Source organism: Streptomyces sp. NPDC088554, assembly GCF_044752945.1.
In the GTDB taxonomy this organism is placed as follows: Bacteria; Actinomycetota; Actinomycetes; order Streptomycetales; family Streptomycetaceae; genus Streptomyces.
Genome location: NZ_JBIVMF010000002.1, coordinates 69,422 through 300,107, shown reverse-complemented (window position 1 = coordinate 300,107; position 230,686 = coordinate 69,422). Strand labels below are relative to the sequence as shown.

Below are 230,686 nucleotides of genomic sequence, written 5' to 3'. Positions count from 1 at the left end.
CGAAGAGGGTACGGGTGAGGTCGCCGCCGGACGGGTCCACCCGGACGACCTCGCCGACCGGCACGCCGGGCACGAAGGGCCGGTCCTTGCTGGACCCGAAGGTGACCAGCCGGTCACCCTTCTTGATCTTGGCCTTGCCGTTGAGCAGCTGTACGGAGAGCGGACGGTCGCCCTGGCCGGTGGCGAAGCCCAGCTCGTCGCTGCCCTCCATCCGGGTGCCGACGGTGAAGCGCGGGTCGTTGGCGAGCAGCACGGTCGAGGTGCGGGGGCCGACGGTGGTGACCCGGCCGACCAGACCGTCGCCGTTGATGACGGTCATGTCGCGCCGGATACCGTCGGCGCGGCCGATGTCGAGGGTGACCGTCCAGGAGAAGCCCTGGGCCGCCCCTATGGCGATGACCTGGGCGCCCTTGATCCCGTACTGACCGGCGCCGGCTCTCTTGAGCATCTTGTCCAGTTCGCGCACCCGGCTGCGGTTGCGGTCGTCGCTGCCGAGCCGCTGCTTCAGCTCGGTGTTCTCCCGCTGGAGGGCGGCGATGCGGTTGTGCCGCGTACCGGAGTCCCGGACCGCTCCTATCGCGTTGCCGACCGGGTTGACCACGGAGGCCACACCGTTCTCCACCGGGCCGAAGGCCGCCGCGGCGGCCCGCCGCGCGCCGTCGACCGGGGAGTCCTCACCACCGCGGATATCCACGGTGATCAGTGCGAACGCGATGGCGATCAGCAGCACCAGGAGCAAACGGCTCTCTCGGGTGTCCCTCACGTGCGGCGGCCGTGCCTTCCTCGTAGGAATGAGTCTGACTGTGTCTCAACGATCCGCCGCACCAGAAGTCAGCCCCGCCGTGGGATCACCGGCGCGGCTGCGCGTCCAGCACCTGCTGGAGCGCCTCGAATTCCTCGACGCACTTTCCGGAGCCGAGCGCGACGGAGTCCAGCGGATCCTCGGCGATATGGATGGGCATCCCGGTCTCCCGCCGCAACCGCTCGTCGAGACCGCGCAGCAGGGCGCCGCCTCCGGTGAGCACGATGCCACGGTCCATCACATCGCCGGACAGCTCGGGCGGGCACTTGTCGAGCGTGGTCTTGACCGCGTCGACGATCGCGTTGACCGGCTCCTCGATGGCCTTGCGGACCTCGGCGGCGGAGATGACCACGGTCTTGGGCAGCCCGGAGACCAGGTCGCGGCCACGGATCTCGGTGTGCTCGTCCTTGTCCAGGTCGAACGCCGAACCGATGGTGATCTTGATGCTCTCGGCGGTCCGCTCGCCCAGGAGGAGGGAGTACTCCTTCTTGACGTGCTGGATGATCGCGTTGTCCAGCTCGTCACCGGCCACCCGGATGGACTGGGCCGTGACGATACCGCCGAGCGAGATCACCGCGACCTCGGTGGTGCCGCCGCCGATGTCGACGACCATGTTGCCGGTCGCCTCATGGACGGGCAGCCCGGCGCCGATGGCCGCCGCCATGGGCTCCTCGATGATGTGCACCTGACGCGCGCCGGCCTGTGTGGACGCCTCGATGACGGCACGGCGCTCGACCCCGGTGATACCGGAGGGCACACAGACGACCACCCGGGGACGGGCCAGATAACGGCGCTTATGGATCTTGAGAATGAAGTAGCGCAGCATGCGCTCGGTGATCTCGAAGTCGGCGATCACGCCGTCCTTCAGTGGCCGGACGGCGACAATGTTGCCGGGTGTCCGGCCGATCATCTTCTTCGCCTCGGAGCCGACAGCGAGAATGCCGCCCGTGTTGGTGTTGATGGCGACCACGGACGGCTCGTTGAGTACGATGCCCCGGCCCCTGACGTACACCAGCGTGTTGGCGGTCCCGAGGTCGACAGCCATGTCACGGCCGATGAACGACATGTTGTTCCCCATGAGGATGCGTCTGGCCTTCCCAAGCGTTGATGGCTTTTCAGGATGGCGAGGTGGGTGCGTTGACTGGAGGTTTCCATCGTAGTGCCGCCGGTACGGCAACGGCGCGCTGGCCCACCTCAGTAAGGGTGACGAAGTGTCGGACCGATGCGTTCCCGGAAGTGTCTTATATATGCCCGAAGGCGACCGAATTCCTTCGGTCGCCCCAGGGCATCAGCGCCGTTTGGCTGACACCCGATCAGGAAAGTCCCGGGAAGAAGATCTTCAGTTCCCGAATGGCGGACTCCTCCGAGTCCGAGGCGTGGATCAGGTTCTCCCGGACGATCGTCCCGAAGTCCCCCCGGATGGACCCGGGGGCCGCGGCGATCGGGTCGGTGGGACCGGCGAGCGTACGGATTCCCTCGATGACCCGCTCACCGTCGACGACCAGGGCGACGACCGGACCCGAGGCCATGAACGCGACCAGCGGCTCGTAGAACGGCTTCCCCTTGTGCTCGCCGTAGTGCTGCTCCAGCGTGTCCTGGTCGAGCGTGCGCAACTCCAGCGCGCTGATGGTCCAGCCCGCCTTGCGCTCGATACGGCCGATGATCTCGCCCACGAGTCCGCGCCGGACGGCGTCGGGCTTGAGGAGAACGAGAGTGCGCTGGGTCATGTGTGCGGCTCCTTGCAGGCATATGAGTGCGGTGGGGTGAGATTACCGGCACCCACCACACCCCCCACACCCGGACCGGCCTCACCCCACCCAGGGGTCTCGTTCGGATCCGGCCGGGCTCGCGTGCCCTGGTGCCGCACCTCGCGGCGTCGTCGGCGGTCGCCGACTCCCCCACAGCCTCAAGGGCGTGGGAGGGAACCCCACCGCGTCGGCTCCCCCTCCGCCGTGCGATCCACCCGGCGCCGGACCCCGGCTCCCTGATCCGGCCGGATCCAAACGAAGGCCCCTAGTCCGCCGCCGCCTGCGCCTGCGCGGCCCAGCGCGCCTTCGCCTCGTCGATCCTGCGGCCGTAGTGGACCGAGGCCCACCACAGCGCCCCGAAGATCAGCCCCAGCACGAACATCGCGGGGACCACGAAGCCGCTCGCGACCAGCAGGACCTGGAGGCCCCAGCCGAGCTGCACCCCGCCGGGGCGGGTGATCATCCCGCAGAGCAGCACGGACAGCAGCATGCCGATGCCGCAGACCGTCCAGACCGTCCCCATCGACAGATCGTCGGACTTCATCGCGACGAGACCGGCGAAGCCGATCACGAAGAACTCACCGATCAGGGTCGAAGCACAGAGCGTACGCACGGTGTCAGCGCCTCCTCTGGAACAGCAGCCGGGCCTCGCCGACCGTGATCACCGAACCGGTCACCAGCACCCCGGCCCCCGCGAACTCCGCGTCCTCCTCGGCGAGCGTGATCGCCGCCTCCAGCGCGTCGTCGAGCCGCGCCTCGACCTGCACCCGGTCGTCGCCGAAGATCTCGACGGCCACCGCGGCCAGCTCGTCCACGTCCATCGCGCGATGGCTGGAGTTCCGCGTGATCACGACCTCCGTACAGAGGGGCTCCAGTGCTTCGAGCACCCCCCGGACGTCCTTGCCCTCGCTGGAGCCGACCACGCCGATCAGCTTGCTGAAGCCGAAGGACTCGGCGAGGGCGTCGGCCGCCGCGCGGGCCCCGGCCGGGTTGTGCGCGGCGTCGAGCACCACGGTCGGCGAGCTCCGGACGACCTCCAGCCGGCCCGGTGAGGTGACCGAGGCGAACGCCTTGCGGACCGTGTCCATGTCCAGCGGACGGGCGTGCTCGGCGCCGATGCCGAAGAACGCCTCCACCGCGGCGAGCGCCACCGCCGCGTTGTGCGCCTGGTGCGCGCCGTACAGCGGGAGGAAGACCTGTTCGTACTCACCGCCGAGGCCGCGCAGGGTCAGCAGCTGGCCGCCGACCGCGATCTCGCGGGCGACCACCCCGAACTCCATGCCCGCGCGGGCGACCGTCGCGTCCACGTCGACGGCCTTCTTCAGCAACACCTGGGCGGCGTCCACCGGCTGCTGCGCCAGGATGACCGTCGCGCCGCGCTTGATGATCCCGGCCTTCTCGACGGCGATCTCGCCCGCCGTCGTACCGAGCCGGTCCGTGTGGTCCAGATCGATCGGGGTGACGACGGCGACCGAGGCGTCGATGACGTTCGTCGCGTCCCAGCTGCCGCCCATGCCGACCTCGATGACGGCGGCGTCCACGGGGGCGTCCGCGAAGGTCGCGTACGCCATACCGGTCAGCACCTCGAAGAAGGAGAGCCGGAACTCCCGCTGGGCGTCGACCATCTCGACGTACGGCTTGATGTCTCCGTACGCCTCGATGAACCGCTCGGCGGAGATCGGCGCGCCGTCCAGGCTGATGCGCTCGGTGACCGACTGGACATGGGGGCTGGTGTACCGGCCGGTGCGCAGCTCGAAGGCGCTGAGCAGGGCCTCGATCATGCGGGCCGTGGAGGTCTTGCCGTTGGTCCCGGTGATGTGGATCGTCGGGTAGGCGCGCTGGGGGTCCCCCAGCACATCCATCAGCGCCTGGATCCTCTCCACCGAGGGATCGAGCTTCGTCTCGCCCCAGCGCCCCGCCAGCTCCTGCTCGACGGCGCGCAGCGCCTTGTCCACCTCCGGGTCCTCGGGGCGCGCCGGAACATCGTCGCCCCGCGCGGGACCGGCCTGGGTGCGCAGGGTACGGCTGCCCGCCTCGATCACCGCGAGGTCGGGGTCGCGGTGCGTCTCGGCGGCGACGATCGCGTCGAAATCGTCGGGCTGGCTGGAAGGACGGTGTCGGCTCACGGGCCCAGTCTACGGAGCACCACCGACACCGGCTCCGGCGCTCCCCCGGCCGTACATACGGAACCCCCTCGACCAGCGAGGTCGAGGGGGTTCCATGAGCAGGCGGGCGTCAGCCCCGGGGCAGCGCAGCCACCTGTGCGGTGATGCGTTCGATGTCCGTCTCGGCCTTGGTGAGCCGGGCGCGGATCTTGTCGACGACCTGGTCCGGGGCCTTGGCGAGGAACGCCTCGTTGCCGAGCTTCGCCTCCGCCTGGGCCTTCTCCTTCTCGGCGGCGCCCAGGTCCTTCGTCAGGCGCTTGCGCTCCGCCTCGACGTCGATCGTGCCGGACAGGTCCAGCTCCACCGCGGCCCCGGCGACCGGCAGGGTCGCGGTGGCGTGGAAGCCGTCCTCCGCCGGCTGGAGCCTCAGCACCTGGCGGATGGCCGGCTCGTGCGCGGCCAGCGAGGTGCCCGACAGATCGAGCCGGGCCGGGACCTTCTGGCCGGGCTGGAGGCCCTGGTCGGCGCGGAAGCGGCGGACCTCGGTGATCACCTGCTGGAGGTTCTCGATCTCGCGCTCGGCCGCCGGGTCGCGGAAGCCGCTGTCCGTCGGCCAGTCCGCGATGACCACGGACTCCTTGCCGGTGAGCGTCGTCCACAGCGTCTCGGTGACGAAGGGGACGATGGGGTGCAGCAGCCGCAGGGTGACATCGAGGACCTCGCCGAGGACCCGTCCGGAGACCTTCGCGGGCTCGCCGCCCTCGAAGAAGGACGTCTTGGACAGCTCGACGTACCAGTCGAAGACCTCGTCCCACGCGAAGTGGAAGAGGGCGTCGGAGAGCTTCGCGAACTGGTAGTCGTCGTAGAGCGCGTCGACTTCCGCGACCACGGTGTTCAGCCGGGAGAGGACCCACCGGTCGGTGGCGGACATCGCGTCCGCGTCGGGCAGCGGGCCCTCGACGGTCGCGCCGTTCATCATCGCGAAGCGCGTCGCGTTCCAGATCTTGTTGGCGAAGTTGCGGGAGCCCTGGACCCAGTCCTCGCCGATCGGCACGTCGACGCCCGGGTTGGCGCCGCGCGCCAGGGTGAAACGGACCGCGTCGGAGCCGTACTTGTCCATCCAGTCCAGCGGATTGACCGCGTTGCCGAAGGACTTCGACATCTTCTTGCCGAACTGGTCGCGGACCATGCCGTGCAGCACGATCGTGTGGAACGGCGGGGTGCCGTCCATCGCGTACAGGCCGAACATCATCATCCGGGCGACCCAGAAGAACAGGATGTCGTAGCCGGTGACCAGGACCGAGTTCGGATAGAACTTCTCGACGCTCCCGGTCTGTTCGGGCCAGCCGAGCGTGGAGAACGGCCACAGCCCGGACGAGAACCAGGTGTCCAGGACGTCCGTGTCCTGCGTCCAGCCCTCGCCGGTGGGGGCCTCGTCGTCGGGGCCGACGCACACGGTCTCGCCGTTCGGGCCGTACCAGACGGGGATGCGGTGTCCCCACCACAGCTGCCGCGAGATGCACCAGTCGCGGAGGTTGTCGACCCAGCCGAAGTAGCGGGGCTCCATCTCCTTCGGGTGGATCGCGACCTTCCCGTCACGGACCGCGTCGCCCGCGGCCTTCGCCAGCGGATCGACCTTGACCCACCACTGCATGGACAGCCGGGGCTCGATGGTCGTCTTGCAGCGCGAGCAGTGCCCGACGGAGTGGTTGTACGGGCGCTTCTCGGCGACGATACGGCCCTCGGCACGCAGCGCGGCGACGATGGCGCTGCGGGCCTCCAGCCGGTCGAGTCCCTGGAACGGGCCCGGGACGGTGATGACGGCGCGCTCGTCCATGACCGCGATGTTCGGCAGGTCGTGGCGGCGGCCGATCTCGAAGTCGTTCGGGTCGTGCGCCGGGGTCACCTTGACCGCGCCCGTACCGAACTCGGGGTCGACGTGCGCGTCCGCGACGACCGGGATCGTACGGTCGGTGAGCGGCAGCTTGATCTGCCGGCCGATCAGGTGCGCGTACCGCTCGTCGTCCGGGTGGACGGCGACGGCCGTGTCACCGAGCATCGTCTCGGCGCGGGTGGTCGCGACGACGACGGAGTCCTCGCCGTCGCCGTACTTCAGCGAGACCAGCTCGCCGTCGTCGTCCTGGTACTCGACCTCGATGTCGGAGATCGCGGTGAGACAGCGCGGGCACCAGTTGATGATGCGCTCGGCGCGGTAGATCAGCTCGTCGTCGTAGAGCCGCTTGAAGATCGTCTGGACGGCCTTGGAGAGTCCCTCGTCCATCGTGAAGCGCTCACGGGACCAGTCGACGCCGTCGCCGAGGCGGCGCATCTGCCCGGAGATCTGGCCGCCGGACTCTTCCTTCCACTTCCAGACCCGCTCGACGAACGCCTCGCGGCCCAGGTCGTGGCGGGACTTGCCCTCCTTGGCCAGCTCGCGCTCGACGACGTTCTGCGTGGCGATGCCCGCGTGGTCCATGCCGGGCTGCCACAGCGTCTCGTACCCCTGCATGCGCTTGCGGCGGGTGAGGGCGTCGATCAGGGTGTGCTCGAAGGCGTGGCCCAGGTGCAGGCTTCCGGTGACGTTCGGCGGGGGGATGACGACGGTGAACGGGTCCCTGTCGCTCTTCTCGTCCGCCTCGAAGTAACCACGCTCTACCCAGCGCTCGTACAGCTTCCCCTCTACCTCGGCCGGAACGTACTGGGTCGGCAGTTCGGGGTTGCTGGCTGGCTGCTGCTGAGTGTTCTCGGTCACGGGACCCAGTTTAGGGGTGTCACGGCCGTGTATTGAACCGGGATATTACGTAACGGTGCGGCCCCCGGCGGCTCGCGGCCGGGACTCTTCCGTCAGGATGTTCGGAACGCGTAAGCATCTAACAGGGGACAGTGCACATGAGCTACAACCAGCCGGGCCCGTACGGTGAGCAGCCCCAGCAGCCCGGACCGTACGGCCAGCCGGGCCCCTACGGCCAGCAGCCGCCGCAGGGCCCGCCGCAGCCCGGTTACGGTTACCCTCCGCAGCCCCCGGTGCCGGGGTACGGCTATCCCCAGCAGCCCGGCCCCCCGCAGGGCGCGTACGGCCTGCAGCAGCCCAACCCGTACCAGCAGCAGCCCCCGTACGGCGGCCAGTACCCGCCGGCCCCGCCGGAGCCCCCCAGGAAGAAGACAGGCCTGATCGTCGGGGTGTCCGTACTGGCGCTCGCGGTGATCGCCGCGGGTGCGTACTTCCTGACGGCGGGCGGCGCGGGCAACAGTGATGTGGCGGACAGTACGAAGGGCTACAAGCTGACGCCCACGGCCACCGTCGACGACTTCAAGCGGGCGGGCGAACCCACCTCGGGCGCCCTGGCCCCGAAGACCAGGACGCAGATGGAGGGGCTCGGCATCAAGGACCCCCAGCAGGTCGCCGCCAACTACCAGACCGCGTCCGGCCAGATCGCACAGAAGGCGCTGAGCCTCACCGGTTACTGGGGGGATGTCACCGATCCCGCGAAGGTCGTCGACGGTGCCTTCGCCAACGCCGAGAGCAACCTCCGGTCCAGTCGGGCGGGCGAGAGCAACGGCATGCGGGTCGAGCTGGTCGGCAGCCCCGAGGCGGTCACCCCCGACGGCTTCAAGGGCGCGCTGATGAAGTGCCAGAACATGAAGATGACCAACCCCGGCGGTGACGGCACCATGGCCAAGGGGCCCAAGGAGTTCGAGATGCCGGTCTGTGTCTGGGCCGACTACAGCACGGTGGGTATCGTCACCAACGTCGACATGGTGATGGCCGTCGCCGGACGGAGCCCCTCCCAGGAGGAGACGGCCGCGCTCGCCACCACGCTGTACAACACCTCGCGCACCAAGGTCTGATCCGCGCCTCCACCGCACAACACACAGGGGCGCCCGGCCAGTTGAACCGGCCGGGCGCCCCTGTTGTCGTACGTACGACGTGACCGCTACGCGGACTTCTCGTGCCGGCCGTCGTTCTTGACGATGCGCGGCTCGCGCGGCACCAGCGTCGGGTTGACGTGGGAGTGGACCACGTCCTCCGTGATGACGACCCGGGCCACGTCCTTGCGGGACGGGACCTCGTACATCGCCGACATCAGGACCTCTTCGATGATGGCGCGCAGACCGCGGGCGCCCGTGCCGCGCAGGATCGCCTGGTCGGCGATGGCCTCCAGGGCGGGGCGGTCGAAGTCCAGCTCGACGCCGTCGATCTCGAAGAGCCGCTGGTACTGCTTGACCAGCGCGTTGCGCGGCTCGACCAGGATCTGGAGCAGGGCCTCGCGGTCGAGGTTGTGCACCGAGGTCAGGACCGGGAGGCGGCCGATGAACTCGGGGATCATCCCGAACTTCACCAGGTCCTCCGGCATGACCTCCTGGAACTGGTCGCTCGCCTCGATCTCCCGCTTGGAGCGGATCGTCGCGCCGAAGCCGATGCCCTTGGCACCCGCGCGCGCCTCGATGATGCGCTCCAGCCCGGAGAAGGCACCGCCCACGATGAACAGCACGTTCGTCGTGTCGATCTGGATGAACTCCTGGTGCGGGTGCTTGCGCCCGCCCTGCGGCGGTACGGAGGCGGTGGTGCCCTCCAGGATCTTCAGCAGGGCCTGCTGCACACCCTCGCCCGAGACATCGCGGGTGATCGACGGGTTCTCGCTCTTGCGGGCGACCTTGTCGATCTCGTCGATGTAGATGATCCCGGTCTCGGCCTTCTTGACGTCGTAGTCCGCCGCCTGGATCAGCTTGAGCAGGATGTTCTCGACGTCCTCGCCGACATAGCCGGCCTCCGTCAGCGCCGTCGCGTCGGCGATGGCGAACGGCACGTTCAGCATGCGCGCCAGCGTCTGCGCGAGGAGTGTCTTGCCCGAACCGGTGGGGCCCAGCAGCAGGATGTTGGACTTGGCCAGCTCGATCGCGTCCTCGCGACCCGCGCCACCGCCGTTCTCACCGGCCTGGACGCGCTTGTAGTGGTTGTAGACCGCCACCGAGAGGGCCTTCTTCGCGGGCTCCTGCCCGACGACGTACCCCTCCAGGAACTCGTAGATCTCACGAGGCTTGGGGAGTTCCTCCCACCGCACCTCGGAGGTCTCCGCCAGCTCCTCCTCGATGATCTCGTTGCAGAGGTCGATGCACTCATCGCAGATGTACACACCGGGACCTGCGATGAGCTTCTTCACCTGCTTCTGGCTCTTCCCGCAGAACGAGCACTTGAGCAGGTCCCCGCCATCACCGATGCGTGCCACGAGGTGCTTCCCCTTCGCCTGGGAGCAGCCTGGTTCAGCGGCTCCTGTGCCTCATATCCGACGGTACCTTGCCCGGGGCCCCGTTCGGGCCCCCCTTGGCGCGGTTCACATGGTCGCGGGAGGGTTCCCACGGCGTGTACGAGCCGCGCCAAGGGCGCCGGGTGCGTCAGGCGGCCGCTGCGGCCGTGGTCTTGCGGGTCGCCACGATCTGGTCGACCAGGCCGTACGCGAGCGCGTCATCGGCGGTGAGGATCTTGTCGCGCTCGATGTCCTCGCGGACCTTCTCGATCGGCGTCGTCGAGTGCTTGGCCAGCATGTCCTCCAGCTGCGCGCGCATCCGGAGGATCTCGTTGGCCGCGATCTCCAGGTCGGAGAGCTGCTCCCGGCCGGTCTGGCTGGACGGCTGGTGGATCAGCACACGCGCGTTCGGCAGCGCCAGCCGCTTGCCGGGGGTACCGGCGGCGAGCAGCACGGCGGCGGCCGAGGCGGCCTGGCCCATGCAGACGGTCTGGATGTCCGGCTTCACGAACTGCATCGTGTCGTAGATGGCCGTGAGGGCCGTCATCGAGCCGCCGGGGCTGTTGATGTAGATGGAGATGTCCCGGTCGGGGTCCATCGACTCCAGGCAGAGGAGCTGCGCCATGACGTCGTTGGCCGAGGCGTCGTCGATCTGCACGCCGAGGAAGATCACACGCTCCTCGAAGAGCTTCGCGTACGGGTCGTACTCACGCGTGCCCTGCGAGGTGCGCTCGACGAAGCGCGGGACGATGTAGCGATTGTCCACCTGGGGGCCGGAGTAGAGGCCGCTCGCGGAGTAGTTGTTCATGTGCGTGTTCACCATCCTGTGGCGTTCGAGTGGGCTGGGGCGGGCTGGGGCGGGGTGCGAGGCGTCGCTCAGGCCCCGGTACCGCCGCCGCCCGGAACGCCCGAAGCAGCGGAGATGATCTCGTCGATCAGGCCGTAGTCCTTGGCCTCTTCCACGGTGAACCAGCGGTCGCGGTCACCGTCGCGGATGATCGTTTCCGTGGTCTGGCCCGAGTGGTGCGCCGTGATCTCGGCCATGCGCTTCTTCGTACGCAGCAGATACTCGGCCTGGATCTTGATGTCCGAGGCCGTACCACCGATACCGGCGGAGCCCTGGTGCATCAGAATGTCGGTGTTCGGGAGCGCGAAGCGCTTGCCCGCCGTGCCGCCGGTCAGCAGGAACTGGCCCATCGAGGCCGCCATGCCCATACCGATGGTGACGACGTCGTTCGGGATGTACTGCATGGTGTCGTAGACGGCCATACCGGCCGTGACCGAACCACCGGGGCTGTTGATGTAGAGGTAGATGTCCTTCTCGGGCTCGGCCGCGAGGAGGAGGAGCTGCGCCGTGATCTTGTTCGCGATGTCGTCGTCGACCTGCTGGCCGAGGAAGATGATCCGCTCCCCGAGCAGCCGGCTGTAGACCTGGTCGCCGAGGCCACCACCGAGGGACGGCTCACCGGCGGCGTAAGGCATCAGATTCGTCACGTATACACCTGCTCGTCTCTGACGGCTGCGGCCGTCTCAGCGTCTTCGTACCGGGGACGGGAGACTCCCCTGCCCTCGTATTCATGGACCCTAACGCGCTGGTCGGCGGGCGCCATCCCGCTTCCGTGGCTGTTCGCTGGGAGCGCAAGGTAGTTGGGGCTCCGTACGGGTCCCGGCGGGCCCGCGCGCCACCCGTCGGTCCCACCGTGTCCCACGGATCCGGCCGGGCCTCCGCGGAGCCTCCAGGGGCGCCCGCGAGGGGGGGACAGCACGGGCCCCGGGCGCGTGTCGCGTCCGGGGCCCGTGCTGTCGATCAGAGCGGGGCCGCTCAGCCCTCGGTCTTCTCCGCCTTGGCGTCGGCCTTGTCGGCCTTCTCCTCGGCCTTGTCCTCCACGACCTCGGCGGCGGGCGCCTCGGCCTCGACGGCCGGGGCGGCCGGCGCGTCCGTGTCCGTGACGGCCTCGACCGTCTCGGCGGCGGTCTCGTCGTCCTCGTCGTCCAGGTCGACGACCTCACCGTTGGTGTCGACGACCTTGGCGGCCTCGACGACCACGGCGAGCGCCTTGCCGCGGGCCACCTCGCCGACGAGCATCGGCACCTGGCCGCCTTCGACGACCGCCTGCGCGAACTGGTCGGGAGACATGCCGGAGGACTGCGCGCGCCGCAGGAGGTGCTCGGTCAGCTCCTCCTGGTTGACGTTCAGCTTCTCCTTGCTGACCAGCTCGTCCAGGAGGAACTGGGTCTTGATGCCCTTCTCCGCCTGCTCCTTGGTCTCGGCGTCGAACTCTTCCTCGGTCTTGCCCTGGATCTCCAGGTACTTCGCGAGGTCGAGGCCCATCTGACCGAGCTGGTGGTGCTCCAGGTTGTGCTTGCGGGTCTTGATCTCCTCCGCGAGCAGCTTCTCCGGGATCGGGACCTCGGCCAGCTTCAGCAGCTCTTCGAGGACGCGCTCCTGGGCCTGGGTGGCCTGGTCGTACTGCTTGCTGGTCTCCAGGCGCTTGCGGCTGTCCGCCTTCAGCTCCTCCAGCGTGTCGAACTCGCTCGCCAGCTGTGCGAACTCGTCGTCCAGCGCGGGCACCTCACGGGCGGCGACCTGGCCGACCTTGACGGTGACCTCGGCGGGCTTGCCCTCGGCGGCACCGCCCTTCAGCTCGGAGGTGAAGGTGGCCTCGCCACCGGCCTCCAGGCCGATGACGGCCTCGTCGATGCCGTCCAGCAGCTCGCCGGAGCCGATGGTGTACTGCACGCCTTCGGCGACACCGTCGGGCAGGACCTCTCCGTCGATCTTCGCTTCGAGGTCGATCGTCACGACGTCACCCTCGGCCGCGGCGCGCTCGACCGGCTTGGTGGTGGCGAAGCGGTCACGGAGCTGGTCGATCGACTTGTCGATGTCCTCGTCGCCGACCTCGATGGCGTCGACGGTGACCTCGATACCGGAGTAGTCCGGGATCTCGATGACCGGGCGGACGTCCACCTCGGCGGTGAAGGTCAGCAGCTCGCCGTCCTTCAGCTCGGTGATGTCGACATCGGGCTGGCCGAGGACGTTGATCTCACCCTCGTTGACCGCTTCGGTGTAGAACTTCGGGAGGGCGTCGTTGACGGCCTCCTCCAGCACAGCACCACGGCCGAACCGCTGGTCGATGATCCGGGCCGGGATCTTGCCCTTGCGGAAGCCCTTCACCGTGACCTGCTGGTTGATCTTCTTGTACGCCGCGTCGAGGCTGTCCTTGAGCTCCTCGAAGGGCACCTCGACTGTGAGCCGAACCCGAGTCGGGTTCAGGGTCTCCACGGCGCTCTTCACGGTTCGGTCTCCTTGGTGGCTGATTCTTGGGTTCTGCTGCGTCCGCCGCACCGCGGCGGTCCCAGCCGATCGGCCCGGTTCTTCAGAGACTCTGCAGACACACGGGCACGCAGCTTGCATAGTAACCGCAAGCGGGAAGGGCCCCACAATGTGATCTTGTCGATGCGATCGGTAAAGGCGGTGGAGAAAGATGGTCGGGGTGGCCGGATTCGAACCGACGACCTTCCGCTCCCAAAGCGGACGCGCTACCAAGCTGCGCCACACCCCGTCGGTGCGACACGTAGGGTACATGCCCGCGGGCGCCGAGGCCCCATCTTTGACCGGCGCTTTACGGGTGTGCGGCGAACGCCCCGGACCCGCTAGGATGTTCTCCGTGCCGCGGTCCTTCCGACCTGCGGCGCGATGTGTGCGGGCGTAGCTCAATGGTAGAGCCCTAGTCTTCCAAACTAGCTACGCGGGTTCGATTCCCGTCGCCCGCTCCACTGCCTCGGGCCCGACCGGTGTGTGTACGTCACTGGTCGGGCCCGAGGCGTTTGCGCGCGCGGCCGGGCGGCCGCATGGCCGCGCAGGGGCCGTACGGCCGCCGGGACTTCAGAATCTGATCTGGTTGATGGTCTCGGCCAGCGAGTTGAGGAACCGGTTCACCGACGGCGCGATGTTCGTCGACGCGAGGAAGAAGCCGAAGAGGATCGCGACGATCGCCGGTCCGGCCTTGATGGAGCCACCGCGGATCAGCACCACAAGGATGATCGCCAACAGAAGCACCACAGACAGTGAGATGGCCACAACTGATCACACCCTCGTTCGGTCCGCCCGGCCCAGCCCCCGCAGGACCGACACGAAAGGGCACATCAGCAGAGGCCCCCGCACATCCGTACATCCTGCTCGGACCATCGTGCCACCAACCTCCGTACAGGTGTGGCCCGGTGGCGAATCCTCGCCGTCCGGTTCGCGCCACGTACCTGCCCGTCACGGCGCCCCCGCACACCTCGGGCCGCGCACATCGAGATCTGACAGTTACTCAGTAAATCATTTGGTAAACTAATTACTGACGATTTCTTGACGCCCTCTTGACCTACTGACGGAGGAACGATCCCATCGGACACGCAGAGACCCTCATAGCCATGGGCGGCGCCTTCCTCGCCGCCGCCGTACTCGCTCGCCTCGGCAGTCGTATCGAACTGCCCACCATTCCGCTGTTCATCCTCGCCGGGATCCTTCTCGGCCCGCACACCCCGGGCATCGTGCTGGTCAAGGACCCGCACGAGCTGGAGATGCTCTCCGCCCTGGGCCTGGTCCTGCTGCTCTTCTACCTCGGCCTGGAATTCCATCTCGACGATCTCAAGGCGGGCGGCCGGAAGATGGCGCTCGCCGGGGGCGCGTATCTCTTCCTGAACGTGGGCGCCGGTCTCGGCTTCGGCTTCGCGCTGGGCTGGGGCACCTCCGAGGCACTGGTCCTCGCCGGTGTGCTCGGGATCTCCTCGTCCGCGATCGTGACCAAGGTCCTGGTCGACATGGGACGTATCGGCAACCCCGAGACCAAGCCGATCCTCGGCATCATCGTGGTCGAGGATATTTTCCTGGCCCTCTATCTAGCCGCCCTCCAGCCGATCCTGTCCGGTGCGGACAGCGCGCAGGCCGCCGTCGTCGACGGCGCGAAGGCGTTCGGTTTCCTGTTGCTGCTGGCGCTCGCCGCGCGGTTCGGCACGAAGGTCGTCGGCAGGCTCATCAACACCAAGGACGACGAGCTGCTCGTCATCTCGTTCCTCGGTGCCGCGGTCCTGGTGGCCGGGGTCTCCGAGTGGTTCGGGGTCGCCGACGCCATCGGCGCGTTCATGGTCGGTCTGATGCTCGGCGGTACGACCTCGGGCGACCGGATCCGCAAACTCGTCCATCCGCTGCGGGACGCGTTCGGCGCGATCTTCTTCTTCGCCTTCGGTCTGTCGATCAACCCGGGCGATCTGCCGACGGTGCTGTGGCCCGTACTCATCGCGGTGGCCGTGACCCTGGTGATGAACGTCGCCGCGGGGCTCTCCGCCGCCCGGATCTTCGGCTTCGGCGCGGGTCCCGCCGCCAATATCTCGACCACCCTGCTGGCCCGGGGCGAGTTCGCGCTGATCCTCGCCACCATGGCGGCGGGCGCGGGCCTCGATCCGCGGCTGGCGCCGTTCATCGCCGGCTATGTCCTGGTCCTCGCGGTCCTCGGCCCGCTGGCCGCGGGCAGGTCGCACTGGCTGGCCCGGATCCTGCCGGGCGGCGGCCCGCCCCGGTCCGAGGGCGGCAAGGGCAAGGACACCGGGAAGGCGGAGTCCGTGGCGGCCGACACCGGCGCGGAGGCATCGGTGACGAGCTGACTCCGATGCCTTTACCGCCTTTACGCCGACCTCACGCACCCGCCTCCGTACACCACCTCACCCCACCGGCACCCCCACCGCCGGTGGGGTGAGCTGTATGCGGGGTACGTCGGACCTCGCGGCGGGTCACGCCTCGCGGCAGATCAGCAGCAGCGCCCGGTCGTCGTTGACGTCCTTGGCGACGGTCTCGATCAGATGCCAGGCCGCGCCCTCGAAGCCCGGGGCGACATAGCGGTCGGCCTCGCCCGTGAGCCGGTCGATGCCCTCGCCTATGTCGCGGCCCGGCGCCTCGACCAGGCCGTCGGTGAAGAGCATCAGGACGTCACCGGGCTGGAGCGAGCCCTTGACCGGGTCGAACTGGGCGCCCTCGTAGACCCCCAGGAGCAGCCCCTCGGCGGACTTCTCCTCCCAGCGCCCGCTGCCCGCGTGGAGCTGGAGGGCGGGGAGGTGGCCCGCGGAGAGCAGCTCGTAGTCGCCGGATTCCAGGTCGAGGACGAGATGGATGGAGGTGGCGAAACCCTCGTCCCAGTCCTGGCGGAGCAGATAGCCGTTGGCCGCCGGGAGGAAGCCGTGCGGCGGGAGCGAGCCGAGGAGGCCGCCGAAGGCTCCGGAGAGCAGCAGGGCGCGGGAGCCCGCGTCCATGCCCTTGCCGGAGACATCGGTGAGGACCACTTCGAGGGTGCGCCCGCCGTTGGTGCGGGCCGCCACGACGAAGTCACCGGAGAAGGACTGGCCGCCCGCCGGGCGCAGGGACATCTCGTGGTGCCAGCCCTTGGGCAGCAGCGGCAGCGCGCTCTGGACGCGGATGCGTTCGCGCAGGTCGAAGAGCATGGTGCCGCCGCGCCGCCAGGGCACCCCGACCCTGGCCCGGAACTGGGCGATCAGCAGTCCGATCAGACCGCAGGCGGCCACCACGAGCACCGTGCCCGGGGTGACCCTGGCCGGGCCGTCCGGGTACGGGCCGAGGACCATCGACTCGATGATCAGCGCGGCGGCCGAGGCCGCGTACAGGCTGAGCAGGCTGGAGGGCCGCAGCACCAGCCCGCCGGCCACGATCGGCAGGACGAGCGCGGAGGGCGCGACCCAGACCGGGAAGGCGAGGGTGGCCAGGGTGATGACCGGGATGGTGAGCAGCAGTCCGACGAGCGCGATCCAGTCGGAGCCGTCTCCCCGGAAGTAGTCGACCCCGGATTTGCGCACGCCGGTACGGACCCGGTGCAGCCTCATGCGCAACCGGGCCGAGTACGAATCCGCTCGCGCGACACCGGCCATATGTTGTGGACCCTATCGATCCGTCCGCCCGGCGTGGAGGGGGACCCCCGTGACATTGCGTTCGAAATCGGGTCGCCCTGTTGTCGTACCCCTGCTAGTCATGGCATATGACTACGGAGTTGCGGGTCCTGAAGCCCGCCGAATGGGAGCGCTGGTTCGGGTCGTGCGAACTGGCCTTCGGCGGCATACCGGAGGAGGCGACGGAGCGCGCGCTCTGGAGCGAGCTCACCGAGTGCGACCGCTCGATCGGTGTCTGGGACGGCGAGGACTGCGTCGGTACGGCGGGGGCGTTCGGCCTGCGGCTGTCGGTGCCGGGGGGCGCGGTGGTGCCCGCGGCGGGGGTCACCACCGTGAGCGTCGCCTCGACGCACCGACGGCGCGGGATCCTGACCTCGATGATGCGGCGCCAGCTGGACGACATCCGCTCCTGGGGCGAGCCGCTCGCCGTGCTGACGGCGTCCGAGCCGGTGATCTACGGGCGGTACGGATACGGCGCGGCGACCCAGTTCCTCGCGGCGGAGATCGATACGGCGCGGGTACGGCTCCCGGAGCCCGAGCGGACGGACCGCCCGGACGGGGTACGTCTGCGTCGGGTGAAGGCGGACGACCCCGCCGTACGTGAGGCGTGCGAGGCGCTCTACGCCGCCGATGTAGCGGGGCGTCCCGGGATGCTGGCCCGCCGGCCCGGCTGGGAGCGGCGGCCGGTCGTCGGCGGCGGGAAGGCTGCGGACGGCAGGTCGGCGCTCCAGTGCGTGCTGGCGGAGCGGCACGGCGAGGCGGCCGGGTTCGCGCTCTTCCGCCTCAGGCCGGATTGGGACAGGTCGGGGCCGAAGGGCACGGTCGAGCTGAAGGATCTGCACGCGGGCGACCCGGCGGCGTACGCGTCGCTCTGGCGCTTCCTCTTCGGGATCGACCTGATGTCGACGGTCGAGGCGGGCAACCGGCCGGTGGACGACGCGTTCCAGTATCTGGTCTCGGACTTCCGGCGCTGCCGGGTACGGCTCCAGGACTCGCTGTATCTGCGGCCGGTGGAGGTGGGCGCCGCGCTGTCGGCCCGTACGTACCGCGCTCCGGTGGATGTGGTGCTGGCCGTCGAGGACGCCTTCTGCCCCTGGAACGAGGGGAGCTGGCGGCTGAGCGGCGACGCCGGGGGCGCGTCCTGCGAACGTACCGGCGATACGGCCGAACTGGCCCTGTCCGTGCGGGAGCTGGGCGCCGCCTATCTGGGCGGGACCTCGCTGACCGCGCTGGCGCGCGCGGGCCGGGTGACCGAGCTGCGGCCCGGCGCGCTCGCGGCGGCGTCGGAGGCGTTCGGCTCGGACGTGGCGCCGTGGCTGCCGCACGGGTTCTGAGCGGCGGCCACAGCACTAGCGTGGCTGGCAGGTGGGGCACCAGAAGAGGTTGCGGGCGGCGAGGGGCTCCGTGCGGATCTCCGTACCGCAGAGCAGGCAGCCCATCCTGGCGCGGCGGTAGACGTAGACCTCGCCGCCGTGGTCGTCGACGCGCGGCGGGCGGCCCATGGCCTCGGGGGTGTGCTCGGGGCGTACGGTGTCGATGCGGTTGTTCCGTACGCCCTCGCGCATCAGCGCCGCCAGATCCGCCCAGATCGCGTCCCACTCGCGGCGGGTGAGGTCCTTGCCCGCGCGGTAGGGGTCGATGCCGTGCCGGAAGAGGACCTCGGCGCGGTAGACGTTGCCGACGCCCGAGATGACCTTCTGGTCCATGAGCAGGGCGGCGACGGTCGTACGGGAGCGGGAGACCCTGGTCCAGGCGCGCTCCCCGTCGTCGTCGGGGCGCAGCGGGTCGGGGCCGAGCCGGTCGTGTATCGCGCGCTTCTCGGGTTCGGTGATCAGGGCGCAGGTGGTGGGGCCGCGCAGGTCCATGTAGCCGGCGGCGGAGAGCAGCCGCAGCCGGACGGTGTCCGTGGGCGGGGGCGCGGGCGCGTCGCCGAGGGCGACCTTGCCGAAGAGTCCGAGGTGGATGTGGATCCAGCCCGTCTCCTCGAAGCCCAGGAAGAGATGTTTGCCGTGGGCGTCCACGGCGTCGAGGAGCAGGCCGTCGAGCAGCGCCGCGCTGTCGGAGAACTTGCCCTGCGGGCTGCTGACCCGGACGGGCCGGCCGCCGAAGCGGGCGTGGTGGTCCTGGGCGAGGCGGTGGATCGTATGCCCCTCGGGCACGGGGTCTCCTCGGGTCGTTCCATGGCGGTGCCGCCGGTCTCCGCGGGGGGGGACCGGCGGCACGGGGCGGGCGGGTGTCAGCCCTGGGGGTGGTGGGCGGGGATCTCCGGGAGGGTGCCGGTCGCCTCGTACGCCGTGAGCATGTCGATACGGCGCGAGTGGCGCTCCTCGCCGGAGTACGGGGTGGCGAGGAAGGTCTCGACGAACTTCACCGCCTCCTCCTCGGTGTGCATCCGGCCGCCGACGGAGATGACGTTCGCGTTGTTGTGCTCGCGGCCGAGGGCGGCCGTCTGCTCGCTCCAGGCCAGGATGGCGCGGACGCCCTTGACCTTGTTCGCCGCGATCTGCTCGCCGTTGCCGGAGCCGCCGATCACGACGCCGAGGCTGTCCGGGTCCGCGGCGGTGCGCTCGGCGGCGCGCAGACAGAACGGCGGGTAGTCGTCCTGGGCGTCATAGATGTGGGGGCCGCAGTCGACGGGGTCGTGGCCCTGGGCCGTGAGCCACTCGACGAGGTGGTTCTTGAGTTCGTAGCCGGCATGGTCGGAACCGAGGTACACGCGCATGGTGCGAAGTGTGGCACGCGAGGCGCGGCGGGCGCGCCGTCGGGTGGTGACCCGCGGCGGCCGGTGGCGGGCGGGCGGTGGCCGGGCCGGTCGGGGTGGTGACAGGTGCCGATCAAGGCCGGCGCTCCGGGTCAATCTGCCGATCCGGTGCAACGGCCCCTCACCAGCGATACGAAATTGCCACTTCCCCGGCTGGGAACCGAGGGGCTTTAATGCCGGGACTCGTCCGTTCGAGTAGACCGTAGACGTAAGGATTCGCGTATGACCTCGCTGCCTTCCCCCACGAAGGAAGGCGGAATCCCCGGTAAGCCTGGGAATCCGCAGTCTCCTCCCGACAGCCTTCACGCGGGTCTCAAGAACCGTCATGTTTCCATGATCGCCATCGCCGGGGTGATCGGGGCCGGGCTCTTCGTCGGTTCCGCCTCCGGGATCGCCGCGGCCGGGCCGGCCATTCTCGTGTCGTACGCGCTGGTCGGCACCATGGTGGTGCTCGTCATGCGGATGCTCGGCGAGATGGCGGCGGCGCAGCCCAGCTCCGGTTCGTTCTCGGAGTACGCGGACCGCGCCCTGGGGCGCTGGGCCGGGTTCTCCATCGGCTGGCTGTACTGGTTCTTCTGGGTGGTGGTGCTGGCGGTCGAGGCGACGGCGGGCGCGCACATCCTCAACGGCTGGATCCCCGGCGTACCGCAGTGGGCGTGGGCGCTGATCGTGATGATCGTGCTGACGGCGTCGAACCTCGCCTCGGTCTCGTCCTTCGGTGAGTTCGAGTTCTGGTTCGCCGGGATCAAGGTGGTGGCGATCACCGGTTTCATCGTGGTCGGGCTGCTCGCCGTGTTCGGGCTGCTGCCCGGTTCGGACAATCCGGCCAACGGCTTCGGGAACCTCACCTCGGCGGGCGGATTCCTGCCGAACGGCGCGGGCTCGATCCTGACCGGGGTGCTGATGGTCGTCTTCTCCTTCATGGGGAGCGAGATCGTCACGCTGGCGGCGGGCGAGTCCTCGGATCCGCAGCGGGCCGTGACCAAGGCCACCAACAGCGTGATCTGGCGGATCGCGGTCTTCTACCTCGGCTCGGTCTTCGTCGTCCTGACGCTGCTGCCGTGGAACGACCCGTCGGTCGTCAAGGACGGTTCGTATGTCGCGGCGCTGAACTCGATCGGGATACCGCACGCGGGCCAGGTCATGAACTTCATCGTGCTGACGGCCGTGCTCTCCTGTCTCAACTCCGGCCTCTACACGGCCTCCCGCATGGCGTACTCGCTCGGACGGCGCTCGGACGCCCCGAAGTCCTTCGGGCAGACCTCCGCGCGCGGGGTGCCGCGTGCGGCGATCCTGGCGTCGGTGGCGTTCGGCTTCGTCGCGGTCTTCTTCAACTACCAGTGGCCGGACACCGTGTTCGCGTTCCTGCTCAACTCGTCGGGCGCGGTGGCCCTCTTCGTCTGGCTGGTCATCTGCTGCACGCAGCTGCGGATGCGCCGGACGCTGGAGCGCGAGGCGCCCGAGAAGCTGATCGTGCGGATGTGGCTGTTCCCGTATCTGACCTGGGGGACGATCGCGTCGATCGTCTTCGTCCTCGTCTACATGCTCACCGATGACGCGGCCCGCGAGCAGGTGCTGCTGTCGCTGCTGGTGGCGGCGGTCGTGGTGGCGGTCGCGCTGGTCAGGGAGTCGGGCCGGCGCAAGGCGAAGGCGGCGACGGGTACCGATACCTGAGAGAGGGATACCTGACGGGAACTGTCAGGTATGGCGGTGAGGCTCTCCCCTGCCACCCGGCACCTCACCGAACGGAGAGCCCACCCATGTCCCGCGCGTTCCGTACGTCCCGCACCCTCCCGGCCCTCACCTTCCGTCCCGGCGATCCCGGTTACGACGACGAGGCGGCCGGTTACCAGACCGGTTTCCCGGTACGCCCCGAGCTGATCGTCGGCGCGACCGGCGCCGAGGACGTACGGTCCGCCCTCGCCACCGCCGCCGCGCGCGGGCTGCCCGTACGCGTCCAGGCGGCGGGCCACGGGCTGCCGGGGGCGATGGCGGGCGGCGTCCTGATCACCACCCGGCGGATGGCCGGCGTACGGATCGACCCGGTGACCCGCACCGCCCGCATCGCGGCGGGGACGCGCTGGGAGCAGGTCATCGCGGTGGCGGCGCCGCACGGGCTCGCGCCGTTGAGAGCCTGTCGGGTGGACTCGATCGGATAGCGGACGCGGTCTGGTGCGTGCGATTCCAAGGCGGAGGAGGGAGTCGACGCGGAGCGTCGGTAACCGACGACAACGCCGGAAGCGTGCGTGCCAGCGCGTACGTACGGGGTGGGCGACGGGCTCTACGAACCGGCGACGGCCGCGCGGCTCGCCGGACTGAAGGCGGCCTTCGACCCGGCGAACCTGCTGGGTGGCGACCGCTAGCGGTCGCGGCCCATGAGCTTCCAGGCGGCGGGCAGCACGCCCATCGCCAGCGCCGCCTTCAGCGCGTCCCCGAACAGGAAGGGCACCAGCCCGGCGGTCACGGCGGCGCCGAGGGGCATGCCGGTGGACAGCGCCAGGTAGGGCACTCCCACGGCGTAGATGACCGCCGAGCCGAGCACCATCGTCCCGGCCGTACGGAGCACGGACCGGTCGCCGCCGCGGCGGGCCAGCTCGCCCACCACCACGGCGGCGAGCACCATGCCCAGGACGTACCCGAAGGACGGGAACGCGGCGCCGGAACGGCCCTCCGCGAACCACGGCACCCCGACCATCCCGACCAGCGCGTAGAGCGCCAGGGAGACGAAGCCGCGGCGGGCGCCCAGCGCGGTGCCGACGAGCAGCGCGGCGAAGGTCTGGCCGGTGACCGGGACCGGCGAGCCGGGAACGGGAACGGCTATCTGCGCCGCCACTCCGGTGAGGACGGCGCCGCCGAGGACCAGCGCGATGTCGCGGGTCCGGCCGGCGGGGAGGAGATCGGCGAGAACCGCTCCGGTACGGGGTGCTGCGGCAGCGGTGCTCATGGGACCTCCACGGTCGTGAGAAGAGACGGGACAGCCCGACGGTAACCCGCCGGCCCTCGCGCGATCACCGTCAGGCGCCCACAAAGCGGAGGTCGGACCGTTGTCGGGTGTCGCACGCGGCACCCGACGACCTCCCTCCGGGGTCTCGAACGCCCTCCAGCATCTTGCCGTTAGCCTGCAGTTGCATATGATGTGCAACAAGAACCGGAGGGCACGGACCCATGGCCATCTACACGCTTCCTGAACTTCCCTACGACTACGCGGCGCTCGAACCGGTCATCAATCCGCAGATCATCGAGCTGCACCACGACAAGCACCACGCGGCCTATGTCAAAGGTGCCAACGACACGCTCGAACAGCTGGCGGAAGCGCGCGACAAGGAGAGCTGGGGGGCGATCAACGGGCTGGAGAAGAGCCTCGCGTTCCATCTCTCGGGCCACATCCTGCACTCGATCTACTGGCACAACATGACTGGTGACGGCGGCGGCGAACCGCTGGAGAAGGACGGCGTGGGCGACCTCGCGGACGCGATCGCCGAGTCGTTCGGCTCCTTCGCGGGCTTCAAGGCGCAGCTGACCAAGGCCGCCGCGACCACGCAGGGCTCCGGTTGGGGCGTCCTCGCGTACGAGCCGGTCAGCGCCCGGCTGATCGTCGAGCAGATCTACGACCACCAGGGCAACGTCGGCCAGGGCTCGGTCCCGATCCTGGTCTTCGACGCCTGGGAGCACGCCTTCTATCTCCAGTACAAGAACCAGAAAGTGGACTTCATCGAGGCCATGTGGAAGGTCGTGAACTGGCAGGACGTCGCCAAGCGCTACGCGTCCGCCAAGGAGCGCGCCCACAGCCTGCTGCTGGCTCCCTGACCCCGAGCCGCCCCCGAGCGTCCTGCCTCGTGATCGTCTTCTCACCCTTCACCGGCGGACGGAACAACGGAGAGCCCCCGCGAGGATCTGACTCGCGGGGGCACTTCCGGTGGAACGGCCGTGCTCAGTCGAAGACCGGGCCCTGGGTGCGGGTCCGCTTGATCTCGTAGAAGCCCGGGACCGACGCCACCAGCAGCGTGCCGTCCCAGAGCTTCGCCGCGTCCTCGCCCCGGGGCGTCGGGGTGACCACCGGGCCGAAGAAGGCGACCTGCCCGCCGTCGGCGCCGGGCACGGCGATGACCGGGGTGCCGACCTCCTGGCCGACCTTGTCGATGCCCTCCTGGTGGGAGGCGCGCAGCTCCTTGTCGTACGCGTCGGAGTCGGCGTACTCGATCAGCTCGGCGTCCAGGCCGACCTCGGCCAGCGCGCCGACGATGCCCTCCCGGGTCACGCCCTCGCCCTGGTTGTGGAAGCGGGTGCCGAGCGCGGTGTACAGCTTGCCGACGACCTCGTCGCCGTGCTTCTGCTGGGCGGCGATGACGACCCGGACCGGGCCCCACGCCTTCTGGAGCATCTCGCGGTACTCCTCGGGGATGTCCTTGTCCTCGTTGAGGACGGCCAGGCTCATCACATGCCAGCGCACCTCGATGTCGCGGAGCGTCTCCACTTCGAGGACCCAGCGCGAGGTCATCCAGGCCCAGGGGCACAGCGGGTCGAACCAGAAGTCGACGGGGGTCTTCTCTGACATGTCTCTCCTCTTCAGGGGCCGCGGACGTCTTCGGGGGCCGCGGGCGCGCCTCACTCGCACGAACGCCCCGCGCCTGCGAACGCATTCCCTTGTGCCGCATACGATCGCTGGTGTTTCCGAACGATCAAGCCCGGTGACACGCCCAGTGTCGGTCCAGCGATCAGTTCGGTGATCAGTTCAGCGATCAAGGTGATCAGTCCAGTGATCAAGCCGAGAAGGAGTGCCCGTGCCCGGTCAGAACCTGTCCCGTGACGAGGCCCGTGAGCGGGCCGGCCTGCTGTCCGTCGACGGGTACGAGGTCTACCTCGACCTGCGGTCGGCGGTCGGCGACGCCCCGGACAGCAGCCCTCGTACGTTCCGCTCGGTGACGACCGTCCGCTTCCGCTGCTCGGATCCGGGCGCGGCGACCTTCGCCGATCTGATCGCCCCGTCCGTGACCGCCGTGACGCTGAACGGCGCCGATCTGGACCCCACCGAGGTCTTCGACGGCGCCCGGATCGCGCTGGAGGAGCTGCTCGCGGAGAACGTGCTGGTCGTGGACGCCCAGTGCGCGTACAGCAGGACCGGCGAGGGCATGCACCGCTTCGTCGACCCGGAGGACGGCGAGGTCTACCTCTACACGCAGTACGAACCGGCCGACGCCCGTCGGGTTTTCGCCAACTTCGAGCAGCCGGATCTCAAGGCCCCGTACCGCTTCGAGGTGACCGCGCCCGAGGGCTGGACCGTCTGGAGCAATGGCGAGGGCACGCCACTGGAGGACGGGCGGGAGCCCGGATCGTCGTGGCGGTTCGCGGAGACGAAGCCGATCTCGACGTACATCACCGCCGTCGTCGCCGGTCCGTACCACTACGTGACCGATTCCTACCGCCGTACGTTCGACGACGGCACGGTCCTGGAGATCCCGCTCGGCGCGATGTGCCGCAAGGGGCTCGCCCGGCACTTCGACGCGGACGACGTCTTCCTGGTGACCAAGCAGGGGCTCGACTTCTTCCACGACCACTTCGACTACCCGTACCCCTTCGGCAAGTACGACCAGGCGTTCGTCCCCGAGTACAACCTCGGCGCGATGGAGAACCCGGGTCTGGTGACCTTCCGCGAGGAGTACATCTACCGGGGCCAGGTGACGCGGGCGGCGTACGAGCGCCGGGCGAACACGATCCTGCACGAGATGGCCCACATGTGGTTCGGCGACCTCGTCACCATGGAGTGGTGGGACGACCTGTGGCTCAAGGAGTCCTTCGCCGACTTCATGGGTGTCCTCGCGCTCGTCGAGGCGACCCGCTTCACCACCGGCTGGACGACCTTCGCCAACAACCGCAAGGCGTGGGCGTACCGCGCCGACCAGCTGCCGTCCACCCACCCCGTCACGGCCGACATCCGTGACCTGGAGGACGCCAAGCTGAACTTCGACGGGATCACCTACGCCAAGGGCGCCTCGGTGCTCAAGCAGCTGGTCGCGTACGCGGGACGGGACGCGTTCCTGGAGGGCGCCCGGCGCTACTTCAAGCGGCACGCGTACGGGAACACCCGGCTGGGCGACCTGCTCTCCGTGCTGGAGGAGACCTCCGGGCGCGACATGGCGGCCTGGTCGCGGTCCTGGCTGGAGACGTACGGGCTCAACTCGCTGACCCCGCAGGTCACCTATGACGCCGAGGGTCGGATCACCGAGCTGGCGGTGTTCCAGGAGGCGGCCGACTCCGCGCCGACGCTGCGCCCGCACCGGGTGGCCGTCGGGCTGTACCGGCGGACGGCCGACGGCGAGCTGGTGCGGTTCGCGCGCGCCGAGGCGGATGTCGAGGGCCCGCGTACAGTCGTCGCGGAGCTGGCCGGGGCGGAGCGACCCGATCTGGTGCTGGTCAACGACGACGACCTGACGTACTGCAAGATCCGCTTCGATACGGCGTCGCTGGAGACCCTGCGCCGTCATCTCGGCGACCTCACCGACCCGTTGGCGCGCGCCCTGTGCTGGTCGGCGCTGTGGAACCTCACCCGGGACGCGCTCATGCCCGCCCGGGACTTCATCGCGCTGGTGCTCGGCCACGCGGGGCGCGAGAGCGATATCGGGGTGCTCCAGATGGTGCACTCCTGGGCGCGGTCGGCGCTCGTCCACTACGCGGCGCCGGACTGGCGCGAGCAGGGCGGGCGGCTGCTGGCGGAGGGCGCGCTGCGCGAGCTGCGTACGGCGGAGCCGGGCAGCCAGCATCAGCTGACCTGGGCCCGGTTCTTCGCGGCGACCGCCGCGTCGGACGCGGACTTCCAGCTGCTGCGGGGGCTGTTGGACGGTACGGCGAAGATCGACGGGCTCTCCGTCGACCAGGAGCTGCGCTGGACCCTGCTGGAGCCGCTGGCCGCCGAGGGGCTCGCCGACGAGTCGGTCATCGGCGCCGAACTGGCCCGGGACGACACCGCGTCGGGCAAGCGCCACGAGGTGCGCGCGCTGGCGGCCAGGCCCTCCGCCGCCGTCAAGGCGCAGGCGTGGGCGCGGGTCGTCGAGTCGGACGCGCTGTCGAACGCGCTGGTGGAGGCCACCATCGCGGGCTTCGCGCAGCCGGGTCAGCGGGAGTTGACCGCGCCGTACGCCGCCCCGTACTTCGAGGCGATCGAGCGGGTGTGGGCGGAGCGCTCGATCCAGATCGGCATCCATGTGGTGCGGGGCCTCTTCCCCGGGCTCCAGGACACCCGTCCGACGCTGGAGGCCGCGGAACGCTGGCTGGACACGCACCGCGACGCGGCTCCCGCGCTGCGGCGGCTGGTACTGGAGGCGACGGACGATCTGGCGCGGTCGCTGCGCGGGCAGGAGTGCGACGCGGCGGCGGGCGGGGCCTGAGCGCGCCCGCCCGAGCCGGGCAGAAAGACCGGCTGTCTGATCGGCAGCCAAACGCCCTTACTTTAGTACGAGCTTGTCCGGTTTTGTCGATGAAACGGTAACGAGGGTTGAGGGGTGGTGGTGGAGGGGCAGATCCCGGGACATGACGAACAACACCCCGGTCTCCCCCCGCTCCCTCCGGCTCCCGCTCCCCATCCCGCTCCCCCGTCCCTCGGACGACGTACGGGACCGGGTGCTCCCGCTCGCGCTCCTGCGCGAGCGCGGTGTCCCGGCGGGCCGGGCCGCCTCCCTGTGCCGGCCCGGCGGCCCCTGGCAGCAGCTGCTGCCGGGGGTCTACCTGTTGCACTCGGGGCCGCCGACCGCCGAGGAGCGGCTGCGCGGGGTGCTGCTGTACGCGGGCCGGCCGGGCGCGGAGGGCGCGGGCCGTGACGTACCGGTACAGCCGGGGCCGCGCGGGCTGCCCGCCGCCGCGCCGTCCGATCCGTACGGCTCGGCGATGCTCACGGGGCTCGCGGCGCTACGGCTGCACGGCTTCTCCTCGTCCGCGCCCCCGCCGCTCGCGCTGGACCGGATCGACGTGCTCGTCCCGCGCACCCGGCGGCTGCGGTCCACGGGGTACGCCCGGCTGATCCGCGCCCACGCTCTGCCCCGGGCCGAGCGGATCGACGGGATGCCGGTGGCGCCGGTGGCGCGCGCGGTGGCCGACGCGGTCGCGCATCTGTCGGACGCGGACTCGGTGGTGGCGCTGCTGACCGAGGCGGTGCGCGGCGGCCACTGCGAACCCACCGTGGTCGTACGGGAGCTGAACCAGTCGGGGCTGCTGGTGCGCCAGTACGTGGTGGACGCGGTGGACGCGCTGCTCGCCGAGGGCCGGACGCTGGCCGAGGGGCGGCTGTACGAGCTGGTGCGGACGTACGGCCTCGCGGAGCCGCTGTGGAACGTGGAGCTGCGGCTGCCCGACGGCCCGCGTCTGGGCGGTGTCGACGCCTACTGGCCCGACCAGGCGGTCGCCGTCGAGCTGGACACCCGGGCGCCCCGGCAGGGCGGCTGGTGGGACGACGACGCGCAGTGGTCGGACGCCGTACACAAGCGGGAGCAGCTGGAACGGCTGGGGATCACCGTCGTCCACCTCACCCCGAGGAAGCTGCGGGAGTCGCTGGAGCAGCAGGCGACGGTGGTCCGTACGGCGCTGCTGGCGGCGGACGACCGGGACCCGGCGGCACGGATCGTCATCCTGCCGAGATGAGCGGTACGGGCGGCCGCCGCCGGGGGCGGTGGGGCGGCGGCCGCCCGTACCGACGTATCGGTTTCAGGTCAGCAGAACTCGGCCTCGACGGCCTTGCCGGTGTCCCCCACCCAGTCGGCGTTGTAGTTCATGGCGAGCGAGTGGCCGCCGTCCCGGGTGGAGACGGCCATGCTGGACGAGCCGTGGATTCCGCCGCCGTGGCCCCAGGTCTCCTTGCCGCAGGAGAGCTTCTCCGCCGTCAGGCCGAGGCCGTAGCGGATGTTGGGCATCTGATCGCTGGTGGCCACCGTGGTCATCATCTCCCTGAGCTGCGCCTTGGGCAGCAGCTTGCCGCCCAGGAGCGCGCCGAGGAAGCGGTTCAGATCGGCGGAGTGGGAGATCATCCCGCCCCCCGCCCCCGCGATCGTCGGGTTGAGTTCGGTGACATCGTGGATCTCGGCGTCCGGGTCCGCCGAGAATTTCGCGTAGGCGCGGCCCGCCGGGTTCGGCATGGTGGGGTCGGTGATCGGCACGCTGGTGGCGCGGAGCTTCAGGGGGCGCAGGATCCGCCGCTCGATCTCGGTGCCGTAGGAGCGTCCGGTGACCTTCTCCACGATCATTCCGGCCAGGACGTAGTTGGTGTTGGAGTAGTTCCAGCCGGTGCCGGGCTCGAAGTCGGGCCGATGGGCCAGGCCGATCGCGACCAGCTGCCGGGGCGTCCAGGTGTCGTAGCGGTGCTTGAGGAAGCCGTCACCGAAGACCTTTTCGACGAACTCCGGGTCCGCGGTGTAGCTGTAGAGCCCGCTGGTGTGGTTGAGCAGTTGGCGGACGGTGATCGCGCGGCCGTCGTTGCCGTTGCCGCGTACGACTCCGGGCAGGACGGACTCGACGCTGTCGTCCAGGTCGATCCGCCCCTCCGCCTCCAGCTGGAGGAGCACGGTGGCGACGAAGGTCTTGGTGATGGAGCCGATGCGGTAGCGGTCCTGGGCGCCGCGTTCGCGGCCGGTGGTCCGGTCGGCGACCCCCGCGGCGCCGTTCCAGACCCCGGCCCGGTCGCGCACCTGCGCGAGCGCGCCGGGCACCCCTTCGGCGACGGCGTCGTCGAGCGCCTTCCGGGTGGCGCTGTGGGTGGTCCTCCCGTCGTGCACCGCCGCACCGGCCACGGCGGGGCTCAGCAGCGTGGTGCCTGTCACGGCCACCGCGACGAGCGCCCCGGTCCAGGTGATCCTGCGAAGCCGCGTACGGGTACGGACGGTGCGTACTGCCATGGGAACTCCCCTACTGGTACGAGTGTGTCGGGGAGCAGGACTCCGGCAGTACGTGCGGAGTTGCGCGCCTCTGGGAGGTTGGCCCGTTTTCAGCCGTTCGGCCGGGAGCGCTCGCCGTCGGCCGGGATTTTCCCGACAGCGGGCCGCTCGCGCCACAACTTCAGCCCCAGGTCGACCAGTTCGACACGCTCAAGATCTTCGACCGCCTCCAGATCATGCCAGGCCGCCAGATCCGTGGAGCCACCGGCCTCCGGCCGCAGTTCACCGCCGGTGACCCGGCCCTCGTAGATGATGCGCAGCCCCTGGAAGTCGGCGAAGGTGCCCAGTTCGCGGGGGTAGCGGCGGCGGATGGAGTCCACGCCGAGCAGCGCGGTCATCTCCGCGACATGACCGGTCTCCTCCTCCACCTCGCGGACCGCCGCGTCGAGCGGGTCCTCGCCGTGGTCCAGCCCGCCGCCGGGGAGCGTCCAGTGCCTGCCGCCGTCCGACGAGGAGATCCAGCGCGCGAGAAGGATCCGGCCGTCCCGGACACACACGGCGTAGGCGGCCACACGTAGTTCCTGGTTCATCCGGTGAGCCTAGGGCCTGTCCGAGCGCGCGGGTACGGAATTTCGAGCGCGTACATACGGAAACAGGCGCATTCGCCGCCCCCTTTGGGCCGGTTGGTTCCCGGCGGGGCGAGCGACACCGTGGCGGATGACCGCCATGGCCAAAACCCGCCCCGGCGTCTCTCCACAAACACCCGATTCTTACGAAAAACTGACCGGCCATCCGGTCCCGAAATCCGGACTTCCCGCTCCACCTCCCAAGGATGCCGATGACCTCAGAATCCGAGAGCCGTATATCCGGGCCGAGACGCGTGGCCCGGGTCGCGGCCGCCGCCGGTCTGGTGGCCGCCCTGATCGCCACCGGCGCGGTACCCGCGGCCGCCGCGACGGCCGCCGACGACCCGGCCGTCCCCTCGCCCATGAAGGCGTCCGCCGATCCCGGCAAGCTCGGCGCCGCGGACGCCGAGCTGCTCGCCAGGGCCGAGGCCGAGGGCGAGAAGACCGTCACGGTGATGGTCGCCACCACCCCCGGCGCCACCGCCCAGGTCGCGGGCCGGCTGGACAGCGTCGCGGGCGCCGTGGTCGGCAAGACGTACGACAAGCTCGGTTACGTACGGGCCACGCTGCCCACCGCGAAGGCGGCGGCCGCGATCAGGGCGGCCCAGAAGCTGTCCACGGTGACCGGTATCGATCTCAAGCAGGAGATCGTCCTCGACGACCCGCGCCCCTCGGCGGACACCGTGAAGGGCGCGAAGGGCGCCTCCACGGTCAAGAAGTACCCGGCGCCCGACAGTAGGACCCCGGCGAAGAACCCGTACAACCCCTCCGCCGAGACCGGCGCGGTCGACTTCGTCAAGAAGCACCCCACGGCGGACGGCCGCGGTATCACCATCGGCGTCCTGGACTCCGGTGTGGACCTCGGCCACCCGGCCCTCCAGAAGACCACCACCGGTGAGCGCAAGATAGTCGACTGGGTGACCGCCACCGACCCGGTCTCCGACGGCGACGGTACCTGGCTCCGGATGGACTCCGCCGTGACCGGCCCGGTCTTCACCGCGGCGGGCCGGACCTGGCGGGCCCCGGCGGGTTCGTACCGCTTCACCACCTTCGCCGAGGCGGTCACCACCGGCGGCGAGATGGCGGGCGACCTCAACCGCGACGGTGACACCACCGACAAGTGGGGCGTGCTGTACGACCCGGCGAACGGCACCGTCCGCGTCGACCTGGACAACGACGGCGACTTCACCGACGACGTGGCGATGAAGCCGTACAAGGACGGCTTCCAGATCGGCTACTTCGGTACGGACAACCCGGCCACCCCGGTCGCCGAGCGCATCCCGTTCGTGGTCGAGGTCCGCAAGAACGTCGTCTTCGACGCGGCGGGCTCGACGTCCGACTACGTCAGCATCGGTGTCGTGGAGGGCGCGCACGGCAGCCATGTCGCCGGGATCACCGCCGCCAACGGCCTCTTCGGCGGCACGATGAACGGCGCCGCCCCCGGCGCCAAGTTGGTCTCCTCGCGCGCCTGCACCTGGAGCGGCGGCTGCACCAACGTCGCGTTGACCGAGGGCATGATCGACCTCGTCGTCAACCGTGGTGTGGACATCGTCAACATGTCGATCGGCGGTCTGCCGCCGCTCAACGACGGCAACAACGCCCGCGCCCAGATGTACACCCGCCTCATCGACACCTACGGCGTCCAGCTGGTGATCGCCGCGGGCAACGACGGCCCCGGCACCAACACCATCGGCGACCCGGCCGTCGCCGACAAGGTCATCTCCGTCGCCGCGTCGATCTCCAAGGAGACCTGGGCCGCCAACTACGGCTCCGGCGTGACCAAGAAGAACGCGCTGCTGCCGTTCTCCTCCCGCGGCCCGCGCGAGGACGGCGGCTTCACCCCGACGCTCACCGCCCCGGGCGCCGCCATCAACACCACCCAGACCTGGTCGCCCGGCGGCCCGGTCGCCGAGGCGGGCTACCGGCTGCCGCCCGGCTACTCCATGCTCCAGGGCACCTCGATGGCCTCCCCGCAGGCCGCCGGGGCGAGCGCGCTGCTGCTCTCCGCCGCGAAGCAGCAGAAGATCGCCCTCACCCCCGCGACCCTGCGCACCGCGCTCACCTCCTCCGCGAAGGGGATCCCCGGTCTCCAGGCGCACGAGCAGGGCGCGGGCCTGATCGACGTGGTCGGCGCGTGGAAGTCCATCAAGCGTCACGCCACCGCGCACGAGTACGGGGTGAAGGCCCCGGTCGACACCGCGCTCTCGCACCTCCTCGCCACCCCCGGCTTCGGCACGGGCCTGTACGACCGCCAGGGCGGCCTCCAGGCCGGCGGGAGCCGGACATACGACATCACCCTCACCCGGACCACGGGCCCGAAGGGCGCGCTGGAGCACCGGCTGAAGTGGAAGTACGACGACGGCACCTTCCGGCTCCTCGGCGGTGACCGTGTCAAGCTGCCGCTGAACCAGCCGGTGACCGTGACCGTACGGGCCAAGCCGAAGTCCGCGGGCGTGCACAGCGCGATCCTGGAGGTCGACGACCGCCGTACGGAAGGCGTCGACAAGCAGGTTCTCACCACCGTCGTCGTCGCCAAGGAGCTGGCCGAGCCGTCGTACGCGCACACCGCGTCGGGCTCGGTCCAGCGCAACAGCTCGCAGTCGTACTTCCTCACCGTCCCGGAGGGCGCGAAGACCCTGGAGGTGGCGCTCGGCGGACTCGCCAAGGACAGCCAGACCCGGTTCATCTCGCTCCACCCGTACGGCACGCCGGTGGAGGACAGCGCGACGATCTACTGCTACCCGAACTACCCGAGCCCCTCCAACACCTGCCGCCCCGACGTCCGTTCGTACGTCGATCCGCAGCCCGGGGTCTGGGAGGTCGAGGTCGAGGCGCGCCGCACCTCGCCGCTGCTCGACAACCCGTACACGCTGGACGTGACCCTGCTCGGCGCGACCTTCGACCCGGCGGTCACCACGCTGCCCGAGGCGAGGACCGGTACGCCGACGCCGGTGTCCTGGACGGTCACCAACAACTCCGCCGCCCTCGACGGCAGGCTCGCGGGCGGCTCGCTGGGCTCCGCGAAGGTCACCCGTCCGACGATCTCGGACGGCGAGAAGCAGGAGACCACCGTCACCGTCGGCGAGGGCGTCGAGCGCCTCGACGTGGCGATCGGCTCCACCGCCGACACCGGGGCCGACCTCGACCTCTACGTCATGCGCGACGGCGAGACGGTCGGCCGGTCGACGAGCGCGGGCTCCGAGGAGTCCGTCAGCCTGACGGACCCGGCCGCCGGTACGTACACGGTCGTCGTCGAGGCGTACGCGGTCCCGGCCGGATCCACGGCGTACGGCTACCGCGATGTGTACTACTCGGCCGCGCTCGGCTCCATGAAGGTGGACGGCGCGCGGCCCGTCGTGCTCGCCAACGGCGCGTCGGCGCGGGTCTCCGCCGAGGTGCTGGTGAGCAGCGCGGCCCCGGCCGGCCGGCAGTTCTTCGGCGAGGTCGAGCTGGTGAACCCGCGCGGTACGGCCGCGGGCACCGGCAGCGTGATCATCGAAAGCGTCACGCCGTAACACCGGTGGTGCGCCAGGGGGCGGGTGTCCGTACGAACGGGCGCCCGCCCTTCGCCGTCCCGGCTCCCCCGCGCCGTCCCGCCAGGCGGACAATGGACTGGACAAGTGTGCCGGGGACAGACGCATGATGAGGAAACCCCACGGACACCCGCTATCCAGGACACCAGCCAAAGGAGCCCCAGTGAAGGTCGGAATCGTCGGAGCCACCGGTCAGGTCGGCACGGTCATGCGCAGCATCCTGGCCGAGCGGAACTTCCCCCTCACCGAGCTGCGGCTCTTCGCCTCCGCACGGTCCGCGGGCTCCGCCATCGAGTGGCAGGGCCGGTCCATCACCGTCGAGGACGCGGCCACGGCCGACTACTCCGGGCTGGACATCGTGCTCTTCTCGGCCGGCGGCTCCACCTCGAAGACGCTCGCGCCGAAGGTCGCCGCACAGGGCGCCGTCGTCATCGACAACTCCTCCGCCTGGCGCCGCGACCCCGAGGTCCCGCTCGTGGTGTCCGAGGTCAACGCGCACGCGATCAAGGACCGCCCCAAGGGCATCATCGCCAACCCGAACTGCACGACGATGGCCGCCATGCCCGTGCTGCGCCCGCTGCACGAGGAGGCGGGGCTGACCGCCCTGGTCGCCACCACCTACCAGGCCGTGTCCGGCTCCGGGCTCGCGGGCGTGGCCGAGCTGCACGGCCAGGCGCAGAAGGTCGTCGCCGAGGCGGACCGGCTGACCCATGACGGCGGGGCCGTGGACTTCCCGGAGCCGGCCGTCTACCGGCGGCCGATCGCCTTCAACGTGGTGCCGCTCGCGGGGAACCTCGTGGACGACGGCTCGTTCGAGACCGACGAGGAGCAGAAGCTCCGCAACGAGTCGCGCAAGATCCTGGAGATCCCGGAGCTGAAGGTCTCCGGGACCTGTGTCCGGGTGCCGGTCTTCTCCGGCCACTCCCTCCAGATCAACGCCCGCTTCGCCCGTCCGCTCGGTGTGGCGCGCGCGTACGAGCTGCTGGCGGACGCGCCGGGCGTGGAGCTGTCGGAGATCCCGACGCCGCTCCAGGCCGCGGGCAAGGACGCCTCGTACGTGGGCCGGATCAGGAACGACGAGACGGCGCAGAACAGCCTCGCGCTCTTCGTCTCCAGCGACAACCTGCGCAAGGGCGCCGCGCTGAACGCGGTGCAGATCGCGGAGCTGGTGGCGGCCGAGCTGGCGGGCTGACCCCTCCCCGCCCCGCTACGGGGTGGGGCCCGCCCGTACGTACGTCCACGGCCCACGCCCCTACGGGGTGGGGCTCCGCCGGTACGTCCGCAGCCCCACCCCGAGCGCCAGCGCGGCCAGGGTGCCCCCCAGCCAGAGCGCCCCGACGGCCCCGAAGCGGTCGGCCGACCGGCCGCCCGCCAGCGCGCCCAGCGCTATCGCCGCGTTGAAGACCCCGGCGAAGAGCGCGGAGGCGGCCTCCCGGTGGTGGGGGACGGCGGCCATCAGCCAGTTCTGGGCGCTGACCGAGACCCCGCCGTACGCCAGCCCCCACACCACCAGCAGCGTCACCGCGGCGAGCGGCGACCCGCCCCCGGGTACGGACAGCAGGACCGCCGCCGCGAGGACCCCGGAGACGGCCGGCAGCGCCCGGCGCGGGGCGCGGGCCGAGAGCACGCCGCCCAGGAACGTACCGGCGACGCCCGCCACCCCGTACACCAGCAGCAGCCCGCCGACCGGGCCGTGGCCCAGGCCCTCCACCCGCGCCAGGACGGGCCGGATGTAGGTGTACGCGGCAAAGTGGCCGGTGACCAGCAGCGCGACCGCGAACAGCCCGGCCCGTACCGCCGGGGTGCGGAAGACCGCCACCAGCTCCCCGGGGCGTACCGCATCCCGGGCGGGCAGCGGCGGCAGCAGGACGGCGAGCAGCCCGGCGACCGCCAGCGCGAGCGCGGCCGGCGCGGCGAACGCCCACCGCCACCCGGCCGCGCCCCCGAGCACCGTCCCGGCGGGCACCCCGAGCACGGACGCCACCGCGATCCCGCCGAAGATCACCGCGGTGGCCCGCCCGGCGTCGTCCGCCCGCCGCACCAGCCGGACGCCCAGCCCGGCGGCGACCGCCCACACTCCCCCGATGCACACCCCCACCAGCGCCCGCGCGGCCAGCAGCACCCCGAAGGAGGGGGCCGCCGCCGAGACCGCGTTGGCGACCGCCAGCAGCGCCAGCAGCCCGCAGAGCACCAGCCGCCGGTCCGCGCCCCGTACGGCGACGGGCAGCGCGGGCGCGGCGAGCGTGGCGACGAGGCCGGGCAGGGTGACGGTGAGCCCGGTCGTACCGTCGGAGGTCCCGAGCCCCTCCCCGAGCCCGGTGAGCAGGCCGACCGGCAGCATCTCGCTGGTGACAACAGTGAAGGTGGCAGCCGCGACGGCGAACACGGCGGCCGGCAGGGCGCCCCGGCCCGGCGGTTGTTCGACTGTTTGTTCCATACCCGACAGCCTTCGCCGGACAGCGGCGCGGAACAACACCCCCGCACCCGCCTCCGTATCCCGGGACATCGCTTCCGGCGCATTTACTTCGGGCGGGGGACACACTCCGCGTGGAAGGATGAGCCCAAACGTCACAAACCGAGGAGACCGTGTGCCCGGCACCAATCTGACCCGCGAAGAAGCACAGCGACGGGCGCATCTGCTCACCGTGGATGCGTACGAGATCGAGCTCGACCTCTCCGGAGCGCAGGAGGGCGGCACCTTCCGTTCCGTGACCACCGTGCGGTTCGAGAGCGCGGAGGCCGGGGCCGAGACCTTCATCGACCTGGTCGCGCCCGCCGTGCACGAGGTCATACTGAACGGCACCGCGCTGGACGCCGAAGCCGTCTTCGCGGACTCGCGGATCGCGCTGGCCGGGCTGCTCGCGGGCGGCAACGAGCTGACGGTGGTCGCGGAGTGCGCGTACACCAACACCGGTGAGGGCCTGCACCGCTTCGTCGACCCGGTCGACCAGCAGGCGTACCTCTACACGCAGTTCGAGGTGCCGGACGCGCGCCGGGTCTTCGCCTCCTTCGAGCAGCCGGACCTGAAGGCCACCTTCCAGTTCACCGTGAAGGCGCCCGAGGGCTGGACCGTCATCTCCAACTCGCCGACCCCGGAGCCCAGCGACCACACCTGGGTCTTCGAGCCGACGCCGCGCATCTCGTCGTACATCACCGCGCTGATCGTCGGCCCGTACCACTCGGTGCACAGCTCGTACGAGAAGGACGGGCAGTCCGTGCCACTGGGCATCTACTGCCGTCCCTCGCTGGCCGAGTACCTCGACTCGGACGCGATCTTCGAGGTCACGCGGCTGGGCTTCGACTGGTTCCAGGAGAAGTTCGACTACGACTACCCCTTCGCCAAGTACGACCAGCTGTTCGTCCCCGAGTTCAACGCGGGCGCGATGGAGAACGCGGGCGCGGTGACCATCCGCGACCAGTACGTGTTCCGCTCGAAGGTGACGGACGCGGCGTACGAGACGCGGGCCGAGACGATCCTGCACGAGCTGGCCCACATGTGGTTCGGCGACCTGGTCACCATGGAGTGGTGGAACGACCTCTGGCTGAACGAGTCGTTCGCCACGTACACCTCGATCGCCTGCCTCGCGTACGCGCCGGGCTCCCGCTGGCCGAACTCCTGGACGACGTTCGCCAACTCCATGAAGACGTGGGCGTACCGCCAGGACCAGCTTCCCTCGACGCATCCGATCATGGCGGAGATCCGTGATCTGGACGACGTGCTGGTCAACTTCGACGGCATCACGTACGCCAAGGGCGCGTCCGTGCTCAAGCAGCTTGTCGCGTACGTCGGGCAGGACGAGTTCTTCCAGGGCGTCCAGGCGTACTTCAAGGCGCACGCGTTCGGGAACACCCAGCTGTCCGACCTGCTCGGCGCGCTGGAGAAGACCTCCGGGCGCGACCTCAAGTCCTGGTCGAAGGCGTGGCTGGAGACGGCCGGCATCAATATCCTGCGCCCGGAGATCGAGCTGGACGGCACGGGGCACGTGACCTCCTTCGTCGTACGCCAGGAGGCCCCGGCGCTCCCGGCGGGCGCGAAGGGCTCCGCCGTTCTGCGTCCGCACCGGATCGCGGTCGGCTGCTACGACCTGTCGGAGGACGGCAGGCTGGTCCGTACGAGCCGGATCGAGCTGGACGTCGACGGTGAGCTGACCGAGGTCCCCTTCCCCGCGAACACCCCGCGCCCGGCGGTCGTCCTCCTCAACGACGACGACCTGTCGTACGCCAAGGTGCGCCTCGACGAGGAGTCCCTGCGGGTCGTCACCGCACACCTGGGCGACTTCACGGAGTCCCTGCCGCGCGCGCTGTGCTGGGCCTCGGCCTGGGACATGACCCGCGACGGCGAGCTGGCCACCCGCGACTACCTGGAGCTGGTGCTCTCCAGCATCGCCAAGGAGTCGGACATCGGCGTCGTCCAGTCGCTGCACCGCCAGGTCAAGACGGCCCTCGACCTGTACGCGGCCCCCGCCTGGCGCGAGGCCGGGCTGACCCGCTGGACGGACGCCACCCTCGCCCATCTGCGGGTGGCCGAGCCGGCCGGTGACCACCAGCTCGCCTGGGCGCGCGCGTTCGCCGCGACCGCCCGCACCCCGCAGCAGCTCGACCTGTTGCAGGGACTGCTCGACGGTACGGAGACGATCGAGGGCCTCGCGGTCGACACCGAGCTGCGCTGGGCGTTCGTCCAGCGGCTGGCGGCGGTCGGGCTGCACGGCGAGGAGGAGATCGCCGCGGAGTACGAGCGCGACCGCACGGCGGCGGGCGAGTGCCACGCGGCGGCGGCCCGTTCGGCGCGGCCGGTCGCCGAGGCGAAGGCGGCGGCCTGGGCCTCGGTCGTGGAGAGCGACAAGCTGCCCAACTCCCTCCAGGAAGCGGTCATCGGCGGCTTCGTCCAGACGGACCAGCGCGAGCTGCTCGCCCCGTACACGGCCACGTACTTCGCGGCTCTCGCGGACGTCTGGGAGACCCGCTCCCACGAGATGGCCCAGCAGATCGTCATCGGCCTCTACCCGGCGCTCCAGGTGTCGCGGGCGACGCTCGACGCGACGGACGCCTGGCTCGCCTCGGCGGGCCCGAACGCGGCGCTGCGCCGACTGGTCTCGGAGTCCCGCTCGGGGGTCGAGCGGGCGCTGAAGGCCCAGGCGGCGGACGAGGCCGCGGGGGCGTAAGCGGTGTGAGGTAACAGGTGGGGGGCGGTCCTGGGGAGCGGTTTCCAGGACCGCCCCCACCTCTTCGAGCCATAACTTGCATTTGAGATACGCATTATCTAACGTGCGGGTCATGCGCCTCACCAAGTCAACGGATCTGGCCCTTCGGGTCGTCATGGCGCTCGCGGTCGGCGAGAAGTCCTCGACCGCGCGCGAGGTCGCCGCCGCGATGGCCGTCCCGTACTCCCATCTCGCCAAGGTCGTCGCCCGGCTCCAGCACCTGGGCCTGGTCGAGACCCGGCGCGGCCGGGGCGGCGGGCTGGAGATCACCCCGGCCGGGCGGAGCGCGTCGGTCGGGCGGCTGGTGCGGGAGCTGGAGGGCGCCGGCGATGTCGTCGACTGCGAGGGGGCGACACCCTGCCCGCTGAGCGCCGGCTGCCTGTTGCGCGGAGCGCTGCGCACGGCACAGGAGGCGTTCTACGCGTCGCTCGATCCGCTGACGGTGGAGAACCTGACGCGGTCGCCCACGGGTCCGCTGCTGATCGGGCTGGTGGGGCGCGGGACCTGAGTCGGGCGGGACGGGTGGGGCGCGGCGCCCGAGGCGGGCGGGTCGCGGGATCCGGGACCGGTGGGTCGCGGGATCCGGGAAACGCACCACGGGCGTTACCCCGCTCCGCTACCGTTAAACACGCATCCAATATTCCAATTATTGGGTTTCCCCTCCCCTGATCCCCCTCTCTCCCCCCACCCCCACCCCCACCCCCACCGCACCGAGAGGCACCCCCCATGCTGAGCGACGCGTCCGCCGCCGTCGTACGGGCCACTCTGCCCGCCGTAGGAGCCGCCCTGGACGAGATTTCGAGCCGCCTCTACTCCCGCTTGTTCGCCGACCATCCCGAGCTGTCGCGCGATCTGTTCAACCGGGCCAACCAGACCTCCGGCGTCCAGCGGCAGGCCCTCGCCGGTGCGATAGCGGCCTTCGCGGGCGCGCTGCTCGACCACCCCGACCGGCGGCCGGACGCCCTGCTCTCCCGTATCGCGCACAAACACGCTTCCCTGGGCATCAGCCCCGGCCAGTACCGCCTGGTCCACACCCATTTGCTGGGCGCCGTCGCCGAGGTGCTGGGCGACGCGGTGACCGAGGAGGTCGCCGCCGCCTGGAACGAGGTGTACTGGCTGATGGCCAACGGCCTCGTCGCCATCGAACGCCGGCTGTACGCGGAACGCGGCGTCCTGATGGGCGACACCTGGCGCCCCTGGACGGTGACCGGCCGCGTCCAGGAGACCCCGGACGTCACCACCTTCGCGCTGGCCCCCGCCGACAGCGCCCCGGCGCCCGCCTTCCGGGCCGGCCAGTACGTCTCCGTACGGGTCGAGCTACCGGACGGGGCGCGGCAGACGCGTCAGTACAGCCTCTCCCGCGCCACCACCGGGTGCCCGCGCCGGTACATCACCGTCAAGCGCGTGGACGGCGAGGTCTCCGCCCATCTGCACGACCGGATCCACCCGGGCGCCACCGTCGAGGTCTCCGCGCCGTACGGCGACGTCGTCATCCAGGACACCGGCGTGCCCCTGCTCCTCGCCTCGGCGGGCATCGGCTGCACCCCGATGGTCGCCATGCTCGAAGAGCTGGGGGCGAACGGCCACACCGGCCCCGTCACCGTCGTCCACGCCGACCGCTCCCCCACCACCCACGCCCTGCGCGCCGACCACCTCGCCCTGGCCGGCAAACTCCCCGCCGCCCAGACGCGCTTCTGGTACGAACACGGCCCCGCCGAAGCCCCCGGCGAGGCCCTCGGCCGCGCCGACCTGACCGACATCCCCCTCGCCCCCGGCCTGACGGCCTACCTCTGCGGGCCACTGCCCTTCATGCGCGCGGTACGCGACCAACTGCTGGCCCGGGGCGTCCCCGCCGACCGCGTCCACTACGAGGTCTTCGGCCCGGACCTGTGGCTGGCCCGGGGCTGAGCGACCGGCCCCGCGACTGAACGAGTCGCGGCAGCGGTGACGGGACCCCCGTGCTGTGGCCGGAAAGGTTCACCGGCCACAGCACTAGCGTCACTCCTATGAGACTGCTCTCCGTCAACGTAGGCAGGCCCAGGCACAACCAGGCCCTCCACACAGCCATCCGCCCGGCCGGAGAGCCGTCCGTCAGCGGACGACGTCGAACACGTTCTTCTGCAGGCCGTTGGGGTACGCCTCGTGCTCGACCAGCCGCAGCTTCTGCGTGTCCTTGTCCGCGTCGCTGAACAGCCGCTTGCCCGCGCCGAGCAACAGCGGGAAGACCAGCAGGTGGTAACGGTCGATCAGCCCGGCGTCCGCGAGGGACCGGTTGAGGGCGGCGCTGCCGTGGACGATGATCGGGCCGCCCTCCGTCTCCTTCAGCGCGGCCACCTCGTCGAGGGACCGCAGGATCGTGGTCCGGCCCCAGTCCGGGACCAGGTCGCCTTCGGTGAGGGTGGTGGAGACGACGTACTTCGGCATCACCTTGTAGTCGGAGAACTCCGCCATCCCCGGCCAGACCGCGCCGAACGCCTCGTAGCTGACCCGGCCCAGCAGCATCGCGGCGGCTTCCCGCTGCTCCCGGCCCTTGATCTCGAACGCCTCCGGGACGAACTCCACGTCCTTGAAGGTCCAGCCCGCGTTGCGGTAGCCGGGTTCACCGCCCGGTGCCTCGACGACGCCGTCGAGCGAGACGAAGGCGGTGGTAATCAGGGTGCGCATCGAAAGTCTCCTGGTTGTCCTATGGCTGACCGTCCGTCCGATCCGCCGCCCCGTCAACTGACCGGGAATCGTGGACGAACGCGACGGTCATCCCACCACCGTTCCGCCCGCCGGGCCGCCGGGACAGGCCGTATCCACCACGTCCGGATAGGCACGCCATGATCACTTGGAGGCAAATGCCTCTATGTCCCTCCTTCTTGATCCATGAATACTCGGGGAGTCAGTTCTTGTCGCATGAAACCCGGCGCACGGAAAACCGGCGCCGAAAGCCTGTGCGCGGAACCTGGCACAAGAAAACCGGCACACGAAACAGGGGACACCCATGCCCACTGGCAGCTTCCTCCGCAACCCGAAGCTCAGGTCCGGCCTCGGCCTCGGCCTCACGGCCCTCACCGTGCTGGGCATCACCATCGCTGGTACCGGAACAGCTTCGGCCAACGACATCTGGAACGTCCAGATCATCAACAACAACGTGCCGTCAGGAACGGGCAGTGTGCGGGTGACCGCCAACGGCGCGAGCGCGTGCACCCAGCTCAACCACAGTTCGAACACCACCACCACGGGCTTCACGCCGAACGCCCCCACCACGATCACGGTGGAGTCCTACGGTGACACGCGATGCAGCGGCGCCCGCCTCGGCTCAGGCATCTCGTACTCGTTCAACCGCGACGACGACGTCCATGAGAACAACCTGAATTGCGGCTACGTGGCACTCGGCGCGGCTCGCCCCCAGCACGCTTTCCGTATCTGTCACTGAATTCACCGCAGGCCAATCAGGAAAATTTTTCCCCCACCAAAGGAAAGAAAATGCAAAACATCGCCCGCAAGGGCATTCTCCTGCCCGCCGCCTTTGCCGCCGCAATGGCCTCGCTCGCCCTCACCGCGGGTCCGGCCTCGGCCGACGCCAGCCGCGTCGTGGTCTCCAGCAACCTGTACCCCGCGCGCACCGCCTCCGTGGACATCGAGAGCAGCAACCCGAACGGCAGCCCGTCCCTCTCCAACTGCGTCCGTGTCAGCGCCGGCCAGAACGCCAGCCTCAACGTCTTCGTCGAGAACGGTGCGGGCGTCAACATCAACTTCTACCGGAACAGCGACTGCAGCTCCACCATCTCCTCGACCAACCGCCGCGCGCCCAACCCGGTCTCCAACGTGTGGAACATCAACGGCTGATCACGCACCGGACGCACGGTCGGTCGTGGACCAGGGCGCACGACCCGCGGAGGTCGGCCTCCGCGGGTCGGAGCCCGGGGCCTCCAGACGTCCGAGGCAGTAGAGGATCGCCTCGGACCGGGAGCGGACGTTGAGCTTCGTGTAGATGCGGGTCAGATAGTTCCGGACCGTCTTGTCGGTCAGGAACATCCTCTGCGCGACGTCACGGACGCCCAGTCCGGCGACGAGCAGCTCCATGACCTGCCGCTCCCGCCTGGACAGCTCCCGCAGCCGGGCGAGGTCCGGGGCCGAGGCCGCTTCCAGCCTGGCACGCTCCCGCTCCTCGGCCCTCGCCCGGGTCGCGACCTTGACCTGTTCGGCGGCGATCACCGGATCCAGGATGCTGGCGCCGCGCGCGGTGCAGAGCAGGGCCTCCGACAGCAGGAACGCGTACCGGTTCTCCAGGAGATAGCTGGCCGCCCCACGGTCCAGCGCCAGCCGTACGTCGTCCCAGTCCAGCCGGTGCGCCAGGACCGCGGCGGGCGGCATCCCGGCCGGCGCCTCGTCCGCGAACCTGCACAGGTCCCGCGCCATGCCGGAGCCGTAGAACAGTACGACGTCGTCGCACCGACGGATCTCGTCCGGCTCCCGGATCAGCCGGATATCCATCTGGCACAGCGCGGCCGGACCGATCCCGCTCCGGCTGACCAGAGCGACCGACAGCCGACTCTCCTCGGGGGGACAGGGCGGTCCGAAAAAGGCGTGGTAGAACACCGCGACTCCAAGTGGGGGGTACGTAGGAGCCTGTGGGGGTGACTCACTCCAACGCTTCTTGAAGGTTCTAGCATATAATTCGCCGATTTGTATATTTACATTTTGTAACACCTAAATCAGCAGAAAGGGGCTCCGGACCCCACTTCAGCACCTCAGGGCGTCAGATTCCGTCCGATATCGGAACAGAACCGGCACGGGATGAGCGCGACCCGCCCCCGCCACAGGACCCGAAGCAGCCGATTCCCGTTACAGTTCCCGCACATCCCATCCCCGGCGCCCCGGCCCGCCGCCGGTGGAGCTCGGCGACGGCCGCGAGTTGACGCTTCTCCCGATCGGTCGCCGGCCGCACGGAGGTCCACCGGGACACCCACGCGAGCCCGGCCGCCGCTCCGGACAGACCAGTTGCCCGGCGAATCCGGTGACCGGGCCCGGCCTGTCGTACGCGCTGTCGTACACCACCATCCCGATGGTCGGCCCGCCCGGCCACGCCACGCGTCCTCACCACCCCGCCGCGCGCGACGACGCCGACGAGCGTGAGCAACGCGTCCCACATCTCCGGCGCCCCCCGATCCGCGCCCGTACCGCCGGCACACGCCTTCCACCCTTCGGAATACGAGGCCCGTACCGGAAGTCCTCATACTCCGGGCAGGAAAACAACTGTGCCGAGGCAACTCCCACCGCCAACGGCGGCCACGCCGTACGTGGGGCGGCAAGGACCGCACCCGACCGGCCCTCCGCTTCGCACACGCCCCATGGCGGACCTTCCTGGTGGGCACCGAGGCGTAGGCGGCACAGGGGCCGGTGGGGAACAACTCCTTCTGCCGGCAGTCCACTTCAACTCACGGACGGTCCACCCACGCCGTCGAGGGGCGCGCTCGGTATTGAATTCGCGGACGCGGTCCGACGGCCACTAGGCATATGCCGAAGGAACGGGCAGAGGCGCCCTGGCCATGCCGACGGCCTCGTCCACGAGGCCGCGCAGGGGCGACCGCGCGGAAGTCCGGTACTCCTCTACGTGCGGAACCAACTGGGCGCACGTCGTCATGTGACCGTTCTCCGGCATCGCGAACACTGCCACCAAGGGCATCCTGCGCCTCTCAACCAGCCCGATGGACAGGAACATCGGACACAAGGAAGCGGATGGAGGGGCCCACCCGCGAGCGAACCCCCATTGCCCGCGTCCAGCGGGAGAGCGGCCGGAGCAGGTCGGAGCCGTGCCGCGGGCCGGCGCGATCGGTCCCCGGCGCGGGTCGGGCTCGTTGGGCGGGGCCGGCGCTGTGGGCCAAGAGGTCTAAAACGGGAATACTGACCGAGATGGCCTGGGTAAAGGTGGCGGTTGAGACAATTCCCCCTAGCCATCGAGGGAGACCCGGTCCGTGGTCACATCCAGATTTGTTCGCGTTCTGGCCGGTGTGCATGCCGGTGTCGCGATCCTGCTCGCCAGTACTGCCGGTCAAGCGCGGGCGGTGCCCGGCGAGGTGACGGATTTTCAGCAGGTCGTGGCGGATGCCGCCCGTGAGTTCCAGGTGCCGGAGGAGGTACTGCTCGGCGTCAGCTACCAGTCCTCGTGGTGGGAAGGGAACGGGGGCCGCCCGAGCACGCTGGGCGGCTACGGTCCGATGCACCTGACCGACACGACAGCGGGGAAGACCTACTCCAACCGTGCCGGTGAGGGACCCGTCGACTCGACAGGCACCAAGGATCCCTCCGAGCACACGCTGAACACCGCGGCAGAGCTGATCCATGTCCGTCCCGACCGACTGAGGACGGACGAGAGGGAAAACATCCGGGGTGGTGCGGCCCTCCTGGTCTCGTACCAGAAGGAGGCGACGGGCACACACCCCAAGGAGCCGGGTCTGTGGTACGCGGCCGTCGCCCGCTACAGCCAGGCCGGCGACCAGGCCCATGCCGCGGCCTACGCCGACGCCGTCTACGCCTCCATCCGTACCGGGCTGGAGCACACCCGCAAGGACGGTCAGCGCGTCATGCTGCCGGCCGACCCCACGGTCACACCGGAAAAGGGACAGCTGCCGAAACTCCGCCTGCGCCGTGGCATCCCCAACCTCGCGCAGACCGAATGCCCGGAGTCACTGAACTGCCGGTTCCTTCCGGCGGCGGCGACCAACTACCAGGTCTCCTCACGGCCCGAGAACAACATCAGGATCGACTCCATCGTCATCCACGACATCGAGGGCAGCTACCAGGCCGGCATCAGCACGTTCCAGAACCCCTCCAGCGGAGTGTCGGCCCACTACGTCATGAAGTCCGACGGCAGCGAGACCACCCAGATGGTCCCCAACAAGGACATCGCCTTCCACGCCGGCAACTACTGGGCCAACATGCACGCCATCGGGATCGAACACGAGGGATTCGCCGCGCAGGGCGCCACGTGGTTCACCCCCGCCACCTACGAGGCGACCGCCCGACTGGTGCGGTACCTCGCGGAGAAGTTCGAGGTCCCGCTGGACCGGCAGCACATCATCGGCCACGACAACGTCCTTCCCCCCAGCGCCCCGGCCATCCCCGGAGCCCACTGGGACCCCGGGCCCTACTGGGACTGGAAAAAGTTCATGCTCCTGCTCGCCTCGCACGCCGAGCAGGACGGCCACGACGGCGACCACCGACACAGCACAGCACGCCCCGGCCAGGCCGTGACCATCGCTCCTGGATTCCGCCGCAACATCCAGACCGTCCAGGTGTGCGGCACCACGCCCGCCCCCGGTGGCGCGGCCCGGTCCACGGCCGGCGGCGGCACAGCGGTTGAGTGCGCCACCCGGACCCAGCCCTCGAACTTCCTCTTCGTACGCACCGAGCCACGCCACGACGCACCCCTGTTCCCCGACCCCGCCATCCACTCCGACGGCTCCCCGGGCAGCGACCGGATCGACGACTGGGGCAGCACCGTCGTGGCAGGCCAGCAGTTCGTCGTAGCCGACCGGAAGGGAGAATGGACGGCGATCTGGTACACCGGCAAGAAGGCATGGATCCACAACCCCCACGGCCGCCACACCAGGCCGGCACCACACGCACGCATCATCCGCGCCAAGGCAGGACCAGCGGCCGTCCCCCTCTACTCGACCGCCTACCCCCGGCCCGACGAGTACCCCAGCGGCCTGTCACCCTCCACCCAGAAACCCCTCGACGTCTACGCGTTCCCCCAGGGGCAGGCATACGTCTCCACCGCGCCCCCGCAGCACACCGACGACTTCTTCAAAGCCACCCCCACCCGGCCCGAAACCGTCGTCACCGGCCGCGACACCTATGACGTGATCCAGTACAACCACCGCCTCGCCCTCGTCAACCACAGCGATACGCAGTGACGCAGAGCAGATAGCGCGCAGGGCCCGAGTGCCGGCAAGCGACCATCCGCCGGCGCTCCAGCCCGTGATCACACATCCGCAGGTGGACACTGTCGACGGCTCGCGTCGGAAATCAACGTCGGGGAGCGCGCCCGGGGAGGCTCGGCAGCACTGACGTCGCTCGCCGCCGGGCCGTGGTCGATTCGGCCATCCGGCAGCGCGACACGGCGACCGGGGCGGGGCCGTACCTCATGATGCGCGGCCTACGGGCGCCCCGTGCCGCGGCCCCCGCCCTGTAGTGGCGTGTCGTCCGCCGTCGGGCGGGCGGCCCGCGTCAGGCCGGGGTCTTGCGGGACTTGTCCATGAGGATGACCAGACCGGCGATGGCGCCGAAGATGGCGATCGGGGCCACGACGAAGAGTCCGAGGGTGTCGATCATGCTCAGGCCGGGGCCCGGGTCGTCGCCGTCGTCGCGGGTGAGGGCGAGCGCCGGGGACGTCATGAGCAGCATCATCAGCGTCGTACCGGCCGCGAGGGCTCCGGCGCGCAGAGCGTTCTTCTTGTCCACGGTGCAAACGTAGCGAACGGCCGCGCACCGCGCGCGGGCGGGGGGTGGTCAGCGCGGGTGCAGGACGGACATCAGGCGGTGGAGGCGGGGCGAGGCGGCCAGCTGTTCGAGGGTCAGGGGGCGGCCGGTGGCGTCGGCGAGGGGGAGGCGCCAGTTGGGGTACTGGTCCCAGGTGCCGGGGAGGTTCTGCGGGCGGCGGTCGCCGACCGTGTCGGGGAGCCAGACGCCGACCATCCGGGCCGGGGTGCGGAGCAGGAAGCGGTAGACCGCGCGGATGTCCTCCTCCTCGCTGCCGTCGCCCTCCGGGAGCAGCCCGAGGCGGGTGAGGGTGGCGAGCCATTCGGCGACCTCGGCGCGGTCCTCGGCCTGTTCCCGCTCCAGGGGGCGGGTGAGCAGGCCGAGCCGGTGGCGCAGCTCGACGTGTTCGCCGGTCAGGCGGGCGGCGGTGGGCGGCAGGTCATGGGTGGTGGCGGTGGCGACGCAGCCCTCGCGCCAGTGGTCCGGGGGCAGCGGCAGTCCCGTACCGTCCCAGTCCTTTTCGAACCAGAGTACGGAGGTGCCGAGGACCCCGCGCCGGGCGAGCGCCTCGCGTACGCCCGGTTCGACGGTGCCCAGGTCCTCCCCTATGACGACGGCGCCCGCGCGGTGCGCCTCCAGGGCGAGGACGGCGAGCATCGCCTCGGCGTCGTACCGGACGTAGGTGCCGCTGGTGGGGCGGTGGCCCCGGGGCACCCACCAGAGCCGGAAGAGGCCCATCACGTGGTCGATCCGCAGCGCTCCCGCGTGGCGCAGCAGGCCCTGGAGGAGGCCGCGGTACGGGGCGTAGCCCGACGCGGCCAGGGTGTCGGGGCGCCATGGGGGCAGGCCCCAGTCCTGGCCGAGGGCGTTGAAGGCGTCCGGTGGGGCGCCGACGGAGATCCCGGCGGCGAAGACGTCCTGCTGGGCCCAGGCGTCGGCGCCGTCCGGGTGGACGCCCACGGCCAGGTCGTGGACGATGCCCACCGCCATTCCGGCGTCCCCGGCCGCGCGCGCGGCCCCGGCCAGCTGTTCGTCGGTCAGCCAGGCGAGCCGGGAGTGGAAGTCGACGCGGTCGCGCAGCAGCTCGCGGGCCTCGGCGGTCTCCGGGGAGCGCGGGTCGCGCAGCGCGGTGGGCCACTCGCGCCAGTTCGGGCCGTGGACCTCGGCGAGGGCGTACCAGGTGGCGTGGTCCTCCAGGGCCCGGCCCTGTCCGGCGAGGAAGTCCCAGTATCCGGCGCGGCGGCCGGGGCCGAGCGGGACGGCGGTGAGGATCTCCAGGGCGGCTCGCTTGAGGTCCCACACGGCGTCGCGGTCGATCAGGGCGTCCTTTCCGAGGACCGCCCCGCGCAGCGCGGCCGCCCGGTCGACGAGCGCGTCCAGCCCTGCGCGGTCGGCGCCGCGTACGTACGCGTACTCCGGGACCGCCTCGATCCGCAGGTGGACCGGGTCGGGGAAGCGCCGGGAGGACGGGCGGTAGGGCGAGGGGTCGGTCGGGGCGCCGGGGACGGCAGCGTGCAGCGGGTTGATCTGGACGAAGCCGGCCCCCAGCGACCGCCCCGACCAGGCGGCCAGCTCCGCGAGGTCCCCCAGGTCGCCCATGCCCCAGGAGCGGGCGGACAGCAGGGAGTAGAGCTGGACGAGGAAGCCGTGGGTACGGTCGGGCGGGGCCGGGACCCGGTCGGGCGCCAGGATCAGCGTGACCCGTTCCGTACGCCCGTCGGGGGCCTCCACCGCCAGCCGGTGGACGCCGAGCGGGAGCGCGGCCCAGGCGGCGGGGTCCGTGGCGGCGCCGCGCGCCAGGTCGACCGGGTCGCCCGCCTCCGGCTCGACCCGCAGCGTCACCCCGGGCGCGAGCGCGGCGAGGGCCGGCGGCAGCGCGGGGGGCGCGCCGTCCGGGGTGGTCCACAGGACCAGGCTCGGGGGCAGCAGTCGGCGCGCGGCGGCGGATTCGGCGCGGGCCAGCGCCTCGTCCACCGCCGCGGGTCCCGAGGCGTCGACGCCGAGTGCGGCGAGCACCGCGACGACCGTGGTGTCGGGAACCTGGACACGGGTGCCCGGGGAGGGTGAGTACGCGGTGGCGACACCGTGCAGCTCGGCGAGCCGGGCCAAACCCATACGAACTCCTGTTCGGATGATCGGACCGTCGGACCCCTGCGGACCGTCAGACCCCTGGGGACTCCGCCCCGCCCGCCGTGCCGTGCGCGGTCGGCTCGCTGGTGAGCGGGGCGACATCGGCGAGCGGGGGTTCACTGGTGAGCGGAGCCGCGTCGGCCAGCGGAGGTTCGCTGATCAGCGGCGCGGGGACCGTCTGCTGGGAGAGGGCGGAGAGCAGAAGCTGTGCGGCTGCGGCCATGACGGGCGCCTCCCACGGGACGGGAACAGGTCAACCGCAGCCCTACCCAGCGGGCTGAGCCGCAGACGCGTACGCCGGAAAAACGTGCGGCGGACCATGATCTGTTCCCTTGCGACAGGTGCGGATCCTGACTATCACAGCGGGATTGCCGTACCGGGCAAACCCGACACAACGGCCATGAGCATTGACACGTTCACCACGGGGTGGTGGGCTCGTGGCCGCTCGGCCGGATCGCCCCAGCGGCACCCCCGGCAGCCCCGGCAGGGATATGCCAGGGGTCTGTGGGAAGGCTTGGGATGTCTCCCGCCGAACCGGCGGGGAGCGGGCGGAACCAGGCAGCGGAGGTCGCACGGCATGCAGCTCGGGCAGAGGAAACGGACCGCGACCGCTGTCGCCGTGGCCGTCATCGGCGGGCTTCTCGCCACCGCGCCCGGCGCGTCGGCCGCCCCCCGGGACCCGGTGCCCCCCTCGGCCACCGCCCCCGACACCCGGAGCACGGCGGCGGCGCCCCCGGTCTGGCCCCGGCCGCAGACGATCAGGACGGCCGGGAAACCGGTGCTCCTCGGTACCGAGGTGACCGTCGTCCCGGACGCGAAGGCCGACGCGTACACGGTACGGGCGTTGACGGACCTCTTACGCGAAGCGGGCGTCCGTACGGTGCGCACCGCGCCCTCGGACGGCGGCGGACCCGTCCTGTTCCTCGGCGGCTCCGGCGCGCGGGCCGCGCTGCGCGCCCTGCGCGCGCCCGAAGCGGCCGACCTGCCGTCCGGCGGCTACCGGATCGGCGTGGGCACCGTGGCCGGCCGCTCCACGGTCGCCCTGGACGGCGTCGGCGCCGACGGCCTCTTCCACGCCGCCCAGACCCTGCGTCAGCTGATCCAGCGGCAGCCGAAGGGGGCGAGCGTCGCCGGGGTCCTGGTGCGCGACTGGCCGGGGACGGCCTTACGCGGCACGATGGAGGGGTTCTACGGACAGCCCTGGACGCACGCGCAGCGGCTGGCGCAGCTCGACTTCATGGGGCGCACGAAGCAGAACCGCTATCTGTACGCGCCGGGCGACGACCCGTTCCGGCAGGCGCGCTGGCGCGATCCGTACCCGGCGGCGCAGCGCGCGGACTTCCGCGAGCTGGCCGAACGCGCCCGGCGCAACCATGTGACGCTCGCCTGGGCCGTCTCCCCCGCCCAGGCCATGTGCATGACCTCCGCGCGGGACATCGGGGCGCTGACCCGCAAGATCGACGCGATGTGGGCGCTGGGGGTGCGCGCCTTCCAGCTCCAGTTCCAGGACGTCAGCTACAGCGAGTGGCACTGCGACCGGGACGCGGACACCTTCGGCTCCGGCCCCCAGGCGGCGGCGCGGGCCCAGGCCGGGGTGGCGGGCGCGGTCGCGGTCCATCTGGCGGAGCGGTACGCGGGCGCCGAACCGCTCACCGTCATGCCGACCGAGTACTACCAGGACGGCGAGACCGCTTACCGTACGGCCCTCGCGGGCGCGCTCGATCCGCGCGTCCAGGTCGCCTGGACCGGGGTCGGGGTGGTGCCGCGTACGATCACCGGCCGGGAGCTGATGGGGGCGCGCGACGCGTTCAAGCGCCCCCTGGTGACCATGGACAACTATCCGGTCAACGACTACGACCAGAGCCGGCTCTTCCTCGGCCCCTACACCGGCCGCGACCCGGCCGTCGCCACCGGCTCCGTCGCCCTGCTCGCCAACGCCATGGAGCAGCCGACCGCCTCCCGGATCCCGCTGTTCACGGCGGCCGACTACGCCTGGAACCCGCGCGGCTACCGGCCCCAGGAGTCCTGGCGGGCCGCGATCGACGACCTCGCGGGCGATGACGGCGAGGCCCGCGAGGCGCTGGCCGCGCTCGCCGGGAACGACGCCTCGTCGATACTGGCCCCGGAGGCGGAGTCCGCGTATCTGAAGCCGCTGATCGAGGCGTTCTGGCGGTCCCGTACGACCACCGACGCTCCGGCCAGGAGCGCGGCGACGAGCAGGCTCGAGGCGGCGTTCACCGTGATGCGCGAGGCCCCTCGGCGGCTCGCCGGGACGGACGGCGGACGGCTGGACGACGAGATCGCGCCCTGGCTCGACCAGCTCGCGCGGTACGGCGCGGCGGGCGGGCTGGCCCTCCGCGTCCTGCGCGCGCAGGACGCGGGCGAGGGCGCGGTCGCCTGGCGGGGCTCGGTGGAGCTGGAGCCGCTGCGCGAGGCCGCCGCGAACAGCCGGGCCACGGTGGGCGCGGGGGTGCTCGGGCCGTTCCTCGACCGGGCCGTCGAGGAGGCGTCGGTCTGGACGGGCGCGGACCGCGCCGAGGACCGGAGCCTCACCGAGGAGCGCTCGGGGAACCGCCGGACCTACACCGTCGGCCTGGGCCGCCCCCGGCCCGTCGAGACGCTGAACACGATGACCGAGCCCGGCACGGGCGCGGGCGCGACCGTCGAGGCCCATGTCCCCGGCGGGGGCTGGCGCCCGCTGGGCCCGCTCTCCGCGAGCGGCTGGACCGAGTCGGACGCGAAGGGGCTGCTGGTCGACGCGGTACGGATCGTCTGGCCCGGCGCCCCGATCGGCCCGCGCTCCGCCCCCGCAGGCCGGGCCCCTTCCGTACGCCATGTCGTGCCCTGGTACGAGGACGAGCCGCAGGCCCGGCTGGATCTGACGCGCGGCGAGGCGGACGTCCGGATCGGCGGCGCGCCGCAGACGGTCGAGGCGCGGGTGGCCACGCGGCGGTCCGGGACGGTCAAGGGCGCGCTCACCGCGAAGGCGCCCTCCGGCATCAAGGTCACGGCCCCGAAGGAGACCACGGTCCCGCGGGGTGCCCGTACCACCGTGCCCGTGAAGGTCAGCGTCCCCGAGGACACCCCCGCCGGGACCTACGAGGTGCCGCTGACCTTCGCCGGTCAGGAACGCACCCTGACGGTACGGGCCGCGCCCGCCACCGCGGGCCCCGATCTCGCCCGTACGGCCACGGCGTCGTCGTCCGGCGACGAGACCCCGGACTTCCCCGCCGCCGCCGCGCTGGACGGCGACCCCGGCACCCGTTGGTCGTCCCCGGTCGAGGACCGCGCCTGGCTGCGGCTGCGGCTCGCCGAGCCCGCCAGGATCGGCCAGGTCGTCCTGCGCTGGCAGGAGGCGTACGCGGGCCGCTACCGCGTCCAGGTCTCCCCGGACGGCCGCACCTGGCGTACCGCCGCGACGGTCAACGACGGCAGGGGCGGCCGCGAGGCCATCGGCATGGACGCGAAGGACACCCGATACCTCCGCGTCCGGTGCGACGAACGCGGGACGCGGTTCGGCTACTCGCTGTTCTCGGTGGAGGCGTACGCGGTCGCGGACGGGAAGGAGTAGCCAGGCGCCCGGCCACCCTTGTGGACGCGCCCTCGGCTCACCCGTCTCACCCGTCTCGCCCGGCGAGTGGGCCGAAGGGGCGCGTCGCTGTCGAAGTAGCCGTCGAAAGGGAGGCTGTGCTCGATATGCGGCTCCGCCGCGTGGGCGGAGGTTCCCGAGGAACGAGGAAACCGAGCACGGTCGACTGTCGACAGCGGCAAGAGCGCCCCCGGAGGCGAACCGAGCCCAAAAAAACCGAGCCAAAACTAAACAGCCACTCCGTCGATGCGGGCCATCGCGTCCTCCGCTCCGTACGGTTGCAGGTACGGCATCCAGCGCGGGTCACGGTGGCCGGTGCCGATGATGCGCCAGGCGAGGCCGGACGGCGGGGCGGGCTGGTGGTTCAGGCGCCAGCCCAGTTCGCGCAGGTGCCGGTCGGCCTTGACGTGGTTGCAGCGGCGGCAGGCCGCCACCACGTTGTCCCATACGTGCTGTCCGCCCCGGCTGCGCGGGATGACGTGGTCGACGCTGGTTGCGACGCCACCGCAGTACATGCAGCGCCCGCCGTCACGGGCGAAGAGCGCACGGCGGGTGAGCGGCACGGGGCCTCGGTAGGGGACGCGGACGAACCGTTTCAGCCGTACGACGCTGGGTGCGGGGATGACACGGGTTTCGCTGTGCATGAAGGCGCCGGATTCCTCTAGACAGAGGGCCTTGTTCTCCAGAACGAGGACGAGCGCGCGGCGGAGCGGTACGACGCCGAGCGGCTCGTACGACGCGTTGAGGACCAGGACATGCTGCACGGTGCCTCCTTGTACGCCGGCGGCACGTGGCTTCGTGCCGTGACGATCTGCTCCAGTCTCTCCTTATGCCTGGTCGAAACGCCACCACGTCCGGGTAACGGGCGCGGAGTGTTTTCGACCACACGCTCGACCACCTGTCCGATGATCTGCCCGGACCTCCCGCGCAGGGCCGGGCCGGGCCGGAACAGAACGCAGGACAGCGGCCCCCAAAGGATCGGCAGAGGGCCGGGACAGGGCGCGCACAGGGCCCGCACAGCCCAGGTACAGCGGCTGCCGGGGGACACGTGAGGAGTGTCTCTCCCCGCCGCCGGGACACGGTTCGGACCGCACTGCCCCGTTAGTGTGGTTGGTCCGTCCGGCAGCCCGTCGGTGCGGTGATCCCTGGAGGTTCCCGTCGTGTCCTGGTCCGCCTACCTCGCCGCCGGCGCCTCCTCGTCCGACCCCGTGACGCTCGACGAGGCCGCGGAGCGGGCGACGAACGCGGCGAGCTGGGTGGAGGAGAACTGGACCACCTGGCTGAGCATCGGGCTGCGGATGACGCTGATCCTGGTGATCGCGCTGGTGCTGCGGCGGGTGATCCGGCGGGCGCTGACCAAGCTGATCGAACGGATGAACCGCAGCGTCCAGACGGTCGAGGGCACCGCGCTCGGCGGTCTGCTGGTCAACGCCGAGCGCCGCCGCCAGCGCTCCGAGGCCATCGGATCGGTGCTCCGCTCGGTGACGTCGTTCCTGATACTCGGCACCGCCGCGCTGATGATGCTCGGCGCGCTGAACATCAATCTGGCCCCGCTGCTGGCCTCCGCCGGGGTCGCCGGGGTGGCGCTGGGCTTCGGCGCGCGCAACCTCGTCACCGACTTCCTCTCCGGTGTGTTCATGATCCTGGAGGACCAGTACGGGGTCGGGGACACCATCGACGCGGGCGTGGCCTGCGGCGAGGTGATCGAGGTCGGGCTGCGGGTGACGAAGCTCCGCGGCGACCAGGGCGAGATCTGGTACGTGCGCAATGGCGAGGTCAAGCGAATCGGCAACCTCAGCCAGGGCTGGGCCACGGCCGGGGTCGACGTGCTGGTGCGGCCCGCGGAGGATCTGGGGCGGGTCCGTACGGTCATCCACCAGGTCGCCGAGAAGATGGCCAAGGACGACCCGTGGAACGAGCGGCTCTGGGGGCCGATCGAGGTGCTGGGGCTGGACTCCGTACTGCTGGACTCGGTGACCGTGCGGGTCTCGGCGAAGACCATGCCGGGGCAGGCCCCGGCGGTGGAGCGCGAGCTGCGCTGGCGGATCAAGGAAGCCTTCGACGAGGCCGGCATACGGATCGTCGGCGTGGCGGCACCGGTGGCACCGGCCGAGGAGGCACCCGCGTCGGACCCGACCGCGAGCGTCTCGGCTCCTTCGGCGCTGGCGAGCCCCACCTCCCCGCAGTCGCTGGCGACGGCCCCGATACCGCCGGGCCCGAATCTCGCCAAGCAGTAACCCGTCCGGCGGCACTCCCCGCCGTACCGGCCCCGGCGCACCGCCCGACCGGCAGAATGCCTCCCGGAAAGCAGCACTCTTACCGGGGTGAAGGGCTGGGCACGGATGAAGCTCGCGGTGGTCGGCGGCGGTTCGACCTACACACCGGAACTCGTCGACGGATTCGCCCGGCTGAGGGACACCCTCCCGGTCGCGGAACTCGTCCTGATCGACCCGGCGGCCGACCGGCTCGACGTCGTCGGCGGGCTGGCCCGGCGCATCTTCGCCCGGCAGGGCCATCCCGGCCGGATCACCACCACCCAGGACCTCGACGCGGGCGTCGCCGGGGCCGACGCGGTCCTGCTCCAGCTGCGGGTGGGCGGCCAGGCGGCCAGGCTCCAGGACGAGACCTGGCCGCTGGAGTGCGGCTGTGTCGGCCAGGAGACGACGGGCGCGGGCGGGCTCGCCAAGGCGCTGCGGACCGTCCCGGTGGTGCTCGGCATCGCGGAGCGGGTCCGGCGGGCCAGCCCCGGCGCCTGGATCATCGACTTCACCAACCCGGTGGGCATCGTGACGCGCGCCCTGCTCCGGGCCGGGCACCGGGCGGTGGGCCTGTGCAATGTGGCGATCGGTCTCCAGCGCGCCTTCGCGGGGCTGCTGGAGGTCCCGCCGTCCGAGGTGTTCCTCGACCATGTGGGGCTGAACCATCTGAGCTGGGAGCGCGGGGTACGGCTCGGCGGGCCCGGGGGCCGGGAGGTGCTGCCCGAACTGCTGGCCGGGCACGGCTCCGTGATCGCTGAGCGGCTGCGGCTGCCGCGCGCGCTGCTGGACCGGCTCGGCGTGGTCCCCTCGTACTACCTGCGCTACTTCTACGCGCACGACGAGGTCGTCCAGGAGCTGCGGACCGGGCCCTCGCGGGCCGCCCAGGTCGCGGAGATGGAGCGGCGGCTGCTGGAGATGTACCGGGACCCGGCGCTGGACCAGAAGCCCGCGCTGCTGTCGAAGCGGGGCGGCGCCTACTACTCGGAGGCGGCGGTGGAGCTGGCGGCGGCGCTGCTGCGCGACGGGGGCGCTCCGGTGCAGGTGGTGAACACGTACAACAACGGCACGCTGCCGTTCCTCGCCGATGACGCGGTGATCGAGGTACAGGCGCGGGTGGGTACCGAAGGCGTGGCGCCACTGCCGGTGGGCGCGCTGGATCCGCTGTACGCGGGGCTGATCGCGCAGGTCACGGCGTACGAGGAACTGGCGCTGGAGGCCGCGCTGCACGGTGGCAGGGACCGGGTCTTCCGGGCGCTGCTGTCCCATCCGCTCATCGGACAGTACGCGTACGCCGAGACGCTGACCGACCGGCTGCTCGCGCACAACCGGGAGCATCTCGCATGGCGGTGAATACGGCTGCGCATACGGGCAGCGGCGGCCTGGTACTGGCCGTCGACGCCGGGAACAGCAAGACCGACGTGGCCGTGATCGACGCGGCCGGTACGGTGCTCGGCGCGGCCCGCGGCGGCGGCTTCCGGCCGCCCGCCGTGGGGATCGGGGCGGCCGTCGACGTACTGGCGGCAGCGGTCGCCGAGGCCGTCGCGGCGGCGGGCCTGCCCGAACGGGGCTGCGCCGCCCGGGTGTCGGCCGCGCTGGCCAACGCCGATCTCCCGGTCGAGGAACGCGAGCTGGCCGAGGCGGTCCGGGCGCGCGGCTGGGGGCGTACGACCGAGGTGGTCAACGACACCTTCGCGCTGCTGCGCGCCGGGCTGCCGGACGGCGTCCCGGCCCTCGGCATCGCGGTGGTCTGCGGCGCGGGCATCAACTGCGTGGGCATCCGCCCCGACGGCCGGACCGCGCGCTTCCCCGCGCTCGGCCGGCTCTCCGGCGACTGGGGCGGCGGCGCGGACCTGGCGGCGGAGGCGCTCTGGTACGCGGCGCGGGCGGAGGACGGCCGGGGCCAACCGACCACGCTGGTACGGACGCTGCCGGGCCACTTCGGACTGGGCTCGGTGTACGAGCTGGTCGAGGCCCTGCACCGGGGCCGCCTCCCGGCCGCGCGCAGGCACGAGATGGCGCCGCTGCTGTTCGCGGCGGACGCGGCGGGCGACGCGGTGGCCGGGTCGGTGGTGGACCGGCTGGCCGAGGAGGTCACCGTCATGGCGACGGTCGCGCTGGGCCGGCTCGGGCTGCTGGACCCGGCGGCCCCTGCCGGGCCGGACCGGACGGTCCCCGTGGTGCTGGGCGGCGGTGTGCTGGCGGCCCGTCACCCCCGGCTGGAGAGACGGATCGTGGAGCTGCTGGCGGCCGGGGCGCCGGGGGCCCGGGTCCGGGTGGTGACGGCGGCGCCGGTGCTGGGGGCGGCGCTGCTGGGGCTCGACCGGACCGGAGCGGACGCGCGGGCGTACGCCCGGCTGCGTGAGCACTACGGGCTCGCGCCGGGTGGAACACCCGGGTGGAACACGCCGTAGAAGCCGCGGAGAAGCGCCGAAAGCTCCACCCCGACGCGTACGAGCCGCCGTACGGGGAACCGAGCAAGGGACTCCGGCGTACTTCATGGTGAAGCGACGGCGATGACGTTCCGTCACGTGCCCCGCACGGACGTTCGGCACAGACGGGATCGATACGGACAAGATCGGGTCAAGCCCGGTGTGGTTGTCAGTGCTTGGCTCCATACTTCTGGTCAGAGGTAGTTCCCCGACCCGCAGGGGGCGGCCGCCGTCGTCAGATGACCGAGGGGGAGGTCACGTGACATACCCGCCGAATGTGCGCACCGCGCCACCATCGGCTCCGACGCACGCGCCACCGCCCGCGCCACCGCCGCCATCCGGGCCACCGCCCGTGCCGGCGCCCGTGCGCGGTGCCGCGTGGGCCGAGACCAGGGACCGGCTGCGCGGAGCGGCGACGACCGAGCCGGGACGGCTGCGGATCATCGGCGCGGCGCTGGCCCTGCTGGTGGTGGCGTTCGGGGCGGTCACGGCGTGGGAGGTGTCCGACCGGTTCTCGGCGGCGAACGACGTGGTGAGCCGCAGTCAGCCGCTGAGCGCGGACGCGGCGGACATCTACCGCTCGCTGGCCGACGCCGACACGGCGGCTGCGAGCGGCTTCCTGGCGGGCGCGCTGGAGCCGGCCGCCGTGCAGAAGCGCTACCAGGACGACATGAAGAAGGCGTCCAGGCTGCTGATCAAGGCGGCCACGCACACGGACAGCGACAGCGAGTCGGGCCGTCAGATAGCCACGCTCAACGAGGGGTTGCCGCGCTACACCGGTCTGATCGAGCGGGCCCGCGCCAACAACCGCCAGGGGCTGCCCCTGGGCGGCGCCTATCTGCGGTACGCGAACCAGCAGATGACCAACGAGCTGCTGCCCGCCGCCGAGCGGCTGTACGCGGCGGAGACCGACCGGCTGGTCGCCGACAGCGACGACGCGCGGCTGTGGCCGTATCTCTCGCTGGTGATCGGGGTGCTGGCGCTCGGGGTGCTCTGCTGGGCGCAGCGACGCAACTTCCGGCGCACGAACCGGATGTTCAACCACGGTTTGCTGGCCGCGACCGCCGCGTCCGTGGTGCTGTTGTCGTGGCTGGCGGTCGGACAGACCATCACCAGGACGGAGCTGAACAACGCGCAGGCGCACGGCCAGGCCTCGCTGAAGGTGCTCAACGACGCCCGGATCAACTCGCTCAAGGCCCGCGCCAACGAGAACCTCACGGTGGTCTCCCGGGGCGCGGTCCTCACCGCCGACGGCAAGAACGACAAGTACGAGACGGACTACGCCACCAGCATGGACAAGCTCAGCACCGCGCTCGGGGAGGCGCGGAGACTCGCCGACAACAGCGCGGGCGGCAGACCGGTGGAGGCCGCGATCTCCTCGGTCGCCCAGTGGCGCGAGCGCCACAAGTCGGCGAGCGAGACGGACCGCGCCGGGGACTACGACGGCGCGCTGGCCCGGATCATCGGCACCGAGAACTCCACGGGCCAGTCCTTCGACCAGGTGGACAAGGCGCTGGAGCGGGCTCTCGCGCAGGAGCAGCGGGAGTTCACCCGGGCCGCCTCGGACGGGCGGGGCGCGCTGACCGGACTGGCCGTGGGCGCCGGGGCGCTGGCCCTGATCGCGGCGGTGGGCGCCATTCTCGGCATAGGCCGCAGGCTTTCGGAATACCGGTGAGAGGAGGGCGAGGGATGACTTCCCTGGACAGGCTCCGCGGGCCCCGCCCGCTGGACAGGCTCCGTGGCTGGGGCGGTGTCTCGGCCATGGCGGGCGCCTGTGTGCTCACGGCGTCGCTCACCCTGTTTCCCCTGTCGCACACGGTCGGGGAGAAGGCCGCGCAGGCCGCGCAGCGGACCGCCACGGCCATCCCCGCCAAGGCGGACGACTGCGAGAATCCGGAGGCGAGCGTTCCGGCGTCCTCGGCCGACGGCCCCACCATCCAGAAGATCAAGGCCCGGGCGAATCCGAAGCTGATCGTCGGCGTCGACCAGAACAGCTACCGCTGGGGGTACCGCGACCCGGCCACCGGCAAGCTGGAGGGCTTCGACATCGATCTGGCCCGCGCCATAGCCAAGGACATCCTCGGCAGCCCGGACGCCGTCATCTTCCGCGCCATCCCCACCAACCAGCGGATAGCGGCCCTGGAGAACGGCACGGTGGACCTGGTCGTCAGGACGATGACGATCAACTGCGCCCGTATCAAGCAGGTCGCCTTCTCCACCGCCTACTTCCAGGCGGGCCAGCAGGTCCTCGCGCCCAAGGACTCGACGATCACGGGGTACGACACCTCGCTCGCGGGCAAGCGGGTCTGCACCGCCGAGGGGTCGACGGCCTACGACGAGCTGGAGAAGGAGTCCTACGGCGCGCGCTTCAAGGATCCGCACGACGGCCGGGGCTCCGACGAGGACCGGTTGACCGTGCCCAATCAGCTCGACTGTCTGGTCCGGCTCCAGCTGGGCGAGGTCGACGCGGTGGTGACGGACAACGCTCTCGCGGCCGGGCAGGCCGCCCAGGACCCGGCCGTCGAGCTGGTGGGCAAGCCCTTCACGAAGGAGTACTACGGCGTCGCCGCGAAACTGGGGAACGACGACCTGGTGAGCCGGGTGAACAAGGTGTTGGAGGGGTATCGCGCCGGTGGGGCGAACAGCCTCTGGATGGCGTCGTACAAGGAGTGGCTGGAGGCGGGCCTCCCCGGGATAACCGGGGCACCGCCCGCCCGGTACAAGTCCAGTTAGCTCCATGCGACCAGAGCGGAGAGGTGATCGATGGGCGGCACGGGCTCCTTCCCCGACTCGACGGAGCGGACACCGGGACCGGTGATGGACCGGGACGAGGTGGACCGGGCCCTCGCGCGCCTGGAAGCGGAGTACGAGGCGATCGAGACCTCGCTGCTCGCGCTCCAGGACCACGCGGGCCGCAGGCTCCTCGAAGGGGCCGAGCTGACCGGCGTCACCAAGGACCGCTGGGCCGCCGCCGAACAGTCGATCGCCCTCCTGTGGACGTACTTCGACAGCTATACGGCGGCGCTGGCCGGTGCCAGGGAGGCGCGCGCCCGACGGCGCTGGCCCGGCCGCGACGATCTGGCGGAGCTGACGGAGAGGCTGCGCGGGCGGGGGGTCACCGTCGCGGGCGCCGCCACGCCCCGGCCCGCCGCCCTCGCCGGACCCGCCGTGCTCTCCGAGCACTTCACGCTGGCCGAGCTGGTCTCCCGGATGAACGAGCTGTACGCGTCCTCGCTGGACATGGTCGTGGCGGCGGACTCGGTCTGGTCGGCGCTGCCCGCCCGGATCGACCTGCTCTCCGCCGAGCTCCAGCGCGTGCGCTCGCTGGCGCACTCCGTGGGCGTACGGCCGGGGGAACATCCGTCCGGTGACGACCTGGAGACGATCACGCGGGAGATGAGCGCCCTGCGCGCCCGGGTGATCTCGGACCCGCTGGCCTTCTGGCGCCCGGCGGCGGGCAGTTCCGCGCCGGGCGGCGGGCGGCCCGACACCCAGCGGTACGACCGGGCGGCGCGCGCCCTGGAGGACGTCCGGGGCGAGATCGACGCGGTGCTGCGGGTGCGCCAGGACGCGGAGGAGCGGCTGATGCGGCTGCGCGATCTGCTGTCGCGCGCGGACCGCACCCTGGCCGAGGCCCGTTCAGCGCGCGGCGAGGTGCTGGCGAAGATCGCGGCCTCCGAGGTGCCCGCGGTGAGCGGTCCGGCGACCGCCCTTCAGGAGCGGCTCTCGACCGCCGCCGCATACCGCAGGCACGCCCAGTGGAACCGGCTCTCGCCGCTGCTGGAGTCGCTGGAGCGGGACGCCGAGGACGAGTTGCTGCGGGCCAGGGAGTCCCTGACGGCGGTCACGGCGCCGCTGGCGGTCCGCGCGGAGCTGCGCGGCCGGCTGGACGCGTACCGGGCGAAGGTCTCCCGGCACGGGCTGGCCGAGGACCCGGTGCTGATCGAGCGGTACGACGCGGCGCGCCGGATGCTGTGGAGCGCGCCCTGTGATCTGCGCGTGGCCGAGCAGGCGGTGCTGCGTTATCAGCTGGCCGCGACGGAGTACACGTCGGCGGTCCGCACGGAGTTGGGAACAGAAGGCGAGCGGGGGAACAGATGAGCGGGACGGACGCATGCCAGCGCCCCGGCTGCGAAGGTTCGTACGAGGACATGGGCGGCGGTGAACTGTACTGCGACACCTGCGGTCTGGCGCCCGTCGTCGCGGCGAACGGGGCCCTGTCCTCGCCGCCCACGGGCATCACGCGCGGCGGCCGGGACAGCGGCGGGACGGACACCGGGAGCGGCAGCGGCGGGGACGGCGACAAGGGCAGCGGTTCGGGCAGCGGGAACTCCTCGCACTCCTCGGCCCGCTCCTCCTCGCGGGCGTCCTCGCGCTCCTCGCGCTCCTCGACCTCCCGGCGCTCGGTCTCGGGGCGGCTCTCGCGCACGCTCTCCGGGCAGCTGTCCGCCCGGTCGGTGTCGGTGCGCAGTTCCGGTGCGTCCACCTCCGCCTCGGGGCGCAACCGGCTGGGCGCCGGGCTGGTCTCCGTACCGGACGTGCCGCGCCCCGATCCGCGCTTCGCCGTCATGGCCGACCCGGAGGTGCCGGAGCGCAAGCGGTTCTGCTCGCGTGCGGACTGCGGGGCGCCGGTGGGCCGCGCGCGCGGCGAGCGGCCGGGGCGTACGGAAGGGTTCTGCACGAAGTGCGGGCACCCGTACTCCTTCGTGCCCAAGCTCCACGAGGGCGATGTCGTCCACGGGCAGTACCAGGTGATGGGCTGTCTGGCCCACGGCGGGCTGGGCTGGGTCTATCTCGCCATCGACCGCGCCGTCTCGGACCGCTGGGTGGTGCTCAAGGGTCTGCTCGACACCGGCGACCAGGACGCCATGGCGGCGGCGATCTCCGAGCGGCGCTTCCTCGCCGAGATCGAGCACTCCAACATCGTCCGTATCTACAACTTCGTGGAACACCTCGACCAGCGCACCGGCTCCATGGACGGCTACATCGTCATGGAGTACGTGGGCGGCAAGTCGCTCAAGGAGATCGCCAACGAGCGCCGTACCGGCTCCGGCAGACGGGACCCGCTGCCGGTCGAGCAGGCGTGCGCGTACGGGATCGAGGCGCTGGAGGCGCTCGGCCATCTGCACAGCCGGAACCTGCTCTACTGCGACTTCAAGGTGGACAACGCGATACAGACCGAGGACCAGCTCAAGCTGATCGACATGGGTGCCGTCCGCAGGATGGACGACGACGAGTCGGCGATCTACGGGACCGTGGGGTACCAGGCGCCGGAAGTCGCCGAGATCGGCCCCTCGGTGGCCTCGGACCTCTATACGGTCGCGCGGACGCTGGCCGTGCTGACCTTTGACTTCCAGGGTTACACGAACGTATTCGTGGACTCGCTCCCCGACCCGGAGAACATCGACGTCTTCCGTACGTACGAGTCCTTCTACCGGCTGCTGGTCCGGGCGACGGACCCCGATCCCCGGCGGCGGTTCTCCTCCGCCCAGGAGATGGCCGAGCAGCTGACGGGGGTGTTGCGCGAGGTCGTCGCGGTCCAGACGGGCCGCCCCCGGCCCGCGCTGTCGACGCTGTTCGGTCCCGAGCTGCGGGTCACGGACACGGAGCTGTTCGCCGAGCTGACGGAGGACGTGTCCCTGCTGGGGGTACGGATGGACCGGCCGGGCCGGTTCGGCGTCCGCGCGAAGGGGCCGAAGGGCGCGAAGGCACAGCCGCCCACGCTCCCTCCCCTGCCGGCCGCTCCCCCGGCGTCGGCGCCCGGTCTGCTTCCGGCGCCCCGCACCGGAGGCACCCCGCTGACGGCGGGGCCCGCGCCCGGCCCGGGCAGGCCCCGGCTCGCCCCGCTGGACGCGCGGGCGACGGCGCTCGCCCTGTCCGTACCACGCGTGGATCCGACCGACCCGAACGCCGGGTTCCTGGCCGGGCTGCTGGCCTCCGCGCCCGCCGAGCTGATCGTGGCGCTGGCCGCCGCACCCACCGACTCCGTGGAACGCGGGCTGCGCGAGCTGCGGGCCCGGCTGGAGATGGGCGAGCCGGCCGCGGCGCTCGACGTGCTGAACGCGCTGGAGGAGCGGCGCCCGGACGACTGGCGGGTCGTCTGGTACCGGGGGATCGCCTCGCTCGCCACCGGTGACCACGAGATAGCGGCGCTCTCCTTCGACGCCGTGTACGACGCGTTCCCCGGCGAGCCCGCGCCCAAGCTGGCGCTCGGTGTCTGCGCCGAGGTGCTGGGTCAACTCGACAACGCGGCGGAGTACTACCGTCTGGTGTGGACCACCGACCCGAGTTTCGTCAGCGCCGCGTTCGGGCTCGCGCGCGTCCAGCTCGCCTCCGGCGACCGGACCGGCGCCGTGCGAACGCTGGAGTCGGTGCCCGAGTCGTCGATCCACTACACGGCCGCGCGGGTCGCCGCCGTACGGGCCAGGCTGCGCCAGCGCGGTCCGCGCGACCCGCAGCCGGGGTACGGAGCGGGGCCCGCGCTGATCGACGATCTGACGGCGGCGGCCCATCAGGTCTCCGCGCTCCAGCAGTTCGGTCTGGACGCGGTCCGGCGTGAGCAGTTGTCGACGGAGGTACTGGGCACGGCCCTGGACTGGGTACTCTCCGGTAGTCCCGGGACCCGTCCCGTACAGGCCGTGCTGCTCGGCAGTGAACTGGACGAGCGCGGCCTGCGCTTCGGACTGGAACGCTCGTACCGGGTGCTTGCCCGGCTCGCTCAGCGCGGCGAGGAGAGGATCGAACTGGTGGAGCGGGCCAACCGTTTCCGCCCCCGGACGTGGGTGTGATTGATGTCCCAGATGCACCGGTCGGCCGACCTGCCGACCTGCCCCAGCTGCGCGGAGCCGCTGGAGTCCGGCGACCTGTTCTGCGGGGTGTGCGGGTACGACCTGTCGGCCGTCCCGCCGCGCCCCCACGACCATCCGACACTGATCATGAACGGTACGGAACCGGCCGCGCGCCCCGGTCCGCCGGACACCGACGTCGAGTGGCCCGCCGTCCTGGGGACGGACAGCTCGGGCATCCCCGTACCGGCGCATCTGCCGGACGAGGTGCCGGGCGTGGACTCGGCGGGGGCCCGACTGCCGTCCCACCCCGGTGACTTCGAGCTGCCCGCGCCCGGGGCGCCGGCCGCGCCGCCGTTTCCCGCGCGGCCACCGGCGCCCCCGACGCCTCCGGGCGTACCGGCCGCGCCGGTGGGCTTCGGGCCGCCGGAGTTCGGGCCCGCCGTATTCGGGCCGGCGGAGTTCGGGCCCGCGGAGTGCGGGCCTGCCGCCACCGATCCTCGGGCCGCCGCGCCCCGGGCGGCGCCCCCGGCCGGGGCCACGCTCTGTGTCGCCTGCCGCGCCGGGCGCGTCGACACCGACGGCTACTGCGAGAACTGCGGACACGCCCAGCCGCGCGAGCGCGACCACATCGAGCAGGAGCTGTCCGCGGTCGCCGCCGTCAGCGACCGCGGACTGCGCCACCACCGCAACGAGGACGCGTTCGCCGTCTCGACCGCCGCCCTGCCGGACGGCTCGCCCGCCGTGGTCGCGGTCGTCTGCGACGGGGTGTCGTCGGCGACCCGCCCGGACGAGGCATCGGCGGCGGCGGCCTCGGCGGCGAACGCGTCCCTGCTGGCCGCGCTGGAGCGCGGCACCCATCCGCAGCAGGCGACGCACGAGGCGATCGTCGTCGCGGCGGAGGCGGTCAACCGCCTGGCCACGGACGGCGCCGCCGACCGCGACCCGCACCGCCGGCAGAACGCGCCCGCGTGCACCATCGTCAGCGCGGTCGTGGCGAGCGGGCTGCTGGTCGTCGGCTGGATCGGCGACAGCAGGGCGTACTGGATCCCGGACGACCGCGGCGGCCCGCCCGCCCGGCTCACCGAGGACGACTCCTGGGCCGCGCAGATGGTCGCGGCCGGTCTGATGAACGAGGCGGAGGCGTACGCGGACGAGCGCGCCCACGCCATCACGGGCTGGCTGGGCGCCGACGCGTACGAACTGGAACCGCACACGGCCTCGTTCAAGCCGGACCGCCCCGGTGTCGTGGTGGTCTGCACGGACGGCCTCTGGAACTACGCGGAGGGCGGCGACGAGATGGCCCGCGCCCTGCCCACAGACGCCGCGCTGCGCCCGCTGCACGCCGCGCGGGTGCTGGTGGGACACGCGCTCGACGGTGGGGGCCACGACAACGTAACAGTGGCGGTGCTGCCGTTCGCCGTACCACCGCAGGGGGCAGGATCCGGCTGCGGTACGGCATGAGCGCCGCGCCGCCCGCGGCCGGCCGAGCCGCCCGCCCCTGAACACCCGGACGCCCCGCGCCGGTCGTACACCCGTCCCCGTACTGTCCCGAACCTCACTGTCCCGAAATACTTCTATGTGTCCCTGCTGTGTGGAGCGTCGAGGAGCCGATACCGATGGCGAACTTCTCCAAGTCGAATGTGCCGCGATTCTCCGTGGACGTGTACCAGAACGAGTACCTGCCGGAAGGCGGGCGCGAGGTCAACGCGATCGTGACGGTCACCTCGACGGGCGGCGGCACCACCGGGGGCATACCGCTCGCGGGAGCCTCGGCCACACCCTCCGGCCTCCCCGGGCACAGCCCGAACGCGGCCGTGGTGATCATGGTCGACTGCTCGGGCTCGATGGACTACCCGCCCACGAAGATGCGCAACGCCCGCGACGCCACGGCCGCGGCCGTCGACACCCTGCGCGACGGAGTCGCCTTCGCGATCGTCGGCGGTACCCATGTGGCGCGCGAGGTCTACCCGGGCAACGGGAAGCTCGCGGTCGCCGACGCGACGACCAGGGCACAGGCCAAGGAGGCGCTGCGCCGACTGAGCGCGGGCGGCGGCACCGCGATCGGCACCTGGCTGCGGCTGGCCGATCAGCTGCTGGCCTCGGCCGATGTGCCCATCAGCCACGGCATCCTGCTCACCGACGGGCGCAACGAGCACGAGACGCCACAGGCCCTGCGGGAGGCGCTCGACCTCTGTGCGGGCCGGTTCACCTGTGACGCGCGGGGCGTCGGCACGGACTGGGAGGTCAAGGAGGTCACCTCCGTCGCCTCCGCGCTCCTCGGGACCGCCGATATCGTCGCCGACCCGGCGGGCCTGGCCGCGGACTTCACGCGGATGATGGAGAACGCGATGGGCAAGGAGGTCGCGGATGTGGCGCTGCGGCTGTGGACACCGGTCGGGGTGGAGATCGGCTTCGTGAAGCAGGTGGCGCCCACGGTCGGGGATCTGACCGGCCGTCGTACGGAGGCGGGACCGCGCGCCGGTGACTACCCGACCGGGTCCTGGGGCGACGAGTCCCGCGACTACCACATCTGTGTACGGGTCCCGGAGGCCGGAATCGGCCGGGAGATGCTGGCCGCGCGGGTCTCGCTGATCCTGCCGTCCTCCGGCGGCGCAGCCCCGGAGGTCCTCTCGCAGGGGCTGGTACGGGCGGTGTGGACGGACGACATGGTGGCGTCCACCTCGATCAACCCCCAGGTCGCGCACTACACGGGCCAGGCCGAGCTGGCCCAGGTCATCCAGCAGGGTCTGGATGCCCGCAAGTCGGGTGATTTCGACGGCGCCACCGCGAAACTGGGACGAGCGGTGCAGCTCGCCGCCTCCTCCGGAAACGCGGATACCGCGAAACTGCTTTCGAAGGTGGTGGACGTCGTCGACGCGGCGACAGGTACTGTGCGCCTGAAGGCGAAAGTCGCGGATGCGGACGAGATGACCCTGGAGACACGCTCCACCAAGACCGTCCGTGTCAAGAAATAGCCCAACCAGCAGTCAGTGAGCAGCGGTTAACACACGGCGGCCTGCGGGCCGGACGAGGAGAGGGGGAAGCGCCGACATGCCGACCTGCCCGAACGGACACCAGTCGGGTTCCGAAGACTGGTGCGAGGTCTGCGGACATCGCATGGCCGGTCCTGGCGCTCCCGGCGCCGTACCCCAGCCTCCCCCGCCGCCCGCGCCCGGATACGGCTATCCGCAGGGCTCCGTCTTCGGCCCCGGCCCCGACGCCACCGCGCAGGCCGAGCTGTGCCCGCAGTGCCGTACGCCGCGCGAGCCGATGGCGCCGTTCTGCGAGGAGTGCCGCTGGAACTTCCTCACCAACACGGCCACGTCGTACACCCCGCTGGCCCCGCAGCATCCGCTGCCCACCCACCCGGCCGGTCCCGGCGGGCCCCCCGGGCTGAATCTGCCGCCCGGCTTCCAGGCCCAGCAGCCGCCGCGCCCGCCCGACCCGTACGAGTACCAGAGCTCGCGGCCCTCGCAGCTCAACCGGCCCGCGGAGCCGCTGTCCCCGGGGCGCGGCCAGGACGGCCCGCCGCCCCCGCCGCCGTACCAGCAGCAGGGCCCGCCGCCCCCGCCGGTCTTCCAGCAGCAGTCCTCGGCCCCGCCCGCGCCGCCGCAGCGGGCCGACGACGACTGGATGCTGCCGCCGCCCACGGCGGGCAGCCCGGGACCCTCGCAGTCGCCGCCGCAGCAGTCGTCCCCGTATCCGCCTCCGCAGTCCCAGGGGCTCCAGCAGTCGCAGGGGCCTCAGCGGTCCGACCCGATGCAGGGGTACCCGCCGGCGGCCCCGGCGAGTTGGACGGCGGTCATCGGTCCCGACCGTGACTACTTCATGGCGATGATGCAGCGCAGCGGCCCCGAGGCCACCGGGCTGAACCTGCCCGCGTTCTCCCCCGAGCAGCGGCTGCCGCTGTCCGGGAACCAGATCGCGATCGGCCGCCGCAGGCACTCCACCGGGGAGTCCCCCGACATCGACCTGTCGGTGCCGCCGGAGGATCCGGGCGTCTCTCACCAGCACGCGGTCCTGGTCCACCAGCCGGACGGCGGCTGGGCGGTCGTCGACCAGAACTCCACCAACGGCACCACGATCAACGGTGGCGAGGAGCCGATACAGCCCTACGTTCCCGTCCCGCTCAAGGACGGCGACCGGGTGCACGTCGGCGCGTGGACGACGATCACGATCCGCCGGGACTGAGCGGGCCGCGCACAGAGCGGTCGGCCTCCGAGCGTCGCTCTCCGGCTCAGGCCAGCGGCCAGACGTACGGCCCCGCCGGATCGTCGAGCCAGGCCCACTGCCGCTCCCCGACGACCGTGACGCCGTATCGCTCCCGGGCGGGGCGGCCCTCGCGCTCCCACAGGGAGAGGGCGTCGCGCGGATCGAGGCTGCCCTCGGTGAGGGCGAGCAGAAAGCGGAAGAGCTCGTGGCCGCTCCCCCGGGGCAGCCGCTGCCCGAAGGCCCGGGGGATACGCGGAGGGGCACCCCGCAGCGGTACGAAGTAGGCGGCGGTGTGCAGGAAGCGGCCCTCCGCCCGGTCCGCGCCGAGGGCGCCGTCGCCCTCCCCGACGCTCAGCGCGATCAGCCCGGTGGCGAGCGGGGCCAGGATCCGGGCCCCGGGGCGGCACTGCGCGGGCCAGGACACCGGGACGCGCGGCAGGGTGCAGGTCGCGATGATCCGGTCGAAGGGCGCGCGCTCCGGGCAGCCGCGTGCCCCGTCGCCGGTGACGACGGCGGGCCGGTAACCGGCCGTGGCCAGGTGCGTACGGGCGGATTCGGTGATCTCCGGGTCCAGGTCGACGGTGGTGACCAGGTCGTCGCCCAGCCGGTGCGCGAGCAGCGCCGCGTTGTAGCCGCTGCCCGCGCCGATCTCCAGGACCCGGTGGCCGTCCCGTACCTCCAGCTCCGCCAGCATGCGGGCCATCAGCGAGGGCTGGCTGCTGGACGAGATCAGCTCGCCGTCCCGCACCCGGATGGCGAGCGGCTCGTCCGCGTACGCGCCCCTGAGCCAGCGCTCGCGCCGGACGGGGTCGGGGTCGCCGCTCCAGAGCCGGTCGTAGCCGCCGGGCCGGCCGACGAAGTAGTACGGCACGAACACATGGCGCTCCACCTCCTCGAACGCCGCCCGCCAGGCAGGATCGTCCAGCGCCCCGGTGGCCGCGATCTCCGCGACCAGCGCGGCGCGCTCCCCGGCCGCGGCCGGGGAGCCGGGGCCGTACGGATCGTCGGGGGATGCTCCCATCCCTCCACTGTCCCGGCTGAGCGGCCGGGAGGCGAACGGGCCGGGCAGACGGTGGCTCCCGGGTCCTGGAAGGGGGTCGTAGAACCAAAGTCCTGGGCCCTGCCGTCTGAGACCATGGACGGGTGAACGAGATTCCGCGCGACACGCTTCAGGAGCAGACCTTCTACGAGCAGGTCGGCGGCGAGGAAACCTTCCGGCGCCTGGTCCACCGTTTCTACCAGGGCGTGGCCGGGGACCCGCTGCTGCGACCGATGTACCCGGAGGAGGATCTGGGGCCGGCGGAGGAGCGGTTCGCGCTCTTCCTCATGCAGTACTGGGGCGGCCCCCGTACGTACAGCGACAACCGCGGCCATCCCCGGCTGCGGATGCGGCACGCCCCGTTCGCGGTCGACAGCGCGGCGCACGACGCGTGGCTGGGCCATATGCGGGTGGCGCTGGACGAGCTGGAGCTCTCCGAGGAGCACCGGACGCGGCTGTGGACGTATCTGACCTACGCGGCGGCGTCGATGGTGAACACGGCGGGCTGAGCCCATCGCGCCCCCGCCCTGAGCGCTCGGCCGAGCGCTCAGACGGAGCGCTCAGGCGGGCGTGACCGTGAGCCCGCCGAGCCCGGCCCGTCGTACCGCGATCGAGCCGTACGGCGTACGGAGCCGCAGCCAGTTTCCCGATTCCAGCAGCGCCACCGGGTCCTCCGGGAGCGTCCCGGCGGGGACCATGGCGCGGACCGGCCGCAGGAAGCCCAGCGACTGCGCGGCGTGCACGGCCCGCAGCGGCAGACGCGTGTCGCCGAGGGTCCGCGACCAGATCTCCCGGCCGATCCGGTCCCGCTCGGCGCGGTTCCTGGCCTCGGGCGCCAATCGCTCGTCACGCGCCCGGAATTCGGCGACGGCGGCGGCCAGCGTGCGCCGGATGGCCTCCTCGCCGGGCAGCCCGGGGACCGGCTGCCAGCCGCCGCGCGGCGGCAGCACCCCGGCCCACGGCGGCCCGGTGACGGCCGCCGGGACGGCCGTCCTGCCGGTGGTCTCGTCGATCCCTTCGAGGAGTTCCCCGGCGGAGACCGTGATGTCGAGGGTGCGGGGCACGGCCAGTCTGGCCGTACGGATGGCCAGCACCTCGAAGGACGCGGGCCGCCCGAACACGGCGACCGCGCCGCCCCCGGCCTGGAGCCGGACCGCGGCGGCGCGGTCGTAGTGGATCAGCCGGGCGAGGAAGGCACCGAGATCGGCGGCCTCCCTCGCGTCGGCCGGCTCCAGGGGCTGTGCGGGAACCGTCATGCGGCGAGAGCACCCTCTTCGCCGACGGCTTCCGCGCCCGCCGCCCCGTCGTCCAGGTAGTGCTGGAGGTAGGACTTCTCCTCGGCGGTGATCCGCCGGGGCCGCCCCGCCGCCAGGTCGTACGGCACCATGACGGTCGAGGCCCGCACATACACCAGGTCGTCGTCCTTGATCTCGTACGCGATGGTCAGCGACGCGGCGGTGATCTTCGTGACCCAGGACTCGATGATCACCGGCTTGTGCCGGTGGACCAGCGGGCGCTTGTAGTCGATCTCGTGCCGCGCGACGACCGAACCGCCCGAGAAGGACGGCGAGCCGTCCCCCGGCGCCAGCCGGAACATGAAGTCGACGCGGGCCTCCTCCAGATAACTGATGAAGACCGCGTTGTTGACATGCCCGAAGGCATCCATGTCCGACCAGCGCAACGGACAGCTGTAGATATGACGGGCCATCGGTCTCAGCCCCGGGTGAGCTTCTTGTAGGTGGCGCGGTGCGGGCGGGCGGCGTCGGCGCCGAGCCGCTCGACCTTGTTCTTCTCGTACGAGTCGTAGTTGCCCTCGAACCAGAACCACTTGGAGTCGCCCTCGTACGCCAGGATGTGCGTGGCGACGCGGTCGAGGAACCACCGGTCGTGGGAGACGACCACGGCCGCGCCCGGGAACTCCAGCAGCGCGTTCTCCAGCGAGGAGAGCGTCTCGACGTCGAGGTCGTTCGTCGGTTCGTCGAGGAGCAGCAGGTTGCCGCCCTGCTTGAGGGTGAGCGCCAGGTTGAGGCGGTTGCGCTCACCGCCGGAGAGCACCCCGGCCGGCTTCTGCTGGTCCGGGCCCTTGAAGCCGAACGCGGAGACGTAGGCGCGCGAGGGCATCTCGACATGGCCGACGTTGATGTAGTCCAGCTCGTCCGAGACGACCGCCCACAGCGACTTCTTCGGGTCGATGTTGCCGCGGCCCTGGTCGACGTAGCTGATCTTGACGGTCTCGCCGACCTTGATCGTGCCGGAGTCGGGCTGTTCGAAGCCCTGGATCATCTTGAAGAGCGTGGTCTTGCCGGCGCCGTTGGGGCCGATGACGCCGACGATGCCGTTGCGCGGCAGCGAGAACGACAGGTCGTCGATGAGGACCTTGTCGCCGAACGCCTTGCTGAGGTTCTCCACCTCGACGACGATGCTGCCCAGACGCGGGCCCGGCGGGATCTGGATCTCCTCGAAGTCCAGCTTCCGCATCTTGTCGGCCTCGGCGGCCATCTCCTCATAACGGGCGAGCCTGGCCTTGGACTTGGCCTGGCGCCCCTTCGCGTTGGAGCGGACCCACTCCAGCTCTTCCTTGAGCCGCTTGGCGCGCTTGGCGTCCTTCTGGCCCTCGACCTTGAGCCGGGACTGCTTGCTCTCCAGGTACGTGGAGTAGTTGCCCTCGTAACCGATGGCGCGGCCGCGGTCCAGCTCCAGGATCCAGCCCGCGACGTTGTCGAGGAAGTACCGGTCGTGGGTGACGGCGACGACGGTGCCGGGGTACTTGGCGAGGTGCTGCTCCAGCCACTGCACGGACTCGGCGTCCAGGTGGTTGGTGGGCTCGTCGAGGAGCAGCAGGTCGGGGGCTTCGAGGAGCAGCTTGCAGAGCGCGACGCGGCGGCGCTCACCACCAGAGAGGTTGGTGACGGGCCAGTCGCCGGGGGGGCAGCCGAGCGCGTCCATGGCCTGCTCGAGCTGGGTGTCCAGGTCCCACGCGTTGGCGTGGTCCAGCTCCTCCTGGAGCTTGCCCATCTCGTCCAGCAGCGCGTCGGAGTAGTCGGTCGCCATCAGCTCGGCCACTTCGTTGAAGCGGTGGAGCTTGCCCATGATCTCGGCGGCGCCGTCCTGCACGTTCTGGAGAACGGTCTTGGCCTCGTCCAGCGGCGGCTCCTGGAGGAGCATGCCGACGGTGTAGCCCGGGGACAGGAACGCGTCGCCGTTGGACGGCTGCTCCAGACCGGCCATGATCTTCAGCACGGTGGACTTGCCCGCACCGTTCGGCCCCACCACACCGATCTTCGCGCCCGGCAGGAAGCTCAGCGTCACGTCATCGAGGATGACCTTGTCGCCGTGCGCCTTACGTGTCTTGCGCATCGTGTAGATGTACTCAGCCAAAGGAAACCGTCCGGCAATCGAGAAGGGCCAATGTGCGGCTCCGCCGCGTGAGGGCAGATACACCCCATCTTGCCGCACGTCCATCCCCCGACGGAAACCAGTATCGCTTTCGCGGACGGGCGCCGGGGCCCGGTAACGGCGGTGGCCCCCGGATCGCCGACGCGTTCCGGGGGCCACCGCCTGCGACGCGTCACTCAGCGCCGTCCGCCGCTCACTCGTCGGCGCCCTTCTCCTTGTCCTTGTTGTTCTTGCGGAGGAAGAAGACCGCGCCGCCGCCGAGGAGGACGAGGGCGACCGCGATGCCCGCGATGACGGGGGTGGCCCCGGAGGAGCCGGTCTCGGCGAGGTCGCCCATGGCGGTCACGCCACTGGTGGCGTCGTTCGCCGTGTAGGTGTTCGCGTTGGCGGTGATCTCGGTGGAGGAGCCGCCGACCGAGGCCGGGAGGGACTGGGCGGGGGCCTGCTGGGTCACGGTCTCCATGGCGCCCGCGGTCCGGCAGTCGAGGACGCCGTTGAACGTACGGGTGAATCCGCCGGGCCCGGCGACCGTGATGCCGTAGGTCTCGTCCTCGGCGACCGGGACGGTGACGGTCTTGGTCTCGCCCGGCGCTATGGAGTGCTCGCCGTCCGCGATGTCGACGATGAGCGCCTCTTCGCCCGGGTTGACGACGGTGACGTCGACGCCGCCCAGGCCGCAGTTCTTCTCGGCGGTGACCACGGGGACGGGGCCCGCCGCCGCCCAGTTGGCGACGGCTGTCGCGGAGACCGTGGAATCGCTGGAGCCGGCGAGGATCTGTGTCTGGCTCTTGGTCGCGCCGGCGAAGGCCCTGCCGACCGGTACGGAGGTGGTGGCCTGCACGCCGAGCGAGGCGGCGCCGTCGGCGGTGTCGGCCGGGATGTCGAAGTACAGCTCCGTGCCGTCGACGGCGGTGGTGACCGGCGTGCCCTCCTTGTCGGTGACCTTGATGCCGCTGGCGACGGCGTCCACCGGCGGCACCACCGTGACCCCCGCGGCGTCCGTGCGGACCGTGACGGGCCCGATCCGCCCGCCGGACCTGCCGGTGACCGCGCCGGGCTCCAGGCCGAGCGAGGCGGCGGGCTCGGCGATGTCCCGGGCGTTCTTCTCCAGCCAGTCGGCGAGCTTCTCGGCGGCCGGGTCGCTCGCGTCGACGTCCGCGCCGTCCGAATAGCGCCAGATGGCCACCTGGGTGCCGGCCGCGGCGGTCTTCTCGGTCAGCGGTCCGCTGCCCGCGCTCTTGGCCAGCGCCGAGAGGTCGTCGACCTGGGGGTAGGAGTGCTCCAGGATCCAGCGGATCCTGCCCGCGTTCTTGTTGGAGCCCAGCGAGGTCTGGTCCCAGGGGGTCTCCAGATATCTGGCCTGGTCCTGGGTCGGATGGTGGAGGTCGACGCAGTACGTCTTGAGCTTGCCGCCGCCGTCGACGGTCATCTCGAAGAGCCCGGCGGTCAACTGCTGTTCCTGGCCGTCCGTGTGGAGCACCGCGCCGTCGTAGGTCTTCAGCCCGTCGAGGGTGGCGGAGGCGCCTCCCTCGTGGGCGGGGGCCTCGTCGGCGACCGCGGCGGTGGCACCGGTCAGTGTGCCCATCGCCAGCAGACACGGGACGAGGACCGCGGCGGCGAGGCGGGCGGTGCCCCTTGTCCGCACGGATGACGCAGATATCGCAGAAAACACAGAATTCCCCTTCGGGCGAGGTGCTCTTGCGCAGAACGCGTGGGGGGTGTGCCTCGCCAGCAGACCTCAAGTGCCCCGTGACTACTCGCGAATCCTATGGACGGGGAGAAGCGCCGATCGCCGCCCATGCACCCAGATAACCGTTCCGAATCGGAATCGTTATCGACTGCCTGATACGCCCATGGAATACGCCTGGGTATGTCGACAAATCTTCACAACAGCCGCTCAGAGCACGGCAGTCGGCGCTGGCACGGACACGGGTACGGTCACCGCCCAGGCATCCTCCCCGACCTCCTCCCGGGCTGCGCCACCGCCCCCCTCCCAAGGGCTTCCCAGGCCACCCGAGGCCGCTTCCCCGCCACCCTCCTGGCCCTGCGCGCCGCCCTCATGACGTTCCGTCAGAAACGGGGTCTTCCTGGTCACACGTCTGAACGCCGAGGTCCCGCGCGCCAGATCGTGGCCGACCGCCACCGCCTCGATGTCCACCGACGTCCGCCACTGGCCGTCCCGTTGCTCCTCCCGCACCCGCAACCTGCCGTGCACCAGCAGCTGTTCGCCGACCACCACCGAGGACGTCACGTTGACCCCCAGGGCCCGCCACGCCCATACCGTGTAGAAGCTCGTCCGCCCGTCCGCCCAGCCGCCGCGCTCACGGTCCCAGCGGCGCGGGGTGGCCGCGATACGGAACCGCGCCACCCCGCCCGAGGGCGACTCGCGGAATTCCACCTTGGTCGCGACATTCCCCACCACCGTTACCAGCGTGTCGTTCATTACCCGCTCCTCCCGCCCGGCCGCATTGACTGATTCCATGCTGGACCGGGCGGAAAGAATGTGCCGACGCCTGTGCATTGCCCGCTTGTTGTGGAAAACTCCGTCACCCTTTCGATACCACGCCGTTCCTCTCCGTCACCCGGTGCGGGCGACCGTCGCGTACTGCTCCCGCACCTCCCGGTAGCGCATCAGCTCCGCCGCGATCGGATCCAGCACCCTGGCCCGCCCGCAGCCCCCGGCCGCTTCGCGCAGCCGCCGCTCGGCGTCCTGCCCGTACCGCCGCGCGGGCCCCTTGGCCGCCGCTCCGCACGCCCACTCCACGAACGGCCCGCCGATGATCCCGGCGAGCATCACCAGTACGGGCGGCAGCAGCCCCGGTTCGAGTACGCCGACGATCTGGCCCACCAGCCACAGCGCCCCGAAGACCTGGAGCAGCGTCATCGACACCTGCGCGAGCACGGCGGCGGGCCACCAGGCGGGGCGCGGCGGCCGGCCGCCCGGCGTGCCCGCCGCCACCGCCAGCTCGTCCAGCGTCTCGGGCAGCCCCTCCGCGCCCTTGACGGCCGCCTCGCGCACGGCGTGCGCCCAGGGCGCGGGGAGCCCGGAGGACGCCTCCTCCACCACCGTACGTACGGCCTGTTCGACACGTTGGCGTGCCGTCAGCTCCTCCTCCACCAGCACCGGGGGCTGCGGGGGTTCGCCGCCGGGCGTCCGCTTGCTCTCGTACCAGCGCCACAGCCGCAGCCACGGCGTCCCGCACGCGCGACCTGCGTTTCTGCGCCACTCGCGCTCCGCCGCCTCGCCCGCGGCCACCGCGCCGACCGCCCAGGCCAGCCGGTCGGCGAACTGTTCGCGGGAGCGCTCGCCGAGCCCGGCGCGCCCCTCGGTGACGTACGCGGCCCGCAGCCCGAGCGCGACCGCGTCGACATCGGCGGACAGCCGCCGCGCCGCCGCGTTCCGCTCCTGTACGAAGCGGCCGAGCAGCTCGCGCAGTTCGCCCACGCCCTCGCCGGTGAGCGCGGAGACGGCGAGGACGGTCGCGCCGGGTTCGCCGTGTTCGCCGAGGGCCATGCCGTCCTCGTCGAGCAGTCTGCGCAGATCGTCGAGGACCTGGTCGGCGGCGTCGCCGGGGAGCCGGTCGATCTGGTTGAGCACCACGAAGGTGACCTCCGCGTGCCCGGCGAGCGGCCGCAGATAGCGCTCGTGCAGCGCGGCGTCCGCGTACTTCTCGGGGTCGACGACCCAGACGACCGCGTCCACCAGCCCGAGCACCCGGTCCACCTGGTCGCGGTGGCGGACGACGGCCGAGTCGTGGTCGGGCAGGTCGACGAGGACGAGTCCGTGCAGCTCCTCGTCGCCGTCGCCGCCCGCCAGCGGCCTGCGCCGCAGCCGTCCGGGGATGGCGAGCCGGTCGAGCAGTCCGGCCGCGCCGTCCGACCAGGTGCAGGCGATGGGCGCGGAGGTGGTGGGCCGGCGCAGGCCGGTCTCCGAGATCGGCACCTCGGCCAGCGCGTTGAACAGCGCCGATTTGCCGCTGCCCGTCGCCCCCGCGATGGCCACGACGGTGTGGCGCGAGGAGAGCCGCTGACGGGCGGCCGCCTCGTCCAGCACCCGTCCCGCCTCGGCGAGCACGCCGCCCTCGACCCGGGTGCGCGACAGCCCGACCAGTTCGCCGAGCGCGTCGAGGCGCGGCCGCAGGGAGCCGCCGTACGGCCCCCCGATGGGCGTGTGCGCCTCCCCGTCGGCCCCAGAACCGCCCGTAGCGTCCCCGGAGGCCCCTGGGGCACCCGTGGCGCCTTGGACGCCCGCCACGGCCGCCTCCAGGGCGTCCAGCGTCTCCAGGGTGGTCTTCTCGGTGGCGCGGCGGGCGATCAGCCCGTCGTCCCAGATACCGGGGGCCGCGCTGCCGGAAGTCGTGGCTTGGGGAGTTGCGCCGCCCGCGCCCCCTTCGGTCCCCCCAGTCCCCCCAGTCCCCCCGGACTTCTCGGCCTCCCCCGGCTTCTCGGCCTCCCCCGTCCCCCCGGTTTCCCCGGCAGCCACCTCGGGCACCTCGGCCATATCGGTCACCTCTCCCTCTGCAGTACGGACAGCGCGGCGATCAGTTCGGCCTGCGGCTCCGGGGTCACCTCAAGGGCGTCGAGGGGCGCCAGCCGCCGGTCGCGTTCCCCGTGCAGGACCCGGTCGAGGTACGTCGTCACCAGCTCACCGCCCCGGTCGCGCAGCCGTAGCGCGCCCTGCGCGCCGATCCGCTCCGCGAGCCGCTCCCCCGCGATCCGGGCGCGCCGGCCACCGAGGAGGGCGGCCGCGAGCAGCGCCGCGACGGTCTCGGCGTCGGGCGCGGAGTTGCGGTCGAGCTGTCGTACGGCTTCCTCCGCCAGCTCCTCCAGGACGCGCCGCCAGCGGCGTACCGCCATCCCGACCCGCTCCGCCGCCTCCCCGTCCGGGGCGGGCGCGGGCAGTGCGGCGGCGGCCGGTTCACGCCGCCATGCCTCCTCGATCCGTTCGTCGGCGGCGGCCACCGCGCACTGGAGCAGCGCGCCCAGGCTCTCGACCAGCGAGTCGAGCAGTTCGCGGGCGGTGCTGTCCCTCGGGAAGCCGCGCCACCGGGTCCGCGCGTCCCCGGCGAGCACGGCGCCGCCGCGCAGCCGTCCGCGTACCCGCTCGCCCTCGGCGGCGTAGGCGTCCTCGACGGCGGAGGTCAGCCGTACGGCGGCGGCGTACTGCGCGGCGACCGCCCCGGCCAGCTCCGGCATCCGGGCGTTCAGCGAGTCGACGACGCCCGCGGCGGTGCGTACCAGCGCCTGCTGACGGGCCGCCGGGTCCTGCACCCGGTGGGTGAGCCAGGCGAGCAGCGGCGCGACGGCGGTGGTGGGCAGCAGCCCGCGCCCGGCGCCCGCCGACTCGGGCAGCTCGGGGATGGTGAACCTCGGTACGTCGCCGAGCCCGGCCCGGGTGAGCAGCGCCGCGTACTGCCGTGACACCTCGTCCAGCAGCTGGTGCGGCACCCGGTCGAGGACGGTCACCAGCGAGGCGTCGTACTCCTTGGCGGTACGGAGCAGGTGCCAGGGCACCGCGTCCGCGTACCGGGAGGCGGTGGTCACCATCACCCACACATCGGCCGCGCAGACCAACTGGGCGGCCAGCAGCCGGTTCTCCACCACGAGCGAGTCGATGTCGGGCGCGTCGAGCAGCGCGAGCCCCCGGGGCAGGGCGGCGGCGGTGTCGACGCGCAGCGCGTCGGGCTCCATGCCCTCGACCTCGCCGCCCGCCGCGCTCTCCTCCTGCTGCGGCAGCCAGACACGGGCGAGACGTGGCAGGACCCGCAGGCCCGCGAACCAGTGGTGGTCCTCGGGATGACAGACGAGTACGGGGGTACGGGTCGTGGGGCGCAGCACCCCGGCTTCGCTGACCCTCCGTCCGACAAGGGAGTTGACGAGTGTGGACTTTCCGGCCCCGGTCGATCCGCCGACCACCACGAGCAGCGGTGCTTCGGGGTCCCTGAGCCTCGGCAGCAGATAGTCGTCGAGCTGGGCCAGCAGCTCGGCCCGCGTCTGCCGGGCCCGCGGGGCACCGGCGAGAGGCAGGGGAAGACGCACGGAGGCGACACGGTCGCGCAGTGCGGAGAGTGCGTCGATCAGCTGGGGCCGTACGTCCAAGGTCACCACATGCGAAGAATGCCCAATTTTGGAGCCTTTTTGAAGCGTATGGACATCTCTGCGCGCCGATTACGCTTCGGGACAGACGGGACGAGTGGGGCGCAGGCATAACGAGTGCACAACACCCGGGGCGTCGGAGGCCAAAAGCGATGCGCGAATCGCACCTGCCTGCGATTATCGGTTCACTTCACTGAACCTCCACAACGTGCCACGCACGTGAAGCAGCCGGGTCAGGGTGATCGGAGCCCTATCCTTGTCCCGGCGAGGTCACAGAACCAGCCACGCCGGGCTCCAGGTCACCGAGGCCAGCACACCGGCCCCCGTAGCTCAGTGGATAGAGCAGGTGCCTTCTAAGCACTTGGCCGCAGGTTCGAGTCCTGCCGGGGGCGCTTTCTACGCGCGATGCGAGGCCCTCCCTTGAACAGGGAGGGCTTCCGCGCAGGTCAGAACAATTTAGCGAAAACCGCGTAGTGGCGATGTAAGCATGGGATCCGGCCTCCAGAGGCACGAAATCCAGCCTGCCCATTCAGGCGACACTTGGCGTAACTCACTCACATAAACGGACAAATAGCCATTCAGGTTGAAGAGCGTCGGAACGCCGAATAATTCTTGTCCGTATGAGCCCTGTCACCGCCTCCCTGGACCCGTCCGCCGCCCCGGACCCATCCGTCTCGCGCGACCACGCCCTCGATTGGGCACTGGTCGATGTGGAAACCTCGGGCCTTGTGGCACGTCAGCACCGGGTCCTGTCCGTCGCGGTGGTGACCGTCGGCCCGGACGGCGAGCAGACCGGGGAGTTCTCGACGCTGCTGGACCCGGGCTGCGACCCCGGCCCCGTCCATGTGCACGGTCTGACGGCCGAGAAACTGCGCGGCGCCCCCACCTTCGAGCAGGTCGCCGAGCGGCTCGGGGACCTGCTCCGGGACCGTGTCCTGGTCGCTCACAACGCGCAGTTCGACTACGACTTCCTCGCCCACGAGTTCGCCCGCGCGCGGCGGCCCCTGCCGGTCTCCCGGCGGCTGTGCACCCTCGCGCTGAACCGCCGGGTGGACCCGCCGACCGACGACTTGAAGCTGTCCACGCTGGCCGCCCACTACGGCGTACCGCAACAGCGGGCGCACGACGCGCTGGACGACACCCGCGTACTGGCCGGGGTGTTGCGTGCCACGCTGCGGGAGGCCGCGCGGCTCGATGTGCCGCTGCCCCTCGTGCCCTGCCCGCCCCGGCAGGACGTCCGGTTCACGCCGCAGCCACCCAAGACCCCGTGCGCGTTCCGCAATCCGGGGCGGCCCGATCCGGGCGGCCCGCTGGTCCAGGGCATGAAGATCGCCCTCACCGGCGAGACCGACACCGCCCGCGCCGAGCTGGTCGCCCGGTCCGTCGCCGCCGGACTGAACGTGATGTCCTCCGTCAGCCGCCACACCGGCGTCCTGGTCACCAACGACCGTGCGTCGGGCTCGGCGAAGGCGCGGCGCGCCCACGCCGAAGGGGTGCCCGTCGTCGACGAGGCCACCTTCCTCCGGCTGCTCGACGACGTACGACCGGGCACACCGCACGAGCGACGACCCGAGACCGCCGGCCTTGAGACCGCCGTCCCCGAGACCGCGGGCACTGCGGTCTCAGTGCCCGCTGTCCCCGAGACCGCGGGCACTGAGACCGCCGAGCCCGGGACCGTCCCCGCCGCCCGCCTACCCGAGGACTCCGCGCCGGAGGACTCCACGCCCGGCAAGCCGCTCGCCGGGCGGCGGGTCCTCGCGCTCGGCGGTACGCACCCGGACGCGGCGGCCGCGCGCGCCAGGATCGTCGAGCTGGGCGGGGCCGCCGCGATCAACCTGTCGGCGAGCGTCACCGATGTGGTGCTGCTCGCGGGCGGCGACGGCGACCGGCGCGTACGCCGGATCACCGCTCTGGAGATCCCCACCCACGACTCCGGCTGGCTCGCCGCGCCCACCGTCACCGCTCCCCCGGCCCACCGGCGTCCCGGCCCGCTCGTACTGCCCCGGGGAGGCGTCATCGACCTGCCCGCCGCGGCGACCGGCGCCGACTGGGGGGTCACCGCCTCCTGGGCCCAGCGCACGGCCTGCGAGATCGATCTCGTCGCCTTCCTCGTCGACGAGGACGACCAGGTCTCCCGCGACGAGAACTTCGTCTTCTACGGAGCCCCGGAGAGCCCGGACGGCTCCGTGCGCCTCCTCACCGACGGCCCGACCGAACAGACCGTCGCCCTCGGCCTCGGCGCCCTGCCGTCCGCCGTACGCAAGGTCGTGATCGCCGCCGCCATCGACGGCGCCCCGACCTTCGGCGACATCGGCGCGGTCCAGATCACCACCGGTGCGGGCGGCAGCACCGCCCCGCTCGCCCAGGCCGCCCTCGACGCGGCCACCACCGAACGCACCCTGCTGCTCGCGGAGATCTACCGCCGGGGCCCCCGCTGGCGGTTCCGCGCCATGGGCCAGGGCTTCGACCACGGTCTCGACGGGCTCGCGCGGGGGTACGGAGTCGAGGTCGAGGCCTGACGGCACCGCGCCTTCCACCGCACCTTCACGGAGGAGATCCGGCGCGGTACGCGGGCCGTCTGGTACTGGCGCTGCTACGCGACCCCCTGCTGGTCGGCCGGGCATCCCCTTTGGCGGGCCGTCCCGGTACGACGGGGGCGGCCCGCCTCCCCATCGTGCCCCCGGGGCGCCCGGCCGTGCGGGCCACCCCTTCGCGAAAGCTGCCGACCTGTGAAAGTCGTCGACCGTTTCCCCCTGACCTGCCGCGCCCCCTCGCCCCTCACTCCCGCCCGTACTTTCGGACTCGTACGGAACGATCCCCGCCGCCCGAACACCCCTACGCGGAAACCTGGTTGGTCAAATACCCACTTGTTCTAGCGCCACCCGAACAACTACGGTGGGACACACAGCGGCGGACGACACGGCTGTCCGCCCGCGCCGGGAAGGAGTGTCATGGGGAACACAGAGAACGGCCGAGGATCCGACCGGGTCTCCGTCTGGAGCCGTTCGATCACGGTGGGGTGGCTGCTCGCGATCGGCTTCGTCTCCGCGCCCGCCTTCATCGCGGCAGCGGTCCTGGTCGAGGGTCGACGGTCGCTGTTCCTGGGGCTGTTGATCGCCTCGGCGGCCTTCCTCGCCCTGGGTTCCGTACGGGTGAGTGTGACCGCCCGGGGCGTGACGGTCACCTCGCTCCTCTTCCCGTTCCTGCGCCGCCGGATAGCGCTCGGCAAGATCAGCCGGGCCTCCGCGCAGTGGGCCCGCCCCTCCGAACTGGGCGGCTGGGGATACCGCTGGATGCCGGGGCGCAGCGCCGTCTCGCTGCGCGAGGGGGACGCGCTGTGGCTGGATCTCGTCACGAAGAAGCAGTTCGTGATCACCGTCGACGACGCGGACAACGCGGCGCGCCTGGTGAACGAGTATCTCGCCGGAAGCAGCGGCAAGGGCCACTGACGTGTTGTTCACCATCGACACCTCGTCGCCCGTACCGCTGGCCGAACAGGTCGCGGGCGCGGTCCGGCGCGCCATGGCCGACGGCTCCCTGCGCATGGGCGACCGGCTGCCCGCCGCCCGCGCCCTCGCCCGGGACCTCCAGGTCAACATGCACACGGTCCTGCGGGGCTACCAGATCCTCAAGGACGAGAGCCTCATCGACCTCCGCCCCGGCCGCGGCGCCGTGGTCACCGCCACGGCCCCCCGCTCCCACGCCGCCCTGATCGAAGCGGGCCGCCGCCTGATCACCCTCTCCCGCGAACTCGGCCTGTCCGACGCGGAGATCCTCCGCCTGGTCGAGGAGCAGCTCTCGTAGGGGACGCGGGAAGCCGTCGGGGAGCGCGGGACAGCCGTCAGGTGCCGTCCGGGCCGCTGGACCGGTCGGCCCCCGGCCGGAGCGGGAGGGGCGCCCGCCTCACAGCCCCCGCCCGTCAAGGATGCGGATCAGGTTCCGCTTGCGCTTCTGTTCGGCACGCAGGGTGGTGGCGTACGCCGTGAAGGCGGCCTGGGTGCCGAGCGTCTCGTGGCAGGTACGGGCCTTGAGCAGCAGGTCCGCGATGGCGTGGTAATTGTGGTCGCCGGTCTGCTGCGTACGGGATGCGACGGCCTGGAGGTAGACGTCCAGCGCATCAGCAGGCCGGGAGGTCACCGAGGCGTCCGCGAGGGTGAGCAACTGGCCCGGGTGGGCGTGGCCGGGGGCGGCGGTCCATGCCTCTTCGAGGTCGCCGTCGTCGATGAGTACGTCGATCAGGAGCGAGCCGTGCGCGTACCGGCCTCGCCGATCGGTGTCCGTGACCTCCCGGAGCGGGTCGAGCACGCGGGGGCGCTCGGTGTCCCAGACGCCGTGTGCCTGCGCTGCGGCGCGCAGTTCACGGTAGGCGGGAAGGCTCGGAGCGAGCAGGAAGTGGTCGCGGCGGACGGTGAGCGCGTCGGCGGTTCGGCCCTGACGCGCGTACCGTTCCGCCGTGTACGCGACGAGGTCGACGTGCGGGGGCGTCTGCTCCGCCGCCGCGTGCCGCAGGCCGTTCTCCGCCCAGGTCAGGGCCTCGTCGGCGCGGCCGGCCGCGTCCAGCTCCATGGTGATCCGCAGATGGCGCGCCCCGTTCGGGGTGAGGTCGGCGGCGTACAGGGCGACCAGCTCGTCCACATTGCCCTCGACGCGTACCAGCGTCTCCATCAGGTACCGCTCCGCCCAGCCCGAGGGGTTGCGGCTCAGCGCCTCCTCGCCGAGGGCCCGTAGTTCGGCCAGGCCCCGCGGACCGAGGATGTCGGCGTACGCGGCCGGTTCGATCTCGACGCAATCACCGTCCTCGTCCAAGCAGCGGTCCACGATCCAGCGGGCCGTCTCCTCGGGATCGGGGGATCCGGCGGCGCAGGCCGCCAGGTGGGCTTCGGCGAGATCAGCGGCGGCCTGGGAGATCTCGCCGTCGGAGTCGTCGGCGGATCCGTACACCGCGATGACCCGGCTGATCGCGTCGCGGGCGGCCTCGGCGGCGGCATCCGCCCGACCGGACTCCGCCAGCTCCTGGACGGCCTCGGCGGCGCGGGACACCTGGGCCGCGTATCCCGCAGCGTCCTGGTAACCGATGTACCCGTACTGGGTGAAGTCCTCAGGGTCGACCATGGCCCTGATCGCGGACCGGGCCGCCGCCGTGTCTCCCCGGGCGGTCGAGGCACGGAGTACGAGCGTCTCCTTGAAGCCGTCGTCCGCCGCGAGCTGCCGCTGCACGAGAGAGAGCAGCTCCTCCTTGCTGAGACTGCCGAGCCAGTCGCTCAGGGTTGTGTCACGGACCGCCGCTTCCTTACGGAGGGCGGACTGCCCACCGGGGGCGCGGAGCAGTGTGAGGGCGACGGCGACGCAGTGCTTGCAGAAGAATCCGTCCTCGCCGTACGGGCAGTCGCACTCCCCGCGCAGCGGCTCCGTGCTGTGCAGGACGACCCGGTAACGCTCCGTGCCCCGGACCGTGGCGACGATTCGCCCTCCGTCGGCCCGTAGGTGGCCGACGGAATCGAGGTAGCCGAGGCCTCGCTCGTAGGACCGGGAACCGGCCAGGTCACGCACATCCGCCTCGGTGAAAACCGACTTACCCATAAGGGCTATTGAACCGGATACGTCGGGCCCGCCTCCACCGATCGCCGGGAACAGCCACCGGGAACGCTCTGCGCCGGAAACGGTCTCGGGCCGAACTGGACTGGACCACTCAGCCGGACAGCTCCCCGTCCTCGTCCGCTTCAGCATCCCCCTCGACGTCCGCCTTCCTCGCCTCCGCGAGCTGGAGGAGGTTCCCCGCCAAGTCCCGGAACTCCTGGTAGCAGGTCTGCGCTCACGAAGTACTCGGCACTTGAGTACGTGACGAAGGGCCCGAACCGCGAGCACCAGGGCGGTACGACGTGGAGAAGCCATGCTTACGCCGGCAAGTGCCAGTGCGCCAATGGAAGGTGCAAGCTGATCAAGCAGTACAAGGTGTATGTCGCCGTGAACGAGAAGAAGCTCGGCGACGACCGTAACCGTGGCGTCATCACCGCGTTCCGTGAAGGCGTGACGAAGTGCCCGGCCCGGGTCGGCACCACACTGTCCAAGATCAACGCCAAGTCGGCTTCTGGCACGGAGCAGTTCGTCCCGTCGCACACACCACCGAAACAGCAGTACCAGTCCTCGTAGGAGATCTGATGACCGGCCCCGAGAGCGATTTCCTCAGCAGGATCGCTGACGTTGTTTTCGAGCTCGGGATGGACGGGTTCCGCCTGACTTCCCTGTCCATGAAGGAACGTACATTTTCCTTCAGCGATTAGGGACATGTGCCAGGACCTGCGTCATACGTGCAGGGCGACCCACCGGTCACCACAGGGAGGGCCGGAGCGAGTACGACTGGCAACCGGCGGCGGAGGCTCCCGCGTACTTGCATCTGGCCTGGCTCCTCGCGGATCTCGGCGAATGGGTCACCCCGATGACGGAGCGACACATCACCGTCATCGGGGTCGACTCACCCGAATCCGAGATGTGCGATGTTCTGCTACGCGACGGCGACACCGAATATCGCGCCCGTATCGCCCTCGCCCGGAGGAAACAGCCGCTCGACTTCCCCGAACGTATCTGCTTGAGCTGTTCACAGAGGGACGCCGGCACCAGTACCTGACGGAATCGCGTGTGGCCGACCTTCGGCACGTCCTGTGACCTGATGTCTGTGACATGAGACCGGCCGCTACGGCCCGGCGTCTCCGTACCCCGGGCTCCCGCGCGCGGCGAAACCACTTGCGTGTGGTGGACTACCCTCGTACGTCTGCTGGGCACAGCCCTCATAGGTGGTGGCGGGGCACTCGTCGACCGCATGACTTCGGCCCCTGTCACGGGACAGGGGCCGAAGGAATTTTCGGGGCATCCTGATATTTCAGGCGAGGCGTTCTCCGCCCTTCACAGCGGCGACAAATGAGGACCAGTCACCTTTCGGGAAGACGATCGCAGGGCCGTGCGGGACCTTGCTGTCTCGGACAGGGACGCCGGAGGCGTATCCGTCCGATACTTCGATGCACGCACCCTCGCCATTGTCGCTGTAGCTCGACTTACGCCAATCTTCCAGAGCGGATGCGTCAGGAATCACATTCATTTCCATACCCTTTCAGATATGTGCGAATCAGGTTGATGGATTCATCATCCGCTAGGGCCATGGAGCGCGCCGAGTCGAACCGGGTCGTGAACTCAAGCACCCTCTTCGCCGACTCCACCCCCGTACCAGAAGCGAAGCTCTCGACCAGTGCAATCGTCCCTCCCTGCTTCAAGGTCATGATCGTCAGACTCCCTCCCAACATAGGGTAGGCGCCCTTATCGAATGGCAAGACCTGGATCGTGATGTGGGGTCGGGCAGCCATCTCCAGCAGATGATTCATCTGCCCAACCATGTTCTTCGCGGTCCCCATTGGGCGCCTTAGGGCCGCTTCATCCATGATCGCCCAGTAAAATACCGGATCCGGGCGCTCAAAGATTCGCTGCCTCCGCACTCGAACAGCAACGCGCTCAGCGCAGGCTTCCTCGGACTCGCCGGGAATCGATTTTCGGAACAGCTCTCGCGCATACCCTTCCGTCTGAAGAAGACCAGGAACAAGGCTGCTGGTGAAAACCTGAATTCGGCTAGCCTCCGACTCTTTACTCACGACCTTTCGACTGTAGTCCGGAATCATCAACCCGTGCTCCATCGCCAGCAAGCCCGCGAAAAGCCCCCTCGTACCGAACCGCGTATCCAGCGCCTCGGCGAGCTCATCCGACGGCAGTTGCTTCCCGTGCTCGACCCGACTGATGTACGAATGCGGGTAGCCCAGCCCATCCGCCAGCGCACGCAGCGACAGGTTTACCAGGTCTCTCTCTCGGCGCAACGCCCTCCCCAGAACCGTACGCGGCGTAACCTTTTCCTCTTCGTTGTCCAGTTCCATGGCTCGAACATTCCTTCAACTCGGTGGTCACTGGCGAACTTTGGTACCAGCTCAAGTGTGGACCAAATGACCTCGACCCGGGATGGTGTTAACCATCCCGCCCCGCGTCGGACGAGGACGAATCCGTCTCCCCCAGCCGGTTCGTACCCCGATGCGGGTCGGGTTCCCCATCCGTAGAACTCCGGCCACGCACAAGAAAACCCCCGCGACGCTGATGGACGTCCGGGGGCGTGGCCAACGCTTCGAAGGAGCGCCGACAATGACGAAGTTTATCGTCCGTCTCTTCGAATCGCTGCTGCGATTCTTATTTTCGTCCGCGGATCGTCCGGGATCGGCGAAATCCCGCCCCCCACGCTCTCAGCACGCACCGCACCCCGCGCCGGCTTACGTCGTTCCGTACGAACTGGCACCGCCCCGGACCGTGTTCGTCTTCGCGCTCGGCTGTCTGCACGGGCACGGGCTGCCCCCGGTGTGCGGCGGTGAGCGCCACCGTCCGCTGTTCTTCGCCTGTCGCCGTACCGAGTACGAGCGTCGGCAGCGCGTCGAGAACCGCAGGCGGCGCCAGCGGCGGCGGGCGTTGTGGCTCGCGGTGCATGGCGTCGATGTGGGTCCGCGGGTCATTCACGGCATGGAGGTGGCGGCCTGATGGAACAGAGCCCGGACATCAATCAGAGCGACGCCCACGCGCCGAACAGCCCTGCCGTTGTGCTGCGTTGGAGCCGACACCCGAGTTGTGTCGGGCTGGCGCGGCTGGAACTCCGTAAAACACTCGCCCTGTGGGGCATGTCCGCCCTGGAGGACTCGGCGCTGCTGATCCTCTCCGAACTGGTCACCAACGCCGCCCGGCACGCCCGTGTTTCCCAGGGGCGGGAGATCGAGACGCGGTACGTGCGCCACCACGACGACTGCCGTCCCGGTCTCCGTATCGAAGTGCACGACGCGTCCGCCACCCCACCGCAACAACGGACGCAGGAACCCGACGCGACCGACGGGCGGGGACTGGTCATCGTGGACGCACTCGCGGACGCGTGGGGGGTGAGCGAGCGCAACGGCCCCGGCAAGCTCGTCTGGGCACATCTCACGCTCCCGCCGGCTCCTCCCCACACATGAATTACCTGAACGAGAGGAGGACGAACACGCGGTTCCAGCCGAACTCCAACAGCTGTCCCGCACTGCGGCGCATGGCCGCACCCGAGGGCGGTGACCGGGCTGGCGTCGCAGCCGACCAACAGGCCAAGCCCCTCCACATCCCTGCGCTGCCCGCCATTGCCCAAGGAGGCACACATGACCACCCACCTGGAGTCGCCGGTTGCTCCCTCGCAGCCGACTTCCTTTGACATCGCCCCGGTTGCTCCCGTACAGCCCGACGACGACCCGTTCCAGCTCGACATCACCTTCATCGAGAACATCCCGGAGACAGAGAGGGTGCTGATGTGCGGCACCGGTGACAACTGCGGGAGCTCCTGCCCGAGCGCCTGCACCACCTCCTCGTAACCAGGTCAGTCCAGTGGTGCGGGCTGGACGGGTCGTCGTCCGTCCGGCCCGCACCTCCTGCCGAGAACGGAGTATGGGTGATGACACACTTACGACACAGCCTGTACCAGAGCGCCGGCAAGGGGATGCTGCGCGCCGCAGTGAACCTCACCGCACCGGACATGCCGCCCTGGCCGGGGTCCGCCGCTCCGGTCGAGCACTGGCGTTCGTGGCTGACCACGGTGTGGGCCGATGACGCCTTTCGGCAGGCTGTCTCCGCTGCCAGCCCAGACCTGGCACGCCAAGTCCAGTCGATCCTCGACGGACGATCGCCAAAAGTGCGCCGCGTACGACGGGCGGCACTGGCCACCGCCCGGTACGCGATCAGGTACACGCGCCGCTCCACCCCGTACGGCCTGTTCGCGGGTGTCGCACTGGTCGAGTTCAGTGACATGACAGAGGTGCGCGTCGGAGACCAGCACCAGGCTGTTGCCCGGCCGGACCCAGTGGCACTGAACGCGGAGATCAGCGGCTGGGAGGCGGACGGCGAGCGGATGGCCGACGTCGATGTATGCGTCAACAACCTTGCTCAGCAGCGAAGCGGGCGCGTCCATGTCCCGTCCGAGGGCTCCTCGGAGTTCTCGCTCGCGCTAACTCCTGCGGTCGCTTTGGTGCTCGACGCGGCCCGATCACCGATCCGGTATTCGGCCCTGGCGGACAAGCTCGCCGCCGAGTTCCCGAACACGGCCGAGCACCATCGGACCGGAATGCTCACGCAACTCCTGCGCGTGCGGCTGCTGCGGTCCTCGCTGCGCGCACCCGCCACGGTCATCGATCCAACCGGCTCCCTGCCACCCGCTCTGCGGGAGCACACCCGGAACAACTTGACGGCGCCGGATCTACGGCTGGACGCCACGGTGCGGCTGCCGAATGCGGTCCTGGCGGAGGCGGAGACCACGGCGACGGTCCTGACCCGGCTCGCCACACATCCGACGGGCACCCCGGTATGGCGCCGCTATGCCGAGCAGTTCGCCGACCGCTACGGCGAAGGCATTGAGGTGCCGTTGGAGCTGCTGACGGACCCCGAGAGGGGATTGGGCTTTCCCGAAGGGTTCGGCCAGATCTCCGAGCCTCCCCGCCCGATGACCCGAAGAGACCGGCTGCTCCTGGAGCTGGCCGGTACCGCAGGCGTCGAGGGCAGCACATCAGTGCTCCTGTCCGGCTCGATGATCGAGCAGTTGGAGGCCGCTGCGGGCAGCCCCATGGTCACCCCGCCCCACCTCGAACTGGCCGTGCAGGTCCAGGCCGACTCGACGCGTGCCCTGGACCGCGGAGACTTCCGCCTTCAGGTATCCACTGTCTCCCGTGCGGTCGGCTCGATGACGGGCCGGTTCTGGCATCTGTTCCCGGACACCGGCACGACATACAGCGAACTGCCCACGGCCGAGCCCGGCGCGGAGCTGGTCCAGTTGTCCTTCCACGCCGGACGTGTCCCTGCCGACCTGCTCACACGTGCCCCTCAAGTGCTGCCACGGCTGGTCAGCGTCGGCGAGTTCCGGCGCGCTGGGAAAGGGGTGCTGTTCCCGTTCGATCTGGCCGTTGGCACGCGCGACGGCCGCCTCTACCTCACCGAGGCCGCCACTGGTACTCGCCTGGAGCTGCTTGCCCCCACCGCGATCAACTTCCTGTGGAACAACTACACCCCTCCCCTGGTCCGGTTCCTGGCCGAGATCAGCCGGGCAGCGGCGCCGCAAGTGACATGGTTCGACTGGGGCGCGGCCTGGACTCTTCCGTTCACCCCGGCGCTGCACTATCGCCGTTCGATCCTGGTGTCCGCACGGTGGAAGCTGCGTGCTCGGGATCTGCCCGGCCGCACCGCGACGCTGGATGAATGGGCAGGGCAACTCCATGCCTGGATGGGCAGGTTCGGCGTGCCGGACCGTGTGCTCCAGGCCGAGGACGACCAGCATCTTCCCCTCGATCTGCGCCAGGACATGCATCTGGACCTGCTGCGCGCCCGCCTCGCCGCCCACCCGACCGGTGTCGCGGTTCTGCACGACGCGCCGCCGCCGGACGCCGACGGCTGGATCGACGGGCGTGCCCACAGTCTTGTCCTCCCGCTGAGGGCACGCTCATGACTGCGGCGGCACGCCCCAGGACGCAGGACCTGTCCGAGGGCGCGCTCGGGGTAGCACTGCTACACATCGAGCGTGGTGAGTCTGCCTCCGCGCGAAGCAGCCTGGTACAGGCGGTTGCGGGTGGCGTCAGTGCCGGAGGCAACGCGTCCCTGTTCCATGGCGCCCCGGCACTGGAATTCGTACTCAGCCGTGCTGGACGCTCCGACCGTACCGTCCGCGACACCGTCGATCGCGTCGTGGGCACCCGGCTGGCCGCAGCGCGACGGCGGCAGGCTTCCGGGGCGCTGCCGCATCTCGCGGAGTTCGACCTCATTCGGGGCCTGACCGGGCTGGGCACACTGCTGCTGAACCGTGGCGTGGCCTCGCCACTGCTGAAAGAAGTGCTGGCCTACCTGGTCTCCCTCGCACAGCCGGTCCGTATCAAGGGTCAGAAGCTGCCGGGGTGGTGGTCGGAGACAGGGCCCTCCGGCGAGGAGATGGACGGCGGACACAGCAACAACGGTGTCGCACACGGCATCGCCGGTGTCCTTGCGATGGTTTCCCTCGCCGTGCGGCACCATCTCCAGGTGCCGGGACAGCACGATGCCATCGGGGTGTTCACGCGCTGGTTGGACACGTACGGATGCTGCTACTGGACCACCCGCGACCAGCTGTCCGTCCTGGTACCGCCCGAGCCGGAGCCCGCGCGCCCTTCCTGGTGCTACGGCCGGATCGGCATCGCCCGCACCCAGCAATTGGCAGCGCTCGCCCTGGGGGACCCGGCCCGCCGACGTACGGCAGAGGACATCGTCGTGCGGACGCTGGCCGACCCGGTCGGCCTCGGCCGGATCACCGACGCCTCGCTGTGCCATGGCTGGGCCGGTCTGCTGACCGTCGCCCGTGCCGTTGCCGACGACAGCACCGCGCCGAACCGGTTCACGCCGCTGATCGAAGACCTGAGCAAACGCCTCGCCGCTGACCTGGACCGGCTGCCCAAGCCCGGTTTCCTGGAGGGCCGCACCGGCGCACAACTGGCCCTGGACGGCACAAACACCACGGGCTGGACCAGCGCCCTGCTGATCACCTGACCCCGCCCGTCACCCGAACCGAGCCTCACCGACAAGGAGCGCCCACGAGCATGGACATCGACGACGAGAACCTTCCGATCACCACCGAAAAGGACTGGTGGCATGCCGGTGTGGTGTTTCCGAATGGTGTGGTGAGCCCGGAGGCCGCCCAGGCGGTGTCCTCCGCACTGCACGGCCAGCGGTTCCACTTCCTGCGCAAGGGCGGAGGTCTGCGACTGCGCACCGAGCGCCCTGCGGCAGACCTGCTGGACAGGCTCGTCACCGGCCAACTGGCCAGCGGCTGGGTCGGTGGCGTCTACGAGCCGGAGACCGCAGCGTTCGGCGGCCCCGACGGCATGGATGTCGCACACGACGTGTTCTGTGCGGACAGCCGTGCCGCCCTGCCCGAGACCGGCAGCCCCGGAGCCAGGGAGCGCTGTGTCCTGCTGCTCTCCACCATGATCCGGGCTGCCGGGCTGGATCCGTTCGAGACGGGCGACGTCTGGGTGAAGCTCGGCTCTCTGCGACCGCCCGTTACCCCGCCCACCGGTCCTGCGCGCGACCGGGCCGTCGCGGCTATGCGCCGTCTCATGAACGCCGACGCAGCCCTGCGGCCGGACGCCGAGCCAGGCTGGGCCGAGCGCGTCGCCGCGTTCGAGAGCGCTGGGCACCGGCTGAGGCGGTTGGCCTCCGACGGGCAACTGACACGTGGCCTGCGCGCGGTGCTCGCCCATCACGCGATCTTCGCCTTCAACCGCGCTGGAGTGGCTTCCGGCGAGCAGGCCGCCACCGCATGGCTGGGCCGTCAAGTCGCCTTCACCACAAGGGAAACAGCCAACGTGTCTACCCACCAGTCCGGCTCCCCGGCCTCTAACCTCACCCGAATGGACACCACCTTGCCTCCCGGCACCGACCCCGCCGAACTGCGCGAAGCGCTCGTGAACCGCCTCATCGACAGAGGCCACCTGCGTACCCCCGAAGTCATCGCCGCCTTCCGGCACACCGAGCGCCACCACTTCCTCCCCGGCGTCGACCTTCGGGCCGCGTATATCGATGACGCGGTGCCCACCAAGCACAACGAGAACGGCGAGATGATCTCCTGCATCTCCGCGCCTTCGATCGTTGCCACCCAACTGGAGCAGACGGGAGCCGAGCCCGGCCAGAAGATCCTGGAAGCCGGAGCCGCCACCGGCTACAACGCCCGCCTGCTCGGAGAACTCGTGGGCCCCGGAGGCCACGTGTGGACCGTGGACGTCGACCAGGACCTCGTCGACAGCGCCCGCAAGAACCTCGCGCAGGCCGGGGCCTCGAACGTGACCGCCGTACTGGCCGACGGCGCTGTCGGCCTTCCTGAGCACGCCCCCTTCGACCGCATCCAGTTCACCGTCGGCGCCGGTGACGTTCCGGTGAAGATCCTCGACCAGCTCGCCCCCGGCGGACGCCTGGTCCTCCCGATGCGGATTCGCGGCAGCATCTCGCGATCCTTCGCCTTCGAGCGAAATGGTGATATCTGGAAGACCGTCTCCTGCGAGATGGCCACCTTCGTACCGCTGCGCAAGGGCGTCTGTGACGACATCTACACCCTCGTGCCCCATGCCGGTGAGGGCAGCGTCCGTTTGGAGACCTTCAGCGAGCAGGAGGTGGATCGTGAAGCGATGCGCACCGTCCTGGACCAGCCATCGGCCAAGGTCTACTCCGGCGTGAAGTTCCGCAAGGGTGACCCCTGGGAGTGGCTGTACCTGTACCTGGCATCGGTGCTGCCCAACGGCCTGTCCCGCATGCCCGGCTCTCGCCCCGGATTCACCCCGCACTTCGGCTGGGGTTCCATGGCCGCGCTCGACGGTGACAGCCTGGCCTACCTGACTGTGCGCGAAGGCGAGGACGAACGGGGCAGGTTCTGGGAGATCGGCGTCATCGGCCATGGTCCGCGCGCCGCCGAACTCGCCGATCAGGTCGCGACCGAGATCGGCGAGTGGGATCAAGGCTGGGGCAACAGCGCCCGGGAACCGGGCTTCCGCATGGCTGTCGGAGACGCCCGCGACCAACTCACGGCCGCCGAGCCACGCTTCGTCATCGACAAGACATACAGCCGTCTCGTCGTCGACTGGCCGCGCAAGAGCTGATCCGATGATCCCCGCGATTGCCAGCCGAATCCCCCTGGTCCGCCGTCCCAAAGCACCGGCTTTACCGTTGGACGAACGCATCGCCCACCTCATCGGGCTGACCGTCGCACCCGCTGGCGCGGGCCACCACGACCTGGTGGCCCGCGCCAGCGGGGTCCTCAACTACTCCGCGCTGGTCGCCTCAGACGTAGGGATGCCCGACCTGGCGGCCGACCTGTGCTGGAGACAGCACCAGGTCTTCGCCGACGCCGGACGCCTCACGGGAGACACCGCCGTGATGGCACTCATGCCCCTGATCAACATCTCCCGACTGCTGACCCGTGAGGGCGACGGCGAAGGCGCCTACGACGTACTCCTGCGGCTGTACCGCGCCGCCCAGAAGCGCGGTACAGCCGAGATCCTCGGCAACACCGCCGATCTGTCGATGTTGATCGGCAACGAGGCGGACCACCGGAAGGTATGCGAGGAACTGTGGGTCACCGTGCTTGTCGACGGCGCGAGGGCTCTGGCGCGGATCGGCCGCTGGACCGAGGCCACCGAAGCCATGACCGCGCACCGGGGCGTCGGCAACCGCCTCCTCGACGGACGGCAAATCATGATCATGTCGCTGATGGAACGCGGCCTCGACGAGCAGGCTCGCGCAACGATCGAGTCCACCGTCCCCACAGAACCGTGGGAGAACGCCATCGCGGCCCTCCTGCGCGTCTGCTGTCGGCCCGCGACCGTCCCCACGCTCCAGCCGGAGCTGGACCTTGCTCTGGAGGAAACACTCGCGCTGATAGCCCCGCCCGCCCCTGCGACCGCTGTGTTCCAGACCCGAGTCGGACTGGCCACGCTCGATCTGGCCCACGGCCGAACCAGCCCCCGCATCGTCCTTCTCCAGGACGCCGTCGCCGACGTGGCCGCTCTCGACGCCTATGCCGCCCGTGACGTCCTGAACCACCCCTTGGCAGGCTCATGCCTGACCAGCGATCAGAGACAGCGACTCGACGCTGTGCTCACCGCGTCAGGACTCGGCACAGGACACCTCTCGGCAGCCCACACCCAAGCCCTCACCGAGGCCGTGGACACAGCAGAAGTCGCGCTCCGCGGTCTTCTGTGAACTGGGCCCCGGGCCGAGGAAACAAGTGGACGCGCTCGCGGACGCGTGGGGGGGTGAGCGAGCGCAACGGCCCCGGCAAGCTCGTCTGGGCACATCTCACGCTCCCGGCCGGCCTCGCCCGCCTCGGCGACGGCCCGCCGCCGTAGCCGTAAATCCGTGTGCCGGCCCAGCACTCGCGTCCGGAACCGCGCCGGTGCTGGGCCGGCCCGTTCAGCCGAGCGGATTTACTTGGGGTGGCGCAGGTGATCCAGAACTTCGCCGCCGCAGGCCGGCGCGATGCCAGGACCCGGCCGGCCCGTGACCGATGGCGGGCTGAAGGCCGGAGGGGCCCCGCCGTCAGTGGGGCGCGGTGATCCTGATCTCGGCCACCGTGCCGTCGCCCCGTAGAGTCAGCGCCCCCGGGCCTTCGTGACGTACGCAGTCAAGGCGGCCGAGCACCGTCTCCCGCCCGTCCGGTCCGACGACGGCGATCCCCTCGGTGGCGGCCATGACGAGCAGGGTCTCGCCCTCGGCACACGCCGTCTCCGTCCCCCGTACGGCGGCGACGGTGACGATCCGCACGCGGGCCGTCGCCCGGCCCCTGCGGGTCATCACGTTCATGTCACGTACCGCGCCCGCGTCCAGCCGGCAGTCCGTCGTGGCGTCGCCGGAGAAGGCGAAGGGGGTCAACGGTCCGACCGGATGCGGGGTCCCGTCCACGGTCAGCACCATGCCTTCGCCCTCGACCAGGGTGATCACGCGATCGATCCCGGGGAAGGCGGAGAAGGGGCCTCCCGCGTCCACGTCCGCGATACTCATCCGCCAGTCGAAGCCGTCCGCCGGCCCCGCCGGGGCCAGCGGCGCTCGCACGGTGCCCGACGCGACCTCCCGGGTCGTACCACCGCCGTTCTTCCACGGCATGCTGCGGTACGCGCTCCAGCGCAGAACATCTCCGCCCATCCGATGCCGCCTCCTTGTCACCGAGTCCGGGCCAGCCTACGTGCCGAGCCGCCGCCCCCACCTCGCCCCGCCTCACCCCGCCGGGTCCAGCAGTTCCAACGCCTCCTCCCACCGGAAGTCCTCGGACTCCCCCGGCTTCGGGGCGTGGGGTTCGTACGCGCCGACGCGGACACCCATCGCACGGAGACGGGCGAGGCTCTGGGGGTACGCGGGGTGTGCGGCCTGGGCCGCGTTGAGATACGGGAGGACGGCGATCGGGACGCCCAGGCCGTGGGATTCGCAGAGGACGCCCAGGGCGAGTGTGTCGGAGATACCGGCCGCCCATTTGTTGATGGTGTTGAAGGTGGCCGGGGCCACGGCTATCGCGTCGGGCGGCGGCAGTGGGCGGGGTTCGCCGGGGAGGCGCCAGGCGGAGCGGATCGGAAAACCCGTACGTTCCTCGATGGCGGCGCGGTCCATGAAGCCGAGGCCCTGCGGGGTGGCGATGACGCCCACGTCCCAATTCCGCCGCTGCGCCGCGGTGATGAGTGTGCCGACGTCGCCGGCGATTCCGGCCGCGCAGACCACCACGTACAGGAAGGGTCTCCGGGGGTGGTCGAGGCTCCGGGCGTCGTGGGGGCTCCGGGCATCGTGGGAGTTCCGGGCATCGTGGGAGTTCCGGGCATCGTGGGAGTTCCGGGCGTCGTGGGGGCTCCGGGGTGCTTCGGTCAACTCGCTTGTCCTGTCGGTGAGTCAGCGGTGGGGCGGTCGGGCCCACTCCTTCCCTCCCGACTCTGGGGCGGCTGTCCGGTGGGCTTTCCGTACCCTCCGTACCCTCGCCAGCTTTTCGCCTGACATCCCTATCTTTTGACGAATCACGAGAAAGTTCCGGAGTTTTCAGCCAAACCCCTGGACAGTCCTCACACGGCGGCCCTAGTGTCTCGCCCCAACCAGTCAAGCGTTTCGAAGTGGTAACACCGCCTACCGCGGCAACACTCACGCCGTGCGCGCGCCGAATCGAACCGGCCAGACCGCGCCCCGCCCGCACCCATGAACCGCGCAGCAACCCCCGCACCGCCGTGCCCCCGTCCGCGTCGCCGTCCGCGTCGTCGTACGGGGGAATCCGTCCGCGCACACCGGCGCGGCCGGACCGCAGCCGAAGGGAAGCTCATGAAGATCCGCACGTTCATCGCCACGGCCTCGCTGATCGCCTCCGGAGGGCTGGTGGCGTTCGCCGGTTCCGCGCAGGCCGCCCTCTACACCACCTGCGTGGGCGACGGCGGGGCCGTCACCGTCAAGGGTGACCTGGTCGTGCCCGCCGGGAAGTCGTGCACACTGACCGGCACCAAGGTCAAGGGCAGTGTGACCGTCGAGGCCGGGGCCGACCTCGTCGCCTCGGGCGCCACCTTCGGCGGGGCGGTCGGTGTGGGCGCGAACGCCTATCTCGACCTCGCCGACACCACCGTCAAGGGCGCCCTCACCACACAGGCGGCCTTCGGCACCTACCTCCGGGCCACCACCGTCAAGGGCGGGATCACCGCGGGCCGGGGCTTCCTGTACGCCGTCGACTCCGAGCTCGGCGGCGCCGTCAGAGCCGAATCGGGCGAGCTGTACGTGTCCGGGTCCACCCTGGGCGGCGCGCTGACCGGGGACCGGAACCAGTACACCGATGTGTACGACAGCACCCTCGAGGGAGCCCTCACGGTGAGCGGGAACGCCCTCGGCGGGGTGCTGTGCGCCAGCGAGGTCCAGGGGAACACCGTATACAAGGACAACGCCGACACCCTCCAGCTCGGTGGCGAGGGACTGCTCGGTTCCTGCCCCGGCGCCACCTACCTCGGCGGTGACCTCGCGGTCACCGGCAACACCGCGAACGCCGTACTGGACAACACGATCGTCCGGGGCAAGCTCACCGCCACCGGGAACGCCCCCGCCCTCAAGGTCGGCGAACTGGCCCGCGTCCGGGGCGGGATCACCGGCGAGACCGCCCCCGTCGGAGTGTCCGCCGCCCGGCTGTCCAGGGCCGCCGCGCCGGACCGCGGCGCCGAGCTGGCCGAGAAGGCCGCCGAACGCGCCACCGAGGCGCGGGCGGACGCTCGCGCCGCCGGTAAGTCACTTCTGTAAAAGCGCTGTTGGAGACGGTTCGCGGCAACTCCCCCGGCCGTACGCGACCCCCGCCACCCCCAGGTCCTGTGGTCCGTCTGTCCCCACAGCGCACCCCACCCCTTCGCCTCATTCCCCAGGAGTGATCGTGGGCCATCTGCACAAGTCCTTCGACCGCCGGAACTTCCTCCGGGCCACTGCCGGTACCACCGTGGCGCTCGCCGCCGCCTCGGTCACCGGAGCGTCCGCGGCCACAGCGGCGGCCACGCCGACGGCCGCCGCACCGACCGCCGCCACGCCGGGCAAGCTGTCCATTCCCAAGGACCGCATCGGCATCCAGCTCTTCAGCATCCGTGACAAGGTCAGCGCGTTCGGCTTCGCCGTCGTCCTGGCGGAGCTGTCCCGGATCGGCTACCGGGAGATCGAGTTCGCCGGGTACACCCAGAGCACCTCCATCCTGGGCCGGCAGATCACCCTCCCCGAGATCCGGCGGCTGCTCGACGACAACGGACTGCGCGCGGTCGGCAGCCATGTCGGCATCGGCAGTCTGCGGACCAGCCTCCAGGCGGAGCTGGACGCCGCGCAGATCCTCGGCATGCCGCACATCGGCACCGCCAACGCGCCCACGAACACCAACACCGTCGCGGGCTATCTCGCCGCCGCCGAGGAGTTCAACGCCTGGGGCGAGGCGGCCACCGCGCGCGGTCTCAAGCTCTACCAGCACAACCACGCGGGCGAGTTCGCGTTCGCCGAGGACCAGCCCTCGGTACGGCTCTACGACGTGTTCCTGCGCAACACCGACCCCCGACACGTCTATCTGGAGCTGGACGTGTTCTGGGCGTACGTCGGTCAGTACCGCTGGCCCGGTTTCGACCCGGCCGCGTATGTGCGCGACCAGCCCTACCGCTACCCGCTGTTCCACATGAAGGACGGCGACAGCAACCCCGCGCAGGCCAACGGGTTCGACATCGTGGAGTTCGGGGCGGGTGACCTGCCGTACGAGAAGTTCGTACGGGACATCAGCCCGCGCGCCGCCCACATCGGCATCTGGGAGCAGGACACCGCACCGGGCGCCCTTCCCGATCCGCCGGGTTCGCTCGGTGCCGCCGAGCGCAGCTACACGGCGCTCAAGGGGCTCCTCGGCTGAGGGAACGGTCCCCCGCCGAAGCCCCGGAGCCCAAGGAGGCGCTCACCCGTGCACCGTACTCTCGGACGTCTGATCGCAGGTGCCCTGCTCACCGCCCTGCCCGCGCTCGGCATGGTGGCCCTCGCACCGGCCGCGCAGGCACACCCGGACCATGAACACGCCCTGGACTGGGCGAACTACGAGAAGGTCACCCTCACCAAGGACACCGGCGAGCCGATCGACCTCGCCGTCCTGCCCGACAGCCGGGTCCTGCACACCGCGCGCAACGGCGATCTGCGGCTGACCGATCCCGGCAGCGGGGTGACCAAGGTCGTCAACCACATCGACGTGTACCAGAACTCGGAGATGGGGCTCCAGACCGTCACCCTGGATCCGGACTTCACCACCAACAAGTGGGTCTACCTCTACTATTCGCCGCCGCTCACCACCCCGACCGGCTCCGCTCCCCTCCAACTCCCGGCCGGGCAGGACGACTCGTACTGGAAGAGATGGGAGGGGTACGACACGCTGACGCGCTTCAAGTGGACCGGCGACAAGCTGGACCCGTCCACCGCGCAGGAGATCATCCGCGTCGACTCCAACCGTGGCCAGTGCTGTCATGTCGCCGGTGACGTGGACTTCGACGCGGACGGCAACCTCTATCTGTCCACCGGGGGCAACACACCGGCATCGGGACCCCACACCAACGGATACACACCGATCAACGACGCCCCCACCTACAACCCCGGTCTCGACGAGCGCCGTGGCGCCGGGAACACCAACGACCTGCGCGGCAAGATCCTGCGCATCACCGTTCAGGAGGACGGGAGTTACACCGTCCCGGACGGCAACCTCTTCCCCGTCGGTACGGCGAGGACGCGCCCCGAGATCTTCGTGATGGGCCTGCGCAACGCGTTCCGGATGACCGTCGACCGGAAGACCGGCGCCGTGATGTGGGGCGACTACGGGCCCGACGCCGGGACAGCCGACCCGAACCGCGGTCCGATGGGGTACGTCGAGTGGCAGACCACCACCCGGCCGATGAACAGCGGCTGGCCGTTCTGCACGGGTGACAACTCCCACCCGTACCGGGACTTCGACTTCGCCACCCTCACCCCGGGGCCGGCCTTCGACTGCGCGAAGCCGGTCAACGACTCGCGGTGGAACACCGGACTGACCGAACTCCCGCCGTCCGTCCCGGCCACCCTCTGGTACGGCGACCGCGACACCGACCAGCCCTGGCCCGAGCTGACCGCTTTCCGCGGTCCCGGCGGACCCGGCGGCCAGGCCCCGATGGCGGGACCGGTCTACCACTACGACGCGGACAACCCGGCGCCGGGCAAGTTCCCCGCGTACTGGGACGGCAAGGCGTTCTTCGGGGAGTTCTCGCAGGACTACGTCGCCGCCTTCACCCTCGAAGCCCCGGACGGCCCGGTCACCAAGCTGGAGAATGTCCTCCCCAACAGCGAGCGCTCCGCCAACGGCATCCCGCCCTGGGACAACCCGATGGACCTGGAGTTCGGCCCGGACGGCTCGCTCTACGTCCTGGACTACGGCGACGGATTCTTCCGGCAGAACCCCGACGCGGGCCTCTACCGGATCGACTATGCCGAGGGCAACAAGGCACCCACCGCCGTGATCAAGACCGACAGATCCTCCGGGCAGGCACCGCTCACCGTCTCCTACGACGGCCGCTCCTCCAGCGACCCGGAGGACGGCGAACTCACCTATCAGTGGGACCTCGACGGTGACGGCACCTTCGACGCCACCGGCCCCCGGGTCACCCGTACGTACCCCGAAATCGGCCAGTTCCAGGCCCGGTTGAAGGTCACCGACCCGCAGGGGAAGAACGGGCTGTCGAGCCGGCAGATCACCGTGGGCAACACCGCACCGACCGTGGGGATCACCGCACCGCCGGACGGCGGCTTCTTCGACTGGGGCGACGCCGTGCCGTACGGAGTCGCCATCGAGGACGCCGAGGACGGCAGGAACGTCGACTGCGCCAAGGTCGCCTGGACCTTCGGCCTCGGTCACAACCAGCACGGCCACCCCGTCAACAGCGGCACCGGCTGCGCGGGCGCCGTCGTCACACCGACAGACGCCGGACACGGTGACACCGAGAACGTCTTCGGTGTTCTCGGCATCACCTACACCGACAAGGGCGCGGGCGGTGTGCCCCCGGCCACCGGGAACGCGCAGGTCGTCCTCAACCCGGCGCTCATGCAGGCCGAGCACTACGACACCGCCGAGGGCGTCACGATCACCGATGACACCACCGCGTCCGGCCGGCGGAAACTGACCTCCTTCGACGCCGGGGACTGGATCGCGTACGACCCGGTCTCGTTCAGCGGCATCAGCGGAGTGCGGACCCGCGCGAGCGGGGCGGGCACCCTGGCGCTGCGCTGGAACGCCCCGGACGCGGAGCCGTTCGCGACCGTGTCCGTACCGGCGGGCGAGAACTGGCAGACCGTCAGCACCCCGCTGGACACGGCCCCTTCGGGTACGGGAGAGCTGTATGTCACCTCCACGGGCGGCGTCGAACTGGACTCCCTCGCCTTCCAGGGCCCCGGTGTCGCCGACAGGACACCACCGCAGGTGTCCGCCGCACTGAACCCGGCCCGGCCCGGCACCAGCGGCTGGTACACCGGCGAGGTGACCCTCGGCGTCACCGCCACCGACAACGGCACGGTCACCGGCCGCCAGTACTCCGTCGACGGCGGTACGACCTGGCTCGCCGCCAACACGGCCGTCACCCTCGCCACCGAGGGCGCCACCACCGTCCTCTACCGGGCGACCGACAGCGGCGGCAACGTCTCCGAGGTCGGCACACTGACGGTACGGATCGACCGCACCGGACCCTCGGTGACCGTCACCGGGCTGGACGCGGACACCTCCTACGGCGACTCGAAGCGGCCCACACCGGTGATCGCCGTCACCGACCCGGTCTCCGGGATCGCCTCCTCGGCCACCACCCTGGACGGCGCGGCCCTCGTACCGGGGAAGCCGGTGGAGCTGTGGCGACTGCCGCTCGGCGCGCACGAGTTGAAGGTCACGGCGACGGACCGGGCGGGCAACTCCACGGTGCGGACGGTGCGGTTCACCACCCGTACGTCCTTCGACGACCTCGGCGCGCTGCTGCCACGGCTGCGCGCCGACAACCTGGCCACGGCGCGGGGGCTCCAGCGCCTCACGGTCCGGCTCGACCAGGCGCGGGCCCACGCCGAGGCCGGCCGGATCGGCCAGGCCCGCGCGGTGCTGGACGCGTTCGTCACTGCCACGGGCGACACCGCGCTGGTGAACGACGCGGCGGCGGGAGCGGCGCTGGCACGGGACGCGCTGGCGGTGAAGGGGGGCCTCGGCTCCTGACCCGGGCAGCGCGCGAGCCCCCGGGCGCCGGGAGGGACGGCGAGAACCCCCGGGCCGGGGGTGCGAGCCCCCCGTCGGCACCCCGGCCGCGACACCGCGACACCCCGAAGCGCTGCCCCTCCGCCCAGGCGGGGCAGCGCTTCGGGCACCTTCCGGCCAACCACACGGACTCCCTCGCACGGAGCGGGGGAAAGTTGCGTACGGTCGCAGAGAAGGCGCCCCGCGATGCCGGACGAGCGCCGGGAATTGAGGAAGTGGAGCCCGTGAACGTCCCGTACCGCGTACTGAGCCTGCTGCGTGACAACGGCCCACTCTCCAGAGCCCAGTTGGCGGACCGGCTGGAGGTGCCGCGCCCCCGGCTGCTCGCCGAGCTCGACCGGCTGGTCGCCACCGGGAAGGTCCTCGACGCGGGCCCGGCCGCCTCACGCGGCGGCCGCCGCTCCACACTGGTCCGGCTCGATCCGGGGCTGCGGTTCGCCGCCGTCGACCTGGGCGCCAGCTCCATCGACATCGAGATCACCAACGGCGGCCTGGACCCGGTGGCGTCGTACTCCGAGACGGCCGACATCCGCTCCGGACCCGTCGGGATACTCGGCCGGGTCAGCGAACTGCTCCACAAGCTGGGCGCCAAGGGCCACTACACCCGGCTCGACGCCATCGGCATCGGGCTCCCGGGACCGGTCAGCTTCCGGGACGGAGTCCCCGTATCCCCGCCGATCATGGTCGGCTGGAACCGCTATCCCGTACGGGACACACTCGCCCGTGAACACGACTGCCCGGTGGTCGTCGACAACGACGTCAATGTGATGGCACTGGGCGAGCGGCACAGCGGGGTCGCACGCAGTGTCGAGCATCTGCTCTTCGTGAAGATAGGCAGTGGCATCGGCTCCGGAATGCAGCACCACGGCCGGATCTACCGGGGCGCCGAGGGGTGCGCGGGCGATATCGGCCATATCCAGGTCGAGACCGAAGGACCCGTCTGCACCTGCGGCAACACCGGCTGCCTGGAGGCATACTTCGGCGGCGCCTCCCTCGCCCGCGACGCCACCGCCGCCGCGCTCACGGGACGGTCCCCCGCGCTCGCCGCCCGCCTCGCCGAACGGGGCGCCCTCACCGCCGTCGATGTCGCCGAATGCGCCACCGGCGGCGACACCGCCGCCATCGGGCTCATCCGTACCGGCGGCCAGCGGGTCGGCCAGGTCCTCGCCACTCTCGTCAGCTTCATGAACCCGTCGATGATCGTCATCGGCGGCGGTCTGGCGGGGCTCGGTTATCTCCTGCTCGCGGAGATCCGCAGCGTCGTCTACAAACGCTCACTGCCCCTGGCCACCGGCAACCTCCCCATCGTCATGTCCGAACTCGGCCCACGCGCGGGCGTCGTGGGCGCGGCGCTGCTCGCGAGCGAACTGGCGTACGGAGGCGAATAGCGCCGATCGCCCTCTCCCGCCGGTCGCTCCCGAGATGCCGACCCACCCGGGCGTGGCTACGCTGTTTCGACGGTGCGTCCTCCCGTCCCGCGCTGCCGGGCCAGGACCGCTTCTCGGGCCCTCTCCCCCAGGAAGAGGAATCGGCTTATGAAGCCCATCCGTCTGCGCAACACCCTCGTGGCCGCCGCCCTCGCGGCGGCCCTCCCGGTCTCGCTCGGCGCCACGGCACCGCGCGCCTTCGGGGTCTCACCGGCCCCCGCCACACCCGGCACGCCGGCCGTCTCCCCGTCCCCGAGCACGTCCCCCAGTACGTCACCCAGCACCTCGCCCAGCCCCACCGGGCCCCTGGTCCCGCCCGGCCCGGTCGTCCCGTGGGGGCCGGACTGCTCATGGATCCCGAGCGCCGGCGTCGGCAGCGCGGCGGCCCTCCGCGAGGAGCCCGCGATGACCGCGGCCTCGCACATCCCGCAGCTTTCGCAGCTGGTCGCGGCGGTGAGGAAGGCCGGGCTGACGGACACGTTCGACAAGGCGCGGAAACTGACCCTCTTCGCCCCGACCGACACGGCCTTCGACAAGATGCCCAGGGCTCAGCTCGTCAAGCTCCTCAACAACGGGCACCGGCTCTCCACCGTCCTGAAGTACCACGCGGCGGACCGGAAGATCACCCGCCGCGACCTCCCGAGGGGCGCGTTCGTGACGCTGGAGGGGTCGACGATCACCACCTCGGGGTCCGGCACGACGTTCCGGGTCAAGGACGCCGCGACCACCGATACGGCGAACATCCAGTGCGCGATCGGGACGGCCAACGCCACGGTGTATCTCGTCGACACGCTGCTGACGCCGTACTGACCCCGGCCCCCGGGGCCCGGCCGCCCCCGCGCGAACAGGCTCGGAACAAAGCCCCGGACCGGCCCCGAGCAGGGCCCGGGGCCGGCCTCCGACCGGCCGCGCGGACCCCCGCGCGGCCGGAATCGGCGGCTATGGGTGCGCACCCGTCTCGTTGGCATGGAGTCGCCACTCTCTGAACTGCACTTGTCACGGTGAGCGATGATGTGCGTACATGGAGTGGCGTACGGCTCCGAGGGGATGGCGGGGGTGGTCAGCCGTGGCAGAGGTTACGGGCTCTGTGCTCAACAGATCGACGCTGCCGATAAACGGGACGCGGGAGGACGCGGTGGCGGACACCCACCCGCCCGGCCGTCCGATCCAGGGGGTACGAGAGGTCACGGCCACCCTGACCGCGCTGGTCCGCTCCGCCCGCCGTGAGCTGCTGATCTTCGACGATCCGGGCAGTTGTCTGGGGCAGTGCATTCCGGAGCAGTTCCTGGAGTTCGCGGGCGCCTGCGTCCGCGCGGCGGGGGACCAGAGCTGGCCGGACGGCGGCCCGGGGGGGCTCGGCGGAAGGGGCCGGGGGCGACCACCCTCGGTCGGCGTCCGCCGGATCGTCCCCCGGCACGGCCTGGCCGCCCTTCCGCACCCCCTCCCCCGGCAACTCCCCGGCCGGGCGCGCCAGACGGACTCCATCCCCTTCAAGATGATCCTGGTGGACCGCTCGGTCGCGGCGGTCCCCCTCGATCTCCAGCTCCACTTCCACGGGTTGCTGCTGATCCGCGACCCGGTGGTCGTCCAGGCCCTGGTCCGTACACACGAGAGCTGGTGGGAGACGGGCGAGGAGCTGCCCACGGCGACCGTCCCCGCCCCCGGGGTCCTGCCGGTGGCGCTGCGGCCCGTGCTGGAGGCCCTGCTCGCCGGGCTCACCGACGAGGCGGCGGCCACCCGGCTGGGCATGTCCAGCCGTACGTACAGCCGCCGGGTAGGCGATCTGATGGCGGCCCTCGGCACGACGAGCCGCTTCCGCGCGGGCGCGGAAGCGGCGCGCAGGGGGTGGATCTGACGGGGTGGACCTGACGGGGGTGTTCCGACGGGTTGGTTTTCGCGAGGGGGTGGTGGATCTGACGGGGTGGTTCCGACGGCGGAGTTTTCGCGAGGGGTTGACGGAGGCGCGTGTGGCGACCACCTTCGATAGCGGACCTTTGGGAGCGCTCCCAAAGGTCCGATCCGGCGTGTCCTGCCCGTCCAGCTTCCCCCCCACCATCAAAGGATGGCCTCATGCGGACGCATCGCCAGATATCCCGAGTGGCCCCGATATCCCCCGCAGCCCCCATGTCCCCGATATCCCCCGCAGCCCCCGTGTCCCGAAGGGCGCTGCTCACGGCCACCGCCGCAGGCGTCGTCACCGCCGTCGCCTCCCCGGCTCGGGCGACCGCCCCGGCACCGGCGCCCTCCCCGCGCCGGGCCGTCGGCCCGTGGGACCAGTTCCACACGGTGGGCCGCGTCAAGGCCGCCGCCGACGGGGCCGCCCAGTACACCTGGCCCGGCATCTACTTCGAAGCCCGCTTCCGGGGCACCGGTGTGGGCGTCGCCCTCGACGACTACAACAACGACTACGACATCCAGATCGACGGGACGACCGCCACCACCCTGGTGACCCCGGGCCGGACCACCGCCTGGGTCAACGGCCTCGCCAACACCGAACACCGCGTGCGCCTCGTCAAACGTACGGAGAGCCCCTGGGGCGCGGGCAGGTTCAGCGGGTTCGTCGCCGCGTCCGGAGGCGCGATCCTCGCGAAGCCCCCGGCGCGGAGCAGGCAGATCGAGTTCATCGGCGACTCCTTCACCGCCGGTTACGGCAACGTCTCCACCACACGCGACTGTTCGAACAACGGAGGGGTCAACCGGAACAGCAACGCGGGCCTCGCCTTCGGCTCCCTCACCGCCCAGAACTTCAACGCCGACTACCAGCTCAACGCCTACTCCGGCCTCGGCATGGTCCGTAACTACAACGGCGGCAACGCCACCGTCGACTTCCGCACCTACTACGACCGCGCGCTGCTGAACATCGACGGCGACATCTGGCAGAAGCCGGACACCTGGCTGCCCCAGGTCGTCGTGGTCGGCCTCGGCATCAACGACTTCTCGACCTCCCTCAACGGAGGCGAGCGCTGGACCACCCAGGACGCGCTGGTCGCCGCCTACGAGAGCGCGTACCACGGCTTCCTCGACAGACTGCGCGCGCGGTACGGCCCCAGTACGTACATCGTGGTCGGCGCCACGCTCCTGTCCAACACCACCGCGTTCGCGCAGGCCGCCCAGCGCATCGTCCAGGAGCGCAATCGCCGGGGCGACAGCCTGGTCCGCTACTGGTACTACGACGATCCGGGCCTGGACCGCCTCGGCTGCGACTGGCATCCCTCCCTCAACGACCACCGGATCGTCTCCCGCCTGCTCAACAGCTACCTCGCCACCCTTCCGCTGCGCTGGTAGCCGCGACAAACGCCACGGCCCCGCCCTCGCGGACTCCGAGAACTCGCAGAACTTCGGAGAACTCGCAGAAGAGGGCGGGGCCGTGGGGGCAGCAGCGCTAAGAGACGATGTCCTTACGCGAGAAGCCCCGGAAGGCCAGCGCGAACAGCACCACCGCATAGGCCACCGAGACCGCCGCGCCCTTCGCCATGCCGCCCCACTCCAGCTGCGGCTGGAGCGCGTCCGCCCAGGCGAACTGCCAGTGCGCGGGCAGGAATTCGCGCCACGACCCGAGCGCCGTCACCGCGTCCAGCACATTGCCGATGATCGTCAGCCCGACCGCGCCGCCCACCGCGCCCAGCGGGGCGTCGGTCTTGGTCGACAGCCAGAAGGCGAGCCCGGCGGTGACCAGCTGGGAGACGAAGATGAACCCGATGACGAGCGCCAGCCTCGGCAGCGTGTCGGCGATGGGCAGGAAGCCGCCGGTCGGCAGTTGGAGCGGGGCCCAGCCGTAGGCGGCCGTGCCCACCGCCAGCGCGATCAGCGGCATGAGCAGCATCGCCGCCGCGCTCATCCCGAGCGCCACCGCCAGCTTGCTCCACAGCAGCCGCCACCTCGGTACGGGCGCGGCCAGCAGATAGCGCAGCGAGGACCAGCTCGCCTCGGAGGCCACGGTGTCCCCGTGGAACAGCGCGACGGGCACGACCAGCAGGAAGCCCGCCGAGACGAAGAGGCAGGTCGCCGCGAAGTTGGCGCCGGAGGCGGTCGCGGTGTCCATCAGGTTCACCCGGTTGTTCCGGCCTTCCGGGGACCCGCCGATCGCGAAGGCCACGACCAGGACGAAGGGCAGGGCGCCCAGGATGGCGCCCATGGCCAGCGTCCTTCTGCGCTTCAGCTGCCGCAGCGCCTCGACCCGCAGCGGCAGGGTGCGCCGGGCCCGGTAGCCGGGGGCCGTTTCGGTCAGCGCGCTCATGCGGAGCCTCCGGAGATCAGGGTGAGGAACGCGTCCTCCAGGCGGCGGTGCGGTCCGACACCCGTCAGCGGGACATCGAGCCGGATCAGCTCGGTGACCAGCGTGGTGGTGCTCGCCCCGTCGAGCTGGACGAGCAGTCCGGGCGGACCGTCCGCGCGGACGGCGGAGCCGATGCCGGGCAGTGCGGCGATCTTCTCCACCACGGCCTCGGACACCTCCTCGGCGGTGGTGACGAGCAGGATGTCGCCCGCGCCGGTGATCTCCTCGACCGGACCGGCCTGGACGAGCCGGCCCTTGTGCATGACCACCAGATGCGTGCACGACTGCTCGACCTCGGAGAGCAGATGGCTGGAGACGATCACGGTCCGGCCGGCGGCCGCGTACTTGATCATCACGTCCCGCATCTCACGGATCTGCGGCGGGTCGAGGCCGTTGGTCGGTTCGTCGAGGATCAGCAGGTCCGGCATGCCGAGCATCGCCTGCGCGATGGCGAGCCGCTGCCGCATGCCCTGCGAGTACGTGCGTACGGCACGGGCGAGCGCGTCACCGAGCCCGGCGATCTCCAGGGCCTCCTCGATGCGGGAGTCCTCGGTGGGGCGGCCGGTGGCCTGCCAGTACAGCTCCAGGTTGTCGCGTCCCGACAGGTGCGGCAGAAAGCCCGCCCCCTCGACGAACGCGCCGACCCGGGAGAGCACCGGGGCGCCGGGCCGGATCGCGTGCCCGAAGACCCGGATCTCCCCGGCGTCCGGGGAGATCAGCCCCATCAGCATGCGCAGGGTGGTGGTCTTGCCCGCGCCATTGGGCCCGAGCAGTCCGAGGACCTGGCCCTTCTCCACCTGGAAGGAGAGCTCGCGGACCGCGTAACGGTCGGCGGACCTGGCGTACCTCTTGGTCAGACCGGTGATCCGGAGCGGCACCTCCGCCAGCCCGGGATCCGGCGCGGGGGCGGTGGTGCGCCGGCGCGCGGTGAGCAGCAGCGCCGCCGCGATCAGTACGCCGATACCGGGCAGCCCCCAGGTCCACCACGGCAGCGCGGTGGATCCGCTGGTCAGGGCGGGCACGGTGGGGACGGTCAGCGGGCCGTCCAGGGCGACCTTGTACGTGGCGGGTGCGACGGGTGAGGCGTACGCCAGATCGGTGGCGGCCAGGACGACCCGCAGCCGGTGGCCGGGGACCACCTGATGGTCCACGGCGGGCAGCGTCAGCTCCACGGTCCTGCCCCGCTCGGCGTCCTCGATCCGTACGGGCGCGACCAGTTGCGAGGGCAGCACCTGGCGGGTGCCGTCCGCGCCCACGTCGTACACCTTCGCGAAGAGCACCGCGTCTCCGGAGCTGGAGGTGACGGTGGCGCGTACGGTCGGGGAGCCGGTGATCCGTACGGAACGGTCGAGCGGCTTCGAGTCGAAGGTCGCGTTCTGCCCGGGGAAGTCGAGGGAGAGCCCGACGCCGAGCGAGGACAGCTGGGAGAGCCCGGCGCCGACGCCCGGAACGGCGGAGATCGCGGGCGGGCTCGCGCCCGCCGGGTTCTGGAAGGTCTTGGCGGCGCCGTCGAGCGGGACGGTGGTGGTGCCGCTCTCCAGTCCGGGGTAGCTGTCGCTGGTCGCGCCCCTCAGCTGGGCCCGGCCGTCCGTGGAGTCCACACCTCCGGTCCTGCTGACCCGGAACGCGGGCCCGGTGTCCGTACCCTTCTCGTCCTTGAGATAGCGGTCGAACCAGGAGGAGATACGACTCTGCACCCGGGCGCTCTCCAGGTCGCCGCCGTCATGGCCGCCCGCGATCCAGTCGACGTCGACGGGTGCGCCGTTGGCGCGGATGGCCTTGGCCATGGCGTCGGCCTGGCCGAGCGGGAAGAGCGAATCGCTCTGGCCCTGGACGATCAGCGCGGGGACGTCGATACGGTCCCCGACGGCGGACGGGGAGCGGCGCTCCAGCAGCGCGCGGGCGGCCGCGTCGGGGGTGCCGGAGACGGCCACCCGCTGGTACATCTCGCACAGCTGCTTCTCGAAGGTGGCGCAGCCGCCGCCGGTCGAGAAGAAGATCCCGGCCCAGAGCTTCTTGAAGACGCCGTTGGGGAAGAGGGCGTCCGCGAGGTTCCAGTAGGTGATCTGCGGGGCGATGGCGTCGACCCGCTTGTCGTACCCGGCGGCGAGCAGCGAGACGGCCCCGCCGTAGGAGGCGCCCGTCATCCCGACCCGGGGGTCGCCCTTGGCGTCGAGCTGGACCTCGGGGCGCTTCGCGAGCCAGTCGATCAGCCGGGAGACGTCCTTGACCTCGTGGTCGGGGTCGTTGAGCCCGATCTCGCCGGTGGACTTCCCGAAGCCGCGCGCCGACCAGGTCAGCACCGCGTATCCGTCGCGGGCGAGCTTCTCGGCCTGGGCACGTACGTCGTCCTTGTTCCCGCCGAAGCCGTGCCCGATCAGGACGGCGGGTCTGCGCCCGCTGCCCGCGGTGAAGTACGACGTCTCGATGCGGGCGCCCGGCATCTCCATCACCTGGTCCTCGCGGTGCACGGCGGGCGGGCTGTCCGAGGCGACGGCTGTCCAGGTCCCGGCGCCGACGAGCACGGCGGCGGCAGCGAGCACCGCGGGCCGGCGCGCGCGCCATCGGGACCAGTGGGGGGTTGGGGTCTCCATGTTTGAACCCTAAACGTCTCTGGCGGCCCCCCTCACTGACACCGGAAGGAACTGGGGGGCCTCCCCGAGGAGTACGGGCCACCGGCCGCGTACACCAGACGCGGTAGACGTACTCCGGACAGACCCCCCTCCCGGCCCTCGGTCGAACCCGCCTCCTCGCCCCAGTCGACCAGCATGCCCCAGCCCGGCGCGTAGTTGCCGTGCAGGATCAGGGAGGCCGCGCCACCACAAGTCTCACCACCGGTTTCCCACTGACCGGGGCCGTGGTCACGGACCTGCTGGAGCGCCCGGTGACGGATGAGACGGCCGGGCCGCAGAGGTGGGCGAAACAGCCGACACCGTATCCCTCACACTGCGCCCGTTCCAGATCCTGACACTGCGCCTGACACCGCAGGCGGGCTGAGCCCACAGGCCGTCTGACACCACAGGTCGTCTGAGAACAGACGGTCCACAACACGAGTGCCCCGCCCCCCTCTTGGCTTCCGGCCGAGGGGGGCGGGGCACTCCGCGTTCCATGGCGCTCACTTCCGCCCGAAACAACGCTCCAACTCGCCCAGCCCGTAAAAATAACTGTTCTTGGAAACGGGCCGGCAGCCGTCCTTGAAAGCGGTCTGCTTCTCGTTGTAGAGCATCCGGACGAGATAGTCCCCTCGCCCGTTCCGGAAGACATCCCACTGGATGTTGGCGGCCATGGGAGCGACGGAGGAACCGCGCCAGGAGTTGTTGGCGTAGGTGTACGGAGCGGATTCGGTGGCCTGTTCCTCGCTCCCCGGCAGCTTCATCAGGGCGGCCAGCGGCATGATTTCCTCGGCGTGCGTGAAACGCAGGACCGCACCGAACTTGCTCTTCCCCGACTTCTTCTCCTCGATCTGCCGGAAGAAGTCGTCGAGCAGCACATCGGCCATCCTGTAGGTGATGTCGTCGCCCTTGAAGCCGGGGCCGTTCTCGTAGAAACTCTCGGCGTCGTCGAGATAGGCGAACCAGACGGCGTCCTTGGCGTCGATATACCGCCCCAGCTGCCAATCGCCCTCGGCCCGCATGCTCGGCGCGATGCTGTAGAGGTCGTACACCGCCCGCGCGGCGTCCACCTGATCCGCCGGGTCCATTCCGTCCACAAAGGCGGGGGTGAAGATCTTCCGCAGTACATTCCGCGCGGCCGTGAAGGTGCGCGGCTGCTCCCTGATCTTCTTCAGGGTCGCCGCGAGGCGCGCGTCGTTCTCGATGTAGTCACGGTAGGCGGCACCACCGTCCGACTTGTGGAAATAGAGCAGATCCGCATCGGTCCGCGCGGGATCGACCAGCGACCCCAGCTTCGGATCCGATGCCACGAGGGCGTCCACGAAATTCGTGCCGCTGTCGACCGCGCGGCCCTTTCCGGAACTGACCACATCGATCCGCTCGGAATTCTCGGACATCCGGTCGAAAAGCCCGGGAAGCCGTTCCCGCAACCGGTCGGCCGTATCCCGGATCTCCTGCTTGCCCCGGGCACTGAGATTCCCGTACCCGACCTTTTCCATCGCGTCGAGCAGCCCCCGCACCTCACCCCCGAACCCCGCGCCGAGCCGGGTGAGTCGCCCCTCGCTCTCGGCCCGCCGCCAGACCCCGAGTATCAGATCGCCGTCCGCGCTGTCGGTGGCCGCGCGCGAGCCATGGCGCGAGACGTTCTCGGTGAACACCGGAACGAACCCCTGGGGCACACGCTGATACCCACGCGCGCTCTCCAGCGGCCGGTAGGGAGTCTTGGTGGCGTAATACCCACCGCCTTCCTTCCCTTCCCCCTTGCCCGAAGCCTGCGCGGCACCGGCCCCCGGCAGCAGCGCGGAAAGGGCGAGCGCGATGGCAACAGGTGCGGTAACTCGACGCATACGTACTCCTCGATCGCCCACCGGGCAACAACCAACCCAACACCGCAGTCTCACCCGCCAACCTGAACACGGGATGTCCCCCACGGGATGCCCCGGCGACCCCTGCTCGAATCGAGCGCCCGGCACAGGTCGCGGAGGGTGCCGTCGATCAGTACGGTGTGACGCCACCTGTATCCGAGAGCGTTCGGCGTTACGGAGTTGCCATGCCCTCGCAGATGAAGCTCACCTCGATCAACCTCGACTGCCCCGACGCCCTGGCACTGGCCGCGTTCCACCAACAGGCCACCGGGTTCGGACTCCACCCCGAGTCCAACGCCGACTTCGCCGCCGTCACCCGCGAGGACGGGCTCGTCATCGGCTTCCAGCGGGTCGCCGGCTACCGGCCCCCGCAGTGGCCCGGCCAGCCGGCGCCCCAGCAGTCCACCTCGACTTCGCCGTTGACGGCCTGCCCGAGACCGAGGCCCGGCTGCTGGAACTGCCACCGATTAACCCTGTGGCCTCCGCATTCGACAGGATGGGGGCCATGACCGAGATCCAGACACCCCGCCTCCTCCTCCGCCGCTGGCACGACGACGACCTCGTCCCCATGGCCGAGATCAACGCCGATGACCAGGTCATGCGGTGGATCGGTGACGGGTCGGTACTCGATCCGGACCAGACCGCCGAGAAGATCGAGCAGTGGGAGGACGAGTGGGACGAGGAGGGTTTCGGCCTCTTCGCCGTCGAGCTGCTGGCCTCGGGTGAGCTGATCGGCTTCGCGGGGCTGTCCGTACCGGAGTATCTGCCGGAGGTCATGCCCGCCGTGGAGATCGGCTGGCGGCTCGGGCAGCCGTTCTGGGGGCAGGGGTACGCGTCGGAGGCGGCGCATGCCGCGCTGGAGTTCGCGCTCCAGGACCGGGGGCTTGACCGGGTCGTCGCCATCAGCCGGCCGGGGAACGACGCCTCCGAGAACGTGATGCGGAAGCTCGGCATGAGCCTCGAACTCGACACCGTCCACCCGGAGTTCGGCCATGCGCTGCATGTACACGCGATCGATCTGACGGAGTTTGACGCCTGAGCACGGTGGGTTCAGCGGGCCACCCAACCGGGGGCACCGACCGAGCCGTACGTCCTCTGTACGGCTCCGGGCCGGTCTGCTTTCCATGGCCGACCGGCCCGGAGCGTATGGCTACTTCCCCATCTCAAGGTCCTTGACCGGGGCCTCGGGGGCGTTCGCCTTGACCGAGGCGATGCCCTTCTCGGCGGATGCCTTGCTGTTGTACGCCTCGCCCACGGCGATGATCTCGCCGTTGCCCGCCTTCAGCCGGAAGCGGTGTTTCCCGGCCTTGTCCTGGTACAGCTCGAAGTGGCCCGACATTGGGATCTTCCTTTCTCGCATCGACCCCCTTTGTCATATAAGCCACCGGGAAGGCGAGGCTGGCGATCCGGGCGCGCGTCCGGGCCCGACTTCACTCCTTTGCCGCCGCCGGGTACCCTCACGGTCGTGTCCAGCCCCGAGGCCAGCAGACTCTAGCCACCGGTCGTCCGGTGGCCCGTGCTTCCCGTTCCGTGGCAGCCCCACGCCGTGCTGAGGCCGTGGGGGGCTTTTCCGTACGTACGGTCGAAGCGCCTCGCCACACCCACCGGACCCCCCGCTGACTCGTCGATCCTTTCGCCGGCTTCCTCTGGGGTTTCTCATGCCATTCGCTGTCTACGTGCTCGGGCTCGCCGTCTTCGCCCAGGGCACTTCCGAGTTCATGCTGTCCGGTCTGGTGTCGGGCATCGCCACCGACCTGGGCGTATCCATCCCCGCCGCCGGGCTGCTGACCTCCGGGTTCGCGGTCGGGATGGTGATCGGGGCGCCCTTGATGGCGCTCTTCAGCCGGAACTGGCCCCGGCGCCGGGCCCTGCTGGTCTTTCTCGGGGCGTTCATCGCCGTGCATGTCGTGGCGCCGTCACCACCAGCTATCCGCTGCTGCTCGCGACGCGGGTCGTCGGGGCGCTGGCCAACGCCGGGTTCTGGGCGGTCGCCCTGGTCACGGCGGTCGCGTTGGTCGCGCCCGAGGCCAGGGCGCGGGCCACATCCGTGGTGGTCGGTGGTGTCACCGTGGCGTGTGTGGCGGGTGTTCCCGCTGGGGCCGTGCTGGGTGAGCAGTGGGGGTGGCGGGCCGCGTTCTGGGCGGTGGCCCTCGTCTCCGTACCGGCGGTTCTCGCTGTCGCGCGGGCCGTTCCCGACGCGGTCCCGGAGGAATCGGGGACGACCGGGGTGCGCGAGGAGCTGCGGGCGCCGACCGGGGCCCGGCTGCTGGTGACGCTGGGGGCGATGGCCCTCGTACAGGGAGCGACGTTCTGCGCGTTCTCCTATCTGGAGCCGCTGGTCACGGGGGTCACCGGGCTCGGGGCGGGCTGGGTGCCCGTCGTGCTCGCGCTGTTCGGGGTGGGGTCGTTCGTCGGCGTCACCCTCGCGGGCCGGCTCCCCGAGGCCAGGACCGACGCGCTCATCGCGGCCGGGATGGCGGCGCTGGCGATCGGCTGGGCGGTGCTGGGCCTGGCCGCCTCGAACGCGGTGGCGGTGACCGTGCTCGTCCTTCTCCAGGGGATGCTCGCGTTCGGTACGGGCACGGCCCTGATCTCCCGGGTGTTCCTGCTGGCGGCCGGGGCGCCGAGCCTGGCCGGGGCGTTCGCCACCGCCGCGTTCAATGTCGGGGGCGCGCTCGGGCCGTGGCTCGGCGGGCTGGCGATCGGCGCCGGGTACGGATTCCGGGCGCCGCTGTGGGTCAGCGGCCTGCTGATGGCCCTCGCCCTCGGCGCGGCCGGTGCGCTGTCCGCGATGCGGCGGGTGGGAGGGCCGTACCCTCGCGGGGAAAGCACTCAGGAGACCGAGATCTCCGGGTCGTAGAGGTCCAGCCAGACCGCGAGGTCCAGGGTACGTTCCATGCCGCGCCGTGCGGCGGTGGTGTTCTGCGGGGAGTCGCGGTCCACCACCTGCCGTACGCGGGCCGCGTCGACCAGGTCGAAGACCCGGTGGGCGGGGGTGGCGAGCAGGTCCCTGGTCTGCTCGCGCAGGGCGTGCGCGTACGCGGGGTCCTGGGTGGAGGGGTAGGGGCTCTTCACCCGGTCGTAGACCGACCGCGGCAGGACATCGGCGACGGCCTCCCGCAGCAGGCTCTTCTCCCTGCCGTCGAAGGACTTGAGGGACCACGGCGCGTTGTAGACGTACTCCACGAGCCGGTGGTCGCAGAACGGCACCCTGACCTCCAGTCCGACCGCCATGCTCGCGCGGTCCTTCCGGTCGAGCAGCATCTGTACGAACCGGGTCAGATGCAGCCGGCAGATCACGCGCATGCGGTACTCGAAGCCGCTTTCCCCGGCGAGGCGTTCGACACCGGCCACGGCCGTGGCGTAACTGTCCCGGATGAAGTCCGGCAGTTTCAGGGCCTGGTGGATCTCGGGGCGCAGCACCCCCACGTCGTCGCCGAAGTGTTCGTCGAAGTGGACCAGCCAGGGGAAGGTGTCGGCCTTTCTGGCCCCCTCGTCGAAGAACTGGGGGTAGCCGCCGAAGATCTCGTCGGCCGATTCGCCGGAGAGCGCGACCGTCGAGTGCCGGCGGATGGCCTTGAAGAGCAGGTAGAGGGAGGCGTCCATGTCCCCGAATCCCAGGGGGAGATCGCGGGCTGTGATCATCCTGGCGCGGATGGCGGGGTCGGCCAGTGCGCGGGAGTCGAGCACGATGTCCTGGTGCTCGGTGCCCGAGGCGCGTACGACGTCGTGGACGAAGGGGATGTCCGTGGTGGCGCGGAAGGCGTCGGCGACGAAGTGCTCCGTCCGCCCGGTGAAGTCGACGGAGAAACTGCGCACCGACTCGCCCGTCTCGGCCAGTTGGCGGGCGGCCAGCGCCGTGAGGCCGGACGAGTCGAGTCCACCGGAGAGCAGCACACAGCGCGGCACATCGGCGACCAGCTGGCGGCGCACGATGTCGTCGAGGAGGGTACGGACGTGCTTGACGGAGGTGTCGAGGTCGTCGGTGTGCGGGCGGGTCTCCAGCCGCCAGTAGACGTGCCGGCGCGGCCCGTTCCGGTCCACGGTCACCAGGGTGCCCGGCTCGACCTCGTACATTCCGTCCCAGACGGCGTGTCCGGGCGTCCTGACGAAGGCGAACAGCTCGCGCAGTCCGCCGAGTTCGACGCGGGCGCGGGCGAGCGGGTTGGCGAGGACGGCCTTGGGTTCGGAGCCGAAGAGCACACCGTCCGGGGTCGGGTAGTAGTAGAAGGGCTTGATCCCCATCCGGTCGCGGACCATGACGAGCTTCTGCTCCCGGCCGTCCCAGATCGCGAACGCGTACATGCCGTTGAGGCGTTCGGCCATCGCCTCGCCCCACTCCAGATAGGCGCGCAGGACGACCTCGGTGTCGGATTCGGTGGTGAACCGGTGTCCCCGGCCGGTCAGTTCGCCGCGCAGCTCGGTGAAGTTGTACGTCTCACCGGAGTAGACCAGCGCGAGGGTGCCGCTCGGTGTGTCGAGCGTCATCGGCTGCCGCCCCCCGGGCAGATCGATGATCGCCAGCCTGCGGTGACCGAGGGCGACGGGACCACTGGTCCAGGTCCCCCGGTCGTCGGGGCCCCGGCAGGACATCGTCTCCGTCATCGCGTCCACGGTGGGGGACTCGGCCAGCAGATCACGGCCGTACGAGACCCAGCCGGTGATGCCGCACATAGGTGTCCTCAGGGGCAAGGGGCCGGATCAGTCGTATCCAGTCCAGCGTCTGTCAACGAGCGCGAGCCATGGGGACCGCGACGGGTCAACGCGGGTGTCGCGCGGACGGTTACGCGCCTCTGGCGAATTTCAGGGGTCTCCGTTTCCCGTGGCCCCGACGCCCGGACGCACCGCGGCCCGTACGGCGTGAATGCGTGCCGTACGGGCCGGGGTTGCGCGGGTGGGTGGTGGGCGGTCGCTCGGGTGGGGGCGCTCGCTCGGGCGGAGGCGCTCGGGGTGGGTCGTTACGCGGGCGGTCGGGCCGGCCACTCGGGGTGTCAGCCGGTTGCGCGGGTCGGTGGTGTGTGGGTCAGTGGTGTGTGGGTCAGTGGTTGCGCGGGTCAGTGGTTGCGCGGGAAGCCCAGGTCCACGCCGCTCGGCGCGTCGGCCGGGTCGGGCCAGCGGGTGGTGATCACCTTGCCGCGTGTGTAGAAGCGCACCCCGTCGTTGCCGTAGATGTGGTGGTCGCCGAAGAGCGAGTCCTTCCAACCGCCGAAGGAGTGGTAGCCCACGGGCACCGGGATCGGCACGTTCACCCCGACCATGCCGGCCTCGATCTCCAGCTGGAAGCGGCGGGCGGCGCCGCCGTCGCGGGTGAAGATGGCTGTGCCGTTGCCGAACGGCGAGGCGTTGATCAGGGCGACGCCCTCCTCGTACGTCTCGGTGCGCAGCACGCACAGCACCGGGCCGAAGATCTCGTCGCGGTAGGCGTCGGAGTCGGTGGAGACCTTGTCGAGCAGGGACAGCCCGATCCAGTGGCCCTCCTCGTACCCCTCGACCGTGTATCCCGTACCGTCCAGGACGACTTCCGCGCCCTGGGCCGCCGCGCCCGTGACGTAACCGGCGACCTTGTCGCGGTGGGCCCTGGTGATGAGCGGGCCCATCTCGGACGCGGGGTCGTCGCCGGGGCCGATCCTGACCTTCTCCGCGCGCTCACGGATCCTGGCGACGAGTTCGTCGCCGATCGCGCCCACCGCGACGACCGCCGAGACCGCCATGCAGCGCTCGCCCGCCGAGCCGTACGCCGCCGAGACCGCCGCGTCCGCCGCCGCGTCGAGGTCCGCGTCGGGCAGCACCAGCATGTGGTTCTTGGCGCCGCCGAGGGCCTGGACGCGCTTGCCGTTGGCCGAGGCGGTCGTATGGATGTGGCGGGCGATCGGGGTGGAGCCGACGAACGAGACCGCCACCACGTCCGGGTGCGCCAGCAGGCGGTCCACCGCGACCTTGTCGCCGTGGACGACGTTGAGTACGCCGTCGGGCAGCCCGGCCTCATGGGCCAGCTCCGCCAGGAGATTGGCCGACGAGGGGTCCTTCTCGCTGGGCTTGAGGACGAAGGTGTTGCCGCAGGCGATGGCCGGCGGGAACATCCACATCGGCACCATCGCCGGGAAGTTGAAGGGTGTGATGCCCGCGACGACCCCCAGCGGCTGGCGGATCGAGGCCACGTCCACCCGGCTGGAGACCTGGGTGGACAGCTCACCCTTGAGCTGGGTGGTGATACCGCAGGCCAGCTCGACGATCTCGATGCCGCGCGCGACCTCGCCGAGGGCGTCCGAGTGGACCTTGCCGTGCTCGGCGGTGATCAGCGCGGCGATGTCGTCACGGCGCGCGTCGAGCAGCGCCCGGTAGCGGAAGAGGATCCCGGTGCGCCGGGCGAGCGAGGAAGTGCCCCAGCCCGCATACGCGGCTTTCGCCGTGGCGACCGCGCTGTCGACCTCCTCGGCGGAGGCCAGCGCGACCCGTGTGGTGACGGCGCCGGTCGCCGGATCGGTGACCGGCCCCCAGTTGCCGGACGCGCCCTCGACGGACTTGCCACCGATCCAGTGGTTGACGGTCTTCATTTCTGCCTCCGACTCATCCGGCCCGTTCGCAGCTGACAGCGGTGCGAACATCCCACCACGCGCGCGTGGGGTGCGGTGGGAGCGTCGGCCGGAAGCCTCCGGATCGTCGGCGCCGGAAGCCTCCGGATCATCGGCCCGAAGCCCGGGTCATCGGCGCCGGAAGCCTCCGGTCCGAGCCTTCGGTACGAAACCTCCGGCCCGAAACCTCCGGTGCGGGGCCGCTGCGAGCGGGGAGCATGTCGCTCGCGCTTCGCTCCTGCCAGGGCGAAACGGCCCCGCACCGGAGGCGATCTGTGCATGGGCCTCGCGCCCGGCCCGGCGGAGCCGGAACTCCGCCGAACGCGCCTTCCCTGCCCAGCAGTTCAAAATCTCACTTTACGTGTGCGCGACACGACCGGCCGTGAGGGGAACTCGTCGAAGATCCACCGGAACGGCCACCCGAGCAGTCACGCCGTACGGGCGCGGACAGGGTGTCCCTTCGGTTCGATGGTCAAGGTCAGGTCTAACCCTCCACTCCGAGTCCTGTCAATGATTTGTCTTTACATTCGGATGACGGGTTGACACTCCTTCGACGTGGCCGGAAGCTGACCGGCATGACCTCCTCCGTACCCACGTTGAACCGCATCCGGGTCGGTTCGGCCCCCGACTCATGGGGGGTGTGGTTCCCCGACGACCCCCAGCAGGTCCCCTGGCAGCGCTTCCTCGACGAGGTCGCCGAGGCCGGCTACGAGTGGATCGAACTCGGCCCCTACGGCTATCTGCCCTCCGACCCCGCCAAGCTGGCCGAAGAGACCGCCCGGCGCGGGCTGAAGGTCTCGGCCGGGACCGTCTTCACCGGGCTGCACCACGGGCCGTCCGTCTGGGAGAAGACCTGGGACCACGTCTCGGACATCGCCGCACTCACCCAGGCGATGGGCGCGGACCACCTGGTCGTCATTCCGTCGTTCTGGCGGGACGACAAGACTGGCGAGGTCCTGGAGGACAGCACCCTCACCCCGGAGCAGTGGCGCCACCTGACGTCCCAGACCGAGCGGCTGGGCCGGGAGGTGCGCGAGCGCTACGGGCTGAGCATCGTCGTCCACCCGCACGCCGACACCCACATCGACAGCGAGGCGAACGTCAGCCGCTTCCTCGACGCGACCGACCCCGAGCTGGTCTCGCTCTGCCTGGACACCGGGCACTACGCCTACTGCGGCGGCGACAGCGTCAAGCTGATCGAGACCTATGGCGAGCGGATCGGCTACCTCCACCTCAAGCAGGTGGACCCGGAGATCCTCGCCGACGTCGTCGCGAACGAGGTGCCCTTCGGCCCCGCCGTGGCGCGTGGCGTGATGTGCGAGCCGCCCGCCGGGGTGCCCGAGCTGGGGCCGGTGCTGGCCGCCGCGCAGCGGCTGGACGTCGACCTCTTCGCCATCGTCGAGCAGGACATGTACCCGTGCCCGCCCGACAAGCCGTTCCCCATCGCCGAACGCACCCGCCGCTTCCTGCGGAGCTGCGGAGCCTAGGCAGACAGTCACATATATCTCCATTTCGCATGCCTTTCGTCACAGGAGAGTGACAGCCCACCCCCTTCGGTCACTCTGCGTTGCTCAGTGGGCACAGGCTTGGTGATCGCCAGCGTCCGGGCCGCAGCTCCCCCGACGGCCCACCGGCCGCCTCTGCGGCGGACGCGGGGAGGCGCGACCGATGACGGACACAAGGCTCTGGTCCTACAAGGAGATCGCGGCGCACATCCGGGTGCAGCCGGACACCGTCCGCTCGTACCGCAAACACGGGCTGCTGCCGCCTCCCGACCATGTGGAGAACGGCAAGCCCTACTGGTACGCGGACACCATCCGCACCTGGGTGTCCAAGCGCCCCGGCAACAGGGCCAACAGAGGCTGACAGCACCTGTCGGCGGGCGGGACCCCGTACCGGACCACAAAGTCCGGTACGGGGTCTTCCCGTTCCCCCGCCGCTCCTCTGCGGCAACCGGGCCAGATGCCTCAGACGACCGCCGTGTCCCGGTCCCGGGCAGAAGGCCCTGTCCCGTCCCCGGGCCCGCCGTCGCCCCGGTCCCCAGGTCCGTCTCCCGATCCGTCTCCCGATCCGTCTTTCGCCCCGTCCTTGGTGGCTTCGGAAGGCACCGGTTCGCCCTCGCTGAGGCCGAACCGGTCGTGGAAGCGGCGCAGCGGGCCGGGCGCCCACCAGGTCGCCTTCCCCGTCAGCTTCATCACCGCCGGGACCAGCAGGCTGCGTACCACCATCGCGTCCATGAGGACGGCGAGGGCCAGGCCGAGGCCGAGCATCTTGGTGTTGGTCACCCGGGAGGTGCCTATCGCCACCATGACCACCGCGAGGATCACGGCGGCCGCGGTGATCAGTCCTCCGGTACGGCGCAGCCCGAAGATCACCGCCTGCTCGTGGTCACCACCCCGGTCGTACTCCTCCTTGATCCGGGAGAGCAGGAAGACTCCGTAGTCCATGGAGAGCCCGAAAGCCACGCAGAACATCACGACCGGAACGGTCGTCTCGATGTTCCCGCTGGAGGTGAAGGCGAGCAGTCCCGAGAGATGGCCGTCCTGGAATACCCAGACCATCGCCCCGAACATGGCGGTGAGGCTCAGCGCGTTGAGCACGACCGCCTGGATGGGTATCAGCACACTGCCGGTGAGCAGGAAGACCAGGATCAAGGTCACCACCATGATGATGCCCAGCGCCCAGGGCAGCCGGTCCGCTATGGCGGTCTTGGAGTCGACGAGCATGGCGGCGACGCCGGTGACCGAGGTGTCGAACGGGGCGGATTCCGCGCGGATGTCACGGACGAGCCGCTGGGTGGCCTCGTCCACGGCCTCGTCCTTGGAGAGCACCGTGAAGTATCCGTGCGTCCCCGAGGTGACGGGCCCGTCGATCCGCCGCACGCCGGGCAGCGCGGCGATCCGGTCGCGGTAGGCGGTGTACTCGGCGGGGGTGGCGCGGCCTTCCGCGAGGATCTCGAGGGCGCCGCCCGGATTGCCGGGGAAGCCGTCGCGTATCTCCTCCTGGACGATCCGGACATCGGCGCCGGCGGGAAGCTGGCGGTAGTCGGCGGTGCCGAACTTCGCGCCCAGGAAGGGCAGCCCGAGCAGGACGAGGACGATCGCCGTACCGAAGGCGAAGAGCGGGGCCCTGCGCATCACCAGAGCCGCCGCACGCCCCCAGCCGACTCCTTCCTCCTGCGGCTTGCGCGTTTTCTTGCGCAGCAGCCGCCGCAGGTCCAGGGAGTTGACCCGGTGGCCCAGCAGCATCAGCGCGGCGGGCAGCAGGACCAGGGCGGCCACGGCGGCCAGCAGGACCACCGCGATCCCCGCGTAGGCGAAGGACTGGAGGAAGTACTGGGGGAAGACCATCATGGCGGCGAGCGACACCGCGACGGTCAGCGCGGAGAACAGGACCGTCCGTCCGGCGGTGCGCAGGGTGACGCCCACGGCTTCCCGCACCTCGGCGCCCTCGGCCAGTTCCTCGCGGAATCTGCGCACGATGAACAGGGCGTAGTCGATGGCCAGCCCGAGCCCGAGGGCCGTGGTCAGGTTCTGCGCGAAGATCGAGACCTCGGCGATCTCGGTGAGGCCGCGCAGCACCGCGTTCGTCCCCAGGATCGCGACGACGCCGACCGCGAGCGGCAGCAGGGCGGCCACCGCGCTGCCGAAGACCATCACCAGCAGCACCAGGGTGACCGGCAGGGCGATCAGCTCGGCCCGCAGCAGATCCTCCTGGATGATCTCCTGCATCTCGTGCTGCACGGCGACGGGCCCGCCGAACGAGACCTTCAGCAACCCCTGTGTGCCGCGGTATTCGGGCGCTATCCGGTCCAGGACCGCCGCGGCGGTCTTCTCGTCCCCCTCGATACGGGCCGCGATGAGCGCTTGGCGGCCGTCCTCGGCCCGCAGGGCGGGCGCTCGGGTCTGCCAGTACGAACCGATCCCGGTGATGCCCTTCTCGGCCGCGAGACGGCCGGTGAGCCGTTCGGCCTCGGCGGCGACAGCGGGGTCGTCGACCGTCCGGCTTCCGCTGTCGACGAGGAGCAGCAGATTGGGCTGGGAGGCGGGGAACTCCCGCTCCAGCACCTTGGTGGCATAGGTCGACTCGGCGTCCGGGTCCGCCCAGCCACCGCTGCTCATCCGGTCCGCGGCCCCGCTGCCCGCGAACACGGCCAGGGCCGTGATCACCAGCGTGAGCAGCAAGGAAAATCTTGGACGCGCGGTGACGAACCGGGTCCAGCCCCCGAGGCGCGGTCCGGTGTTGACTTCGGACATGGTGCGGTGTCCCCTCACCTTGACCCGTTGCATGGGTCGGCCATTGCCATAGAATAGAAAACACGAGACATCACTCGCATTACCAATATTGCGAGCGCCCTCTCGCATTTGTCAACCGATCCAGGAAAGCCGGGGACCGTCATGCCGGAGGCGCAGAGCGACAGCGACGCCACGACGGCCAGACCACGCCGCCGCCAGGCCCGCGGCGAGCGGCGGATCGCCCAGCTCCTCGACGCGGCGGCGAGCGTCTTCAGCGAGCACGGCTACACGGCGGCGAGCACCAACGCCATCGCTCGGGAGGCCGGGGTCTCCCCCGGCACGCTCTACCAGTTCTTCCCGAACAAGGAGGCCATCGCCGTCGAGCTGGGCAGCAGACTCCTGGCGAGCTGGCACACCGCCTACGGGGAGGCGCTCACGGCGGCCCATCTCCAGCTGCCGCTGGACCAGCTGCTGGACGCGGTCCTGGACCCGCTGATCACGTTCAACTTCGAGAACCCGGCCTTCAACGTCCTGATGCACGGCCCCGACACCCCGGGCCATGTCGCCACGGAGCACGACCTCCTGCACTCGGCGATGCTCACGCGGGTCGACGGGATACTCGGCGCCTACCTCCCCGGCACACCGCCGGCGGACACCACCCGGATCTCCAAGACGGTTTTCACTATTTTCAAGGGTGGCCTGGATCTGATCCTCGCCGCAGAGCCGGCCGAGCGTGACGCGTACGCCAGAGAGCTGAAGACGGTCCTCTACCGCTACCTGTTCCCGCTGACCGAGCACGTCTGCGACGACGGCCCGATGCCTCCCTCCGAGGTTCGCATCCATACCCCCTAGGGGTACAGTCGGCAGGCAGGGATCACGCGCGGGAGCGCAACGATCACGCCAACCACGCCGAACGTCGCCGAAGAGGAGAAACCTCCATGACCACCGAGACGAACCAGTCCGCCGAGGTCACCACCGTCTACCAGGTCACCGGCATGACCTGCGGCCACTGCGAGGGCGCCGTCACCCAGGAGGTCTCCGGGATCGAGGGCGTCACCTCGGTTCTGGCCACCGCCGCGGACGGCCGGGTGACCGTTGTTTCCGCCGCCCCACTGGACGAGGCCACCGTCCGCGCCGCCGTCGACGAGGCGGGTTACGAGCTGGCCGGCCAGGCCTGATCGGAGCCTTCCCGCGATTCGGAGGCGAACCCCGAACCTCTCCCTCTGTTTATCCGGTTACCACTCTCCGGAGCCTGTGACCCTCCACATACGCCACAAGTCCTTCACAAAGAGACCTAGATCACATAGATTATGGGGTAACCATTAGGCCATCTCGCGTGTCTAAGAGGACGATGCCAGAAGAACGTCTTGGGGGACGTTCGATGGGATCGCAGGGGATGTCTTGGGGGACATCTCAGGCAGCGATGTGGCCGGGGCACGTGCACGGGGAGCTTTGAGCGGCCCTCCCGTACGTACCCCGGTCCGACCGCACGCGTAGCTGTCCCGGTTGCGCAGAAGTAGCCGTTCTCGGCTACGGCAGACGCCCGGCCCGGATCCCGTGGGGGGAATCCGCACCGGGATATGGAAAGCGCCCCGCCCGCCGACCCGTGGGGGGATCGGTGAGCGGGGCGCTTTTCGCTCCGTACGACGGGCCGGTGGCCCGCGACGGTCCGTCTGTGGGTCAGCGGCCCTCGACCGGGACGAAGTCGCGCAGGACCTCGCCGGTGTAGATCTGGCGCGGGCGGCCGATACGGGAGCCGGGCTCCTTGATCATCTCGTGCCACTGGGCGATCCAGCCGGGCAGCCGGCCGAGCGCGAAGAGCACGGTGAACATCTCGGTCGGGAAGCCCATGGCCCGGTAGATCAGGCCGGTGTAGAAGTCCACGTTCGGGTAGAGCTTGCGCTCGACGAAGTACTCGTCGGCCAGCGCGTGCTCCTCCAGCTTGAGCGCGATGTCGAGCAGCTCGTCGGACTTGCCGAGCGCCGAGAGGACATCGTGCGCCGCCGCCTTGATGATCTTCGCCCGGGGGTCGAAGTTCTTGTAGACGCGGTGCCCGAAGCCCATGAGCTTCACGCCGTCTTCCTTGTTCTTCACCTTGCGGATGAAGGTGTCGACATCGCCGCCGTCCGCCTTGATGCCTTCGAGCATCTCCAGCACCGACTGGTTGGCGCCACCGTGCAGCGGGCCCCACAGGGCGCTGATGCCGGCGGAGATCGAGGCGAACATGTTCGCCTGCGAGGAGCCGACCAGTCGCACGGTCGAGGTCGAACAGTTCTGCTCGTGGTCCGCGTGCAGGATGAGCAGCTTGTCGAGCGCGGCGACCACGACCGGGTCGGGCTCGTACTCCTGCGCCGGGACCGAGAAGGTCATCCGCAGGAAGTTCTCGACGTACCCGAGGTCATTGCGCGGGTAGACGAAGGGGTGGCCGATCGACTTCTTGTACGCGTACGCCGCGATGGTCGGCAGCTTCGCGAGCAGCCGGATCGTGGAGAGATTGCGCTGCTTCTCGTCGAACGGGTTGTGGCTGTCCTGGTAGAACGTCGACAGCGCGCTGACCACGGAGGACAGCATCGCCATCGGGTGCGCGTCACGCGGGAAACCGTCGTAGAAGCGCTTGACGTCCTCGTGCAGCAGCGTGTGCTGGGTGATCTCGTTCTTGAACGTGGCGAGCTCGTCGACCGTCGGCAGCTCACCGTTGATCAGCAGATATGCCACCTCGACGAAGCTGGAGGACTCGGCCAGCTGCTCGATCGGGTAACCCCGGTAGCGCAGGATGCCCTGTTCGCCATCGAGGTAGGTGATCGCGGACTTGTAGGCGGCGGTGTTGCCGTAGCCACTGTCCAGGGTCACCAGACCGGTCTGAGAACGGAGCTTCCCGATGTCGAAGCCCGTATCGCCGACGGTGCTGTCGATCACCGGATAGGTGTACTCGCCGTCGCCGTACCGCAGTACTACCGCGTTGTCGCGTTTCTCGCTCACGTCATCCCTCACCGACGTAGTGCCTCTTCTTCGAGGTGCCCTGACTGTCTCTACCATCCCCCATTTGGCTCAGGAGAGTGCACTCGGGGTCGGCCATTAGGCCTTTTGGCGGCACTCAGTGCCGCCAACCTCCCCATCCTGCCCCGACCTCCCCGGTCGTGGGAAGTCGGCGTAGCCCCGGCGCCGGAATCCATGGCGGCACCCGCTTCAGATTCCCCTGAGCCGATGGGCGAGTGCGGTGAAGCGTCTACCCGCGGAAATCGTGCGCACCGCCTGCCCGATGGCCTTTCTCGACCCGACCAGCACGACGAGCTTCTTCGCCCTGGTCACGGCCGTGTACAGCAGATTTCGCTGGAGCATCATCCAGGCCCCGGTGGTGACCGGAATGACCACCGCCGGATACTCACTGCCCTGCGAGCGGTGGATCGTCACGGCGTACGCGTGGGCCAGCTCGTCCAGCTCGTCGAAGTCGTACGGCACCTCCTCGTCCTCGTCCGTCAGCACCGTCAGCCGCTGCTCCTCCAGCTGGATCGAGGTGACCACACCGACCGTGCCGTTGAAGACACCATTCTCCCCTTTGTCATAATTATTACGAATCTGGGTGACCTTGTCGCCCACCCGGAAGACCCGGCCGCCGAGCCTCTTCTCCGGGAGATCGGGTCTGCCGGGTGTGATCGCCTGCTGGAGCAGACCGTTCAGCACGCCCGCGCCCGCCGGGCCACGGTGCATCGGTGCCAGAACCTGAACGTCCCGTCGCGGGTCCAGACCGAATTTGGCCGGAATCCGTCGGGCCGCGACATCGACCGTGACCCGTCCCGCGTCCTCCGTCTCGTCCTCGACGAAGAGGAAGAAGTCGCTGAGCCCCTGGGTGAGTGGCTGTATCCCGGAGTTGATGCGGTGGGCGTTGGTCACCACCCCGGACTGCTGCGCCTGCCGGAAGATCTGGGTCAGCCTGACGTGCGGTACGGGACCGTCCTCGGCCAGCAGGTCGCGCAGCACCTCGCCCGCCCCGACCGAGGGAAGCTGGTCCACGTCCCCGACCAGCAGCAGATGCGCACCCGGCGCCACCGCCTTGACCAGCTTGTTGGCCAGCAGCAGATCCAGCATCGACGCCTCGTCCACCACCACCAGATCCGCGTCCAGCGGCCGGTCCCGGTCGTACGCCGCGTCCCCGCCGGGCCGCAGCTCCAGCAGCCGGTGCACGGTGGACGCCTCGGCGCCCGTCAGCTCGGCGAGCCGCTTGGCTGCCCGTCCGGTGGGAGCCGCCAGCACCACCTTGGCCTTCTTCGCCCGCGCCAGCTCCACGATCGAGCGAACCGTGAAGGACTTGCCGCAGCCGGGGCCGCCCGTCAGCACCGCGACCTTCTCGGTGAGCGCGAGCCGGACCGCCTGCCGCTGCTCGGGTGCCAGCTCCGCGCCTGTACGCCCCGCCAGCCAGGTCAGCGCCTTGTCCCAGTCCACGTCCTGGAAGGCCGGCATCCGGTCCTCGGCGGTCCGCAGCAGCCGCAGCACCTGGCCGGAAAGTGACAGCTCGGCGCGGTGGAAGGGCACCAGATAGATCCCCGTGATCTTCTCCTCGCCGCCATCCGGCCCCGGCACCCGCTCCTTCACCACCCCTTCCGGATCCCCCGCCAGCTCGGCGAGGCACTCGATGACCAGGCCCGTATCGACCTGGAGGAGCTTCACAGCGTCGGAGATCAGCTGCTCCTCGGGGAGGAAGCAGTGGCCCTGGTCGGTGGATTGCGACAGCGCGTACTGAAGCCCGGCCTTGACCCGCGCCGGACTGTCGTGCGGGATGCCGACCGCCTGGGCGATCCGGTCGGCGGTCAGGAAGCCGATGCCCCAGACATCGGCCGCGAGCCGGTACGGCTCGTCCCTGACCACGGAGATCGAGGCGTCGCCGTACTTCTTGTAAATACGCACCGCGATGGAGGTGGAGACGCCGACGGTCTGGAGGAAGATCATGACCTCCTTGATGGCCTTCTGCTCCTCCCAGGCCGCGCCGATCATCTTGGTGCGCTTGGGGCCGAGACCGGGCACCTCGACCAGCCGCTTCGGCGCGTTCTCGATGATGTCGAGGGTGTCGACGCCGAAGTGGGTGGTGATCCGGTCGGCCATGACCGGGCCGATGCCCTTGATCAGCCCCGAGCCGAGATAGCGGCGGATGCCCTGGACCGTGGCGGGCAGGATCGTCGTGTAGTTCTCCACCGTGAACTGTTTGCCGTACTGCGCGTGCGAGCCCCAGCGGCCCTCCATGCGCAGCGACTCGCCCGGCTGCGCGCCGAGCAGCGAGCCGACCACCGTGAGGAGATCGCCGCCACGGCCGGTGTCGACCCGGGCGACGGTGTAGCCGTTCTCCTCGTTGGCATACGTGATGCGCTCTAGTACGGCCTCAAGCACGGACAGCGCTGGATTGGACATGATCCGACGCTACCGCCCGGCTCCGACATCCCTGCGGGCCTGTGGACAACTCCTGTGCGTACACCTACAACTCCGGTACGCGGCGCCCTCGCGCGGCCCACTACAAGGGGCCCGGTCCGATGGACCGGGCCCCACGTGCTCCCCCTCCGACAGAGCCCTCCGATCCCCCCGGATACGCCCCCCGAAGGCCCTGTCGACGTATATGACTCACCTCACCCGGGAAGGGTTGCACGGTTTCGCGGAGTTATTTTCCGCGGTGTTCTCCGCGTGGTCGCGAAGGGCTCACAGGGCGTGGGCCACATACCGCTCGGTGACCTCCGCGAGCAGCTCGACGCCGTCCCGTTCCCACAGTTCGTCGTTGAACAGCTCCACCTCGATCGGTCCGGTGTAGCCCGCCGCGTCGACCCGTTCCCGCCAGGCCCGCATATCGACCGCGCCGTCCCCGATCTGGCCGCGGCCGTTGAGCACCCCGGCCGGCAGCGGTGTCGTCCAGTCGGCCAGCTGGAAGGTGAAGATCCGGTCGGCCGCGCGCGCGACGGCGGCGGGAGCCCGGTCGTCCCACCAGATGTGGTACGTGTCCACAGCCACCCCGACCCGCTCGGCGGGGAAGCGCTCCGCCAGATCGAGGGCCTGGTCCAGGGTGGAGACCACACAGCGGTCGGACGCGTACATCGGGTGCAGCGGCTCGATCGCCAGCCGTACGCCGCGCTCCGCCGCGTACGGGGCCAGCTCGCCCAGCGCGTCGGCGATGCGCTCGCGGGCGGCGGCCAGATCGCGGCTGCCCTCCGGGAGGCCGCCGGAGACCAGCACCAGGGTGTCCGTACCGAGCGTGGCGGCCTCGTCGATCGCCGCGCGGTTGTCGGCCAGGGCCTCGGTCCGCAGGGCGGGGTCGACGGCGGTGAGGAATCCGCCCCGGCAGAGCGTGGTGACGGCGAGTCCGGCGTCCCGTACGAGCTTGGCGGCGGCCTCGACCCCGTACGCCTGGACGGGTTCGCGCCACAGGCCGACGCCCGGTACACCGAGACGTACGCACGCCTCGGTCAGCTCGGGCAGGGAGAGCTGCTTGACCGTCATCTGGTTGATGCTGAAACGGGTCAGGTCGCGTCCGGTCACTGGTCCACTCCGTATACGCCGAGCAGGGACCGCATCCGGGCCGCCGCGCGTGCTGGGTCGGGGAAGAGGCCGAGCCCGTCGGCCAGTTCGTACGCCCGTGCCAGATGCGGCAGGGAGCGTGCCGACTGGAGGCCGCCGATCATCGAGAAGTGGCCCTGATGGCCGGCCAGCCAGGAGAGGAACACCACGCCCGTCTTGTAGAAGCGCGTCGGGGTCTGGAAGAGATGGCGGGACAGTTCGACGGTGGGGTCGAGGAGTTCCCGGAAGCCCTTGGTGTCCCCGGTGTCCAGGACCCGTACGGCCTCGGCCGCCAGCGGTCCCAGCGGGTCGAAGATGCCGAGCAGGGCGTGGCTGAAACCCTGCTCGTCGCCCGCGATCAGCTCGGGGTAGTTGAAGTCGTCGCCGGTGTAGCAGCGCACGCCCCTGGGCAGCCGGCGGCGGACCGTGATCTCGCGCTCCGCGTCCAGCAGCGAGATCTTGATCCCGTCGACCTTGTCCGGGTGCTCGGCGATGACCTGGAGGAAGGTCTCGGTGGCCGCGTCCAGGTCCGCGCTGCCCCAGTAGCCGTCGAGTGCGGGGTCGAACATGGGGCCGAGCCAGTGCAGGACGACCGGCTCGGTGGCCTGGCGCAGCAGATGGGCGTAGACGGCGAGATAGTCCTCGGGGCCGTCGGCGGCGGCCGCGAGGGCCCGGGAGGCCATCAGGATGGCCCGTGAGCCGGTCTCCTCGACGAGGGCGAGCTGTTCCTCGTACGCGGCGCGGACCGTCTCCAGGGAGTGCGTGCCGGGCGCCAGCTGGTCGGTGCCGACCCCGCAGGCGATCAGACCGCCGACCGCCTTCGCCTCGGCGGCGGAGCGGCGGATCAGCTCGGCGGCGCCCGCCCAGTCCAGACCCATGCCGCGCTGCGCGGTGTCCATGGCCTCGGCGACCCCGAGGCCGTGCGACCACAGGTGCCTGCGGAAGGCGAGGGTGGCGTCCCAGTCGACGGCGGCGGGCCCGTCGGGGCTGGTGTCGGCGTACGGATCGGCGACCACATGGGCCGCGGAGAAGACCGTACGGGAGGCGAGCGGCGCACCGCCCGCGACGAACCGGGCGGGTTCGGCGCGGGGGGTGTAGAGCCGGGTCGCTCCGCCGGGGGACGGCAGCAGGAGTGCGGTCACAGCGTCAGCTCCGGTACGTCGAAGCGGCGGCCCTCGGCCGAGGAGCGCAGCCCCAGCTCGGCCAGCTGCACACCGCGCGCGCCCGCCATGAGGTCCCACTGGTAGGGCTCGTCGAGCACGACGTGGCGCAGGAACAGCTCCCACTGCGCCTTGAAGCCGTTCTCGAACTCGGCGTTGTCCGGCACTTCCTGCCACTGGTCGCGGAAGGACTCGGTGGCGGGCAGATCCGGGTTCCAGACCGGCTTGGGCGTGGCGCTGCGGTGCTGGACGCGGCAGTTGCGCAGGCCCGCGACGGCGGAGCCGTGCGTACCGTCGACCTGGAACTCGACCAGCTCGTCGCGGTTGACGCGGACCGCCCAGGAGGAGTTGATCTGGGCGACCGCGCCGCCCTCCAGCTCGAAGATCCCGTAGGCCGCGTCGTCGGCGGTGGCGGCGTACGGCTTGCCCTGCTCGTCCCAGCGCTGCGGGATGTGGGTGGTGACGTGCGCCTGGACGGTGGTGACCTTGCCGAACAGCTCGTGCAGGACGTACTCCCAGTGCGGGAACATGTCGACGACGATGCCGCCGCCGTCCTCGGAGCGGTAGTTCCAGGAGGGGCGCTGGGCGTCCTGCCAGTCGCCCTCGAAGACCCAGTAGCCGAATTCTCCCCGTACGGAGAGGATCCGCCCGAAGAAGCCGCCGTCGATGAGGCGCTTCAGCTTGAGCAGGCCCGGCAGGAAGATCTTGTCCTGTACGACGCCGTGCTTGATCCCGGCCGTACGGGCGAGCCTGGCCAGTTCGAGGGCGCCTTCGAGATCACCGGCGGTCGGCTTCTCCGTATAGATGTGCTTTCCGGCGGCGATCGCCTTCTTGATGGCCTCGACGCGGGCCGAGGTGACCTGGGCGTCGAAGTAGATGGCGATCGTGTCGTCCGCCAGGACCGCGTCGAGATCGGTGGACCATTCGGTCAGGCCGTGCCGCTCGGCCATCTCCTTGAGCGCGTGCTCGCGGCGGCCGACGAGGATGGGTTCGGGCCACAGCACCTCGCCGCCGCCGAGATCCAGTCCGCCCTGTTCGCGGATCGCGAGGACGGAACGGAGCAGGTGCTGCCGGTACCCCATCCGCCCCGTGACGCCGTTCATGGCGATCCGCACTGTCCTTCGTGTCACGAAGTTCCCTCCATACGGCCGTAGCAAGCGCTTTCTATGAGGTAAGAAGCTAGCCTGCGACAGCGGCCCGGACAAGTCCCGGCGCCGATCTCCGACCGATCCGCCCCCTTCGTACCCCCGTACCTTCGTCACCCCGTACCCCCTCGTACCCCCTCGGAGGAAAAAGCGATGACAGTCACGCTGGCGGATGTGGCGGCACGCGCCCGGGTGTCACCCGCCACCGTCTCCCGCGTACTGAACGGCAATTACCCGGTGGCCACGGCGACCCGGGACCGGGTGCTGCGCGCGGTGGACGAGCTGGATTACGTACTGAACGGGCCCGCCAGTTCGCTGGCCGCCGCCACCTCCGATCTGGTGGGCATCCTCGTCAACGACATCGCCGACCCGTTCTTCGGGATCATGGCGGGAGCCGCGCAGACCGAGATCGGCGGGCAGGAGGGGACCGGCCGGGCGGGCGGCGAGAAGCTCGCTGTCGTCTGCAACACCGGCGGCTCGCCCGAACGCGAGCTGACCTATCTGACCCTCCTCCAGCGCCAGCGGGCCGCCGCCGTCGTCCTCACCGGCGGGGCGCTCGAAGATCCGGACCACATCGCCGCGATGGCCGCCAAACTGGCGAAGCTCGCGGACGCGGGGACCAGGGTGGTGCTCTGTGGGCGGCCCCCGCTGCCGGACAGCGAGGCGATCGTGGCCTCCCTGGCCTTCGACAACCGGGGCGGCGCCCGGCGGCTGACCGAGCATCTGATCGCCCTGGGGCATCGCACGATCGGCTATGTCGCGGGCCCGGTCGAACGGACGACGACCCGGCACCGCCTGGAGGGCCACCGGGCCGCGCTGGCCGCCGCCGGACTGGGCCCGGACGGCCCCGACGACGGGACGCTCACGGTCCACGGCCCCTACAGCCGTCGCTCCGGGTACGAGGCGACGCTCGAACTGCTCCGCCGCGCACCGGACCTGACGGCCGTGGTCGCCGCGAACGACACCGTGGCGCTGGGCGCGTGCGCGGCCGTACGGGAGCGGGGGCTGCGTATCCCCGAGGACATCTCGGTGGCGGGCTTCGACGACCTGCCGTTCTCGGTGGACGCGACCCCGGCACTGACGACCGTACGGCTGCCGCTGTTCGAGGCGGGGGCACGGGCGGGACGGCTCGCCATGGGGACGGAGACACCGCCGCCCGGCGGGATAGCCACCATCTCCGCGGAGCTGATGGCGCGCGCGTCGACGGCGCCGCCCCGGGCGGAAGGACAGCCCCAGGAGCTCCGCCGATCGCTCTCTGCCGATTGCTCCGCCGATCGCTCTGCGAGGAACGCGCTTCCCGCACCCGACCCCGCCTGATAGGCCAGGACCGGTGGTTCCCCCTTCAGGAGCCGCCGCCCGCCAGGAAGGAACAACAGCATGAGGTTCGCCTTCTCCACCCTCGGAGTCCCGGGTCTGCCCATCGCCGAGGTCGTCGACCTCGCCGCCACCAATGGCTACCAGGGGGTCGAGCTGCGCACCCATCCCGAGGAGCCCGTGCACCGGGGGCTGGGGCGGCGGGACCGGGCGGCGGTGGTCGAGGAGTTCGAGCGCGCCGGGGTCGAGATCCTGGGCGTGGCCGGATACGCGCGCGTCGCCAGTGCCGAGGCCGACGAGGAGCAGCTGCGCCAGGAACTGACCGACCTGCTGTCGCTCGCCCGCGATCTGGGCGCACCCTTCATCCGCGTCTTCCCCGGCGGCGGCGACCTGCCCGCGCCCGAGGCCGACGCGCTGGCGATGCGGCGGCTGGCGGGCGCGGCGGAGGTCGCGGCGGACCACGGCGTACGGATCCTGCTGGAGACCCATGACTCCCACCGCACCGGCCGGGACGCGGCCCGGGTGCTGGGCCCGGTCGGCCACCAGCGGGTCGGCGCCCTCTGGGACGTGATGCACACCTGGCTCGGCGGCGAGGACCCGGTCACCACCCGCGCGATCCTCGGCCCGCACCTCGGCTACGTCCAGGTCAAGGACATCGCCTCCGCCGAGGACACCACGCCCCTCCTCCTGGGGGAGGGGGTGCTGCCCCTGGGGGAGTGCCTGACGCTGCTCGACGAGGACAGCTGGGTCTGCTGGGAGTACGAGAAACGCTGGTACCCCCAGGCCGAGGAGCTGCCCGCGCTGCTGGGCAGGGGCAGGGTGTATCTGGAGGCGCTGGCCGGGGGGTATGCCTGAGCGGGGCCGGCTTCGGTTCGCCGACCGCCCTCCGCGACCGGTTCACACGCCTGGTCGGGACGGGTCCGTACGCGTACCGGCACGCGTTCCGAGGTCCGCCGGCAGGTCAACAGCCGTAACCGGTACGGGTACGGCTGCGCCCGGCGCGGACCGCGACAGCGAGGTCAGCGCCACTCCCCCGACCAGCAGCGCCGCCGCGCACCAGCGCAACGGGCTGACGGACTCGCCCAGCAGCAGGGCCGCGGAGGAGATCCCGAAGACCGGTACGAGCAGGGAGAAGGGCGCGACGGAGGACGCGGGGTAGCGGCGCAGCAGAAAGCCCCAGACCCCGAAGCCGAAGACGGTGGTGACCCATGCGACGAACAGGATGACGCCGACACCGGTCAGGTCCAGCGCGCGCAGCGCGGCCAGGTCCGCCGCCGGGCCCTCGAACAGCAGGGAGAGCCCGAGGAGCGGCAGTACGGGGACGGTGGACACCCACACCATGAAGTTCAGGGAGTCCGGCGGGGACGCCTTGCGGGTCAGTACGTTGGAGACGCCCCAGCAGGCGGCGGCCACCAGGATCAGGACGAAGGCGAGCAGCGGCCCCGAGGTCCCCTCGTCGACCGCCGCGACGGCGATACCGCAGAGCGCCACGCCCATCCCCAGCAGCCGCACGCCGCCCGGCCGCTCGCCGAGGAGGAGCGCGGCGAACAGCGCCGTGAAGACCGCCTGGATCTGGAGGACGAGCGACGACAGACCGGCCGGCATGCCCTGGTCCATCCCGACGAAGAGCAGCCCGAACTTCGCCACACCGAGCGCCAGTCCGACCCCGATGATCCACTTCCACGCGACCTTCGGGCGGCCCACGAAGAAGATCGCGGGCAGCGCCGCCACGAGGAACCGCAGGGCGGAGAAGAGCAGCGGCGGGAAGTGGCCGAGTCCGACCTCGATGACGACGAAATTCACCCCCCACAGGGCGGTGACAAGGACGGCGAGAGCGATGTGTGTGGTGCGCATGGGGTGAGCGTCTCGAACATGACCATGTAGCACCAGCGCGAATTTCTTCACGGTTGGATTGAGCGTTGCTTATGATTCATGCGCACGGCACGACGCGCGCCCTCGGCACGGCCCCTGTTCGCGGTTCATGCCGCGCGCCCCCTGAGACGGAGATACTCCTGCTCGATCTCGCCCGGCTGCGCGCGCTGCACGCCGTCTCCGTCCACGGCTCCGTCGCCGCGGCCGCCGTCGCGCTCGGCTATACGCCCTCGGCCGTGTCCCAGCAGATCACCAAGCTGGAGCGGGAGACCAGGACGACTCTGCTGGAGCGGCGCGGCCGGGGGGTGGCGCTCACCGACGAGGCGCGCCATCTCGCCGCGACGGCCGAGGAACTGCTCACCATCGTCGAGCGCGCCGAAACCACGCTGGAGGAGCGCAGGGGGCAACCGACCGGGCAGCTGGCCATCGGGGCGTTCGCGTCCTCCGCCCGGGGGCTGCTCCCCGGCGTGCTGGCCGAGCTGGCCGAGCGGCACCCCGCGCTCGACATCCGGCTCAGGGAGGTCGATCCGCACCTCTCCGTCGACCTGGTGGCCCGGGGCGTGATCGATATCGCGGTCGCCCACGACTGGGACATCGCCCCGCTGCCCACCCCCGACGGTGTGGAGCAGTCGGTCATCGGCGACGACCTGTGCGATGTCATGGTCCCGGCCGCGCATCCGCTGGCGGCGCGGTCCTCCGTACGCCGTCAGGAGCTGGCCGGGCAGCGCTGGATCTGCCAGCCGCCGGGGACGGTCTGCCACGACTGGCTGGTCCGTACGTTGCGCGCGGCCGGCTGCGAGCCCGATCTCGCGCACCAGGCCGAGGAGAACCACACCCAGCTCGCCCTGGTGGCGGCCGGTCTGGGCATCGCCATGATCCCGCGCCTGGGCCGGGGCCCGCTCCCTGGTGGCGTGGTGGCGGTCTCCCTCGACCCGATGCCCAAGCGACGGCTGTACGCGCTGTGGCGTACGGGAGCGGCGCGGCGCCCGGCGGTCACGGCGACCGTGGAGACCCTGGAGCGGCACTGGCCGATGGTGTCGCCGGCGGTCCCGGCGACCGGCTGAGGACGCGGTCCCGGCCGGCCGAAACCCGATGCGGGGGAACCTCGGGGCCCGCGTCCCCGTCCTACCCACGTGCGCCGGAGAGTCGCGCGACGGTGTCGGCCCGCCCGCTGACCACGGTGGCCGACCCCCCTCTCCAGCCGTCGCGCCCGGCCACGCGCCGCCACCGGTGCGCCCCCCTTGTATGCGCCGGTGGCGGGCGCTCTCCCCGGGACCGGCGCGTCCCTTGACTGATAGTTACTTTCCGGATATCCGTACAACCTTGGAAGTTTCCTTCACTTCCCCCGTGGTACACGGCCGGAAGGAGCACCCGTGCACGACCGCACCTCTCTCTCCCGACGCACTCTCCTCACCGCGACCGCCGTAGCGGCGGCCGCCGGATCAGCTTCGGCGCTCCCCGCTCGGGCGTCCGCCGCCTCCTCCGGCCGGATCCGGCGGCTCGTCGACCGGATGAGCCTGGAGGAGAAGGTCGGCCAGCTCTTCGTCATGCGGGTGTACGGACACTCCGCCACCGACCCCGACCAGGCCGACATCGACGCCAACCTCGCCGAGATCGGGGTCCGTACGGCCGCCGAGCTGATCTCGACGTACCACGTCGGCGGGATCATCTACTTCGCGTGGGCGCACAACACCCGTGACCCGCAGCAGATCGCCGGTCTCTCCCACGGCATCCAGCGGGCGGGGCTGGCCGGGCGGGTGCCCGTACCGCTGCTGATCGCCACCGACCAGGAGCACGGCGCCGTCGCCCGGGTCGGGAAACCGGCCACGCTGCTGCCCGGCGCGATGGCGCTCGGCGCCTCGGAATCGACGGCACGCGCGCGTGAAGCGGCCCGGATCGCCGGGGCGGAGCTGGCCGCCATGGGCATCAACCAGAACTACGCGCCGGACGCGGACGTCAACGTCAACCCGGCCAACCCCGTCATCGGCGTACGGTCCTTCGGCGCCGATCCACAGGCCGTGGCCCGTATGGTCGCCGCGCAGGTGGAGGGGTACCAGAGCGCCGGGATCGCCACGGCGGCCAAGCACTTCCCCGGGCACGGCGACACGACGGACGACAGCCACACCTCCCTGCCCACCATCCACCACACCCGCGCGCAGTGGGAGGAGCTGGACAGGCCGCCGTTCCGGGCCGCGATCGACGCCGGGGCCGCCTCGATCATGACCGCGCACATCGTCGTCCCCGCGCTCGATCCGAGCGGCGATCCGGCGACTCTTTCACACCCCATCGTGACCGGAATTCTCCGTGAACAGCTCGGTTATGACGGTGTGGTGATCACCGACGCGCTCGGCATGGAGGGCGTACGGCAGAAGTACGGCGACGACCGGGTGCCCGTCCTCGCGCTCCTGGCGGGCGTCGACCAGCTGCTCAATCCGCCGGATCTGGATCTCGCGTGGAACGCGGTCCTGACGGCGGTCAGGAGCGGCGAAATCAGCGAGGGGCGTATCGAGGCGTCCGTGCTCCGCGTTCTCGCGCTCAAGGAGCGGCTGGGGCTGTTCCGCGACCCGTATGTCACCGGGGGCGGGGTGGACCGTACGGTCGGCGTCCCCGAGCATCTCGCCGCCGCCGACCGGATCGCCGACGCGACCACCACCCTGCTCGTCAACGAGCGCGGGCTGCTGCCCCTGAACCGCCGCCGCGAGCCGAACGTGCTGGTCGTCGGCGCCGATCCGGCCGCGCCCTCCGGGACGACCGGGCCGCCGACCACCGTCCTGGCCACGGCCCTGACCGAGCTGGGGTTCACCGCGACCGCGCTGTCCACCGGTACGGCGCCGGGCGCGGCGCTGGTCGACGCGGCGGTGGCGGGCGCGCGCGGCAAGGACGCGGTCGTCGTGGCCACGTACAACGTCTCGGCCACCAGCCCGCAGCGCGCCCTGGTGGCCGCGCTGGTGGCGACCGGGGTGCCCGTGGTGACGGTCGCGCTGCGCGATCCGTACGACATCGCGCGGCTGTCCGGGGTCACGGCGTCGCTCGCCGCGTACTCCTGGACGGATGTCGAGGTGCGCGCCGCCGCCCGGGTGATCGCGGGCCGGGTCCGGCCGGTGGGCCGGCTTCCGGTGCCGGTGCGCCGGGCGGACGACCCGGCGCGCGAGCTGTACCCGATCGGGTACGGGCTGACGTACTGAGACCCGCCCCCGCACGCGACCGGGCCCGCCGTCCAAGAGGACGGCGGGCCCGGAATCGTCCACAGGGTGGTTACGGCCTCAGCGTGTGCTGCCGGTCCATCTTCTGCTTGTCCAGCTTGGCGTCGAACTTGGCCAGCGGCTTCGCCTTCGCCTCGTCCTTCTGTACGGCGGCGGGAGCGACCCCGGCCCACTCGAGGATGCTGGCGGTGGCCTTCGCCCGCTGGTCCTCGACCAGACCGGCGACATTGGCACCGTGGTTGGCGCCCGGCGCGACATAGACGTAGCTGTCCTTCGCGCCCCGTCCCAGCCGGAAGGGCTCGGCACCCCAGGGGTCGTTCTGGCCGTACACGAACAGCATCTGGTTCGCGTGGTGGCGGACCCAGCGGTCGATGTCGGGCATCGCCCGCGGGGTGAACTTCATGGGGATGTCGCGCGGGACGAAGCTGCGCGGCGACGGGTAGCCGTAGCGCGAGAGGCTGCCCAGGTGCGGCAGCTCGATGGCGGGAGAGCCCAGCTCGGTACCCGCCTGGTAGTAGTACGGCGTGTAGGTGGCCAGGTTCTGGTCGGTCGGCGCGGAGAAACCGGAGACCGCGTCGACGATGTCGAAGATCTCCTGGTCGGAGGCGGTGGCGGGCGGCATGGTGGCGCAGTCGTCGGCCAGGCCGTACTGCCAGAACGCCCAGGCGAAGTCGAGGACGACGGCCTCGTACGCCTTGTCGAGCGAGCCGATGGTGGTGAAGGTCGCGCCCTCGGCCTCGGCCCATTCCGCGTACTTCTTCTCCAGCGGCTCGCGCCGGATCAGGGCCTCGCGCTGCACGGTGGTGAGCCGGTCGCGGCACTCCTTGGTGCCGACCGTCTCGAAGAACCGGTCGTACGCCGAGTCCTCCTTGTCCACCACGTCATTGGGGGCGACGTACGCGACGACGCCGTCCATGTCGCCCGGGTAGAAGCGCTTGTAGTACGTGGCGGTCATACCGCCCTTGGAGCCGCCCGTGGCGAGCCACTTCGCGGAGTAGATCCCCTTCAGCGCCGTGTGGATCCGGTGCTGGTCGCTGGCCGCCTGCCAGATGGTCAGCTTCGACCAGTCGGCGGGCTGGGGGCGCGACGGGGTGAAGAAGCGGTACTCCATGGAGACCTGGTTGCCGTCGACGATCCGGGTCGGCTCGCTGCGGCTGGGGTTGGTGGACAGCCCGTAGCCGCTGGTGAAGAAGACCGTGGGGCGGCTGGTGTCCTTGTGCAGCAGGGTGATGCGCTGCTGGAAGGTGCCCTTCGACGGATTCCGGTGGTCGACCGGCTGGGTGTAGTTGAGGACGAAGTAGCGATAGCCCGTGTAGGGCTTCTCCTGGACCAGGCTCATCCCCGGGATGGCGAGGATCCGGTCCTTGATGTCGGTGGTGTCGGCGGCGGTACGGGCGTCCGCGCCCCGATCAGCGGCGGTGGCCGCTCCGGCGGTGGCCGCGCCGGCCGTCGCCGCCGTTCCTATGAGCAGTACGAGCGACAACAGCCATCTCAGCGCCTTGCGCATTCACGCTCCCTGTGTTCATGACAGACGCCGTGAACCTAGCGGGGCGACGGCCCCCGCCGCCAGCCCAGGACTCCCGGGGGCGCGTTGCCGACGTACCGTCAGCACAGGATCCAGTCCGTCGAGCCCGACTTCCCGGCGATGGAACCGGTGGCCCGTACACACCGGTTGAGCGCGTGCACGGTGACCGGACCGGCCTGGTGCGTGTAGTTCCCCCGGTCGACCACCGGGTTGCCGCCGCGCGGCTGGATGCTGACCGATATCGCGCGGCGCACCCCCTGCTGGGTGGCGACGGTGACCGCGCACGCGTAGTCGCGGGCCTTGAAGACCCGCAGCTCGCCGCCGCTGAACTGCACCGTCTTCTGCGCGCGCCCGGCGCAGACGGAGGCCGCGCGGGCCGCCGACGCGCCCGGATCGGCGACCACCAGGGCGCCCAGGGCGATCAGCACCACCAGACAGTGCGTCAGCGCTCTGCGGAGGCCGGTTCTCCCACCGGCCCCCACCCCTGCCCATACGAACACGAGTCCCCCCCTTGGCTTGTCGTGTGTACATGCGTACGACGCGCAGGGAACAGGGATGGTTGCGGTACTCACCCTCACCAGAGGCCCATTTGGCGACAACACGCCATATCGGTCGAAGGGGTTCGACGGCGCGGGGAGACGGGAAGAAGCGGCCGCCCCGGAGACGTCTCTGAGACGCCGCCGGAAATACCGCCGGAGGTTCTCAGAGGTGCCTCGGAGATCCGCTCAGAGCGCCACCGCCGCCGCTTCCGCCTCGCCCTCCCCCGCGCCGATGAAGGTGCGCCACAGCCGGGCGTACCGGCCGTCCAGTGCGAGCAGTTCCTCGTGCGTGCCGTCCTCCGCGACCCGGCCCCGGTCCATCACCACCACCCGGTCCGCGCGCGCCGCCGTGGTCAGCCGGTGGGCGACCACCAGCGTCGTACGGCGTCCGGCGAGCCGTTCCGTGGCCTGGTTGACCAGTGCCTCGCTCGCCAGGTCCAGCGCGGCGGTCGCCTCGTCCAGCAGCAGGATGTCCGGGTCGACCAGTTCGGCGCGGGCCAGGGCGATCAGCTGGCGCTGGCCGGCGGAGAGGTTGCGGCCGCGCTCGGCGACCTCGTGGAGATAGCCGCCGTCCAGGGTGGCGATCATCTCGTGCGCGCCGACCGCGCGGGCCGCCGCCTCCACCTCGGCGTCGCCCGCCTCGGGACGGCCGTACGAGATGGTGTCACGGACCGTACCGGCGAAGAGGTACGGCTCCTGCGGGACGACACCGAGCCGGTGCCGGTACGCGGTGAGGTCCAGGTCTCGCAGGTCCGTACCGTCCGCCAGGACCCGGCCGCCGGTCGGGTCGTAGAACCGCGCGACCAGTTTGACGAGGGTGGACTTGCCCGCGCCGGTCTCGCCGACGAAGGCCACGGTCTGGCCCGCCGGGATCCGCAGCGCGATACCGGCCAGGGCGGCTTCGTCCTCGTCGGCGCCCCCGTACGCGAAGTGCACGTCCTCGAAGGCGATCTCGCCGCGCAGCGACACCACCTCCAGCGGCTCCTTCGCGGCCTTCGTCGAGGTCGGCTCCCGCAGTAGTTCCTGGATCCGGCCCAGCGAGACGGTCGCCTGCTGGTAGCCGTCGAAGACCTGGGAGAGCTGCTGTACGGGCGCGAAGAACAGGTCGATGTAGAGGAGGTACGCGACGAGCGCGCCGGTCGTCAGGGTGCCGGCCTCCACCCGTCCCGCGCCCACGATCAGGACGGCCGCCGCGGCCACCGAGGACAGCAGCTGTACGAACGGGAAGTAGACCGATATCAGCCACTGTCCGCGCACCCTGGCGGTGCGGTAGTGGGCGCTGCGGTCGGCGAAGCGCTCGGCGCCGTCCCGCTCGCGGCGGAACGCCTGGACGATCCGCAGCCCGGAGACGGACTCCTGGAGGTCGCCGTTGACCGCGCCGATGCGCTCGCGGGCCAGTTCGTACGCCTGGACGCTCTTACGGCGGAAGAAGACCGTACCGATGATCAGCACGGGCAGGGTCGCGAAGACCACCAGGGCCAGTTGCACATCGATGACGATCAGCACGACCAGGATGCCCGCGAAGGTCACGACGGAGACGAACGCGGTGACCAGACCGGTCTGGAGGAAGGTCGACAGCGCGTCGATGTCGGTCGTCATCCGCGTCATGATGCGGCCGGTCAGCTCGCGCTCGTAGTAGTCGAGGCCGAGCCGCTGGAGCTGCGCGAAGATCTTGAGCCGCAGCGCGTAGAGGACGCGCTCGCCGGTCCGGCCGGTCTTGCGTATCTCGCCGGTCTGCGCGGCCCACTGGACGAGCACGACCAGCAGCCCCAGCGCGGACGCCACCCATACCGCGCCGAGCGCGAGCCGCTCGACACCCTGGTCGATGCCGTGCCGGATGAGGACGGGGAGCAGCAGGCCCATACCGGCGTCGAGGGCGACGAGCGCCAGGCTGGCCAGCAGCGGCAGCCCGAAGCCGCGCAGCAGCCTGCGCAGTCCGTACGACTCCTCGGCGGCGACGGCGCGCGCCTCGTCCACGCCGGGCGTGTCGGTGGCCGGGGGCAGCGCCTCGAGCTGGGCGAGCAGTTCGGGGGTGGCGCCGGGGGTCGCGCCGCCGCGCTCCTCACGGACCCACAGGGCGGGGGTGACCCCGCGTTCGGCGTCGAACTCGGCGTCGATCTCCCGCTGGATCGCCCGGTCGTCCTCCGGGGAGCTGTCCACGGACGCCTCGACGGGCGGGTGCCCCGGCGAGACCCCGCCGAGCCGGCCGGGTTCGGTGAGCAGCCGCCGGTAGAGGGCGGAACGTTCCTGTAGCTCGTCGTGCGTCCCGATGTCCGCGAGCCGTCCGCCGTCCAGTACGGCGATACGGTCGGCCAGCCCCAGCGTGGAGCGGCGGTGGGCGATCAGCAGGGTCGTACGCCCGGCCATCACCGCGCGCAGCGCCTCGTGGATCTCGTGCTCGACGCGGGCGTCGACGGCGGAGGTGGCGTCGTCCAGGACGAGCAGCCGGGGGTCGGCGAGGATCGCCCGCGCGAGGGCGACGCGCTGGCGCTGACCGCCGGAGAGGGTGAGGCCGTGTTCACCGACCGTGGTGTCGTAGCCGTCGGGCAGCTCGCTGATGAAGCCGTGGGCCTGGGCGGCGCGGGTGGCCCGGAGGATCTCCTCCTCGGTGGCGTCGGGTTTTCCGTAGGCGATGTTGGCGCGGACGGTGTCGGAGAACAGGAAGCTGTCCTCCGGTACGAGCCCGATGGCGGCCCGCAGCGAGTCCATGGTCAGCTCGCGCACATCGTGGCCGCCGACGAGGACGGCGCCCCGGGAGACGTCGTAGAAGCGGGGCAGCAGCAGCGAGAGGGTGGACTTGCCGCTGCCGGAGGTACCGACGACGGCGACGGTCTCGCCGGGGGCCAGCTCCAGCGAGAAGCCGTCGAGGACGGGCCTGCCGTCCTCGTACGCGAACGACACGTCGTCGAACTCGACCGATGCCTCGGCGCCCCGGGGCAGCTCCTTCGTACCGTCCTGGAGGGTCGGCTCGGTGTCGATCAGCTCCAGTACGCGTTCCACCCCGGCCCGTGCCTGCTGGGCGACGGTCAGGAACAGGGCCAGCATCTTGACCGGGCCGACCAGCTGGGCCAGATAGGTGGAGAAGGCGACGAAGGTGCCGAGCGAGATCTGGCCCCGGGTGGCGAGCCAGCCGCCGAGCGCCAGCATGGCGACCTGGCCGAGCGCGGGGACGGCCTGGAGGGCGGGGGTGTAGCGGGAGTTCAGCCGGATCGTGCGCAGCCGCCCGGCGAACAGCCGGTGTCCGGCCTCGCGGAGCTTGCCGGTCTCCTGCTCCTCCTGGCCGAAGCCCTTGACGACCCGGACCCCGGAGACCGCTCCGTCGACGACCCCTGCGACGACCCCGGCCTGCGCCTGCGCGTACCAGGTGGCGGGGTGCAGCTTGCCGCTGCTGCGGCGGGCGACGAACCAGACGCCGGGGGCGACCGCCAGCGCGACCAGGGTCAGCGGCGGCGACAGCCACGTCATGATTCCCAGGGAGATCACGAACAGCAGGATGTTGCCGATCGTCATGGGGAGCATGAACAGCAGGCTCTGGACGAGCTGGAGGTCGCTGGTGGCGCGGCCGATGACCTGCCCGGTGGAGAGCGCGTCCTGGCGCCGCCCGTCGAGGCGGCCGATCGTCTCGTACATCTCGGTACGGAGGTCGTGCTGTACGTCGAGGGCGAGCCTGCCGCCGTAGAAGCGGCGGATGTAGGTCGCCGCGTAGACGGCGAGCGCGGCGACGAGCAGCAGTCCGGTCCAGAGCGCGAGCGAACGTTTCCCCTCGCCGTCCACGGCACCGATGACATCGTCGATGACGACCTTGGTGATCAGCGGTACGACGGCCATCATCGCCGTTCCGACAACCGAGGCCCCGAGGGCGAGCAGCACATCGCGCCGATACCGCCACGTGTACCCTGCCAGCCGCCGGGCCCAGCCCCGCTCCGCCTCCGCCGCCGTCACATGTGCCTCCCGGTCGCCCCCGGCGGACCGTCCCGGTCTGCCGGAATGCAGCAACGCGGGCGGCGGCGGATTTCATCCCTCCGCAACAAAAGACGGGTCCGCGGTCCTAGGACCTGCCCAGGACCGCGGACCCGTCCCGACGGGCTGCCGCCGGGTTACTTGCCGAAGCGCTCCGGAGTGGCCGGCATGGACTCGATCGCCGCCGAGGGCGCGACCCGGACCGTGGTGGTGGTCTTGGGCACGGCCGGGTTGAGGTCCTTGTGGACGGCCTTGGCGACGGCCTGGATGGTGTTGATGCCGTCGTTCATCGTCTTGTTGTCGTGGGTGAGCACGCTGATCGTGTAGTCGTGCCCCTTGCCGGTGAACGCGCCGACGCTGTGCACGCGCCAGCCGTGGGTGGACCGCTGGAGCCAGCCGTTCTTGAGCTGGACGGTCGCGGTGGTCGGCGCCCCGGCCGGGACGCCCCAGCGCTGCGCGGCGACGACCTTGTTCATCCGGCCGAGGAGGTAGGTGCGCGAGGCGTCCTTGAGCACGGTGTTCTTCGCGGTGATCAGCGACAGCAGCTGCTTCTGGTCGGCCGCGGTGATCCGGGTGAGCCCCCAGTAGCCGTTGGCGCCCGGGATGGTCCGCGTCATCTTCGCGGCCTTGAGGAAGCCCTTGACCTTGGTCGGACCGAGCTGCTTCCAGAGCGTGCTGGTCGACGCGTTGTCCGACTTGGTGATCATGGCCGTGGCGAGATCGGTCTCCCGCTTGGTCAGCTTGCGGTCCGTCTTCTGCGCGTCCCAGAGCAGGGTGGCGAGGACGGTCACCTTGACCACGCTCGCGGAGTCGTACTGCTGGTCGGCCCGCAGGGCGCAGTGCGTGTTGGTCGTACGGTCGTGGACCGCCACCGCCGTCGTGGACTTCCGGCCCTTGAGGGCCGCGGTGATGTCCTTGGTCAGCTGGGCCGCGAGGCCCACCTTGGCCGAGGTGCAGACCACGGCCGGGGCCGCGGCGATGGCGGGCGCGGCGGCGGCCACCGGTACGAGCACGCCCGCCGTCAGGGCGGCCGAGAGCGCTCCCCGGGCGCGCCGGGATATTCGCTGGTGAGTCATGTGAGTGTCCCCGTCCCCCTGCTACTGCTACTGCTACTGCTTGCTGCTGCCTGCTTCCGGCCGCTCCGGAATGCGAGCACGCGTTCCCGTTCCGGTTGCATGCTCGAACAAATGATGCATGGGGAGGGGTGAAAGGTTGTACGCCGGTCCGTACCACTGGGGGCTCGGACAGCGGGGCGGGGTGGCGGGACGCGCCGTCCCGCCACCCGGGGAAATCCGGGTCAGGCGTCAGGAGCGCAGGTCAGCCCGTGGACGCGCGGGCGGCCAGGCGGCCGGAGGGGCCGGCCAAAGGACACAAAAGGCCGGGGCCGTGAGTTTCCTCTCTCCGCCACCGGCCGGTGCTCTGCGGCATCGGGCACAGTGCCACAGAGCACCGCAGATGCCCCTACGGACGCGTCGACAGGTGCGTCGGCGCGAACATCCGCAGGACGGCGGGGAGGACCACCACCGAAGGGCCCGGCGCCGCCAGCGCCTTGGCGAGGTCCTCGCGGAGCGACTCCGGTGCCGTACGGACCGCTGGGACGCCGAACGACTCGGCGAGGGCCACGAAGTCGGGGCGGGCCCGCTCCGTACCCGCGGCCTCACCGAAGGCTTCGGTCGCGCCGAAGGCTTCGGTCGCGCCCTCGCGCGGGATGCCTCGGCCATCGTCGTCGACGATCAGCCAGGTGACCGGCAGGCCGTACTGCCGGGCGGTGGCCAGTTCGGCTGTCGAGTACATGGCCCCGCCGTCGCCCGAGACGGCGAGCACGGGCCTGGTACGGTCCGCCGCCGCCGCGCCCAGCGCCGCCGGGAAGCCGTAGCCGGGGCCGCCCGCGCCCTGTGCCGAGTGCATCGGTCCCGGCCAGGCAGACCAGGCCCAGTAGGTCAGCGCCGTCATGTCCCAGAAGCTGGCGGACGTGGCGGGCAGCGCCTCGCGGACAGCGGCCAGCACCCGCTGCTCCAACGTGCGGTCCTGGGCCGCGATCCGCTCCCGTACCTTCGCGAGCACCGTGCGTACGGCCGCCGCGGCGGCCGGGTCGTGGCGCGGCTCCACCGACTCCAGCAGCGCGGCCAGCGCGGCCCTGGCGTCGGCGTGGATGCCGAGCGCGGGGTGGTTGGCCTCCAGCTTGCCGGGGTCGGCCTCGATCTGGATCACCCGGCCACGGGGACGCAGCGTGTGGTGGTTGGAGGACAGCTCGCCCAGGCCCGAGCCGACGACCAGCAGAACGTCCGCGTCCTCCAGGAAGTCGGTGGTGTGGCGGTCCGCCAGCCAGGACTGGAGCGACAGGGGGTGTTCCCAGGGGAAGGCGCCCTTGCCGCCGAAGGTGGTGACGACCGGCGCGTCCAGCTTCTCGGCGAGCGCCTTGAGCTTGCCGGACGCGTCCGCCCGTACGACCCCGCCGCCCGCGATGATCATCGGGCGTTCGGCGTGGGACAGCGCGTGCGCGGCGACGGCGGTCAGCTCGGGTCGGGGCAGCGGCTCGCGCGGGGTGGCGTCCATGGCGGTGACCAGCGGCAGGGAGGTCCCGGCCCGCAGGACGTCCTGCGGGATCTCGACCCAGACCGGGCCGTGCGGGGCGGTGAGCGCGGACTCCCAGGCGGCGGCGATGGCGGACGGGATCTGCGAGGCCGCCCCGACCACGTGCACGGACTTCACGATGTCCCGGAAGGACGCCTGCTGGTCGCGCAGCTCGTGCAGATAGCCGTGGCGTCCGCCGCCGAGGCCCGCCGCCGGGATCTGGCCGGCGATAGCGAGCACGGGCGCCGACGCGGCGGCCGCCTCGGCGAGCGCGGGCAGCGCGGTGAGCGCACCGGGACCGGCGGGGAGCAGCAGCGGGGCGACCTCGCCGGTGACCCGGCCGTAGGCGTCGGCGGCGAAGCCCGCGTTGCTCTCGACGCGCAGCCCGACGTACTGGAGCGAGGAGCGGCGCAGTGCGTCGGACAGGCCGGGCGCGTGCTGTCCCGGCAGCCCGGAGGTGGTGGTCACGGGCCCGAAGACGGTGGTCGCGCCGAGTCCGTACAGCGTCTCGACGACCAGGTCACCGCCGGTCCGGCCGGGCGGGGGGTTCAGGGCGGCGGCGGTCTGCTCGGGGGTGAAGGGCGGGATGTCGTGGTCGTGGTCGTGCATCACCCGGCCGTCCTTTCGGCGGCGATCCGGCGGGCCATGACCGTCGTCAGCTCGTACGCCGTGTGGGAGGCGGCGACGGAGGTGATCTCCGCGTGGTCGTAGGCGGGGGCGACCTCCACGACATCGGCCGAGACCAGGTCGCAGGAGGCCAGACCGCGCACGATCTCCAGCAGCTCGCGCGAGGTGAGCCCGCCGGCCTCGGGCGTGCCGGTGCCGGGCGCGTGCGCCGGGTCCAGCACGTCGATGTCTATGGAGATGTAGAGCGGCCGGTCCCCGATGCGCTGCCGCAGCTGGTCGGTGATCTCGTCCACACCCCGGCGCATCACATCGGCGGAGGTGACGATCCCGAACCCCATTTTCGCGTCGTCGTCCAGGTCACGCTTCCCGTACAGCGGGCCGCGCGTCCCGACGTGGGAGAGCGCCTCGGTGTCGAGGATGCCTTCCTCGACGGCCCGGCGGAACGGCGTGCCGTGGGTGTACTCCGCGCCGAAGTAGGTGTCCCAGGTGTCCAGATGGGCGTCGAAGTGGAGCAGCGCGACCGGTCCGTGGCGCTTCGCGACCGCGCGCAGCAGCGGGAGCGCGATGGTGTGGTCACCGCCGAGGGTCATCAGCCGCGCGCCGGTGCCGAGCAGCTCGTCGGCGGCCGCCTCGACCGTCTCGACGGCCTCGTCGATGTTGAACGGGTTGACCGCTATGTCCCCGGCGTCCGCGACCTGCGCCAGCGCGAACGGCGACGCGTCCTGCGCGGGGTTGTACGGCCGCAGCAGCCGCGACGCCTCCCGGATCGCGTTCCCCCCGAAGCGGGCGCCCGGCCGGTAGGACACCCCGGAGTCGAAGGGCACGCCGACGACGGCGACATCGGCGGTGGACACCTCGTCCAGCCGGGGCAGCCGGGCGAAGGTCGCCGGGCCCGCGTACCTCGGGATCCGGGACGAGTCCACCGGACCGCGCGGCCCGTCCGCACGGGTCCTCGGCAAGGTGTCGGGTCCGTTGCTGCTGCTCATCGGTGGGGCCTTTCGGGCTCGGGCGTCCTGCGGGCACGGCTCCGCCGCGTGCGGGCCGCGCCACGTCTTCTCGTACCGCTCCTCAAGAATGCACCCGACCACTGACAGTGACCGCTCCGGGCTCCGGAGTGACCCTCCGCTACGACCCGCCCTGCCATGTCGCACGCCGTGCCGCACCCCGCTCCCGCCGCGCCGAACCCCGCGCCCTCCCGGGGAGCCACTGGGCCGATCCGAGCAGGGTCGTCACCCGGGAACCGCCCAGCCGGCCCGCCAGGACCGCCGCGCCCACGGCGCCCGCCGAGGGGGTGCGACAAGGGACAGCTCCCGCTCATCACGCAGGGACCGCCGGTTCGCCACACGGAATCGCAGCAGCACACCGTCCCCCTTCTCTCGCGCGGTCAGCGTAATCGTCCGCACTGACATCCGTACGTACGGACGTCAGCGTGGACGGCCGCGACCTCCGGCGGCCGCCGGACGTTCCGATACGGACTACGCGGTGGATTTCGCACCGCGCATCGCTCTGGACACCCGAACGAACTCCCGGGTAACTTGGACTGAGCAAGCGCTTAGATTCAGTCGCCGCAGAGCAGGCCGACCAAGGAGGGCTCCCCGTGCGCCGTACCGTTTACAACGAGGACCACGAGGCGTTCCGGGAGACCATCCGGGCCTTTATCGAGGCCGAGGTCGTTCCCGTGCACGATCAGTGGTACGAGGCCGGGCAGGCGCCGCGCGAGTTCTACCATGCCCTGGGCGACCTGGGGATCTTCGGTATCGAGGTGCCGGAGGAGTACGGCGGGGCCGGCGAGGAGTCGTTCAAGTTCCAGGCGGTGATCACCGAGGAGTGCGCGCGGGCGGCGGTGTCGTTCGGTGGGTCGGGCGTGCACGTCATGCTCTGTCTGCCGTATCTGAAGGCGTACGCCACCGAGGAGCAGAAGAAGCGCTGGCTGCCGGACTTCGTCAGCGGCCGGGCCATGTACGCCATCGCCATGACCGAGCCGGGGACCGGTTCCGACCTGGCGGGGATGAAGACGACGGCGAAGCTGTCCGAGGACGGTACGCACTACGTGCTCAACGGCTCGAAGACGTTCATCACGGGCGGTGTCCACGCGGACCGCGTGATCGTCTGCGCCCGTACCGCCGCGCCGACCGCCGAGGACCGGCGGTTCGGGATCTCGCTGCTGGTGGTGGACACGAAGGCGGAGGGGTACGCGGTCGGCCGCAAGCTGGACAAGCTGGGGCTGAAGACGTCCGACACCGCCGAGCTGTCGTTCAGCGACGTCAAGGTGCCGGTGGAGGATCTGCTCGGCGAGGAGAACCAGGGGTTCTCGTACCTCGGCCAGAACCTCCCGCAGGAGCGGCTGGGCATCGCCGTCGGCGCGTACGCGCAGGCCGCGGCGGCCGTACGGTTCACGCAGGCGTACGTGCAGGAGCGGACGGTCTTCGGCAAGAGCGTCGCGTCCTTCCAGAACACCAAGTTCGAGCTGGCGGCCTGCAAGGCGGAGGTGGACGCGGCGGAGGCCGTCGTCGACCGCGCGATGGAGGCGCACGACCTGGGCGAGCTGTCGGCGGCCGAGGCGGCCTCCGCGAAGCTCTTCACCACCGAGGTCGCGCACCGTGTCATCGACAAGTGCCTCCAGCTGCACGGCGGCTACGGCTACATGAACGAGTACCCGATCGCCCGGCTGTACGCGGACAACAGGGTCAACCGGATCTACGGCGGCACCAGCGAGGTCATGAAAATGATTATCGCCAAGTCGATGGGGCTCTAGAATTCGCCCCATGCCCCACACCGTGTGCGAAGCCCCCGCGTGAAGCCTGTGAACAACGCCCTTGAGGACCTCCTCGGCCTGCTCGATCTGGAGCGGGTCGAGGAGAACATGTTCCGTGGCCTGAGCCTTCCCGGCGTCGTCCCGCGCGTCTTCGGCGGGCAGGTCGCCGCGCAGGCGCTGGTGGCGGCGGGCCGTACGGTCGACGCCGACCGGAGCGCGCACTCCCTGCACGCGTACTTCCTGCGGCCGGGCGATCCCGGCCTGCCGATCGTCTACACGGTCGACCGGATCAGGGACGGGCGTTCGTTCACCACGCGCCGGGTCGTCGCGATCCAGCGCGGCCAGCCGATCTTCCATCTCTCGGCCTCCTTCCAGCTGCACGAGGAGGGCCTGGAGCACCAGACGGAGATGCCGGACGCGCCGGATCCGGAGACCCTGCTGACGGCGGAGGAGTCGCTGCCGGACTACGCGGCGGGGTTCGCCGATCCGGGCATGCTGGACCGGCTGCTGGAGGCGCGGGCGGCGGTCGATCTGCGGTACGTGGACGCGCCGCCGTTCGGCAGTGTGGGGGAGGCACGGGAGCCGCGGTCGCAGGTGTGGTTCCGGACGGCGGGCAAGCTGACGGACGATCCGCTGCTGCACGTGTGCCTGGCGACGTACGTCTCGGACATGACGCTGCTGGACTCGGTGCTGCTGGCCCACGGGCGGGGCGGCTGGGCGGTCGGTGATGTGGTGGGGGCGAGCCTGGACCACGCGATGTGGTTCCACCGGCCGTTCCGCGCGGACGAGTGGCTGCTGTACGACCAGCAGTCACCGTCGTCGTCCGGCGGGCGCGGGCTGGGCCAGGCGCGTATCTACACGCGCGACGGCCGGCTGGCAATCTCCGTGATCCAGGAGGGCGTGATCCGCTCACCGCGCGGCTGAGCGCCGGGGCGTGCGGGCCGCCGCCGGACGGTACTGGCCGCGCTGACCGTACCGGCCGTACTGTCCGCCGTACCGGCCGTCAGAGCAGGCCCGCCGCGTTGAGCAGATAGGCCGTCATCGGGTCGTAGAAGCGCGGGTCGGTCACATGATCGTCCAGCGGTACGGTCACCTGGAGCGTGCCCTCCGCCTCCGCGAGGAACAGCGCGGGGTCGTTGCAGTCCGCGTAACCGATCGAGTCCAGGCCGCGCTGGCCCGCGCAGCCCGCCCAGCCGTGGTCCGCGAGGACGAGGTCCGGCTGTGGTCTGCCGTCGCGCTCCAGGCCGTCCAGGATGGCGCGCATGGGCTCGGGCGAGTGGGTGTGCCAGAGGGTCGCGCCACGCTCCAGGACAGCGACACCGGCGAACTGGAAGACCATGCCCTCGTCCGCGACCAGGCCGCCCGGAATCCGTACGATCTCGCAGCCGGCCGCCCGCAGGGCGTCCGCGGTCTGCCGGTGCACGTCCAGCAGCCCGCCCGGGTGGCCGGTCGCGAACAGCACGCTCTCCTTGCCGTCCGCCGCCTTGCGCAGCCGGGCGGCCATCCGCTCCAACGCGTCGACGGTCAGCTCGGGGTCGATGGTGTCCTGGCCCGCCCGGTGCTCCGGATCGTCGCTCACCCCGCACCGCTCGGCCATCACCGCGAGCACGTCCTGCTCGTCGCTCCAGCGGTCCCCCAGCTCCAGGCCGAGCCAGTAATGGCGGTCGCCATTGGCGAGTTTGCGGTAGTGGGAGAGGTTGTTGTCGCGGGGGGTGGCGACATTTCCTGCGATACGGGTACGGACGAGATGGTCGACAAGGGCGGGGCGACTCGGTATCGGTATCGGCATGCTGCCATTGTGCCGCCCGGCACGGAGAGGGCGCCGGATGTCCCGCACCCCGGGACGGTCCGGGGGCGCGGGGAGGCATACCGTCCAGCCCATAGGCATAACGTAACGCATCCGCGTTCCTCGCAGTTTGGGAGTGACCTGTGGCAGCATCACCCGACCTCGGCCGGCCGGTGGAGGACTTCACCCTGCCGGGCGGCGTCCTCGACGGCGACACCTTCGTACGGCGGGACTACAGCCTGACGGAACGGCGCGGGCACCCCCTGATCATCGCGTTCTACCCCGGCGACAACACGACCGTCTGCACCAAGCAGCTGTGCTCGTACTCCAGCGGACTGGAGATCTTCACGGACCTCGGGGCGGAGGTGTGGGGCATCAGCCCGCAGGATGTCGACAGCCACGAGTCCTTCGTCCGCCAGTACGACCTCAGGATCCCGCTCCTGGCCGACACGGACCGGTCGGTCGCGCGGGCGTTCGGTGTCGCCGCGCCGGGCATCGGGGTACGGCGCTCGGTGTTCCTGGTGGGCCCGGACGGCGCGCTGCGCTGGAAGCACGTCGCCCTGCTCGGCATGACGTTCCAGCCGGTGGAGACGCTGGCCCGGGAGCTGGAGGCGCTCAAGGCCGCCTGAGCGGCCGGATGGTGGGGGGGAGGCAGGGGTTCCGGCCTCCCCCCCACGGTCTCCGGGGCCGTAGATGTACACCTGCCACATTCGTTACATGAGTGAGCCGGTGGTCGAGTCCATGGCCGAGGTCCGCAGCCACCTGGCGGACGCCATAGACCGTGCGCGGCGCGACAATACCCCCACCGTCATCACCCGCCGTGGCCGGGAAGAAACCGTTCTGGTCGATATCGACGAGTACCGACGCCCGCGACGGCTCGCGGAGCAGAGCGAGGACGCCTGGCTCAACCAGCTCGCCGACGAAGCCGAATCCGAGGGGGACAGCAGGTTCCATCTCCCTTGAGGGCATGGCCGAGCTGCTCCGCTCGCACCACGCCCGACAGCGCCCGCTCCCATGGGACACACCACACGATTCACCCCGCACGCCCAGCGTGACATGCTCAAGATCCCCCGCCCCGACGCCATACGCATCCTTCAGCGCCTCGCCGCACTCCGGAAAGCCATGGACCAGGGCGACACCAGCGCCTTCGGCATCAAGGCGCTCCAGGGCCACCATGCCCGATGGCGGCTCCGGGTCGGCGATCACCGTGCCGTGTACACGGTCGAGCGTGCCGTATACACGGTCGAGGACGGTCAGCCGCTCGTACGGGTGTCGGCGGTCGGTCACCGTCGCGAGATCTACCGCTCCATGTGAGTCCCCCGCCGTGTCACGCCGGGCGCGTCTCCTTGTCAGCCCCCGGGCGCGTCTCCTTGTCAGCCCCCAGCCGCGTCACGCCGGGCGCCTCCTCGGCGACCTCCGCCGGGTCCGAGAGGGCCGCGAAGGCGCCGTGGGCGAGGCGGCGGAGGAGGTTCTCGGTGGCCGTACGGGTGGGGAGGCCCGCGCCGTACGAGCCGAGGTGGGGGGTGGAGTTGAGCAGGCCGAAGACGGCGTGGACGGCGCCACGGGCCCGGACCTCGGGAATGTGCGGGTGAAGGTCGCGGACGACGGCGACCCACAGCTCGACGTACTGGCGCTGGAACTGGCGCACCAGCTTGCGGTCGCTGTCGCGCAGCCGGTCCAGTTCGCGGTCGTGGAGGGTGATCAGCGCTCGGTCGTCGAGGGCGAAGTCGATATGGCCGTCGATCAGCGAGGCCAGCAGGGCCGCCGGGTCGTCCGGGCCCGCTTCGCGCACCCGTAGCCTGCCGCCGTCCAGCAGCCGGCTGCTGATGCCGACCAGCAGTTCGGCGAGCATCGCGTCCTTGCCCGCGAAGTGGCGGTACAGACCGGGGCCGCTGATGCCGACCGCCGCTCCTATCTCGTCGACGCCGACCCCGTGGAAACCGCGCTCGGCGAAGAGTCGCGCGGCCTGCTTGAGGATCTGCTCGCGGCGGGTCGGGGCCGGGGTCCGGGGGCTCATGGGAAATATTCTAGACAGGGTGGTTAGCGGTCGTTAACTTGGACATAATCGAGTGAGCGGTCGTTAACCATCGGGTGAGCGGGCGCCAACCATGGGGTGAGTTCGTGAGGGAGGTACGTGCGATGCGGCAGGCACCCGTGCTGGTCAGCGCAGCCGACCCGGCGTCGGAGACCTGGCGGGCCAATGAGGCGGCCCATCAGGCGCTGGCCGACGAGCTGCGGGCCCGGCTGGTCGCGGCCCGGCTCGGCGGCGGCGAGAAGGCCCGCGCGCGGCACACGGCGCGCGGGAAGCTGCTCCCGCGCGACCGGGTGGACACCCTGCTGGATCCCGGCTCCCCCTTCCTGGAGCTGGCCCCGCTCGCCGCCGAGGGGATGTACGGGGGCGCGGCCCCGGCGGCCGGGGTGATCGCCGGGATCGGCCGGGTCAGCGGCCGCGAGGTGGTGATCGTCGCCAATGACGCCACGGTCAAGGGCGGCACGTACTACCCCATGACGGTGAAGAAGCACCTCCGCGCCCAGGAGGTCGCCCTGGAGAACAGGCTGCCGTGCCTGTATCTGGTGGACTCCGGCGGCGCCTTCCTCCCCCTCCAGGACGAGGTCTTCCCCGACCGCGACCACTTCGGGCGGATCTTCTACAACCAGGCCCGGATGTCCGGCGCCGGTATCCCGCAGATCGCGGCGGTGCTCGGCTCGTGCACGGCGGGCGGCGCCTATGTCCCGGCGATGAGCGACGAGGCCGTGATCGTCCGGAATCAGGGGACGATCTTCCTGGGCGGGCCACCGCTGGTGAAGGCGGCCACGGGCGAGGTCGTCACCGCCGAGGAGCTGGGCGGCGGCGAGGTCCACTCCCGTACGTCGGGGGTCACCGACCATCTCGCGGAGGACGACGCGCACGCGCTGCGCATCGTGCGCACGATCGTCTCCACGCTCCCGGCGCGCGGCGCGCTCCCCTGGTCCGTCGAGCCCGTGGAGGAGCCCAAGGCCGACCCCGCCGGGCTGTACGGCGCGGTGCCGGTGGACTCCCGCACGCCCTACGACATCCGGGAGGTCATCGCCCGGGTGACCGACGGCTCGCGATTCGCCGAGTTCAAGGCCGAGTTCGGTACGACACTGGTCACCGGCTTCGCCCGGATCCACGGCCATCCGGTCGGCATCGTCGCGAACAACGGCATCCTGTTCTCCGAATCCGCCCAGAAGGGCGCGCACTTCATCGAGCTGTGCGACCAGCGCGGTATCCCGCTGCTCTTCCTCCAGAACATCTCCGGCTTCATGGTCGGCCGGCAGTACGAGGCGGGCGGGATCGCCAAGCACGGCGCGAAGATGGTGACGGCCGTGGCCTGCGCGCGGGTGCCGAAGCTGACGGTCGTGGTCGGCGGTTCGTACGGCGCGGGGAACTACTCGATGTGCGGCCGGGCCTACTCCCCCCGCTTCCTGTGGATGTGGCCCAACGCCAAGATCTCGGTAATGGGTGGCGAGCAGGCCGCCTCCGTCCTGGCGACCGTCAAGCGCGACCAGTTGGAGGGGCGCGGCGAGGAGTGGGCCGCCGAGGACGAGGAGTCCTTCAAGGCCCCGATCCGCGCGCAGTACGACACCCAGGGCAACGCCTACTACGCGACCGCGCGGCTCTGGGACGACGGCGTGATCGATCCGCTGGAGACCCGGCAGGTGGTGGGGCTGGCCCTGACCGCGTGTGCCAACGCGCCGCTGGGCGAGCCCGGCTTCGGCGTCTTCCGGATGTGAGAGATGAGGGCTTCGGGAATGTTCGACACGGTTCTGGTCGCCAACCGCGGTGAGATCGCGGTACGCGTCATCCGCACCCTGCGGAGGCTGGGGGTGCGCTCCGTCGCCGTCTTCAGCGACGCGGACGCGGATGCCCGGCATGTCCGGGAGGCCGACACGGCGGTCCGGATCGGCCCGACGGCCGCAGCCGAGAGCTATCTCTCGGCCGCCCGGCTGCTCGACGCCGCCGCACGGACGGGCGCGGAGGCCGTCCACCCCGGTTACGGCTTCCTCGCGGAGAACGCGGCCTTCGCGCGGGCCTGCGCGGACGCCGGGCTGGTCTTCATCGGGCCGCCCGCCGCCGCGATCGAGCTGATGGGCGACAAGATCCGCGCCAAGGAGAGGGTACGCACAGCGGGGGTCCCGGTGGTGCCCGGCTCCTCGGGCAGCGGGCTGACCGACCTCGAACTGACCGCCGCGGCGGGCCTGATCGGGATGCCGGTGCTGCTGAAACCCTCGGCGGGCGGTGGCGGCAAGGGCATGCGGCTGGTGCGGTCCGAGTCCCTGCTCGCCGAGGAGATCGCGGCGGCCCGCCGCGAGGCGCGCTCCTCCTTCGGGGACGACACCCTGCTCGTGGAGCGCTGGGTGGACCGCCCACGCCATATCGAGATCCAGGTCCTGGCGGACGCCCACGGGAACGTGGTGCATCTGGGCGAGCGCGAGTGCTCGCTCCAGCGCCGCCACCAGAAGATCATCGAGGAGGCGCCCTCCGTCCTGCTCGACGAAGCGACCCGTGCGGCGATGGGCGAGGCCGCGGTGCAGGCCGCGCGCTCCTGCGGGTACGCGGGCGCGGGGACGGTCGAGTTCATCGTCCCCGGCCGCGACCCCGCGTCGTACTACTTCATGGAGATGAACACCCGTCTCCAGGTCGAGCACCCCGTCACGGAGCTGGTCACCGGACTGGACCTGGTGGAGTGGCAACTCCGGGTCGCCGCCGGGGAGGAGCTCCCCTTCGCCCAGACCGATATCGCCCTCACCGGCCATGCGGTGGAGGCACGTATCTGCGCCGAGACGGTGACCGGCGCGGAGGGCTCCCAGGGCTTCCTGCCCTCCGGGGGGACGGTGCTGGCGTTGCGCGAGCCGGACGCCGAGGGAGTACGGACGGACTCGGGCCTCGCCGAGGGCACGGAGGTCGGTTCCGCCTACGACCCGATGCTCGCCAAGGTCATCGCCCACGGCCCGGACCGCGCCACGGCACTGCGCAGACTCCGCGCCGCCCTGGCGGAGACGGTCACCCTCGGCGTCCCGACGAACGCGGGCTTCCTGCGCCGGCTGCTGGCCCACCCGGCGGTGGTCGCGGGCGACCTGGACACGGGCCTGGTCGAGCGCGAGGCGGCGGGCCTGGTGGAGGGCACCGTGCCGCCCGAGGTGTACGCGACGGCGGCGCTGCTGCGCCACGGCGGGCCGGGGGCGGAGGTGCCCGGGGCGCCCGGGGCGTCGGGCGTGGGCGCGGCGGCTTCCGGCACGGACGGGGGCGAGGTCGGGGGCGGCTGGACCGATCCCTTCTCGGTGCCCAGTGGCTGGCGGCTCGGCGGTGAGCCCGCCTGGACCGTGCACCATCTGCGGGTGTCCGGGCAGGAGCCGGTGGCCGTCCGGGTGCGCGGCGCCGTATCGGCCGCGACGGTCCGGCTCGGGGAGGGCACGGACGGGCCGGGCACGGACGGGCCGGGCACGGACAGGTCGGGCACGGACAGGTCGGGCACGGACAGGTCGGGCACGGACGGGCCGGGCACGGACAGGTCGGGCACGGACGATGCGCCGGTCGCCGCCCGCGTCCTGTCCACCGGGGGCGGCCGGCTGAGCGTGGAGTACGGCGGGGTCACCCACACCTTCCACCGGGCCGGGGCCTGGCTCGGCAGGGACGGGGACAGCTGGCACGTCCAGGACTTCGACCCCGTCGAGGCCGCCCTGCGCGGGGCCGCCGGGGCCGGGGGCGCGGACGCGCTGACCGCGCCGATGCCCGGGACCGTGACAGTCGTCAAGGTGGCGGTCGGGGACGAGGTCGTCGCCGGGCAGAGTCTGCTGGTCGTCGAGGCGATGAAGATGGAGCACGTCCTCTCCGCACCGCACGACGGCACCGTCACCGAGCTGGACGTCACCCCCGGTTCCACGGTCACCATGGACCAGGTGCTGGCCGTCGTCACCCCGGCCGCCGACATCACGACCGCCGTCACCCCGGCCGCCGACATCACGACCGCCGTCACCCCGACCGGCGACATCACGACCGCCGTCACCCCGACCGGCGACATCGCACGGGAGGAATCATGACCGCAGGACTGCCCATGACCGTCCCCTCACCCGGGCTGCCGTCCCGGGTCCGGGTCCATGAGGTGGGCGCGCGCGACGGGCTCCAGAACGAGAAAGCGGTCGTACCGACCGAGGTCAAGGCGGAGTTCATCCACCGGTTGGTGGACGCGGGGCTGCGGACGGTGGAGGCGACCAGCTTCGTACGCCCCGAGTGGGTGCCGCAACTCGCGGACGCGGAGCGGCTCTTCCCGCTGCTCGCCGACCTGGACGCGGAGCTGCCCGTCCTCGTACCGAACACGCGGGGGCTGGAGCGTGCCCTCTCCCTCGGGGCCCGGCGGATCGCGGTGTTCGCCAGCGTCACGGAGTCGTTCGCCAAGGCCAATCTGAACCGGACCGTGGACGAGTCGCTCGCCATGTTCGAGCCGGTCGTCACGGCGGCCCGTGAGCGGAAGGTCCATGTCCGGGGCTATCTCTCCATGTGCTTCGGCGACCCGTGGGAAGGCGCGGTCCCCATCCGCCAAGTGGTCCGGGTGGCCAAGGCACTCAGGGAGCTGGGCTGCGACGAGCTGAGCCTCGGGGACACGATCGGGACCGCCACCCCCGGCCATGTGCGCGCCCTCCTCACCGAGTTGAACGCGGAAGGCGTACCGACGGACGTCCTCGGCGTGCACTTCCACGACACCTACGGCCAGGCGCTCTCCAACACCCTGGCCGCGCTCCAGCACGGAGTGACCACCGTGGACGCCTCCGCCGGGGGCCTCGGCGGCTGCCCGTTCGCGAAGAGCGCCACCGGAAATCTCGCCACCGAAGACCTCGTGTGGATGCTCGACGGCCTCGGTGTGGAAACCGGCGTCGACCTCGGCCGGCTCACCGCCACCAGCGTCTGGCTGGCCGAACGGCTGGGCCGCCCCAGCCCTTCCCGTACCGTCCGTGCGCTGTCGCCGAGTCAGGCACCGTCCCACAAGGAGTGACTCCCCCGATGTCCCTGGACCACCGGCTCTCCGCCGAACACGAAGAACTGCGCCGCACCGTCGAGGCCTTCGCCCATGACGTCATCGCGCCCAAGATCGGCGACCTGTACGAGCGGCACGAGTTCCCGTACGAGATCGTCCGCGAGATGGGCCGAATGGGCCTGTTCGGGCTGCCGTTCCCGGAGGAGTACGGCGGCATGGGCGGCGACTACCTCGCGCTCGGGATCGCCCTCGAAGAGCTGGCCCGCGTCGACTCCTCGGTGGCGATCACCCTGGAGGCCGGGGTCTCCCTGGGCGCCATGCCGATCTACCGCTTCGGTACGGAGGAGCAGAAGCGCGAGTGGCTCCCCCGGCTCTGCTCGGGCGAGCTGCTCGGCGCGTTCGGGCTGACCGAGCCGGACTGCGGGTCGGACGCGGGCGGGACCCGCACCACGGCCGTGCGGGACGGGGACGAGTGGGTGATCAACGGCAGCAAGTGCTTCATCACCAACTCCGGGACCGACATCACCGGTCTGGTCACGGTCACCGCCGTCACCGGCCGCAAGCCCGGTCCGGACTCCGACCCCTCCGGCGGCCGTCCCGAGATCTCCGCGATCATCGTCCCGTCCGGCACCCCCGGCTTCACCGTGGCGGCGCCGTACTCCAAGGTCGGGTGGAACGCGTCGGACACCCGCGAGCTGTCCTTCTCCGATGTGCGGGTCCCGGTGGGGAATCTGCTGGGCGAGGAGGGCCGGGGATACGCGCAGTTCCTGCGGATCCTCGACGAGGGCCGGATCGCGATCTCCGCGCTGGCGACCGGGCTGGCCCAGGGGTGTGTGGACGAGTCGGTGACGTACGCCAAGGAGCGCCACGCGTTCGGCCGGCCGATCGGTGCCAACCAGGCCATCCAGTTCAAGATCGCCGACATGGAGACCCGCGCGCACATGGCGCGGGTCGGCTGGCGGGACGCGGCCTCCCGGCTCGTCCACGGCGAGCCGTTCAAGAAGGAGGCGGCCATCGCGAAGCTGTACTCCTCGACGGTCGCCGTCGACAACGCCCGCGAGGCCACCCAGATCCATGGCGGCTACGGGTTCATGAACGAGTATCCGGTGGCCAGGATGTGGCGCGACTCCAAGATCCTGGAGATCGGCGAGGGCACCAGCGAGGTCCAGCGGATGCTGATCGCGCGGGAGTTGGGCATGTCGGGCTGAGAACGGCCGCGCATACGGCCGCGGGAGCGGGAGCAGCACGGAGGCCGTACCGAGCCGGTACGCCAAGGGGCAGGGCGCGCGGGCGCTCTGCCCCTTGGCGTGTCCCGGTGCCCTACGGAAGACGGCGGCGGAGCCCCCTGGGCCAATTGATTAGGTTAGGCTAACCTACTTTCGGTGCGCCCCTCTCGTGCACCGCGCGCCCTGATCCCTGATCCCGATCCCCGATCCCCGATCCCCGATCCCCGACGATCCGGCACCGACCATCGGCCACCCCCGCCACCGGCCGACGAACCCGCGAAGAAGGTCGACCCACCCATGGACACGGCTGAGACCGCCCCGTTCCGCTTCTTCTCCCTCCAGGTCGTACGGACGCGGCGGCTCGGCCCGTCCATGGTCCGGATCACCTTCGGGGGCGAGGATCTCGCCCGGTTCGCCTCGGGCGGCCGCGACCAGAGCCTCTCGCTCTTCCTGCCACATCCGGGCCGGCCCGCGCCCGTCGTCCCCGTCGAGGAGGGCGACAACTGGTGGGCCGCCTGGCGGGCGCTGCCCGAGGACGTACGGGCCGTGATGCGTTCGTACACCCTGCGCGCGCAGCGCCGCGACCCCGACGAGGTCGATATCGATTTCGCGCTGCACGAGGACGGCGGCCCGGCCTGCCGCTGGGCGGGCCGGGCCGGGACCGGGGACCGGGTGCTGGTCCTGGGGCCCGCCGTCGCGGAGAACACGGCGGTGCGCTTCCGGCCGCCGGCCGACGCCGACTCCGTACTGATCTGGGCCGACGAGACGGCGCTGCCCGCCGCGTCCGCGATCCTGGAGTGGCTGCCCGCCCAACTGAGGGCCGACGTCTGGCTTGAGGTCCCGCGCGGCGGGGACCGGCAGCCGCTGCGCACCGCCGCCGACGCCAGGATCACCTGGCTGGTACGGGAGGAGGGCGCGCCCCCCGCGCTGGAGGCCGTGCGCGCGGCCGAGCCGCGCGGCACCCGCCCGTACGCCTGGATCGCCGGGGAGTCGGGGACCGTCAAGGAGTTGCGCCGCCATCTGGTGCGCGAGCGCCGGATCGACCGCCGCCGCGTGACGTTCGTCGGTTACTGGCGGCGCGGGGTGAGCGAGGAGCAGCTCCGGGAGGCCGCGGTGAAGGCCGAGGAGAGCGCCGCCGGAGCCGCGTAACTCCCGCCCGCGGCAACCATCTACGGTACGCGCGTCACGGAAGGGGCGTGTGCGACAGCGAGACACCCTTGAATCGTGAAGTTAGGTTAGGCTAACCTAACTTTACGCCGTGCCTCCGTCCTGATTCCTGTCATCGGAGGCGCGGCGACACCCCCTCGACCGCCCCCTCGACCGCCCAAACAACCCCCCACACGCACCCACGCACCCCCATACCTCCCGGGAGGACCTTGATGCGTACGCACCTGCTCAATGACACGACGGCGGAGCGTTACCGACGCTCCGTCACCGAAGGGGTCGAGCGGGTCGCGGCCCAACTCTCGTCAACCAAAAAGCCGTTCAGCGGAATCACCCCGGACGCGCTCGCCCCGGTCGTCTCCGCCGTCGATCTGGACCGGCCGCTGGGGGACGCCTCGGCCGCCCTGGACGAGTTGGAGCGCGTCTATCTGCGGGACGCCGTCTACTTCCACCACCCGCGCTATCTCGCCCATCTCAACTGCCCGGTCGTCATCCCGGCCGTCCTCGGCGAAGCAGTGCTCTCCGCCGTCAACTCCTCCCTCGACACCTGGGACCAGAGCGCGGGCGGCACCCTCATCGAGCGGAAGCTGATCGACTGGACCACCGGCAGGATCGGTCTCGGCGCCGCCGCGGACGGCGTGTTCACCAGCGGCGGTACGCAGTCCAACCTCCAGGCCCTGCTGCTGGCCCGCGAGGAGGCCAAAACCGCCGAGCCGGCGAAACTGCGCGTCTTCGCCTCCGCGTGCAGCCACTTCAGCGTCCAGAAGTCGGCCACCCTGCTCGGGCTCGGCCCCGAGGCCGTCGTCTCCGTCCCCTGCGACCGCGACCGGCGCATGCGGACCGTCGCCCTCGCCGCCGAGCTGGAGCGCTGCCGCCGCGAGGGGCTGATCCCGATGGCGGTCGTCGCCACCGCGGGCACCACCGACTTCGGCTCCATCGACCCGCTGCCGGAGATCGCCGCGCTCTGCGCGCAGTACGACACCTGGATGCACGTCGACGCGGCGTACGGCTGCGGGCTGCTGACCTCCCGTACCCGCCGCTCGCTGCTCGACGGCATCGAGCACGCCGACTCCGTCACCGTCGACTACCACAAGTCCTTCTTCCAGCCGGTGAGTTCCTCGGCCGTGCTGGTACGGGACGGGGCCACCCTGCGCCATGCCACGTACCACGCGGACTATCTCAACCCGCGCAGGACCGTCCAGGAGCGCATCCCCAACCAGGTCGACAAGTCGCTCCAGACCACCCGCCGTTTCGACGCCCTCAAACTGTGGATGACACTGCGGGTGATGGGCGCGGACGGTGTGGGCGAGCTGTTCGACGAGGTCTGCGACCTGGCCGCCGAGGGCTGGCGGGTGCTCGCCGCCGATCCGCGCTACGACGTCGTCGTGGAGCCCAGCCTCTCCACGCTCGTCTTCCGCTACCTCCCCGAGCGCGTCACCCGCCCCACCGAGATCGACCGGGCCAATCTCCACGCCCGCAAGGCGCTGTTCGCCTCCGGCGAGGCCGTGGTCGCCGGGACGAGCGTCGACGGCCGCCAGTACCTCAAGTTCACCCTGCTCAACCCCGAGACCACCGTGCGGGACATCACCGCCGTCCTCGATCTGATCGCCGGCCACGCCGAGCAGTACCTGGGAGAGTCCCTTGTCCACGCGTCCTGACCACCCCCGCGAGCCGCGTACTCCGCGCGATCCGTGTACTCCGCGCGAGCCGCGTACTCCGCACAAGCCACGCACTCCGCGCGATCCGGACAAGCCGTACGACTTCGTCGGCATCGGACTCGGCCCCTTCAACCTGGGGCTGGCCTGCCTCACGGAGCCGATCGACGAACTCGACGGGGTCTTCCTGGAGTCGAAACCCGGCTTCTCCTGGCACTCCGGGATGTTCCTCGAAGGCGCCCACCTCCAGACGCCGTTCCTCTCCGACCTGGTCACCCTGGCCGACCCGACCTCGCCGTACTCCTTCCTCAACTACCTGAAGGAATCGGGGCGGCTGTACTCCTTCTACATCCGCGAGAACTTCTATCCGCTGCGGATCGAGTACGACGACTACTGCCGCTGGGCCGCCGCGCGGCTCTCCAGCGTGCGCTTCGGCCGGACGGTCACCTCCGTCTCGTACGAGGAGGAGGGCGAGCTGTACGTCGTCCGCGCCGGCGACGAGACGTACCGCGCCCGCCATCTCGTGCTGGGTACCGGCACCCCGCCGTACCTCCCCGAGAGCTGCCGGGACCTCGGCGGGGACTTCCTGCACAACTCCCGCTACCTGCAGGGCAGGGCGGAGCTGCGGAAGAAGCGTTCCATCACCCTGGTCGGCAGCGGGCAGAGCGCGGCGGAGATCTACTACGACCTGCTCTCCGAGATCGATGTCCACGGCTACCGGCTCAACTGGATCACCCGCTCCGCTCGGTTCTTCCCGCTGGAGTACACCAAGCTCACGCTGGAGATGACCTCCCCGGAGTACATCGACTACTTCCACGCGCTGCCGGAAGCCACCCGCTACCGGCTGGAGGCGGACCAGAAGGGCCTGTTCAAGGGCATCGACTCGGAGCTGATCAACGACATCTTCGATCTGCTCTACCAGAAGAACCTCAAGGGCCCGGTCCCCACCCGGCTGCTCGCCAACACGGCGCTCCACTCCGCCACGTACGACAGCGGCAGCGGCAGCGGCAGCGGCAGCGGTACGTACACCCTGGGCCTGCGCCAGGAGGAGCAGGGGCAGGACTTCTCGCTCACCACCGAGGGGCTCGTCCTCGCCACCGGGTACCAGTACGTCACCCCCGCCTTCCTGGAGCCGGTCCGCGACCGGCTCCGGTGGGACGGGCAGGGCCGCTTCGATGTCGCCCGCAACTACAGCATCGACACCACCGGACGCGGGATCTTCCTCCAGAACGCCGGGGCGCACACCCACAGCATCACCTCGCCCGACCTGGGCATGGGCCCCTACCGCAACGCGTACATCATCGGCGAGCTGCTGGGCCGCGCGTACTACCCCGTCGAGAAGGCCATCGCGTTCCAGGAGTTCGCCGCCCCGGAAGGCACCGTCGTATGAGCGCCCCCGTCCTGTTCGCCCGTACCGACGAGCGCCTCGGCCGGTTCGAGGTCCGCGCCGTCGACCCGTTCGCCGACGCCGAGCTGCTGCACGGCTGGGTGACCCACCCCAAGGCCGCCTACTGGCTGATGCGGGACGCCACCCTGCCGGACGTCGAGCGCGCGTACATGTCCATCGCCGCCTCCGCGCACCACGACGCCCTCCTCGGGCTCCACGAGGGCCGTCCCGCCTTTCTGATCGAGCGGTACGACCCGGCGGAGGTCGAGCTGAAGGGGCTGTACGACGCCCTGCCCGGCGACATCGGCATGCACTTCCTCGTCGCCCCGGTCGACGCGCCGCGGCGGCTGCCCGGCTTCACCCGCGCCGTGATCACCACGGTCATGGCACTGCTCTTCGACGATCCCGCCGTACGACGGGTGGTCGTCGAACCCGACATCCGCAACACCGCCGTCCACGCGCTCAACGACGCCGTCGGATTCCAGGTCGTGGAGAGACTCGCGAAGCCGGAGAAGGACGCCCTGCTGAGCGTGTGTACGCGTGAGATGTTCCTGGCCTCACAAGGAGTCGCCCGATGAACCGCCCGCCCCTCTCCCCCGTCCCCGCCGTCCGTACCGACGTGACCGGCGGCGTCTCGCATCTGACCCCCGCGCTATGGGACCGGGCGGGACGGCTGCTGATCAGGAAAGCGCTCGCGGAGTTCTCCCACGAGCGCATCCTGACCCCCGAGCCACTCGGCGGAGACGGGAGAGGCGCCGGGGAACGTTATGCCGTACGCGGCGACGACGGGTCCACCGAGTACCGCTTCACCGCCCGCCGGTTCGCACTCGACCACTGGCAGATCCCCGCCGACTCGATCACCCGCCACCGGGACGACGCCGAACTCCCGCTCGACGCACTCGACTTCTTCATCGAACTGCGCGACACGCTCGGGCTCTCCGCCGAGATCCTGCCGGTCTATCTGGAGGAGATCTCCTCCACGCTGGCCGGGACGGCGTACAAACTCACCAAGAAGCCGGTGACCTCGGCGGAGCTGATCACCGCCGGGTTCCAGGAGATCGAGACGGGGATGACCGAGGGCCACCCCTGTTTCGTCGCCAACAACGGCAGGCTGGGCTTCGGCGTCGACGAGTACCGCGCGTACGCCCCCGAGACCGCCGCCCCGGTCCGGCTGATCTGGCTCGCGGCCCACCGCGACCACGCCACCTTCACCGCGGGCGCCGGACTCGACTACGCCTCGCTGGTACGGGAGGAGCTGGCGCCCGCCACCCGGGAGCGGTTCGCCACCGTCCTGCGTGACCAGGGCCTCGACCCGGAGCGGTACCTCCTGATCCCGGTCCACCCCTGGCAGTGGTGGAACAAACTCTCCGTCACCTTCGCCGGCGAGCTGGGCCACCGCCGTCTGGTCTGCCTCGGCGAGGGCGACGACGACTATCTGGCCCAGCAGTCGATCCGTACCTTCTTCAACACCGGCGACCCGGCCAGGCACTACGTCAAAACGGCGCTGTCCGTCCTCAACATGGGCTTCATGCGCGGCCTGTCGGCCGCGTACATGGAGGCCACCCCCGCGATCAACGACTGGCTCGCGCGACTGATCGACAGTGACGCCATCCTGCGCGCGGCACGCTTCTCGATCATCCGGGAGCGGGCGGCCATCGGCTACCACCACCGGCAGTACGAGGCGGCCACCGCCAAGGGCTCCCCGTATCTGAAAATGCTGGCCGCGCTCTGGCGGGAGAGCCCCGTGCCCTCGCTCCGGGGGCGGGAACGGCTCGCCACCATGGCGTCGCTGCTCCATGTCGACCGGGCGGGCGGCTCCTTCGCGGGCGCGCTGATCGCCGAGTCGGGACGGTCGCCCGCCGACTGGCTGCGCCGCTATCTGGACGCGTACCTCGTACCGGTGCTGCACTCCTTCTACGCGTACGACCTGGTCTTCATGCCGCACGGCGAGAACGTGATCCTGGTCATCGAGGACGGCACCGTACAACGCGCGATCTTCAAGGACATCGCGGAGGAGATCGCGGTGCTGGACCCGCACGCCGTGCTGGACCCGGCGGTCGAGCGGATCCGCGCGGACGTGCCCGAGGAGATGAAGATCCTGTCGGTCTTCACCGATGTCTTCGACTGCTTCCTGCGCTTCCTCGGCGCCGAACTGGTCACGGACGGGGTGCTGCCCGACGAGGACGTCTTCTGGCGGACGGTCGCCGAGTGCGTCAGGGGCTACCAGGGGTCCGTACCGCAGCTCGCCGACAAATTCGCGCGGTACGACCTGTTCGCCGGGGAGTTCGCGCTGTCCTGCCTCAACCGGCTCCAGCTGCGCGACAACAGGCAGATGGTCGACCTCGCCGACCCGGCGGGCGCGCTCCAGCTCGTCGGCACCCTGACGAACCCCATCGCGCGATTCGCGGACGGGCTCTGACACCGGTCCCGGCGCGGGCTCCGAAAGGTTTGGCAGAGCCCTTCGGAGCCCGTCAGAATCGTCGTATGGCGGAAATCATCCAGCAGGACGGTACGTGGACCTTCGACGGGGACACGGTCCGTATCGTGCCCGGCAAGGACAGAGGCGTCGGGCTGCTCCGCAGGACGCTCGGCGAGATCGCCGTACCGCTGGAGGCGCTGGCGGGGATCTCCTTCGAGACCGGGCGCAAGTCCGGGCGGCTGCGGCTGCGGCTGCGCGACGGCGCCGACCCGCTGCTCCGGATCACCGGGGGCGGCGGCCGGGACGACGCCATGGACCCGTACCGGCTGACCGTCGAGAACGACCGTACGGGCGTCGCCGAATACCTCGTCGACGAGGTGCGCAACGCCCTGCTGCTGGAGCAGGTGGGGACCGGCCCCGTCGACCGCTACCTGCTGCCGGGACCCGCGCTGCCGATCACCGTGGGCGCGGGGGACGGGACCGTCACCTTCGACGGCGAGCGGATCAAGCTGGAGTGGAACTGGAAGACCGAGACCGCCAAGGCCTCCGGCGGGCCCAGGAGCCTCGCCCTCGACGAGGTGCGGGGCGTGGAGTGGCGCCCCAGCTCCGGTCTGGAGAACGGCTTCCTGCGGTTCCGGACGGGCCGGGCGCCGGTGTCGACCCCGCCGAAGTACGACCCGCACGCGGTGGAGCTGTGGGGGTTCCGGAAGGACCCGCTAATGGCGTTGGTGGGGGCCGCGGTGGTCGCCAGGATCGAGCACCCGAACGCGCTGTCCCTCTCCGTACCGTCGTCCCCCGCCCTCACCGAGGCCCCGGAGCCCGCCCCCTCCCCCGAGCCGGCCCCGGCACCCGACTCCGATCACGACACCCTGCTGCGGCGGCTGCGGGAGCTGGGCGAGCTGCGTGAGACGGGGGTGCTCACCGCCGAGGAGTTCACCCTCGCCAAACAGGCCGTCCTCAGGCGGCTCTGACCTCGCCCACGGGGTGCGCACGGGCCTTTCACAGAGCCACACACGCCTTATACGGGCTGCGCGAACCTCATATACGGGATTCCTGCCCGATTCCGGGCAGGAATGTTGCAAAGATCCGGACGCACCCGCAATATCGACGAGTGCTCGACCGCCGCTCGTCGTACGACGATCTTATTGACCATCTGGTCCGCTCCACCGCGCTCCATCGCGGCGAGGCCGCCCGGGTGGTACTCGACGTGCTGGCGTACTTCGACGAGACGACCGAGGAATTCGTCCGCCGCCGCCATCGCGAGATGCAGTCCGGCGGCGGCACGAACACGGAGATCTTCGAACGGATCTCGGCCGAACTGCCGCACCGCGCGGTGGCGCCCCCGGAGCTCTCGCTCCGACAGCTGCGCCGCATCGTCTACGGCTGAGGCACGGCCGAGGTACGGCTGGGACACGGCCGAAGTACGGCACCGGAGTCGGGCCGGGCCGGGCACGCATCATTCATCAGGAGGGGTAGAGACGTATGTGCGGAATCGTCGGGTATATCGGCAGGCGTGATGTGGCACCGCTGCTGCTGGAGGGGCTTCAGCGGCTGGAGTACCGGGGGTACGACTCCGCGGGCATCGTCATCACCGGCAAGCCGGCCGCGGGCAGGGCCGCCGCGCTGAAGATGGTCAAGGCCAAGGGCCGCGTCCGCGACCTGGAGGCCCGCGTCCCCAAGCGCTTCGCCGGGACCACCGGCATCGCCCACACCCGCTGGGCCACCCACGGCGCCCCGAGCGACGAGAACGCGCACCCGCACCTGGACCCCGAGGGCAAGGTCGCCCTCGTCCACAACGGGATCATCGACAACGCCTCCGAGCTGCGCGTGAAGCTGGAGGCCGACGGGGTCGTCTTCCTCTCCGAGACCGACACCGAGGTACTGACCCACCTCATCGCCCGCTCCCAGGCCCCGACGCTGGAGGAGAAGGTCCGCCAGGCGCTCAAGCTGATCGACGGCACCTACGGCATCGCCGTCCTGCACGCCGACTTCCCGGACCGCATCGTCGTCGCCCGCAACGGCTCGCCGGTCGTCCTCGGCATCGGCGAGAAGGAGATGTTCGTCGCCTCCGACGTGGCGGCGCTGGTCTCCCACACCCGCCAGGTCGTGACCCTGGACGACGGCGAGATGGCCACCCTCAAGGCCGACGACTTCCGTACCTACACGACCGAGGGTTCGACCACCTCGGCGACGCCGACCACCGTGGAGTGGGAGGCCGAGTCGTACGACATGGGCGGCCACGACACGTACATGCACAAGGAGATCTCCGAGCAGGCCGACGCCGTGGACCGGGTGCTGCGCGGCCGGATCGACGACCGGTTCTCCACCGTGCACCTGGGCGGGCTCAACCTCGACGCCCGCGAGGCGCGCGGGGTGCGCCGGATCAAGATCCTGGGCTGCGGCACCTCGTACCACGCGGGCATGATCGGCGCGCAGCTGATCGAGGAGCTGGCGCGGATCCCCGCGGACGCCGAGCCGGCCTCCGAGTTCCGCTACCGCAACCCGGTCGTGGACCCCGACACGCTGTACATCGCGGTGTCCCAGTCCGGCGAGACGTACGACGTGCTGGCGGCGGTCCAGGAGCTGAAGCGCAAGGGCGCGCGGGTGCTCGGCGTGGTGAACGTCGTCGGCTCGGCCATCGCCCGGGAGACCGACGGCGGGGTGTACGTACACGCGGGCCCGGAGGTCTGTGTCGTCTCCACCAAGTGCTTCACCAACACCGTGGTCTCGTTCGCGCTGCTGGCGCTGCACCTGGGCCGGATCCGCGATCTGTCCGTCGCGGACGGCAAGCGGATCATCGCGGGGCTGCGCAGGCTGCCCGAGCAGATCGCCGAGATCCTGGCGACGGAGGGGGACATCGAGAAGCTGGCCGCGCAGTACGCGCAGGCCAAGTCGATGATGTTCATCGGCCGGGTGCGCGGCTACCCGGTGGCGCTGGAGGCATCCCTGAAGCTCAAGGAGATCTCCTACATCCACGCGGAGGCGTATCCGGCCTCCGAGCTGAAGCACGGGCCGCTGGCGCTGATCGAGCCCGCCCTGCCGACCGTCGCGATCGTCCCCGACGACGAACTGCTGGAGAAGAACCGGGCCGCGCTGGAGGAGATCAAGGCGCGCAGCGGTCCGATCCTGGCGGTGGCGCACCGGCACCAGGAGAAGGCGGATCACACGATCGTGGTACCGAAGAACGAGACCGAGCTTGACCCGATCCTGATGGGCATCCCGCTCCAACTGCTGGCGTACCACACGGCGCTGGCGCTGGGCCGGGACATCGACAAGCCCCGCAACCTCGCGAAGTCCGTGACGGTCGAGTAGGCGCCTCCGGAGGTATCCGTACGACGAGAAGTCCCCGGCGCGTGCCGCACAGCGCGCCGGGGACTCTCAAGTTGGCCGAGAAACGAAGCCGGGGTGGCGCTTCGGGCCGCGGGGGTTCCGTCCGCTTTGTTCGAATGCCGACACCGGGCAGGGGAGTTGAGTACGGGGGTTGCGCGCGGGAACCGCAAGGGCTTCCGGCCTTACGGGATCACCACGACGGGGCGCTGCGCGCGGCGCGCGAGCCGTCCCGCGACCGAGCCGAAGATCCGCCCGACGATGCCGTGCGTGGAGCCGACGACGATCGCGTCCGCCGAGTACTCCTGGCCGACCTCCTCCAGCTCGTGACAGATATCACCACCGCGCTCGACCAGGATCCACGGCACCTCGGCGAGATAGTCCGCACAGGCCAGCTCCAGGCCGAGCACCTCGGTGCGGTGGTCCGGCACGTCGACGAAGACCGGGGGTTCGCACCCCGCCCAGACCGTGGTCGGAAGGCGGTTGGCGACATGGACGATGATCAGGCCGGAGCCGAGGCGCCGGGCCATGCCGATGGCATACGCGAGCGCCCGCTCACTGGACATCGAGCCGTCGAAGCCGACGACTACTCCATGCCGGAAGGCGGGGTCGCACGAAGCGCGCGTCTGTTCCGCCGCTTGCAGGTCCGACACGGAGTCGGTCAGCTGCTCGCGGTCTGCGGGTTCTGGGATTTCGTGACCGGCCATGAGTGTCTCGGCGAAGGAAGTCCTCTTGGGAGGGAACAACGACTGACGTGACGGGCGGAACTATATCCACGGGGGAACCTGTGTCCGGGAATCATCTTCCCAACCCCGTACCCCAAAGGGTACGGCGACACTCCTCTCATGCCCAGAGCCGGGCGTCCCACACCCGGTGTTCCAGGGAGCATGCACGAGGCCGCCCAGGATCGCAACGCCGGATGGCCACTACAGCCGTCGGCGCGCGGTGACCGCGCGCCCGTCCCCCTCGTTGGCCATCGGTCACCCACGACCCCCCGGGAGCCCCTCCGTGCCCGTATCTCCGACCGCTCCCAGCCTCGCCGACGCCCTCCGGTGCCCTCCGCCCCCGCCCGGCGCACCGCCGGCCCTCCAGGGGGCCGTGAGGGGCGCGTACGGGGGACCCGGCGCGCGCGGTCCGCCGGGGCGAGCCGTCCGCACCCCCACCGCACCACCCGTCGGACCGTCCAGAAGTCGCCAAACCCGAATCGCCGGACCACCCGTCCGGGGGGCGCGCCGGGGCTCGCGTACTGGCGAGAGAAGTGCGCCGGGACACTGAGCGCATCCCGTAGACACACCCATCACTTTTCAGCCAACTTCGCACTTCAGCAGAACCTTTGGTGAAATGGCCTGCCAACCCCCTTGCCAGCAGGGAAGAAAGGACCGTTACGGTCGATCGCACCCTACGGGGACGGGCCATGCGCGTGAGGCCCACTTCCACTCTCGGCTCCCGAGTGGAACGCTTCGTGATCGAATGCTTCGCGCCAAGTTGCCTTGTCGACATAGCGCCGGTTGGGGAACTTGTCACGCCGGCACCACGGGACACAGTAGATTCGATCATGAGTATCGACGGCTGGGGACCCGTGCAAAACCGAGGGGAATCGTGCAGGAGCGAAAGGCCCGACAAGAACGGGGAGACGCGAACACCGAGGGGGGCTTAGCAGGATGAGCCAGGACTCCACTGCCGTACCGGAGTCGGCACGGAAGCTTTCCGGGCGTCGACGCCGGGAAGTTGTCGCCGTGCTGCTCTTCAGCGGCGGCCCCATCTTCGAGAGCTCCATCCCGCTCTCCGTGTTCGGAATCGACCGCCAGGATGCCGGGGTTCCCCGCTACCGCCTGCTCGTCTGCGGCGGGGAGGACGGTCCGCTGCGCACCACCGGCGGACTCGAACTCACCGCGCCGTACGGCCTGGAGGCGATCAGCAGGGCCGGCACCGTGGTCGTACCGGCGTGGCGGTCGATCACTTCACCGCCACCGCCGGAGGCACTGGACGCGCTGCGCCGTGCCCATGAGGAAGGCGCCAGGATCGTCGGTCTGTGCACCGGCGCGTTCGTACTCGCCGCGGCCGGTCTGCTGGACGGCCGCCCGGCAACGACGCACTGGATGTACGCGCCGACGCTCGCCAAGCGCTATCCGTCCGTACACGTGGATCCGAGAGAGCTGTTCGTCGATGACGGCGACGTACTCACATCAGCAGGCACAGCGGCCGGAATCGATCTGTGCCTGCACATAGTCCGGACCGATCACGGCGCGGAGGCCGCGGGCGCGCTCGCCCGCAGGCTGGTCGTACCGCCGCGCCGCAGCGGCGGTCAGGAGCGCTATCTGGACAGGTCTTTACCAGAGGAAATCGGCTCCGACCCGCTCGCCGAGGTCGTTGCCTGGGCGCTGGAGCATCTGCACGAGCAATTCGACGTGGAGACGCTCGCGGCCCGCGCGTACATGAGCCGCCGGACCTTCGACCGGCGGTTCCGGTCGCTGACCGGGAGCGCGCCGCTCCAGTGGCTGATCACCCAGCGGGTGCTTCAGGCACAGCGGCTGCTGGAGACCTCCGACTACTCGGTCGACGAGGTCGCCGGACGCTGCGGCTTCCGCTCACCGGTGGCGCTGCGCGGGCACTTCCGGCGTCAGCTGGGCTCCTCCCCCGCGGCCTACCGGTCCGCCTACCGGGCCAGACGGCCCCAGGGCGAGCCGATGCCACAGGGGGTCATGGAGTCGGTCGGGCCCTCGCAGGCATCGCCGCACTCCAGGAGATCGGCGGGCGGGCCGGGGCACGGTCCGGGACCGGTTCCGGACCACCTGAAATCCGGTTCCGACATGTACGCGACAGGTTCGGGACGTCCGAGTCTGCCCGGTCAGCGGAGCGCCCCGTAGGGTAGTCCGTATGAACGATCGAATGGTGTGGATCGACTGCGAGATGACCGGGCTCTCGCTGACGGACGACGCACTCATCGAGGTGGCCGCGCTGGTCACCGACTCGGAACTGAACGTGCTCGGTGAAGGGGTGGACATCGTGATCCGCCCGCCGGACGCGGCGCTGGAGACCATGCCCGAGGTGGTGCGGCAGATGCACACCGCCTCGGGACTCCTCGACGAGCTGGCGGGCGGCACCACGCTCGCGGCCGCCGAGGAGCAGGTCCTGGCGTACGTACGCGAGCATGTGAAGGAGCCCGGCAAGGCACCGCTGTGCGGGAACACGGTCGGCACCGACCGCGGCTTCCTGCTGCGCGACATGGGGACGCTGGAGAGCTATCTCCACTACCGCATCGTCGACGTCTCCTCGGTCAAGGAACTGGCCCGCCGCTGGTACCCGCGGGCCTACTTCAACAGCCCGGAGAAGAGCGGCAACCACCGCGCGCTCGCGGACATCCGCGAATCCATCGCGGAGCTGCGTTACTACCGGGAGGCGGTCTTCGTGCCGCAGCCGGGTCCGGACTCGGACACGGCCAAGCAGATCGCCGCGAAGCACGTGCTGCGCGGGGGCTGAGCCAGGGTTCCGACCCTGGTCCGGCCCTCGTTCAAAGGCTGGTGCGAGCACCCTCGCAGACCCTGTACACTTTTTCTCGGCCGGTCAGAAAAGACCGAGCCGGGCATGGTGGGTATAGCTCAGCTGGTAGAGCACCTGGTTGTGGTCCAGGATGTCGCGGGTTCAAGTCCCGTTACTCACCCTCTTCGAAGAGGCCGTTCATTCGCGCGAGCGAGTGGGCGGCCTCTTTCGTGTGCCTCGCCCCCGCCCCGCCCGCGGGATTCAGGACGAGTCCCGCACCACCAGCTCGGTGGGCAGGACGATCCGCTCCGGTACGGGCAGGGCGGAGCCGCCCGCCGTGATGCGGGACAGCACCAGCCCGGCCATCGCGCGGCCCATCTCCTCGATGGGCTGCCGGACGCTGGTCAGCGGCGGGTCCATATGGCGGGCCACCGCGGAGTCGTCGAAGCCGACGAGCGCCACATCGTCCGGGATACGGCGCCCGGCCGCCCGGAGGGTCTGACGGGCGCCCGCGGCCATCACGTCGGAGGCGGCGAAGACCGCGTCCAGCCCCGGGCGGCGGGCCAGCAGCTCGGCCATGGCGCGCCGGCCGCCGTCCTCGGTGAAGTCCCCGACGGCGACCAGCCCGGGGTCGGGGGCGTGGCCCGCCGCCGCGAGGGCCCGGTGGTAGCCGTCGAGGCGGCAGGCGGCTCCGTACACCTCCGGCCGGCCCGTGATGGTCGCGATGGAGCGGCGGCCCCGGGAGAGCAGATGGGCGACGGCCGCCCCGGCCCCCGCGGTGTTGTCGGAGTCGACCGAGGGCAGCGGCTCGGACGCCGAACGGGGGCCGCTGATGACCGTCGGGAGGCCGGTCCGGGTCAGCAGCTCGGGCAGCGGGTCATCGGCGCGTACGGAGACCAGCAGCGCGCCGTCCGCCCGGTGCGCGGCGAGGTACTGGGCGAGGCGGCGGCGCTCCCGGGGGCCGCCCGCGAAGGTCAGCAGCAGCTGCATACCGGTGTCCGCGAGGGCCTCGCCGACGCCGCTGACGATCCCCGAGAAGTACGGCTCGGCGAAGAACCGCTCCTCGGGCTCGGGCACCACCAGGGCGATGGCGTCCGCGCGGTTGGCGGCGAGGGCGCGGGCCGCCCTGTTCGGGACGTACCCCAGCTCCACGACGGCCCGCTCGACGGCGGCCCTGGTCTGCTCGCTGACCCGGGGCGAGCCGTTGATCACCCGGGAGACCGTGCCGCGGCCGACCCCGGCCCGCGCGGCCACCTCTTCGAGCGTGGGCAGCCGCCCGCCGCGCCGCCCGCCATACCCACGCACTCCCCGAGATGCCATTTCCGCCTCCGGCAAACGAATCCGTTCGAGTCCAGCCAGGTCCCTTGACACCCCTACGGGGACGGGCGACCCTTCAACACATCACACATGGGAGCGCTCCCACCGTACCCGACCCATTCATGCCCCGCACGTTGCCCGACCGCGCCGGACCCCCCTCACGACCCCCCGCGGGCGGCACAGCAGTTGGCCGGAGGCCCGGCACGTCGGTGCAACTAGGAGGACGTCATGCGTACACGTATTCGTTCGTCCCGCCGGGCGGTGGTCCTCGCGGCCGTCGTCGCCCTCGGCGCCGGAGCACTGGGCGGCTGCTCCGAGGACAGTGGGGACGAGCCCGTCGGCAAGGCGACGACCAGCGCGGCCGGGGGCGGTGGCGGGAAGACGACGACCACGCTCACCCTGGGGCTCTTCGGCGCCTTCGGCTACGAGGAGGCCGGGCTCTACGAGCAGTACATGAAGCTCCACCCCGACATCAAGATCGAACAGACCACGATCCAGCGCAACGACAACTACTATCCGCCGCTCCTCACCCATCTGGGTACCGGCAGCGGGCTCTCCGACATCCAGGGCGTCGAGGTCGCCAACATCACCGAGATCACCACCACCCAGGCGGACAAGCTGATGGATCTCGGCAAGGCCGACGGCGTGCGGAAGGACAACTTCCTCGACTGGAAGTGGGCGCAGGCGACCAACCAGGCGGGGAAGACCATCGGCCTCGGCACCGACATCGGCCCCACCGGCATCTGCTACCGCAAGGACCTCTTCGCCAAGGCGGGGCTGCCCACCGACCGCGCGGCGGTCAGCGCGCTGTGGGCGGGCGACTGGCGGAAGTACCTGGAGGCAGGGAAGGCGTTCAAGGCCAAGGCGCCCAAGGGCGCCGCCTTCGTCGACTCGGCGAGCGGGGTGATGGCCGTCGTCAACGGGAGCAGCGCGGAGCGGTTCTACGACAAGGACGGAAAGATCGTCTACAAGACCAGCCCCGCCGTGAAGGAGGGCTGGGACATCGCCGCCGCCTTCGCCGAGGAGGGGCTGACCGCCAAGCTCCAGCAGTTCACGCCCGCCTGGGACCAGGCGTTCGCCAACAGCGCCTTCGCCACCATCTCCTGCCCGCCCTGGATGCTCGGTTACATCCAGGACAAGGCCGGCGCCACCGGCAAGGGCAAGTGGGACATGGCGGAGGCCCCCAGGCCCAGCAGCTGGGGCGGCGCGTTCCTGACCGTGCCCGAGGTCGGCAGGAACAAGGCGGAGGCCGCCAAGCTCGCCGCCTGGCTGACCGCCCCCGAACAGCAGGCCACCCTCTTCGAGAAGCGCGGCAGCTTCCCGAGCGCGAAGGCCGCCTACGCCCTGCCCGCGGTGGCGGACGCCAAGCACGCGTACTTCGACAACGCGCCGATCGGACAGCTCTTCACGAAGGCCGCCGAGGGCATCCCGCTCCAGATCCTGGGCCCGAAGGACAACATCATCGCCCAGAACCTGGCCGACGTCGGGATGCTCCAGGTCGACCAGAAGGGCAAGTCCTCCAAGGACGGCTGGAACGCCGCCGTGAAGGCGATCGACAACGCGCTGGACCAGTGACCGATGTCCGCCGACACATCCGCCGCACCCGCCGCGCCCACCGAGCAGGAGGGCGCGGCCCCGGCCCGGGAGGCCGCCGAGGAGCGGCGCCGGGAGCGGCGCAGCCGCCGGTACCGCCGGGACGTCCGGTGGAGCCCGTACGCCTTCATCGCTCCGTTCTTCGTCTTCTTCCTGGCCTTCGGGCTCTTCCCGCTCCTCTACACCGGCTGGGCGGCGCTGCACCGGGTGGAGCTGACCGCGCCCAACGACATGGAGTGGGTGGGGCTGCGGAACTTCTCGCGGCTGCTGGGTGACGAGTTCTTCTGGAACGCGCTGCGGAACACGCTCACCATCGGGGTGCTCTCCACCGTTCCGCAGCTGCTGATGGCACTGGGGATCGCGCATCTGCTCAACTACCGGCTGCGCGGCTCGATGTTCTTCCGGGTCGCCGTGCTCACTCCGTACGCCACCTCGGTGGCCGCCGCGACGCTCGTCTTCGTGCTGCTCTTCGGCCGGGACTACGGGATGATCAACTGGGCGCTGGGGGTCGTCGGTTTCGACGGCGTCGACTGGCAGAACGGCACCTGGACCTCGCAGTTCGCGGTCTCCACCATCGTCATCTGGCGGTGGACCGGCTACAACGCGCTGATCTATCTGGCGGCGATGCAGTCGATCCCCGACGATCTGTACGAGTCGGCGGCGCTGGACGGGGCCTCGCGCTGGCAGCAGTTCCTCCATGTGACCGTGCCGTCGCTGCGGCCGACCATCCTGTTCACCATCGTGGTCTCGACGATAGGGGCGACCCAGCTCTTCGGGGAGCCGCTGCTGTTCAACGGCGCCGGGGGCGCGAACGGCGGATCCGACCACCAGTTCCAGACGCTCGGGCTCTATCTGTACGAACAGGGCTGGGTCAATCTGCATCTGGGCCGGGCCTCGGCCATCGCCTGGACGATGTTCCTGATCCTGCTGCTCATCGGCGCGGTGAACTGGCTCATCGCCCGTCGTCTGCGCAAGAGTTCGTAAGGCTGGTGGGGAGAGACATGTCGACGACTTCGCAGACCCGCACCGCGCCCCGGCCGCCGAAGGACCCCTCGGCCCCGGCCACGGCGCCGGTGTCCGGCAGGCGCGGCGCGGGCCGGCAGCTGCACGCCGGGAAGCTCACCTACGCCGTGCTGACCCTCTTCGCCCTCGGTTCGCTGTTCCCGCTGGTGTGGACGGCCATCGCGGCGTCCCGCAACAACACCCGGCTCGCGCAGACGCCCCCGCCGTTCTGGTTCGGCGGGAACCTCTTCAAGAACCTGGAGATCGCCTGGACCGACGCCAACATGGGCACCGCCCTGTTCAACACCACCCTCGTGGCCGGATCCATCGCCACGGGCACGGTGCTCTTCTCGACGCTGGCCGGATTCGCCTTCGCCAAACTGCGCTTCCGGTTCCAGAACCTGCTGCTGCTGATGGTGATCGGCACGATGATGGTGCCGCCGCAGCTCAGTGTCGTACCGCTCTACATGCTGATCGCCGAGCTGTCCTGGACCGACCAGCTCCAGTCCGTGATCCTGCCGACCCTGGTCAGCGCCTTCGGGGTGTTCTTCATGCGGCAGTATCTGACCGGGGCGCTGCCCATCGAGCTGGTCGAGGCGGCCAGGATGGACGGCGCGAGCAGCTGGCGTGTCGTGTGGCATGTCGTCTTCCCCGCCGCGCGGCCCGCGATGGCCGTGCTGGGGATGCTCACCTTCGTGATGGCCTGGAACGACTTCTTCTGGCCCATCATCGCGCTGACCCAGAACGGCAGCCCCACCGTGCAGGTGGCGCTGACCGGGCTCGGCCGCGGCTACATCCCCGACCAGTCGGTGATCATGGCCGGCGCGCTGCTGGGCACGCTGCCGCTGCTGATCGCCTTCGTGATCTTCGGCAAGCACATCGTCGGCGGCATCATGCAGGGCGCCGTCAAGGGCTGACCTTCTCGTGCCGGGGCCGGGTTCGCGCCCGGTCCCGGCACCGGGCGCGGACCCGTGTGCGAGCGCCCCGGTGTCCGAGAAGTCCCGCCGTCCCCGGGCCTGTTCGTACCTCACCCCCCATCCCTACGGTCATTGGGAGCTGCATCATGTCCGAAACCTTTCCTCCGGGCTTCCTGTGGGGCACCGCCACGGCCGCCTACCAGATAGAGGGCGCGCCACAGGAGAACGGCCGTACGCCCTCCATCTGGGACACGTTCAGCCATACCCCCGGCAAGACCGCGCGGGGCGAGACCGGCGACGTGGCCGTGGACCACTTCCACCGCAGGGCCGAGGACGTCCGGCTGATGGCGGACCTCAAGGTCAACGCGTACCGTTTCTCGGTCTCGTGGTCGCGGGTGCAGCCCACCGGGCGCGGGCCCGCCGTCCAGCGCGGGCTGGACTTCTACCGGGGGCTGGTCGACGATCTGCTCGACCACGGCATCGAGCCCGTCCTGACGCTGTACCACTGGGACCTGCCGCAGGAGCTGGAGGCGGCGGGCGGCTGGCCGGCGCGCGAGACGGCGTACCGGTTCGCGGAGTACGCGCGGACCGTCGGGGAGGCGCTGGGCGACCGGGTGGTGCGCTGGACGACGCTCAACGAGCCCTGGTGCAGCGCGTTCCTCGGGTACGCCTCCGGGGTCCATGCCCCGGGCCGTACGGATCCGGTGGCCGCCCTGCGGGCCGCGCACCACCTCAACCTCGGCCACGGGCTGGCCGCCCAGGCGCTGCGTTCGGTGCTCCCGGCGCGCGGACAGGTGTCGGTGAGCCTCAACCCGTCGTGCGTAAGGCCGCTGACGCGGTCGCCGCAGGACCTGAACGCGCGGCGGCGGATCGACGCCCTCGCCAACCGGATCTTCAGCGGTCCGATGCTGGGCGGCGGCTATCCCGAGGACCTGTTCGCGGACACCGCGCGGCTCACGGACTGGTCCTTCGTCCACGACGGGGACGAGGCGGTGAGCAGGCAGCCGCTGGACTCGCTGGGCATCAACTACTACCAGCCCACGGTGGTCTCGGCGACCGCGGCGCCGGCGGCGGGCGCCAACGGCGGCCATGGCGCGAGCGATCACTCGCCCTGGCCGGGCGCCGAGGCCATCGCCTTCCACCAGCCGCCCGGCGAGCAGACCGAGATGGGCTGGTCGGTGGATCCGAGCGGGCTGTACGACCTGCTGACGCGCTATGCGCGCGAGGCTCCGGGGCTGCCCCTCATGGTCACCGAGAACGGCGCCGCCTACCCCGACAAGCCGGGCGCCGACGGCACGGTCCACGACCCGGACCGGATCCGCTATCTGCACGGCCACCTGTCGGCGGTCCGGCGCGCGATCGGCGACGGCGCCGATGTGCGCGGCTACTTCCTCTGGTCGCTGCTGGACAACTTCGAGTGGGCGTACGGGTACGGCAAGCGCTTCGGCGCGATCCACGTCGACTACGAGACCCAGCGCCGTACCCCCAAGTCCAGCGCCCGCTGGTACGCGAGGCTGGCGGCCACGGGCACGCTGCCCCCGGTGCCCGGCTGGGAGCCCGACGGCGCGTGAGGGCCGGTCAGGGCCCGGGGCGGAGCGGGCCGGGACGGGTCCTGTCCCGGCCCGGCGGTTCCAGCTTCACCCCGACGCCCCGCAGGGTGTGCAGATAGCGCGGCCGGGCCGCGCTCTCGCCGAGCTTCCTGCGCAGCCAGGACAGATGGACGTCGACGGTCCGCTTGTCGCCGTACGACTGCTGCCACACCCGGGCGAGCAGCTCCATCCGGGGGACGACGATCCCGGGGCGCGCGGCGAGGAAGGCCAGCAGGTCGAACTCGCGCCGGGTCAGCTCCAGCGGCCTGCCGTCGAGTTCGGCCTGTCTTCGGATCGGGTCGACGGTGAGTCCGCCGGCCCGCAGGACGCGCGGCGGCGCGGCGGCGCCGTCGGCGGAGCGCGACCGGCGCAGGACGGCGGCCATCCTGGCGGAGAGGTGCTCGACGGAGAACGGCTTGACGAGGTAGTCGTCGGCGCCGTCGTTGAGCAGTTGGACGATCGCCGCCTCGTCGTCCCGTTCGGTGGCGATGATCACCGGTACATCGGTGATACGGCGCAGCATCCGCAGCGTCTGCGCCCCGTCGAGATCGGGCAGCCCGAGGTCGAGGACGACCACGTCGAAGCGGAAACCGGCCACTTCGCGCAGCGCCTCCAGGGCGGTGCCCGCGCTCCGTACGGTGTGGGAGGCCCCGCTCAGGTGTCTGATGAGGGCGGAGCGTACGAACTGGTCGTCCTCGACCACGAGCACACTGGGCATGGGCGGCACCGTACGCCATCCGGGGGACGCGGACGCCGGTGTTCAGTTCTTGAACGCACCGGCCGGGGGCGCGGGTGACGCCTTGGCGCTCGCGTCCGTCACCACGGCGGCGCCCCCGGTGAAGTCGGTCAGCGCCCGCCCGTGCTCGACCCGCCCCGGGTGCGGGTCGCCCGCGATCCGGCGGGTCAGCCCGGCGACGGGCAGCTCGCGGGCGGAGGCGAGGAGTACGGCGTTCCCGAAGAGCCGTCCGCGCAGGACGGCCGGGTCGGCGGCGAGCGCGAGGTGGGCGAAGACCGTGGCGGCGGTGGAGATCTGGCCGCGCAGATAGGCGAGCGGCGGGCCGTCCGTGAGGTTGGCGGCGTAGCAGCCGTCGGGGCGCAGCGCCCTGCGTACGTCGGTGAGGAACTCGGCGCTGGTCAGATGCGCCGGGGTGCGGGCGCCGTCGAACACGTCGGCGATGACCAGATCGGCCCAGCCGTCGGGCACCTTGGCGAGCCCGGCACGGGCGTCCAGCGAGCGCACCCGGATCCGCGCGCCCGGGTCGAGCGGCAGGTGTGCGCGTACGAACCGGACGAGGGCCGCGTCCCGTTCGGCGATCTGCTGGGTGGAGCGGGGGCGGGTGGCCGCGACATAGCGGGCGAGGGTGAAGGCGCCGCCGCCGAGATGCACGACGTGCAGGGGCTGTCCGGCGGGGGCGACGAGGTCGATGACGTGGCCGAGCCTGCGCTGGTACGCGAAGGACAGGTGCGCGGGGTCGTCGAGGTCGACGTGGGACTGCGGGGCGCCGTCGAGCAGCAGCGTACGGGCGTGGGGGCGCTCGCGGTCCGGTATCAGCTCGGCGATACCGCCGTCGACGGTCTCGACGACGGATTCGTCCTGGTCACGCGCACGGCGCCGGTTCTTTGCCACCCGTCCATTGTGTCGGGTGGCGGGAGCGGGCGTACGGACGGAGGCGTCAGTGGCAGCGGTCCGCGGCCTCGATCAGCCGGGCGGCCTCGTCGAGCGCCTCGCGGAGCACCGCCGGGTCCGTGACCGGTCCCGTGGTGTCGGGCGGGAGCAGCCAGCCCGTACCGGTGACCGGGGGGGCGTCGACGGGGATGCGCAGGCCCCTGCCGTTGGTCTGCGTACAGGCGCTGCCCGGCATGTCCCACTCGGCGGCGGTGCCCGGCGGCACCAGGAAGCCGAGGGTGTCGCAGGGTCCGTCGTGGAGCACGGGCCCCACCGCCGGGGTGGCTCCGCGCCGCAGGATGTCGACGGCTTCGAGCCCCTGCCGGGCCGGAACCGTCACCAGATCGCACGGTTGCCCGGCGTCAACGGGATGCGCGTCGAACTCCATACCGACCTCCAGCTCCATCAGGGGAACACCTCGGGGGAAGACCGTTCCTCGGGGGGTTCAACGCGGCACGGCGTCAACGGCTACGGCGGCACGCCGCCGCAAAGGATGGCATTTCATGGCGGATCGCGGGCGAGAAATCCGATTTGTAGGCAAACCCTGTGTATCGCTTCCGTCGCAGACGGTACGTTCTTGATCCGCCGGAACAACCGGTGCGGGTCACCCACCTGCTCGGATCGCGATCCCCCGGGCGGGCCCGCGGCACCACACCGCTGTACCAGGAGAGGGCTCGGCCATGGCGTCGTCTCGGGCAGTTCCCAACCTCGCCTTCCGCCGACTGCGCGCACAGCGCTCGCCGGGGGAGTTCGCCGCCGCCGTACGCAGGGCCGCACGGGAGATCGGCGAGCAGGTCGCCTGCGACGCACGGTACATCGGCCGCGTGGAGGCGGGCGAGATCCGCTGCCCCAACTACGCGTACGAACGGGTCTTCCTCCACATGTTCCCCGGGCAGACCCTCCAGGACCTGGGCTTCTCCGCGCGTGAGGACGTACGCGGCAGAGCGGCGCGGGTCACCGCTCCGACCCCGGCGTTCCCCCCCACGAACCACCACAGCGAAACCAGCGAGGAGAGCGACGTGCTGCGTCGCGCGTTCATGACAGGCGGCTCCGCCACCATGATGGCCGCCACCCTCGGCCTCGGCGGTACGCCCGCCGCGGCCGCTTCCCCCCGGCCGCCCATCCCGTCCGCCTTCCCGGTCATCCCCTCCCCCCGGCGGGTCGGCGACGCGGAGGTGCTGGCCGTCGAGGACGCCGTACGGCGGATCAGACTGCTCGACGACCGGCACGGCGCCGACGGCCTCTACAGACGCGCCGCCGAACCGCTGCGCGCCGCGTACGCGCTGCTCGACGCGGGTACGGCCACCCGTCAGGCCACCGCCGACCGGCTGCACTCGGGCGCGGGCGAGCTGGCGGTCTCGGTGGGCTGGCTGGCCCATGACTCGGGGCGGTACGACGACGCCCGCTCGTACTACGCGGAGGCGCTGGCCACCGCGCGGGTCGCGGGCGATCCGGGGCTGGAGGCGCACGCCTTCTCCAACATGTCGTTCCTGGCCAGGGACTCCGGCCGGTACCGGGAGGCGGTACGGGCCGCGCAGGCGGGCCGGCTCGCGGCCCGGCACCTGGGCTCGCCCCGGCTGCTGTCGCTGCTCGCGCTGCGGGAGGCGGCCGGGTGGGCCCGGCTCGACGACCGCGCGGGGTGCGAACAGTCCCTGGCCCAGGCACATGACCTCTTCGGGCGCGGCCCCTCGGACGCCGACCCCGAGTGGATGTCCTTCTTCGGTGAACCGGAGCTGGAGGCACAGGTCGCGCTCTGCCACGCGGCGCTGGGCGACTGGCGGACGGCGGCGCGCCACGCGTACCGCGCGACGGTCCTCCAGGACCCGCACTTCGCCCGTAACCTCGCGCTCTACCGCGCCGAGCTGGCCACCGACCTGGCGCGTGCGGGCTCCCCGGACGAGGCCGCGGCCGCGGGCCACCGGGTGCTCGACCTGCTGGACGAGGTCCAGTCCTCCCGTATCCACACCAAACTCGCGGTCACGGTCAGGATCCTGCGGCCGCAGCGCCGGCTGCCGGAGGTGGACGCCTTCCTGGAGCGGCACTCCGCGGCCAATGCCCGCAGGTGAGCGGGGGCCCGTCCGTCAGACCGTCAGATGCCCGGTGTCGTTCCAGACCTGGATCGCGGGCATGCCGTACGCCCAGTTCAGCACCGACAGAGACGTCGGGTCGAGCCTGATCCGGGCGGCGAACGCGATGTCCTCGCCCAGCCAGCGCGCGCCGATCGCGCGCAGGATGTGGCCGTGGGCGAAGACCAGGACATCCCGGTCGGCCGAGCGCGCCCAGGCGACGACCTCGTCGGCGCGGGCCGCGAGCTGCTCCAGGGTCTCGCCGTCCGGGACGCCGTCGCGCCAGATCAGCCAGTCGGGGCGGTCCGCCTTGATCTGCGCGGGGGTCAGCCCTTCGTACGCGCCGTAGTCGAACTCCATCAGCGCGTCCCACGGCTCGGCCCGCTCGCCGAAGCCCGCCAGCGCGCAGGTCTCGCTCGCGCGGGACAGCGGGCTGGTGCGGATCTCCGCCCCGGCCAGCCCCGACCAGGGCGCGCGGTGCAGCCGCTCCCCCAGTGACTTGGCGCCCTGGCGGCCCTCCTCCAGCAGGGGTATGTCCGTTCTGCCGGTGTGCTGTCCGGACCGCGACCAGGAGGTCTGGCCGTGCCGGGCGAGCAGGATGCGCGGTGCCATGGTGGTACTCCCTGAGGTTCACAACGGGTGCCACTCCATCATCACGCACCTGAACAGGGGGCAACCTTCAGGGGGACGGCGGCGTCCCACCCTGTGTGCCGGGGGCGCTGCCATGGCACACGTTTCCGGGGTGGGCACCCGGCGGAGCGGCCCGGCCTGTTACCCCGTACGGTTGAACGCCGGTTACGCCGCACGAGGAAATAATGGAGATTTATCCGGATGCCGTACAGCGCCAGCGCGATACCCAGCCCGCTGCCGAGCCGCCGCCCCCGCTGGTGGACCGAGCTGATCCTGCTGGTCATGGTGTACGGCGCGTACTCGGCGGGTCGGCTGCTGGCACGCGGTGACGTGTCGACGGCCGTCGATCACGGGCTGGCGATCCTGCGCGTCGAGAAGGCGCTCTTCCTCAACGCCGAGCATCCGCTCAACCGGCTGTTCACCAGCACCCCGGCGATCGGGATACCCGCCGACTTCGTCTACGCCTCGCTGCACTACCTCGTCACCCCCGCCGTACTGATCTGGCTCTTCCGCCGCCGCCCCCTCCACTACCGCGCCGCCCGCGCCTGGCTGCTGGCCTCCACCCTGCTCGGGCTGATCGGCTTCACCCTGCTGCCCACCTGCCCGCCCCGGCTGCTGGACGCGAGCCACGGTTTCGTCGACACCATGGCGCAGTTCAGCTCGTACGGCTGGTGGGGTACGGAGGCGAGCGCGCCGCGCGGACTCGGCGGGCTGACCAACCAGTACGCGGCGATGCCGAGCCTGCACGTCGGCTGGGCGGTCTGGTGCGGGGTGCTGCTGTGGAGGCACGCGCGCACACCGCTGGTGAAGTGGCTGGGCGCGGCCTATCCGGTCGTCATCACCATCGTGGTCATGGGCACGGCGAACCACTACTTCCTGGACGCGGTCGCCGGGGCCGCCGTGATGGGCGCGGGCGCGCTGCTCGCCGGTCCGGCGACGCGTACGGCCGACCGCGTACGGGACCGGATACAGGGCCGAATACGGACGGCGCCGACGGCCCCTGCCGCGCCCGGACCCGCGCCCGTCCTCGCCGACTCCGCCCCCGTTGTCAGTGGCGGATGCGAGACTTCGGCGGGTGAGCGATTCCCCGGGCAGCGGACCCGCAGCAACGCCCCCGACACCGTCGGTGCCGCCTGTGCCCCCTCCGCCGACGACACCGCGGCCGACCCTGCGCCGACGCCTCGCTGAGCTGCGCGGACCCGCCGTCGCGCCGCACCCGCTCGACGCCCGCGCGCTGGCCGCCCTCGCGGCCAACCCGGGCTGCCGGCGGCGCGCGCTGCTGGACGGCGCGGGTGTGGACAAGGCCGCGCTGGCCCAGGCGCTGGGCTCGCCGGGGCCGTACGGCCAGTCCCAGTTCGCCTTCATGCGCGGCAACGCGTTCGAGGCGCGGGTCAAGGCCGACGGTGGTACGGAGCTGATGCGGCTCCTCACCGACCGGCTCGGCGGCCGGACGCCCCCGCCCTCCCCCGACGAGATCCACGTCCCCGATCTGCGCGCCGCCGGTCCCGAGGGCCGCGCGGCCCGTACGGCGCTGGCGCTGCGCGAGGCCACCGAGGCGCGCGCCTGGGCGCTGCTGGACCATCCGCTGCTCGCCCTGGAGGTCGCGGGGTCGCCCGCCTGTCTGGAGCCGGACGCGGTGGTGGTGCACCCGGACGGGCGCTGGACGGTCGTGGAGATCAAGTCCTTCCCGATGATCGACGGTTCGGCCGACGCGGCGAAGGTGGGCGCGGCGGCGCGGCAGGCCGCCGTGTACGTGCTGGCGCTGGAGCGGGTCGCCGGGCTGACGCCGGGCGCGGTGGTGGACCACCGGGTGCTGCTGGTCTGCCCCAAGGACTTCTCCAACCTCCCGGCCGCCTCGGTCGTCGACGTACGCAAGCAGCTGTCGGTGACACGCCGTCAGCTCGCCCGGCTGACCCGGCTCGACGACATCGCGGCCGCACTGCCCGAGGGCACCACCTTCGACCCGGCCGGCCGCACGGGCGCCGAGCTGACCGCCGCCGTCGAATCCGTCCCGCCCTCCTACGCCCCCGAGTGTCTGGCCGCCTGTGAGCTGGCCTTCCACTGCCGGTCGCGGGCGCGCGCGGCCGGCGCGGTGGAGGCGCTGGGCCGGAGCGTGCGGGGGGAGCTGGGCGGGCTGACGACGGTCCCGGCGGTCCTGGCGGCGGCCCACGGCGAGGCGGGCGACCCGGCCGACCCGGCCGTCGCCGCGCTGCGCAGAGCGGCGACGCTGCGGGCCCAGGCCCTGGCGGAGGCTGCGGGCACCAACGGCCGTACGGCGGTGGGCGCGTGTCCCTGATCAGTACGCTGGCCCGGCTGGAGGCCGTCGAGAGCGGCCGCGCCCAGCCGCTGACCACCGTCCGGCACCGCCGGATCTCGGACCGGCCGCTGGTGTTCGTGCCGCTGACCACCTCGGGCGAGGCGGGCGCGCCGCTGGGCGCGCTGGTGGGGACGGACCGGGCGGCGCCCCGGCTGCTGACGGTGGCCCAGCCGCGCGACCGCGATCTGCGGTTCGCGTTCCTCGCGGAGCTGGCCGAGGCGGTGCTGCCGCATCTGGACGGGTACGCGGAGGCGGTCGAGCCCGCCGAGCGGAACGAGACGGATCCGGAGACCGGCAAGCGGGTCAAGGTCGAGGTGGAGCTGTGCGTGGACGCGCCGCAGCTGATCGTGCCGAGCAGGCCGGGCATCGACTTCGTCCGGCTGCTCGGCCGTTCGATGCGGTTCCGGCGCACGGCAGAGGACGACCCGGACACGCCGTATCCGGCGCCCGCGCGGGTGCCGCTGCTGGGCCGCTGGCTGACGCACTACGGCGAGCGCGCCCGGGTCCCGGGCTCCTCTCTGCTGCTCGCGACGACCGATCTGCTGAACCGGCACTGGGCGACGGGCCAGTCCGGCCTGGAGGACCAGCATCTGGGCGCGCTGCTGGCGTGGCTGGACGCGCCGGGCGCCTCCGGTGTTCCGGGCGCCGAGGCGGCGCTCCGGGCGGAGCTGGACCGGGACCGGGCGGGCCAGCTGCGCTGCCCGCCCGCCGGACCGGCCACCGACCCGGCCTTCGACAACAAGCTGCTGGCCCCCGCCATCGACGGCTACGACCGGGCCCGCAAAGCGCTGGCGGCGGCCGAGGACGGCCCCGGCGCGGAGCTGCGGCTGGCCGGGCTGACGGCGGCCGAGGGGCGGATCCGCGAGCTGCTGGCCGGGGTGCTGCTGCCGACCTGGGACGCGGTGTGGCACGGCCTCGACCTGCTGCGCGAGCTGCCGGAGGGGGCCCGGGTCGCCGACCGCTGGACCCGCGACCGCTGGTCCTTCACCGGCCACCGCGACCGTGTCCGCGCCGGGGAGCCCCCGCAGCCCCGGGTGGACGACGCCGTGACCGCCGCCCAGAAGCTCGCCGCCCGCGAGAGCGCCCAGGCGCAGCTGGACGCACAGGAGGCGCTGGACGATCCGCTGGTGCTGGCCGGGCGCAGGCTGACCGGCGAGGCGTTCCTCGGGGAGGTGACGGAGGTGGTCATGGCGTACAGCGAGAGCAAACGCCCCGGCCCCCGCCCGCTGGTCACGGTCCGCACCGACGACCGGCCGCATCTGGAGGAGCGGACGAAGGTGTTCCGCTCGCTGGAGGGCAAGCCGCAGTCGGCGGAGTTCGTCCGGTACGAGGACGACGGCTCGCTGCTGCTGCGGCTCACCGACCGGATGGGCCGGGCCAAGGAGCCGGCACCCGGTTCCGTACCGGACAAGGGCGACCGTATCGCCTGGACGCTCTTCGAGCACGACCAGCGCAGCGGCCCGAAGCTCCCCGGCCCGGAGGAGACCCCGTGGACCCACGGCGGTCCCCCGGACACCGATACGCCCACGACACCGGCCCCGGCCCCCGACCCGGTGACCGAGGAGGACTTCCTGTGAGCGACCCCTCGCGGACCGGCCGCCCCGCCGCCGCGGACCCCGCCGCCGCCGCGACCCGGGCGACCGACGCGATCCTGCGCGACACCCTGCACGGCGGCCACCGCGGGGTGGTCGTCGACTCGCCGCCCGGCGCGGGCAAGTCGACGCTCGTGGTGCGCGCCGCCCGGGAGCTGGCCGCGGCCGGACGCCCGCTGATGGTCGTCGCGCAGACGAACGCGCAGGTGGACGACTTGGTGGCGCGGCTCGCCGAGAAGGACCCCGACCTGCCGGTCGGCCGGCTGCACAGCAACGACCCGGACCCGTACGACAAGGCCCTGGACGACCTGCCGAACGTACGCACGTCCGCGAAGGCCGCGGAGCTGGCGGGGCTGGACGTGGTGATCTCGACAGCGGCGAAGTGGGCGCACGTGCAGGGCGTGGAGCCCTGGCGCCACGCCATCGTGGACGAGGCGTACCAGATGCGTTCGGACGCGCTGCTCGCCGTCGCCGGGCTCTTCGAGCGCGCGCTGTTCGTCGGCGACCCGGGGCAGCTGGACCCGTTCAGCGTGGTGGGCGCGGACCAGTGGGCGGGGCTGTCGTACGACCCGTCGGCGAGCGCGGTCTCCACGCTGCTCGCGCACAACCCTGAGCTGCCCCAGCACCGGCTGCCGGTGTCCTGGCGGCTGCCCGCTTCGGCCGCGCCGCTGGTGTCGGGCGCGTTCTATCCGTACACCCCCTTCCGCAGCGGTACGGACCACGGCGACCGGCGGCTGTCGTTCGGCGTCGCGTCGGACGGCTCGGGCCCCGACCGGGTGCTGGACGAAGCGGCCGAGTCGGGCTGGGGCCTGCTGGAGCTGCCCGCCCGGCACACCCCGCGCACGGACCCCGAGGCGGTCCGCGCGGTGGCGCTGGTCGTCCGCCGGGCGCTGGACCGAGGGGGCGTGGCCACGAGCGAGCGCTCCGGGACCCCCGTCCCGGTGACGGCGGACCGCGTCGCGGTCGGTACGGCCCACCGCGACCAGGCGGCGGCGGTCCGCGCGGCGCTCGCGGAGCTGGGTGTGACCGGGGTCGCGGTGGACACGGCCAACCGCCTCCAGGGCCGCGAGTTCGATGTCACCGTCGTCCTCCACCCCCTCTCCGGCCGCCCCGACGCCACCGCCTTCCACCTGGAGACCGGCCGCCTCTGCGTCCTCGCCTCCCGCCACCGCCACGCCTGTGTCGTGGTCTGCCGGGCGGGCGTGGCGGAGCTGCTGGACGAACACCCCTCCACGGAGCCGGTCCAGCTCGGCGTCTCCATCAAGTTCCCGGACGGCTGGGAAGCGAACCACGCGGTCCTGGCCCATCTGTCGGAACATCGAGTGAGCTGGCGGCCGCAGCCGTAGAACCAACCGACGAGACCCTCTTGCGCCGGGCAGGACAATGGACGGTGGCCCGAGGGCCCGAACAGGTACGAGCAGGAGGAAAAGCACATGGCGGATCCCGAACAAGGTGGGCGGCGGTCGCGTCCGGCACCGTTGCTCTTCGAGCCTTCGGAGGCGGTCGCGGACCCCGAGCACTTCTTCGATCTGGAGTCCCTGGAGGACCCCGCCGAGCTGCTGGCCAGAGCGACCGATCTGACGCTCGCCTTCCGCGCGGCGACCGACCGCGCCGTGGAGTTCCAGGCGGTCGCGGCGGCCCAGCTGGCCGATCCGCGCCGGTTCGACCGGCTCACGACGGCGGATATCGCGCGGCGGGCCCAGTGGACCGAGGACTACGCGAAAAAGATGGTCGAGTTCGGCCGGGACCTGTTGAGCGGTGGGGGGAACGGGGGCGGTGGAGCCTGACCCCGCCAGGTCCATCCGGCATATGCCGGGCCGCAGGGTACGCCCTCCCCGCCCCCACTGTCCCGATTTCCAAGAACTCTCCGGAACAGAACCGTTACTGCGGGTAGATCTTGACGCATGAGCGCATGGTCACGAGACACATCCCCCCTGAGCCCCGGCACAACCGACGCCGAGCGGCGCCACACGGATCTCTTCAGCCTTCTCGACGAGGACCGCCATCAGACCTCACGGGTCACCCCGGCCGGTGCGGACTGGCTCGCCTCCGCGGGTCCGTACCCCCATCCCTCCCCACCCGGCGTGCTGCCCTGCGGCTCCGTCTTCGACGTGGTGAACGCCCCCGCGATCTTCGGCCGCCGGATGCTGGACCAGCTGTGGGCCGACGGCCCCGGTTCGGGTCCGGTCGCCACGCACCGGGGGCGCATGCTGTTATTCGCCGCCCCCGGTACGGCGCAGCGGTTGCCCGCCCTGCTCTCCTGGGAGGAGTGGGGCGCCGCGTCGCCGCCGCTGCTCTGTCATGGCACCGGCGACGCGGTGACCGCGCCGCCCGCGGTGCCCGGCGCCGCCTCCGGGCCACGCTGGGTGGTCGCGCCGGACACCCGCCACCCATGGCTGCCGGGGCCGGAGGTGCTGCTGTGGGCGTGCGTACGGGCGGCCCGTTCCGCCGCTCGGGCGGCGGTGGGACGTACCGGGCGGGCGGAGCACCGTACCGTAGCGGGCTGATCACCCCCAGCACCCGCCTGACCACCGGAAACGGTCCCGGTGCGGGCCTGGGACCGGCCTCCGGATATCGATTTTTCCTCGCACCGATCCTGGTGCTAAGGTCTACGACGTCAGCAGGCGCCGCTAGCTCAGTTGGTTAGAGCAGCTGACTCTTAATCAGCGGGTCCGGGGTTCGAGTCCCTGGCGGCGCACCGACAGAGAAAGCCCCTCGCTCCGGCGGGGGGCTTTTCTCGTGTCCGGCGCTCACTTGTCCGGCGCTCTCGTGTCCGGCGCTCACTTGTCCGGCGCTCACTTGTGACCATGGGCTCATACGCCCGGGGTGATCTTGACCGTCCACGCCCCCGTCCGCGTCCGGTCCGCCACCTGTACCCGCACCCGCTCGCCCGGCACCGTGAACGTCTCGCCCACCCCCAGCGGCGCGTCGGCCAGCGGCGGGTACACCGACCGCTCCCAGCACGCCTCGCCGCGCGGATGGGTGTCCACCACCTCGACCGGGCCGCCGCCGGACGCCGTGCCGGCCCGTACCCGGTAGATCAGCACGCCCTCCGTACAGGTGCGGATGTCGTTGCCGACCGCCGCGCGCGCCTCGATCGCCAGGGCGGTGTTCTCGCCCATCCTGACGACCGCGAGCCGGGTCTCCGCCGACCCGCCGCCGGACGGTGGCGCGCCGATCGGCTCCAGGGTGAGCAGGCTCGTACCGGAAGGGGAGACACAGCTCACCTGCCGCCGGTCCAGCCAGCCCAGCTTCCACTTGTGCCAGCCGAAGAGGTCGGAGGCCAGACCGAACTGGCTGCCCATCACATCCCAGTCCCCGACATAGGTGTCCCAGTCGCCCTTGCCGTCCACCGGCCGGTGGTAGAGATCCGCCAGATCGAAGACGTGCCCGGTCTCGTGGGCCAGCACGTTGCGGTCCGGCGGATGGCGTTCGAAGACGGTGACGATGCGCCGGATGTCCTTGCCGTCCGCCCGCATCGGCCGGTCGAAGTTGACCACCTTCGTGGCGTCGGAGTCGACGCCCGGGGCATCCGGGTCCGCGACCAGATAGACGATGTCGTACCGCGAGAAGTCGATCTGCGGATCGGCGAGGGCGACCGCGTCGCGCAGATACGCCGTGCGCCGCGCCGGCGCCCAGTCGCGCCGTATGCCGTACGACGTCGAGGCGTGCGGCATACGGAACCACCGGGGCTGGGGGTGGGCGCGCAGCCTGAACTTCCCGTACGACGCCTGCTCGTAGAAGCGGCTGGTGGCCGGGAAGTGGTCGGCCGCCAGCTCGGCCGGGCTGGTCAGCGGCTCGGAGTCCGGGAAGGACAGGAAGATCATGACCGCGTCGAGGGCGCGGTCGGGGCGTGGGTAGGCGGAGTTCCAGGTGTCGAGTCCGAGCGAGTGGTGCGCGGCGGTACGGGGCAGGGCGCACGGCCCCTCGGCGCCCGTGGCCCCCGCGGGCCCCGTCACCAGGGAGGTGGCGGCCAGGGCCGCGAGCGAGGTGAGGGCCGCCGCGGTCCTGCGCAGCCGGAGCCGCTCCTCCGGCTGCTCCACCGCGCGCCTCTTCGTCGGCCCCTCCGCCCGGCCCTGCGCCTCCGGCCGCTCCTGCCCCTCCGCCCGTTTCCGTTCCTCCGCCCGTCCTTCCGCCCGCTCCTCTGCCCCAGGTGGCTGCGGACGCTCCACATCGACCTCCGGCCGCGGGTCGGGAATCACCGGGATCACCGGGGTTGGGGATCACCACATCCCACCCTGTGCGATTTTGTGGTGATACGCCCTGTTCCGCTGCCCCACCCGGGTGAGAAGCCCCCGGGTCAGCGGGGACGCACCGCCACGACACCCCGGGGGGACACGGAAAGTCACCACCGATCACGGCGCCTCCTGGCGGAGTCCCCCAAGGCCAGACGCGCAGAAACGATCGTTCAATCACCCGCCCGCGGCCTCTTCACGCCCCCCGTCCCCGCCCAGGAGCTGGAATGGCCACCCGGCCTGCCTCTATGATCGGCACACTTTCTCTGGCCGACCGTCCCGACCCCCCCTGTACGACACGACTGCACCGCGGGAGCGAGCCGTGAGCGGAACCTCCGAAGGGCCGCGTCCAGCGGCAGTCGCGGCGGCCGTTACCGCACGACATTCAGTCACGGAGCGTCATGCCGGGGGCGGAGCCTCCGCCGACCCGCATGAGCGCCACGAGTGCTCCGGCACGCGCGAGTGCCACGAGCCCTCCGGCCCCCGTGAACACGGTGACGAGCCCTACCCCCCACGCACCGAGCCCCACCCCCCGCACGACGATCCCCGCCCCTCACGCGAGCACTTCGAGCCGCCCTGCGACCCGAGCGAGCAGCGCGAACTGCGCGACTACCGCGCCGCGTTCCAGATCGCCCACCTCGCCATGGCCCTCCTCGATCACGAGGGCACCGTCATCAGCGCCAACGACGCCCTCGCCGAACTCCTCGGCACCGACCTCGACGCGCTCGCCGACCAGCCCGCCGCCGACCTCGTCGACCTCGCCTCGGACAGCCGCACCTGGCACTCCTTCCGCCAGGTCCTCGGCAACCGGCGCTCCCGCTTCCGCTGCACCCGCCGCCTCAAACACCCCGACGGGCGCACCCTCTGGGCGGAGGTCACCGTCTCCCCCGTACCGGCGACCGACAGCGTCCTGCTGTCGGTCACGGACATCAGCGACCGGCGCGAACTCCAGGCGCGGCTGCGCCATCTCCAGATGCACGACGCGGTGACCCTGCTGCCCAACCGCGCCCTGTTCTTCGAACGGCTCGCCTCCGCGCTGGACGCCTCGTCGTACGACGTCGGTACGTACGGTACGGCGCGCAAGCCGTACGGCAAGGGCGGCGGCACGGCCGGAGGGGATGGCAGAACAGGGCGGATCGGTCTCTGTTACCTGGATCTCGACGGTTTCAAGGCCGTCAACGACACCCTCGGCCACCGCACCGGCGACCGGCTGCTCGCCGCCGTCGCGACCCGGCTCTCCGAGTGCGCCGACCACGACGGCTACGCCCGCAGCGGCGGCCATCTGGTCGCCCGGCTCGGCGGCGACGAGTTCGCGATCCTGGTCGAGGACTCGACCGGTACGGAACAACTCGCCGATCTGGCCCGTTCCGTACTGGCCGCGCTCCAGCGCCCCTTCGACCTGTCCGGGCAGCGGCTCTCGGTCTCCGCGTCGATCGGGGTGGTGGAACGGGCCGCCGAGGGCACCACACCGACCGGGCTGATGCAGGCCGCCGATACGACGCTGTACTGGGCGAAGGCGGACGGCAAGGCCCGCTGGACCCTCTTCGACCCGGAGCGCAACGCCCACCGGATGACGCGTCAGGCGCTCACCTCGGCGCTCCGCCCGGCGGTCGAGCGCGAGGAGTTCGTGCTCCAGTACCAGCCGCTGGTGGGCATGGCCGACGGGGTGGTCCGCGGGGTGGAGGCGCTGGTCCGCTGGAACCACCCGCAGTTCGGGACTCTCGCGCCGAATCGGTTCATCGGCATCGCCGAGGAGGACGGCTCGATCGTCCAGCTCGGCCGGTGGGTGCTGAGCACCGCGTGCCGTCAGGCGCGCCGGTGGCAGCTCGACCACCCGGGGACCCCGCCCCTCTTCGTCAGCGTCAATGTCGCCGTACGCCAGGTCTGGGACTCCGATCTGGTCGCGGACGTCGCCGGGATCCTCGCCGAGACCGGGCTCGCGCCGAGCCTGCTGCAACTGGAGCTGACGGAGTCCGCCGTCATGGGCTCGGCGGGCCGCCCGCTCCAGGCGCTCCAGGCGCTGAGCGACATGGGCGTGCGCATCGCCATCGACGACTTCGGCACCGGCTACTCGAATCTGGCCTACCTCAGCAGGCTGCCCGTCTCGGTCCTGAAGCTGGACGGCTCGTTCGTCCGGGGGTTCCGGTACGACGAGGGGGTCCACCCCAGCCCCGCCGACGAGACGATCGTGGAGGCCCTGGTCCAGCTCGCGCACCGGCTGGGGCTCACGGTCACCGCCGAGTGCGTGGAGACCTCGGGGCAGGCGGCGCGGCTCCAGCGGATCGGCTGCGACACGGGCCAGGGGTGGCTGTTCTCGCGGCCGGTGGCACCGGAGCGGATCGCGGAGATGATCGCGGCGGTGGGCGCGAACAGCGGGGGCTGAGACTCCGGTCGGGGGCCGGGGTGGGGGCCGGGGTGGGGTGGAGGCCGGGGTGGGGGCTTGCCTCGGCGGGGCCGGGGCGTCGGCTCGTGGGTGTCCCCGGCCGGTAGGGGTTCGAGTTCCGGCCCTTTCCCGCCCGTTCGACGCCATCGCCGCCGTGACGGCAAGCCCTCCCCTGTGCCGAACCTCGATACCACTGCTCCCCCGCCACCACCCCCGCGCCCGCGCCCGCGCCCGGCGCGTACGGGCGTGGCTGTGTCCACCGTGATCGCCCTGGGCATCGCCGTCCCGGGCGAGCGGCTGCCGGCCGTCTCATGGCGCGGGCTCGGCGTGCCCGCCCTGGGATTGACCGTACTCGCGGCTCCGGCGCGGCCGGGCCGCCGCTCACCAGCGGCGATGACGGAAATCAGTACCTGACCGTTGGCCTTGCATTTACCCAAGGTGACCAAGCACGCATCGCGGTGTGCGTGAAATCGGCCAAATATCGGTGTTCCCGCGTTGTATCGTGCGGCATGCCTCAGCACAACGCGAACGCGCTGGTCATCGCCGCCGATGCCACCACAGAACCCCCCACCGACGTGGGAATCGGCACCTCCGAGGCCACTATGGGGGCCGCATGATGGATTGCCGCGTCTCCGCTCCCCCGTATCTGAGCGAGCGCGTTCACCGACGGGAGCAGATCAACCTCTCCCCCGTGAACTCGGCCGCCGGTTCCTCCCGACTGTTCATCAGATCCACGCTCACTCGGTGGGATTTACTGACCATCGCCGACGACGCGCTCCTCGTCACATCGGAACTGGTCACCAACGCCACAAGAGCGACCGGACCGCCCCATGAGGCGGAGGCGATACAACTGCACGTACTGGCGCTGGAGAGCAGCGTCGTCATCGAAGTCTGGGACGCGTCGCGGGCCGAGCCCGTACTCCCCGCACGCCCGGCCCTCCCGCCCGACAGCGCCTTCGACGAGGGCGAGTGCGGTCGGGGACTGCTGCTGGTCGACAGTGTCGCGGGCCGCTGGGGATCCCGTCCGGCGCCGAGCGGCAAGGTCGTCTGGGCGGAGCTGACACTCCCGCCGCCACTGCCACCGGCCCTGCCGGTGCGACGGAAGAACCCCGTACCGAAGCTTCAGGGACCCCCTGCCGAACCGCTCGACAAATCGTTCCTCCTCCGGGTCCTGGGTGGCTTGAAAGAGCTGTGACGCAGGCACGTGGAGTAGACATATGCCAACCGGACCAGCCGGGCAAGGACACCCTCAGACCAGGCGCCTGATCTCACCCCGCACTCGATAGAAGCCGGATGTCGTCGGGTGGAGGGCGTCGACCACATAACGGGTGCCCACCTCACGTATGCCCCGGGGGAACTGGACGTTCCAGGAGGGCTCGAAGCCGTCCGCGACGACATGGACGCGCAGCCTGCCGCCCTCGTTCACACACTCGACGACCACTCCGCCCGCCGCCGCCGTCGCCGCCGACACCGTGCCGACCGTACCGACCGAGGTCGCGGGGGTGTACGTGGGCAGCGCGGCGGCGGACTTGACGTCCATCGCGACGGGGACCGTGCCCTGCTGGGCGGCGGCGATGGCGGCGGGGCTCGCGTCCACGCAGACCAGGGAGCCGTCCGTGGTGACCATGTACAGCTTCTCGTCCAGATACTGCATCGAGAGCGCTGGCAATCGGCCGGGACCAGCGGTTCCGCCGGTCCCGGCGGTCCCGGCCGGGCGTGGTCAGCCCTTCGGCATCCCGTACGCGTCCGCGATCAGGTCGTAGCTGCGCAGCCGTACGTCGCCGCCGTGCGCCTGCGAGGTGAGCATCAGCTCGTCGGCGCCGGTGCGCTTCTGAAGGCCGTTCAGACCCTCGCGTACCGCGTCCGGGGTGCCGTGCACGATGTTGGCGGTCCAGGTGTCCACGAACTCCTGCTCCAGCGGGCTGAACCGGTACGCCGCCGCCTCCTCCGGCGTCGGGACCAGGCCCGCGCGGCCGGTGCGCAGCCGGACCATGGCGAGCGCGCCGGTCATGATCTGGCGGCGGGCCTCGCGCTCGTCCTCGGCGGCCAGGGCGCCCACGCCGATGGAGGCGTAGGGGGCGTCGAGGATCGCGGAGGGGCGGAAGGAGTCGCGGTAGAGGTCGAGCGCCGGGACGGTGTTCCGCGACGAGAAGTGGTGGGCGAAGGAGAAGGGCAGCCCCAGCACCCCGGCCAGCCGCGCGCTGAAGCCGGAGGAGCCGAGCAGCCAGACCGAGGGGCGCGCGGCGGAGCCCTGGACCGGCCCGGGGACGGCGTGGATACGGGCGTAGGGGTGACCGTCCGGGAAGTCGTCGTCCAGGAAGCGGGTCAGCTCGGCGAGCTGCTGCGGGAAGTCGTCGGCGCCCTCGCTCAGCCGCTCGACCCGGCGCAGCGCGGCGGCGGTCGCCCCGTCCGTACCCGGCGCGCGTCCGAGCCCCAGGTCGACACGGCCCGGCGCGAACGCCTCCAGGGTGCCGAACTGCTCGGCGATCACCAGGGGCGCGTGGTTGGGCAGCATGACGCCGCCCGAGCCGAGCCGGATGCGCTCGGTGTGGGCGGCGAGGTGGGCGAGGATCACGGCCGGGGAGGACGACGCGACGCCCGGCATGGAGTGGTGCTCGGCGACCCAGTGCCGGTGGTAGCCCCGGCGCTCGGCGAGCCGGGCCAGTTCGACGCTCGTACGGAGTGCCCGGTGGGCGCTGGAACCGACGCCCACCGTGACCAGGTCCAGTACGGACAGGGGGACGGGCGCGGTGCCGTGCGCCGTTCCCCGGATCGCGTCGCCCGCCATGCCCGTTGTCGCGTTGCCCGTCGCGTCTCGGCTCGCCTCGTCCACCGGTCAGACCCTCCTGCGTGTTCCGTCGTCGTCCTTAAGGACGCGCACACCGCGCGTCAACACGACACACCAACAGGAGGGTCACTCCGGTTATTCCCGGGTCCGGCGCCCCGCCCGGTCCGGCCACCCGGCGCGGGACCGCGCCGGCGCGGGAGCACCGCCCCACACCCGGCTCGCGAACAGCGTCCCCGGCCTCGGCCATCCGGCCTCTTGTTGACGATGACAGGAGCCAGGTGCGAGCGTGGTCAATCCACACATCTCAGGCGTCGCGCAGAATTTCCAGCGGAAATCCCTACCGGTTCCAGCCGGAAATCCCTACCGGTTCCGGAGGGGAAGCCCCCTACCGGTTCCGGTGAGAAACCTACTGATCGGGGTCTGTCGCATGCCGTCCGCCACCCCTGCCACCACCCCCGTCCCCGCCGTCCCCCTGCCCACCCTCCTCGTCCTGGAGGCGGACCCCGCCACCCTTCCCCCGCGCCTCGGCAGGCTCACCGGCCGGGTGCGGATCCGCTCCACGGGTCCGGCCGGTCTGGCGGCCCTGCTCCCGCACGCGGACGCGCTGCTGGTCTGGGACTTCACCTCCGACGCGGTACGGGCCGCCTGGCCCGGCGAGGGCGCCAGGCCCCGCTGGGTGCACACCGCCAGCGCCGGGGTGGAGCGGCTGCTCTGCCCCGAACTGGTCGATTCCAGCACGGTCGTCACCAACGCCAGGGGCATCTTCGAGGAGCCCATCGCCGAGTATGTGGCGGGGCTGGTGCTCGCCATGGCGAAGGACCTCCCCGGGACGCTGGAGCTGCAACGCCAGCGCCGCTGGCGCCACCGCGAGGGGCTGCGGGTCGCGGAGAGCCGGGCCGTCGTGATCGGCGCGGGCCCGATCGGCCGGGCCGTCGCCCACACGCTGCGGCGACTGGGGGTGACGGTCGCCGTCACCGGCCGTACGGCGCGCCCCGGGGTGCACGGCGCGGACCAGCTGGACCGGCTGCTGACCCGCGCCGACTGGGTGATCTGCGCGGCGCCGCTCACGGACGCGACACGTGGGATGTTCGACGCGCGGCGCTTCGGCCTGATGCAGCCCTCCGCGCGGTTCATCAACGTGGGACACGGTCAGCTCGTCGTCGAGGACGCCCTGGTCGCCGCCGTGTCGCGGCGGTGGATCGCGGGCGCCGCCCTCGACGTCTTCACCGACGAGCCGCTGGACCCGCAGAGCCCGCTGTGGGACGTACCGGGGCTGATCGTGTCCCCGCACATGAGCGGGGACACGGTGGGCCGGCGCGATCGGCTGGGCGCGCAGTTCGTCCAGATGTACGAGTTGTGGGCGGCCGGAAAACCCCTGCCGAACGTGGTGGACAAGAAACGCGGGTACGTCCCCACCCATGACACCCAGGACGCCCATGACACCCGCGACACCCGCGACACCCGCGACGCCCATGACGGATGACCGCGTGACCGGCCGCGCCTTCCTCACCGATCTGACCGCGCGACAGCTCCTCGCCGGGTACGCGCGCGGCGACTTCACCCCGGTCGACGCCGTCCGCGCCGTACTCGACCGGATCGAGACCGTGCAGCCGCTGGTCAACGCGTTCGTACGGACGGACGCGGAGGAGGCCCTCGCGCGGGCCGAGGCGTCGGCGGCCCGGTGGCGCGCCGAGGAGCCGCGCGGGCTGCTCGACGGGGTGCCGGTCTCGGTCAAGGACGTCTTCCTCCAGCGCGGCGGCCCCACGCTGCGCGGCTCCCTGGCGGTACGGTCCCGGGGCCCCTGGGACGTGGACGCGCCGGCCGTGGCGCGGCTGCGGGAGCACGGCGCGGTGTTCGTCGGCCGGACGACCACACCGGAGTTCGACTGGAAGGGCGTCACCGATTCGCCGCTGACCGGGGTGACCCGTAACCCGTACGACCTCTCCCGCACCTCCGGCGGGTCCAGTGGAGGCAGCGCGGCGGCGGTGGCGCTGGGGGCGGCACCGCTGTCCATCGGTACGGACGGGGGCGGGTCGGTGCGTATCCCGGCGTCGTTCTGCGGGGTCTTCGGGTTCAAACCGACGTACGGGCGCGTGCCGCTCCATCCCGCGAGCCCCTTCGGCTCGCTGGTCCACGCCGGGCCGCTGGCCAGGGACGCGGCAGACGCGGCCCTGCTGATGGACGTGATCAGCGGCGCCGACGCGCGGGACTGGTCGGCGCTCCCCCCGGCGCCCGGTCTGCGCGGGGCGCTCGCGGCCGGCGCGGACGGCGTGAAGGGGCTGCGGGTCGCGTACTCCCCCTCCTTCGGCGGCCAGGTCGCGGTGCGCCCGGCGGTGGCCTCGGCGGTACGGCGGGCGGTGGGCCGGCTCGCGGAGCTGGGCGCGTACGTCGAGGAGGCCGATCCGGACATCACCGATCCGGTGGGCGCCTTCCACACCCTGTGGTTCAGCGGCGCGGCGCGGCTGCTCCAGCCGTTCGGCCCGGAGCGGCGCGCGCTGCTCGACCCGGGGCTGCGGGAGATCGGAGCGGCCGGTGAGCGCTGTAGCGCGGTGGACTATCTGGCGGCGGTGGACGTACGGGCGGAGCTGGGCCGGCGCCTCGGCCGGTTCCACGCGACGTACGACCTGCTGGTCACCCCGACGCTCCCGATCACCGCGTTCGAGGCGGGCCGGGAGACGCCGAGGGGGTCGGGGGCGCGCCGCTGGACGGGGTGGACGCCGTTCACGTACCCCTTCAACATGACGCGGCAGCCCGCCGCGACCGTGCCGTGCGGGGTGGACGGGGACGGGCTGCCGATCGGGGTGCAGCTGGTGGCCGCGCTCCACCAGGACGCGCTGGTGATGCGCGCGGCGCACGCGCTGTACGAGTCGGGCGCGGCCCGCATCCCGGCGCCCTACGAGCCGGGCGCCGCCCCCGGCGGAAGCTGAGCGTCCCGCCGTGGCGCCCGCACGCCACCGGTCGTGAACGACGGAGGGAAGGTGATCGGGTCGGGGCCGCCGGAGAAAATCTCCTCGGCGCCCGAACAGGCACGTACCCGCGAGTTTCTCGGAGCGGCGCTCCGGGCCGCGACTCCGGCGCCCTGACCTCACATTTTGTTGAAGGATTGCGCGATTGACATATGCCAGAAGGGTGCGGCCCAGCCCAGAGGCCATGGGCCGCACCGGATTCAGTGGCCGACGAGAGCCCCGGACATGCCTCTTGACGGCTATCGTGTGAGCGAGCTTGCGGTCACGAAGCTGTAGGGGGAGCCGTGGTGCTGAAGCCGGAGCCGACCGCGCCATTCCACTCGGTGCGCTACGTCCTGCGCGTCCTGGAGACCGTGTCCCGGCACGCCGGCGGCGTCACCGGCGCCCAGATCTCCCGGGAGAGCGGGCTGCCCGCCGGCCATCTGGTCCCGCTGCTGTCCATGCTGCGCCGCGAGGGATACGTCGAGCAGATCGCGGACGGCGCCTATGTCGTCGGCGACTCGCTGGCCCTGCTCGGCTCCGCCCCCGAGCGCAAGCAGGCGCTGACCGCCAAGCTCCAGGACTCCCTTGCCGCACTGCGCGACTCGCTGGGCGCGGCGGTCTACATCAGCCGGTACGTCGACGGCGAGATCAAGGTCACGGAGGTCGCGGACGGCCCGCTCACCCCGGCGGTCAACGAGTACGTGGACTTCCGCGCCAGCGGCCACGCCAGCGCGATCGGCAAGTGCCTGCTGACCCAGCTCGACCACAACGCCCGCAAGGACCATCTGGCCCGCCACCGGATCGCCCGCTTCACCTCCCGGACGATCACCAGCGAGCAGTTGCTCTTCTCCCGCCTCGACAGCCACCGGCCCACCATGCCCGTACTCGACCTCCAGGAGTACGCGCTCGGCACGGTCTGCGCGGCGGTCCCGCTGACCGCCGGATCCGCCGTGGGCTGTCTGGCGCTCTCCCTCCCGCTCGAACACGCCCACCGGCTGCGCGCGGCGGCCGAGACCCTGAACAGCAGCGCGGCTCCGATGGCGCTCGCGCTGACCATCTAGGACTGTCCGACCTGCCGTGACCTGGTCCGTCGTGACCTGGTTCCGAGCACCCCGGAGCAGCAGGTATTATTTTCTCGTCAGCAAGCGCCGCTAGCTCAGTTGGTTAGAGCAGCTGACTCTTAATCAGCGGGTCCGGGGTTCGAGTCCCTGGCGGCGCACAGACAGGGGAAGGCCCCTCGCGAGAGCGAGGGGCCTTCTTCGTACTCCACCGCGCCCATGGTCAAGCAGCGGCCGGGGCCACCCCGAAGACGTCGACCGCGTGGTAGTACGTCCACGCCGTCGCGTTGCAGGACACCTTCGTCCCGCCCGAGTACTTCGCGCACACCCGCTTCAGGTCCGCATAGAGGGCCAAGTCGATCCGGGCCTTGTTGGCGCTGAACGCGCCGGCCTTCTTGTAGTTGCGGTAGCCGAAGTCATGGCGTGCGCAGGAGGTCTGGAAGGGGAAGCCGAGGGGGTTGTCCGGCGAGGACGAGCAGTAGTCGGTGGTCCAGTCGAACCCGTACGCCGACCACGCGCTCTGCTTCCCCCGGGCAGCGACCCAGGAGGTGTAGCTGGCGGCGCTCTCCTGGGTCCAGCCGCTGAGGACCTGCGGCTTGTCGGCCGGGGCGGCGGCGGCCGGGGTGGGTGCCAGCAGAGCGGCGGGGAGGACGAGCAGGGCTGTCGCGAGGGGAAGTGCCAGGCTTTTACGCATCGCGGAAGACCTCCGGACGGCATGGGGGGAAATCGCTCCCCGCCCGGGGCGGCACGGAGCGACCACAGCGTGAACTCCGCAGTCGTCGCATGGGTCTACGCGCGATGACCGATGCCGGAATGGTCCCCAAAATCCCGTGATCGGCAAACCCCTCGCACCACTCCAACCGAACGCGTTCGAAGGGCTGTTGACGCCCCCTCCCCGGCAACCGCCTTGCCGGTACGGAACGTTCGGGCGGCCGGAGCATTCCGTACCGCCCCCCTCACCGCGCCCTCATCGCCCTCCCCGTACGGCGGAAACCGGGCCCTCCCCGCTCGAAGGGGAAGGCCCGGCCCGACCGGCGGTGGTCCCGCGCGGGGTCACAGCCGGTCGCCGACCCCCTGCCGACCCGTGTAGAAGGCGACCGTGAGGTCCTTGACCAGCGCCTTTCGCTCGTAGTCGTCCAGCTCGACGAGTCCGCGCGAGGTCAGTCTGCGGACCGTGTCGTCCACCGCGTCCACCACCGAGGTCAGCACGCTGTCCCGGTGCTTCGCGTCGATCGCGGCGATCCGGCTGCGCTGCATCGCCGCCGCGATCTCCGGTGCGTACTCGATCCGGGTCGGCTGCGCCGAGAAGACATCGACACCGACCGGTCTGCACTCCGCCGACAGCATCCGGGTCAGCGCGTCGCCGACCGCCTCGGCGTTGCGCAGCGTCGGCGCCTCGTCATGGAACGCGTCGGCGGGCAGCTGCGAGAGCACCCGCGCCATCGCCGCCTCCACCTGTTCGCGCAGATACTCCTCGTGGTCCTGGACGCCCAGCGCCGCCCGGACCGTGTCCCTGACCCGCCAGATCACCAGGACGACCACACGCAGCGCGGTGCCGTTCGAGTCGACCGCGGGCATCGGCTCGCTGCGCCAGTGCCGCAGCCGTACGTCCACCCCCCGACGCAGCAGCAGCGGGCTCACCCAGAGCAGTCCCGTACGCCGCACGCTCCCCCGGTAGTCGCCGAAGAGCGTCAGCACCCACGCGTGCCCGACCCGGCCCCGGCCGAGCCCGCCGAAGGCGAGCAGCGCGAGCGTCCCGCCGAGCGCGAGCAGGGCCCAGATCCCGGCCCCGATGCCGTGGTACGGGCGCGGCCCCAGCCCGAGCGGCTCGGCCAGCGCGCGCGGTACGGCCCCGGCCCACCACACCACCGCCGCGCACCCGAGCAGCGCGCCGAGCCCGGCCACCACGGCGGCCCACCCGGGAAGCGCGGGCCCCGGCCGCTCGGCGAGCAGCGGATCGCAGGGCGGCGCGGACCGGCGCGGCGCGGCGGGCAGTGGCGCGCGCCGGACACGGGGCTGCTCCCCCGATCCCCAGCGGCGCCCGATGACGGTGGGTCTGGCGGGCGGCCCGGCGGCGCCGAAGCCCTCGGGTTCGTCGCGGAAGAGCAGATGGACGGGGATCTCGTGCGTGCTCTCCCCCACGATGAGCGGACTCCACCGGGGAGCCTCCCCGCTGTTGGCCGCGCCGATCAGGCGTGTCGCCGACGGTACGGGCGCCGGCTGTACGGGCGCCGGCTGTACGGGCGGCGCCTGTACGGGCGCCGGTGACACGGGGGCCGGCTGTTCCCGTACCACCGGTTCGGCCTCCTGGACCTGCGCCCGCGCGGGAGCCGGGGCCGGGGCCTCGACCGGGCCCGGGGCCTGCGCCCGCACCGGAGCCGTTTCCTCCACCGCCGGAACGCCCGTCGCCCCGTACGCGGCATCCGCCGGAACCGACTCGGGTCGCACCACGAACACCCCTCGCAGGTCGGGCACGCCGTCGTTCGGTTGCGGATTCGTCGTGGTCAACCTTGCCTCCGTGGGTTCATGCGAAAAGTCGCTGCCAGGTCTGCGGGCCGGGGTAGCCGTCCGCCTCGGCGCCGCGCCAGCCCTGGGCACGCTGGAACGCCTCGACGTTGCGCCGGTCCGCCTCGGTCCAGACCGGGCCCGGGCCCGAGGCGTAGTGCCTGCCGAAGCCCTTCCGTACCAGCTGCCTGCCGAGCTGGGAGACGTACGCGCTGGACCGGCCCGGCCGGAAGAACCCGCCCCCCGGGAACACCGGGGCGCTCCGCGAAGCGGCCTGCGCTCCGATCGCCCTGGGGGTCCCGCCGTGCCCGCCCGCGCCCCGTGCGGCGCCCGGTCCCGGGATGTTCCGGCCCAGGCCGTTCACCAGATACCGCCAGGTCTCCGGCCCCGGCAGCCCGTCCGCCTCGGCGCCGCGCCAGCCCTGCGCGTGCTGGAACGCCTGGGTGGCGAGCCGGTCCGACTCGCCCCAGCTCGGTCCGGGTCCCCGGGCGTAGAAGCGCTCGCCGCCGCGCTCCACCAGCATCCGGCCGAGCCGGGTGACGTGCGCGTTGTGGGCCCCGGGCCCGAAGGACGCCGCACCCGGGTAGGCCGTCGACGCCCCGGCCTCCGTACCCGTACCGGCTCCCGGGCCCTTGCCGCCGGAATCGTCGGTCAGCCCCCGGTAGCGGTAGGCCACATAGCGGCTGGAGTTGTTCCAGTACGCCATCGGCGTGGCCTGGGTGCGGGTGTACGGCTTGGTCTGCTCGTACGCCGTGTAATACGTGTGCGTGGAGTCGGTCCAGCCGCCGAAGAGCGTGACGTGCGAGCCCTTGTTGGGGTCGGCCGGATTGTGGAAGAGCAGCATGTCGCCGGGCTGGAGTTCCTCCCGCTCGATCCGCACGCCGTACTGGTCGAGGCTGCCCGTCCACTCGTTACCCGCGAGGTTCCAGGCCATCGAGACATAGCCGGAACAGTCCTGGCGGTAACCGTCCGACCAGAACTTCTCCATGCTGTACGAGACCTTCGCGTCCACCCACAGCATGGCGCGGCCGATGATCTCGGCCCGGGTGGTCGGGCGCAGCTCGATGGTGGGGCGGCCCGCGCCGGGGCCCGGCAGCGGGCGTCCGTACAGCGGGGCGCTGCCGCCCTGCGGGGACTGCGGCTCGGGGTTGTCGTACGGATCGGCCCGGCCCGCCGCCGTACCGACGCCCACGACGGGTCGCGAGGCGCCCGCCGCCCACGCCGGGTCGCCGCCCACGCCCGCGCCCGTGGCGCCGAGCGCGACGCCCGCGGCGGTCACCAGGACCAGCGCACGCCGGGCACCGTGCGCGGTCGGGTGGCCGCCCGCCCGTACGGACAGGCCCCGGGCCAGATCGCGCCGGTGCTCGGCGCACCCGGGGCAGGGGCAGTCCGGTGCGGGTTCGTACTCCTCGAAGACCGGGACGGTCATGTGATCCCCTCCACACTCATCAAGATCTTTTGACGCGGCTGCACGGGCGCCAGTGTCTCAACTGTCTGGACAAATCGCATTTTGACGGATCAATGGGAAGAAAAGACTATCCGACAGGCCGCAACAGCCATTAAATGGTCGGGGCCACTCATTCCGATCGGGTAGAGTTCTCCGGGTCGGCAGGCGCCGCTAGCTCAGTTGGTTAGAGCAGCTGACTCTTAATCAGCGGGTCCGGGGTTCGAGTCCCTGGCGGCGCACGCACAGCGAAGCCCCTTCGTCCAGGGATACCCCGGGACGGAGGGGCTTCGCCCATTCCGGAAGCCGGTTTCCCCCCAAGGAGGCACACCGGCCACCCGAAACACAGAGGTGATGGCGCATGCTCGCCATCACTTCGCCACGACTTCCGTCACACATGCATCACACCGCCCCGCCCAAATCGCTCAAACGACCGAGATCCGGCCCTTTTCTCCCTTGCGATAGCGGCGGAGGTCGGACACCCTATTCTGAGCTCATTGACCCCAATGGGGTATGTGGTCCGAACAGTTGGACGCGGTGCGAGGAGATGTTCCGCCGGGAGGGATACGGCGGAGCCGGGGATTCCTGTTTCACGCATGACGACCGTCACCGGCACCATGCAACCGGAGGGTGACTGTCCGTGTCCTCACGGACAGGGGGCCACACATTGACGCGCCCGGATCGATGGTCGAGGGGGACCATTCCGGACGAAACGATCGACCAGACACGCGGAGCACACGCGTGCGGGGGGATGAACTCAATGACGTCGACGCCAGAAGGCGACCAGCAGGACAACGACGTTTCCCGGACCACGCAGCTCCGGCTTCCCTCGCAGATACGGAAGGGCGGATCCCGGGCCCGCCCGAGGCGGAGCGCGGAGCTGCCCAGGTACGACTACGAGCACTACAGCCGGCTCGCCGGGCCCCTGACCAGGCCCGATCCGAACAAACCGTACAAGGTGCAGTACCGGTCGCTGCTCTCCCAGGAGCCGCACCGGATCCGGGCCGCGCTGCTGCTCGGCGCGGCGCCGCTGCTCTCGCTCGGCCTCTTCGCCTGGCTGATGCAGCCTCAGCACTGGACCGAGCGCGACCCCAACCTCGACAACGACACCCTTCTCGTCCTCGACATCGTGATGCTGGTCTCGATCGGACTGATCGAGCTGTTCCGCACGATGAACGTGGTGTCCAACGCGCACGCGACGCTGGTGGCGCGCGACCCGATCCCCGTCGTACCCGAGGCCGACACCCGCGTCGCCTTCCTCACCTCCTTCGTGCCGGGCAAGGAGCCCCTGGAGATGGTGACGAAGACGCTGGAGGCGGCGGTCAGGATCCGGCACCGGGGGCTGATGCACGTATGGCTGCTCGACGAGGGTGACGACCCCGCCGTCAAGGAGGTCTGCGCCCGGCTCGGCGTGCACCACTTCTCCCGCAAGGGCATCGCGAAGTGGAACATGGCCAAGGGCCCGCACCGCGCCAAGACCAAGCACGGCAACTACAACGCGTGGCTCGACGCGCACGGCGACGACTACGACTTCTTCGCCTCCGTCGACACCGACCACATCCCGATGCCCAACTACCTGGAGCGGATGCTCGGTTACTTCCGCGACCCGGACATCGGCTTCGTCATCGGCCCGCAGGTCTACGGCAACTACGACTCGTTCGTCACCAAGGCCGCCGAGTCGCAGCAGTTCCTCTTCCACGCCCTGATCCAGCGCGCGGGCAACCGCTACGGCGCGCCCATGTTCGTCGGCACCAGCAACGCCGTACGCATCAAGGCGCTCCAGCAGATCGGCGGGCTGTACGACTCGATCACCGAGGACATGGCCACCGGCTTCGAGATCCACCGCCACAGGAACCCGCTGACCGGCCGCAAATGGCGCTCGGTCTACACCCCGGACGTGCTGGCCGTGGGCGAGGGGCCGACGGCCTGGACGGACTTCTTCACCCAGCAGCTGCGCTGGTCGAGGGGGACGTACGACACGATCATCGGCCAGTACTGGAAGGGCTTCACCACCCTGCCCCCGGGCAAGCTCTTCAACTACACGATGATGATCATCTTCTATCCGATGTCGGCCATGAACTGGATCCTCGCGGCACTCAGCTGCGCCCTGTTCCTGGGCATGGGCGCCTCCGGTGTGCAGATCGACCCGGTGATCTGGATGATGCTGTACGGCAACGCCTCGGCGCTCCAGGTCGGCCTCTACATCTGGAACCGCCGCCACAACGTCTCGCCGCACGAGCCCGAGGGCTCCGGCGGGCTGGCCGGTATGGCGATGTCGGCGATGTCGGCGCCGCTGTACGCCCGTTCGCTGATGGACGCGGTGCTGCGGCGCAAGAGCAAGTTCGTGGTGACGCCCAAGGGCGACTCCTCCAGCCCGGACACGCTCTTCGGCACCTTCCGGATCCATCTGTTCTTCATCCTCATCTTCGGCGGCTCGATCGTCGCCTCCTTCTTCCTGGGCCACGACCACCCGGCGATGCTCCTCTGGGCCACGCTGGCGATGCTGATCACGGCGGCGCCGATCTTCATCTGGCGGCAGGGCATGCGCGAGGAGAAAAAGAAGAAGCGGAAGCGCGGTACGCACCGGGGCGGCGCCGGCGCGCCCGCGACGCCCGCCACCTCGGCGCCCGCAGGCCCGGCCACCACCGCCTCCACCGCGGTCATCCCGCAGCAGACGGGCCCGTACAACGGCCCGCACACCACCGCCGTACTCCCGGCGGTGAACGACGGCCGCCCGACCGGTCCGGCCGCCCCGTCCGGCCCGGCCGATCAGGCCGGTCCCACCTCGCAGATTTCCCTTGGAGGACATAAGAAATGAGCGCGATCCCCGTCCGGCAGAACCACCGCAGGAACCGCGCCCGGCGCATAGCGATAGGCGCGGCGGTCGTGGTCGCGGTTGCTGGGTTCAACGGACCCGCGCTCTACCGGTTCAGCTCGCAGCAGTACCACGAGTACAAGATCAACCGACCGGAGTACAAGGCGGCCAACGGCCACTGGGACTTCCTCGACGTTCCCGCCGCGTTCCGGATCAACTCGATCCACGCCTCCCTGCTGCACACCGGCAAGGTGCTGCTGATAGCCGGCTCCGGCAACAACCAGAAGAACTTCGACGCGGGCAAGTTCGAGTCGGTCCTCTGGGACCCGAAGAACGGCTCGTACAAGATGATCCCCACCCCCAAGGACATGTTCTGCGCCGGGCACACCCAACTGCCGGACGGAAACCTGCTGGTGGCCGGGGGAACGAAGCGGTACGAGAAGCTCGAGGGCGATGTCACCAAGGCGGGCGGTCTGATGATCGTCCACAACGAGGACCCGGACAAACCGATCACCCTGCCCGCGGGGACGGTGTTCACGGGCAAGGAGAACGGCAAGACCTTCGTCTCCAAGGACCCGGTCCTGGTCGAGAAGGCGAAGAAGATCTTCGACAAGAACACCGGCGCGTTCCTGCGCACCGAGGCCGGACTCGGCCGTATCTACGTCGAGGCCCGCCGCTCCGGCGCGAAGTACGAGACCGGCACCGAGGACAACTACCGGGTGCAGGGCCTCAAGGGCTCCGACGCGCGCAATGTGTACGGCATCGCGCAGAAGCTGGCGCTGGACAAGAAGGACTTCCAGGGGATCAGGGAGGCGTTCGAGTTCGACCCGGTCGCGGAGAAGTACATCACCGTCGACCCGATGAACGAGGCCCGCTGGTACCCGACGCTGACCACGCTCAAGGACGGCAAGGTCCTGGCGATGTCCGGGCTGGACGAGATCGGCCAGATCGTCCCCGGCAAGGACGAGATCTACGACCCGAAGACCCGTACCTGGGAGTACACCGGGATCATCAGGAAGTTCCCCACCTACCCGGCGGTCTTCCTGCTGAACAGCGGCAAGCTCTTCTACAGCGGCTCCAACGCGGGGTACGGGCCGGCCGACGTGGGCCGCGAGCCGGGCGTCTGGGACCTGGCGACCAACAAGTTCGACAAGATCCCCGGGCTGAGCGACCCCACCCTGATGGAGACCTCCGCGACGGTCATGCTGCCGCCCGCCCAGGACCAGAAGTTCATGGTCATCGGTGGCGGCGGGGTCGGCGAGTCCGAAAGGTCCAGCAAGAAGTCCCGGCTGGTCGACCTCAAGGACCCGGACCCGCGCTTCAAGGACGGCCCCAGCCTGGAGAAGGGCACCCGCTACCCCAGCGCCTCGCTCCTGCCCGACGACAGCATCCTGGTCACCGGCGGCTCCGAGGACTACCGGGGCCGCGGCGGCTCCAACGTCCTCCAGGCCCGGATGTACGACGCCAGGACCGATACGTACCAACGCGTCGCCGACCCCGCCGTCGGCCGCAACTACCACTCGGGCTCCGTCCTCCTGCCCGACGGCCGCGTCATGATCTTCGGCTCCGACTCGCTCTACGCCGACCGGGCCAACACCAAGCCCGGCGTCTTCGAGCAGCGCATCGAGATCTACACCCCGCCCTACCTCTACCGCGACTCCCGCCCCGCACTCTCCGGCGGCCCCAAGGAGATCGAGCGCGGCGCGTCGGGCGTCTTCAGGACGGACTCCCCCGGCTCCATCACGTCCGCCAAACTGATGCGCCCCAGCGCCGTCACCCACGTCACGGACGTGGAACAGCGCACGATCGACCTGGACCTGAAGAAGACGAAGGACGGCATCGAAGTCACCGTCCCGAAGAACAGCGCCCTGGTCCCGTCCGGCTGGTACATGCTCTTCGTCACGGACGAGAACAACACGCCCTCGGAGGCCGCGTGGGTGGACGTGCGGTAATCCGCTGTACGGGGGTGCCGGGCCCGAACCGGGTAGGCACCCCCGCCGCACCGTAGGAACAGACAGGTTTCCCACTCGTTTGATAAATTGACCCCATGAATGAGTCCGCATCGCCGTACGGCGTCGGAGAGGGCCCCGCGACCAGGGTCAGCCTCTCCCTGTCAGAGGGTACGGCCGAGGCGATTCGCCGACGCGTCGGCAAGCGCGAATTCTCCGCGTTCATCGCCGAGGCCGTGGAACGCGAGCTGCGCGGCCAGATCCTGGACGAGTACCTGGCCGACTACGAGCGCCGAAAAGGACCGGTCTCCGAAGAAGAGCAGGACCGGGCGCGTCGGGTCTTCGACGAGGTGTTCACCGAGGAGGGCCAGTGGCCCGCCGCAAGCTGACCCACGAGGGCACCCTCGTCCTCGACTGCGAGGGGTTGTCGAAACTCGTCTCCGACGACGAGCCCACGGTCGCCCTGGTCACCGAGGCCCGTAGACACGGCATGGAAGTGGTGATCAGCGCACTGACCATCGTCGAAGCCGTACACCACCGTACGAACAGGACGCGGCTCGCCTGGCTCCTGTCAGGGGTACGGATCATCCATATCGGCGACGAGGAGGCGAAAGCCGCCTCCTCGCTGCTGCTCAACGCCGGACTGCATGGCCACAAGTACGCCATCGACGCCATAGTGGTCGAGATGGCACTGAGACAACAGCGCCCGGTCGTCATGCTCACTTCCGACACCGATGACATGACGAAGCTCTGCGGCAACCGTGTGCGGGTCGTAGCCGTATAACCGTCGCGGCGGAACGGCACCGGCCGACGCGCTGCAACCAGGAGGTACGGGGGGCCGGGCCCGAACCGGGTAGGCACCCCCGCCATCTAGCCCCTTACCCGGACAGCTCGGCCCAGATCGCCTTCCCGGGCCCGTTCCGCTCCCCCACACCCCACGCGTCCGCGAGCGCGTCCACGATGACGAGCCCTCTGCCGTCAACGGCCCCGGATCATGCGCCCGTTGTCGCGGTGCGGCGCTCGACGCGTCATGCACCTCGATACGGAGCCCGCCCCCGGGACGTACCCAGGCGTTGAAGTGCAGGTCATCCCCCACCGGGCCGAAGCCCATGCCGGGCTCGCCGGGTCGTTCGTACTCTTCGGGTTCCCCAACCCGTCGTTCTCCGACGTTGTATGCGTCGAGCACCGGACGGGGACGCTGTACATGGAGACCCCGGAGGAGACCGGAGAATATACGCTCATCTTTGATTCGCTCCGGTCGATCGCCTTGAGCCCAGGGGACAGTCTCGACCTGATCGCCCAAGTGCGGCAGGAGTTGTAGCCGTATCGAACACCCAGAGCGGTAGAGGAATGGCCACCCCCAGTCTTGAGAACATGGCCTGGCGCAAGAGCAGCTACAGCGGCCAGGGAGGCGACTGCCTCGAAGTCTGCGACGGCGTCCCCGACGTCACCCCCATACGCGACAGCAAGCAGCCGAGGGGGCCCGTGCTCGTCTTCCCGGCCAACAGCTGGTCAGTATTCGTCCGGACCTTGAAGAACGATGCCTGACGCCCGCCCTCGGGCTTCCTGGCGCAGGAGCAGCTACAGCGGGGACCAGGGCAACTGCGTAGAAGTGGCCGACGGCCTCCCCGGCCTCACGCCGATACGCGACAGCAAGACCCCCGGCAGTCCCGCCCTCCTCTTCACCAACAACTCCTGGACCACGTTTCTCACCACCGTCAAGGCAGCCCACACCGCCTGATCCCTGCGGCGCCACCGCCCCGGTTGGCACGAACCGGTGCGGCAGGTCGCGCGGACGACATCGAGCGCGTACAGCTCGACATGGCCGTGGACCTCCTGGGCCACGCGCCGGCCATCCTGGACGCCCGCAGGGCAACGACGGACGAGCTGCGCTTCCTGGCCCGGCGGCTCACGGAAGCCCTGGCCGACGCCTTGCGGGTGGCGGAGAGCCGGGGCGACCGGCTGCCCCTGCCGGGCTCTGCCGAAGACGCCGAAAAGACCGGCTCGGAACGTCCCTCCCTCCCCTTCAGCTCATTGGAGCCGTGATGTGCGCTCTTCCGCTCCGCCCGCAATTCGCCTGGCTGGAGATCACCGGTCGGAAGGAGTTACGCGGGCATGCGGCGGCGGGCGCGGTTCTGGTGAACGGAGAGGGTGAAGCCCTGTTCATCCACCAGGTGGCCCTCGGCAGTGGCCGATGACCGGCTGAGGAGCCGGGTGCTGGCTGTACGGGCGGGGGCGCCCCGGGGCGCGTATGACCGGCCCCGCCCAGCGGCACAAGGGCCGCGCCGAGCGCGGAAGCACAGGCGGTCAGCCGGGTTTCGGCGTGGCCGATCGCCTGTGCTTCCGAAGCCTCGAACGCGTCCTCAAGGGACCGGCGATCCTGGCTACATGCTCTGGAGCACGCGGCTGATGGCCCGGACTCCGCGGTCGAGGTCGCTGGTCGTCACTGCCAAGGAAGGGCGGATACGGACGCTTCGTGCGCCGCTCGGCCTCAGCAGTGTGTGTTCTTCCGTGCGCAGCCGCTCCACGACCTCGTTCCGGATTTCGCCGGACGGGAGATCGAACGCGCAGATCAGGCCCCGCCCGCGCGGGTTCGTCAGCAGTTCCGGCAGGTGTTCGGCAATCCCCTGGAGCTGGGCCAGGAGGTACTTTCCCTTGTCGGCCGCTCCCTGTACGAGGGAATCGTTCTCCATGATCTCCAGCACGCGGGTGGCCCTGACCATGTCGGCCAGGTTTCCGCCCCAGGTGGAGCCGAGTCGCGCGGAGACCACGAGGGCGTTCTCGGGCACCAGGTCGACGCGGCGGCCGGCCATGATGCCGCACACCTGGGTCTTCTTCCCGAAAGCCACGATGTCGGGCTCCAGGCCGAGTTGCTGATACACCCAGGGCGTACCGGAGAAGCCGCATCCGGTCTGTACTTCGTCCAGGACGAACAAAGCGTCGTACTCCCGGCAGAGCCCCTGCATCCCGGCAAGGAATTCGCCGCTCAGGTGGATGTCACCGCCCGATCCCAGGATGGGCTCGGCGATGAAGCACGCGATCCTGTCGCCGTGCTGCTCGAAGATGTCCCGGGCCGTACGCAACGCGTCCGCGGCCGAATCCGGACCGGGCAGGGCGATACGCGGCCACTCCCACTGGGGGTACCGGTCCGTGATCTTTGGGTCGTCCACATTCGTCAGGCTCATGGTGTAACCGGTGCAGCCGTGAAATGCGCCGGTCACGTGCATGGCCATCAGTTCCTGGCCGCTGTGCGCGCCGACTCGTTGCGCCTTCCAGTCGAAGGCGACCTTCAGAGCGTTCTCCACGGCCAGGGCGCCGCCGTCTATGAAGAAGAAGCGCGGCAGTTCCGGGTCTCCGACGACCCGGGTGAAGGTTTCGACGAAGCGCGCGTACTCGGCGGTGTAGAAACCGGTATTGGCCACTTTGTGCAGAGCCGCTCGGCCCAGGTCCGCCATGAAGCGGGTGTCCTGTGCCATGGCGGGGTGGTTCATACCGAGCGGCAGCGAACCGAAGAAGGTGACCAGATCCAGGTATTCGACTCCGGAACGAGCGTCGACGAGCATGGATCCGTGGCTGCGCTCCAGGTCGACGACCAGGTCGAGGCCGTCTACGAGCACATGACGCCGGAGCGTCTCCAAAACCGTGTCAGCTCCGGTCATCAGTTCTCCTCAAGTCCATTAGTGAGCTGTGGGTCATCGTCACTTCTTCTTCATCGGCCCTCGGCCATCGTCGCCTTCACGATTCTGGCCATCAGACGGGTGTCCTCCAGAGCTTCCCGTCCGCTCGTCAAGGGATCGGGTGTCGCAGAGGTGACACACTCATGGAAATGGGCCAGCTGCGATTTGAACGCCTCGCGGTGCGACCCTGTGACGACTTCCTCGACCGTCGCCGGCCGCGTGTGGCCCGGCAGTGGCTCGGTTTCGTTCCGCCAGACGCTGACCGTCGACGGGATATGGCGGAGAAACGGGTTCGAGATGTCCAGGGAGACGGTACGGTCGTCACCCCAGACAGTGAGGCTCTCCTCAAACCTGTAGAGCGATGTGCTCGCTCCCTGGAAGACGCATTGGAAGCCGTCCGCGTACTGCAGGATCGCGGTGAGCGCGCTTCCATCCGCAGTGGTGTGCGCCTTTACCGAGACCGGCTCCTCGGGGAAAGCCGCGCGGTAGACGTTGATGTCGTGGCTCCATACGCCGAACATCTCCATGTAGGCGTTCAGCGCCGCCTGGTCCATATTCTTCGACTCGTCCATGACCCGGTCACGCCGCGCATCGCGTTCCGGATTCTGGCTGCTCGACCTGTCGATTCCGGCAAGCTCCGGGATGATCCAGTTTCCGTATTCGGGGCCGACCACCATATGAACGCGCGCCATGACCGGGCGCGCTATCCTCTTGATTTGCTCGAGGCCGCGGCGAACACCGCTGTCGTAGCGCTTCATATAACCGACCATGAGAATCTTTCCGACCTCTTCGGAAATCTTCACCGCCTGCTCGGACTCGGCTACCGTGTACCCCAGGGGCTTTTCAGTGAATACGTGCTTTCCGGCCCGGAGCGCGGCGCTGACAGAATCGGAATGGTCGAGATTCAACACGAGAACCGCATCGATCTCCGGTTCCTTTTCCAGCATCTCGTCCAGGGACCCGTAGATATTTTCGACGCCGTAACGGCTGCCGACCCGTCGGGCCAGGTCGGTGGCCCGGTCGCACAGAGCGACTATCTCGAACCGGTCGTTCAGTTCCGCGATGTACGGCAGATGCATCAACTGTGCGATCTGCCCGCACCCCATTACGCCAAGACGAACACGAGACACTGTTACTCCCACTGGTATCGAATAGGTTGAGAAGTCGGGCGTAGCTTGAGAAGTCGGGCGGTGACTACGACCGACCGGCCCGACCAGCCGTGAGGCCGGTCAATCGGGTCAGGATGTCAATGACCCCGTGTACATCCGGCTGTTCCGAAATACGCCAGGCTTCGGCACGTACATCGTCCGGAATGTTTGAATCTGCCACGAACGCACATCGCACGCCGTAACAGGCGGGAACCCAGTCCGCGAGCGAATTGCCGATCATCAGCAGCTCCTTCTGGCCGCTCGCCAGCGTGGCCAGCGTCCGCTGCTTCCCCAGATCCACCCGGCGGTACGGATGAATGCCGAGGTACCGGCCGTCCGGGCTGCTCTCCGTCGAAATTTCGGTGTGGTTCCCACCGGCCCAGTCCCGCAAGCGCTGCCCCACGGCGACCAGGAAGTCACGCGGCCCGAAGACGCTCACGGACGCTCTGCGGTTGGCGCCGAACGCCCACTGGTCGCGGCCGGGGCGTACTCCGCCGAACTCCGGTGCCAGCGTTTCGTCCGCCTGCTGGAGTCCGTGTTCCGAGGCGAGCGCGGCAACCGTCGAGCGGACCTGCTTCCGAGCGGCGAAGGGTGTCATCACCCGTACTCGCCCGTCGATGTCCGCCACGTTCCCGTTCTCGGCCACCACCGGGAACTCTCGTGGTTCACCGAGTCCGATGTCCTGGCCGAACTCCCACAGCTGTTCGAGTGGCGAGTCGGAGCACAGGCCCACCACGGACCCGGCCGCACCCAGTTCCTGGGCCAGCTGTCCCACCTTGCGGAGGCCGGCGGTGTCCTGAGGCGCTCCGGGTGAAGACGGGATGAGTGTCCCGTTGAGGTCGAGAAGTATCGTCCTGGGCAATTCGTCCGGCGCTGTCATCACGATGGCTCCACATCCGAGGGAACGCCGTCCCGGCTCTCCACGGTCGTTCTGCCCCCACCGGCCACTACTTCGATGTGCCGATCGAGATGCGTCATCATGTGCTCCAACGCCGTACAGACCGGCGTCGACATATGAGCAAATCCCAGCGCCGGCAGCAGGTCGCGCACCGTGGGGGAGAAATCTGATATCCGAATGGTCACGTCGAGGGACTTTTGTATCCGGCTGTAAAAATCCAGGTTCGCCCGCATCGCCAGCAGCGCGAACTCTTCTTCGCAGGCAGGGGATATTCCGATGCGTGCTGCGGCTCTGACGAACGGAAGCCAGTAAGGGGCTCGTGTCCAGCTCCCGTCGGGCAGGCAGACCACCAGCCCAGAAACACCGAGCAGGAAATTTCTCGGGTCGGCGATCTCCAGGGGGCGCGTCTCCTTGGAGTCGCCCAGGATGTGATATCGCATCACGGGATCGACCACGACACCCGGAATGAGATCCTCGACCTCACTGGACAACCGAATACCCGGTACGACGCGGCCGACCTTCATTCCCAGGCGCCGCACCATGCGGATCACCTCTTTTATGGTGCCGCCCGTGAATATGTCGTCCTCGATCAGCGTGTACTCGGCATCGGCCGACAGCCCGGCCAGTTGCCGATGGAACGACTGCGTTCCCGGGCTGGGTACGAGGCCAACGGGCCTGTCCCCTCCGAGGAGAAACCCTCGCGAGGCGCGCAGGACATGGTCGGCCTGCTCGATCAGGGGGTCGAGGCTGAGCAGCGGCCCGGCGCCGGCGCGGTGGCGGACACTCTGTTCGAGTAATTGGGCATCAAGTAGGTGGAAGGTGACGCCACGGGGGCAGCGGATCGTCTCACCCAGCGCTCTGCGCATGTCGGCCTGGAACAGCCGATAATTTTCCGAGATGACCTCGGCGACCGCCTGCGGATTTCGAAGTCCGCTCGCCCTGCCTCCACCGAGCGTTCGGGACAGCTCCTTGACGCAGTACGAAGTGTCGTCCCGCATGACAATGACGAATGGCCCACTGTCCGAAACCTCAATATATAAGGGCACCGGCTCCGGATTTACCGATTCACGACCCACCGACGAGGAAACGGAACTGCCGGCTCCGTGAGGTTCGCGAACCCGAGCGGCAACGGCTGTCCGTGAATACTGGCCAGTGCTATTCACAGCTTTTCCTTGCGGTAGCGACACGCGTAGAGGCGGCGAAGGATATACCCTCGACGGCGACTGCACCGAGCACGCCCATCACGGCCTTGCTGCGGAAATTCGACACAGGTATTACCGATCTCTCACGATTGCTGTGGGGGGTGGCCGAGAGCAGCCTGCCGGACAATATACGTGAAGATTACGGTGTCTTTGCTGTGGCAAAAGTCACTGGAAACTCGTCGACGGGACCGCAGACTTCTATCACGCGCCAGCAATCCATCGGTAATCCAGTGGTATATCCGCCACATCCTCCGGTCGATTTCCCGCCATCAACCAGGGCCGTTGACCAGCCACTCCGAAGTCAAACCAGAATCCGGCAGAGAAATTCAGCCGAACATCCAGAGCGCCGGAATTGGTACAGACGTTTCCGAAATCAGTACGGACGTTTATGGAGGCGGAGTAATTCATGGGGCCGGCCCGACGGGACAGGCCCACGCAGAACGGCCCCCGCCCGCCCGGAAGGGCGAACGGGGGCCGTCGGCAGTGGTGTTACCAGTTGACGCAGGTGCTGGGGATCCAGCCATCGATGTCACTGGAGTTCGGGCCGCCCCAGTACCACTTGTTGCTCGTCTTGCCGCAGAGCGTGTACGTGGCCCCGGTCGTCGCCTTGCCGTCGTTGCAGAGGCCGCCCTTCCCTCCCTTGACCCAGAGGCCGAGGGCCGTGGCCGAGGTGGAGCGGGTCTTGCGGATCTTGACGCTTTCCTTCGCCTTGACGCCGACGATGGCCTTGCTGCAATCGACCGCCACGGCCTGGTCACGGCGGAGGGGGTGGCGGCTGTCGCGACGCCCCCTGTCAGCGCCGTGCCGAGGAGGACTGTCGCGACGATCGTGGGGGCCAACCGCTTCAGCTTCATGGGGTGTTCTCCGTTGTGCTGGTCATCGGCTCACCCGGCGGGGGTTCCGGAGTGTGCGTGGTGTGTGCACCTCACCTATCGGGCCACGGATCAATTGATACGTCCGTGTATGAAAAATTCGGGCCTCAAGTGGCCCGGATATCTCGATGCCTGACGTCGACGACAAGTGGCGCAACCGGCTCCATTACGGGGTTATCGAGCCCGAAGTAGCGCAGTGGTACGGATACCGTCCGCCGGCTGACCTTCTCGCTCCGGCGGCGGTGCACAAGGTCGTCGATGCCATGCGGAGGCGGGATGCCCAACTGCCCCAGGATGCGAGCGAGTCAGCCGAACGCTGTCGGCAACAGGCCAATGATCAGCTGACCAGAAACGCAACAGCTGGCTTCGCGAAGCCGAACAGTCTCAAATCCAGTACCTACGATGCCGCCCAGCGCAACCCCGAAGTAGTCGACGGCTTCCGCCGGTGGAGCGCCTGCATGAAGGAGCACGGCCGCCTGTACCGCTCCCCGGTCGAGGCGGGCGACGATAGCCGATGGTCCGCAAGGGCAGAGGGCTCGCGGCCTTCCGACGGAGAGCGGCAGACCGCGCAGGACGACGTGATGTGCAAGGAGAAGACCAACCTCGTGGCCGTGTGGTTCAGGGCCGAGAAGCGGCTGGAGCAGAAAGCGATCGAGGCGAACGCCAGCTACTTCGCCAAGTTGAAGGCGGCCAATAATCAATACTTGAGAAACTCGCGTGAAATCATCAGGGGACCGTAACGAAAACTCACCCCTATGCGGCGCATGCGGCGCGCACATAGAGCGTTACGTGCGCCTTGCTCACCTGCCAGGACTCCAGGGCACGAAATTGCTGATCCAGAATACGTCGCTTCTCGTCGTCCTGAGGTGACGTCTCGATCCCCTCAAGCAACGGATCCCGGACAGCCAGGATCCGACACACAGATGTCATGCGGTCTGCTATCGCAGCGGTCTCCAGTTCCGTTCCGTAAAGCGTGTGGGACTCCCGAGGTGACTGCCGCAGAGTCAGATCGGTGAAGTACGGCTTTTCGGGATTGTCATAGAGCACCCAGGCCCTGCGGCTCGAAGGAAGGAAGACGAAGCCGTCTGCGCGTGTGCGTATCTGTCCGAGCAACGCGGACATTGCCCGCACGTCATCGCTCCGGCTGTCGGGCATGCGCAGCGCGGGAGCGACCACAGCCAGCGCGTAGGTCCCGAACGCAGCGACACCTGCGGCACAAACCCAGTAGCCGAACCGCCTCCGGCTACCGCGGTCAACAGCGATACCGACAAGGAGCGCCAGGCCGGCTTGCGCGTAGAGCACATAGCGATCCACATAGAGGTTTCGGAGCAGCGACAGCACGAGTAACGTCGCTGTGGGCGCCAGGAGCAGGGCAAGAGCCGACTTCCATGCGGGTGCGGCGACAGTGCGCCGCAGAACAAGGCAGCCGAGGGTGCCGAACGCGGCCGCGCAGGCCCACGGAGCGATGTCCGCCCATGACACGGCAGAGATCCAGGACACTTGGGCCGCCTGTCCCATACTCACCACCACAAGTGGGGTGCTGGCCGCAACCGTGCATGTCGCCGCTATCGCCCAGGACCGCAGCACGTGTCGCCCCACGCGCATCGCGCCGATCATCAGAGCGTGGGCAGGCAGCACAAGCAGAGCGAACTCGTGCATCCAGCATCCGGCCACCAGCGCACAGGTGTAGAGCGCCCAGGCCACTCGGCCGGGTGTCCTCGTCGCGCGTACGAGAAGCCACGTAGACCAGCTCACCAAGCAGGTGACCAGAGCGTAGGATCTTCCCTCCTGAGCGTATTGCTGTACAGCGGGCAGAAGAGGGAAGACCAGGCCGGCCACCAACCCGGCTCTTGCCCCGGCCAAATCCCTGCCGAGCAGTGTCACCGCACACGCGGCACCGGCCACGGCAACCACAGAGGGCCACCGCAGGGTGGCCAGTCCTGGCCCGAACATCTCGAAGATGCCGTGCAAGATGGCGTAGTACAGGCCGTGGACCGCATCCACGTGCTGCGCAGTTGCCCAGATCTCGCCAAAGCCGCGCTGTGCCATGTCGTAGGACACCGCTTCGTCCTGCCACAGGCTGCCGTCGCGGTGAAGACCCCACGCCCCCACCGCGCAGCTCCACAGTAAAGGGACCGTTGTGAGCAGCGGGCCTAACCTCCGGCCTGTGCGGCACGGTTGTTCCTGAAGTGCCGACACATGGTCGGGCCGACCGTCTGCCGTCAGCATTGCGTGCGCTCCCATGGGTGTCGAATCGGCCAGAAGTCGGAGTCGGACCGCACATCCGCCAACTTGCTTCCACATACTGTGACTTGACTGCTCGCCATGCTAAAGGCACTCGCAAAAGACTCGCCCGACGGAGGAATCATCGAACTGCAAGAGCAGGCCCCCTCCGACCTCCCGTCTGCTGCAGGAACGAACGCCGCGTCCCCCTGGAGGTCGAGGTCCGGGCGAGGTGTCTTCCTTGTTCCCGCCCTTGTTTCTCTTGCCCTGGGGCTGTGGGGGGTTACCCGCCGGGACACCATGTGGCGGGATGAATCCGTCACCTATCAGGTAGCGCACCGGAGCCTGCCGGAGCTTGTGGACCTCTTGCGTAATGCCGACGCCGTGCACGGCATCTACTACTTCTTCATGCATGGTCTCTTCGCTGTCTGGGATGACAGCCTGATCGTCCTGCGCCTCCCTTCTGTACTCGCCCTCGCGATCACCGCTGGGCTGGTGGGGAGCATCGCACTGCGACTGACGGCCCGCCCTGCGGCAGGACTGTTGAGCGGGCTCACCTTCGCGGTGGCCCCAGAAATCCAGATGTATGCGCAGGAAGGGCGTTCCTATGCGATGGTGTGCGCGCTTGTGGGGCTGTCTACCTACTTGTTCGTCACCCTGGCGCAGCACACGTCCCGGTTCCGTTGGTTCCTCTACGGAGTCGCGATGCTGGCGGCCTCGATCCTGCACGAGTTCGCTGTGCTCGCTCTCCTCGCGCACGGCATCACGCTGTACTGCTCCCCCGCTGCGCCTGCCAGGAACCGGCGGTACTTCACCCTCACCGCCACGGGCGTGGCCGTCGGTCTGCTGCCCTTGATCGTCTTCAGTATGAGCCAGTCGGGGCAGGTGTCCTGGATCGGTGGACCGAAACCACGCGAATGGTTCGAGATCGTCGGCATCGCCGCCCTGGCCTCGGCCTGTGCTTGGTATCTGTCCCGGTCAGGACGGGCAAAAAGTCTCTCCCGCCTCGCCCTGCCTCTCACCCTCGCCCCCACTGCTGCCTTACTCCTTGCCGCTGTGTACAAACACATGTACGTCGACCGGTACGTCCTCTACACCAACATCGGCTTTGCTCTCCTCGTGGGAACCACGAGCGTCCACCTGGCGGACCGGGCGAATCAGCTCTCCGCTCTACGCGGCACCAGGGTTCGCATGGTGATCATCGCCGCCGGATGCTTGGGGGCAACTGCTGCTCTGCTGCCGGTCACCTTGCAGATGAGAACACCCGACAGCAGGAAGGACAACGTCACCGCGATCGCCCGGGAGGTCGAGCGGCTGTCAGCCGAAGCGGACACCGTTCTGTTCACACCAGCCCGGCGCCGTGAGTGGATGCTCTCCTATCCCGCGCGGTTCGATGGCCTCTCCGACATCGCGCTCAAAGACAGTCCCAGCGCATCAGGAACCCTGCAAGGCACCGAACTGGCCGCCCCGGACATTCGGCGACGCCTGGCACAGACGGAAAACGTCATCGTCCTCAGCGACCCCGTAGGCCAGCCACTGGACACCAGCCCCGAGGAAACGACCAAGCGGCAGATACTCGAACACGACTTCACCGTATGTGCCCGGACCGAGCTGAAGGGAGGGCACGTCACTCTCTACTCCCGCGCGCCCTGTCCGTCTGCCACCCGCTGACCCCCGCTCCCGGATCTGGTGTGTGAGCGACTTTCCGGCGGGCGGCGCACAGCCCCGGCCCAAGGAACAGCCCCCCGGCTACTTCGCGTTCCTGGCCAGGCCCAGCGCGTACTCCTCGTACCAGTCCCCCGCCTTCGGTCCACCCTTGCAGTCGCCGTCGGACTCGCCGGGGCGTTTGATCCACAGGTACGCCTTGACCAGCGGGTCGCCGGTCTGGATGGTGGGGCGTTCGCCGAGGGCCCGGCCGGGTGGGTTGCACCAGTTCTCGCCGGGATCGCCCTTGGTGTACGGGCCGTTGCCGTTGCGGCTGGTGTCGATGACGAAGGGCTTGCCGCCGACCTTGGCGGAGAGGCGCTTGCCGAAGTCCTTGCTCGCGTCGGTCGGGTAGAAGTTGGAGACGTTGACGGAGAAGCCGTCCGCGTCCGCGATGCCCGCCCACTGGAGCGGTTCGAAGAGCGCGTCGGGGGTCTGCCAGCCCGCGTTGCCCGCGTCGAGGTAGACCGTGGTGGCGGGCTGTCGCTTGAGCCGTGTGATGGCGCCCTTGAGGAGGTCGTACCGCTCCTCGTGGAACTCGTCGGGGGTGCAGCCGTCCACCAGGTGGAGCAGCGCGTCGGGTTCCAGGATCACCGTGGCGCTGCGGTCCCCGATGCCCCGGGCTACCTCCTCGACCCAGGCCCGGTAGGCGTCGCCGTCCGCGGCGCCGCCCTTGGAGAACTGGCCGCAGTCGCGGTGCGGGATGTTGTAGAGGACGAGCAGCGCTTCCCGGTCTGCGCCGGCCGCCGCTTCGGTGAAGCCCTTGACCTGCTTCTGCGGGGCGTCCGGGGTTATCCACTCGCCGGTCGGCTGGTCGGCTATCTTCCTGATCAGCTCGGCGTTCGCGGTCTCCCCCCTGTCCGTGTACGCCGTGACCTGCCGGGCCGCGTTGCCGTCCGGGTTGACCCAGAACGGGTCCTTCGCCTTGGGCTGCTGGCCGACCGGCGCGGCCGCCTTCTTCCCCCGCTCCGTATCGCCGTCGTCCTCGGAGGAGCACCCCACCAGCAGCAGTACCGCCCCCAGCGCGGCCACTCCCGTACGTACAAAACCGGAATCGCTGCCGTACATCCACTCCCCCTAGGCGCGCCGACCCTTCGGCGCGCGCTCCCTGTGTACGGGACGGCCCTCCCCCGGCCGTCCCGACCGGGCCCTGTCCTTGGCTGCACCCGGTCCGCTTCAATCCTGGCACAGGCGGAAGTCGTACGTACGGGACCGGCGGGACGCGTGATATCAGCTCGCGCGTGGGGCCGTTACGCCGGACAGGTAAGCCGACACCACCACGTTCGCCGTATAGGCGTGCGTCCTGCGGTCGAAGGTCCCGCCGCAGGTGATCAGCCGCAGCTCGGCGCGGGACTTCTTGTGCTGCCCGTACACCTTCCGCGCGTCGAACCGGGCGCGGTCGAAGACCCGCACATCGTCCACGGTGAACTCGGCGATCCGGCCGTCCGCCCTGGTCACCCGGACCTTCTCGCCGGGCTTGACGGCGCTCAGCCCGTAGAACACCGCCGGTTCCTCCGTGGTGTCGACATGGCCCACGAGGATCGCGGCGCCCACCGCGCCCGGCTGGGCCCCGCCCTCGTACCAGCCGACCGTGTCCGGTTTCCCGTACGGCGGCGGGTCGACCCCGCCCGACGCGTCGAGGCCCCGCGCCATCACCGGCGCCGCGACGCCGATGGACGGGACCTCCACCCGCAGCGGCGGTCGCGCCGCCACCGAGGCGGGGGTACGGAGCGGGGCGCCCAGCGGCGCACTGGCCGGCGGCAGCGGCACCCCCGGCGGACGGCCCACCGCCGCCACATCGCCGGTCATCGGGGCGGACACCCCACCGGAGCCCACGACCACGCCCCGCCCCCAGAACCACATCCCGAGAACGAGCACCGCCCAGGCCACTCCGGTGACCAGCCCGGCCCGGGGGAAGCGTGCGTACCGGGGCTCCTGACGGGGCATCTCAGTCCGCGTCCCGCCCGGCCGTACGCTGCCGCCGTACGCTCCGGAACGCGACCGCGACCGCCGCGACCCCGGCCAGCACCAGGCCGATCACCGCGTGCCGCGTCCCCGGGCCCGCCGTCCCCGCGTCCTCGGGCGCGTCGGCGGCCAGCGCCGTCGACGTACCGCCGCCGCCCGCCTTCACCGGCGCGTGGGGGGTGGGGTGGTGACCCGGGCGTTCGGGCGGCGCGAGCGCCTCCGGCCGGCCGGGGCCCGCGCCGGCCGTGACGCTGAAGCTGCCCGCCGCCGAGTGGTGACGCCCGTCGCAGCGCACGTCGACCGACTGCCGGCCCTGCCCGGTGGACGCCTTGATCTTGACGTGGCCGCGCAGTGGCGTGGCGAAATCGGGGTTCCTGGCGAGGGCGGCCTGATCCTCGTTGTACTCCTGGCCGAAGGCGCGCCGCGCGAGATCCGTGTCCGCGGCGAACGCAGGTGAGGTGGCCACGGCCGTGATGGCCTTGCAGCCCTCGACCTGGACCTCGACCTCACCCCCGGGCGCGATGGTGGACGGCTTGACGGTGACCCGTACGGAGTCCTGGGCATGGGCGGCGGTGGCGGTGCCGAGTATCGGTGCGGCCACCAGGGCGGTGACCGCACTCGCGGCACGGAGAGCGAGCAAAGCTGAGCGCATCGTGAACCTCCTGCAACCGAGACTCGCCCGCGCGACGGGTTTTCGCATCCGGAACGCGTCCGGGACGTACCGGGGATGCAACCCGGGACGCGTCCCGGACGCATCGCAGGACGCGTCCGGAACGTACCCGGAACGTCGGACGCGGAACGTCAGACCCGGAACGTCAGACCCGGTCGACGAGGTCCGCGATCGAGTCGACGACCGTGGAGGGCCGGTACGGATAGCGGTCGATGTCGGCGCGCGTGGTGACCCCGGTCATCACGAGGAAGGTCTCCATCCCCGCCTCCAGACCGGCCAGGACGTCGGTGTCCATCCGGTCGCCGATCATCGCGCTGGTCTCGGAGTGCGCGCCGATCGCGTTGAGCCCGGTGCGCATCATCAGCGGGTTGGGCTTGCCCGCGAAGTACGGGTCCTTGCCGGTCGCCTTCGTGATCAGCGCGGCCACCGCGCCGGTCGCGGGCAGCGGGCCCTCGGTCGACGGACCGGTCTCGTCGGGGTTGGTGCAGATGAACCGGGCGCCGCCGTTGATCAGCCGGATCGCCCTGGTCAGGGCCTCGAAGCTGTACGTACGGGTCTCGCCCAGGACCACGTAGTCCGGCTCGTGGTCGGTGAGGATGTACCCGATGTCGTGCAGGGCGGTGGTGAGCCCCGCCTCGCCGATCACATAGGCCGTGCCGCCGGGCCGCTGGTTCTCCAGGAACTTCGCGGTGGCGAGCGCCGAGGTCCAGATGTTCTCCTCGGGCAGGTCGAGACCCATCCGGGACAGCCGCGCCTGGAGGTCGCGCGGGGTGTAGATGGAGTTGTTGGTGAGGACGAGGAAGGGCTTGCCCGACTCCCGCAGTCGCTTGATGAACTCGGCGGCGCCGGGGATCGGGACGCCCTCGTGGATGAGGACGCCGTCCATGTCGGTGAGCCAGGACTCGATCGGCTTGCGCTCTGCCACTGGACTGTTCTCCGCTCTGCGGTGGCCAGCCAGCTCTACTGATTGGCCAGTATTGGTCTGTCCGACACGCGCAGCTTATCCGTCGCGTGCGGGGTCGGTTCCAGCGCGGGCGGGGGTCGGTTCCAGCACGGGCGGGGGTCGGTTCCGGGGGTACGCGAGGCTGGTTCTCGTCGTACGGCGAGGTCAGTTCCTGCGGGTACAGCGAGGTCAGTTCCTGCGGGTACGGAGTCGGCGCAACCCGATGACCAGCGACGCGCCCGCCATGAGCAGGGCGGCGACGGCGACAGCCCGGCCGAGGAGTCCGGGGCCACCGCCCGGTCCGGTGGTGGCGAGTTCGGCGTCGGAGGCGTCGGAGGCGTCGGAGGCGTCGGAGGCGTCGGAGGCGTCGGAATCCGTACGGGAACCGACACCGACCGCGCCCGTGCCCGTACCGGAACGCGGAGGCTCCCGTACCGCGAAGAGGTAGTCGTTGGACGCCCCGACCCACTCGCCGTCCCCCCGTCCGCCCGGACGCTGGACGGTCGCGGCGTTCACCACGATCTCGTCGGGGGGCGTACCGGCGGCGAAGGCGAGCCGCACGCGGACGGTCACGGTCCGGCCGGGCGGTACGGCGAACCCGGGTGAGCCGTCGTCGAGGACGCCGATGATCTCGTCCTCGTCGGACTTCTCCAGCGTCAGCGCCCGCCAGCGCCCTTCCCCGTCCGCCGTCTCCAGCGTGATGTCCGCGACCGACAGCGCCCGGTCGCGGTCGAACAGGACGAGCACCGGATGGATATCGCGGCAGGCGGTGCCCGTGGTGTTGGTGAGGTCGAGCGAGAAGATCCCCGCGCCACCGCCGGGCCGGTAGGCGGCGGGGCCGTCGTGGATCCGGGTCTCGATCGGAAAGTCGCGGTCGGAGACCTTGCCGCAGACGGGCGGCCGGGGACCGGCGAAGGCCGATTCGAGCGAGACCGGTTCGAGCGAGACCGGTTCGACTGAGGCTGATCCGGCGGAGGCTGATCCGGCGAGCGCTGTCGCTGTCGCTATGACCGCCATGGTGACAGCGGCAGCGGTGAGCAGGTGGCGTGGGCGTACGGAGCACACAGGTCGCATGGGCGGCGACGCTAGTCATGCACCGTTGGCCGGGCGGGTCACCACACTCCGGCGTGACCCGAAAATCACACAAGTGCACCTCACCGGCCCAGCCCGAGCCCCAGCCCCACCTCCCGCCCCTGTCCCCGCCCGAACAGCGGCGCCAGGATCAGCTGCGCCGCGCCCTCCGCGACCGGATGCGCGCCCCCCTCGGCCACCGTCACGGGGACGACCGCGCCCAGGGCGCGTTCGGCCACGGCGGCACCCACACCCCGTACGAAACACTCCTCGTACGCGGCGACCGTCCGGCCGCCCAGGAGTACGCGGTCGATGTCGAGGAGCCCGACCAGGTTCGCCGCCCCCGCGCCGAGCACGCGTGCCGCCTCCGCGAGGTCGCCCCGGCCGACCGCCGCCAGGCAGAGCGCCTCCACGCAGCCGCGGTTGCCGCAGTCGCAGAGGGGGCCGTCGAGCTGGATGACCTGATGGCCGAACTCCCCCGCGCCCGTGCGCTCCCCCCGGTGCAGCGCGCCGCCGAGGACCAGGCCGGCGCCCAGTCCCGTACCGAGGTGGAGGTACGCGAACGAGTCGCCGGGCCCGCGCAGGGCGAGCCCGAGGGCGGCGGCGTTGGTGTCCTTGTCGAGCGCGACGGGGAGCCGGAGGCGAGCGGCGAGGGCCTCGCGCAGGGGGTAACCGTCCCACTGCGGAAAGCCGGTGACGCGCCGGGGGACACCGGTGGCGTGGTCGAGGGGGCCGGGCATGGCGACCCCGACACCGAGGACCGCCGGGACCGCTCGCGCCACCGCCGACCCCGCCACCGCCGGCCCCGCGTCCACCGGCCCCGCGTCCGCTACCGGTCGCGCGTCCGCTCGTACCACGTCCGCTACCGCTTCCGCCTGGGCCGCCGCCGCCTCGACGACCCGGTCCGCGCCCGCGCCCAGGTCGAACGGTGTGACCCGTACGGCCACCGGAGTCCCCGTCAGATCCACCAGGACCGCCGTCAGCTCGTCCCGGTCCAGGTGCAGGCCCACGGCGTACGCGGCGGACGGGACCAGCCGCAGTACGGTACGGGGCTTGCCGCCCGTCGAGGCGCGGCGGCCGGCCTCCGCCGCGAGGCCCGCCGCGCGCAGCCGGGCGGTGATCTTGCTGACCGCCTGCGGGGTGAGCCCGGTGCGCTCGGCGAGTTCGAGTCTGCTGATGCCGCCCTCCCCGGCGGTGCGCAGGAGGTCGAGGACGAGGGCCGCGTTGTGCGTGCGCAGCACCGGCAGATTGGCTCCCGCGCCGCCGCGGTCCGTTCCGGCCGTACTCCCGGTCCGGGCTGCCCCGCCGGTTCCGTCCGACCCGCCGGTTCCGGCTGCCCCGCCGACTCCGGCGCTTCTCTCCACACCCGTCACCCCAGTCACACCGCCATTGTGCACCGGCCTTGCACTTTGGCAACACCGTTGCTTAAGTGGACGCCATGACTGCCACCGGTACAGGCACACGCACGCCGCTGCGTGTCGGACTCGTGGGGTACGGCCTCGCGGGCTCCGCCTTCCACGCCCCGCTGATCGCCGCCGAGGACGGGCTCGCCCTCGATACGGTCGTCACCTCGTCCCCGGAGCGCCGGGAGCAGGCCCGCGCCGAGTTCCCGGACGTACGGCTGGCCGCGTCGCCGGACGAGCTGTGGGAGCGGGCCGGCGATCTCGACCTGATCGTCATCGCCGGCCCCAACAAGACACATATCCCGCTCGCGACCGCCGCCGTCGAGGCCGGTCTGCCGGTCGTCGTGGACAAGCCGCTCGCGGGCGGCGCGGCCGAGGCGCGCGAGCTGGCCACGCTCGCCGAGGCGCGCGGGGTGCTGCTCTCCGTCTTCCAGAACCGCCGCTGGGACAACGACTTCCTCACCGTGGCCCGCCTCCTCGCGTCCGGCGAGCTGGGCGACGTACAGCGCTTCGAATCGCGGTTCGAGCGGTGGCGGCCCCAACTCAAGGGCGGCTGGCGGGAGTCGGGGGCGCCCGAGGAGATCGGCGGGCTGCTGTACGACCTCGGCAGCCATATCGTCGACCAGGCGCTGGTGCTGTTCGGCCCGGTGGTACGGGTCTACGCGGAGTCCGACGTACGACGTCCCGGCGCCGAGGTCGACGACGACACCTTCATCGCCCTCACCCACGCGAACGGTGTGCGTTCCCATCTCCACGCCAGCTATACCGCCGCCCAATTCGGCCCGCGCTTCCGCGTGTTGGGATCTGCCGCCGCGTATGTGAAGTACGGGATCGATCCGCAGGAGACGGACCTGCGTGCGGGCAAGCGGCCGTGCGCGACGGCCGACTGGGGGAGGGAGCCGGAGGCGTTGTGGGGCCGGCTCGGCGCGGGCGAGCCCCCGCTGACGGGCGACGGCACCCCGGTGGAGACCGAACCGGGCGACTACCCGGCGTACTACGCGGGCATCGTCACCGCCCTGCGCGAGGGCACCGCGCCACAGGTGACCGCCTGGCAGGCCGCGGCGGCGCTCGACGTACTGGAGGCGGCGCGGCGGTCGGCGCGCGAGGGTGTCGCGGTCGCGTTGAGGAGCGCCTGAGCCATGAGCATCCCGCGCCCGCACCACCCCGGCCCGGCCCCGGGTCCGGCCCCTGGCACGGCCCCTGCCCGCGCCTCCGCCTCCGCCGCGTCGGCCCACCCCACCGTCGCCGAACTCGAAGCCCAGGAAGCCCGGTTGGTCCTCCCGCACTTCACCCACGCCGATGCCTGGGCGCTGGGCAGCCTACTGGTCGGACTCGCGCGCGGACGGCACGCGCCGGTGGCGATCGACATCCGCCGGGGCGCACAGCAGCTGTTCCACTGCGCGCTGCCGGGTTCGACGGCGGACAACGACGCGTGGATCGACCGTAAACGCCGGGTCGTGGAGCGGTACGGCGCCGGCTCCTTCCTCGTCGGCGCCCGCTTCCGCGCCCGGGGCACCACGTTCGAGGAGTCGTCCCGGCTGGACCCGAACCTGTACGCGGCCCATGGCGGTTCGTTCCCCATCGCCGTCGAGGGCGCGGGTGTCATCGGCGCGGTGACGGTCTCGGGGCTGCCCCAGGCGGAGGACCACGCGCTGGTGGTGGAGGCGATGGAGCGCCTGCGCGACTGATTCGATCAAGCCCGTCCGGCGTTTGAGGACAACCCTGCCGGAGGCCGGGCCCGGGGCCCGCCGCCCCAGGAGCACGGGACCCGGGACCCGCCGCCCCAGAGGCACGGGATCCGGGGCCCGCCGCCCCAGGAGCACGGGACCCGGGACCCGCCGCCCCAGAGGCACGGGATCCGGGGCCCGCCGCCCCAGGAGCACGGGACCCGGGA

Annotated in this window: 186 protein-coding genes, 7 tRNA genes and 3 pseudogenes (1 of these 196 only partly in view); 112 read left to right on the top strand and 84 right to left on the bottom strand. The window is 70.8% G+C overall.

Features of this window, described 5'->3' with window-relative positions:
- The 6 genes from mreC to ACIP8W_RS03300 form a co-directional block, all read right to left on the bottom strand.
- Positions 1-763, bottom strand: the 5' portion of a protein-coding gene (gene mreC / locus ACIP8W_RS03325) for a rod shape-determining protein MreC (RefSeq protein WP_402201768.1). It extends 431 nt beyond the left edge of the window; the window shows 763 of its 1,194 coding nt (coding positions 1-763); the start codon lies at positions 761-763; the stop codon falls past the left edge of the window.
- Positions 764-848: 85 nt separating this feature from the next.
- On the bottom strand, positions 849-1,868 hold the full coding sequence (locus ACIP8W_RS03320) for a rod shape-determining protein (RefSeq protein WP_401955775.1): 1,020 nt from the start codon (positions 1,866-1,868) through the stop codon (positions 849-851).
- A 247-nt stretch (positions 1,869-2,115) separates the two neighbouring features.
- A complete protein-coding gene (gene ndk / locus ACIP8W_RS03315; protein ID WP_401955688.1) occupies positions 2,116-2,529 on the bottom strand; it encodes a nucleoside-diphosphate kinase in 414 nt (137 codons plus the stop codon).
- A 286-nt stretch (positions 2,530-2,815) separates the two neighbouring features.
- Positions 2,816-3,163: a DUF4233 domain-containing protein gene (locus ACIP8W_RS03310; protein WP_401955687.1), complete on the bottom strand. Its 348-nt coding sequence runs from the start codon at positions 3,161-3,163 to the stop codon at positions 2,816-2,818.
- 4 nt (positions 3,164-3,167) lie between these two features.
- Positions 3,168-4,676, bottom strand: coding sequence for a bifunctional folylpolyglutamate synthase/dihydrofolate synthase (locus tag ACIP8W_RS03305; protein WP_401955686.1), 1,509 nt, complete (start codon positions 4,674-4,676; stop codon positions 3,168-3,170).
- Positions 4,677-4,785: 109 nt separating this feature from the next.
- Positions 4,786-7,407 (bottom strand): valine--tRNA ligase, encoded by a 2,622-nt coding sequence (locus ACIP8W_RS03300; RefSeq protein WP_401955685.1) that lies wholly within the window; start codon positions 7,405-7,407, stop codon positions 4,786-4,788.
- Between the two features lie 137 nt (positions 7,408-7,544).
- Between ACIP8W_RS03300 and ACIP8W_RS03295 the strand changes: the two genes are divergently transcribed.
- On the top strand, positions 7,545-8,504 hold the full coding sequence (locus tag ACIP8W_RS03295; protein WP_401955684.1) for a hypothetical protein: 960 nt from the start codon (positions 7,545-7,547) through the stop codon (positions 8,502-8,504).
- Positions 8,505-8,590: 86 nt separating this feature from the next.
- Here ACIP8W_RS03295 and clpX read toward each other — a convergent pair whose 3' ends face one another.
- From clpX to ACIP8W_RS03270, 5 genes are all read right to left on the bottom strand, one after another.
- On the bottom strand, positions 8,591-9,883 hold the full coding sequence (gene clpX, locus ACIP8W_RS03290) for an ATP-dependent Clp protease ATP-binding subunit ClpX (protein ID WP_401955683.1): 1,293 nt from the start codon (positions 9,881-9,883) through the stop codon (positions 8,591-8,593).
- A gap of 166 nt (positions 9,884-10,049) precedes the next feature.
- Positions 10,050-10,724 carry an ATP-dependent Clp protease proteolytic subunit gene (locus ACIP8W_RS03285; RefSeq protein WP_401955682.1) on the bottom strand — a complete coding sequence of 225 codons (675 nt, stop codon included), beginning with the start codon at positions 10,722-10,724 and terminating at the stop codon, positions 10,050-10,052.
- A 53-nt stretch (positions 10,725-10,777) separates the two neighbouring features.
- A complete protein-coding gene (locus ACIP8W_RS03280; protein WP_401955774.1) occupies positions 10,778-11,383 on the bottom strand; it encodes an ATP-dependent Clp protease proteolytic subunit in 606 nt (201 codons plus the stop codon).
- A 340-nt stretch (positions 11,384-11,723) separates the two neighbouring features.
- On the bottom strand, positions 11,724-13,196 hold the full coding sequence (gene tig / locus ACIP8W_RS03275) for a trigger factor (protein WP_401955681.1): 1,473 nt from the start codon (positions 13,194-13,196) through the stop codon (positions 11,724-11,726).
- 191 nt (positions 13,197-13,387) lie between these two features.
- A tRNA-Pro gene (locus ACIP8W_RS03270) sits at positions 13,388-13,464 on the bottom strand.
- A 140-nt stretch (positions 13,465-13,604) separates the two neighbouring features.
- Here ACIP8W_RS03270 and ACIP8W_RS03265 point away from each other — a divergent pair.
- A tRNA-Gly gene (locus ACIP8W_RS03265) sits at positions 13,605-13,678 on the top strand.
- Positions 13,679-13,787: 109 nt separating this feature from the next.
- Here ACIP8W_RS03265 and ACIP8W_RS03260 read toward each other — a convergent pair.
- Positions 13,788-13,982, bottom strand: a complete 195-nt coding sequence (locus ACIP8W_RS03260; RefSeq protein WP_401955680.1) for a hypothetical protein — start codon at positions 13,980-13,982, stop codon at positions 13,788-13,790.
- A 338-nt stretch (positions 13,983-14,320) separates the two neighbouring features.
- Here ACIP8W_RS03260 and ACIP8W_RS03255 point away from each other — a divergent pair, with 338 nt between their 5' ends.
- Entirely contained in the window at positions 14,321-15,550 is a 1,230-nt protein-coding gene (locus tag ACIP8W_RS03255; protein WP_401955679.1) for a cation:proton antiporter, read from the top strand.
- A gap of 126 nt (positions 15,551-15,676) precedes the next feature.
- Here the strand turns inward: ACIP8W_RS03255 and ACIP8W_RS03250 are convergent, their stop codons facing one another.
- The gene (locus ACIP8W_RS03250) at positions 15,677-16,822 is read right to left on the bottom strand and encodes a PP2C family protein-serine/threonine phosphatase (protein ID WP_402201763.1); all 1,146 of its coding nucleotides are present in this window, start codon (positions 16,820-16,822) and stop codon (positions 15,677-15,679) included.
- Between the two features lie 107 nt (positions 16,823-16,929).
- Here ACIP8W_RS03250 and ACIP8W_RS03245 point away from each other — a divergent pair, with 107 nt between their 5' ends.
- Positions 16,930-18,174: a GNAT family N-acetyltransferase gene (locus ACIP8W_RS03245; RefSeq protein ID WP_402148916.1), complete on the top strand. Its 1,245-nt coding sequence runs from the start codon at positions 16,930-16,932 to the stop codon at positions 18,172-18,174.
- A 15-nt stretch (positions 18,175-18,189) separates the two neighbouring features.
- Here the strand turns inward: ACIP8W_RS03245 and ACIP8W_RS03240 are convergent, their stop codons facing one another.
- Positions 18,190-18,999, bottom strand: a complete 810-nt coding sequence (locus tag ACIP8W_RS03240; RefSeq protein WP_401955676.1) for an Fpg/Nei family DNA glycosylase — start codon at positions 18,997-18,999, stop codon at positions 18,190-18,192.
- Between the two features lie 77 nt (positions 19,000-19,076).
- A complete protein-coding gene (locus ACIP8W_RS03235; protein WP_401955675.1) occupies positions 19,077-19,562 on the bottom strand; it encodes a ribose-5-phosphate isomerase in 486 nt (161 codons plus the stop codon).
- A 261-nt stretch (positions 19,563-19,823) separates the two neighbouring features.
- On the opposite strand from ACIP8W_RS03235, the gene ACIP8W_RS03230 reads away from it, so the two are divergent.
- On the top strand, positions 19,824-21,275 hold the full coding sequence (locus ACIP8W_RS03230) for an amino acid permease (protein ID WP_402201760.1): 1,452 nt from the start codon (positions 19,824-19,826) through the stop codon (positions 21,273-21,275).
- Between the two features lie 86 nt (positions 21,276-21,361).
- Positions 21,362-21,760 (top strand): FAD-binding oxidoreductase, encoded by a 399-nt coding sequence (locus ACIP8W_RS03225; protein WP_402201758.1) that lies wholly within the window; start codon positions 21,362-21,364, stop codon positions 21,758-21,760.
- A gap of 200 nt (positions 21,761-21,960) precedes the next feature.
- Here the strand turns inward: ACIP8W_RS03225 and ACIP8W_RS03220 are convergent, their stop codons facing one another.
- Positions 21,961-22,545 carry a biotin transporter BioY gene (locus tag ACIP8W_RS03220; protein WP_402201756.1) on the bottom strand — a complete coding sequence of 195 codons (585 nt, stop codon included), beginning with the start codon at positions 22,543-22,545 and terminating at the stop codon, positions 21,961-21,963.
- Between the two features lie 221 nt (positions 22,546-22,766).
- Here ACIP8W_RS03220 and ACIP8W_RS03215 point away from each other — a divergent pair, with 221 nt between their 5' ends.
- Entirely contained in the window at positions 22,767-23,408 is a 642-nt protein-coding gene (locus ACIP8W_RS03215; RefSeq protein WP_401955671.1) for a superoxide dismutase, read from the top strand.
- Positions 23,409-23,532: 124 nt separating this feature from the next.
- Here ACIP8W_RS03215 and ACIP8W_RS03210 read toward each other — a convergent pair whose 3' ends face one another.
- Positions 23,533-24,156: a DsbA family protein gene (locus tag ACIP8W_RS03210; protein ID WP_401955670.1), complete on the bottom strand. Its 624-nt coding sequence runs from the start codon at positions 24,154-24,156 to the stop codon at positions 23,533-23,535.
- 226 nt (positions 24,157-24,382) lie between these two features.
- Between ACIP8W_RS03210 and pepN (ACIP8W_RS03205) the strand changes: the two genes are divergently transcribed.
- Both pepN (ACIP8W_RS03205) and ACIP8W_RS03200 read left to right on the top strand, forming a co-directional pair.
- A complete protein-coding gene (gene pepN, locus ACIP8W_RS03205) occupies positions 24,383-26,983 on the top strand; it encodes an aminopeptidase N (RefSeq protein ID WP_402148919.1) in 2,601 nt (866 codons plus the stop codon).
- Between the two features lie 142 nt (positions 26,984-27,125).
- Positions 27,126-28,229 (top strand): hypothetical protein, encoded by a 1,104-nt coding sequence (locus tag ACIP8W_RS03200; RefSeq protein ID WP_402148922.1) that lies wholly within the window; start codon positions 27,126-27,128, stop codon positions 28,227-28,229.
- Between the two features lie 68 nt (positions 28,230-28,297).
- Here the strand turns inward: ACIP8W_RS03200 and ACIP8W_RS03195 are convergent, their stop codons facing one another.
- Both ACIP8W_RS03195 and ACIP8W_RS03190 read right to left on the bottom strand, forming a co-directional pair.
- Positions 28,298-29,476 carry a serine hydrolase domain-containing protein gene (locus ACIP8W_RS03195; protein ID WP_401955667.1) on the bottom strand — a complete coding sequence of 393 codons (1,179 nt, stop codon included), beginning with the start codon at positions 29,474-29,476 and terminating at the stop codon, positions 28,298-28,300.
- An 89-nt stretch (positions 29,477-29,565) separates the two neighbouring features.
- Positions 29,566-30,045 (bottom strand): NUDIX hydrolase, encoded by a 480-nt coding sequence (locus tag ACIP8W_RS03190; protein WP_401955666.1) that lies wholly within the window; start codon positions 30,043-30,045, stop codon positions 29,566-29,568.
- A gap of 242 nt (positions 30,046-30,287) precedes the next feature.
- Here ACIP8W_RS03190 and ACIP8W_RS03185 point away from each other — a divergent pair, with 242 nt between their 5' ends.
- Both ACIP8W_RS03185 and ACIP8W_RS03180 read left to right on the top strand, forming a co-directional pair.
- On the top strand, positions 30,288-33,596 hold the full coding sequence (locus ACIP8W_RS03185) for a S8 family serine peptidase (protein WP_402201753.1): 3,309 nt from the start codon (positions 30,288-30,290) through the stop codon (positions 33,594-33,596).
- A 181-nt stretch (positions 33,597-33,777) separates the two neighbouring features.
- Complete coding sequence (locus ACIP8W_RS03180) at positions 33,778-34,806, top strand: aspartate-semialdehyde dehydrogenase (RefSeq protein ID WP_402201751.1); 1,029 nt, start codon at positions 33,778-33,780, stop codon at positions 34,804-34,806.
- A 60-nt stretch (positions 34,807-34,866) separates the two neighbouring features.
- Here ACIP8W_RS03180 and ACIP8W_RS03175 read toward each other — a convergent pair whose 3' ends face one another.
- On the bottom strand, positions 34,867-36,051 hold the full coding sequence (locus ACIP8W_RS03175) for an MFS transporter (protein ID WP_401955663.1): 1,185 nt from the start codon (positions 36,049-36,051) through the stop codon (positions 34,867-34,869).
- A 151-nt stretch (positions 36,052-36,202) separates the two neighbouring features.
- Between ACIP8W_RS03175 and pepN (ACIP8W_RS03170) the strand changes: the two genes are divergently transcribed.
- The 3 genes from pepN (ACIP8W_RS03170) (at position 36,203) to ACIP8W_RS03160 (ending at position 40,723) form a co-directional block, all read left to right on the top strand.
- A complete protein-coding gene (gene pepN / locus ACIP8W_RS03170; protein WP_402201749.1) occupies positions 36,203-38,776 on the top strand; it encodes an aminopeptidase N in 2,574 nt (857 codons plus the stop codon).
- Between the two features lie 112 nt (positions 38,777-38,888).
- Positions 38,889-39,323: an RrF2 family transcriptional regulator gene (locus ACIP8W_RS03165; protein WP_401955661.1), complete on the top strand. Its 435-nt coding sequence runs from the start codon at positions 38,889-38,891 to the stop codon at positions 39,321-39,323.
- Positions 39,324-39,541: 218 nt separating this feature from the next.
- Complete coding sequence (locus ACIP8W_RS03160; protein ID WP_401955660.1) at positions 39,542-40,723, top strand: globin domain-containing protein; 1,182 nt, start codon at positions 39,542-39,544, stop codon at positions 40,721-40,723.
- Positions 40,724-40,906: 183 nt separating this feature from the next.
- Here the strand turns inward: ACIP8W_RS03160 and ACIP8W_RS03155 are convergent, their stop codons facing one another.
- On the bottom strand, positions 40,907-41,479 hold the full coding sequence (locus ACIP8W_RS03155; RefSeq protein WP_401952810.1) for a dihydrofolate reductase family protein: 573 nt from the start codon (positions 41,477-41,479) through the stop codon (positions 40,907-40,909).
- 322 nt (positions 41,480-41,801) lie between these two features.
- Here ACIP8W_RS03155 and ACIP8W_RS03150 point away from each other — a divergent pair, with 322 nt between their 5' ends.
- Complete coding sequence (locus ACIP8W_RS03150) at positions 41,802-42,236, top strand: hypothetical protein (protein WP_401952808.1); 435 nt, start codon at positions 41,802-41,804, stop codon at positions 42,234-42,236.
- A 50-nt stretch (positions 42,237-42,286) separates the two neighbouring features.
- Positions 42,287-42,649, top strand: a complete 363-nt coding sequence (locus ACIP8W_RS03145) for a hypothetical protein (protein WP_401952805.1) — start codon at positions 42,287-42,289, stop codon at positions 42,647-42,649.
- Here ACIP8W_RS03145 and ACIP8W_RS03140 read toward each other — a convergent pair whose 3' ends face one another.
- A complete protein-coding gene (locus ACIP8W_RS03140; RefSeq protein ID WP_401952802.1) occupies positions 42,650-43,297 on the bottom strand; it encodes a LuxR C-terminal-related transcriptional regulator in 648 nt (215 codons plus the stop codon). It abuts the gene before it with no gap.
- A gap of 1,481 nt (positions 43,298-44,778) precedes the next feature.
- Between ACIP8W_RS03140 and ACIP8W_RS03135 the strand changes: the two genes are divergently transcribed.
- On the top strand, positions 44,779-46,722 hold the full coding sequence (locus ACIP8W_RS03135) for an N-acetylmuramoyl-L-alanine amidase (protein ID WP_401952799.1): 1,944 nt from the start codon (positions 44,779-44,781) through the stop codon (positions 46,720-46,722).
- 313 nt (positions 46,723-47,035) lie between these two features.
- Here the strand turns inward: ACIP8W_RS03135 and ACIP8W_RS03130 are convergent, their stop codons facing one another.
- From ACIP8W_RS03130 to ACIP8W_RS03120, 3 genes are read right to left on the bottom strand one after another with little or no spacing between them, the layout of a single operon-like run.
- Positions 47,036-47,269, bottom strand: a complete 234-nt coding sequence (locus tag ACIP8W_RS03130; RefSeq protein ID WP_401952796.1) for a hypothetical protein — start codon at positions 47,267-47,269, stop codon at positions 47,036-47,038.
- Between the two features lie 48 nt (positions 47,270-47,317).
- On the bottom strand, positions 47,318-49,402 hold the full coding sequence (malQ, locus tag ACIP8W_RS03125; protein WP_401952793.1) for a 4-alpha-glucanotransferase: 2,085 nt from the start codon (positions 49,400-49,402) through the stop codon (positions 47,318-47,320).
- Positions 49,403-49,448: 46 nt separating this feature from the next.
- Positions 49,449-49,640 (bottom strand): hypothetical protein, encoded by a 192-nt coding sequence (locus tag ACIP8W_RS03120; RefSeq protein WP_401952790.1) that lies wholly within the window; start codon positions 49,638-49,640, stop codon positions 49,449-49,451.
- Positions 49,641-49,994: 354 nt separating this feature from the next.
- Here ACIP8W_RS03120 and ACIP8W_RS03115 point away from each other — a divergent pair, with 354 nt between their 5' ends.
- A complete protein-coding gene (locus ACIP8W_RS03115; protein ID WP_401952788.1) occupies positions 49,995-52,988 on the top strand; it encodes a beta-N-acetylglucosaminidase domain-containing protein in 2,994 nt (997 codons plus the stop codon).
- 245 nt (positions 52,989-53,233) lie between these two features.
- Here ACIP8W_RS03115 and ACIP8W_RS03110 read toward each other — a convergent pair whose 3' ends face one another.
- On the bottom strand, positions 53,234-53,770 hold the full coding sequence (locus ACIP8W_RS03110; protein ID WP_401952785.1) for an HNH endonuclease: 537 nt from the start codon (positions 53,768-53,770) through the stop codon (positions 53,234-53,236).
- Positions 53,771-54,166: 396 nt separating this feature from the next.
- Between ACIP8W_RS03110 and ACIP8W_RS03105 the strand changes: the two genes are divergently transcribed.
- From ACIP8W_RS03105 to ACIP8W_RS03060, 10 genes are all read left to right on the top strand, one after another.
- Positions 54,167-55,243 (top strand): mechanosensitive ion channel family protein, encoded by a 1,077-nt coding sequence (locus ACIP8W_RS03105; protein ID WP_401952782.1) that lies wholly within the window; start codon positions 54,167-54,169, stop codon positions 55,241-55,243.
- 105 nt (positions 55,244-55,348) lie between these two features.
- The gene (locus ACIP8W_RS03100) at positions 55,349-56,614 is read left to right on the top strand and encodes a 6-phospho-beta-glucosidase (RefSeq protein ID WP_401952850.1); all 1,266 of its coding nucleotides are present in this window, start codon (positions 55,349-55,351) and stop codon (positions 56,612-56,614) included.
- The gene (locus tag ACIP8W_RS03095; RefSeq protein ID WP_401952779.1) at positions 56,605-57,675 is read left to right on the top strand and encodes an N-acetylglucosamine kinase; all 1,071 of its coding nucleotides are present in this window, start codon (positions 56,605-56,607) and stop codon (positions 57,673-57,675) included. Before ACIP8W_RS03100 ends, ACIP8W_RS03095 begins: the two co-directional genes overlap by 10 nt.
- A 277-nt stretch (positions 57,676-57,952) precedes the next feature.
- Positions 57,953-59,368, top strand: coding sequence for a hypothetical protein (locus tag ACIP8W_RS03090; protein WP_401952776.1), 1,416 nt, complete (start codon positions 57,953-57,955; stop codon positions 59,366-59,368).
- A gap of 14 nt (positions 59,369-59,382) precedes the next feature.
- Complete coding sequence (locus tag ACIP8W_RS03085) at positions 59,383-60,426, top strand: glutamate ABC transporter substrate-binding protein (RefSeq protein WP_401952774.1); 1,044 nt, start codon at positions 59,383-59,385, stop codon at positions 60,424-60,426.
- 30 nt (positions 60,427-60,456) lie between these two features.
- Positions 60,457-61,794, top strand: a complete 1,338-nt coding sequence (locus ACIP8W_RS03080; protein WP_402201743.1) for a hypothetical protein — start codon at positions 60,457-60,459, stop codon at positions 61,792-61,794.
- Positions 61,791-64,481, top strand: coding sequence for a tetratricopeptide repeat protein (locus tag ACIP8W_RS03075; RefSeq protein ID WP_402201741.1), 2,691 nt, complete (start codon positions 61,791-61,793; stop codon positions 64,479-64,481). Before ACIP8W_RS03080 ends, ACIP8W_RS03075 begins: the two co-directional genes overlap by 4 nt.
- A gap of 3 nt (positions 64,482-64,484) precedes the next feature.
- The gene (locus ACIP8W_RS03070) at positions 64,485-65,942 is read left to right on the top strand and encodes a PP2C family serine/threonine-protein phosphatase (protein ID WP_402201739.1); all 1,458 of its coding nucleotides are present in this window, start codon (positions 64,485-64,487) and stop codon (positions 65,940-65,942) included.
- A 155-nt stretch (positions 65,943-66,097) separates the two neighbouring features.
- The gene (locus tag ACIP8W_RS03065; protein ID WP_401952764.1) at positions 66,098-67,456 is read left to right on the top strand and encodes a VWA domain-containing protein; all 1,359 of its coding nucleotides are present in this window, start codon (positions 66,098-66,100) and stop codon (positions 67,454-67,456) included.
- A 76-nt stretch (positions 67,457-67,532) separates the two neighbouring features.
- Complete coding sequence (locus ACIP8W_RS03060; RefSeq protein WP_401952762.1) at positions 67,533-68,672, top strand: FHA domain-containing protein; 1,140 nt, start codon at positions 67,533-67,535, stop codon at positions 68,670-68,672.
- A 46-nt stretch (positions 68,673-68,718) separates the two neighbouring features.
- On the opposite strand, the gene ACIP8W_RS03055 is transcribed toward ACIP8W_RS03060, so the two are convergent.
- Entirely contained in the window at positions 68,719-69,714 is a 996-nt protein-coding gene (locus ACIP8W_RS03055) for a methyltransferase domain-containing protein (protein ID WP_402201736.1), read from the bottom strand.
- A gap of 122 nt (positions 69,715-69,836) precedes the next feature.
- On the opposite strand from ACIP8W_RS03055, the gene ACIP8W_RS03050 reads away from it, so the two are divergent.
- Complete coding sequence (locus ACIP8W_RS03050) at positions 69,837-70,241, top strand: globin (protein ID WP_401952757.1); 405 nt, start codon at positions 69,837-69,839, stop codon at positions 70,239-70,241.
- Positions 70,242-70,292: 51 nt separating this feature from the next.
- Here the strand turns inward: ACIP8W_RS03050 and ACIP8W_RS03045 are convergent, their stop codons facing one another.
- The 7 genes from ACIP8W_RS03045 to ACIP8W_RS03015 form a co-directional block, all read right to left on the bottom strand.
- Entirely contained in the window at positions 70,293-70,988 is a 696-nt protein-coding gene (locus ACIP8W_RS03045; RefSeq protein WP_401952755.1) for a hypothetical protein, read from the bottom strand.
- Positions 70,985-71,440, bottom strand: coding sequence for an acyl-CoA thioesterase (locus tag ACIP8W_RS03040; protein WP_401952752.1), 456 nt, complete (start codon positions 71,438-71,440; stop codon positions 70,985-70,987). The genes ACIP8W_RS03045 and ACIP8W_RS03040 overlap by 4 nt, the downstream gene beginning before the upstream one ends.
- Before the next feature lie 5 nt (positions 71,441-71,445).
- A complete protein-coding gene (ettA, locus tag ACIP8W_RS03035; RefSeq protein WP_401952749.1) occupies positions 71,446-73,110 on the bottom strand; it encodes an energy-dependent translational throttle protein EttA in 1,665 nt (554 codons plus the stop codon).
- Between the two features lie 211 nt (positions 73,111-73,321).
- Positions 73,322-74,800 carry a Cys-Gln thioester bond-forming surface protein gene (locus tag ACIP8W_RS03030; protein WP_401952746.1) on the bottom strand — a complete coding sequence of 493 codons (1,479 nt, stop codon included), beginning with the start codon at positions 74,798-74,800 and terminating at the stop codon, positions 73,322-73,324.
- Positions 74,801-75,025: 225 nt separating this feature from the next.
- A complete protein-coding gene (locus tag ACIP8W_RS03025; protein ID WP_402150148.1) occupies positions 75,026-75,571 on the bottom strand; it encodes a single-stranded DNA-binding protein in 546 nt (181 codons plus the stop codon).
- Positions 75,572-75,706: 135 nt separating this feature from the next.
- The gene (locus tag ACIP8W_RS03020; protein ID WP_402201839.1) at positions 75,707-77,629 is read right to left on the bottom strand and encodes a GTPase; all 1,923 of its coding nucleotides are present in this window, start codon (positions 77,627-77,629) and stop codon (positions 75,707-75,709) included.
- 5 nt (positions 77,630-77,634) lie between these two features.
- Positions 77,635-79,227, bottom strand: a complete 1,593-nt coding sequence (locus ACIP8W_RS03015) for a dynamin family protein (protein WP_402201837.1) — start codon at positions 79,225-79,227, stop codon at positions 77,635-77,637.
- 316 nt (positions 79,228-79,543) lie between these two features.
- Here ACIP8W_RS03015 and ACIP8W_RS03010 point away from each other — a divergent pair.
- The 4 genes from ACIP8W_RS03010 (at position 79,544) to ACIP8W_RS02995 (ending at position 83,028) form a co-directional block, all read left to right on the top strand.
- Positions 79,544-79,616, top strand: a tRNA-Arg gene (locus tag ACIP8W_RS03010).
- Positions 79,617-79,844: 228 nt separating this feature from the next.
- A complete protein-coding gene (locus ACIP8W_RS03005) occupies positions 79,845-81,743 on the top strand; it encodes a DEDDh family exonuclease (RefSeq protein WP_401952738.1) in 1,899 nt (632 codons plus the stop codon).
- A 432-nt stretch (positions 81,744-82,175) separates the two neighbouring features.
- On the top strand, positions 82,176-82,673 hold the full coding sequence (locus ACIP8W_RS03000) for a hypothetical protein (protein ID WP_401952735.1): 498 nt from the start codon (positions 82,176-82,178) through the stop codon (positions 82,671-82,673).
- 1 nt (position 82,674) lies between these two features.
- Positions 82,675-83,028, top strand: a complete 354-nt coding sequence (locus tag ACIP8W_RS02995; RefSeq protein ID WP_401952732.1) for a GntR family transcriptional regulator — start codon at positions 82,675-82,677, stop codon at positions 83,026-83,028.
- Positions 83,029-83,127: 99 nt separating this feature from the next.
- Here the strand turns inward: ACIP8W_RS02995 and ACIP8W_RS02990 are convergent, their stop codons facing one another.
- On the bottom strand, positions 83,128-84,804 hold the full coding sequence (locus ACIP8W_RS02990; protein WP_402201732.1) for an SWIM zinc finger domain-containing protein: 1,677 nt from the start codon (positions 84,802-84,804) through the stop codon (positions 83,128-83,130).
- Positions 84,805-85,062: 258 nt separating this feature from the next.
- On the opposite strand from ACIP8W_RS02990, the gene ACIP8W_RS02985 reads away from it, so the two are divergent.
- Positions 85,063-85,374: a hypothetical protein gene (locus ACIP8W_RS02985; RefSeq protein WP_402201730.1), complete on the top strand. Its 312-nt coding sequence runs from the start codon at positions 85,063-85,065 to the stop codon at positions 85,372-85,374.
- Between the two features lie 238 nt (positions 85,375-85,612).
- Positions 85,613-85,849 (top strand): hypothetical protein, encoded by a 237-nt coding sequence (locus ACIP8W_RS02980; protein ID WP_401952723.1) that lies wholly within the window; start codon positions 85,613-85,615, stop codon positions 85,847-85,849.
- Positions 85,850-86,101: 252 nt separating this feature from the next.
- On the opposite strand, the gene ACIP8W_RS02975 is transcribed toward ACIP8W_RS02980, so the two are convergent.
- Positions 86,102-86,317, bottom strand: coding sequence for a DUF397 domain-containing protein (locus ACIP8W_RS02975; RefSeq protein ID WP_402201835.1), 216 nt, complete (start codon positions 86,315-86,317; stop codon positions 86,102-86,104).
- Positions 86,301-87,137 carry a helix-turn-helix domain-containing protein gene (locus ACIP8W_RS02970; RefSeq protein WP_402201728.1) on the bottom strand — a complete coding sequence of 279 codons (837 nt, stop codon included), beginning with the start codon at positions 87,135-87,137 and terminating at the stop codon, positions 86,301-86,303. Before ACIP8W_RS02970 ends, ACIP8W_RS02975 begins: the two co-directional genes overlap by 17 nt.
- A gap of 259 nt (positions 87,138-87,396) precedes the next feature.
- Between ACIP8W_RS02970 and ACIP8W_RS02965 the strand changes: the two genes are divergently transcribed.
- The 7 genes from ACIP8W_RS02965 (at position 87,397) to ACIP8W_RS02935 (ending at position 95,019) form a co-directional block, all read left to right on the top strand.
- Positions 87,397-87,783, top strand: a complete 387-nt coding sequence (locus tag ACIP8W_RS02965; RefSeq protein ID WP_402150648.1) for a hypothetical protein — start codon at positions 87,397-87,399, stop codon at positions 87,781-87,783.
- A complete protein-coding gene (locus ACIP8W_RS02960) occupies positions 87,783-88,247 on the top strand; it encodes an ATP-binding protein (RefSeq protein WP_401952713.1) in 465 nt (154 codons plus the stop codon). The genes ACIP8W_RS02965 and ACIP8W_RS02960 overlap by 1 nt, the downstream gene beginning before the upstream one ends.
- Before the next feature lie 174 nt (positions 88,248-88,421).
- Complete coding sequence (locus ACIP8W_RS02955) at positions 88,422-88,631, top strand: FxLD family lanthipeptide (protein WP_401952710.1); 210 nt, start codon at positions 88,422-88,424, stop codon at positions 88,629-88,631.
- An 80-nt stretch (positions 88,632-88,711) separates the two neighbouring features.
- Positions 88,712-90,748 carry a lantibiotic dehydratase family protein gene (locus ACIP8W_RS02950; RefSeq protein ID WP_401952708.1) on the top strand — a complete coding sequence of 679 codons (2,037 nt, stop codon included), beginning with the start codon at positions 88,712-88,714 and terminating at the stop codon, positions 90,746-90,748.
- Positions 90,745-91,815, top strand: coding sequence for a lanthionine synthetase C family protein (locus tag ACIP8W_RS02945; protein ID WP_401952705.1), 1,071 nt, complete (start codon positions 90,745-90,747; stop codon positions 91,813-91,815). The genes ACIP8W_RS02950 and ACIP8W_RS02945 overlap by 4 nt, the downstream gene beginning before the upstream one ends.
- Positions 91,816-91,865: 50 nt before the next feature.
- Positions 91,866-93,917 (top strand): methyltransferase, FxLD system, encoded by a 2,052-nt coding sequence (gene fxlM, locus ACIP8W_RS02940; RefSeq protein ID WP_401952702.1) that lies wholly within the window; start codon positions 91,866-91,868, stop codon positions 93,915-93,917.
- Between the two features lie 67 nt (positions 93,918-93,984).
- Entirely contained in the window at positions 93,985-95,019 is a 1,035-nt protein-coding gene (locus tag ACIP8W_RS02935) for a hypothetical protein (RefSeq protein ID WP_401952699.1), read from the top strand.
- 336 nt (positions 95,020-95,355) lie between these two features.
- Here the strand turns inward: ACIP8W_RS02935 and ACIP8W_RS02930 are convergent, their stop codons facing one another.
- Together ACIP8W_RS02930 and ACIP8W_RS02925 are read right to left on the bottom strand one after the other, a co-directional pair.
- Positions 95,356-95,958, bottom strand: a complete 603-nt coding sequence (locus ACIP8W_RS02930; protein ID WP_402201724.1) for a HutD family protein — start codon at positions 95,956-95,958, stop codon at positions 95,356-95,358.
- 72 nt (positions 95,959-96,030) lie between these two features.
- Positions 96,031-96,528 carry a flavoprotein gene (locus ACIP8W_RS02925; protein ID WP_401952693.1) on the bottom strand — a complete coding sequence of 166 codons (498 nt, stop codon included), beginning with the start codon at positions 96,526-96,528 and terminating at the stop codon, positions 96,031-96,033.
- A 579-nt stretch (positions 96,529-97,107) separates the two neighbouring features.
- Here ACIP8W_RS02925 and ACIP8W_RS02920 point away from each other — a divergent pair.
- From ACIP8W_RS02920 to ACIP8W_RS02890, 7 genes are all read left to right on the top strand, one after another.
- Positions 97,108-98,061, top strand: coding sequence for a hypothetical protein (locus ACIP8W_RS02920; protein WP_401952691.1), 954 nt, complete (start codon positions 97,108-97,110; stop codon positions 98,059-98,061).
- A 127-nt stretch (positions 98,062-98,188) separates the two neighbouring features.
- Entirely contained in the window at positions 98,189-99,187 is a 999-nt protein-coding gene (locus ACIP8W_RS02915) for a sugar phosphate isomerase/epimerase family protein (RefSeq protein ID WP_402201722.1), read from the top strand.
- Positions 99,188-99,235: 48 nt separating this feature from the next.
- Positions 99,236-102,532, top strand: coding sequence for a PQQ-dependent sugar dehydrogenase (locus ACIP8W_RS02910; protein WP_402201720.1), 3,297 nt, complete (start codon positions 99,236-99,238; stop codon positions 102,530-102,532).
- A 263-nt stretch (positions 102,533-102,795) separates the two neighbouring features.
- Positions 102,796-103,959: an ROK family protein gene (locus ACIP8W_RS02905; RefSeq protein WP_402201718.1), complete on the top strand. Its 1,164-nt coding sequence runs from the start codon at positions 102,796-102,798 to the stop codon at positions 103,957-103,959.
- A 147-nt stretch (positions 103,960-104,106) separates the two neighbouring features.
- Entirely contained in the window at positions 104,107-104,808 is a 702-nt protein-coding gene (locus ACIP8W_RS02900) for a fasciclin domain-containing protein (RefSeq protein WP_401952680.1), read from the top strand.
- Between the two features lie 277 nt (positions 104,809-105,085).
- The gene (locus ACIP8W_RS02895) at positions 105,086-105,853 is read left to right on the top strand and encodes a DNA-binding response regulator (protein WP_402201716.1); all 768 of its coding nucleotides are present in this window, start codon (positions 105,086-105,088) and stop codon (positions 105,851-105,853) included.
- Between the two features lie 269 nt (positions 105,854-106,122).
- Positions 106,123-107,283 carry an SGNH/GDSL hydrolase family protein gene (locus ACIP8W_RS02890; protein WP_402201714.1) on the top strand — a complete coding sequence of 387 codons (1,161 nt, stop codon included), beginning with the start codon at positions 106,123-106,125 and terminating at the stop codon, positions 107,281-107,283.
- Between the two features lie 97 nt (positions 107,284-107,380).
- Here the strand turns inward: ACIP8W_RS02890 and ACIP8W_RS02885 are convergent, their stop codons facing one another.
- From ACIP8W_RS02885 to ACIP8W_RS02875, 3 genes are all read right to left on the bottom strand, one after another.
- Entirely contained in the window at positions 107,381-108,235 is an 855-nt protein-coding gene (locus ACIP8W_RS02885; RefSeq protein ID WP_401952671.1) for an ABC transporter permease, read from the bottom strand.
- On the bottom strand, positions 108,232-110,868 hold the full coding sequence (locus ACIP8W_RS02880) for an alpha/beta fold hydrolase (protein WP_401952668.1): 2,637 nt from the start codon (positions 110,866-110,868) through the stop codon (positions 108,232-108,234). Before ACIP8W_RS02880 ends, ACIP8W_RS02885 begins: the two co-directional genes overlap by 4 nt.
- A 521-nt stretch (positions 110,869-111,389) precedes the next feature.
- Positions 111,390-112,733, bottom strand: a complete 1,344-nt coding sequence (locus ACIP8W_RS02875; RefSeq protein ID WP_402201711.1) for a histidine-type phosphatase — start codon at positions 112,731-112,733, stop codon at positions 111,390-111,392.
- Between the two features lie 203 nt (positions 112,734-112,936).
- Between ACIP8W_RS02875 and ACIP8W_RS02870 the strand changes: the two genes are divergently transcribed.
- Positions 112,937-113,260: a VOC family protein gene (locus ACIP8W_RS02870; RefSeq protein WP_402201710.1), complete on the top strand. Its 324-nt coding sequence runs from the start codon at positions 112,937-112,939 to the stop codon at positions 113,258-113,260.
- Complete coding sequence (locus tag ACIP8W_RS02865; RefSeq protein ID WP_402201708.1) at positions 113,257-113,790, top strand: GNAT family N-acetyltransferase; 534 nt, start codon at positions 113,257-113,259, stop codon at positions 113,788-113,790. The genes ACIP8W_RS02870 and ACIP8W_RS02865 overlap by 4 nt, the downstream gene beginning before the upstream one ends.
- A 111-nt stretch (positions 113,791-113,901) precedes the next feature.
- On the opposite strand, the gene ACIP8W_RS02860 is transcribed toward ACIP8W_RS02865, so the two are convergent.
- Entirely contained in the window at positions 113,902-114,090 is a 189-nt protein-coding gene (locus tag ACIP8W_RS02860) for a YegP family protein (protein ID WP_401952658.1), read from the bottom strand.
- 319 nt (positions 114,091-114,409) lie between these two features.
- On the opposite strand from ACIP8W_RS02860, the pseudogene ACIP8W_RS02855 reads away from it, so the two are divergent.
- Positions 114,410-115,611 (top strand): annotated as a pseudogene (locus ACIP8W_RS02855) (Cmx/CmrA family chloramphenicol efflux MFS transporter).
- Here the strand turns inward: ACIP8W_RS02855 and asnB are convergent.
- Complete coding sequence (gene asnB / locus ACIP8W_RS02850) at positions 115,584-117,425, bottom strand: asparagine synthase (glutamine-hydrolyzing) (RefSeq protein ID WP_402150120.1); 1,842 nt, start codon at positions 117,423-117,425, stop codon at positions 115,584-115,586. The pseudogene ACIP8W_RS02855 and the gene asnB sit on opposite strands and share 28 nt — an antisense overlap.
- Before the next feature lie 380 nt (positions 117,426-117,805).
- Complete coding sequence (locus ACIP8W_RS02845) at positions 117,806-119,305, bottom strand: CoA-acylating methylmalonate-semialdehyde dehydrogenase (RefSeq protein WP_402201705.1); 1,500 nt, start codon at positions 119,303-119,305, stop codon at positions 117,806-117,808.
- Positions 119,306-119,898: 593 nt separating this feature from the next.
- On the opposite strand from ACIP8W_RS02845, the gene ACIP8W_RS02840 reads away from it, so the two are divergent.
- Both ACIP8W_RS02840 and ACIP8W_RS02835 read left to right on the top strand, forming a co-directional pair.
- The gene (locus tag ACIP8W_RS02840; RefSeq protein ID WP_401952648.1) at positions 119,899-120,810 is read left to right on the top strand and encodes a sugar phosphate isomerase/epimerase family protein; all 912 of its coding nucleotides are present in this window, start codon (positions 119,899-119,901) and stop codon (positions 120,808-120,810) included.
- 181 nt (positions 120,811-120,991) lie between these two features.
- Positions 120,992-121,189: a helix-turn-helix transcriptional regulator gene (locus tag ACIP8W_RS02835; RefSeq protein ID WP_401952645.1), complete on the top strand. Its 198-nt coding sequence runs from the start codon at positions 120,992-120,994 to the stop codon at positions 121,187-121,189.
- 101 nt (positions 121,190-121,290) lie between these two features.
- Here the strand turns inward: ACIP8W_RS02835 and ACIP8W_RS02830 are convergent, their stop codons facing one another.
- On the bottom strand, positions 121,291-123,579 hold the full coding sequence (locus ACIP8W_RS02830; protein ID WP_402201703.1) for an MMPL family transporter: 2,289 nt from the start codon (positions 123,577-123,579) through the stop codon (positions 121,291-121,293).
- A 141-nt stretch (positions 123,580-123,720) separates the two neighbouring features.
- Here ACIP8W_RS02830 and ACIP8W_RS02825 point away from each other — a divergent pair, with 141 nt between their 5' ends.
- Positions 123,721-124,410 carry a TetR/AcrR family transcriptional regulator gene (locus ACIP8W_RS02825; protein WP_402201701.1) on the top strand — a complete coding sequence of 230 codons (690 nt, stop codon included), beginning with the start codon at positions 123,721-123,723 and terminating at the stop codon, positions 124,408-124,410.
- An 86-nt stretch (positions 124,411-124,496) separates the two neighbouring features.
- Positions 124,497-124,736: a heavy-metal-associated domain-containing protein gene (locus ACIP8W_RS02820; protein ID WP_401952636.1), complete on the top strand. Its 240-nt coding sequence runs from the start codon at positions 124,497-124,499 to the stop codon at positions 124,734-124,736.
- 502 nt (positions 124,737-125,238) lie between these two features.
- Here ACIP8W_RS02820 and ACIP8W_RS02815 read toward each other — a convergent pair.
- From ACIP8W_RS02815 to ACIP8W_RS02795, 5 genes are all read right to left on the bottom strand, one after another.
- Entirely contained in the window at positions 125,239-126,537 is a 1,299-nt protein-coding gene (locus tag ACIP8W_RS02815) for a citrate synthase (protein ID WP_401952633.1), read from the bottom strand.
- A 207-nt stretch (positions 126,538-126,744) separates the two neighbouring features.
- On the bottom strand, positions 126,745-128,958 hold the full coding sequence (locus tag ACIP8W_RS02810; protein ID WP_401952630.1) for an ATP-dependent RecD-like DNA helicase: 2,214 nt from the start codon (positions 128,956-128,958) through the stop codon (positions 126,745-126,747).
- Positions 128,959-129,240: 282 nt separating this feature from the next.
- Positions 129,241-130,032, bottom strand: a complete 792-nt coding sequence (locus tag ACIP8W_RS02805; RefSeq protein ID WP_401952845.1) for a sugar phosphate isomerase/epimerase family protein — start codon at positions 130,030-130,032, stop codon at positions 129,241-129,243.
- 35 nt (positions 130,033-130,067) lie between these two features.
- The gene (locus tag ACIP8W_RS02800; RefSeq protein WP_401952628.1) at positions 130,068-131,231 is read right to left on the bottom strand and encodes a dihydrodipicolinate synthase family protein; all 1,164 of its coding nucleotides are present in this window, start codon (positions 131,229-131,231) and stop codon (positions 130,068-130,070) included.
- The gene (locus ACIP8W_RS02795) at positions 131,228-132,379 is read right to left on the bottom strand and encodes a Gfo/Idh/MocA family protein (protein WP_401952625.1); all 1,152 of its coding nucleotides are present in this window, start codon (positions 132,377-132,379) and stop codon (positions 131,228-131,230) included. Before ACIP8W_RS02795 ends, ACIP8W_RS02800 begins: the two co-directional genes overlap by 4 nt.
- 168 nt (positions 132,380-132,547) lie before the next feature.
- On the opposite strand from ACIP8W_RS02795, the gene ACIP8W_RS02790 reads away from it, so the two are divergent.
- Both ACIP8W_RS02790 and ACIP8W_RS02785 read left to right on the top strand, forming a co-directional pair.
- On the top strand, positions 132,548-133,711 hold the full coding sequence (locus tag ACIP8W_RS02790; RefSeq protein ID WP_401952622.1) for a LacI family DNA-binding transcriptional regulator: 1,164 nt from the start codon (positions 132,548-132,550) through the stop codon (positions 133,709-133,711).
- A gap of 60 nt (positions 133,712-133,771) precedes the next feature.
- Entirely contained in the window at positions 133,772-134,563 is a 792-nt protein-coding gene (locus ACIP8W_RS02785; RefSeq protein WP_401952619.1) for a sugar phosphate isomerase/epimerase family protein, read from the top strand.
- Between the two features lie 42 nt (positions 134,564-134,605).
- Here ACIP8W_RS02785 and ACIP8W_RS02780 read toward each other — a convergent pair whose 3' ends face one another.
- Positions 134,606-135,562: an EamA family transporter gene (locus ACIP8W_RS02780; RefSeq protein ID WP_402201697.1), complete on the bottom strand. Its 957-nt coding sequence runs from the start codon at positions 135,560-135,562 to the stop codon at positions 134,606-134,608.
- 158 nt (positions 135,563-135,720) lie between these two features.
- Here ACIP8W_RS02780 and ACIP8W_RS02775 point away from each other — a divergent pair, with 158 nt between their 5' ends.
- Complete coding sequence (locus ACIP8W_RS02775; RefSeq protein ID WP_402201833.1) at positions 135,721-136,644, top strand: LysR family transcriptional regulator; 924 nt, start codon at positions 135,721-135,723, stop codon at positions 136,642-136,644.
- A 309-nt stretch (positions 136,645-136,953) separates the two neighbouring features.
- The gene (locus ACIP8W_RS02770; RefSeq protein WP_402201695.1) at positions 136,954-138,765 is read left to right on the top strand and encodes a glycoside hydrolase family 3 protein; all 1,812 of its coding nucleotides are present in this window, start codon (positions 136,954-136,956) and stop codon (positions 138,763-138,765) included.
- 70 nt (positions 138,766-138,835) lie between these two features.
- Here the strand turns inward: ACIP8W_RS02770 and ACIP8W_RS02765 are convergent, their stop codons facing one another.
- The 6 genes from ACIP8W_RS02765 to speB all read right to left on the bottom strand — a co-directional run bounded on the left by ACIP8W_RS02765 (position 138,836) and on the right by speB (position 148,994).
- Positions 138,836-140,290 carry a S28 family serine protease gene (locus ACIP8W_RS02765; protein ID WP_401952613.1) on the bottom strand — a complete coding sequence of 485 codons (1,455 nt, stop codon included), beginning with the start codon at positions 140,288-140,290 and terminating at the stop codon, positions 138,836-138,838.
- A 98-nt stretch (positions 140,291-140,388) separates the two neighbouring features.
- Positions 140,389-140,808: a hypothetical protein gene (locus tag ACIP8W_RS02760; protein WP_401952610.1), complete on the bottom strand. Its 420-nt coding sequence runs from the start codon at positions 140,806-140,808 to the stop codon at positions 140,389-140,391.
- 225 nt (positions 140,809-141,033) lie between these two features.
- On the bottom strand, positions 141,034-144,789 hold the full coding sequence (locus tag ACIP8W_RS02755) for an ABC transporter ATP-binding protein (protein ID WP_401952608.1): 3,756 nt from the start codon (positions 144,787-144,789) through the stop codon (positions 141,034-141,036).
- Positions 144,790-144,944: 155 nt separating this feature from the next.
- Complete coding sequence (locus ACIP8W_RS02750; RefSeq protein WP_401952605.1) at positions 144,945-145,883, bottom strand: serine hydrolase; 939 nt, start codon at positions 145,881-145,883, stop codon at positions 144,945-144,947.
- A gap of 385 nt (positions 145,884-146,268) precedes the next feature.
- Entirely contained in the window at positions 146,269-147,993 is a 1,725-nt protein-coding gene (locus ACIP8W_RS02745) for a thiamine pyrophosphate-binding protein (protein WP_402201692.1), read from the bottom strand.
- On the bottom strand, positions 147,990-148,994 hold the full coding sequence (gene speB, locus ACIP8W_RS02740) for an agmatinase (protein WP_401952600.1): 1,005 nt from the start codon (positions 148,992-148,994) through the stop codon (positions 147,990-147,992). Before speB ends, ACIP8W_RS02745 begins: the two co-directional genes overlap by 4 nt.
- A 611-nt stretch (positions 148,995-149,605) precedes the next feature.
- Here speB and ACIP8W_RS02735 point away from each other — a divergent pair.
- Both ACIP8W_RS02735 and ACIP8W_RS02730 read left to right on the top strand, forming a co-directional pair.
- On the top strand, positions 149,606-150,763 hold the full coding sequence (locus ACIP8W_RS02735) for an acyl-CoA dehydrogenase family protein (protein WP_401952598.1): 1,158 nt from the start codon (positions 149,606-149,608) through the stop codon (positions 150,761-150,763).
- A 108-nt stretch (positions 150,764-150,871) separates the two neighbouring features.
- Complete coding sequence (locus ACIP8W_RS02730; RefSeq protein ID WP_401952840.1) at positions 150,872-151,687, top strand: acyl-CoA thioesterase; 816 nt, start codon at positions 150,872-150,874, stop codon at positions 151,685-151,687.
- Positions 151,688-151,766: 79 nt separating this feature from the next.
- Here ACIP8W_RS02730 and ACIP8W_RS02725 read toward each other — a convergent pair whose 3' ends face one another.
- Entirely contained in the window at positions 151,767-152,546 is a 780-nt protein-coding gene (locus tag ACIP8W_RS02725) for a phosphatase (RefSeq protein WP_401952837.1), read from the bottom strand.
- A gap of 146 nt (positions 152,547-152,692) precedes the next feature.
- Here ACIP8W_RS02725 and ACIP8W_RS02720 point away from each other — a divergent pair, with 146 nt between their 5' ends.
- The 3 genes from ACIP8W_RS02720 (at position 152,693) to ACIP8W_RS02710 (ending at position 153,863) form a co-directional block, all read left to right on the top strand.
- Complete coding sequence (locus ACIP8W_RS02720) at positions 152,693-153,178, top strand: peroxiredoxin (RefSeq protein ID WP_401952595.1); 486 nt, start codon at positions 152,693-152,695, stop codon at positions 153,176-153,178.
- An 88-nt stretch (positions 153,179-153,266) separates the two neighbouring features.
- The gene (locus ACIP8W_RS02715) at positions 153,267-153,512 is read left to right on the top strand and encodes a type II toxin-antitoxin system Phd/YefM family antitoxin (protein ID WP_402201689.1); all 246 of its coding nucleotides are present in this window, start codon (positions 153,267-153,269) and stop codon (positions 153,510-153,512) included.
- A gap of 51 nt (positions 153,513-153,563) precedes the next feature.
- Positions 153,564-153,863 (top strand): type II toxin-antitoxin system RelE/ParE family toxin, encoded by a 300-nt coding sequence (locus ACIP8W_RS02710; protein ID WP_402151681.1) that lies wholly within the window; start codon positions 153,564-153,566, stop codon positions 153,861-153,863.
- A 13-nt stretch (positions 153,864-153,876) separates the two neighbouring features.
- On the opposite strand, the gene ACIP8W_RS02705 is transcribed toward ACIP8W_RS02710, so the two are convergent.
- Positions 153,877-154,566 carry a TetR/AcrR family transcriptional regulator gene (locus ACIP8W_RS02705; RefSeq protein WP_401952589.1) on the bottom strand — a complete coding sequence of 230 codons (690 nt, stop codon included), beginning with the start codon at positions 154,564-154,566 and terminating at the stop codon, positions 153,877-153,879.
- 122 nt (positions 154,567-154,688) lie between these two features.
- Between ACIP8W_RS02705 and ACIP8W_RS02700 the strand changes: the two genes are divergently transcribed.
- The 12 genes from ACIP8W_RS02700 to glmS all read left to right on the top strand — a co-directional run bounded on the left by ACIP8W_RS02700 (position 154,689) and on the right by glmS (position 170,707).
- A complete protein-coding gene (locus ACIP8W_RS02700) occupies positions 154,689-156,305 on the top strand; it encodes a carboxyl transferase domain-containing protein (RefSeq protein WP_401952586.1) in 1,617 nt (538 codons plus the stop codon).
- Between the two features lie 18 nt (positions 156,306-156,323).
- On the top strand, positions 156,324-158,612 hold the full coding sequence (locus ACIP8W_RS02695; RefSeq protein ID WP_402201686.1) for a biotin carboxylase N-terminal domain-containing protein: 2,289 nt from the start codon (positions 156,324-156,326) through the stop codon (positions 158,610-158,612).
- Positions 158,609-159,562, top strand: coding sequence for a hydroxymethylglutaryl-CoA lyase (locus ACIP8W_RS02690; RefSeq protein WP_402201684.1), 954 nt, complete (start codon positions 158,609-158,611; stop codon positions 159,560-159,562). Before ACIP8W_RS02695 ends, ACIP8W_RS02690 begins: the two co-directional genes overlap by 4 nt.
- A gap of 8 nt (positions 159,563-159,570) precedes the next feature.
- Positions 159,571-160,752, top strand: coding sequence for an acyl-CoA dehydrogenase family protein (locus ACIP8W_RS02685; RefSeq protein WP_401952579.1), 1,182 nt, complete (start codon positions 159,571-159,573; stop codon positions 160,750-160,752).
- A 315-nt stretch (positions 160,753-161,067) separates the two neighbouring features.
- Positions 161,068-161,919, top strand: coding sequence for a siderophore-interacting protein (locus ACIP8W_RS02680; protein ID WP_402201682.1), 852 nt, complete (start codon positions 161,068-161,070; stop codon positions 161,917-161,919).
- Positions 161,920-162,149: 230 nt separating this feature from the next.
- Positions 162,150-163,592, top strand: coding sequence for a pyridoxal phosphate-dependent decarboxylase family protein (locus ACIP8W_RS02675; protein ID WP_401952574.1), 1,443 nt, complete (start codon positions 162,150-162,152; stop codon positions 163,590-163,592).
- The gene (locus ACIP8W_RS02670) at positions 163,576-164,979 is read left to right on the top strand and encodes a SidA/IucD/PvdA family monooxygenase (RefSeq protein ID WP_402201680.1); all 1,404 of its coding nucleotides are present in this window, start codon (positions 163,576-163,578) and stop codon (positions 164,977-164,979) included. The genes ACIP8W_RS02675 and ACIP8W_RS02670 overlap by 17 nt, the downstream gene beginning before the upstream one ends.
- Positions 164,976-165,554, top strand: a complete 579-nt coding sequence (locus tag ACIP8W_RS02665) for a GNAT family N-acetyltransferase (RefSeq protein WP_401952570.1) — start codon at positions 164,976-164,978, stop codon at positions 165,552-165,554. The genes ACIP8W_RS02670 and ACIP8W_RS02665 overlap by 4 nt, the downstream gene beginning before the upstream one ends.
- Complete coding sequence (locus ACIP8W_RS02660; protein WP_402201678.1) at positions 165,551-167,395, top strand: IucA/IucC family protein; 1,845 nt, start codon at positions 165,551-165,553, stop codon at positions 167,393-167,395. The genes ACIP8W_RS02665 and ACIP8W_RS02660 overlap by 4 nt, the downstream gene beginning before the upstream one ends.
- A 65-nt stretch (positions 167,396-167,460) precedes the next feature.
- Positions 167,461-168,366 carry a DUF4429 domain-containing protein gene (locus tag ACIP8W_RS02655; protein ID WP_402152528.1) on the top strand — a complete coding sequence of 302 codons (906 nt, stop codon included), beginning with the start codon at positions 167,461-167,463 and terminating at the stop codon, positions 168,364-168,366.
- A 140-nt stretch (positions 168,367-168,506) separates the two neighbouring features.
- Entirely contained in the window at positions 168,507-168,782 is a 276-nt protein-coding gene (locus ACIP8W_RS02650) for a hypothetical protein (protein ID WP_401952565.1), read from the top strand.
- Between the two features lie 95 nt (positions 168,783-168,877).
- Entirely contained in the window at positions 168,878-170,707 is a 1,830-nt protein-coding gene (glmS, locus tag ACIP8W_RS02645) for a glutamine--fructose-6-phosphate transaminase (isomerizing) (RefSeq protein WP_401952562.1), read from the top strand.
- Between the two features lie 200 nt (positions 170,708-170,907).
- Here the strand turns inward: glmS and ACIP8W_RS02640 are convergent, their stop codons facing one another.
- Positions 170,908-171,429 (bottom strand): universal stress protein, encoded by a 522-nt coding sequence (locus tag ACIP8W_RS02640; protein WP_401952560.1) that lies wholly within the window; start codon positions 171,427-171,429, stop codon positions 170,908-170,910.
- 954 nt (positions 171,430-172,383) lie between these two features.
- Between ACIP8W_RS02640 and ACIP8W_RS02635 the strand changes: the two genes are divergently transcribed.
- From ACIP8W_RS02635 to ACIP8W_RS02625, 3 genes are all read left to right on the top strand, one after another.
- Positions 172,384-173,589 carry a GlxA family transcriptional regulator gene (locus ACIP8W_RS02635; RefSeq protein ID WP_402201675.1) on the top strand — a complete coding sequence of 402 codons (1,206 nt, stop codon included), beginning with the start codon at positions 172,384-172,386 and terminating at the stop codon, positions 173,587-173,589.
- Positions 173,590-173,599: 10 nt separating this feature from the next.
- Positions 173,600-174,202 (top strand): oligoribonuclease, encoded by a 603-nt coding sequence (gene orn / locus ACIP8W_RS02630; protein WP_401952554.1) that lies wholly within the window; start codon positions 173,600-173,602, stop codon positions 174,200-174,202.
- 108 nt (positions 174,203-174,310) lie between these two features.
- A tRNA-His gene (locus ACIP8W_RS02625) sits at positions 174,311-174,383 on the top strand.
- A gap of 80 nt (positions 174,384-174,463) precedes the next feature.
- Here ACIP8W_RS02625 and ACIP8W_RS02620 read toward each other — a convergent pair.
- The gene (locus tag ACIP8W_RS02620; RefSeq protein ID WP_402152530.1) at positions 174,464-175,522 is read right to left on the bottom strand and encodes a LacI family DNA-binding transcriptional regulator; all 1,059 of its coding nucleotides are present in this window, start codon (positions 175,520-175,522) and stop codon (positions 174,464-174,466) included.
- 225 nt (positions 175,523-175,747) lie between these two features.
- Here ACIP8W_RS02620 and ACIP8W_RS02615 point away from each other — a divergent pair, with 225 nt between their 5' ends.
- The 4 genes from ACIP8W_RS02615 to ACIP8W_RS02600 all read left to right on the top strand — a co-directional run bounded on the left by ACIP8W_RS02615 (position 175,748) and on the right by ACIP8W_RS02600 (position 180,602).
- On the top strand, positions 175,748-177,094 hold the full coding sequence (locus ACIP8W_RS02615) for an ABC transporter substrate-binding protein (protein WP_402201672.1): 1,347 nt from the start codon (positions 175,748-175,750) through the stop codon (positions 177,092-177,094).
- A 3-nt stretch (positions 177,095-177,097) separates the two neighbouring features.
- A complete protein-coding gene (locus ACIP8W_RS02610) occupies positions 177,098-178,096 on the top strand; it encodes a carbohydrate ABC transporter permease (RefSeq protein ID WP_401952546.1) in 999 nt (332 codons plus the stop codon).
- Between the two features lie 17 nt (positions 178,097-178,113).
- On the top strand, positions 178,114-179,031 hold the full coding sequence (locus ACIP8W_RS02605) for a carbohydrate ABC transporter permease (RefSeq protein WP_401952544.1): 918 nt from the start codon (positions 178,114-178,116) through the stop codon (positions 179,029-179,031).
- 146 nt (positions 179,032-179,177) lie between these two features.
- On the top strand, positions 179,178-180,602 hold the full coding sequence (locus ACIP8W_RS02600) for a GH1 family beta-glucosidase (protein ID WP_401952542.1): 1,425 nt from the start codon (positions 179,178-179,180) through the stop codon (positions 180,600-180,602).
- Between the two features lie 7 nt (positions 180,603-180,609).
- Here the strand turns inward: ACIP8W_RS02600 and ACIP8W_RS02595 are convergent, their stop codons facing one another.
- Genes ACIP8W_RS02595 through ACIP8W_RS02585 form a run of 3 tightly spaced genes read right to left on the bottom strand, consistent with a single transcriptional unit; the run spans position 180,610 to position 182,692 of the window.
- Complete coding sequence (locus ACIP8W_RS02595) at positions 180,610-181,338, bottom strand: response regulator transcription factor (protein WP_401952539.1); 729 nt, start codon at positions 181,336-181,338, stop codon at positions 180,610-180,612.
- A gap of 42 nt (positions 181,339-181,380) precedes the next feature.
- Positions 181,381-182,247: a spermidine synthase gene (locus ACIP8W_RS02590; protein WP_401952536.1), complete on the bottom strand. Its 867-nt coding sequence runs from the start codon at positions 182,245-182,247 to the stop codon at positions 181,381-181,383.
- 46 nt (positions 182,248-182,293) lie between these two features.
- The gene (locus ACIP8W_RS02585) at positions 182,294-182,692 is read right to left on the bottom strand and encodes a hypothetical protein (protein WP_401952534.1); all 399 of its coding nucleotides are present in this window, start codon (positions 182,690-182,692) and stop codon (positions 182,294-182,296) included.
- A gap of 274 nt (positions 182,693-182,966) precedes the next feature.
- Here ACIP8W_RS02585 and ACIP8W_RS02580 point away from each other — a divergent pair, with 274 nt between their 5' ends.
- Positions 182,967-184,352: a tetratricopeptide repeat protein gene (locus tag ACIP8W_RS02580; protein ID WP_401952531.1), complete on the top strand. Its 1,386-nt coding sequence runs from the start codon at positions 182,967-182,969 to the stop codon at positions 184,350-184,352.
- Between the two features lie 15 nt (positions 184,353-184,367).
- Here the strand turns inward: ACIP8W_RS02580 and ACIP8W_RS02575 are convergent, their stop codons facing one another.
- Complete coding sequence (locus ACIP8W_RS02575; RefSeq protein WP_401952528.1) at positions 184,368-184,964, bottom strand: histidine phosphatase family protein; 597 nt, start codon at positions 184,962-184,964, stop codon at positions 184,368-184,370.
- Between the two features lie 219 nt (positions 184,965-185,183).
- Here ACIP8W_RS02575 and ACIP8W_RS02570 point away from each other — a divergent pair, with 219 nt between their 5' ends.
- The 7 genes and pseudogenes from ACIP8W_RS02570 (at position 185,184) to ACIP8W_RS02540 (ending at position 191,589) form a co-directional block, all read left to right on the top strand.
- Entirely contained in the window at positions 185,184-186,170 is a 987-nt protein-coding gene (locus ACIP8W_RS02570; RefSeq protein ID WP_401952525.1) for a phosphatase PAP2 family protein, read from the top strand.
- Positions 186,058-187,278: a hypothetical protein gene (locus ACIP8W_RS02565; protein WP_401952522.1), complete on the top strand. Its 1,221-nt coding sequence runs from the start codon at positions 186,058-186,060 to the stop codon at positions 187,276-187,278. The genes ACIP8W_RS02570 and ACIP8W_RS02565 overlap by 113 nt, the downstream gene beginning before the upstream one ends.
- Positions 187,269-188,876, top strand: a complete 1,608-nt coding sequence (locus ACIP8W_RS02560; RefSeq protein WP_402201667.1) for a hypothetical protein — start codon at positions 187,269-187,271, stop codon at positions 188,874-188,876. The genes ACIP8W_RS02565 and ACIP8W_RS02560 overlap by 10 nt, the downstream gene beginning before the upstream one ends.
- On the top strand, positions 188,873-190,237 hold the full coding sequence (locus tag ACIP8W_RS02555) for an AAA domain-containing protein (protein ID WP_401952516.1): 1,365 nt from the start codon (positions 188,873-188,875) through the stop codon (positions 190,235-190,237). Before ACIP8W_RS02560 ends, ACIP8W_RS02555 begins: the two co-directional genes overlap by 4 nt.
- Positions 190,238-190,324: 87 nt before the next feature.
- Positions 190,325-190,678 carry a hypothetical protein gene (locus ACIP8W_RS02550; protein WP_401952514.1) on the top strand — a complete coding sequence of 118 codons (354 nt, stop codon included), beginning with the start codon at positions 190,325-190,327 and terminating at the stop codon, positions 190,676-190,678.
- Between the two features lie 117 nt (positions 190,679-190,795).
- Positions 190,796-191,525, top strand: a pseudogene (locus tag ACIP8W_RS02545) (hypothetical protein).
- Positions 191,516-191,589 (top strand) — tRNA-Lys (locus ACIP8W_RS02540). The pseudogene ACIP8W_RS02545 and the gene ACIP8W_RS02540 overlap by 10 nt, the downstream one beginning before the upstream one ends.
- 115 nt (positions 191,590-191,704) lie before the next feature.
- Here the strand turns inward: ACIP8W_RS02540 and ACIP8W_RS02535 are convergent.
- Positions 191,705-192,934 carry a M6 family metalloprotease domain-containing protein gene (locus ACIP8W_RS02535; RefSeq protein WP_402201665.1) on the bottom strand — a complete coding sequence of 410 codons (1,230 nt, stop codon included), beginning with the start codon at positions 192,932-192,934 and terminating at the stop codon, positions 191,705-191,707.
- Positions 192,935-193,448: 514 nt separating this feature from the next.
- Between ACIP8W_RS02535 and ACIP8W_RS02530 the strand changes: the two genes are divergently transcribed.
- From ACIP8W_RS02530 to ACIP8W_RS02520, 3 genes are all read left to right on the top strand, one after another.
- Positions 193,449-195,509, top strand: coding sequence for a putative bifunctional diguanylate cyclase/phosphodiesterase (locus ACIP8W_RS02530; RefSeq protein WP_402201663.1), 2,061 nt, complete (start codon positions 193,449-193,451; stop codon positions 195,507-195,509).
- A gap of 252 nt (positions 195,510-195,761) precedes the next feature.
- Positions 195,762-195,923 carry a hypothetical protein gene (locus tag ACIP8W_RS02525; RefSeq protein ID WP_401952509.1) on the top strand — a complete coding sequence of 54 codons (162 nt, stop codon included), beginning with the start codon at positions 195,762-195,764 and terminating at the stop codon, positions 195,921-195,923.
- A gap of 199 nt (positions 195,924-196,122) precedes the next feature.
- Positions 196,123-196,704, top strand: a complete 582-nt coding sequence (locus ACIP8W_RS02520) for an ATP-binding protein (RefSeq protein WP_402201661.1) — start codon at positions 196,123-196,125, stop codon at positions 196,702-196,704.
- A 54-nt stretch (positions 196,705-196,758) separates the two neighbouring features.
- Here ACIP8W_RS02520 and ACIP8W_RS02515 read toward each other — a convergent pair.
- Both ACIP8W_RS02515 and ACIP8W_RS02510 read right to left on the bottom strand, forming a co-directional pair.
- Positions 196,759-197,208 (bottom strand): annotated as a pseudogene (locus ACIP8W_RS02515) (molybdenum metabolism regulator); the annotation flags it as partial.
- Between the two features lie 21 nt (positions 197,209-197,229).
- Entirely contained in the window at positions 197,230-198,297 is a 1,068-nt protein-coding gene (locus ACIP8W_RS02510) for an LLM class flavin-dependent oxidoreductase (RefSeq protein WP_401952832.1), read from the bottom strand.
- Positions 198,298-198,724: 427 nt separating this feature from the next.
- On the opposite strand from ACIP8W_RS02510, the gene ACIP8W_RS02505 reads away from it, so the two are divergent.
- From ACIP8W_RS02505 to ACIP8W_RS02490, 4 genes are all read left to right on the top strand, one after another.
- Entirely contained in the window at positions 198,725-199,780 is a 1,056-nt protein-coding gene (locus ACIP8W_RS02505; RefSeq protein WP_402201659.1) for a D-2-hydroxyacid dehydrogenase, read from the top strand.
- Positions 199,770-201,224: an amidase gene (locus ACIP8W_RS02500; RefSeq protein WP_402201657.1), complete on the top strand. Its 1,455-nt coding sequence runs from the start codon at positions 199,770-199,772 to the stop codon at positions 201,222-201,224. The genes ACIP8W_RS02505 and ACIP8W_RS02500 overlap by 11 nt, the downstream gene beginning before the upstream one ends.
- Positions 201,225-201,547: 323 nt before the next feature.
- Complete coding sequence (locus tag ACIP8W_RS02495) at positions 201,548-202,306, top strand: IclR family transcriptional regulator (RefSeq protein ID WP_401952498.1); 759 nt, start codon at positions 201,548-201,550, stop codon at positions 202,304-202,306.
- 84 nt (positions 202,307-202,390) lie between these two features.
- Positions 202,391-202,464 (top strand) — tRNA-Lys (locus ACIP8W_RS02490).
- A 62-nt stretch (positions 202,465-202,526) separates the two neighbouring features.
- On the opposite strand, the gene ACIP8W_RS02485 is transcribed toward ACIP8W_RS02490, so the two are convergent.
- The 3 genes from ACIP8W_RS02485 to ACIP8W_RS02475 all read right to left on the bottom strand — a co-directional run bounded on the left by ACIP8W_RS02485 (position 202,527) and on the right by ACIP8W_RS02475 (position 206,237).
- A complete protein-coding gene (locus ACIP8W_RS02485; RefSeq protein ID WP_401952496.1) occupies positions 202,527-202,997 on the bottom strand; it encodes a phospholipase in 471 nt (156 codons plus the stop codon).
- 359 nt (positions 202,998-203,356) lie between these two features.
- Positions 203,357-204,811 (bottom strand): SPFH domain-containing protein, encoded by a 1,455-nt coding sequence (locus ACIP8W_RS02480; protein WP_402201654.1) that lies wholly within the window; start codon positions 204,809-204,811, stop codon positions 203,357-203,359.
- Positions 204,812-204,827: 16 nt separating this feature from the next.
- On the bottom strand, positions 204,828-206,237 hold the full coding sequence (locus ACIP8W_RS02475; RefSeq protein WP_402201652.1) for a peptidoglycan-binding protein: 1,410 nt from the start codon (positions 206,235-206,237) through the stop codon (positions 204,828-204,830).
- 183 nt (positions 206,238-206,420) lie between these two features.
- Between ACIP8W_RS02475 and ACIP8W_RS02470 the strand changes: the two genes are divergently transcribed.
- From ACIP8W_RS02470 to ACIP8W_RS02430, 9 genes are all read left to right on the top strand, one after another.
- Positions 206,421-206,494, top strand: a tRNA-Lys gene (locus tag ACIP8W_RS02470).
- A 518-nt stretch (positions 206,495-207,012) separates the two neighbouring features.
- Entirely contained in the window at positions 207,013-209,070 is a 2,058-nt protein-coding gene (locus tag ACIP8W_RS02465; RefSeq protein ID WP_402148730.1) for a glycosyltransferase family 2 protein, read from the top strand.
- A complete protein-coding gene (locus ACIP8W_RS02460) occupies positions 209,067-211,019 on the top strand; it encodes a galactose oxidase-like domain-containing protein (protein ID WP_402201650.1) in 1,953 nt (650 codons plus the stop codon). The genes ACIP8W_RS02465 and ACIP8W_RS02460 overlap by 4 nt, the downstream gene beginning before the upstream one ends.
- A 95-nt stretch (positions 211,020-211,114) precedes the next feature.
- The gene (locus ACIP8W_RS02455; RefSeq protein WP_401952483.1) at positions 211,115-211,405 is read left to right on the top strand and encodes a hypothetical protein; all 291 of its coding nucleotides are present in this window, start codon (positions 211,115-211,117) and stop codon (positions 211,403-211,405) included.
- Positions 211,387-211,800, top strand: a complete 414-nt coding sequence (locus ACIP8W_RS02450; RefSeq protein ID WP_402201647.1) for a PIN domain-containing protein — start codon at positions 211,387-211,389, stop codon at positions 211,798-211,800. The genes ACIP8W_RS02455 and ACIP8W_RS02450 overlap by 19 nt, the downstream gene beginning before the upstream one ends.
- Positions 211,801-212,046: 246 nt before the next feature.
- Positions 212,047-212,337: a Scr1 family TA system antitoxin-like transcriptional regulator gene (locus ACIP8W_RS02445; protein WP_402148737.1), complete on the top strand. Its 291-nt coding sequence runs from the start codon at positions 212,047-212,049 to the stop codon at positions 212,335-212,337.
- Between the two features lie 29 nt (positions 212,338-212,366).
- On the top strand, positions 212,367-212,564 hold the full coding sequence (locus ACIP8W_RS02440; protein ID WP_402201645.1) for a DUF397 domain-containing protein: 198 nt from the start codon (positions 212,367-212,369) through the stop codon (positions 212,562-212,564).
- Positions 212,557-212,757, top strand: coding sequence for a DUF397 domain-containing protein (locus ACIP8W_RS02435; RefSeq protein ID WP_402201643.1), 201 nt, complete (start codon positions 212,557-212,559; stop codon positions 212,755-212,757). Before ACIP8W_RS02440 ends, ACIP8W_RS02435 begins: the two co-directional genes overlap by 8 nt.
- A gap of 23 nt (positions 212,758-212,780) precedes the next feature.
- Positions 212,781-213,062, top strand: coding sequence for a hypothetical protein (locus tag ACIP8W_RS02430; protein ID WP_402148742.1), 282 nt, complete (start codon positions 212,781-212,783; stop codon positions 213,060-213,062).
- Between the two features lie 338 nt (positions 213,063-213,400).
- On the opposite strand, the gene lat is transcribed toward ACIP8W_RS02430, so the two are convergent.
- The 5 genes from lat to ACIP8W_RS02405 all read right to left on the bottom strand — a co-directional run bounded on the left by lat (position 213,401) and on the right by ACIP8W_RS02405 (position 218,688).
- Complete coding sequence (gene lat, locus ACIP8W_RS02425; RefSeq protein ID WP_401952469.1) at positions 213,401-214,675, bottom strand: L-lysine 6-transaminase; 1,275 nt, start codon at positions 214,673-214,675, stop codon at positions 213,401-213,403.
- A 50-nt stretch (positions 214,676-214,725) separates the two neighbouring features.
- A complete protein-coding gene (locus ACIP8W_RS02420) occupies positions 214,726-215,799 on the bottom strand; it encodes a Gfo/Idh/MocA family protein (protein WP_401952829.1) in 1,074 nt (357 codons plus the stop codon).
- Positions 215,800-215,887: 88 nt separating this feature from the next.
- Positions 215,888-216,721, bottom strand: a complete 834-nt coding sequence (locus tag ACIP8W_RS02415; RefSeq protein WP_402201640.1) for a hypothetical protein — start codon at positions 216,719-216,721, stop codon at positions 215,888-215,890.
- Positions 216,721-217,737: a hypothetical protein gene (locus tag ACIP8W_RS02410; protein WP_401952465.1), complete on the bottom strand. Its 1,017-nt coding sequence runs from the start codon at positions 217,735-217,737 to the stop codon at positions 216,721-216,723. The genes ACIP8W_RS02415 and ACIP8W_RS02410 overlap by 1 nt, the downstream gene beginning before the upstream one ends.
- A gap of 693 nt (positions 217,738-218,430) precedes the next feature.
- Complete coding sequence (locus ACIP8W_RS02405) at positions 218,431-218,688, bottom strand: hypothetical protein (protein ID WP_402201638.1); 258 nt, start codon at positions 218,686-218,688, stop codon at positions 218,431-218,433.
- Between the two features lie 253 nt (positions 218,689-218,941).
- Here ACIP8W_RS02405 and ACIP8W_RS02400 point away from each other — a divergent pair, with 253 nt between their 5' ends.
- Entirely contained in the window at positions 218,942-219,553 is a 612-nt protein-coding gene (locus ACIP8W_RS02400) for a hypothetical protein (protein WP_402201636.1), read from the top strand.
- Positions 219,554-219,566: 13 nt separating this feature from the next.
- Here ACIP8W_RS02400 and ACIP8W_RS02395 read toward each other — a convergent pair whose 3' ends face one another.
- The gene (locus ACIP8W_RS02395; RefSeq protein ID WP_402201634.1) at positions 219,567-220,874 is read right to left on the bottom strand and encodes a glycosyltransferase family 39 protein; all 1,308 of its coding nucleotides are present in this window, start codon (positions 220,872-220,874) and stop codon (positions 219,567-219,569) included.
- Positions 220,875-221,138: 264 nt separating this feature from the next.
- Here ACIP8W_RS02395 and ACIP8W_RS02390 point away from each other — a divergent pair, with 264 nt between their 5' ends.
- Positions 221,139-222,707, top strand: coding sequence for a hypothetical protein (locus ACIP8W_RS02390; RefSeq protein WP_401952457.1), 1,569 nt, complete (start codon positions 221,139-221,141; stop codon positions 222,705-222,707).
- Between the two features lie 78 nt (positions 222,708-222,785).
- Here ACIP8W_RS02390 and ACIP8W_RS02385 read toward each other — a convergent pair whose 3' ends face one another.
- The 6 genes from ACIP8W_RS02385 to ACIP8W_RS02360 all read right to left on the bottom strand — a co-directional run bounded on the left by ACIP8W_RS02385 (position 222,786) and on the right by ACIP8W_RS02360 (position 228,630).
- On the bottom strand, positions 222,786-223,808 hold the full coding sequence (locus ACIP8W_RS02385) for a glycoside hydrolase family 6 protein (RefSeq protein ID WP_401952454.1): 1,023 nt from the start codon (positions 223,806-223,808) through the stop codon (positions 222,786-222,788).
- A gap of 162 nt (positions 223,809-223,970) precedes the next feature.
- Positions 223,971-224,687, bottom strand: coding sequence for a class F sortase (locus tag ACIP8W_RS02380; protein WP_402201633.1), 717 nt, complete (start codon positions 224,685-224,687; stop codon positions 223,971-223,973).
- Position 224,688: 1 nt separating this feature from the next.
- The gene (locus ACIP8W_RS02375) at positions 224,689-225,357 is read right to left on the bottom strand and encodes a hypothetical protein (protein WP_401952449.1); all 669 of its coding nucleotides are present in this window, start codon (positions 225,355-225,357) and stop codon (positions 224,689-224,691) included.
- A 163-nt stretch (positions 225,358-225,520) separates the two neighbouring features.
- Entirely contained in the window at positions 225,521-226,300 is a 780-nt protein-coding gene (locus ACIP8W_RS02370; protein WP_401952448.1) for an HAD-IIA family hydrolase, read from the bottom strand.
- Between the two features lie 207 nt (positions 226,301-226,507).
- Complete coding sequence (locus tag ACIP8W_RS02365) at positions 226,508-227,392, bottom strand: hypothetical protein (protein ID WP_402201632.1); 885 nt, start codon at positions 227,390-227,392, stop codon at positions 226,508-226,510.
- Between the two features lie 80 nt (positions 227,393-227,472).
- Complete coding sequence (locus ACIP8W_RS02360; RefSeq protein WP_402201631.1) at positions 227,473-228,630, bottom strand: ROK family protein; 1,158 nt, start codon at positions 228,628-228,630, stop codon at positions 227,473-227,475.
- 197 nt (positions 228,631-228,827) lie between these two features.
- On the opposite strand from ACIP8W_RS02360, the gene ACIP8W_RS02355 reads away from it, so the two are divergent.
- Both ACIP8W_RS02355 and ACIP8W_RS02350 read left to right on the top strand, forming a co-directional pair.
- Entirely contained in the window at positions 228,828-229,928 is a 1,101-nt protein-coding gene (locus ACIP8W_RS02355) for a Gfo/Idh/MocA family oxidoreductase (protein WP_402201630.1), read from the top strand.
- Positions 229,929-229,931: 3 nt separating this feature from the next.
- Positions 229,932-230,480 (top strand): heme-degrading domain-containing protein, encoded by a 549-nt coding sequence (locus ACIP8W_RS02350; RefSeq protein WP_402150051.1) that lies wholly within the window; start codon positions 229,932-229,934, stop codon positions 230,478-230,480.
- The last annotated feature ends 206 nt before the right edge of the window (positions 230,481-230,686 follow it).

Bases quoted from the DNA above. Each gene is read 5' to 3' on its own strand.
- ACIP8W_RS02835 (WP_401952645.1), top strand. From the start codon at position 120,992: ATGACGGACACAAGGCTCTGGTCCTACAAGGAGATCGCGGCGCACATC.
- ACIP8W_RS03165 (WP_401955661.1), top strand. From the start codon at position 38,889: ATGCGCCTCACCAAGTCAACGGATCTGGCCCTTCGGGTCGTCATGGCG.
- ACIP8W_RS02520 (WP_402201661.1), top strand. From the start codon at position 196,123: ATGATGGATTGCCGCGTCTCCGCTCCCCCGTATCTGAGCGAGCGCGTT.
- ACIP8W_RS02930 (WP_402201724.1), bottom strand. From the start codon at position 95,958: ATGGGCGGAGATGTTCTGCGCTGGAGCGCGTACCGCAGCATGCCGTGG.
- ACIP8W_RS02500 (WP_402201657.1), top strand. From the start codon at position 199,770: ATGACGGATGACCGCGTGACCGGCCGCGCCTTCCTCACCGATCTGACC.
- ACIP8W_RS02665 (WP_401952570.1), top strand. From the start codon at position 164,976: ATGAGCGCCCCCGTCCTGTTCGCCCGTACCGACGAGCGCCTCGGCCGG.
- ACIP8W_RS03095 (WP_401952779.1), top strand. From the start codon at position 56,605: ATGGCGGTGAATACGGCTGCGCATACGGGCAGCGGCGGCCTGGTACTG.
- ACIP8W_RS03210 (WP_401955670.1), bottom strand. From the start codon at position 24,156: ATGTCAGAGAAGACCCCCGTCGACTTCTGGTTCGACCCGCTGTGCCCC.
- ACIP8W_RS02460 (WP_402201650.1), top strand. From the start codon at position 209,067: ATGAGCGCGATCCCCGTCCGGCAGAACCACCGCAGGAACCGCGCCCGG.
- ACIP8W_RS02975 (WP_402201835.1), bottom strand. From the start codon at position 86,317: ATGAATGTGATTCCTGACGCATCCGCTCTGGAAGATTGGCGTAAGTCG.
- ACIP8W_RS03020 (WP_402201839.1), bottom strand. From the start codon at position 77,629: ATGGCCGAGGTGCCCGAGGTGGCTGCCGGGGAAACCGGGGGGACGGGG.
- ACIP8W_RS03235 (WP_401955675.1), bottom strand. From the start codon at position 19,562: ATGCGCGTGTACCTCGGTTCCGACCATGCCGGCTACGAACTCAAGAAC.
- ACIP8W_RS02860 (WP_401952658.1), bottom strand. From the start codon at position 114,090: ATGTCGGGCCACTTCGAGCTGTACCAGGACAAGGCCGGGAAACACCGC.
- ACIP8W_RS03120 (WP_401952790.1), bottom strand. From the start codon at position 49,640: ATGGCCGCAGCCGCACAGCTTCTGCTCTCCGCCCTCTCCCAGCAGACG.
- ACIP8W_RS02595 (WP_401952539.1), bottom strand. From the start codon at position 181,338: ATGCCCAGTGTGCTCGTGGTCGAGGACGACCAGTTCGTACGCTCCGCC.
- ACIP8W_RS02830 (WP_402201703.1), bottom strand. From the start codon at position 123,579: ATGTCCGAAGTCAACACCGGACCGCGCCTCGGGGGCTGGACCCGGTTC.
- ACIP8W_RS02865 (WP_402201708.1), top strand. From the start codon at position 113,257: ATGACCGAGATCCAGACACCCCGCCTCCTCCTCCGCCGCTGGCACGAC.
- ndk (WP_401955688.1), bottom strand. From the start codon at position 2,529: ATGACCCAGCGCACTCTCGTTCTCCTCAAGCCCGACGCCGTCCGGCGC.
- ACIP8W_RS03070 (WP_402201739.1), top strand. From the start codon at position 64,485: ATGTCCCAGATGCACCGGTCGGCCGACCTGCCGACCTGCCCCAGCTGC.
- ACIP8W_RS03200 (WP_402148922.1), top strand. From the start codon at position 27,126: ATGACGAACAACACCCCGGTCTCCCCCCGCTCCCTCCGGCTCCCGCTC.
- ACIP8W_RS03185 (WP_402201753.1), top strand. From the start codon at position 30,288: ATGCCGATGACCTCAGAATCCGAGAGCCGTATATCCGGGCCGAGACGC.
- ACIP8W_RS02550 (WP_401952514.1), top strand. From the start codon at position 190,325: ATGGCGGATCCCGAACAAGGTGGGCGGCGGTCGCGTCCGGCACCGTTG.
- ACIP8W_RS03040 (WP_401952752.1), bottom strand. From the start codon at position 71,440: ATGGCCCGTCATATCTACAGCTGTCCGTTGCGCTGGTCGGACATGGAT.
- ACIP8W_RS03025 (WP_402150148.1), bottom strand. From the start codon at position 75,571: ATGAACGACACGCTGGTAACGGTGGTGGGGAATGTCGCGACCAAGGTG.
- ACIP8W_RS02435 (WP_402201643.1), top strand. From the start codon at position 212,557: ATGCCTGACGCCCGCCCTCGGGCTTCCTGGCGCAGGAGCAGCTACAGC.
- ACIP8W_RS02965 (WP_402150648.1), top strand. From the start codon at position 87,397: ATGACGAAGTTTATCGTCCGTCTCTTCGAATCGCTGCTGCGATTCTTA.
- ACIP8W_RS02635 (WP_402201675.1), top strand. From the start codon at position 172,384: ATGAGCCAGGACTCCACTGCCGTACCGGAGTCGGCACGGAAGCTTTCC.
- ACIP8W_RS03245 (WP_402148916.1), top strand. From the start codon at position 16,930: ATGACTACGGAGTTGCGGGTCCTGAAGCCCGCCGAATGGGAGCGCTGG.
- ACIP8W_RS02365 (WP_402201632.1), bottom strand. From the start codon at position 227,392: ATGCGACCTGTGTGCTCCGTACGCCCACGCCACCTGCTCACCGCTGCC.
- ACIP8W_RS03140 (WP_401952802.1), bottom strand. From the start codon at position 43,297: ATGGATATCCGGCTGATCCGGGAGCCGGACGAGATCCGTCGGTGCGAC.
- ACIP8W_RS03085 (WP_401952774.1), top strand. From the start codon at position 59,383: ATGACTTCCCTGGACAGGCTCCGCGGGCCCCGCCCGCTGGACAGGCTC.
- ACIP8W_RS02705 (WP_401952589.1), bottom strand. From the start codon at position 154,566: ATGAGCCCCCGGACCCCGGCCCCGACCCGCCGCGAGCAGATCCTCAAG.
- ACIP8W_RS02990 (WP_402201732.1), bottom strand. From the start codon at position 84,804: ATGGGTAAGTCGGTTTTCACCGAGGCGGATGTGCGTGACCTGGCCGGT.
- ACIP8W_RS02870 (WP_402201710.1), top strand. From the start codon at position 112,937: ATGCCCTCGCAGATGAAGCTCACCTCGATCAACCTCGACTGCCCCGAC.
- ACIP8W_RS02780 (WP_402201697.1), bottom strand. From the start codon at position 135,562: ATGCGCACCACACACATCGCTCTCGCCGTCCTTGTCACCGCCCTGTGG.
- ACIP8W_RS02950 (WP_401952708.1), top strand. From the start codon at position 88,712: ATGACACACTTACGACACAGCCTGTACCAGAGCGCCGGCAAGGGGATG.
- ACIP8W_RS02710 (WP_402151681.1), top strand. From the start codon at position 153,564: ATGGGACACACCACACGATTCACCCCGCACGCCCAGCGTGACATGCTC.
- ACIP8W_RS02575 (WP_401952528.1), bottom strand. From the start codon at position 184,964: ATGGCACCGCGCATCCTGCTCGCCCGGCACGGCCAGACCTCCTGGTCG.
- ACIP8W_RS03060 (WP_401952762.1), top strand. From the start codon at position 67,533: ATGCCGACCTGCCCGAACGGACACCAGTCGGGTTCCGAAGACTGGTGC.
- ACIP8W_RS02410 (WP_401952465.1), bottom strand. From the start codon at position 217,737: ATGCGGGACGACACTTCGTACTGCGTCAAGGAGCTGTCCCGAACGCTC.
- ACIP8W_RS02375 (WP_401952449.1), bottom strand. From the start codon at position 225,357: ATGCGCTCAGCTTTGCTCGCTCTCCGTGCCGCGAGTGCGGTCACCGCC.
- ACIP8W_RS02615 (WP_402201672.1), top strand. From the start codon at position 175,748: ATGCGTACACGTATTCGTTCGTCCCGCCGGGCGGTGGTCCTCGCGGCC.
- ACIP8W_RS02765 (WP_401952613.1), bottom strand. From the start codon at position 140,290: ATGCGCAAGGCGCTGAGATGGCTGTTGTCGCTCGTACTGCTCATAGGA.
- asnB (WP_402150120.1), bottom strand. From the start codon at position 117,425: ATGTGCGGCATCACCGGCTGGGTCTCGTACGGCCGTGATCTGCTGGCC.
- ACIP8W_RS02730 (WP_401952840.1), top strand. From the start codon at position 150,872: ATGTTCCGTGGCCTGAGCCTTCCCGGCGTCGTCCCGCGCGTCTTCGGC.
- ACIP8W_RS03080 (WP_402201743.1), top strand. From the start codon at position 60,457: ATGGGCGGCACGGGCTCCTTCCCCGACTCGACGGAGCGGACACCGGGA.
- ACIP8W_RS02580 (WP_401952531.1), top strand. From the start codon at position 182,967: ATGGCGTCGTCTCGGGCAGTTCCCAACCTCGCCTTCCGCCGACTGCGC.
- ACIP8W_RS02600 (WP_401952542.1), top strand. From the start codon at position 179,178: ATGTCCGAAACCTTTCCTCCGGGCTTCCTGTGGGGCACCGCCACGGCC.
- ACIP8W_RS02825 (WP_402201701.1), top strand. From the start codon at position 123,721: ATGCCGGAGGCGCAGAGCGACAGCGACGCCACGACGGCCAGACCACGC.
- ACIP8W_RS03320 (WP_401955775.1), bottom strand. From the start codon at position 1,868: ATGTCGTTCATCGGCCGTGACATGGCTGTCGACCTCGGGACCGCCAAC.
- ACIP8W_RS02390 (WP_401952457.1), top strand. From the start codon at position 221,139: ATGCTAAAGGCACTCGCAAAAGACTCGCCCGACGGAGGAATCATCGAA.
- ACIP8W_RS02475 (WP_402201652.1), bottom strand. From the start codon at position 206,237: ATGACCGTCCCGGTCTTCGAGGAGTACGAACCCGCACCGGACTGCCCC.
- ACIP8W_RS02700 (WP_401952586.1), top strand. From the start codon at position 154,689: ATGCGGCAGGCACCCGTGCTGGTCAGCGCAGCCGACCCGGCGTCGGAG.
- lat (WP_401952469.1), bottom strand. From the start codon at position 214,675: ATGACCGGAGCTGACACGGTTTTGGAGACGCTCCGGCGTCATGTGCTC.
- ACIP8W_RS02750 (WP_401952605.1), bottom strand. From the start codon at position 145,883: ATGACTCACCAGCGAATATCCCGGCGCGCCCGGGGAGCGCTCTCGGCC.
- ACIP8W_RS03225 (WP_402201758.1), top strand. From the start codon at position 21,362: ATGTCCCGCGCGTTCCGTACGTCCCGCACCCTCCCGGCCCTCACCTTC.
- ACIP8W_RS02875 (WP_402201711.1), bottom strand. From the start codon at position 112,733: ATGCGTCGAGTTACCGCACCTGTTGCCATCGCGCTCGCCCTTTCCGCG.
- ACIP8W_RS03175 (WP_401955663.1), bottom strand. From the start codon at position 36,051: ATGGAACAAACAGTCGAACAACCGCCGGGCCGGGGCGCCCTGCCGGCC.
- ACIP8W_RS02945 (WP_401952705.1), top strand. From the start codon at position 90,745: ATGACTGCGGCGGCACGCCCCAGGACGCAGGACCTGTCCGAGGGCGCG.
- ACIP8W_RS02640 (WP_401952560.1), bottom strand. From the start codon at position 171,429: ATGGCCGGTCACGAAATCCCAGAACCCGCAGACCGCGAGCAGCTGACC.
- ACIP8W_RS03115 (WP_401952788.1), top strand. From the start codon at position 49,995: ATGCAGCTCGGGCAGAGGAAACGGACCGCGACCGCTGTCGCCGTGGCC.
- ACIP8W_RS03285 (WP_401955682.1), bottom strand. From the start codon at position 10,724: ATGGTGAACACGCACATGAACAACTACTCCGCGAGCGGCCTCTACTCC.
- ACIP8W_RS03215 (WP_401955671.1), top strand. From the start codon at position 22,767: ATGGCCATCTACACGCTTCCTGAACTTCCCTACGACTACGCGGCGCTC.
- orn (WP_401952554.1), top strand. From the start codon at position 173,600: ATGAACGATCGAATGGTGTGGATCGACTGCGAGATGACCGGGCTCTCG.
- ACIP8W_RS03230 (WP_402201760.1), top strand. From the start codon at position 19,824: ATGACCTCGCTGCCTTCCCCCACGAAGGAAGGCGGAATCCCCGGTAAG.
- speB (WP_401952600.1), bottom strand. From the start codon at position 148,994: ATGAGCAGCAGCAACGGACCCGACACCTTGCCGAGGACCCGTGCGGAC.
- ACIP8W_RS03295 (WP_401955684.1), top strand. From the start codon at position 7,545: ATGAGCTACAACCAGCCGGGCCCGTACGGTGAGCAGCCCCAGCAGCCC.
- ACIP8W_RS02790 (WP_401952622.1), top strand. From the start codon at position 132,548: ATGACAGTCACGCTGGCGGATGTGGCGGCACGCGCCCGGGTGTCACCC.
- ACIP8W_RS02715 (WP_402201689.1), top strand. From the start codon at position 153,267: ATGAGTGAGCCGGTGGTCGAGTCCATGGCCGAGGTCCGCAGCCACCTG.
- ACIP8W_RS02440 (WP_402201645.1), top strand. From the start codon at position 212,367: ATGGCCACCCCCAGTCTTGAGAACATGGCCTGGCGCAAGAGCAGCTAC.
- ACIP8W_RS03100 (WP_401952850.1), top strand. From the start codon at position 55,349: ATGAAGCTCGCGGTGGTCGGCGGCGGTTCGACCTACACACCGGAACTC.
- ACIP8W_RS02810 (WP_401952630.1), bottom strand. From the start codon at position 128,958: ATGTCCAATCCAGCGCTGTCCGTGCTTGAGGCCGTACTAGAGCGCATC.
- ACIP8W_RS03250 (WP_402201763.1), bottom strand. From the start codon at position 16,822: ATGGCCGGTGTCGCGCGAGCGGATTCGTACTCGGCCCGGTTGCGCATG.
- ACIP8W_RS03255 (WP_401955679.1), top strand. From the start codon at position 14,321: ATGGGCGGCGCCTTCCTCGCCGCCGCCGTACTCGCTCGCCTCGGCAGT.
- ACIP8W_RS02505 (WP_402201659.1), top strand. From the start codon at position 198,725: ATGCCGTCCGCCACCCCTGCCACCACCCCCGTCCCCGCCGTCCCCCTG.
- ACIP8W_RS03160 (WP_401955660.1), top strand. From the start codon at position 39,542: ATGCTGAGCGACGCGTCCGCCGCCGTCGTACGGGCCACTCTGCCCGCC.
- ACIP8W_RS02885 (WP_401952671.1), bottom strand. From the start codon at position 108,235: ATGAGCGCGCTGACCGAAACGGCCCCCGGCTACCGGGCCCGGCGCACC.
- ACIP8W_RS02845 (WP_402201705.1), bottom strand. From the start codon at position 119,305: ATGAAGACCGTCAACCACTGGATCGGTGGCAAGTCCGTCGAGGGCGCG.
- ACIP8W_RS02820 (WP_401952636.1), top strand. From the start codon at position 124,497: ATGACCACCGAGACGAACCAGTCCGCCGAGGTCACCACCGTCTACCAG.
- ACIP8W_RS02900 (WP_401952680.1), top strand. From the start codon at position 104,107: ATGAAGCCCATCCGTCTGCGCAACACCCTCGTGGCCGCCGCCCTCGCG.
- ACIP8W_RS02605 (WP_401952544.1), top strand. From the start codon at position 178,114: ATGTCGACGACTTCGCAGACCCGCACCGCGCCCCGGCCGCCGAAGGAC.
- ACIP8W_RS02675 (WP_401952574.1), top strand. From the start codon at position 162,150: ATGCGTACGCACCTGCTCAATGACACGACGGCGGAGCGTTACCGACGC.
- ACIP8W_RS02485 (WP_401952496.1), bottom strand. From the start codon at position 202,997: ATGCGTAAAAGCCTGGCACTTCCCCTCGCGACAGCCCTGCTCGTCCTC.
- ACIP8W_RS02890 (WP_402201714.1), top strand. From the start codon at position 106,123: ATGTCCCCGATATCCCCCGCAGCCCCCGTGTCCCGAAGGGCGCTGCTC.
- ACIP8W_RS02960 (WP_401952713.1), top strand. From the start codon at position 87,783: ATGGAACAGAGCCCGGACATCAATCAGAGCGACGCCCACGCGCCGAAC.
- glmS (WP_401952562.1), top strand. From the start codon at position 168,878: ATGTGCGGAATCGTCGGGTATATCGGCAGGCGTGATGTGGCACCGCTG.
- ACIP8W_RS02350 (WP_402150051.1), top strand. From the start codon at position 229,932: ATGAGCATCCCGCGCCCGCACCACCCCGGCCCGGCCCCGGGTCCGGCC.
- ACIP8W_RS02620 (WP_402152530.1), bottom strand. From the start codon at position 175,522: ATGGCATCTCGGGGAGTGCGTGGGTATGGCGGGCGGCGCGGCGGGCGG.
- ACIP8W_RS03000 (WP_401952735.1), top strand. From the start codon at position 82,176: ATGGGGAACACAGAGAACGGCCGAGGATCCGACCGGGTCTCCGTCTGG.
- ACIP8W_RS03280 (WP_401955774.1), bottom strand. From the start codon at position 11,383: ATGCCTTACGCCGCCGGTGAGCCGTCCCTCGGTGGTGGCCTCGGCGAC.
- ACIP8W_RS03065 (WP_401952764.1), top strand. From the start codon at position 66,098: ATGGCGAACTTCTCCAAGTCGAATGTGCCGCGATTCTCCGTGGACGTG.
- ACIP8W_RS03145 (WP_401952805.1), top strand. From the start codon at position 42,287: ATGCAAAACATCGCCCGCAAGGGCATTCTCCTGCCCGCCGCCTTTGCC.
- ACIP8W_RS03055 (WP_402201736.1), bottom strand. From the start codon at position 69,714: ATGGGAGCATCCCCCGACGATCCGTACGGCCCCGGCTCCCCGGCCGCG.
- ACIP8W_RS02455 (WP_401952483.1), top strand. From the start codon at position 211,115: ATGAATGAGTCCGCATCGCCGTACGGCGTCGGAGAGGGCCCCGCGACC.
- ACIP8W_RS02685 (WP_401952579.1), top strand. From the start codon at position 159,571: ATGTCCCTGGACCACCGGCTCTCCGCCGAACACGAAGAACTGCGCCGC.
- ACIP8W_RS02805 (WP_401952845.1), bottom strand. From the start codon at position 130,032: ATGACGGTCAAGCAGCTCTCCCTGCCCGAGCTGACCGAGGCGTGCGTA.
- ACIP8W_RS02585 (WP_401952534.1), bottom strand. From the start codon at position 182,692: ATGGAGCTGGAGGTCGGTATGGAGTTCGACGCGCATCCCGTTGACGCC.
- ACIP8W_RS02380 (WP_402201633.1), bottom strand. From the start codon at position 224,687: ATGCCCCGTCAGGAGCCCCGGTACGCACGCTTCCCCCGGGCCGGGCTG.
- ACIP8W_RS02920 (WP_401952691.1), top strand. From the start codon at position 97,108: ATGAAGATCCGCACGTTCATCGCCACGGCCTCGCTGATCGCCTCCGGA.
- ACIP8W_RS03195 (WP_401955667.1), bottom strand. From the start codon at position 29,476: ATGGCAGTACGCACCGTCCGTACCCGTACGCGGCTTCGCAGGATCACC.
- ACIP8W_RS02400 (WP_402201636.1), top strand. From the start codon at position 218,942: ATGCCTGACGTCGACGACAAGTGGCGCAACCGGCTCCATTACGGGGTT.
- ACIP8W_RS02570 (WP_401952525.1), top strand. From the start codon at position 185,184: ATGCCGTACAGCGCCAGCGCGATACCCAGCCCGCTGCCGAGCCGCCGC.
- ACIP8W_RS02510 (WP_401952832.1), bottom strand. From the start codon at position 198,297: ATGGCGGGCGACGCGATCCGGGGAACGGCGCACGGCACCGCGCCCGTC.
- ACIP8W_RS03190 (WP_401955666.1), bottom strand. From the start codon at position 30,045: ATGAACCAGGAACTACGTGTGGCCGCCTACGCCGTGTGTGTCCGGGAC.
- ACIP8W_RS02880 (WP_401952668.1), bottom strand. From the start codon at position 110,868: ATGGAGACCCCAACCCCCCACTGGTCCCGATGGCGCGCGCGCCGGCCC.
- ACIP8W_RS03150 (WP_401952808.1), top strand. From the start codon at position 41,802: ATGCCCACTGGCAGCTTCCTCCGCAACCCGAAGCTCAGGTCCGGCCTC.
- malQ (WP_401952793.1), bottom strand. From the start codon at position 49,402: ATGGGTTTGGCCCGGCTCGCCGAGCTGCACGGTGTCGCCACCGCGTAC.
- ACIP8W_RS03155 (WP_401952810.1), bottom strand. From the start codon at position 41,479: ATGCGCACCCTGATTACCACCGCCTTCGTCTCGCTCGACGGCGTCGTC.
- ACIP8W_RS03045 (WP_401952755.1), bottom strand. From the start codon at position 70,988: ATGACGGTTCCCGCACAGCCCCTGGAGCCGGCCGACGCGAGGGAGGCC.
- ACIP8W_RS02955 (WP_401952710.1), top strand. From the start codon at position 88,422: ATGACCACCCACCTGGAGTCGCCGGTTGCTCCCTCGCAGCCGACTTCC.
- ACIP8W_RS02785 (WP_401952619.1), top strand. From the start codon at position 133,772: ATGAGGTTCGCCTTCTCCACCCTCGGAGTCCCGGGTCTGCCCATCGCC.
- ACIP8W_RS02840 (WP_401952648.1), top strand. From the start codon at position 119,899: ATGACCTCCTCCGTACCCACGTTGAACCGCATCCGGGTCGGTTCGGCC.
- ACIP8W_RS02610 (WP_401952546.1), top strand. From the start codon at position 177,098: ATGTCCGCCGACACATCCGCCGCACCCGCCGCGCCCACCGAGCAGGAG.
- ACIP8W_RS02680 (WP_402201682.1), top strand. From the start codon at position 161,068: ATGGACACGGCTGAGACCGCCCCGTTCCGCTTCTTCTCCCTCCAGGTC.
- ACIP8W_RS02465 (WP_402148730.1), top strand. From the start codon at position 207,013: ATGACGTCGACGCCAGAAGGCGACCAGCAGGACAACGACGTTTCCCGG.
- ACIP8W_RS03075 (WP_402201741.1), top strand. From the start codon at position 61,791: ATGAGCGGGACGGACGCATGCCAGCGCCCCGGCTGCGAAGGTTCGTAC.
- ACIP8W_RS02695 (WP_402201686.1), top strand. From the start codon at position 156,324: ATGTTCGACACGGTTCTGGTCGCCAACCGCGGTGAGATCGCGGTACGC.
- ACIP8W_RS03005 (WP_401952738.1), top strand. From the start codon at position 79,845: ATGAGCCCTGTCACCGCCTCCCTGGACCCGTCCGCCGCCCCGGACCCA.
- ACIP8W_RS03220 (WP_402201756.1), bottom strand. From the start codon at position 22,545: ATGAGCACCGCTGCCGCAGCACCCCGTACCGGAGCGGTTCTCGCCGAT.
- ACIP8W_RS02655 (WP_402152528.1), top strand. From the start codon at position 167,461: ATGGCGGAAATCATCCAGCAGGACGGTACGTGGACCTTCGACGGGGAC.
- ACIP8W_RS02690 (WP_402201684.1), top strand. From the start codon at position 158,609: ATGACCGCAGGACTGCCCATGACCGTCCCCTCACCCGGGCTGCCGTCC.
- ACIP8W_RS02385 (WP_401952454.1), bottom strand. From the start codon at position 223,808: ATGTACGGCAGCGATTCCGGTTTTGTACGTACGGGAGTGGCCGCGCTG.
- ACIP8W_RS02420 (WP_401952829.1), bottom strand. From the start codon at position 215,799: ATGGGGTGCGGGCAGATCGCACAGTTGATGCATCTGCCGTACATCGCG.
- ACIP8W_RS02660 (WP_402201678.1), top strand. From the start codon at position 165,551: ATGAACCGCCCGCCCCTCTCCCCCGTCCCCGCCGTCCGTACCGACGTG.
- ACIP8W_RS02415 (WP_402201640.1), bottom strand. From the start codon at position 216,721: ATGACAGCGCCGGACGAATTGCCCAGGACGATACTTCTCGACCTCAAC.
- ACIP8W_RS02355 (WP_402201630.1), top strand. From the start codon at position 228,828: ATGACTGCCACCGGTACAGGCACACGCACGCCGCTGCGTGTCGGACTC.
- fxlM (WP_401952702.1), top strand. From the start codon at position 91,866: ATGGACATCGACGACGAGAACCTTCCGATCACCACCGAAAAGGACTGG.
- ACIP8W_RS02445 (WP_402148737.1), top strand. From the start codon at position 212,047: ATGCACCTCGATACGGAGCCCGCCCCCGGGACGTACCCAGGCGTTGAA.
- ACIP8W_RS02970 (WP_402201728.1), bottom strand. From the start codon at position 87,137: ATGGAACTGGACAACGAAGAGGAAAAGGTTACGCCGCGTACGGTTCTG.